The organism is Streptomyces sp. NRRL S-31, from assembly GCF_000718775.1.
GTDB lineage: Bacteria > Actinomycetota > Actinomycetes > Streptomycetales > Streptomycetaceae > Streptomyces.
Genome location: NZ_JOCB01000002.1, coordinates 1 through 172,488, shown reverse-complemented (window position 1 = coordinate 172,488; position 172,488 = coordinate 1). Strand labels below are relative to the sequence as shown.

Below are 172,488 nucleotides of genomic sequence, written 5' to 3'. Positions count from 1 at the left end.
GGCGGGGAGGGGGCGGCCGGCGCGGACGCCGGCCGGGTGCGGGCGGCGCGCCGGGCCCGGCCTCGACCCGGCCGGGCCCGAGGCGCCCGGCGCCCGGCTGACCGTCGTCGCCGCGAGCGAGGCCAAGGGCCTGGAGTACGACCACGTCCTCGCCGTCGAACCGGCCGCCGTGGCGGAGGCGGAGGAGCGGGGCGCGCACCGGCTGTACGTCGTCCTGACCCGCGCGGTCTCCCGCCTCGACGTGGTCCACCCCCGGCCGCTGCCGTTCTGAGGGGCGGCGGCCGTCCGCCCTCAGCCGCCCACGTACTCCGCCAGGTGCTCGCCGGTGACGGTCGAGCGGGCCGCCACCAGGTCGGCGGGGGTGCCCTCGAAGACGATCCGGCCGCCGTCATGGCCGGCGCCGGGACCGAGGTCGATGATCCAGTCCGCGTGCGCCATGACCGCCTGGTGGTGTTCGACGACGATCACCGACTTGCCGGCGTCGACCAGCCGGTCGAGCAGTCCGAGGAGCTGTTCCACGTCGGCCGGGTGCAGACCGGTGGTGGGCTCGTCCAGGACGTAGACACCGCCCTTGTCGGCCATGTGCGTGGCCAGCTTCAGCCGCTGCCGCTCACCGCCGGAGAGGGTGGTCAGCGGCTGGCCGAGGGTGAGGTAGCCGAGGCCGACGTCGGCCAGGTCGCGCAGGACGCGGTGGGCGGCCGGGGTGCGGGCGTCCCCGGCGCCGAAGAACTCCGCCGCCTCCGTCACCGGCATCGCCAGCACCTCGCTGATGTCCCGGCCGCCCAGGCGGTACTCCAGCACCGAGGCGTCGAACCGGCGGCCCTCGCACTCCTCGCAGGTGGTGGCGACACCCGCCATCACCGCGAGGTCGGTGTAGACGACTCCGGCGCCGTCGCAGCCGGGGCAGGCGCCCTCGGAGTTGGGGCTGAACAGCGCCGGCTTCACCCCGTTGGCCTTGGCGAACGCCTTGCGGACCGGCTCCAGCAGCCCGGTGTACGTCGCCGGGTTGCTGCGGCGCGAACCGCGGATCGGCGTCTGGTCGACCGAGACCACCCCCTCGCCGGCCGGGATCGACCCGTGCACCAGCGAGCTCTTCCCGGAGCCGGCCACCCCGGTGACGACGACCAGCACCCCGAGCGGGATGTCCACGTCGACGCCGCGCAGGTTGTGGGTCCCGGCACCCCGGATCTCCAGGGCGCCGACGGGCTCGCGGACCGTCTTCCTCAGGGCGGCCCGGTCGTCCAGGTGGCGGCCGGTCAGCGTGCCGCTCGCGCGCAGAGCGGCGACCGTGCCCTCGAAGCAGACGGCACCGCCCGCCGCGCCCGCGCCCGGGCCGAGGTCCACCACGTGGTCGGCGATCGCGATGACCTCCGGCTTGTGCTCCACCACGAGCACCGTGTTGCCCTTGTCCCGCAGCCGCAACAGCAGGTCGTTCATCCGCCGGACGTCGTGCGGGTGCAGACCGGTGGTCGGCTCGTCGAAGACGTACGTCACATCGGTCAGCGAGGAGCCGAGGTGGCGGATCATCCTGGTGCGCTGCGCCTCGCCGCCGGAGAGGGTGCCCGCGGGCCGGTCCAGGGAGAGGTAGCCGAGGCCGATCTCCACGAAGGCGTCGAGCGTGCCGCGCAGCGAGGCGAGCAGCGGCGCCACGGACGGTTCGTCCAGCGCGCGGACCCACTCGGCCAGGTCGCTGATCTGCATCGCGCAGGCGTCGGCGATGCTGATCCCGTCGATCTTCGAGGAGCGGGCCGCCGCGCCGAGCCGGGTGCCGGCGCAGTCCGGACAGGTCGTGAAGGTGACCGCCCGGTCCACGAACTCCCGGATGTGCGGCTGCATCGCCTCCCGGTCCTTGGCGAGCATCGACTTCCGGATCCGCGGCACCAGACCCTCGTAGGTCATGTTGATGCCCGCGATCTTCATCCGGGTCGGCTCGCGGTACAGGAAGTCGTCCAGCTGCCGCTTGGTGAACGTGCGCACCGGCCGGTCCGCGGGGAAGAGGCCGGACTCGGCGTAGAGGCGGTGGTTCCAGCCGCCCGGCTTGTAGCCGGGGACGGTCAGCGCGCCGTCGCCGAGCGACTTGTCCGCGTCGTAGAGCTGCTCCAGGTCGATGTCGGTCACCGAGCCGCGGCCCTCGCAGCGCGGGCACATGCCGCCGGTGACGCTGAACGCGCGGCGCTCCTTCACCGTCCTCCCGCCCCGCTCCACGGTGACCGCGCCCGCCCCGCTGATCGAGGCGACGTTGAAGGAGAACGCCTTGGGGGAGCCGATGTGCGGGGTGCCGAGCCGGCTGAACAGGATGCGCAGCATCGCGTGGGCGTCGGTGGCGGTGCCGACCGTGGAGCGCGGGTCGGCGCCCATCCGCCGCTGGTCGACGATGATCGCGGTGGTCAGCCCGTCGAGCACGTCGACGTCGGGCCGCGCCAGCGTGGGCATGAAGCCCTGGACGAACGCGCTGTACGTCTCGTTGATCAGCCGCTGCGACTCCGCGGCGATCGTGTCGAACACCAGCGAGCTCTTGCCCGAGCCGGAGACACCCGTGAACACCGTGAGCCGGCGCTTGGGGATCTCCACGCTGACGTCCCTGAGGTTGTTCTCGCGCGCGCCGTGCACCCGGATCAGCTCGTGACTGTCGGCGGCGTGCGGCGTGCCCCCCGGCGCCGCCCCCGTGGTCGCCGTCCTCGTGGTCGTGCTCATCGTCTCTCCGTCCGTCGGGCCATCGACACGCTAGCCGCGCCCGCCCGCCGGCCGCTTCTCGATTCCTGACCGGTTTCGCGGCCGGGTCCGAACCCGCTCCGGACCCGGCCGCCGCGGTCCCCGGAGGTCAGAGGACGACGGCGATCTTCCCGGTCAGACCGCCCCGGTGGAAGCGCGCGTGCGCGGCCCGGATCTCCCCGAGGCCGAAGGCGGCGTGCAGCCGCGGCCGCACGGAGCCGCCGTCGACGAGCCGGGTGAGTCCGTCCAGCGCGGCGCCGTCCTCCCGCACCTGGTGGACGGTGGTGCGCACGCCGCGGGAGGACAGGTCGGGCACGGGACCCGCCTGGGTGGCGATCGACGCGTACCGGCCGCCGTCCGCCACCGCGCCGGTCACGAACGCCCCGAAGGTGTCGAAGACCGCGGCGTAGGCGCCGTCCGGGAGGGCGCGGGGGTCGGTGGTGACGAGACCGGCGCCGTGCTCGCGGGCGAAGGCGGCCTGGGTGTCGCGGGAGACGAGGGCGTCGACCCGCACGCCGCGCGCACGGGCGATCTGGAGCGCCAGCCCGCCGACCGCTCCGGCGGCACCGGCGATCAGCAGCCGCTCCCCGGCCCGCACCTGAAGCCAGTCCAGCGTCTGCCAGGCGGTCAGTCCGGGAAGCGGCAGGGTGGCGGCCTCCGGCAGGCTGACCGAGCGCGGGGCGGCGGCGACCGCGTGTGCCGGGAGCGCGACCAGGTCGGCCCAGGTGCCCCGGCCGGATTCCAGCTGGTGGGACATGGCGACGACGCGCTCCCCGGCACGCAGTCCGCTGCCGCCGCCGTCGACCACGATGCCGGCCAGGTCCCAGCCGAGCGTCATCGGCGGCGGCGGTGCGCCGTCGCCGATGGCCCCGGCCCGCGTCTTGTCGTCGACGGGGTTGATGCTGGTCGCGACGGTCCGGATCAGCACCTCCCCGGTGCCCGGCACGGGCTCGGGCGTGTCGACGACGTCGAGGACGTCGGGGCCTCCGAAGCGATCGATCCGTACGGCGCGCACGAGAAGTCCTCCCCTGACCGGTGCTGTCGCAGAAGCCCAACTCCCTTGAAGATCACGGCATTCCCGCTGTCCCGCCCCGGTGAGAATGATCCACGGCCGCCTCCATGGCGGGCGCGGAAGTCCACTGATCGGCTCGGAGGTCTCATGTCCCCACAGCTGGAATTGGTCGCGATCACCCTCGACTGCCCTGATCCGCCGGCCCTGGCGGCGTTCTACCAGCAGGCCACCGGCTTCGAACCGCACCCGAAGTCGGACGCCGACTTCGCCGGTCTCACCCGTGCGGACGGACTCTTCATCGGCTTCCAGCGGGTCGCGGACCACCGGGCTCCGAGCTGGCCCGACCAGGCCGTTCCCCAACAGCTCCACCTCTGCTTCAAGGTCGCGGACGGCCTGGACGAGGCCGAGGCCCGGCTGCTGGCGCTGGGTGCCGGCAAGCCGGATCACCAGCCGCACGGGGACAGGGCGCGGGTCCTCACCGATCCGGCCGGGCACCCCTTCTGCATCGTCACGCGCTGAAGCCGGGCTCACGCGGAGCGGGCCGTCCGGCGTGACACACTCTTGCAAGCGGGTGCTTGCAATTGTTAGCGAGGGTGGGGCAAGGTGGACACATGGCATCGCTGAACGTCGGCAATCTCGGTGAGTACCTGCGCGAGCAGCGGCGGCACGCCCAGCTCTCGCTGCGGCAGCTCGCCGACGCCGCCGGGGTGTCCAACCCGTACCTGAGCCAGATCGAGCGCGGGCTGCGCAAGCCCAGCGCGGAGGTGCTCCAGCAGGTCGCCAAGGCCCTGCGCATCTCCGCGGAGACGCTGTACGTCCGCGCCGGCATCCTCGACGCCGAGCGGGACCGGGACGAGGTGGAGACGCGCGCCGTCATCCTCGCCGATCCCTCGCTCAACGAGCGGCAGAAGCAGGTGCTGCTCCAGATCTACGAGTCCTTCCGCAAGGAGAACGGATTCGGGACCGGCGAACCGGCCGGGGGCGCGGGGGACGGGACGGCCGACCCGGGGACCGGCGGCGGCAGCCGTACGGCCGGTGCGGGCGGTGCCATGGGAAGTGACACGGACGCCGGTCCGCGGCGGACGGCCGGATAACGCCGGACCAGGGCTCGGACGCCCGCCGCGGACCACATCGACCCAGCCAGACGCGAATCCGATCCGGGAGGACACCCACCATGGCCATCACCGACGATCTGCGCAAGACCCTGAGCGACCCGACCCCGCTCTACTTCGCGGCCGGCACCGCCGACCTGGCGCTTCAGCAGGCCAAGAAGGTGCCCGCCCTGGTCGAGCAGCTGCGCGCCGAGGCCCCGGCCCGCATCGAGGCCGTGCGCAACACCGACCCGAAGGCTGTCCAGGAGAAGGCCGCCGCCCGTGCCAAGGAGGCGCAGGAGACCCTCCAGACCAAGGTCAACGGGTTCATCGGCAGCCTCGACGTCGACCTGAAGAAGCTCGGCGAGACCGCCCAGGACCTCGCCCTGCGCGGCGTCGGCGTCGCCGCCGAGTACGCCGTCAAGGCCCGCGAGACCTACGAGAAGGTCGCCGAGCACGGCGAGCAGGCCGTGAAGACCTGGCGCGGCGAGGCCGCCGAGGAGATCGAGGACCTGGCGATCGTCGTCGAGGGCAAGCCCGAGCCGGTCGCCGCGCGGCCCGAGCCGGTCGTGGTCAACGGCGACGAGTCGAAGCCGGCCGGGGCGAGGACCGAGCCCGCCGTGGAGAAGAAGCCCGCGGCGAAGAAGGCGCCGGCCGCCCGCAAGGCCACCCCCGCGAAGAAGGCCGCGCCGTCGGCCGAGTGAGCGTGAGCGGCGATACCGACGCGGGCCGGGCACCTTGGGGGTGTCCGGCCCGTTCTGTGGGTACGGTGGCGGCGTAGCAGGCGTCGGGAATCAACGGGCGGTGGGCAGCATGCTGATGTTGGGCTTCGCGGGGTTCATGGGGATCTTGAAGATCATCCTGATGGCCCTGGCCGCGTTGGGGCTGTTCGACGCCGCGTTCCGGCGCGAGGACGCCTTCCGCGCGGCCGACAAGCAGAACAAGGTCTTCTGGCTGATCATCCTCGGCATCGCGCTCGTGGTCAGCTATCTGTTCTCGCTGTTGTCCATCCTGCCGATCGCCGGCGCGGTGGCGTGCATCGTGTACCTGGTGGACGTACGCCCCGCGCTCCAGCAGGTCGGCGGCGGCCGGGGCGGCCGGGGCGGCTGGGGGCGCCGCCGGGGCAGCAGCAGCGACGGTCCGTACGGGCCGTACAACGGGGGCCGCTGAGGCACCCCCCGCGTCCCGCGTCCGCGCGTCCCCCGAGGGCGTGGGTGACCGGGCGGCCGGGTGCGATGGGCCGGCGACCGACCGCGACGGTCCGGTGGTCGGCCACGATGGGCCGGTGGCCGGTGGCCGGTGGCCGGTGGCCGGTGGCCGGTGGCGGTGAGCGGTGGGCTCTACGCCGTCCGGTCCAGCAGCACCACCGCGACGTCGTCCGTCAGCTCGCCGCCGTTCAGCTCGCGCACCTCGTGCACCGCCGCCCGCAGCAGCTCCTCCCCGCGCAGCCCCTCGGACAGCTGCCGGTGGATCATCTCCACCATGCCGTCCTGCCCCAGCCGCTCCCCGTCCGCGCCGACCCGGCCCTCGATCAGGCCGTCGGTGTAGAGCATCAGACTCCACTCGGCGCCCAGCTCCACCTGCATCCGGGGCCAGCGGGCGCCGGGCAGCAGACCGAGGGCCGGGCCGTTGTTGTCGTACGGCAGCAGCCGCGGCGGCCGGCCGGGGCGGGCGACCAGCGGGGCCGGATGCCCGGCCAGGCACAGGCCCGCGCGGCGGCCGTCGGGGGCGATGTCCACCGTGCACAGCGTCGCGAAGATCTCCTCGTCGGCGCGCTCGTGCTCCAGCACCTGCTGGAGGGTGTTCAGCAACTCGTCCCCGCACAGCCCGGCCAGGGTCAGCGCCCGCCAGGCGATGCGCAGCTCCACGCCGAGCGCGGCCTCGTCCGGACCGTGCCCGCAGACGTCACCGATCATGGCGTGCACGGTGCCGTCCGGGGTGCGGACGGCGTCGTAGAAGTCGCCGCCGAGCAGCGCCCGGGAGCGGCCGGGGCGGTAGCGGGCGGCGAACCGCAGCGCGGAGCCGTCCAGCAGCGGGGTGGGCAGCAGCCCGCGCTCCAGCCGGCGGTTCTCCTGCGCGCGCAGCCGGCCCTCGGCGAGCCGCCGCTCGGCCGTGTCGGACCGCTTGCGCTCCACGGCGTAGCGGATGGCGCGGCTGAGCAGCCGGCCGTCCAGCTCGTCCCGGAACAGGTAGTCCTGCGCGCCCACGCGCACCGCCTCGGTGCCGCGCTCGGCGTCGCCGGAGGCGGTCAGCGCGAGCACGGCGTGCCGGGGCGCGAGCCGGAGGACGTGCTTGAGCACGGCCAGCTCGTCGTCGGCCTCGCCGCCGCCCGGCGCGGGGAGCGCCAGGTCCAGCAGGATGCAGTGGACGTCGTCGGTGAGCAGCCGCTCGGCCTCGGTGAGGTTGCGGGCGGTGCGCACGCGCATCGGCTTGCCCGCCGGGTCCAGCAGGTCGGGCACGATCGGCGAGCCGGCCGGGTCGTCCTCGATCAGCAGCAGGGTGAGAGTGGCGCCGGTGCCGTGCGCGGCCGTGGCGTCGCGGTGGGCCTCTTCCTTGAGGGGGCCGCCGACGGTGTGGGCGGCCTGCGCCTGACCACTCTCCACGGCCGGGATCGCTCTCTGCCGCGGTACGGGTACGGGCATCGTCTTGGGTTCCTTCCCTCCCCCCGAGGGCACGGCGGCGTCGAGGGGTCTCGAGCCACCGACCGGGACCATAGCGGCTGGGACCGCCCCGGCGGAATGGTGTGAGCCGCGTCGCTCCGGGGCCCGCCGCTGTCATGTGCCGCTTGCCGCACCGCAGTTGGACACGGTGGCGGTGCGCGGGGGATGACGAAGCTCACGTCCGGCGGTGGTTTGGGCGGGGATTGGCGTGGAGTGGGTCACATGGCGCGCGTCACCGGGCGCGCGGCCGGAACCCACGGCGGTCCGGGGCGGTCCACGGTGGTCCGGGGCGGCCCGTGGCGGTCCGGTGCGGCTTGGGACGTTCCGATGCGGCGGCCGTCAGGCGTCCGGCCGTACGACGCCCAGGATCGGCATCGTGCCGGCGCCCGCGATCGTCACCGTGCGCCCGGGCCTCGGGGCGTGGATGATCGCGCCGTCGCCGATGTACAGCGCGACGTGGCTGGCGTCGTCGAAGTAGACGACGAGGTCGCCGGGGCGCATGTCCTTGACGTCGACGTGCCTGAGCTGCCTCCACTGCTCCTGCGAGGTGCGCGGGACGGCGTGGCCGGCCGCCGCCCAGGCCTGGGAGGTCAGGCCCGAGCAGTCGAAGGAGTCCGGGCCCTCGGCGCCCCACACGTACGGCTTGCCGAGCTGCGCGGTGGCGTACTTCACGGCCTTCTCGCCCAGCGTGGTGGCCTTGCCCCCGGTGGTCTTCTCCCCGGTGTCCCTGTCCCCGGCGTTCTTGAGGACACCGGTGTTCAGCCAGGCCGTCTGCGCCTTGTCGGCGGCCTCCCGCTCCAGCTGCGCGAGCCGTTCCTTCTCCTTCTTCTCCAGCCGCGACTGGAGCTTCTCGGCCGCGTCGATCTGCTCCTCGATCTTCTTCTTGGCGGCGGCCTTGGCCTTGCGGTGGGTCTCCAGTTTCTTCCACCGGGCGGAGGCGTCGTCGGCGTACTGCCGCAACTCCTTCTGGGTGCGGGCCATTTCGCTCATCAGCCTGGTCGCCGCCCGCTGGCCCTGGAGCACCCGGCCGGCGCCGTCCAGGAAACGGCCCGGGTCGTCGCTGAGCAGGAACCGGGTGGTGTCCGAGAGGCCACCGGTGCGGTACTGGTCCCGGGCCGCCGCGCCCGCCCGCTCCTTGAGCCCGTCCAGCCGCTGCTGCCCCTGGTCGATCCGCTTCGCCAGCGCCACGATCTCGGCGGACTGCTCCTTCGTCTTCTCCTCGGCCGCGTTGTAGGCGTCGGTGGCGACTTCCGCGTCGTGATAGAGCCGGTCGAGCTTCTCGCGGATCTCCTCAAGGCCCTTGTTCGGCGCGGGAGTCGAAGCGGGCGCGGGGGGTGCCGGTGACGCGGGTGTGGGGACGGGGGCCGCGAACGCCGTGCCCGGCGCCGCGAGGACGGTCACCGCGCACACCACGGTGAGAGCGGCCGTGAGCATGCCGCGCTTGCCCGAACCCATACCTGGTTCCCCCCACCTGATTTACCGTCAGTAACTTACGGACGTCGGGGGGATCGTGCCACGGCCGCGCGCAAAGCGACAGAGGGCACCGGAAACCGGATGCGTCCGTCGGCCACCGGATGCGACGACCGCCGGGTACGGCGATCACCGGGTGCGCGACCGCCGGGTGCGCGACCGCCGGGTGCGGCGATCACCCCTTCGGTGTGACGGATGAAGCGCGCGGGAGGTTCCCGTCCCGGGCGTGGCCCGCCCGGCGGGCACCGGCGGTCAGCGTGCCGGTGCCAACGCCTCCCAGGCGACGGTGACTTCGCCCTGCCGCCAACGCGCCGGGGAGTCCGTCACCGGCCAGTCCGCCGTCAGCTCCCGCACCGCGCGGATCCAGCGCTGCCGGGCGCCGTAGGAGGCGTAGGGGGCGGCGGCGGCCCAGGCACGGTCGAAGTCGCGGAGGAAGGCGTGCACCGGCTCGCCCGGGACGTTGCGGTGGATCAGCGCCTTCGGCAGGCGCTCGGCGAGGTCGGAGGGGCGGTCCAGGGAGCCCAGCCGGGTGGCGAAGGTGACCGTGCGGGGTCCTTCGGGGCCGAGCGCCACCCAGACGTGCCGACGGCCGATCTCGTCGCAGGTGCCCTCCACCAGCAGTCCGCCGCGCGAGCCGCCGCCCGCCGGGGCGAGCCGGGCGCGGAGCCGCTCCCACACCGCGGCGACCTCCGGCTCGTCGTACTGGCGCAGCACGTTGGCGGCCCGGATCAGGACCGGGCGGCCGGGGACCGGCACCTCGAAGCCGCCGTGCCGGAAGGTGAGCCCCTCCCGCTCGTACGGCCGCGCCGCCGCCACCCGTTCCGGCTCGATCTCGATGCCCACCACACGGGCGCGGGGGGTCGCCGCGCGGAGCCGGGCCAGCAGTTCCACGGCGGTCCAGGGCGCGGCGCCGTACCCCAGGTCGACGGCGACCGGATCGTCCGCCCGCCGCAGCTCGGCGCCGTGCGTGGCCGCGATCCAGCGGTCCATCCGGCGCAGCCGGTTGGGGTTGGTCGTCCCGCGCGTCACCGTTCCCACGACAGCGCTCCCCCCGGACGGGCGGAGCCGGGGGCGGGGGAGGGGCGCTGTGCGGGCTCTCATGCGTACGAGGGTAAGCGGGGAGGACACCCGCCTCGCCGGGAATCGAACGCATGAGCGATACCGGGTAATGATTCGGCAAAGCCGCTTGATCGGGAAATGGCAGGGCACTCGCTCGCTGTTGGAGTCCTTCGGAGGACTCGCCGCGCCTCCGCAGGCATGCCGTAGCAAGGAGGACCGCCACGTGAGCCAGTACGTCAGCAGGCTCGGGCGACGCTCTCCGTCGGCCGCCCCGCGGCTGCGGCTCCATCGCAGGCCCCGGCGGGTCGCCATGCTCTCCGTGCACACCTCTCCGCTCCACCAGCCCGGCACCGGCGACGCCGGCGGCATGAACGTCTACATCGTGGAACTGGCGCAGCGACTGGCCGAGATCAACATCGAGGTCGAGATCTTCACCCGGGCCACGGCCGGCGGCCTGCCCCCCGCCGTCGAGCTGGCCCCGGGCGTCCTCGTCCGGCACGTCGACGCCGGTCCCTACGAGGGCCTGGCCAAGGAGGACCTCCCGGCCCAGCTGTGCGCCTTCACGCACGGTGTGATGCAGGCGTGGGCCGGGCACCGCCCCGGTCACTACGACCTCGTCCACTCCCACTACTGGCTCTCCGGCCACGTCGGCTGGCTCGCCGCCCAGCGCTGGGGCGTGCCCCTGGTGCACGCCATGCACACGATGGCCAAGGTCAAGAACGCCAGTCTGGCCGACGGCGACACCCCCGAGCCCGCCGCCCGGGTCATCGGCGAGACCCAGATCGTGACCGCCGCCGACCGGCTCATCGCCAACACCGCCGAGGAGGCCGGCGAACTGGTCCGGCACTACGCGGCCGACCCGGGCAAGGTCGCCGTCGTCCACCCCGGCGTGAACCTGGAGCGCTTCCGCCCCGTCCCGCGCGGCGACGCCCGGGATGTCACCGCGGCCGACGCCCGTGCCGCGGCCCGCGCCCGCCTCGGGCTGCCACAGGGCGCCCTGATCCCGCTCTTCGCCGGCCGGATACAGCCGCTGAAGGCGCCGGACGTGCTGCTGCGGGCCGTCGCCGTCCTGCTGGACGAGCACCCCGAGCTGCGCTCCCGCATCCTCGTCCCGGTCGTCGGCGGACCCAGCGGCAGCGGCCTCGCCAAACCGGAGGGGCTCCAGAAGCTCGCGGCCCGGCTGGGCATCGCGGACGTCGTGCGGTTCCGGCCGCCGGTCGGGCAGGAGCAGCTGGCGGACTGGTTCCGGGCCGCGTCCGTCCTGGTCATGCCGTCGTACAGCGAGTCCTTCGGCCTGGTGGCCATAGAGGCGCAGGCCGCCGGGACGCCCGTGATCGCGGCCTCGGTCGGGGGGCTGCCGGTCGCCGTGCGGGACGGCGAGACCGGTTTCCTCGTCCAGGGGCACGATCCGGCCGACTACGCGCGCGTGCTGCGCCGCTTCGCCGACGAGCCGGACCTCTCCGCGCGCATGGGGGCCGCCGCCGCCCGGCACGCCCAGTCCTTCGGCTGGGACGCGGCCGCCGCCGCCACCGCCGACGTCTACACGGCCGCGACCCAGTCCCACCGCCGTCACGTACGCTCCCACCATGGGTGATGTCGAGAAGGCGGGAAAGGTCCTGGAGGACGTCCTGCGGGACGCCGAACTGGAGTGGGAGAGCCCCGAGTCCGGCACCTACGTGGTCACGCTGCCCGGTACCCGCAAGCTGTCCACCACGGTCTCCTTCCGCGTCGGCCGGCACTCCCTGTCGCTGAACGCCTTCGTCATCCGTCATCCCGACGAGAACGAGGCGGGCGTGCACCGCTGGCTGCTGGAGCGCAACCTCAAGCTGTACGGCGTGAGTTACGCCGTGGACCGCCTCGGCGACGTCTACGTCACCGCGCGCCTGCCCCTCGCCGCCGTCTCCGCCGACGTGCTGGACGGCCTCCTCGGCCAGGTCCTGGAGGCCGCCGACGGCGCCTTCAACACCCTGCTGGAGCTGGGCTTCGCCTCCTCGATCCGCAAGGAGTACGCGTGGCGGGTCGCGCGCGGGGAGTCCACGCGCAACCTGGACGCCTTCAAGCACCTGATCGACCGCCCGGCGGACTGACCCGCGGACTCACCGGGGCCGCCCGGCGGACCGACCGGGAGCCGGCCGCCGGGCCGGGGCGGTGCTGCCGCGGGGTCAGGACGGGTCGGGCAGGGGCTTCCCGCTCGCGCCGCCGTGGTCGAGTTCGTCGGCGAACGCCCGCAGGGCGTCGGCCAGTTCCTTCTTGGTCGGCAGCTGGTCGACCTTCCTGTCCAGCTCCGTGATGCGCCGGTTCAGCTGCTCGAGGTCGACGGACCCGGTGGGGTCGTCCGTGGGTCCGGAGTCACTCGGGCTGGGCTCGGCGCCGCCGTCGGTGCCCGCGTCGGTGCCGCCGTCGACGAGGCCCCCGGTGCTGCCGGACCCGGCGACGACGCCGGAGTCCCCGCCACCGTCGGACGCGCTCCCGTCGGAGTCGCCGGAGCCGGACGTACTCCCGTCGGACGTACTGCCGTCGGAGGAGCCGGACACGCCTGAACCGGACGTGCCCCCGGTGTCCGTGTCCGGCGGGACGGTGTCCGCGACGGCGTGCCCGGGGCGGGGACGGTCGGCCGAGGGCGCCGCGAGCGCCACGCCGACGCCGAGGGCGGCCAGTGCGGCCGCGCCCGCCACGATGGCCGAGATCCGCCGGAGCGGCAGCGTGCGGGCGGGGGTGGATGCCTCGCGAGGAGTCTCTGGTTCCTGTGCTGGTTCCTGTGCTTTCCGGGTGTCATCCATGGGGGGAGGCTAACCAGGGGTGATCGGCGGACGGGCGGCTTCCGTCCGGTTCACACCCCTGGCGGGCCGGTCGGGCGAGTGGGCCGGTCGTCAGCCGAACATGCCGGGCACGTAGTCGCCGGCGGGCTGCCGCACGATGACGTTCGCGCGGTTGTAGGCGTTGATCACGGCGATCAGGGCGACCAGGGCGGTGAGCTGGTCCTCGTCGTAGTGCCCGGCGGCGTTCGCCCAGACCTCGTCGCTGACCCCGCCGGCCGCGTCGGCGATCCGGGTGCCCTGTTCGGTCAGCTCCAGCGCGGCCCGCTCGGCCTCGGTGAACACGGTGGCCTCGCGCCAGACGGCGACCAGGTTGAGCCGCGTCTGGCTCTCCCCGGCGGCGAGGGCGTCCTTGGCGTGCATGTCGGTGCAGAACCCGCACCCGTTGATCTGGCTGGCACGCAGCTTCACCAGCTCCTGCGTGGTGGTCGGCAGTGTGGACTCCGTGATCACCTTGCCGGCGGCGCTGAGGTGCTTGTACAGCTTCCCGGCGAGGGGGTTGGCGTGGAGGTCGAGCCGAGCGTCCATGGTCTGCTCCGGGGTGGTTGCGGCTGCTGTCACCTCACTGACGGCGGCGGCCGGGGAAATGTGACACGGGCGGAAGTGACTCGGGTCACATCCGTCCGTGCCGCGGTCGCGCAAGCCGCACCGGTCGGACCGCACGGTCAGGCGGCATGGCCGAGCCGCCCGCTCGGACCAGCCCGTCGGACCAGCCCGTTCCGTCGGACCAGCCGGCCGGGCCGCCCGGTCAGGCCGCCCGCACCTCGGCCGCCGCGTCCGTCACCGCCGTGGCCGGGGCCGGCCGCTCCTGCGGCAGCCGGCGCATGACCAGGCCGTAGCCGAGGCCGGCGACCGTCCCGACCACCGCGCACACGGCCCACAGCCAGTCCGCGCCGAGGTGGTCGATGACCGCGCCCGACATCAGGGGCGCGACCAGGGCGGCGAGGGACCAGGACATGGTGTACACGCCCTGGTAGCGCCCGCGGCCGTGGACCGGGGAGAGGGTGACGACCAGGCTGGTCTGGGTCGGGGCGTTGACGATCTCGGCGAGGGTCCACACGCACACGGTCAGCATGAAGACCCCGACCGATCCGGCGAAGACGGTGAGCCCGAAGCCGTACCCGGCGAGCAGCGAGGAGGCGACCAGCAGGGTGCGCGGGTCGCGGTGCTCGATGAACCTGGTGACCGGGATCTGGAGGGCGACGATCAGGATGCCGTTGACGGCGATGGCCAGGCCGTAGTCGGCGGGGGAGAAACCGGCCCGCCCCATGGCCACCGGCAGTCCGACCGAACCCTGCTGGAAGACCAGCGCGACCAGGAAGGACAGCCCCACGACGGCCATGTAACGCCCGTCCCGCAGCACCGTGCCGAGGCCGACGTGCGCCTCCGCCTGCCGTGCCGTGGCCGTGGGCCGGGACTCCGGCAGCCTGGCGAAGACGACGACGGCGCAGGCCAGGGTCATCCCGGCCTCGAGCAGGAACCCGGCGCGGTAGCTGACCTCGGCGATGAACCCGGCCGCCATGGAGGAGACGGCGAAGCCGAGATTGATGGCCCAGTAGTTGAGGGAGAAGGCGCGCACCCGGTCCTCGGGTCGGACGATGTCGGCCATCATCGCCTGCACGGCCGGCCGGGAGGCGTTGGAGGCCACGCCGACGACGAAGGCGACGGCGGCGATGGCGACCGGGTCGGTCACGAAGCCGAGCACCGCGACGGAGGCGGCGGTGCCGAGCTGGGCGATGAGCAGCGTGGGCCGCCGGCCGAACCGGTCGGCCATCACCCCGCCGCCCAGCGAGGACAGCACCCCGCCCAGCCCGTGCAGGGAGGCGACGAGACCGGCGTACGAGGCGGAGTAACCGCGGTCGAGGGTGAGGTACAGGGCCATGAACGTGGCCACGAAGGCGCCGAGCCGGTTGACCAGGGTGCTGGCCCACAGCCACCAGAAGGCGCGGGGGAGCCCGGAGACGGATTCGTGGACGGCACGTCTCACACGGGCTGGTGACATCAGGGATCCCCCACGGTGGTAAGCGGCTCGGACGGCAGCCACAAGTTACGAGCGGGGGCCTCGGCGCCGCCACCCGATTAACAGGTCGCGTCAATCGAGCCGCGGCGCGTCCGGCGCCGGGACACCTCGCGCGGTGCCGCCGGGTACGGGGCGCCTCCGGCCGCACGCTCGAAGCGGCTCGGGAACGGGTACTTCCGTTCCAGGAAGCCGTGGATGTCCGTCCGCGCCGCGGCCCGTTCCTCCGGGCTGGTGTCCACGTCGTTCAGGCAGAAGAAGTCCACGTCCTCACCGGCCGCGAGCCGCGCCAGCCGCCGCCGCATGTCCGGCGTGCCCAACTGGACGTAGCGGAAGCGGTAGTCGGCCGGGACCGCCCGGCCGGTCGCGATCGCCCAGTGGTGGTGGAGCGTGGACGCCGGGGCGACGTCGGAGGTGGACCGGAAGCGCGAGTACGCCGTCCGCTCCAGCTCCTCGATGCCGAGGCTCTCCATCTCCCGCATGACCGACAGCAGCTGGGGGTGCGGGGTGTGCAGCGACTTGTGGGTGACGTACCTGCCGTGGAAGCGCCGGATCACCTCACGGGCGTTCTTCCCGGCGGAGTTCGGTGCCGGCTCCAGCGGGTGCGGGGCGCCGACCCCGAGCTTGAGCGGGGAGAGCGGGATGCGGGCGATGCCGTTGCCGTGGAAGAAGTGCTCGGCCCGCACCGGGCGGTTCATGAAGACGTCGTCGTTGAAGTAGAGGTAGTGCTCGGAGAGGCCCGGTATGTGGTGCAGCCGGCTCTCTATCGCGTGCGAGTTGAAGACGGGCAGCGCGGCGGCCGGGAGGATGTCCCGGTGGTCGACCACGGTCAGCCCCGGCGTGTCCGGGTCGAGCCAGGACGGTGTCTGGGAGTCGGTCACGAGGTAGACGTGCCGGATGAAACCGGCGTACATCTCCAGCGACCGCAGCGCGTACCTCAGCTCGTCGTGGCTGGTGTAGCGGGAGGCGCCGGTCTCGCGCGCGGCGATGGCGTTGTCGGAGAGCGCCTGGTGGGCCCGGCGCTTCACGGCCATCACCGGGTCGTCCCCGTCGACCCAGGTGTACACCGCGTCGACGGGGAAGCACACCTGGCCGATGCCGGGCTCGGCGAACGCCGCGAACGTCGGCACCTCGCGCCGCGCTCCCGGCGCCGGGGCGGCCGGCTGCCCGGCGGCCACGACCGGGTGCCGCCCTGCCGGCGTGGCCGGCGTGGCCGGCTGCTGCGCGGGCAGCGCGCTCAGCCACCGCCCCGGTGCCACGCCGCTCTGCGCGGCCACCGCGCCCGGCCACCGCCCATCCGCCATGTCCGCCGCCATGTCCGCGTGCGCCGTCAGGGTGCCCGGCCGCCTGTCCGTCACGTCGGCCCGGGCCGCCGGAGTGTCCGGCTGCCCATCCGTGGTGCCCGGCCGTGCGGCCACCACGCCCGGCTGCCAGGCAGTCGCCGGCAGGACCTCCGAGACGGCGTTGCGGCGCGGGGCGACCAGGGACGGGCCGAAGTCGTCGCCGAGCCGGGTGCCCGGCACGGTCAGGTACGCGGGGTCCGCGCCCAGGTCCCGGCCGTGGCGCCAGAACTCGATGTCGCAGCCCGTCTCCAGCCCGCCGAGCACCTGCCCGCGCGGCCCCAGCCGCACCACCCCGGTCCGCAGCACCGGCGCCCCGCGCACCGCCCGCGGCAGCTTCCCGTCGGCCCACAGCACCGCCCGCGTCACGGCGCCGTCCGCGCCCACCGCACCCACGAACCCGGCGCCCCGGGCGAAGTGCCGCCCGGCCCGGTCGAGGACCGCGGCACGGTGGGACTCCACCACCCCGACCACCGGCGGCCCCACCTCGGGCCCCGGCTCGGCGGGCACCAGGAAGTACGGCACCCCGGCCGCCTCCAGCAGCGCGCAGACCTGCTCCAGGTCGGCGGCGGCGGCCTCCGCCGCGGTGTACCGGGCGACCGTACGCCCGTACAGCCGCACCGGTCCGCGGCCCACCCGGCGCAGGCCCGGGACGGCGGCGCGCAGCCGGCGGCGGGCCGGGGCCACGCGCAGCGCCCAGAGCCGGGCCGACAGCCACAGCCGCAGGCGGACCAGGAGGCTCCTGAGGGCCCGCGAGCCGGGCGGCGGCACGGCGAAGCGGTGACGGAGGTCGATGGCCATGGGGCGCGGCCCGTCAGCTCTGCTTCTCGAAGGGGCTGGGGAAGGGGAAGTAGTTCTCCAGGAACTCGTGCATGCGGACGCTGACCTGCTCCCGCTCCTCCGGCGGCACGTCGACGTCGTTGAGGCAGAAGAAGTCGAAGCGGCGGTTGCGGCGCAGGTCGGCCAGGCGTCGCTCGGCGTCCGGCCGGCTGATGTTCACGTACCGGAAGCTGAACTTGCCGGGCACGCCCTGGCCGGTCATCAGCGAGTACTGGTACAGCAGCGGCGCCGTCATGGCGATGTCCTGCGGCGAGCGGAACCGGGACGCGGTGGTGCGCTGGATGTCCACCGGGAACAGCTCCTCCAGCGCCCGCAGCGTGCCGCGCTGCTGCGGCAGCGGGGTGTGCATGAAGTTGTTCGTCGTCATCCGGCCGAACTTCTCCAGCAGCAGCCGCCGTACGTTCTTGCTGGCGGAGTTGGTCGCGGTCTCCTCGGCGTGCGGCTTGCCGACGCCGATCTTCAGCGGGGAGACCGGGATCTTCATCAGGCCGCTGCCGAAGAAGAAGTGTTCCGGGGTGACCCGGCGGCCGACGAAGACGTCGTCGTTGAAGTAGAGGTAGTGCTCGGAGAGGCCCGGTATGTGGTGCAGCCGGGTCTCGATCGCGTGCGAGTTGAAGACGGGCAGCACGTCCGCCGGGAAGATGTCGCGGTGGTCGACGACCGTGATCCCCGGGGCGGTGTCGTCGAGCCAGTGCGGCTTCTGGCCGTCGGTCACGATGTAGATGTGCCGGACGAAGTCGGCGTACATCGCGAGCGACCGCAGCGAGTACTTCAGCTCGTCGTGGCTGGTGTAGCGGGAGGCGTTGGTCTCCTTGTCCAGGATCTCGGCGATGCCGCGGTCCTGGTAGCGGGCCCGCTTCGCCCGCATCGCCGGCTCCTCGCCGTCGACCCAGGTGTAGACGATGTCGACGGGGAAGGTGACCTGGTTCACGGTGGGCAGCGTGAGGGGCGTGAAGCTGGGCAGCTCGCGGTCCCCGACCCGTACGGTCGTCGGCTTCTGCTCGCTCGCCGGCAGCACGTCCGTGATCCCGTTGTTGCGGGGGGTGACGAGCGACTCGGCGAAGACGTCGGCCGAGGCCTGCGGCTGCACCTTGGCCAGCCGCCGGGGCCCGTCGGCGGAGGCGAGCAGCTCGGCGCCGTCCTCCCAGAACTCGACGTCACAGGCCAGCTCCGGCCCGGCGAGCAGCTGGCCGGCGGGCCCGAGGTGGTTCTCGCCGACGCGCAGCACGGGGGCGGTGCGCAGGGCGGCGGGCAGTACGCCGTCCAGGAACAGGGCGGGGTGCTTGAGCTGGCCGCCGGGCAGGGGGCGGCCGATGAACACGGCCGTGCCGGCGTTGCGGGTCTCCAGGGCGGTGAGGAACCGCTCCCGGTCGACGGCGTTCACCCCGACCGTGTACCGGGCGCGGGAGGACACCAGGAAGTAGGGGATGCCCTCCTGCTCCAGGGCGCCCACGACGAGATCGAGGTTCTGGGCGGCCGCCTCGACCGCGGTGAACCGGTCCACGACCCGGCCGTAGAACTGCTGGCCGCGGACGGTCACCGGGCGCAGCACCGGATCCGTGACCGCGGCCCGGCGGCGCCGCCGCATGGTGCGCAGCTGCCACACGCGCTCGGCGGCCTTCCGCTCGACTCGCGGTCGGATCCGCCGCGCAAAGGAACGCACGGTCACGTTCTGTGCTCCTCTTCCTGGTGCCTCAACCTTCCCCGGCGATTACCAGACACGTGGATGTGGCGAAAGGTTGTAGATGAATTAACCGTAATTTAGCGAGGAACCGGGCGCGTCGACAGTCACCCCGTCTCCCGGCGTGCTAGAGAGGCCGGGCGCGGCGCGGCCCCGAGGTTCGTTAGGTAGGCTCAGGACCATGGCCGACGCACCGTACAAGCTGATCCTCCTCCGCCACGGCGAGAGCGAGTGGAACGCGAAGAACCTGTTCACCGGCTGGGTGGACGTGAACCTGAACGAGAAGGGCGAGAAGGAGGCAGTCCGCGGCGGCGAGCTCCTGAAGGACGCCGACCTCCTGCCCGACGTGGTCCACACGTCCCTCCAGAAGCGCGCGATCCGCACGGCCCAGCTGGCGCTGGAGGCCGCGGACCGCCACTGGATCCCGGTCCACCGCTCCTGGCGCCTGAACGAGCGCCACTACGGCGCCCTCCAGGGCAAGGACAAGGCGGCGACGCTCGCCGAGTTCGGCGAGGAGCAGTTCATGCTCTGGCGCCGCTCGTACGACACCCCGCCCCCGCCGCTGTCGGACGACTCCGAGTTCTCCCAGGCGCACGACGCGCGCTACGCGTCGATCCCGCCGGAGCTGCGCCCGGACACCGAGTGCCTGAAGGACGTCGTCGTCCGCATGCTGCCGTACTGGTACGACGGCATCGTCCCCGACCTCCTGGCCGGCCGCACGGTCCTGGTCGCCGCCCACGGCAACAGCCTGCGCGCCCTGGTCAAGCACCTCGACGGCATCTCCGACGCCGACATCGCGGGCCTGAACATCCCGACGGGCATCCCGCTCTACTACGAGCTGGACGCCGACTTCAAGCCGGTCACCCCGGGCGGCAAGTACCTCGACCCGGAGGCGGCGGCAGCGGCGATCGAGGCGGTCAAGAACCAGGGCAAGAAGAAGTAACCCTCCTCCTTGTACCCGGGCCCCTGTCGACAAGCCATCCGTCGGCAGGGGCCTTCACGCACCCGGACCAGCACCGAACGGCAGCAGCGCTCCCCGCTGGTTACCGCGCGGCGGCCATCTCCTCGACCGCGTCGAGGACCAGGTGCCACGGATACTGCTCCGGCTTGCCCTGACCCGGGGCGTTCGGGACGAAACCGCCCTCTCCGTACAGGACCCGCACACCCGTCTCGCGGAGTTCCGTCAGGCTCCGTCCGAACTGCCGGTGTTGCGCGTACGCCGCGTTCACGCAGGGCATCGCCACCATGGGGATGCCCTTGCCGATGCCTTCGGCCACGACGCCGATCACGAAGTCACGGGTGAGGCCGAGGGCCCACGCGTTGACGGTGTTGAAGGTGGCGGGTGCCACCGCGATCACGTCTGCCTTCGGCCACACGTCCGGCTCGCCCGGCAGCTTGTAGGCACTGCGCACGGGGTGCCCGGTGAGCCGTTCCAGCTCCGCCTTCTGCGGCTCCAGCCACCGAGCGGCGGTCGGGGTCAGCCCGAGACACACGTCGAAGCCGCGTTCCCGCGCGTCCGCGACGACCTGCGCCACGTCGAACACCGGCGGAGCGGCGGAGCCGAACAGGTAGAGGACAGGGCGCGGCGTCGTCATGTGCCTATCGGACCACACCCGACGGCTCCACCCCACGGGTGAGTAGACAGCGGAAAGCAGGTAACCGTACGACCGCCTGGGTACCGTTCCCGGCGGGTGCTCAGAGCGGAGGCCGGCATGCCCACACGGGATGAAGACCACACGGGCGTACGCATCAGGGAACAGCGCAGACTGGCCAGACTCACCCAACGGCAGCTGGCCGAGCGGCTCCCCTACTCCTACAGCTACCTCAATCAGGTCGAGTGCGGGGCGCGTCCGGCCACCGCCGCCTTCGTCGCCGCCTGCGCCAGATCCCTCAACATCGACGTCACCGTCCTGACCGGTCAGCCGTACGTGACCGAACTGCAACGCGACCGCCTCGCGGAACTGGTCCGGCCCATCCGTGAATCCCTTGACCTGTACGACCTCGGCCCGAACCCCGACCTGTCCGCGCGCCCGGCGCAACAGCTCATCACCGGGACCGACCGCCTCTGCGCCGAGGTACGGGCGACCCGCTTGCGCAACGCGGCCCGCGAGCTGCCCGGGCTCATCGCCGAGCTGACCCACACGGCATGGTCGACACCCTCCACCGCACTGTGGCGGGCGCTGGCGTCCGCCTACCGCACGGCCCACGACATCAGCGTGAAGCTCGGCTACTACGACCTGTCCGCGGTCGCGCTGGACCGCATGGACTGGGCGGCGCAACGCGCCTCCGACCCCTGCCTGGCCGCCGTACGGCAGTACATGCGGGCCCTGGTCTACTTCCGCGAGGGCGAGTACCGGATCGGGCAGCGCCTCATCGCCGCCGGGCACCACGTTCTCGCGCAGGGTGAACACACGCGAGAGACGCTCGCCGTCACCGGGCAACTGCACCTCGGGGGCTCCGTCATCGCCGCCCGCGCCGAACAGCGAGCGCTCGTCGAACAGCACATCGCCGAAGCCCACCGGATCGCCCAGCGGACAGGCGACTCTACGGAGGTGCACTGGCTCAGCTTCGGCCCGGCCAACGTCGCCCTGCACAAGATGTCCGGCGCTGTCGAGATGTGCCGGTACGACGAGGCCCTCAAGCAGGCCCGGAACCTGGAGCTGCCCGATCGGCTGCCCACTTCCCGCCGCGCCCACTTCCTGATCGACCGGGCACGTGCCGAGATGGAGACAGGACGCTCGGACGCCGCCCTGAAATCCCTCGTGGAGGCCCGCCGCCTGGCCCCCGAGCAGACCCGCTACCACCCCGCCGCCCGCGAGACCCTCACCGGTCTGGTGCACCAGTCCCGGCGTACCCCGGAGACGCTGCACCACATGGCGGCCTGGGTCGGCCTGTAGACCTGCCGGCAACGCTCACAGAACTGTGAGCGTTGCGCTCCTCGCAACTGGCCACCCTTGTCTCAGATGACAGCGCCCCGACGGTCGCGCGAACGACCCCGGGGCCGGCCAGCGCTGCGAAGGAGCGTCGACATGACAAGCGTTGCATCCCCGTCCGGCGAGCATCCGCCGCCCGCCAAGATGACGATCAGGGTGTACCGGGTGAACCGCTACGGCGCTGTCGTCCAGGAGTACGGCTCGGTGAGCGTCCCACCCGCCGAGGGACCGCCACCGTTCACATCCGCCTACCCGGTGTGCGAGTGCCCGAACTGCCGTACCGGGGAAACGACTTCGCGGTGACACAAGCTTCGGAGCCTTCCGACTCGAAGGAACCGTCGCCGGGTCCTTCGAGGCCGCTCTTCAGTGACCGGTGGCGATCGACGACGACCATCAGACGCGCGCGTCCACTGATCCCGACCAGAGCCAAAGACGAACCGCCCCCCACTGTCAGACCCACCAGCCATGCTTCCCCCATGCTGACAGCGACCAGCGGCCATGGCCACGTAGTGAAGCGTCCCACCAAGCCCGCAGTGGGGACCATGCTCGCCAACCTGCGGCGCGGCAACGAGCACTTGATCCTTGAGCGGTGGGAGGAGGGGCGGGAGGGTGACTGGTACATCCAGGTCTGGCTCCGTGAGAACAACACGTACCAGCTGGAGTACCGCGACGGCGTCCCCGCGGAGCACTACCGGACCCTGACCGTGTCGCAGGAGAAGGTCCTGCACGCGCTTCTCGGCTGGATGCTGGGCAAGCCCGGTTGGCGGGAGGGTTTCACGTGGAACAACATCGGCCACATGCTCGATCGTGCCGGACGGGCCACCGCTCTCGTCAGTCCCGACCGGTTGTGGTCGGCGCCGGAGGTCCTGGTCCGGCAGAGCCCCGTCCCGGCGGCGGCCGGGGTCTACGGGTGGCACTTCCTGGAGCCGCCCCACCAGGACCTGGACGCCGGGCGCCTGCTCTACGTCGGGATAGCCCCGCGCTACATGGCCAACCGGACCAGCACCCAGAACCTGCGCAAGCGGGTGCGCTACCACTTCCGGGGCAACGCGGCCGGCTCGACGCTGCGGTTCACCCTCGGGTGTCTGCTCGGTCTTGAGCTGCGCCGCGTGGGCAGCGGGAAGCGGATGACCTTCGGCAAGACCGGCGAAGCCGCCCTCAGCCAGTGGATGGCGGAGAACGCGCGGGTGTGCTGGATCGAGCAGGACCAACCGTGGGACCTGGAGTCACAGCTCATCTCCCGGCTCGACCTCCCGCTGAACCTCGACCAGAACCGCCACAACGCGTTCCACGGCCGCTTGAAGGAGCTGCGGGCCCAAGCGCGGCAACGGGCACGGGAGTTGCCCGTCGGTTCGTAGGTCGCCGGCCGGCCACCGCACCGGCGCGTCCGCCAGGGCCGACGATCTCCGTGGCATCCGGCGCCGGCCGCCCCGGGCGCCGCCGACCACCCCCTCACCGTTCCAGCCGTACCGGCATCAGGAGCGAGAACGTCTCCTCGTCGTCGGGGCGGCGGATGGCCATCGGGGCCGTCGGGGCGCCCAGCTCGAGGACCAGCCGGTCCTGGTTTCCGGCGGTGAGCGCGTCCAGCAGGAACGCACGGTTGACGGCCACCTGGTCCGGGTCGTCGTCGCCGTCGTCGCAGAGGGCCACGGTGCCGTCCGGGGTCACCTTCAGCACGCTGAGGTCGTGCGGCCCGCCGTCCTGGTCGCGTGTCTCGCCCGGGCGGACGGGGCCGTTCGTCACCGCCTCCCGGAAGGCCGGCGCGTCGACGAGGGCGCGGCGGCCGGGGGACAGGCGGACGAGGCGGCGGTAGTCGGGGAAGTCGTGGTCGAGGGAGCGGCCCGACGCCTGGCCGTCCTCCGTCTCCAGCGTCACCCGGTCACCGTCGACGGCGAGGCGTGCGGGTCCCGCGCCGGTCAGCAGGGCCCGCATCGCGTCGACGAGTGGGGTGGGCACGGTGATCCGCACGGCGGGCCCCTCGTGCCCGGTGGCGGCGGCTCGCGCGACGGCCATCCGGTAGCGGTCGGTGGCCACGGCGCGCACTGCCTCGCCGTCGATGTCGAAGAGGACACCGCCCAGCATCGGCAGCTCCGGATCGGTGCCGGCCGCGAAACGGACGGCGTCCAGCGCTGCCGCCAGTTCGGCGGCAGGGGCGGTCAGCCGGCTGGTGGTGGATCGGGTGGAAGGCACGGTGTTCTCCCTGTGTGCGAGCAGTTCCCGGAGCGTGGAGAACTCCTCGCGCGCGTCGGACAGGCCCCGCTCCAGGCGGCGCAGGTGGGCCTGGAGCAGTTCGGTCACCAGCTCCGTGTCCGCGCCGGACCAGCCGGCCAGGACGAGCCGGACGTCCGCCAGCGGCATGCCGGTCCGGCGCAACCGGGCCAGCAGCCGGGCCTCCCCGAGCTGGGCGGGGCCGTACCAGCGGTAGCCGGTCACCGGGTCCACCCGGGCGGGGACCAGCACACCGGTACGGTCGTAGAACCGCAGGGCGCTCACCCCCAGCCCGCTGTCCCGGGCCAGCTCACCGATACTGCGCATCTCGCTCTCCACACCCGGAAGCCTGGGCCCTGCACCAGGTCGAGGGTCAAGCCCCGGGCGCGGAGCCCGGCAGGGGGCGGGGGAGCGGCCGGTCAAGGGCGTGCGGCGGTGGCGGGGAAAACGCGCAGTTACTTCTCCTGTGCGGGGAACTCGGCAGCCGACGGGATACTGGTCAACGATGTCGGTCGAGCGTGAGGCGCGGCGGGGGTGATGACCATGCCGCCCGAGGAGTCCGGGTCGTGGACGGGTGGCGGCGTGCCGCCCGACGCCGAAGTGCGCTCGCGGGTCAGTGAGACCCTGGCCGCCGCCGCGCACGGTGCCGACGACCCGCACGCGATGCCCCGCGCGCTGTGCGCGGCGTGCGTGCGGCTGCTGCCGGTCACCGGGGCCTCGGTGTCGATCTCCGGCGGCAAGGGCGTCCGCGTGACGTGGTGCGCCAGCGACCGGGTGGCCGCCCGGCTGGCCGAACTCCAGTACACCGTGGGCGACGGACCGTGCCAGACCGCGCTCGACGAGGGTGCCCCGGTGCTCGCGGCCGACCTGACCAGGGGTTCCGACGCCCGCCGCTGGCCGATCTTCGCTCACGAGGCGGTGGGGCTCGGGGTCCGCGCGGTGTTCTCGCTGCCGCTCGGCGTCAGCGGCGCCGCCATCGGCACGCTCGACCTCTACAGCCATCAGGTCGGCGGGCTGGCGGAGCCGGACCTGCGGACCGCGCTGTGGGTGCGGGACGCGGTCACCTTCGCGCTGATGAACCTCCAGGCCGCCGAGCGCGGCGACCACGGCGGGGCGGAGGAGGACACCGATGCGGAGACGGAGAACGAGGTAGCGTCCTGGGTAGCGGCCTCGGAGGCCGACCACACCGAGGTCTACCAGGCGGTCGGCATGGTGATGGTGCAGCTGGACGTGGACCCCGAGCAGGCCCTGGACCGGTTGCGGGCCCGCGCGTACGCGGACGGCCGCACGGTCAGCCAGGTGGCCCGGGAGGTGCTGACCCGCCGGCTGAACTTCCGGCCGGAGGCGTACGGCGGCGAACCCGCCGCATCCAGTGGGGAGGACGGTGAGCGGGCCGGCGGTGACGAGGGACGGGACGCCGGTGACGAGGGACGGGACGCCGGTGACGAGGGAAGGGACGGTGAACGGTGATGAGCCGTGAACAGCAGCTCGCCGAGGCACTCGTCGGGCTGGCCGACTCCTTCGCCGACGACGTCGACCCGGTCGTCCTGGCCGACCGGCTGGCGCGGAACTGCGTCGAGCTGGCCGGCGCGGACGCGGTCGGCATCATGGTGGTCACCTCCCGCGGCGACCTGCGCCCGATCGCGGTCACCGAGGAGCAGGCCGCCTTCTTCGAGTTCTTCCAGCTCCAGGCCGACGAGGGCCCTTGCCTGGACGCCTACCGGGAAGGCTGCCGGGTCGACGTGCGCGATCTGGCGGGCAGCGCGGGGCGGTGGCCCCGTGTGGTGCCCTTCGCCGTACGGAGCGGCTACCTCTCCCTGCACGGTCTGCCGCTGCGCGTGCACCGGCAGACCGTCGGCGCGGTCAACCTGCTGCTGCGCCGGTCCGGCGGGCTGTCCGAGCTGGACCTGGAGCTGGCCCAGGCGCTCGCCGACGTCACGGCCGTCGCCCTGGTCAACTGGCGTCCGGAGCGGCTGCGCGCGACCGACATCAGCAACCGTGTCCAGGCCGCACTGGCCGCGAAGGCGACCGTCGACATGGCCACCGGCATGCTCGCCGAGGCCGGCGGCATCACCCCCGGCCAGGCCCGCGCGGCGCTGCGCGGTTACGCCGAGCGCCGCCGGGGACGCCTGTTGGACGCGGCCCATGCCCTGGTCCGGCGGACCCTGCGCCCGGACGCCGTCCTCACCGCCGTGCCGGTCCCCGGCCGAGCTGACGCGCCGTCCGCACCGGACTAGCGTGGAAGGAGCCGGACCGCGCACCGGGATGGCGAACCGCGCGACCCCGGGGTTCCGCGGCGGGCACCAGGCAGGAGGGTTCCCTCATGCCGAACTTCTCCTGCCGCGTCGTACTCGATCTCGACATGCCCGGCCTGCCGGCGGGCCGGCTGACCGTGCTGGCGCTGTACGGCGACCCGGGCGTCGGCACCGCGCTGGAGTCCGCGCTCGCCGGGCGGCGGGAGACCGAACTGGTCGTCGATCTGGGCGGCCTGGACCGGCTGTCCCCGGACGCGGCCGAGATCCTGCACCGGTTCGCGGCGGCCGGTGCCGCCCGGGACCGCCGCCTGCGGCTGGCCGGCTGCTCCGCCGACACGGCCGCCGTCCTGGCCCGCGCCCGTCCGGCCGGGTCCGCCGGACCGGAACTGCACTCGACGGTGCCCGCCGCGCTGGCCGCCGCCGTCATCCGCGCCGCCAGGTCCGGCACCGGCGCAGCGCCGGGTGCCGCGCTGCGCCCGAGCGCCCTGCGGCTGCGCCACCGGCTGCTCGGCCAGGCGGGGGTCGCCCGCGCCCAGGGCATCCTGGTGGAGCGGTACGGCCTCAGGGACCTGCGCACCGCGGACACCCTGCTGCGCGGTGTCGCCCGGACGCATCGGCTGCCCCGCGCGGTGCTGGCCGCCTCGCTCGCCGGGACGCCGGCGCCCGCTCCGAGCGGGCCGGGCGCCCCGGAGTACGGCCGCCACGCCCCGCCCGCCGTCGGCTTCCTCGGTCCGCCCGGTGACCGGCCGCCGACCCGGACCGCCTTCCTGGACGCGCTGCGGGACGCCGTCTGCGCGGTCACGCGCGCGCGGATGGCCGACGTCCAGCTCGTGGACCGTGCCGACAACTCGCTGTGGCTGACCTCGTCCTGCGGGTGCCCCGCCGCGTTCGTCCGCTTCTTCGCGGTGATCGACGCCGGTACGACGGCCTGCGGCGCCGTCGCCCGCGGCCGGGAGCGGGTCGTCGTGGACGACGTCGTCACCGCCGCCTGCTTCGACGAGGACGCGCGGGCCGTGCTGCTCGCCGCGCACAGCCGCAGCCTCCAGAGCACCCCCATCCCGGGCGCCGACGGCCGGCCGCAGGGCGTGTTCTCCACCCACCACACCCGGCCGGGGCACGCCTACAGCGCGGCCGAACTCGACGCGCTGGACCGGATCGCCCGCGAGGCGGGTGCCTGGCTGGACTGGCACCGGGCGACGACGCTCCGCGGCGCCCTGGACGACCTGCACCGGCGCGCGCGGTCGGCTTGAGACCCGGGGCCGGACGCGTCCCGGATCCGGGAGGGGGCGCCGCGTCAGGCCCGGAGCGGTACCGGATGGACCTCGTCCGCGCGGTGGCCGGCACGTTCGTGGACGCGCTGGACGGCCTCGGCCGAGGGTGCCTCGGAGAGGCAGTAGACGGTGCCGGACTCCGGGTCCGCCCACGCCTGTTCGAAGTGCACGGACTCCTCCGCCTCGATGGCGAGGTCGGCTTGGTGCGCCGCCATCAGCTCGTCGGCCGTGATGCCCTGCATGCCGCGGTGTACGTCCATGAACCTGGCCATGGCCTCACACCTCCTTGCCGCCGGTGATTCCACGTCCATGCTGCGCCCGGCGGCGGGACGGGGCATCCGGTACGGCGGAGGGCCGGCGCGAACCGCTTCCGCACCGGCCCCGGTGGTCGCTCAGCCGCACTGGCAGGGGTTGCCCGACTGGCACCCGCAGCCGCAGCCCGAGCCGCAGCCGCACGCGCCGAACAACGGCAGACTCCTGATCTCGGCGGACTGCTCGGTCTCGCGCTCCCGCGTCGGGTCGGGGGTGGTGCCCGGGGATTCGGCCATGGGTCCCTCCTAGACCTGGGGGCAGGGCTGCCCTCGCCCATTGCATGCCCGCCCGGCCGGGCGCGTCAACGGCGCACGGAGGCGCCCGGCCCCCCGGGGCACCGGCTCCCCTCGGGGGTTACGCGCCCTCGACGCCGGTCACCGGCTGGATGTCCTGCTGGAGTTCGTCCGCGTGCTCGCCGGTCACCAGGTAGACCACGCGCTTGGCGACGGCCACGGCGTGGTCGGCGTACCGCTCGTAGTACCGGCCCAGCAGGGTGACGTCCACGGCCGTCTCGATGCCGTGCTTCCAGCGGTCGTCGATCAGGTGCTGGAAGAGGGTGCGGTGCAGCAGGTCCATCTCGTCGTCGTCCTGCTCCAGCTGGAGGGCGAGGTCGACGTCCTTGGTCACGATCACCTCGGCCGCCTTCGCCATCAGGCGCTGCGCGAGCTGGCCCATCTCCAGGATGGTGGCGTGCAGGTCCTGCGGGACGGCACGCTGCGGGAAGCGCAGCCGGGCCAGCTTCGCCACGTGCTGGGCGAGGTCGCCGGAGCGCTCCAGGTCGGCGGACATGCGCAGCGACGTGACGACTATCCGCAGATCCGTCGCCACCGGCTGCTGCCGGGCCAAAAGGGCTATCGCCCGGGCCTCCAGGTCGTGCTGGAGCTCGTCGACCTTCTGGTCGGCCTCGATCACGTTCTCGGCCAGCTTCAGGTCGGCGTCGAGCATGGCGGTCGTGGCGCGTCCGATGGCCGACCCGACGAGCCGGGCCATCTCCACCAGTCCGTCGCCGATCGAGTCCAGTTCCTCGTGGTACGCGTCCCGCATCAGGGTTCCCTCTCGTGCGTCGTGTCCGGGGGGTCGTCCCGGGTCGGTCCCGGGTTCGTCCGGGCGTCCGGGGCCACGGGGGGCCGTCACATCAGGTGTGCGCCCCCGGTGGAACCGGCGGTGCGAACCCCACGCTGCCACGCTCTGCCCCGTACGCGTCTGTTTCCGCCACCCCAAATGAACCGGTACTGGCTCCAAGGTGAACTCTGGGCGACGAGTGTTCGAGGTCGCACCCGGACGGCTGTGGTCATGTCGTACCCCATGCCTAACCTGGGGGCATGGACGTGAACGCGGCGGTCGCCGCAGCGGCAGCGATCGCCGGGGTGCTCACCGGCGTCATCGCCATGCTGGCGTTCCGCTGGAGCGAACGCGACCAGAAGCGACCGACCAGGACTTCCTTGCACACCGATCCCGTACTCCCGCCCGGCGTGGACACCGTTCTGTCGGTGCTGCGCTCCTCCGCCGTGGTCCTCGACGAGGCCGACGCCGTCGTCAAGGCCAGTTCCGCGGCCTACGCCCTCGGGCTGGTCCGCGGCGGCAAGCTCGCCGTCGAGCCGATGCTCCAGATGGCCCGGGACACCAGACGGGACGGGGAGATACGCCAGGTCGAACTGGATCTCCCCCGGCGTGGCACCGGACGCGGCGAGGCCCTCGCCGTCTCCGCGCGCGTGGCCCCGCTCGGCTCCCGCCTGGTCCTGCTGCTGGTCGAGGACCTGACCGAGGCCCGCCGTATCGAGGCGGTGCGACGCGACTTCGTGGCGAACGTCAGCCATGAGCTGAAGACGCCCGTCGGCGCGCTCTCCCTCCTCTCGGAGGCCGTCATGGACGCCTCCGACGACCCCGAGGCCGTACAGCGCTTCGCCGGCCGGATGCAGATCGAGGCGACCCGCCTGACCAACCTGGTCCAGGAGCTGATCGACCTCTCCCGGGTACAGAACGACGACCCGCTGGAGGACGCCGAGCCGGTCCGCGTGGACGAGCTGGTCGCCGAGGCCGTCGACCGCTGCCGCCACCAGGCGGGCACGAAGCAGATCACGATGGCCGCCGGAGGCACCGCCGACCTGCGCGTGTGGGGCAACCGGGGGCAGCTGGCCGCCGCCCTCGGCAACCTGGTCGAGAACGCCGTGAACTACTCCCCGGCCCGCACCCGCGTCGGCATAGCCGCCCGCCGGCTGGGCGGGCCCGGCGGCGACATGATCGAACTGGCCGTGACCGATCAGGGCATCGGCATCCCCGACCGGGACAAGGAGCGCATCTTCGAGCGCTTCTACCGGGTCGACCCGGCCCGGTCCCGGGCCACCGGCGGCACCGGTCTGGGTCTCGCGATCGTCAAGCACGTGGTCGCCTCGCATGGCGGGGAGGTCACGGTGTGGAGCGCCGAAGGCCAGGGCTCCACCTTCACCCTCAGGCTGCCGGAGGCGGGCGCGGCCCGCGACCGCGCACCGCAGCACCCGGACCTCGAAGACGAGGCCGGCCCTGACGCATCCCCGTACGAACCGCTTCCCGCCCCGGAGGTCCTTCCGTGACCCGAGTGCTCGTCGTCGAGGACGAGGAGTCCTTCTCCGACGCCCTGTCGTACATGCTCCGCAAGGAGGGCTTCGAGGTCGCCGTCGCGGCGACCGGCCCCGACGGCCTGGACGAGTTCGAGCGCAACGGCGCCGACCTGGTCCTGCTCGACCTGATGCTGCCGGGCCTGCCCGGTACCGAGGTCTGCCGCCAGCTGCGCGGCCGCTCCAACGTCCCCGTGATCATGGTGACCGCGAAGGACAGCGAGATCGACAAGGTCGTCGGTCTCGAAATAGGAGCCGACGACTACGTCACCAAGCCGTTCTCCTCCCGCGAGCTGGTCGCCCGCATCCGCGCGGTGCTGCGCCGGCGCGGCGAGCCGGAGGAGGTCGCCCCGGCCGCGCTGGAGGCGGGCCCGGTCCGCATGGACGTCGACCGCCACGTGGTCACCGTCGGCGGCTCCAAGGTCGACCTCCCGCTGAAGGAGTTCGACCTGCTGGAGATGCTGCTGCGCAACGCGGGCCGGGTGCTCACCCGCATGCAGCTCATCGACCGGGTCTGGGGCGCCGACTACGTGGGCGACACCAAGACCCTCGACGTCCACGTGAAGCGCCTGCGCGCCAAGATCGAGCCGGACCCGGGCGCGCCGCGGTACCTGGTGACGGTCCGGGGCCTGGGGTACAAGTTCGAGCCGTGACCGGGACGGGCGCCGAGGGGCGCCCCTTTCCCGCCGTACGGAGTCCCGCGGGGCGGCCCGGTGCCCGGGCCGCCCCGCGGTGCCCCGTGGCGGCGCCGGGCCCGCGGCACGGCCCGGGACGGCGACCGTGACGAACGTGTGCACGGCGAAGGGCGGCACCCCGCGCGGGGTGCCGCCCTTCGCCGTACGGCGGGTCAGTGGCCGGCGGCCGACTGCGAGGTGGAGTCGCTCGGGGTCACGGGCGAGCCGGACGGGGTCGCCTTGCCGTTCTTCCCGGGCTTCCCGGGCTTGCCGCTTTCGGAGGCGTCCGGACCCGGGGCACCGGAGCCGGACGGCGAGGCGGACGCCGGGGCGGACGGGACCTCGGACGGGCCCCACGTGCCGAAGTAGCTGGTGGCCGGCACCACGAAGGCGCCCAGGCTCACCGTGCCGGTCTTGCTGAAGGTGAAGGTGACCTTCTGGACGTTGCCGTCCTGGACCGACTCGCGGCCGTTGGGGATCACCGCGGAGGCGTTGTCCTTGCCGCCGATGACCAGGGAGCCGTGGGCCGGGACGGTCAGGCTCTGGCCCTTGGCGGGAGTCAGCTTCACGGTCTCGTTCGAGCCCGGGATGGCGATCGACTGGAGCTTCTGGTCGGTCCTGCCCCCGTTGAACAGCGTCGCGGAGACCGCGGCCGGTCCCGTCGCCTTCAGGTCGGGCTGGGTGATGATCGTGGCGTTCTGGATCTTGATGTCGCCGACGCTGGTCGCGGCGTTGTCCGGCTTGATCTCCAGGGTCTGGGCGTTGTTGCCGGCGCCACAGGCGGCGAGCGAGGCGATCGAGAAGGCGATGGCGGAGGCGGCGAGGGCGCCGCGTCGAAGGCTGCTGCTCACGGCGGCGGCAACTCCTTGAACGCGCGGACGGCCTCCCTTGTAAAGCCGTCCTAAGTGTCTGTCAGCGGCCTCAGGTTACCGAGCCGTTCCCGCGCGACCGCACCCGACCCTCCCCCAAGCACCGGGCTTCCCTCCACGTGGGGGTACCTCGAGGGGCACAAGTGACTCCGCGGTCACATTGCGGGAGCGCTCGTCTGCCATTCACATAACGCGAAGGCGGCGGCCTCTCGTCGGCCCTTGCGAAATGTCCGTGGAGGAATGTGGGAGCCCCCTCGATATTGATCACGGGATGCCCGTCCGGCAGTGGTTGATCAATTTTCGATTCGGCTCACAACCGCCTCCGGCCACCGAACGGAGTAGCGGAAGTCGCACGCTTGGGTAGGGACATATCGGGATGTTCCTCCACTTGGAGCGGCCGTCCGGGGCGTGTAACGTAACCGTTTCCCCTTGCCCGTGAAGCCCCTCCCACCTGCGAATACCCGCCTCCCCGCAGCCCCCGCAGCACGTCCCGGTTACTGTTGTCAAGCCCCGAGATATGCCCTGACCTGCGAAAACGCCATTCAGAAGACGCCGTATCCGTGTTACCCTGGATAGCCACGGAAGGGGTACCTGTCACATGACGTTCAAGGTTGGCGACACCGTGGTCTATCCCCATCACGGGGCCGCGCTGATCGAGGCTATCGAAACTCGCCAGATCAAAGGCGTGGACAAGACCTACTTGGTGCTGAAGGTCGCCCAGGGTGACCTGACGGTACGTGTGCCAGCGGACAATGCGGAGTTCGTCGGCGTGCGTGATGTGGTCGGTCAGGACGGACTGGACCGGGTCTTCGAGGTGCTGCGCGCGCCGTACGCCGAGGAGCCCACGAACTGGTCCCGTCGCTACAAGGCAAACCTGGAGAAGCTCGCCTCCGGCGATGTCATCAAGGTCGCGGAAGTCGTGCGTGACCTGTGGCGTCGCGAGCGCGAGCGCGGACTGTCCGCCGGTGAGAAGCGGATGCTCGCCAAGGCCCGCCAGATCCTGGTGAGCGAGCTGGCTCTCGCGGAGAACACGAACGAGGACAAGGCCGAGGCCCTGCTCGACGAGGTGCTCGCCTCCTGATCCTGACGCGCGGCGGCGGCGGACCCACGCTGCCGACACGCTCAGCACACTGAAATGCCGCGGTGCCCGATGACACTCACCCTGTCGCCGGGCGCTGCGGCATCTTCGTCCCCGCGGCCGTGTTGCTCCCCGGCCCGTCCCCGCCGTCCCCGCAGCGGGGTGCTCCTCGGGGAAATCCGCGACACGGCCCCCCGATACTTGATGTGCCGGGCCCGGGCGGATGGCTCGACCAGGGTCACGGAAGGGGTCCGGTCAAGGCGTCGCGCCCGGCACTCCTCCAGGCCATACCCACCTAGGTCGAGCACACAAACCTGACAGGAACCGATGTCTGACGAATCGCGCCCCACGCCCGCGCAGACCCCCGTCGCCGCCGTGATTCCGGCCGCCGGCCGGGGCGTGCGCCTCGGTCCGGGCGCCCCCAAGGCACTCCGCGCGCTGAACGGCACGCCCATGCTCATCCACGCGGTCCGCGCCCTCGCCGCGTCCCGCCATGTCTCGCTGGTGGTCGTCGTGGCCCCGCCGGACGGCGCCGCCGAGGTCAAGTCGCTGCTGGATGCGCACGCCCTGCCGGAGCGGACGGACTTCCTCGTGGTCCCCGGCGGGGAGTCCCGCCAGGAGTCGGTCCGGCTCGGCCTGGAGGCCCTGCCGGAGCGGTACGGGATCGTCCTGGTGCACGACGCGGCCCGCCCGCTCGTCCCGGTCGACACCGTCGACGCGGTCGTCGAGGCCGTACGCGACGGCGCCCCCGCCGTGGTGCCCGCGCTGCCGCTGGCCGACACGGTCAAGGAGGTCGAGCCCGCGACCGCGGCGGGCGACCCCGAGCCGGTCGTCGCCACCCCCGAGCGGGCGCGGCTGCGCGCCGTCCAGACCCCGCAGGGCTTCGACCGGGCCACCCTGGCCCGCGCCCACGAGACCGTCACCGAGAACGTCACCGACGACGCGAGCATGGTGGAGCAGCTCGGGCTGACGGTCGTGGCCGTCCCCGGCCATGAGGAGGCCTTCAAGGTCACCCGCCCGCTGGACCTGGTCCTCGCCGAGGCGGTACTGGCCCGCAGGAGGCTGAACGATGGCTTCTGAGACACCGCCGCTCCCGCGGGTCGGCATCGGCACCGACATCCACGCCTTCGAGGAGGGCCGCGAGCTGTGGTGCGCGGGCCTGAAGTGGGAGGGCGAGGGACCCGGTCTGGCCGGCCACTCCGACGCCGACGTCGTCGCCCACGCGGCCTGCAACGCGCTGTTCTCCGCCGCCGGGCTCGGCGACCTCGGGCAGCACTTCGGCACCGGCCGGCCCGAGTGGTCCGGCGCCTCCGGGGTCACGCTGCTCGCCGAGGCCGCCCGGATCGTCCGCGCGGCGGGCTTCGCCGTCGGCAACGTCGCCGTCCAGGTGATCGGCCCCCGCCCGAAGATCGGCAAGCGCCGCGACGAGGCCCAGCGGATCCTCTCCGAGGCGGCCGGCGCCCCGGTGTCGGTGTCCGGCGCCACGACGGACGGCCTCGGCTTCCCGGGCCGCGACGAGGGGCTGATGGCGGTGGCGACGGCACTCGTGGTGCGCGTGGGCTGAGAGCGTGCGAGGGTACCCGCTAAGTGACCGCTGACCCTGGCCTCGGAGGTACCCCATGCCCGCCGCCCTGTCCGACCGGCTCAAGTCCCTGCTCGACGGCAAGGTGTTCATCGTCGTCGGTACCGTCCAGCCCGACGGCAGCTCGCAGATGTCCCCGGTCTGGGTGAAGCGGGACGGGGACACCCTGCTGTTCTCCACCACGGTCGACCGCCGCAAGTACAAGAACCTCCGGCGCGACCCCCGGGTGACGGTCGTCGTGGTCGATCCCGAGCAGCCCTACGAGTACGCCGAGATCCGCGGCACCGCCGACACGACCACCGAGGGCGGCCAGGACCTCATCGACGAGCTGAGCGTGAAGTACACCGGCAGGAAGTACACGGACTTCAACCCCGCCTCGGCGCAGGACGCCGAGCGGGTGGTGGTGCGGATCCAGCCGCGCAAGGTGGTCGGGATGCTGTGACGGGGCCTGCGGGCCCGCCGGGCGCGGATGCCGGGGAATCCTCGGCGGCGGGCGCATGGCACTGCCCGGCGCCCACTACTCTGGAGTGGTGACTATTCGCCTGTACGACACCAGCGCCCGGCAGATCCGTGACTTCTCCCCGCTCAAGCCGGGCTGCGTCTCGATCTACCTGTGTGGCGCCACCGTGCAGGCGGCACCGCACATCGGTCACATCCGCTCGGGCCTCAACTTCGACGTCATGCGCCGCTGGTTCGAGTACCGCGGCTACACGGTGACGTTCATCCGCAACGTCACCGACATCGACGACAAGATCATCGCCAAGAGCCGTGAGCAGGACCGGCCGTGGTGGTCGATCGGATACGAGAACGAGCGCGCCTTCGACGACGGCTACACCGCCCTCGGCTGCCTGCCCCCGACCTACGAGCCCCGCGCCACCGGCCACATCACCGAGATGATCGAGATGATGCAGCGCCTCATCGAGCGCGGGTACGCCTACGAGGCCGACGGCAACGTCTACTTCGACGTACGGTCCTTCCCGGGCTACCTGGAGCTGTCCCGGCAGGAGCTGGACAACCTGCTCCAGCCGTCCGGCGAGGGCGAGACCGGCAAGCGCGACCCGCGCGACTTCGCCATGTGGAAGTCGGCGAAGCCGGGCGAGCCGACCTGGCCGACCCCCTGGGGCCCCGGGCGCCCCGGCTGGCACCTGGAGTGCTCGGCGATGGCCCACAAGTACCTGGGCAGCGCCTTCGACATCCACGGCGGCGGCCTCGACCTGATCTTCCCGCACCACGAGAACGAGATCGCCCAGGCCAAGGCGTACGGCGACGACTTCGCCCGGTACTGGGTGCACAACGCCTGGGTCACCAAGGCCGGCGACAAGATGTCCAAGTCGCTCGGCAACAGCGTCCTGGTCGGCGAGATGGTCAAGCAGTGGCGGCCGGTCGTGCTCCGCTACTACCTGGGCACCCCGCACTACCGCTCGATGATCGAGTACAGCGAGGAGGCGCTGCGCGAGGCGGAGTCCGCGTTCTCCCGGATCGAGGGCTTCGTCCAGCGCGTCACCGAGCTGGCCGGCAAGACCGTCGAGCCGGCCGCCGAGGTCCCGCCCGCCTTCGCCGAGGCGATGGACGACGACCTGGGCGTCCCGCAGGCCCTCGCCGTCGTGCACACCACCGTCCGGCAGGGCAACAGCGCCCTGGCCGCCGACGACAAGGAAGCCGCCGTCGCCCGGCTCGCCGAGGTGCGCGCCATGCTCGGCGTCCTCGGTCTCGACCCGCTCGACGCGCACTGGGCCGGCGAGGGCGACCGGGGCGAGGACCTGAACGGCGTGGTCGACAGCCTCGTCCGCCTCGTCCTCGACCAGCGCGAGTCCGCCCGCGCCCGCAAGGACTGGGCCACCGCCGACGCCATCCGCGACCAGCTCGGCCAGGCCGGTCTGGTCATCGAGGACAGCCCGCAGGGGCCCCGCTGGAGCCTCGGCGCGCGCTGACCCTGCTTGATCGACTGTGCCGCCCGGCCCCCCGGGCGGCACACTGCATAAGACGTACGTACGAAGCTCACGACAGACGGGTAACTCATGGCCGCGAACAACCGCCGCATGTCCGGCAAGAAGGGCGCGCAGGTCGGCAGCGGCGGCAAGCGGCGCCGGGGCCTGGAGGGCAAGGGCCCGACCCCGCCCGCCGAGATGCGCAAGGGACACGTCAAGCAGCGCGTCGCCGCGGCCAAGTCCCGCCGCGCGCAGGGCCGCCCGCAGATGCGCCGGGGCGGTGGCAGGTCCGCCTCCGAACTGGTGGTCGGCCGCAACCCGGTGGTCGAGGCGCTGCGCGAGGGCGTGCCCGCCTCCACCCTCTACGTCCAGCAGTTCATCGACAACGACGAGCGCGTCCGCGAGGCCCTCCAGCTCGCCGCCGAGCGCGGCGGCATCAACCTCATGGAGGCCCCGCGGCCCGAGCTGGACCGCATGACCAACGGCCTCAACCACCAGGGTCTGGTGCTCCAGGTCCCGCCGTACGAGTACGCGCATCCGGAGGACCTCCTCGACGCGGCGGCCGACGAGGGCGAGGACCCGCTGGTCGTCGCCCTGGACGGGGTCACCGACCCGCGCAACCTCGGCGCCGTCGTCCGTTCGGTCTCCGCCTTCGGCGGCCACGGCGTGGTCGTCCCCGAGCGCCGCTCGGCCGGTATGACCGCGGGCGCGTGGAAGACCTCCGCCGGTACGGCCGCGCGCACGCCGGTCGCCCGTGCCACCAACCTCACGCGGGTCCTCGAGGCCTACAAGAAGGCCGGTGTCACGGTGGTCGGTCTGGCCGCGGACGGCGAGGTCGAACTCGGCGAGCTGGAGGCGCTCCAGGGGCCGGTCGCCATCGTCGTCGGCAGCGAGGGCAAGGGCCTGTCCCGCCTGGTCGGCGAGACCTGCGACTACCGGGTCCGCATCCCGATGCCGGGCGGGGCGGAGTCGCTCAACGCCGGTGTGGCGGCGGGCATCGTGCTGTACGAGGCCGCGCGCAGGCGCGGCTGAGGCAGGGCCCGGGCGGTCCGGACACCCGTCCGGACCGTCACCCGCGCGGGGTGATCGAGGCGTCCGAACGGCGCTCGGAACGGCTTTGACGGGGTCCGGACACTTCCGGGCGGTCAAAGCAGTGTCCTAACGCCATGTCACTCGGTTAGATGAGTGTGGACACCAGAACACCCCGCACACCCACGGGGGACCGCTCGTCGGGATTCGACGACGCTCCCGCGCTGAGCATGGTGAAGGTGCCGAGCGATCCGGCGCAGATCATCGTCAATCACGCCAGTTTCCGCGTACAGCTGGGCGCGGCGGCGAGGGGCACCCAGTCCCCACGGATCGCCCGGCACCTGAGCGCCGGCCAGGACTCCGCCCGGATGCCCGTGCTGGGCACGGCGGGCCGGGCGGCCGGCGCCACCGGCCGCCGCCGCCCCGTCGTGTGGAGCGGCAGGTCCGCCCCCGACGACACCGGCGCCCACCGGCTCCTCCAGGCCGTGCGGGGCAGCAGCGTCCGCCACGCCGACGAGCCCGAGGCCGGCGCCACCCAGGTCATCCCGCGCGTCCAGACCGGCTACGCCGACACCTACTCCGGACTCGACCGGACCGTCGAGACCCCGCTCGTCGGCCACCAGCGCACCGCTCCCGACGCCGACGGCACCCGCCTGCTGCCGTCCGTGCGCCCGGGCACCGGGGGCTACGACCACCCGTCCCACCCCGGCGCCGGCTACGAGCCGTACGACGCCCACCCGTACGACAGCCACCCGGCCGACACGTATCCGGCCGACACCCATCCGGCCGGGCCCGCCCCGGACGCCGACGGCCCGCGCTCCGCCCGGCGCCAGGGCGACGACCCGGCCCGGCACGCGTACTACCCCGGCCGCCGGATGAACCTGGGGGTCGTCCTCCTCCCCCTGCGCATCTTCCTGGGCTTCATCTCCGTCTACGCCGGCATGGGCAAGCTGTGCGACCCCGTCTACTTCGACGGCGGCGAGCGCGGCTCCATGGTCAAGTGGCTCAACAGCCTGCACCCCTGGGCCGTCGCCGAGCCGCTGCGCCAGTTCGCCCTGCACCACCCGGTCGGCTCCGGCCTGGTCATCGCCTTCCTCCAGGTCGTCGTCGGCGTCCTGACCGTCCTGGGCTGCTGGCAGCGCGTGGCCGCGGTCGTCGGTGCCCTGCTCTCGGCCGCGCTGCTCGTCACCGTCAGCTGGAAGACGGTCCCGGTCTACGACGCGCCGGACATCATCTGCCTCGCCGCCTGGTCGCCGCTGATCATCGCCGGTGCCCCCGTCTACTCCGTGGACGGCCGGCTCGCAGGCGGCGCCTGGCGCCGGCTCGGCCCCCGCTCCGACATCTGGGAACTGCGCCGCTACGTGCTGCGCCGCGGCGCGCTGATCACGGCCGTCACGGTCGGTCTGACCCTGCTGGCCGGCTCCCTGCTGGGCGGCGCGGTCCGCGACTCCAGCCGCGTGGTCGTGCCCGGCCCCGGCGAGGCCCCCCGCAACCAGCTCCCCGGCTCCCCGCTCCCCGAGGAGCCCGGCGAGCGGGGCACGAGCACGCCGACGGCGCCCGCCTCGCCGACCGGCGGCGCCACGGCCGGCGCGAGCCCCTCCGGCGCGGCGACGACCCCGGGCGCGAGCCGGGCCACCACCGGCGCCACCACCACGACGCCCAGCCAGACCCAGGGCGCCACGGGCCAGGTCCCGCTCCGCCAGAGCGCCCCGACGGGCGGCGCCCCGAGCACCACGGCGGGGCCGACGACCACGGGCGGCACCAGCACCTCCGGCGGCGCCCCCGCGTCGACGGGCGGCGGCACCACCGGCTCGGGCGGCAGCACTTCCTCGGGCCAGCCGGGCCTGGTGGGCGGGCTGCTGGGCTGACGGCGGCTCGACGGCGGCTCGACGACACCAGACAGCACGACGGCACGACGGACAAGGGCCCCGTACCTCTCGCAGGTACGGGGCCCTTCGCGGTTGTCGGTGACCGAGGTTGTTCGCGGTTACCGGTGGCCGAGGCTGTCGATGAGCGCGGCCGTCGGTGAAGGCTGCGCCGTGAATGACGGCGGTCCGTCAGCGGCCCAGCGCCGCCAGCTCCTTGGCCGCCTCCGTCAGGTCCTTGGCGGTGTCGATGGCCCGCCAGTACGCCCCGTGCGGGATGGGGAAGCCGGCCAGCTTCCGTTCCCGGGCCAGCCGCGGGAACGTCGTCCGCTCGTGGTCCCCGCGCTCGGGCAGCAGCGAGGCGAACCCCGGCGAGAAGACGTACACGCCCGCGTTGATCTCGAACGTGGACGGCGGCGCCTCGATGAAGTCGGTGATGTGCCCGAATCCGTCGGTCTGCACCGCGCCCCACGGGATGCGCGGACGGGCCAGCGCCAGGGTGGCGACCGCGTCCCGCTCGGTGTGGAAGTCGGCCATCTCCCGCAGCGAGAACCGCGTCCAGATGTCGCCGTTGGTGGCGTACCAGGGCTGGTCGGGGTGGGGCAGCCGGGCCGCCGCGTACCGCAGACCGCCGCCGCGGCCGAGGGGCTCGGTCTCCACGACGGTGGTGACGGAGACGGGCAGGTCGGCGGAGTCCAGCCACTTCTGGAGCACGTCGGCGAGGTGGCCGCAGGAGACCACGACGTCCGTCACGCCTTCCTCGGCGAGCCAGGTGAGCTGGTGGCCGATGATCGGAGTGCCCGTACCGGGGATCTCGACCATCGGCTTGGGCCGGTCGTCGGTGTACGGACGCAGCCGGGAGCCCTGGCCCCCGGCCAGGACCACGGCTTGAGTGGGGCGCGGCGCGGCGCTCGGATGGGTCATGACCGCACTGTACGTGGCGCCCCACCGCCGTGGACCGGCGGCGACGCGTTCCCCGGGGGAGGCGTCGCCGGTGTCCCGCCTCAGCTGTGGGCGGCCAGGACGCCCGAGGCGAAGGCCGTGTCGCACACGGGCCGGGCGTAAGACTGGGCGCGCGAGGCGCCGTAGAGGCGCACCGCGGCCGTGCCGAGGGCGCGGGCGATGGAGGAGCAGTGCCGGGCCAGCGCGGGACGACCGTTGACGGCCCGCTGGAGGTGGCCGAGCACCACGCCCGGGTCCTTGTGCCGGAGTTCGGTCATCAGCTGGTCGCGGAGCACGTCCTGCGGGGCGCGGGCGGCCGACCTGGTGGAGATCTCCGCCGAGGAGACGTCGGAGGCGGCCAGCACCGAGCTGGAGGGACTCCCCGTCCAGTTGACCCGGGTGACCGCGAGGGTCCCGGAGAGCACCATGACGACGGGCAGGACGAGGGCGAGAGTGCGGCCGATCCGGCGGGCAGGGCCGCCCCGGTGGCCGCGTCGCGTCTGTGGGGTGGTGGAGTGCTTCACGCGTGTGAGGGTAGCGCCCCGTAATGACACGGAGACCGTGCGTCACCCTTATGGGGGATGAGACGGGGCTGCTTTCTGGGTAAGGGGTTGACGTCCACGGCCCGGAGGGCTCGTGGCGCCGGGGCCCCGCCCCGCTCGTGCGAAGGGCCCCGCGGTCCGGCCGCGGGGCCCTTCGTCGTCCGGTGGGTCAGTCGGACAGCCGCTCGCCCGTGGACGTGGAGAACACGTGGGTCTCACCCGGCCGCGGCACCACGTGCACCGTGGAGCCCTTCTCCGGCACGGCGCGGCTGCTGACGCGGACCACCAGGTCCCGCTTCTCGCCGCCGACCTCGACGGTGCCGTAGACGTAGCCGTCGGCGCCGGTCTCCTCGACGACGTTCACCGAGACGGCGAGACCGGCCGGGGCGTCCGCGCTGTCCTTGGACAGGGACGCGGCGGCACCGCCGCCGTGCTCCACCACGTCGAAGTGCTCGGGGCGGACGCCGACGGTCACCGTGCGGTCACCCTTGTCGGCGGCGGCCTTCAGGGCCTCCCGGCTGACGGGGACGACGCTGTTGCCGAACTTCACGCCGCCGTCGGTGATCGGGACCTCGACCAGGTTCATGGCGGGGGAGCCGATGAAGCCGGCGACGAAGAGGTTCGCGGGCTTGTCGTACATGTTCCGCGGCGAGTCGACCTGCTGGAGCAGACCGTCCTTGAGGACCGCCACGCGGTCGCCCATCGTCATGGCCTCGACCTGGTCGTGGGTGACGTAGACGGTGGTGATGCCCAGGCGGCGCTGGAGGGACGCGATCTGCGTACGGGTGGAGACGCGGAGCTTGGCGTCCAGGTTGGACAGCGGCTCGTCCATGAGGAAGACCTGCGGCTCCCGGACGATCGCGCGGCCCATGGCGACACGCTGGCGCTGACCGCCGGAGAGCGCCTTCGGCTTGCGGTCCAGGTACTCGGTGAGGTCGAGGATCTTCGCGGCCTCCTCGACCTTCTGCCGGATCTCCGCCTTGTTGACGCCGGCGATCTTGAGCGCGAAGCCCATGTTGTCGGCGACCGTCATGTGCGGGTAGAGGGCGTAGTTCTGGAACACCATGGCGATGTCCCGGTCCTTGGGCGGCAGGTGCGTGACGTCGCGGTCGCCGATGCGGATGGCACCGCCGTTGACGTCCTCCAGGCCCGCGAGCATCCGCAGGGAGGTGGACTTGCCGCAACCGGACGGGCCGACCAGGACGAGGAACTCGCCGTCCTCGATCGCGATCTCGAGACCGTCGACGGCGGGCTTGGTGGCACCCGGGTAGATCCGGGTCGCCTTGTCGAACGTGACTGTGGCCATGGTGAATGGGCCCCCTTCTACCGGCAGGAACGTGCCGGACGATCCGTTGTAGGAAGGTGGTTGGTGTAGTCCACGCGGGTGAACTGGATCAGGACGGTACCTGGCGTTCACCCGATCTGTCAGTAGGTCCAACCCTGTGAACTTCACGGAAATTCTCTCCGGTGCCGCGCCGGGACGTGGGTAGACTGCACAGGCACGCACGCGCTGCGCGCGCGCAGGCCTCCTTAGCTCAGCTGGTCAGAGCGCCGCTCTTGTAAAGCGAAGGTCGTCGGTTCGAATCCGACAGGGGGCTCTTCGAGGCCCGGGTGGGTGTGTTCCGCCCGGGTCCTGTCATGCCAGCCGGCGGGCGATCTCCAGTTGGCGTTCCTCGATCGGGCGGCCGTCCTCCAGGTCCCACAGGGCGTTCTGGAGCAGGCGGCCGTACGTCCAGGCGCGGGCGCGGTCCCGGTCCAGGCCGAGGACCTCGGTCATCGCGTCGAACCGCCAGCGGACCTCGGCCGCGTCGAAGCGGTTGTCCAGGGCGGGCCACAGCTCGAAGCCGGGGTCGCCGGCCAGTGGTTTGGGGTCGATGGCGAGCCAGTCGGCGCGGTCGGCGGCGAGGACGTTCTCGTCGTGCAGGTCCCAGTGCAGCAGCCGGTCGCCGGGTTCGCCGGCGACCTCGCGGACGGCGGCGGCGCAGTCGGCGACGATCCGGCGGGCGGCCGGGTCCGTGACGCGCTCCAGAGCCCGGGGGGTCCGCTCCAGCATGGCCGCGGTGATGTCGCCGAGCCGGCGCAGTCCGGGCGGGGCCGGGAAGGAGGTCAGGTGGGCCAGCAGCCGGGCGATGACCAGGACCGCCTCGCGGGTGTCGTCGAGGCCGGCCAGCATCCGGGTCTCGTCCAGCCGCTCCAGGAGCATGGTGCCGGTGGCCGGGTCGTGGTCGAGGAGGCGTACGGCGCCGTCGCCGTCCCAGATCCGCAGCGCGACCGGTTCGCCCTCGCTCTCCGCGTCGCGCAACTGGAGCTTGAGCACCGCGCGCAGCCCGTCGGCACGGACGACCGGCAGCACCAGGGCGCTGACGCCGTTCATCGACGGCCCGTCGAGCCGGAGCCGCCAGCGGTCCAGGAAGCCGGCCGCGAGGTCCGGCAGCCCGTCGATGAACGCCCGCCCCGCCGCGCCGTTGTACCTCTCCTGCGCCTCGGCCAGCCCACCGGGGATGTCGATCACGAATCGGACGATACCGGCGTGGGTGAATCGGGTCATGCGAATTATCCGGGGCGTGAGCGGGGTGTGGGCGTACGTCCGCAGTGCTCCCGGCACCTATGTGTGGCTGGGCATCCTGTTCGTCACGACCGTGGTGCTGCACCACATGCCACCGGGGTTCGAGCAGAACTTCCTGCGGCACCGGTCGACCAACATCCACGAGCTGTCGCACACGCCGGTGCGGGTCCTGGTGGCGAGCGCGATGTGGAACGAGAGCGGGCACTGGCTGCCGTACGCCTTCCTGTACACGGTGTTCCACGCGCCGGCCGAGCGCTGGCTGGGCACGGCCCGCTGGCTGGCGGTGTGCGCCCTCGCCCACGTCCTGGCCTCGCTGATCAGCGAGGCCATGCTGCTGGCGGCGATCAGCCGGGGCCTGGCGCCGTCGACGGCGGCCGACACCCTGGACATCGGCGTGAGTTACGCGCTGGCCGGGGTGATCGCGGTGCTCGGCTACCGGATCGCGGCGCCCTGGCGGTACGGGTACCTGGCGGCGGTGCTCGCCGTGTTCGCCCTGCCGCTGGCCGCCGGGCGGACCTTCACCGATGTCGGCCACTTCACCGCGGTGCTGATCGGCCTCGCCTGCCGTCCGCTGGTCAAAGGGCGCGCGAAACCATGGAATCCGAAGGAGACACTGGCCGGGCTCAGGGGTTAACGTCCCGGCCATGAGCAGCTCGGGAAGCAGTGTCGTCAACGGTGGCATCTCGTTCTGGTACGCGGACGACGGTCTTCCGGCGGTGCGGGAGCCGCTGTCCGGGGACGCGACCGCCGACGTGGTCGTGGTCGGCGGTGGTTACACGGGCCTGTGGACGGCGTACTACCTGAAGAAGGCGGCGCCCTTCCTGCGGATCACCGTGCTGGAGCAGAAGTTCTGCGGGTACGGCGCCTCCGGCCGCAACGGCGGCTGGCTGTACAACGGGATCGCGGGCCGGGACCGGTACGCGAAGCTGCACGGGCATGAGGCCGCCGTACGGCTCCAGAAGGCGATGAACGAGACGGTGGCCGAGGTGGTCGCGGTCGCCGGCGCGGAGCGGATCGACGCCGGGGTGCACCAGGGCGGGGTCCTGGAAGTGGCCACGACCCCGGCGCAGTTGGCGCGGCTGAAGGCGTTCCACGAGCACGAGCTGGCGTACGGGGAGAAGGACCGGGAGCTGTACGGCGCCCGGGAGACCGCCGAGCGGATCAGGGTGGCGGACGCGGTCGGCTCCGCCTGGACCCCGCACGGGGCCCGGCTGCACCCGGTGAAGCTGGTCAAGGGGCTCGCGGCGGCGGTGGAGGCGCTGGGGGTGACGATCCACGAGTCGACGCCGGTGACGGAGATCCGTCCCAAGCACGCGGTCACCCCCTACGGCACCGTCCGCGCCCCCTACGTGCTGCGCTGCACCGAGGGCTTCACCGCCTCCCTGAAGGGCCAGCGGCGGACCTGGCTGCCGATGAACTCCTCGATGATCGCGACCGAGCCGCTCACCGAGGAGCAGTGGGCGGCGATCGGCTGGGCGGGCCGGGAGACGCTCGGCGACATGGCGCACGCCTACATGTACGCCCAGCGCACGGCCGACGGCCGGATCGCGCTCGGCGGGCGCGGGGTGCCGTACCGCTTCGGCTCGCGCACCGACAACGACGGCCGCACCCAGCCGGCGACCGTCGAGGCCCTGCGCGAGATCCTGACCCGCTTCTTCCCGTCCCTCGCGGGCGTCCGGGTCGAGCACGCCTGGTCCGGTGTCCTCGGCGTGCCGCGCGACTGGTGCGCGACCGTCACGCTGGACCGCTCCACCGGCCTGGGCTGGGCCGGCGGGTACGTCGGCTCCGGCGTCGCCACCGCCAACCTGGCCGCGCGCACCCTGCGCGACCTGGTCCAGCGGGACTCCGGGCAGGGCGGCCGGACCGAGCTGACGGAGCTGCCCTGGGTGAACCACAAGGTCCGCAAGTGGGAGCCGGAGCCCTTCCGCTGGCTGGGCGTGCAGGGCATGTACGCCACCTACCGCACGGCGGACCAGCGCGAACGCCTGCGTCCGGGGCTGGAGTCCTCGCGGCTGGCGAAGCTCGCGGACCGGGTGGCGGGCCGGCACTGACCCGTCCCGGCCGGTCGGGTCCCGTCCCGTCCCGGCCGGTCCGGCCCGGTCCGGGGCGGTTGTCAGTGGCGGGGTGCAGCATGGGCGCATGGTGAGGCGAGCGACGGAGAGCCGGTCCGGTGGCCGGGCGGCGGTGCGGGGCGCGCGGCGGCCGGAGGTCCGGCTGCCGCCGCTGGAGCCCTGGACGGACGGCGGGCTGGAGCCGGACGGCGACTACGACGGGCTGGAGTTCCGGGAGCTGGACCTGGCCGGGCAGGACGGCATGGGCGCCCGGTTCATGGACTGCGCGCTGACGGGCTGCGCGGTGGACGGGACGGCGCTGGGCCGGGCCCGGGTGCTCGACTCGGTCCTGACCGGGCTGCGCGGTGTCGGCACGGAGCTGGCCGAGTCGACCTTCCGCGACGTCGAGCTGGTCGACGCGCGGCTGGGCGGCACCCAGATGCACGGCGCCGTGCTGGAGCGGGTGGTGGTCCGGGGCGGCAAGATCGACTACCTGAACCTGCGCGAGGCCCGGCTGAAGGACGTCGTCTTCGACTCCTGCGTGCTGGTCGAGCCGGACTTCGCGGGCGCGCGGCTGGAGCGGGTGGAGTTCACCGGCTGCGCCCTGCGCGGGGCCGACTTCGGCAACGCCACCCTGAAGGACGTCGACCTGCGCGGCGCCGCGCCCCTGGAGATCTCCCGTGGCCTGGACCGGCTGTCCGGCGCGGTGATCGGCACGGGCCAACTGCTGGACCTGGCGCCGGTGCTGGCGGCGGAGCTGGGCATCAGGGTGGAGGACTGAACGGTGTGCGGCCCGCGCGGGAGCGGGAGCGGGAGCGGGCTCGGGGACCTGCCGTCCGTCCTCCCGCCCGGCCGCCTGCGCGTCCTCCCGTCCGGCCACTCGCGTGTCCTCCTGTCCGTCCTCCCGTCCGTCCTCAGGGGCGGGCCGGTCTGCCGTCGCCGTACAGCCAGTCCTTCCAGATCTCGGTGAAGTCCTCGTCCGGTGCCGTCCGCCGCACGTACGCGGTGAAGTCGGCGGTGGTGGCGGTGGCGTGGCGGTGGGCTGTGGCCCAGCCCCGCAGCAGGGCGCGGAAGGTGTCGTCGCCGGTCCTCTGCCGGATCTTCTGGAGGACCATCGCGCCGCGCTGGTAGACGGGGCTGCCGGAGATGTGCGCGGCGCTCGGCGGCTCCGCCGGGGGGAAGGCCCAGATCTCGGGGTGGTCGCCCTCGTACAGACGGGTGAAGGTCTGCTGGGCGGTGGGGCCGCCGTGGTCCTCGTCGTACAGCCACTGCGCGTACGTAGCGAAACCCTCGTTGAGCCACATGTCCCGCCAGGACCCGGGGGTGACCGAGTCGCCGTACCACTGGTGGGCCAGTTCGTGCACCAGGGTCGAGGTGTCGGGGGCGCCGGGGAAGACCGGGCGGTTCTGCGTCTCCAGGGCGTAGCCGGCGTCGTCCCGGCGGTCGACGATCGCGCCGGTGGAGGAGAAGGGGTACGGCCCGAAGGCGTCCTCCTCCCAGCCGATGATCCCGGGGATCTTCGCGAGCACCCCGGCGCTCGCCGCGGCCTCGGCGGGGTCGACGGCGGTGACGACGGGCAGCCCGTGCGGGCCCGTGGTGCGGGTGATGTCGAAGTGCCCGATGGCGACGGTGGCGAGGTAGCTCGCCATGGGCTCGGCGGTGTGCCAGTGGTAGGCCGTACGGCCGCCCCGCGTGCGCTGTTTTGCCGGCTCCCCGTTGGAGACGGCCTGGAGTCCCTCCGGGACGGTGACGGTGAGGTCGTAGGCCGCCTTGTCCGAGGGGTGGTGGTTGCCGGGGAACCAGGCCGCCGAGCCGACGGGTTCGCCGAGGGCCAGCGCGCCGTCGGCGGTGGGCAGCCAGCCCTCCGCGGAGCCGTCGGGGTCGGTGAGGGTGCGCGGGGTGCCCGAGTAGCGGACGGTGGTGCGGAAGGTGTCGCCCGCGGTGAGGGCGGTGCGCGGGCGGACGGTGAGTTCCCGCCCGGCGCGCTCCCAGCGGGCGTCCTCGCCCCGCACGCGGACGGAGTCGACGCGCAGCCCGGCGAGGTCGAGGTCGAAGGCGGACAGGTCCCGGGTGGCCCGGGCGGTGACGACCGCGGTGCCGGTGAGCCGGCGGCCGGCCGGGGTGTAGTCCAGGGTGAGGTCGTAGTGGCCGACGTCGTAGCCGCCGTTGCCGGCCTTCGGGAAGTACGGGTCGCCCAGCCCGGCGCCGCCCGGGACGCCTCGACCGCTGCCGCCGCCGCACGCGGTGCCGGTGAGGGCGAGGGCGAGCAGGACGGCGATCACCGGGACAAGGCGTACGGACCGGGACATGTCACCGATCGTAGGCGGGCGGGGGCGCACCGAGGGCGGTCCCCGGCGGACCGGCGTGACACCATCTCCCCGTGCTCGACATCGGCTACGCCCTCTCCAACCGGTTCCCGGACCCGCCGCAGACCGACTACCGGCGCGCGGACGTGCACGCGCTGCGGCACGACCTGTTCTGCGGGGACGTCTACCTCGCGGACACCGAGACCGACCGGGAGCTGTCCACGGCCTGGGGATGGGTGCCGGTGCTGGACTTCGCGTGGGCGCTGTGCGACATCGTGGAACTGCTGGACCGGGACCCGATGGGCTCCCGCGCGGCCCGGCCGCAGCGGGCGGAGCTGGACTTCACCGAGTCCAGCGACCGGATGCTGTTCGAGCGCCGCTTCGGCTGGGTCGACATCACCTCGGACTGGTCGCCGGCCGAGGAGCCCCCGCTCTCCTTCTCCCACACCGCGCTGCGCCGGGAGGCCCGGGACTTCCTCCACGACCTGCTCGCGGACCTGACCGACCTGCACGAGGACCTGGCGGAGAACCCGGCCCTCTGGACGCTCCAGGCCCGTTTCCCGCGGCTGCCGTGAGCCCGCCCGGGGCGGCGGGCCCCCGGGCGGACGCCGGGGGACCCGCGCGCCGGGTCCGGTGCTCAGACGTTCACGCCGAAGTCCTGCGCGATGCCGACCAGGCCCGAGGCGTAGCCCTGGCCGACCGCGCGGAACTTCCACTCCGCGCCGTTGCGGTACAGCTCGCCGAAGATCATGGCGGTCTCGGTGGCCGCGTCCTCGGACAGGTCGTAGCGCGCGATCTCGGCGCCGCCGGCCTGGTTGACGATGCGGATGTAGGCGTTGCGGACCTGGCCGAAGTTCTGGCCGCGGTTCTCCGCGTCGTAGATGGAGACCGGGAAGACGACCTTGTCGATGTCGGCCGGGAGCGCGGCCAGGTTGACGTTGATCGACTCGTCGTCGCCGGAGCCCTCGCCCGTGCGGTTGTCACCGGTGTGGACGATCGAGTTGTCCGGGGTCTGCTTGTTGTTGAAGAAGACGAAGTGGCCGTCCGAGTAGACCCTGCCCTGCCCGTTCACCGCGATGGCCGAGGCGTCCAGGTCGAAGTCCGTGCCGGTGGTGGTGCGGACGTCCCAGCCGAGTCCCACGGTGACGGCGGTCAGGCCCGGAGCCTCCTTGGTGAGCGAGACGTTGCCACCCTTGGACAGGCTTACAGCCATGTTGGGAGTCCCTTCCTTTAGATACCCGTGCATATCGGTGCACTGCTGTGCCGACGAAGCTACCGTCACCCGGGACAACGTCGCGGGGGGTCCCGGTGGTTCCGGGTCCCTTTACCTTTTTTACCGAGCCGGAAATCCAGGTGACGGGTGCCGGGCCCGGCCGGGAACATGGGATACATGTCCGGGCCCTACTTCATCCGTGGCTCCGTCTCGCTCCCCGAGGCCGAGCTGATGTGGCGTTTCTCCAGGTCGTCCGGGCCCGGTGGACAGCACGTCAACACCAGCGACTCACAGGTGGAACTCCGTTTCGACCTCGCGCGCACCGAGGCGCTGCCCGCGGTGTGGAAGGAACGGGCGCTGGACCGGCTGGCCGGCCGCCTGGTCGACGGGGTGGTGTCCGTACGGGCCTCCGAGCACCGCTCGCAGTGGCGCAACCGCGAGGCCGCCGCCGTACGCCTCGCCGCGCTGCTCGCCGAGGTCACCGCGCCGCCGCCGAAGCCCCGCAGGCCGACCCGCGTCCCGCGCGGCATCAACGAACGCCGGCTGCGCGAGAAGAAGGCGCGCGCGCAGACCAAGCGCGGCCGGTCGGGGCGGGACTGGGGCTGAGGGCCCGTCGCCCGTCCGGTGCCGGTGGACGGCGTCACCGGTCCGGCGGTGTTCGCCGACGGCCGGCCGAAGCGGGTCCCGGCCGTCACCTTCGTCGCCGGCCGCGTCTTGGCGGTCGACATCGTCACCGAGCCGTCCCGGCCGGCGGACCCGACCGCCGGGGCTGTCCAGGGGGCGTGGGGGCGGGCCGGTCGCGGGGGCGGAGGGGCAGCACCCCCACCGTCTGGTCCCCGCTCAGCTCCCCGTTCTCCCGGAAGCCGAGGCGGTGGTAGAACGCCCCCGGGCCGTCCGGGCCGGGATGCCAGCTGACGTACAGCTCCGTGCCGCCGCGGCGGCGGATCTCGGCGGCCACGGCGTCGACCGCGAACCGGCCGTAGCCCCGGCCCTGTTCGCCGGCGGCGATGTTCAGCCGCCACAGCCCGGAGCGGCGCAGGCTCCCGTCGCCGTGCCAGTCGATGTCGAGGAAGGCCATCAGGAAGCCGACCGCCCGTCCCTCGTCCACGATCAGGCGCGGCCAGGCGACCCCGGCCGGATGGACGTACGCCTCGGCGAGGGACCGCACGACGGGTGCCACGGCGTGCTCCTGGCCGGGGCGGACGCGGATGCCGACGGCGGTCTCGAAGTTGTGCGGGGTGACCGCTTCCAGACGGGGTGCCATCCGCGCACCGTAAGCGGAGCGCCCCCGCCGAAGCCACGGAATTGTTCCCGGCCCCGGCGCCATGGGATCCGGTCCGGACCGGCGTTCCCGGACCGGCGTTCCGGGCCCGTGTCCGAGGGCTCAGCCCAACTGCCGGTACCGGCTGCGGAAGTGGAGCAGCGGTCCGCCCTCGGTGCCGGGCACGTGCGCGGTGAGGACGCGGCCGATGACCAGGGTGTGGTCGCCGGCCGCCACCCGCTGCTCGGTGCGGCACTCCAGGGTGGCCAGCGCGCCCCCGACCAGCGGGGCGCCGGTGGCCTCGCCGCGGACGCAGGGGATGTCCTCGAAGAGCAGCCGGTCGCTGATCCGGCCCTTCATGGCGAAGCGGCCCGCGATGTGCCGCTGGCTCTCGGCGAGGACCGACACCGCCCACAGCGGCTGTTCCGCGAGGAGGTCGTCCATGCGGGAGCCCTCGCGCAGGCTGACCAGCACCAGCGGCGGGTCGAGGGAGACGGACATGAAGGCGGTGGCGGTCATGCCGACGTCCTCCACGCCCGGCGCCCCCGGGTCGTCCGGGTCCAGCGGCGGTTCCTGCGCGGTGACCAGGACCACGCCCGCGGCCAGCCGGGACATCGCGGCCCGGAACTCGTCGTCGCTCACCCCCTCAGCATGCCCGGAAGTCAGGGGGGTGGTGGGGGAGGGAGTCTTCAGCACGCCGGAAACGCTAGTCTTCGCGCGGCGCGGGGCGCATCGGGCCTTCGTCCGAGCCGGGTCCTAGGACCAGCGGCGCATTCATCCGTGCATCATGTGAGCACACCTGTACGCATCGCGTCCGGTGAACGCACGGGGCAAACGCGGGAACTCCACTCAATTGTTCACCTTTTGCTGTGACTTGAGTCACAAGGGGCAGGAATTGTTGACCCTGTGTACCGAGTGGGCAGCGCGCTGTGATTCAGTGGCGGGAAGCCGCAAGGCAACGCACACCACAACGCGGAGAGCCACCGCGGAAAACGCGGGAGAAGCGCCGAAGACAACCCTTGATTCGCTGCGAGGTCTCGGGGGGAGGGCGAGCATGGAGACCGAGTCGGAACCGTATGTCCGCCTTGCGTCCCTGCGTCAGCTGCACCAGGTCATGGCCGACATGAACACGGCGCGCAGCCTGGCGGACACGCTCCAGACCGTCGCCGACGGCGTCGTGGGCGCCCTCGGGTACGAGATGGCGGCCGTGAACCTGGTACGCCAGGACGGCGATCTCGTGGTCGCCGCCTTCTCCGGCAACTCCGCCGCCGAGTCGCTGATCACCGGCCGGGTCGGCTCCCGCGACTCCTGGGACCGCCGGCTGGTCATGGGCGAACGCTGGGGCGACCTCGTCTTCATACCGCACACCGAGGGCTGGGTCCTCGACGACGACGACGTCCCGCAGTGGTACACCGACGGGCCCGAGCCGCGCTTCGAGGACGAGTGGCACCCCTCCGACCGGCTCTTCGCGCCCATGTACACCCCGGGCGTGCAGGGCGGCTCCTGCGGTGAGCTGCTCGGCGTGATATCCGTCGACCGGCCGCGCAACGGCCGCCGGCCCGGCGCCTGGGGCCGCGAGGCCCTCCAGATGTACGCGTTCCAGGCCGCCATCGCGATCAGCAACGCGCGGCTGCGGGCCAACATGCAGCGCGCCCTGGTCCGCCTGGAGCGCGAGCAGCAGGCCCTGCGCGCCAGCGAGGAATCCTTCCGGCAGGCGTTCGAGTACGCCCCCTCCGGCATGGCCATCGCCGAGATGGGCGGGGACCAGCACGGCCGCATCCTGCGGGCCAACGACGCCCTGTGCCGGCTGCTCTGCCGCCCCGCCTCCGCGATGCGCCGCTACTCCTTCGCCGACCTCGTCCACCCCGAGGACATCGGCACGCTGCTGCGCACCTCGGCCGAGGGCGGGCGGGCGGAACTCCGGCTCGGCCGCCGGGACGGCACGTACGTCTGGGTGTCCCTGCGCAACAGCGTGGTCGCGGACGCCACCGACGGCCCGCGCTTCCTGCTCACCCACGTCGAGGACATAGAGGAGCGCAAGCGGCGCGAGCTCCAGCTCGCCCACCGGGCCTCCCACGACTCGCTGACCGGCCTGCCGAACTCCGCCGAGCTGCGCTCGCGGCTGTCGGCCCGGCTGTGCCAGCGCCCCGCCCACGCCGACGCGGTCGACTCGCTGGACGCGGCCTACGGCCACCCCGCCTTCGACGCCCCCGCCGGCCACGGCTTCGACTTCGCGCCGGGCGCGGAGGCGTACGACGCCTACGACCACCATGTGCACACCGTCGCCCCGGCGGACGGCCGCGACGACGGCACCAAGGGCCTCGCGGTCCTCTTCTGCGACCTCGACGGCTTCAAGTCGATCAACGACCGGTTCGGGCACAACGCGGGCGACGCGGTCCTCATCGAGGTGGCCCGGCGGCTGAGCAACGGCGTCCGGGACGGCGACACGGTCGCCCGGCTCGGCGGCGACGAGTTCGTCATCCTCGCCGACGGCCTCGGCCGGGCGGACGCCCAGGACCTCGCCGTACGGCTGCGCAACGAGATCATCCAGCCGATCCGGGCCGAGGGCCGGGCGGTGCGGGTGGGCGCCAGTTTCGGCATCGGCTGGGCGCACTGCGGCATGACGGCGGACGAGGTGCTGAAGTCAGCTGACGAGCGGATGTACGTAGAGAAACGATCTCGTCCCAAACAACACCGACGTGCCGGATGATCCCCAGGTCAGCGCGCTGATGCGGTCTGAGTCACCCGTTTGGACGAATGAGAACGGGTAGGCTCGCCATTCCAACCCTTACCGCATCCGCCCGCACCTGTTGAGGAGTACCAAGGGATGACGCCCGGCGACAACGGCGCGAGCACGCCCGAGGATGACGACCCGTTCGGCTACCTGTACGCAGACGGCCAGGCCCGGGGAGCCCAGCCGCCGTCCGGCGGGGGTTACGGCTACCCGAACTCGGTCAGCAGGGTGCGCGCGGTCGGTGAGCGCCAGTACGGCCAGCAGCAGGCCACCTACGGCCAGGGCGTGCCCCAGCAGGGCGGGTACGGCCAGCCGAGCGCGCACTACCAGGCGCCGGAGACGCTGCCCGGGGGCGCCCCGTCCGGCCGCCGGGCCGCGCCGCAGAACACCGGCCGCCGCGGCCCGAACACCAAGGGACTGCTGATCGGCGCGATAGCGGTGGTCGCCGCGGTCGTCATCGGCATCGGCGTCGCGATGATCAACGGCAACACGGACGACGACAAGTCCGGCGACCAGGCCCAGCCCGGCCCCACGCAGTCCCAGACCAGCAGCCCGAGCCCTTCGGGAAGCAGCTCGGCGACGCCGGGTGAGCTGCCGAAGAGCGACGCGGAGGCCCTTGGTCTGGACGGCGGAGCCACCAAGGCGTCCGACGTCAAGGGTGCCAAGGCCACCGGCGGCGTCTATGTGACCGGCTTCAACCAGGTGGGGGCCAAGGTCACTTGGGTTGTCAACGGCATCCAGAACGCCGGCACCTACCGACTGTACGTGCGCTACGGCGTCCCAGGCGCAGACGCCAACGCGACCCTGCTGGTCAACGGCCAGGCGAACACGCAGCCGCTGAACATGAAGAACTTCGGCAACACTCCCGCAGGTGACTGGGAGAAGGGCTGGAAGACCACGTGGGCCAACGTCAACCTGAACGAGGGCACCAACACGATCGTGGTCGCCTGCAATGACGGCAACCAGTGCAATGCCGTCCTGGACCAGCTCTACATCACCAAGTAGAGGCCGATGCGGTCCGTCAATCGCGACAGCCGCCGGAAGTGTTGATTTCCGGCGGCTGCCGAACATTGCGACTTCCCGCTTTGGCGCACCTCAGCCGAAAATTTCGACCCCGTTGGCGCTGCCAGGGTCGTTCGCGTAGGTGCCCGGCTTCAGAGTGACCAGCTTGGTGCCGGTCCCGCAGCCGAGGGTGACCTTCCAGAAAGCCAGAGTGTAAGAAGTCTGGTTCGAGACGGATCGGGCGATGTGGTCGAGGGGGTAACAGCCGGGCGCTTCGGAGTAGACTGTCCTGGTTCCGGTCCTGTTCGTCCCCGACCATCCGCAGAACTTGCCCTTCGGGCAGGTGTTGGGGTCGGCCGCCGCAGCCGGTGTGGCAAAGGTGCCGCCCAGCAATGCGCCGGTGACGGCGATTGTTGTCAGGCTTTTCTTGAGTACGCTCACAGGTCCTCGTTCCCGAACTGTTCGCTTTCGGTCGATGTAGCGAACGGGATGATCATCTGATCATCCCGGTGACATGAGGAACAGGGCCTTTCCCGGCCAAACTGCCAGGCGGGCATGTCCCGTGAGCGTTTGCAGGGCTTCACGCCACCGTCACCGACACTCGCGCAAGGAGTTTCTCGTAGGCCGCGCGGTCGAAGTCGCCCGCTGTCGGGGACCGCACGGTCGCCGTCGACAGGGCGACCGCGCGGGTCAGGCGGTCCGGCCAGGGCAGCCGTTCCACCAGGCCCGACAGCAGGCCCGCCACCGCCGAGTCGCCCGCGCCGGTCGGGTTGCCGGGCAGGGCGGCGGGCGGGGTGGCGCGCCAGCGGCCCTCGGGGGTGACGGCGAGCAGCCCCTCGGCGCCGAGGGAGGCGACCACCGCGTGCGCCCCGCGCCGGCGGGCGTCCTGGGTGGCGCGCGACGGCTCGTGCGAGCCGGTGAGTTCGGCCAGTTCCTCGGCGTTGGGCTTGATCAGGTCCGGGCGGGCGGCGACCCCGCGGCGCAGCGGTTCCCCGCTGGTGTCCAGCAGGACCGGGACGCTGGCGGCGCGGGCCGTGCGGACCAGGTTGGCGTACGCCCCCACGGGCACCCCCGGTGGCAGGCTGCCGCAGAGCGCCACCGCCGCCGCGCCGGTCACCAGTTCCTCGTACCGGTCCAGGAAGGCGCCCCACTCGGCCGGGGCGATCTGCGGGCCGGGCTCGTTGAGCTGGGTGGTGTCGCCCGACCGGCCGTCCACCACGGCGATCGTGCGGCGGGTGGGTCCGACGGCCGTGACCAGCGCGTCCGTCAGCCGTTCGGTCTCCGCGAGCCGCTCCCGCAGCACGCGCCCGGTCGGCCCGCCCGCGAATCCGGTGACCGTCACCTCGTGGCCGAGCGCGGCCAGCACCCGGGCCACGTTCACGCCCTTGCCGCCGGGCCGCTCGACGACCTCCGTGACGCGGTGCGAGGTGTGCGGCCGGAGCGATCGCACCCGGTAGGTGATGTCGAGAGCGGTGTTCAGTGTGACCGTGAGGATCACCCGGGCCGACCTCCCTCGAAGTCCCTGCGCGTGTCATCGGTTTCCGGGGCCACGATCATGCCAAAGAGACGGCGGCCGGCCCAGTCCCGGGTCGGCCGCCGTGCGGGGAAAACCTGGACGGATCAGGCCAGTTGGGGCGCGACGACCCACTCGCCCCGCCGCATCACGCCCTTCAGCTCGAAGTCGGCGTCCAGCAGGACGAGGTCGGCGTCCTTGCCGGGCTCCAGGGAGCCGATGCGGTCGGAGAGGCCGAGCAGCCGGGCCGGGTTGGCCGACAGGGCGGTCACGGCGTCCTCCACGGACAGCTTGTCGACGGTGACCGCTCGCCGGAAGGCGCGGTCCAGGGTGAGTGTGGAGCCCGCGATCGAACCGCCCTCCACCAGCCGGGCCACGCCCTCGCTGACCTCGACCTCCAGCGGGCCGAGCATGTAGCGGCCGTCGCCGATGCCGGCCGCGTCCATCGCGTCGGTGATGAACGCGACCCGGTCCGCGCCCGCGTGCCGGAACGCCAGCTCCAGCGCGGCGGGGTGCAGATGGGTGCCGTCGTTGATCAGCTCGACGGTGACCCGCTCGTCCTCCAGCAGGGCGGCGATCGGGCCGGGCGCGCGGTGGTTCAGGGCGGGCATGGCGTTGAAGAGGTGGGTGGCGACCGTGGCGCCCGCGTCGATCGCCGCCACCGTCTGCTCGTAACTGGCGTCCGTGTGCCCGATGGCCGCGATCACACCGTGCTCGGCGAGCAGCCGTACGGAGTCGATGCCGCCGGGCAGCTCGGTGGCGAGGGTGACCATCTTCGCCTGGCCGCGCGCCGCGTCGATCAGCTTGCGCACCTCGGCCGGTTCCGGGTCGCGCAGCAGTGCCTCGGAGTGGGCGCCCTTGCGGCACGGCGAGATGAACGGGCCCTCGAAGTGGATGCCGGCGATCTCGCCCTGCTCGGCCAGTTCGCTGAGCAGTCCGGCCTGGTGGACCAGCAGGTCCGTCTCGTCTGTGACGGTGGAGGCGACGAGCGTGGTGGTGCCGTGCGCGCGGTGCGTGTGGATGGCCTTGAGGATGTCCTCCGGCGTGCCGGAGAAGGAGGCCCCGCCGCCGCCGTGGTTGTGGATGTCGACGAAGCCGGGGAGCAGCCAGTGCCCGCTCACGTCGACGCGCCGGGCGCCGGCCGGCGCCTCGGCGGCGATGCGCGTGCCGTCGACGGCCAGCTGTCCGTTCCGCACGGTGCCGGTCGGGAGGACCACGTGCGCGCCGGTCAGCACCAGCGGGTTCGTCGTGGTGGTCCGCGCCGCCGGCGGGGCGCTGTCCGCACCCGGAGTTTCCCGCTCGTTGGCCATCAGGTGCTTACCTCCGCAGTCGTTGGGGTGGTGGTCGCCAGCAGGTCCCGCGCGAGCAGCCCCGCGCCCAGGCAGCCGGCCGTGTCGCCGAGGGCGGCGGGGACGATGGTGGGCAGTTTCTGGAAGGTGACCCGCCGCCGGACGGCGTCCCGCAGGGGCCGGAACAACACGTCCCCCGCCTCGGCGAGCCCGCCACCGATGATCAGCGTGCGGGGGTCCAGCAGGGTGACGGCGGTGACCAGCCCGTCGGCGAGCGCGTCCACCGCCTCCTGCCAGACCCGGACGGCGTTCGGGTCACCGGACGCGACGGCCTCGGCGCAGTCCGCCGCGTCCGCGTCCGGGTCGCCGGAGGCCGCGGCCCAGGCCGCGCTGACGGCGGACGCGGAGGCGTACCGCTCCAGGCAGCCGCGCTGCCCGCAGGGGCAGGCCGTGCCGCCGGGCCGTACGACGATGTGGCCGATCTCGCCGGCGAAGCCGTGCGCGCCGGCCTCCACCCGTCCGTCCAGGCCGATGGCGCCGGCGATCCCGGTGCCCAGCGGTACGAACAGGAACCGGTCCGTGCCCCGGCCCGCGCCGATCCGGCCCTCCGCGAGGCCGCCGGTGCGGACGTCGTGGCCGAGGGCGACGGGCACCCCGAGCCGGTCGGCGAGCAGGGAGCGCAGGGGTACGTCCCGCCAGCCGAGGTTGGCGGCGTAGACGGCGGTGCCGGTCGCCTCGTCGACGATGCCGGGGACCGCGATGCCGGCCGCGCGGGCGGGCTCGCCGTACCGCTCGACGCCGTGCGCGCGCAACTCGGCGGCGAAGTCGAGGATGTCCGCCACGACCGCCTCGGGGCCGCGCTCGCGGCCGGTGGCGCGGCGGGCGCGGTGCAGCAGTGCGCCGTCGTCGCCGACGAGGGCGGCTTTCATCGCGGTACCGCCCACGTCGAGGGCGATGACATGTCTCACCACGGGGCCTAGTGTGACCCTCGCACCCATGAGAGGTCTAGTCCACTCGCGTGGTGTAGACCTTATGTGTCCATATGTTGAACGGTCAGACAGCAGGGTTGGGGTTTTGAGGGTGCGTCGGCGTACGGCAGGAACGATCGCGGTGGTGTCCGCACTGGGCATGACGGCGGTCCTCGGCGGCTGCGGGAGCACGGGCTCCGCCGACGTGACCATCCGGCTCGTCGCCGCCGACTACGGCGACACCGCCGCGAACAGCTCCAAGAAGTACTGGGACGCCCTGGCCAAGGAGTACGAGTCCCGGAACCCCGAGGTGAAGGTCGAGGTCAGCGTCTACTCCTGGAACGACGTCGACCGCAAGGTCAAGGAGATGGTCGACGCCGGCGACGCCCCCGACATGGCCCAGATCGGCGCCTACGCCGACTACGCCGCCGAGGGAAAGCTGTACCCGGTCTCCGACTTGCTCTCCATCCGCACCCAGGCCGACTTCCTCTCCCAGCTCTCCGACGCGGGCCAGTGGAAGCACACGCAGTACGGCATCCCGTTCGCCGCCTCCACGCGCGTGCTCTTCTACAACAAGACCCTGTTCGCCAAGGCCGGCATCACCCCGCCCACCACCTGGGACGAGCTGGCCGCCGACGCCGCGGCGCTGAAGGACAAGGGCGTGAAGTACCCCGTCGCGCTGCCGCTCGGCCCCGAGGAGGCCCAGGCCGAGACCATGCAGTGGCTGCTCGGCGGCGGCAACGGCGGCAGCGGCTACACCGACGACATCGGCACCTACACGATCGACTCCGCCGCCAACGTCTCGACCTTCACCTGGCTCAAGGACGAGCTGGTCGACAAGGGCCTGACCGGGCCGGTCGCCCCCGGCAGGCTCAACCGCGCCGCCGCCTTCGCGGCCTTCGCCGACGGCCGGGTCGGCATGGTCAACGGACACCCGACGCTGATCCGGCAGGCCGCGAAGAAGGGCGTGGACTTCGGCATGGTCCCGACGCCCGGCCGCACCGGCAAGGCCCGGGCGTCCGTGGGCGTCGCCGACTGGATGATGGGCTTCAAGCAGAAGGGGCACGCCGACCAGGTCGGCGACTTCCTCGACTTCGTCTACAGCAGGAAGAACGTCCTGGACTTCTCCCGGGACTACGGACTGCTGCCGGTGACCAGCTCCGCCTCCACCGCCATGACCAGCTCGGACAAGGCCGTCGACAAGTCCCTGCGCCCCTTCCTCGAGCAGCTCCCCACCTCCGAGCTGTACCCCGTCGGCAAGACCTCCTGGGCGGCGGTCAGCGCGGCCGTGAAGCAGAACATCGGCCAGGCCGTCGCCGTCGGCGGCAGCCCCTCCGGTGTCCTCACCCGGCTCCAGTCCACCGCCACGGCGGCCGACAGCCGTACCGCGAGCTAGGGGGTGTCGGTGCCCGGCGCTACCGTGGCTGTCATGGAACTGGGCAGCCGCGAGAAGGCCATCCTCGCGCTGGAGCGCCGGGGCTTCTCCGGGGCCGGCGCGAAGGAGCGCGCGATCCGCGAGGAGCTGGGCCTGGCCCCGGTCCGCTACTACCAGCTCCTCAACGCCCTGCTGGACGACGCACGGGCCCTGGCCCACGACCCGGTGACGGTCAACCGCCTGCGCCGCGTGCGCGAGACGCGCCGCGCCGAACGCTGAGCCGGCGCGCGCGACTCCGGGCGGAGCGGGACGCGCGACCCCAGGCGTGAGCGGGCCCGCACCGGATACTGTCCCGGTATGGACGCATCGCCCACCCCGCGGACCCAGCCCGGCCGGGACGGTCTCGCCGCCCTGCTCGCGCGGCCGCGCACCGCGCTGATCGGCCTCGACTTCGACGGCACCCTGGCCCCCATCGTCGCCGACCCCGAGCAGGCCCGCGCGCACCCCGACGCCGTCCCCGCACTGGCCGTGCTCGCCCCGGAGGTCGCCTCCGTCGCCGTGATCACCGGCCGCCCGGCCGAGGTGGCGGTCCGCCACGGCGGCTTCGCCGGCGTCCCCGGCCTGGAACACCTCACCGTCCTCGGCCACTACGGCGCCGAACGCTGGGACGCGGCCACCGGCACGGTCACCGCGCCGCCCGCGCACCCCGGCGTCGCCGCCGTCCGCGCGGAACTGCCCGGCCTGCTGGAGCGCGCCGGGGCCGGCGAGGGCACCTGGATCGAGGAGAAGGGCCGGGCCCTCGCGGTCCACACCCGCCGCGCCGCCGACCCGCAGGCCACGTTCGAGGCCCTGCGCGCCCCCCTCGCCGACCTCGCCGCCCGGCACGGCCTGATCGTCGAACCCGGCCGGCTGGTCCTGGAACTGCGCCCGCCGGGCATGGACAAGGGCGTGGCCCTGCTGGACCACGCCCGCGCCACCGGCGCCGGCTGCGTCGTCTACGCCGGTGACGACCTGGGCGACCTGCCCGCCTTCGCCGCGGTCGAGGAACTCCGGCGGAACGGCACCCCCGGCCTGCTGGTGTGCAGCGGCAGCACGGAGGTCACGGAGCTGGCCGAACGGGCCGACCTGGTGGTGGACGGCCCGCGGGGCGTGGTGGAACTGCTGCGCGGACTCGCGGCTCAGCTCGGCTGACCGGTCAGCTCCCGGAGCTGGTCCAGGAACCACCGGGCGGGCGGCAGCGCGGTCGCGGCGGCGGCCAGCCGCTTGGAGCGGGCCGCCCGCTCCTCCGCCGGCAGGCCCAGCGCCTCGTGCAGCGCGCGCGCCGTGCCCGTGATGTCGTACGGGTTCACCGTGAACGCGTCCTCGCCCAGCTCCTCATGCGCCCCGGCCTCCCGGGACAGCACCAGCGCGCAGCCCGCGTCCGAGACGACCGGCACCTCCTTGGCGACCAGGTTCATACCGTCCCGGATGGGGTTGACCAGCGCCACGTCGGCCAGCCGGTACGCGGCGAGGGAGCGGGCGAAGTCGTCCTTCACGTGCAGCACCACCGGGGTCCAGCCCGGCGTGCCGTACCGCTCGTTGATCTCGTCCGCCACCCGCCGCACCTCGGCGGTGTAGTCGCGGTACACGGCGAGGTCCTGCCGGGAGGGGTAGGCGAACGCCACGTGCACCACCCGCTCGCGCCACTCGGGGTGGTCGTCGAGCAGCTGCCGGTAGGCCAGCAGCCCGCGCACGATGTTCTTGGACAGCTCCGTGCGGTCCACCCGGACGATCGCCCGGCGCCCCGGACCGATCTCCTCCCGCAGCGCAGCCATCCGCTCGGCCACGTCCTCCCGGTGCGCCCGCTCGCGCAGGAAGTCGGCGTCCGCGCCCAGCCCGTGCACCCCGATCCGGGTGCCGGACGGGATGCCGGGGCCGAGCACCGCGTGGCAGCAGGCGGTGAAGGCGTCCGCCCACCGCCGGGTGAGGAACGCCGCCCGGTCCGCGCCCAGGATGCCGGTGAGCAGCTCGGCCGCGATGTCGTCGGGCAGCAGCCGGAAGTAGTCCGGCGGGGCCCACGGGGTGTGCGAGAAGTGACCGATGCGCAGGTCGGGACGGAGCCGGCGGAGCATCCGGGGGGCGAGGGCCAGGTGGTAGTCCTGGATCAGCACCGCCGCGCCCTCGGCCGCCTCCTCGGCCAGCGCCTCGGCGAACGCCTGGTTGTACGCCCGGTAGGCCGCCCACTGCCGCCGGAACTCCGCGTCGAACACCGGCTCCAGCGGGGTCTGGTACAGCATGTGGTGGACGAACCAGAGCACCGAGTTGGCGATGCCGTTGTACGCGTCGGCGTGCACGGCCGCGTCGATGTCGAGCATCCGGACCCGCTGTCCGCCGGTGTCCCCGGCCGGCAGCAGCCCGCCGTCCGCGCGCCCGACGGCGGCGCGGTCGCCGTCGCCCAGCGCGGCGCACACCCAGACGGAGTCCGTGTCCGGACCGATGGCGGACAGTCCCGAGACCAGTCCTCCGCCGCCCCGCCGGGCGTGCAGCGAGCCGTCCTGTCGTACCTGGTAGGAGACCGGGCCGCGGTTGGACGCGACCAGCACCTGAGCCTTTTCGGCAGCACCGTGCGAGGAAGCCATACGCCTCAACCTAGCCCCGACCGCAAACCCTCAAACGTGCGGTCCGCTCCGGTGGGCGACCGCGTCCGCACCGTTCACGCCACCTTCCGCTCGGTGTACTCGGCGATCTCCACCATGGGCGGCCGTTCCTCGGTGTCGACCGAGTAGGTACGCGGCTCGAAACCGTCCTCGCCCCGTTCGAACTGGGTCAGCGCGGGCCGGACCAGGTGGCCTCGGGCCAGCCGGAGCTGGGCGGTGCGGTAGATGGCGGCGGCCATCCGGCCGAGGGCCTGGCCGTCCTGGTGCCGGTGCTTGCGCACGCCCACGTCCACCTGGGCCAGCGCGTCCAGGCCGGCCAGGTGCAGCGCGTCCACCAGCATGCCCAGCTCCACGCCGTAGCCGACCGGGAAGGGGAGCTGTTCCAGCAGGGAGCGGCGGGCCGCGTACTCGCCGCCCAGCGGCTGCACGAACCCGGCCAGCCGCGGCCAGTGCATGTTCAGCAGCGGACGGGCCATCAGTTCGGTGACCCGGCCGCCCTGCCCGGAGAGGCCGGCGCCGGTGAGCGGCCGGTCGTACATCGCCTTGACCAGGTCGACGCCGGGGTCGGTGAGCAGCGGGCCGACGATCCCGGTGACGAAGTCGGAGGAGAACTCCCGCAGGTCGGCGTCGACGAAGCAGAGGATGTCCCCGCCGGTCACCAGCAGCGAGCGCCAGAGGACTTCACCCTTGCCGGGGACGGCGGGGAGCCGGGGCAGGATCTCGTCCCGGTGGACCACCCGGGCGCCCGCGCGCGCGGCGACCTCGGCGGTGCGGTCGGTGGAGCCGGAGTCGACGACCACGATCTCGTCGACGAGCGGGATCTGCTCCACGAGGTCGTGCCGGACGACGGTGACGATGTCGCCGACCGTCTCCTCCTCGTTCAGCGCGGGCAGCACGACGCTGACCGTCTGTCCCGTGCGCTGCTTGGCGGCCAGGAGCTGGTGCGGTGGGCGGTCGGCCACGGACCAGGAGCGGGTGCTCAGCCAGCGCTCGACTTCTTCCAGCACGGTCGGTGGCTCCTCACTGTCACGACCACACGTCACCGTGTGATGCATCTCGCGGTTCGGACGACTATCTCAACTGTCCTGGCCGTCGGTTACAGTCTTGAACAACGCCGGTGACCATCGCATGTCGGGGGTCGGCGGGCGTCCACAACCGCATACAGCTCATCCAGAGGGGCAGAGGGACACGGCCCGATGAAGCCCCGGCAACCCTCCAGCCGGTTCTCGTAGATCAGTTCTGATCGTTTCCGCGAGGCTCCCGGCTAGGGAAGGTGCCAAATCCGTCTCATGGCGAAACGCGTCGTGAGGAAGATGAGGAGAAAGGGCCTCGCCTCCATGGCTGTGCAGACAGTTGCCACCACCGACTCCACCGTCGACCTCGGTCCCGCCTCGGCCCTGAGCTGTCGCGAGTGCGGCCACCGGGTGCCGCTCGGCCCGGTCTTCGCCTGCGAGGAGTGTTTCGGCCCGCTGGAGATCGCCTACGACTTCTCCGGACTCGACGCCGAGGAACTGCGCCGGCGCATCGAAGCGGGCCCCGCGAACATCTGGCGGTACGCGCCGCTGCTGCCCGTCCCGGCGGACGTCGCCGGCAAGCCCAACCTCAATCCGGGCTGGACCAACCTCGTCAAGGCCGACAACCTGGCGCGCGAGCTGGGCGTGACCGGCGGCCTGTACGTGAAGGACGACTCCGGCAACCCGACCCACTCCTTCAAGGACCGCGTGGTCGCCCAGGCCCTGGAGGCCGCCCGCGCCTTCGGCTTCACCACGCTCTCCTGCTCCTCCACCGGCAACCTCGCCGGTGCCGTCGGCGCCGCCGCCGCCCGGGCCGGGCTGCGCTCCTGTGTGTTCATCCCGCACGACCTGGAGCAGGGCAAGATCGTCATGGCCGCGGTCTACGGCGGTGAACTCGTCGGCATCGAGGGCAACTACGACGACGTGAACCGCTTCTGCTCCGAGCTGATCGGCGACCCGGCCGGCGAGGGCTGGGGCTTCGTCAACGTCAACCTGCGGCCGTACTACGCGGAGGGCTCCAAGACCCTGGCGTACGAGATCTGCGAGCAGCTCGGCTGGCGGCTGCCGGACCAGATCGTGGTCCCGATCGCCTCCGGCTCCCAGCTCACGAAGATCGACAAGGGTCTGCGGGAGCTGATCGCGCTGGGGCTGGTCGAGGACCGGCCGTACAAGATCTTCGGCGCGCAGGCCGCGGGCTGTTCGCCGGTGTCCACCGCCTTCAAGGCCGGGCATGACGTGGTCCGCCCGCAGAAGCCGGACACCATCGCCAAGTCGCTCGCCATCGGCAACCCGGCCGACGGGCCGTACGTCCTCGACATCGCCCGCCGCACCGGCGGCGCCGTGGAGGACGTCACGGACGAGGAGATCGTGGACGCCATCAAGCTGCTGGCGCGCACGGAGGGCGTCTTCGCGGAGACGGCGGGCGGGGTGACCGTCGGCGTCACCCGCAAGCTGATCGAGAACGGCGTGCTGGACCCGGCGAAGACCACGGTCGTCCTCAACACCGGCGACGGCCTGAAGACCCTCGACGCGGTGGCCGGCACCGGCCTGACCGCCACCATCCGCCCGACCCTGGACTCCTTCCGAGAGGCTGGCCTCGCATGAGCGTGACCGTTCGCATCCCCACCATCCTGCGCACCTACACCGGCGGCCGGGCCGAGGTCGGCGCGGAGGGCGCGACCCTCGGCGAGGTCATCGCCGACCTGGAGAAGAACCACACCGGGATCGGCGCCCGCGTCCTGGACGACCAGGGCAGGCTGCGCAGGTTCGTGAACGTGTACGTCAACGACGACGACGTCCGCTTCGAGCAGGGACTGGACACGGCGACCCCCGACGGCGCCGGTGTCTCGATCATCCCGGCCGTGGCCGGCGGCTGATCATTACCTCCGGTAACACCGGTAACTGACCGTTCATTCGATTGCCCCCTCCGTGAGAGAAACGGAGGGGGCAATTCAGTGTGATTGAGCGCGGTAGAGTTGGGGAACACGGTCGCGGCCTCCGGGTTGCGGACCTTGGATTTCTCTCGCCCGCCCGACAAGAAGTAGCCAAAGTGTGCGGGTTTTTTGCGCCTTTTGTGGCCTTTGTGTGGCCCGACTTGCCCTGAAGTCGGGCGAATCCTCACCAGAGTCCGGACCTCTCGCGTCCGGATTTCTCGTCCGATTGACCTGTTGCAGACGGCAGTTGGACAGATACATTCGGCCGCGGTCGACGCGTTCCGGCGCACGCCCCCGACCGATTGGGGGGTGAGGTCTGACCCGGGTCCGCGAAGTGTGGATCTGTGCAAGGGCCAGTAATAGGGGAGTTAGGCATGGCTCAGGGCACCGTCAAGTGGTTCAACGCGGAGAAGGGGTACGGCTTCATCGCGGTCGACGGTGGTGCGGACGTCTTCGTCCACTACAGCGCCATTCAGATGGACGGCTACCGCACCCTCGAAGAGGGCCAGCGGGTGGAGTTCGAGATCTCGCAGGGCCAGAAGGGCCCGCAGGCCGACATGGTTCGCCTCAGCGCCTGAACGTTTCTTGTCCGAAGGGCCCGCACCTCGCAGGGGGTGCGGGCCCTTCGCCGTGCCGGGTCACCGGCGTCCGCGGATGGCCGACGGCGCTCCGGACCCCGCTCGGGCGCTTGCACTCGAGCATGCCGAGTGCTAATCATTGCGTTAGCACTCTGAAGGTGAGAGTGACAGTGAAGGACCGGGTCGGTGAGGCCCGCGGGCCGGGTGGGGCAAGGAACCACGAGGCCGGCGAGCCGTCCGTCGCGGGCGCGGGCGCGGTCCGAAGGAATCACCCCCAGTCCTGGAGGGACCACTTCCCATGGCCAAGATCATCTCCTTCGACGAGGAGGCGCGGCGCGGCCTTGAGCGCGGTATGAACCAGCTCGCCGACGCCGTCAAGGTCACCCTCGGCCCCAAGGGCCGCAACGTCGTCCTTGAGAAGAAGTGGGGCGCCCCCACGATCACCAACGATGGTGTGTCCATCGCCAAGGAGATCGAGCTGGAGGACCCGTACGAGAAGATCGGCGCCGAGCTGGTCAAGGAAGTCGCCAAGAAGACGGACGACGTCGCCGGCGACGGTACGACCACCGCGACCGTGCTCGCCCAGGCCCTGGTCAAGGAGGGCCTGCGCAACGTAGCCGCCGGCGCCAACCCGATGGCTCTGAAGCGCGGTATCGAGAAGGCCGTCGAGGCCGTCTCCGCCGCCCTGCTGGAGCAGGCGAAGGACGTGGAGACCAAGGAGCAGATCGCCTCCACCGCGTCCATCTCCGCCGCCGACACCCAGATCGGCGAGCTGATCGCCGAGGCCATGGACAAGGTCGGCAAGGAAGGCGTCATCACCGTCGAGGAGAGCAACACCTTCGGTCTGGAGCTGGAGCTCACCGAGGGCATGCGCTTCGACAAGGGCTACATCTCCGCCTACTTCGCCACCGACATGGAGCGCATGGAGGCGTCGCTCGAGGACCCGTACATCCTCATCGCCAACTCCAAGATCGCCTCCGTCAAGGACCTGCTCCCGCTGCTGGAGAAGGTCATGCAGTCGGGCAAGCCGCTGCTGATCATCGCCGAGGACGTCGAGGGCGAGGCCCTGTCGACCCTGGTCGTCAACAAGATCCGCGGCACCTTCAAGTCCGTCGCCGTCAAGGCCCCGGGCTTCGGTGACCGCCGCAAGGCCATGCTCGGCGACATCGCCATCCTCACGGGCGGCGAGGTCATCTCCGAGGAGGTCGGCCTCAAGCTGGAGAACGCGACCCTGGACCTCCTGGGCCGCGCCCGCAAGGTCGTCATCACCAAGGACGAGACCACCATCGTCGACGGCGCCGGCTCCTCGGAGCAGGTGGGCGGCCGGGTCAACCAGATCCGCGCCGAGATCGAGAACAGCGACTCGGACTACGACCGCGAGAAGCTCCAGGAGCGCCTGGCCAAGCTCGCCGGCGGCGTCGCGGTCATCAAGGCCGGTGCCGCCACCGAGGTGGAGCTCAAGGAGCGCAAGCACCGCATCGAGGACGCCGTCCGCAACGCGAAGGCGGCCGTCGAGGAGGGCATCGTCGCCGGTGGTGGCGTGGCCCTGCTCCAGGCCTCCCAGGTCTTCGAGAAGCTGGAGCTGGAGGGTGACGAGGCGACCGGCGCCAACGCCGTGCGCATCGCCCTGGAGGCCCCGCTGAAGCAGATCGCCGTCAACGCCGGCCTCGAGGGCGGTGTCGTGGTGGAGAAGGTGCGCAACCTGACCCCGGGCCACGGCCTGAACGCCGCGACCGGCGAGTACGTCGACCTGGTCGCCGAGGGCATCATCGACCCGGCGAAGGTGACGCGTTCCGCGCTCCAGAACGCCGCCTCCATCGCGGCGCTGTTCCTCACCACCGAGGCCGTCATCGCCGACAAGCCGGAGAAGGCCGCCGCGCCGGCCGGCGGCGGCATGCCGGGCGGTGACATGGACTTCTGATCGACCCCCGGGTTGATCGGCGTCTGCCAAGCCGAGGGCGGCACCCCCTGTTCCGACAGGGGGTGCCGCCCTCGGCGCGTTGTGCGGCCCGTCGCGGTCCGCGTCCGCTCAGGGCACGACGCGCGGCGCGGTGAACCGCGGCCGGGCCGCGCCCCGGTCCTCGTCGCGCACGGCCGGCGACAGACCGCCGCCGCTGCGGGCGGCGACGGGCCCGTCGGCGGACCGGGCCACCAGCGGGGCGCCGCCGTCCACGCGATCCGTACGCCGCGCGGGGAGACGGCCGGGGTCGGCCGGCCCGGACGGAGGCCGCCGGCGGGGCGTCGAGGGCGTGTTCACCGCGGTGTTCACCGCAGGGGGGCGGGGGCGGGGGAGCGGAGGCGGTACCGGGTGTCCAGCACCAGGGGCACCGCGTCCAGCCAGCCGAGGTCGTCACCGGGGTGCACGGTGTGCACGATCACGAGGTCCCAGGGCTCCTCGTGCGGGTCCGTCACCGACCACAGCTCCTGGCCGTCCAGGGTGAGGCGGGGTACATGGCCGTCGCTGTAGCGGGCGTCGGCGCCCCGGGCCGCGAGGAGCCCGAGGAGCCGCAGCGCCGGGCTCTCCCGGACGTCGGGCACGCCCGGCTCGCGGGCCGCCCCGAGGATCAGGACGCGGGCGTCGTCGAGCGGGACGCCGTCGGCGCGCAGTCGCTCGGCGGCCTGTGCGGCGATCCGTTCGGGCCGCTCCCGCAGGGCGGTCAGGGCGCTCTGGTGCGTAATAGTCACGCTGTGTTATTTAAGGCTCGTCGCTCGATCTTCCCCGCAGGGGGGCGAGGGAGTCGGGGCATTTCACTCGGTTGCCCGCCGGGCCCGCCGTATGACGTGGATCACGCCCCACTCGTGGCCCGGACGGGGAATGCGGGGCCGGGGTACCGGCATTGCTTAAGAAGCTGTAACAATGCGCACGCACATACCAGCCGGTAAACCCGTCGTTCGCCAGGAGCCCCCCATGACCGTCACCACGCCCGCCGAGTCCCGCGCGGCCCGTGTCCTGTCCCGCCCGATCGCCCTGAACGGGCTCACCGTCCCCAACCGGATCGTGATGGCGCCGATGACCCGCATGTTCTCCCCGGGCGGCGTCCCCGGCGAGGACGTGCGCTCGTACTACGCGCGCCGCGCCGCCGCCGGCGTCGGCCTCATCGTCACCGAGGGCACCTACGTCGGCCACGACTCGGCCGGCCAGAGCGACCGCGTCCCGCGGTTCCACGGCGAGGAGCAGCTGGCGGGCTGGGCGAAGGTCGCCGAGGGCGTGCACGCGGCGGGCGGCACCATCGTCCCGCAGCTGTGGCACGTCGGCATGGTCCGCAAGCAGGGCGAGCCGCCCTTCGCCGACGCCCCCGCCGTCGGCCCCTCCGGCCTGGTCACCGCGGGCGCCGAGCCCACCGGCAAGGTCATGACCCAGAGCGACCTGGACGACGTCATCGGCGCCTTCGCCAAGGCGGCGGCCGACGCCGAGCGCATCGGCTTCGACGGCGTGGAGATCCACGGCGCCCACGGCTATCTGCTGGACCAGTTCCTGTGGGAGGGCACCAACCGCCGGACCGACGCCTACGGCGGCGACCCGGTGGCCCGCACCCGGTTCTCCGCGGAGGTCGTCGCCGCCGTCCGCGAGGCCGTCTCCCCGGAGTTCCCCGTCCTCTTCCGCTACTCGCAGTGGAAGCAGCAGGACTACACCGCCCGCCTCGCCGAGACCCCCGAGGAGCTGGAGGCCCTCCTCACCCCGCTCGCGGCGGCCGGCGTCGACGTCTTCCACGCCTCCACCCGCCGCTACTGGCTCCCCGAGTTCGACGGCTCCGACCTGAACCTGGCCGGCTGGACCAAGAAGCTCACCGGCAAGCCGGTCATCACCGTCGGCTCGGTCGGCCTCGACGGCGACTTCATGGGCGCCTTCCAGGGCGAGGGCTCCCCGGTCAAGGGCATCGACAACCTCCTGGACCGCCTGGAGGCCGAGGAGTTCGACATGGTCGCGGTCGGCCGCGCGCTGCTCCAGGACCCGCAGTGGGCGGCCAAGGTCCTCGGCGACCGCTACGACGAGCTGGCGCCGTACGACGCGGCCGCGGTGAAGACCCTCAGCTGACCCGTGCCGGCGGCCCCGGCTACAGGTTGCCCATCGGCTCGATGTCGACCCGCACCGGCGTCCCCCACACCCGCAGCACCTCGTAGTCGGTGAACTCGTGGACGAGCCGGTACGCCATGGCGGGCCGGGACCCGCGGCGCTGGGCGGCGAGGTAGGCCTCCGCCTCGTGCCGGTCCCGGCGGGGCGTGCCGCACAGCTGCCACTCCTGTCCGTTCCACAGCTCCGGCAGCCAGCGCTGCTGGGGCTGAGGGCGGTCGCCGCGCACGCCGTACCGGGAGGGCGCGGTGGGGGCCGGCCCGGCCGGGCGGGGCCGGCCGCCCTGGAACTCCGACCGGCGCGCGGCCCGGCGCCGGGTCTCGCACAGCAGGCACAGGTCGGGCGCGCCCTCGTCCACGGGGCCCTGCGGGTGTTCGCGGCACCGGGTGGCGGGCGGCCCGCCGGTGACGCTCTCGTCCAGCAGGTCCACCGCCCGCCGCAGATCGTCCCGGATCTCGTGCAGCCGGGCGTCCGGGGTGTCGGCGGTCAGCGCCTCCCCGTGCTCCCCGAGCAGCCGAAGGGCCCGCCCCAGGGCGGTGAGCTGGGCGTGATTCATATCGGTCGGTCGCCTCCTCTCCCCCATGGTGCCCTGCTTCCGCCCCCGGGCGGAGCCGTGGTGGGCTGACACCCGTGACGACGACCTTTACCGCCCGCCTGCTGACCGCCCTGCACCGCTTCAACGCCGCCCACCCCTGGGCCCTGTCGTCAAACTCCCGCCTGCCTCGCGACGCCATGCGCGCACTCTCGCCGCACCGGGCCCCGACCCAAGTACGTCCAGTACGAGGGCCGGGGCCCGGCACGCCGAGAGCACGCACCTGACGCCGCGAGGCCCGCCCTGCGGGCGGACGGCGGGAGTTTGACGACAGGGCCCAGGACCACAACGCCCGCTACCACCCCTGGCTGCTGCGGCGGCTGCCCCGCCGCTTCGGGACCGCGCTGGACGTCGGGTGCGGGAGCGGGGAGCTGGCGCGGCTGCTCGGCCGGCGGGCGCGGGAGGTGCACGCCATCGACGCCGACGCCCGGATCGTGGCCACGGCCCGGACGGCGACGGACGGTTCGGTTCCCGTCCGGTACGCCGTCGCCGACGCCTCCCGGGAACTGCCGGACGGCCCGTACTCCGTGATCACCTGCGTCGCCGCGCTGCACCACCTCCCGCTCGCCGACACCCTCGTCCGCTTCCGGCAGCGGCTCGCGCCCGGCGGCACGCTGGTCGTCATCGGCTGCGCGCGGGCGTCGGGGTTCCGGGACCACGTGATCGGGCTGTCGGCCGTACCGCTCAACGCGCTGCTGGGCTGGGTGAAGAACGGCTTCCGGCCGGCGCCGCGACGGCCCGTGTCCCTGACGGCCCGCACCCGGGATCCGGCGGAGACCTTCGTCGAGATCGCCGGTACGGCCCGCCGGCTGCTGCCCGGCGCCCGGCTGCGCCGCCGCCTTTTCTGGCGCTACACCCTCGTCTGGCGGGCCCCCGGCGCCCCGGGGCGGGCCGGGGACCCGTCGGGTGCGTGACGGGCGGACGTGCCGGTCGTTCTCCCGGGCATGACGAAGAAGCGCCCGCCGGGCATGACGACGAAGCTCCCGCCGCGTACGGCCCGGACGTTCCTGACCGCCGCCGTGCTCACGGCCTCCGCCGCCGCGCTCGCCGGGCCGGCCCACGCCGACGGCCGCTGGACGGCCACCGGCACCGCGGCCTGCGCCGGCGAGCTGGCCCTGCCCGCCGTCAAGGCCGTGTCCCCGCTGCCGCTGACCGGCGCCCCCGCCGCGTGCGGCGAGGGCAGCCTGGTGCACCACGGCCGCTGACGCCCAGCCGCGCGGCGGACCGCGGGATCAGCGCGGGGCCCGGGTCAGCGCGGCCCGCAGACGGCCGCCGGACTCGGTCAGCAGATGGGCGGCGGTCGGGGCGTCGACGCCGGCGAGCAGGGTCAGGACCGCGTGCTTCACCTCGCCGCCGGTCTCCGTGAGCGCCTTCTCGATCTCGGCGTCGTCCGCGCCCGTGGCCAGCGCGACGATCCGGTGCGCGCGGGCCCGCAGCTTGGCGTTGGAGGCGCGCACGTCGACCATCAGGTTCCCGTACGTCTTGCCCAGCCGGATCATCGTGATCGTCGACAGCATGTTCAGCACCAGCTTCTGCGCCGTGCCCGCCTTCAGCCGGGTGGAGCCGGTGATCAGCTCCGGGCCCACGACCACCTCGATGCCGTGCTCGGCGGCGGCCGCGAGCGCGCTGTGCTCGTTGCAGGCCAGACCGATGGTCAGGGCGCCCAGGGCGCGGGCGTGCGCGACGGCGCCGACGGCGTACGGGGTGCGGCCGGAGGCGGAGACGCCCACAACGCTGTCGTCGGGGGTGAGTTTCAGCGCGTCCAGGTCCCGGGAGGCCAGCTCGGCGGAGTCCTCCGCGCCTTCCACGGACGTGACCATGGCGGCGGGACCGCCCGCGATCAGGCCCACGACCTGGTCCGGGTCGGTGTTGAAGGTGGGCGGGCACTCGGAGGCGTCCAGCACGCCCAGCCGTCCGGCGGTGCCGGCCCCGGCGTAGACGAGCCGCCCGCCGCGGGCCATGCGCTCGGCGACGGCGTCGACGGCCGCGGCGATCCGCGGCAACTGGGCGGCGACGGCGGCGGGTACGCCCGTGTCCTCGCCGTTCATCAGCCGGGCGATGTCGAGGGTGGGCAGCCGGTCGATGTCGGCCAGCTCGGGCCGGAAGGCTTCGGTGGTCAGCGAAGCCAGCTGACTGCGCAGGTCATCAGTGGTCATGAGGGGGGTGGCTCTCTCCGGAGGGGGCTCTGTGGTTCCCGCGGCCGGTGGCGGGCCGCGACCTGGGGGGTTTCGTTTGGATCAGGTCGGATCAGGCCGCGGCGTCCGGCGCGGTGCATCGCAAGGCGGAGGATCACCCGCGTACCGGGCGTACTCGGATGGTCCGACAACGCGGCGTGGGGGTCCCCCCCCGGCCGGAGGCTGGGGGAGGGCCGTGCCGGGCATCGCGGACCCGGGCTGACCCAAACGAAACCCCCTAGCGAGAAGCACTGCGGTGCCGGTGGGCCAGCGCCTCGTAGGACGCGGCCAGCGCCGGCGCCGCGGTCTCGTACGTCCGCTGCGCCACGCCCACGAACAGGCAGTCCACCACCAGCAGTTGACTCGTCCGGGAGGACATGGCGGCGGGCCGCAGCTCCGTCTCCCGCGAGGTCGACGTGGTCAGCACGACGTCGGCGTACTGGGTGACCGCGGAGTCGGGCCGGCCGGTGATGGCCACCGTCGTCGCCCCGCGCTCGAAGGCGACCCGGAGCGGTTCGATGACGTCCCCCGTCGACCCGGAGTGGGTGATCGCGATCGCCACGTCGCCCGACCGGAGCTGCACCGCGTTGGTCACCGCGAGGTGCGGGTCGCCGTGCGCCTGGGCTATGAGACCTATCCGCAGCAGCTTCTGGGTGAGGTCCTGGGCGACGAGTCCGGACGCCCCGACGCCGTACACGTCGGTGCGCCGGGCACCGGCCAGCGCGGTGACGGCCGCGCCCAGTTGCCCGGTGTCCAGTCCGGCGGCCGTGTCGGCCAGGGTCTGCTGTTCCTCGTAGGCCAGCTTGGCGACGACGTCGGACAGGGGGTCGTCCACCGCGATGTCGGTGGTGATCGCGGGCGCGCGCCCGGACTGCTGCTGGGCGGCGAGGCCGGCGAGGGCCAGCCGCAGGTCGCGGTAGCCCGGGTAGCCCAGCAGCCGGGCGGTGCGCACCACGGTGGCCTCGCTGGTGCCGGTCAGCTCGGCGAGGCCGGTGACGGTGAGGGCGGCGCAGCCGGCCGGGTCGTTGGCGACGGCCTCGGCGACGCGCTGCATGGACCGGGTCATGGAAGGGGCGAGCGTGCGCACCTTGGCGGCGAGCGAGCCGCCCGGACTGCCGAAACTTTCCTTCATGTCCTGGTTCACGCTTGAAAGATATTTTCGGTTCGGTGTCGCGGTCAAGAGTGCGCACAATGGGGGGCATGGAACCCATCACCCCCCTGGAGCAGGCGTTGCACGCGGCACGCGCCCTGGTGCTCGCCGATCTGGTCGCGGGCGAGGTCGCCGAGGCGGACGTGGTCTCGCTGGTCGAGGACTCGATAGCGCAGCGGCGCTGGTGGGTCGAGCAGTGGCCGGACGGCGTGAACTTCGTGGCGGGACTCGTCGCCCAGGACGTGCAGGACGCGCTGCTGGAGCGGCACGGTCGCTGGCCGTTGTGCCCGGTGTGCGGCTCCGGCGACCCGCACGCGCTGGACGTGGAGCCCGAACTCGGCCCCGACCCGCACTGGGTCTGCCACAAGGCGGGCGTGCAGGTCGCGCCGGTGGGCTCGCTGGGGTCGGCCGCCGGCGGAACGGTGTCCTCGTGACGCTGTACGTCGACCCGCCCGACTGGCCCGGCCACGGCCGGATGTGGTCGCACCTGGTCAGCGACGTGTCCTACGACGAACTGCACGTGTTCGCGGAGCGGTTGTGCCTGCCCCGGCGGGCCTTCGACGGCGACCACTACGACGTCCCGGCGCACCGGTACGCGGACATGGTGGCGGCCGGCGCGGTGGAGGTCGGCAGCCGCGAGGTGGTGCGGCTGCTGCGGGCGTCCGGGCTGCGCCGGCGCAAGGGCCTGGCTCAGCGCCGCAGCTCGTAGGCCACTTCGTCGGCGTCCTCGCTCACCTGGACGAAGCCGGCGCGGGCGACCACCGCCCGGGAGGCGGTGTTGCCGGTCTCGACGGTCGCGGACAGGGCCCGTACGTCGTCGCGGGCCATCGCCCAGTCGGCCAGCGCGCGCAGCGCCTCGGTGGCGTAGCCGTTGCCGCGGGCGCCCTCCGCCAGGTCGTAGCCGATCTCCACCCGGCCCTCCTCGTCCGGGGCGGAGTGGAAGCCCATGCCGCCGACCGCCCGGCCGTCCTCGCGGCGGACCAGGGCGAAGACGCCGAACTCCGGCCGGTGCACGCCGGCTTCGTACGCCTTCAGCAGGAAGCCGGCGGCCTGGCGCGTGCCCTCGTACGGCCCGCCCTCGATCCACTCGAACCCGCCGTCGCCGCCCAGGCTCAGGTCGCGGGCGGCGGCCGGGCGGATACCGACGAGGTCGAGCCGTCCGGCGCCGATGACCAGGTTGTTGTACCAGGTCCACGCGGTGACCGGGGCGCGGCCGGGCAGCTCGCCGCGGCCGGTGGCCCACAGCAGGGTCGGCCAGGGCGCGGGGCCGGGCTGGACGTGCGGGAACAGCCAGGTCAGCACGGATTCGGCGAGGTCGGCGGAGGGCTCGTAGGGCAGGCCGAGGCCCTCGGCGATGTCATGGGTGTGCAGCAGCACCTCGGCGACGCCCATCGCCGCGAAGCCCTCGCGGTCGGCGCTGCGGAACGGGTAGCTGTGGAAGCCGCGGACGCCGGGCGGGGCGGTGCGGACGGCCGCCGCCAGCAGGGCGCCGGTCGTCTCGATCACGTGCAGCAGGTCCGCGTTGCCGGTGCCCTCGTCGAGGGTCAGCTCGAACGGGAGGTAGCCGTCCCGGGCGCGTCCGGCCAGGTTGGCGGCGTAGGCGATGAGGTCGTCGGCGACGTGCACGGCGGTGGTGTGGCAGTCCCACTCCAGCCGTCCGGCCCGCACGGTCCGCCAGTCGCCGCCCACCGCCGGGCGCAGGGCCGCGGTGCAGCCCGCGACGGCCTCGATCACGTGGTCACCGCTCATCGCTCGCATGGGCGCACCCTAGGCGCCCGGCCGCGTCAGGTCGACAGCATTTCCAGCTCGGCCGCCAGGTTGTGGCGGGCGGTGGCCGTCCAGTGCTCCTCGCCGTACGGGGTGCGGAACAGCCGGGGCAGGTCGAGGAGTTGTCGCAGGACCGCCGAACGGCCCGCGCGGAAGGCGTCGTTCGGGACGAAGTGGTACTCCTCGCGGACCGCGGCGGTGTAGGCGGCGTACGCGGACGGGGGCGCGGCGAGGATCGCCAGGTCGGCGTCGCACAGCACCTGGCCGTCGCGGTCGTCGTCGGCCGGGTCGTGGCCGACGGTGAGCCGGACCAGCCGGGCCACCTCGGCGGTCCGGGCGGCCGGCACGCCGGCCTCCGGCAGGGCGCGTTCGGCCAGTCGCGCGGACCGCTCCTCGTTCTCGGACCGCTCGGGGAGGTAGACGGCGTCGTGGAACCAGGCGGCCAGGCGCACCGCGTCCGGGTCGGCCGCGTACCGCTCCAGCGTGTCGACGTGGTCGAGCACGGCGGTGAGGTGGGTCAGCGTGTGGTAGTGCCGCTGCGGCTCCTGCCAGCGGGCGAGCAGGTTGTCGGCGTAGGGGGCGGGGTCGGGGCCGCCGCCGGGGGCGCGGGCCGTGGTGAGGGCGCGGGCGAAACGGAGGCGCAGGGCGTCGAGGTCGGCCATGGGCCCATTCTCCGACGTACACGGGCCCCGTGGCGCTCCGGTACCGGCGTACTCTTGAATTGGACTAGACCTGTACTCGCCCGATGAATGCCGATGAATGGGGTGCCATGAGCAAGCGTGCGGTCCTGGAGGTGATCGCCCTCGACACCGAGGACGCGGTCGCCGCCCAGGCGGGAGGCGCGGACCGGCTGGAGCTGGTCACCGAGATGGCGGCCGACGGGCTCACCCCCTCGCCCGCGACCGTCGCCGCGATCCGTGCCGCCGTCGACATCGATCTGCGCGTGATGCTCCGCCTCGCGGACGGCTTCGCGGCCGGGGACGTGGACCGGCTCGTCGGCGTGGCCGGCGAGCTGCGGCAGGCCGGCGCCGACCAGTTCGTGCTCGGTTTCCTCGCCGCGGACGGCGGCGCCGACCTGGCGGCGGTGGAGCGGGTCGTCGACGCGCTCGGCGGCTGCCCCTGGACCTTCCACCGGGCGATCGACCGGGCCGCCGACCGGGACGCCCTGCGCAAGCAGCTCGCCGACCTGCCCGGCCTGGACACCTACCTCACCGCCGGGTCCGCCACCGGGGTGGACGACGGCCTGCCCACGCTGCTCGCCGAGGCCGCCCGTGACAGCGGTCCCGGGTACGAGCAGCAGATCCTGGTCGGCGGCGGACTGCGTCTGGACCACGTGCCGCGGCTCCGGGCGGGCGGGATCGAGGCGTTCCACATCGGCGGGGCGGCCCGCCCCGACGGCTGGCGCGGCCCGGTCTCGGCGGACGCGGTCGCCGAGTGGCGCACGACGCTGGACGGTTACACGGCTTAGCCCCCGGGCCTGCCGGCCCTCCGGGTCCCGGCCCTCCGGGTCCCGGCCCGGCGGGCTCCTGGCCTCCCGGCCCCCCGGTTCCCGGCCTCCCGGGTCTGCGGGCTCCCGGCCTTCCGGCCTTCCGGCCTTCCGGCCTCCCTGCCCTCCGGGTTCCCGGCTTCCGGCCCCCGGCCGACTTGCCCGGAGTCCGGGAGGCTCAGCCGTTGAGGGGGTGCAGGCAGAGTGACAGGTCGCGGCTCTCGCTGTACTCCGGGTAGGCGGCGTAGTCGCCGGGGCCGCAGGAGGGGCTGTCCGGCATCAGGACGCGGTACTCGGCGTCCGGCGTGCCGCACTCCGCCGGGCGCAGCTCCTGCTCGGGCCAGGCCGCGTCGTTGGCGGCGCACGAGCCGGGGGCCAGGGTCGGCTGCCCGCTCCCGGAGCCGACCGCCATGCCGATGAGCATGAGCACCGGTACGGCGATCAGCAGCAGGGCCAGCCCGCCGAGCGGGACGAGCGCGACCAGACCGGCCGGCCGCCGCAGCACCGGGCGGCCGGGGTCCAGCGGCGGGCGCCAGGCGGCCGTCGCCGGCGGCGGGAGCGTGCGCAGGCGGTTCAGCGCGCCGAGGTTGACCAGCAGGGTGACCGGGGTGATGAACAGCGACAGCGGTCCCCACCAGCCCTGCGCCAGGGTGTCCGCCTGCATCCGCCGGAACACCGCCAGCCCGCAGGTGCGGCACAGCACGCCCCGCCGCCGCAGGAACCGCATCACCACCAGCATGCCCTGGTGCCCGCGCACCGTGACCGGTGCCGCGGGCATCGCCCCGCACACCTCGCACCCCGGTCCGACGGGCGGCGGGTACGGTCCGGGCGGCTGCTGGTACGGGTACGCGGGCGGCGGGTACGACGTGCTCAACGGGAGCCCTTCCAGGGGGACTTGCCGGATCGGTACGGCACCCTACCCGGCGAGCTGCGCGGGCAGCGCCGCCGTGTGCGTCACGATCAGGCCCGACACCGCACGGGTCAGCGCCACGTACAGGCGGCGCAGCCCGGTGCGTTCGTCCGGCTCGCCGTCCACCACGGCCCGCGGCTCGTCCAGGACCACGTAGTCGTACTCCAGGCCCTTGGCGAGCGAGGCCGGGACGAGGGTCAGCCGGGTCTCGCGGGTGGTCTCCTCGCCGGGGGCCAGGAAGGGGATGCCGGCCTCCGTCAGGGCCTCGGCGAGGGCGGGGACGCGGGCGTCGGCGGCGATCAGGCCGGTGGAGCCCTCATGGCCCAGCAGCTGCGCGCAGGCGGCGACGGTGTCGGCCGTCCCGGTGGCCTCCCGGACCTCGAAGAAGCCGGGGTTCTCCCGGACGGAGGCGACCGGGGCGAGGCCGGGCGCGATGTGCGGCAGCAGCCGGGAGGCGTACGCGATGACGTCCGTCGGCACGCGGAAACCGGCCGTCAGCTCCTCCACGGCCCCGTCCGGCTTGCCGAGGTGGTCCAGCGCCTCCGCCCAGCTCCGGGTCGCCCACGGGGTCGTGCCCTGGGCGAGGTCGCCCAGCACGGTGGCGCTGCCGGTGGTGCAGCGGCGGCCCACCGCCCGGTACTGCATGGGGGACAGGTCCTGTGCCTCGTCCAGCACCACGTGCCCGAGGGAGTGCGTGCGCTGGATCAGGTCGGCCGCCTCGTCGACCAGGACGGCGTCGGCCGCCGACCACCTGGCCGTCTTCACGCTGCGCGCCGGCCTGGCCCACAGGATCGTCTTCCGCTCGTCCTCGTCCAGGACGCCCTCGGCGTGCTCGGCGAGGAACTCCGCGTCGGTCAGCAGCCGCAGCACCAGCCGGGCCGGGTCCACGGCCGGCCAGAGTGCCTTCACGGCCGCCTTCACCGCGCTGTTGCGGGCGACCGCGTCCTGCACCCGGTCGTCGGGCGCCTCCCCGGCCTGCTCCATCCGCACCAGCACGGCGTGCGCGATGCGCTGCGGCAGCGCCTCGCGGGCGGCGCCATAGCGGATGTCCCGGGCCAGCAACTCGCGGACGATCTCCTCCAGTTCGTACGCCGGCACCCGCCAGCGCCGGGAGCCGCGCACCACCACGACCGGCTCGGTGGGCAGGGTCACGTGGGAGTACAGGGCGCGTTTGAGGACGACGGCCATCCGGGCGTCGCCCTTGACGATCGCGGCGGCGGCCTCGTCGGTGCCGCGCACCTCGACGTGGGCGACGAGGTCGTCCACCGTCGCCTGCTGGACGGTCAGCTCGCCGAGCGCGGGCAGCACCTGCTCGATGTAGTGCAGGAAGGACCGGTTCGGCCCGATGACCAGGGTGCCGGTGCGGGCCAGCCGCTCCCGGTGGGCGTAGAGCAGGTACGCGACCCGGTGCAGGCCGACGGCGGTCTTCCCGGTGCCGGGGCCGCCCTGCACGCAGACGGTGCCGGACAGCCCGGACCGGACGATCTCGTCCTGCTCGGGCTGGATGGTGGCGACGATGTCCCGCATCGGTCCGACGCGCGGCCGTTCGATCTCCTGCTGGAGCAGCTTGCTGGTGGCGGCGGTCTCGCCCGGGTCGGACAGATGCTCGTCCTCGTACGCGGTCAGGTCGCCGCCGGTGTAGCCGAAGCGCCGGCGCAGCCCGATGTCCATGGGGTTCTTCCGGGACGCGCGGTAGAACGGCTGCGAGACCGGTGCCCGCCAGTCGATGACCATGGGGTCGCCGTCGGCGTCGTGGACGTGCCGCCGCCCGATGTAGAAACGCTCGCCCCCGGCGCCCTCGGCCCGCGCCGCGCCCGGCGCGTGCAGGTAGTCGAGCCGGCCGAAGAACAGCGGGGTGTCGCTGAGGTCGGCCAGCGCCTTGATGCGGTCGTCGATCTGACGGGCGAGCACCGCGGCGTTGACCCAGTTCGCGGTGACGTCCTTGATGTCCAGCGCCTCCACGTCCTCGCGCATGGCGCGCAGGGCGGCGCGGGAGGCGCCGAGGTGGGAGCGTTCGCGGGCGAGGGGGTCGGCGGGCGGTTCGTGGACGGGCGCGGACAAGGGGGTGCCTCCGGTGGGCCTGCTGCGTGGGCTACGACGATGCCGCCCGGTTTCCGGCCGGGCGGCGGCACTCCGTGGGGGAGGCGGGCAAGAGCGGAGATTGTAGGCGGGGCGGCGCGCCGGATCCAGCGCATTTCCGTCCCCCGGCGCCGGCGCGTGTCCCCTGGGGGACGCGGGGGGACGGAGGCCCGTGCGGCTCGGGGCCGGGGTCCGTCCGGGGGCCTGCGAGCGGCCGCCCGGACCGGCCCCGTGGATGGATGCGGGTCCGGGGTCCGGCGTTCCACCATGGAGACATGAGCGCAGCAACCATCACCCCGGCCTCCGGCCGTCCCCCGTCCGGCGCGACGGCCCTGGACGGTCCGCGCCACCACCTGCTGGGCGACGCCCTGCGCGCCGTCAAGGTGTTCGCCGAGGCGGCGTTCGGCGTCGTCATCCTCGGCGAGTACGGCGAGGAGGCGGGCGTACATCGCAAGTAACAACATAGGGTCGCATCCGTGCGGAAACGGACGGCCCTGCTTCTCCTCGCCCTGTCCCTCGCCTCCTTCGGCACGCTGTGCGCCCTGCGCGGCGCGCCCATGGCCGACCTCCTCGTCTACCGCGCCGAGGGCGCGGCCGTGGCCCACGGCACCGATCTGTACGGCTTCACCGTCACCCGGTGGCGGCTCCCCGCGACCTACCCGCCCTTCGCCGCGATCCTGTTCGTGCCGGCGGCCTGGCTCCCCGTACCGGCCCTGAAGGCGGTGGTCCTGGCGGGCAACGTGGCCCTGCTCGCCGCCTTCGTCACCCTCTCCGCCCGGCTGGCCCACCGCACCCCCGCGCCACCCCTCGTCTGCGCCGCCACCGCCCTCGCCCTCTGGCTCGAACCGGTCTTCCAGACCCTGCTGTACGGCCAGATCAACCTGGCCGTCGCCTGCCTGGCCCTGTGGGACCTGACCCGGCCGGCGGGCGCCCGCGCCAAGGGCCTGGTCCTCGGCCTGGCGGCCGGCATCAAGCTGACCCCGGCGGTCTTCCTGCCGTACCTGCTGCTGCGCGGCCGGGTCCGGGAGGCGGCGACGGCGGCGGCGGCCCTCGCCGGGACGGTCGCGCTCGGCGCCGTCCTGCTGCCCTCCGCGACCGCCTCGTTCTGGACCCGCCGGCTGTGGGAGACCGCCCGGGTCGGCAAGCCCTGGATCGTCGACAACCAGTCCCTCCAGGGGCTGACCGCGCGGGCGCTCGGCGACCCCGCGCCGGGCCTGGTCTGGCTGCTCGCGGCGGCGGTGGTCGCGGTGGCGGGCCTGCGGCTGGCCGCCCGCGCGCCGGGGGACGGCCACGGCGTCCTGCTGACCGCGTTCACGGCCCTGCTGATCTGTCCGATCAGCTGGACCCACCACTGGGTGTGGTGCGTCCCGCTGCTCGTGGTGCTGCTGGCGGAGGGCCGCACCCGCACGGCCGTGCTGGTGGCCCTCGTCTTCACCGCCCGCACCATGTGGCTGGTGCCCCACCAGGGCGACCTGGACCTGGAACTGCCCTGGTGGCAGCAGCCCCTGGCCTCCGCCTACCCCGTCCTGGCGCTCGCTCTGATCGTCACCTACGACGGCACGGCCGGCCGCCGCCCGGCCGCCGCCGCCGAACGGGCGGGCTGATCCGGCGGGATTGCCTAGCTCTCGGCCAGCAGCTCGTCCGCGTCCATGATCCGGTAGGCATAGCCCTGCTCGGCCAGGAAGCGCTGCCGGTGGGCGGCGAAGTCCTGGTCGATGGTGTCGCGGGCGACCACCGAGTAGAAGTGGGCCTGATGCCCGTCGGCCTTGGGGCGCAGCACCCGGCCGAGCCGCTGGGCCTCCTCCTGCCGGGAGCCGAAGGTGCCGGACACCTGGATGGCGACCGTCGCCTCGGGCAGGTCGATGGAGAAGTTGGCGACCTTCGACACCACCAGCACGCTGATCTCGCCCTCGCGGAACGCGTCGAAGAGCTTCTCGCGCTGCGCGTTGGAGGTCTCGCCCTTGATCACCGGGGCGTTCAGGTGCTCGCCCAGCTCGTCCAGCTGGTCGATGTACTGGCCGATGACCAGGACCTGCTGCCCGGCGAACCGGCGCACGATCGCCTCCGTGACCTTCCGCTTGGTCGCCGTGGTCGCGCAGAAGCGGTACTTCTCCTCCGTCTCGGCCGTCGCGTACGCCAGCCGCTCGGAGTCGGTCAGGTTCACCCGGACCTCGACGCAGTCGGCGGGCGCGATGTAGCCCTGCGCCTCGATCTCCTTCCAGGGCGCGTCGAACCGCTTCGGCCCGATGAGCGAGAACACGTCCGACTCCCGGCCGTCCTCGCGCACCAGGGTGGCCGTCAGCCCCAGCCGGCGGCGCGCCTGGAGGTCGGCGGTGAACTTGAAGACCGGCGCGGGCAGCAGGTGCACCTCGTCGTAGACGATCAGCCCCCAGTCCCGGGAGTCGAACAGCTCCAGGTGCGGGTAGACGCCCTTCCGCCGGGTCGTCAGCACCTGGTAGGTGGCGATGGTGACCGGCCGGATCTCCTTCTTCGTCCCGCTGTACTCGCCGATCTCGTCCTCGGTCAGCGAGGTCCGCTTCACCAGCTCGTGCTTCCACTGCCGGGCGGAGACGGTGTTGGTGACGAGGATCAGCGTGGTCGACTTCGCCTGGGCCATCGACCCGGCGCCGACCAGCGTCTTCCCGGCGCCGCAGGGCAGCACGACCACCCCGCTGCCGCCGTGCCAGAAGTTCTCCACGGCCTGCTTCTGGTACGGCCGCAGGGTCCAGCCGTCCTCCAGCAGCTCGATCGGGTGCGCCTCACCGTCGACGTACCCGGCGAGGTCCTCGGCCGGCCAGCCCAGCTTGAGCAGCGTCTGTTTGATCTGCCCGCGCTCGGAGGGGTGCACCACCACGGTGTCCGGGTCGATCCGGGCGCCGACCAGCGGGGCGATCCGCTTGGACTTCAGTACCTCCTCCAGCACCGGCCGGTCGGTGGTGGTGAGCACCAGCCCGTGCGTGGGGTGCTTGGACAGGGTGAGGCGGCCGTAGCGGTCCATCGTCTCGGCGATGTCCACGAGCAGCGCGTGCGGCACGGGGTAGCGGCTGTACTGCACCAGGGCGTCCACGACCTGCTCGGCGTCGTGGCCGGCGGCGCGGGCGTTCCACAGGCCGAGCGGGGTCACCCGGTAGGTGTGGATGTGCTCGGGCGCCCGCTCCAGCTCGGCGAAGGGCGCGATGGCCCGCCGGCAGTCGTCGGCCCGCTCGTGGTCGACTTCCAGCAGCAGGGTCTTGTCGGACTGGACGATCAGTGGACCATTCACGCGCGGCACACCTTTCCACTACGGCCAAACGTCCAGTGTGCCTCATCGGCCGGGCGGACCGGGGGCTCAGTCGTCCGCCAGCTCGGCGACCCCCGTGATCCGGTGCAGCGGGAACGTCCGCACCTCGTCCGCCGTGTGGTCGTACGCCGTCACGAAGCCGCCCTCCACCCGGACCGGCGCGATGACCCGCTGGCTGGCGGCGCCCTCGGCGTTGACATAGCCGATCCACACGGCGTCGCCGGTCAGCACGGCCGCCTGCATGGTGGCCAGGGTCTCGGCGGAGGAGGTGCGGGGCAGCTCGCCGCCCGCCAAGGGCTCGCCGGCCGGCTTGCGCGGGGCGGTCGCGGCTAGGTCACCGGCCCGGATGGCGCGGATCGCCGCCGTGAGCAGGGTGGCGTCCGGCGGCGGCGGGCCGTCCGGCACCGGTTCGGGCGCGGTGCGCGGCGGGGTGCGGTGGGCGTCGGCGCGGGTGATCAGCACATCGCCCTCGGCGGATTCGGCGGCGGGCGCGTACCCCATCGCGCGCAGCCCCTCCAGCAGCGCCGCCGGATCGACCGGGGCGGCCAGCACGGTCGGCGCCAGCCGGCGCAGCCGCAGCCCGGCGGCGCGCTTGTCGGCGAGGATCTCGTTCAGCAGGGCGTCGTCGTCGCAGCGCACGTACGCCGAGGCGGCGCCGACCCGCAGGTGGCCGTGGCGCCGGGCCACGTCGTCGATCAGGTAGGCGAGCGGCTGCGGGACCGGGGTGCGGGAGTGCTCGGTGAGGAAGGCGTGCAGGTCGGCGGCGGTACGGCCGGCGTCCAGGGCGCGGCGGACGGACGCCGGTGTGAACCGGTACACGGTCGCGCCGCCCTTGGACTCCACGTCCGCGAGCACGCCCAGCACGTCCGCGAGCGGGCGCCGCAGCGGGCCGGGGGCGACTGCCGTCAGGTCGGCCTGGAGCAGCACGTGGTCCAGCGGCTCGGGCAGCAGCGGGGCGAGCAGCCGGGCCGCGGCGGCACCCGCGACGGCCTGTTCGGCGGCGGGCAGCGGCCCAGTCCGCCCGGCCGGGCGGTGGTGGTGCACCGGGAGCTTGTCACCGGGGCCCTCGGGGACGGCGGGCGCCGGGCCGGTGCCGGCGGCGGGCGGGGCGCCGAGCAGTGCGCGGCCGTGGGCCGACAGGGCGCCCCGGCCGGTCACGCCGAGCAGTTCCGCCTCCGCCAGCGTCCAGCGGGCCAGACGGGAGCGCAGGTCGTCCGGGTCGTCCCGGCGACCGCCCCGCAGCGGTCGTTCCCAGTGCAGCCGGGCCAGCACCGACTCGGCGTCCGGGGCCGCGCCCGGGGGCGGTCCGGCCAGCAGGGACAGCACCCGGTGCCGCACCTCGGGCGCGGCGGACCGGTCGAGCCCCGCGCCGAGCGCCGACAGGGTCCGGTCCTTCGCGTCCCGGCCGCCGACCAGCCCCGGTGTCCGGGTGGCCGTCAGCCACGCCTGGGCGAGCCGGACCCAGCGCTCGGCCGGCGGCCGCTCCAGCCACTCGTCGTAGGCGGGCGTGGCCGCGTAGCGCTCGTCGGCCTCCCCGTCGGAGGCGATCAGACCGGCCGCGTACGCCAGCTCCACCCAGAACGCGGCCACCGGTTCGGACACGTCGAGCGCCACGGCGGTCCGCTTCAGGTCGCGGACGCTCAGCCCGCCCGCCCGGAGCACGGCCGGACCGCCCTCGTCCCAGTCCTTGAGCAGCTCCTCCACGGTGGCGAGCGCGGTGTACGCCTGCCCGGCCGCGGTGGCGTCCACCACCTGCGCGCCGTGCGTCACGGCCGGCGTGACGGCGGGCGGCAGCGGCTCGGGCACGCGGTGCGCGCGGCCCGCGCGCAGATGCAGGGCGACCTCGCGGGGCAGGACCACCGTGCCGGGCGCGGTCGGCAGCAGCAGCCCCCGGTCCAGCAGCCAGCGCAGGTGCGCCGCCGGCTCCGCGGTGACCTGCCCGTACGGCGGCCCCCACACCAGCCGGGACAGCACCTCGCGGGCCGCCTCCGGGGCCCCGGCGAGCAGCTTCGCCATCTTCTTCCGGTGCGTGAACAGGGCGGTCAGCGCGTCGACGGCGGAGACCGAGTCGTGCGTCGAGGGCAGCCCGGCCGTCGTCACGATCTCCTGGATGCGCCCCGGCGACATGCCCGAGGTGGCCTCCCGCACGGTCGGCCCGAGCCCGGTCGGGGACGGGTGCTGCGGCGAGGGGGCCAGCAGTTCGCGGGCGGTCCGCACCAGCCGCAGCCGGTCGTCGTCGCCCCACACCAGCGCCTGCTCGCGCAGCGTGCCGACGGCTCGGGGCAGCGCGCCGGCCACGGTCTCGTCGCCGGCGTCCCCGGCCATCAGGGCGAGCAGGGTGCCGTACGACGCCGGGTCCGGGGCGACGGCCAGCGCCTCCGCCGTCTGGAGCGCGAACCGGTCCAGCCGCTCCAGGGCGCGCAGCACCGAGGCGCGGGTACCGGCACGGGTGGCGAGCTGGGTGAGGTCGGTGGGTACGGGGGTGACGAGATCCGGGCGGCCACGCAGCAGCGCGGCCAGGGAGGAGTCGTCCCGGGCGCGGAGCGCCTCCGCCAGGGACCGAGGGGCTGAGGTGGCCTCGGGGCTCATCCGGTCAACGGTAGCGGAGATCCCGGCCGGACCGGAGGGAGCGGGTCCCGGGGCGGTCGCCGCACCCCGGGCGGGGCGGAGGAACCGGTACCGTCCTCCCCGGGGTTCACGTCGGCGCACCCCGGAGGGGTTCCGTGGGGATTGAGAGCGACCAGGTCGTCTACGAGTATCTGAGCCGCGTCGGTGACATCGCCCAGCAGCGGCAGCTGCCGTCGGCGACGCGCATGCGGCTCGTGTCCGAGCTGCGCAACGAGATCGACCGGCACCGGGCGAAGGCGACGGTGGACTCGCCCGCCGCCGTCCGCCGCATCCTGGACCAGCTCGGCAGCCCGGACGAGGTGGTCACCGCGGCGGGCGGCGGCGGTGGTGTCCCGCAGCCGCCCGCCACCGCCGTACCGGCGCAGCCCGCGCCCCGGGAGGGCGCGGCGGAGCGGGAGCGGCCGAAGGGGTTGCGCCGGGTCGTCCCGCGCCCGCGCCCGGCCGAGCCGGAGCCGCCCGCCGCGCGGGACACGGTCCTGCCGCCGCACCTCGCGCCCGCGCACGAACTCGGGGACGGCGACGCACCGCCCGACTGGTGGCGCACGAACACCGGCAGCCCCCTGGCGGACGTCGACCCGGTACCGGGGTTCGTCGGCGGGGTGGAGATCCCCGACCTGCTCAAACGCCCTCCGGCGGAGCCGCCCGCCCGGCAGCCGGAACCCGCGGCGGAGCCCGCCGGGACCGCACCGGAGCCCACCGCGCGCCGCCGCCTCCTCGGCCTGCTCCCGGCCCGTGGGGCGGCCCCGGCCGACGCGCCCGCCCGCGGGCTGCTCACCGGCTGGTCCAGCCCCCTGCTGCTGCTGGCCGCCGCCGCGCTCGTCGCCGGCGCGGTCCTCGGCAACTGGTTCGCGCTGTTCCTGGGCTGGGCGATCGCCTACGGCTCCCGCCGGCTGTCGCCCGCGCAGACCAAGTGGGCGGTCATGGTGCTGCCGGGCGCGGCGGTCGCGGCCGGCGTGGTCTGGCTGTGGGGCCGCACGGACGGCCGCTGGGGCGACCCGATCGCCCAGGGCCACATGGCCGACGCGGTGGGCGCCACCTGGCCCTGGGTGGTCCGCGCGGCAGCCCTGGCCTCGGCCCTCTACCTACTCCACCAAACCCGCAGCAAAACCTGACCCGTCACTCCACAGCGCAGGCCCAGCCCCGCAAGGGGCGCGGGGAACTGCGCGCCCAGCCCCGACGAACCCGCACCCGGCCCCCCACACTCACCACCCCAATCCGGCCCCGCCGAAACCCACCCGTCACCTCACAACGCAGGCCTGCCAGAAATCAGGGGCGCGGGGAACTGCGCGACCAGCCCCCACGACCCCGCACCCGGCCCGGCGCCACACTGGCCCCCCACAACGCACCCACCCCGCCACAACCGACGGACGTCACCCGGCACAATGGCCCCCATGGCCCCCACAACCCCCCTCACCGTCGGCTTCGACCTGGACATGACCCTCATCGACTCCCGGCCGGGCATCCGTGCCTGCTACCTGGCCCTGGCGGAGCGGACGGGCGCGTTCATCGACGCGGACCTGGCGGTGACCCGGCTCGGCCCGCCCCTCGTGGACGAGCTGGTCAACTGGTTCCCGGCCGAGCAGGTGCCGGCGATGGCCGACCTGTACCGGGAGCTGTACCCCGGCATAGCCATCACCGCCACGCCCGCCCTGGCCGGCGCCCGGGAGGCGGTCGAGGCGGTGCGGGCGGCCGGCGGCCGGACGATGGTGGTCACGGCGAAGTACGAGCCCAACGCCAGGCTGCACCTGTCCCACCTCGGCATCGAACCGGACGTGGTCGTCGGCGACCTGTGGGCCGAGCGGAAGGCGGAGGCGCTGCGCGCGCACGGCGCGGGCGTGTACGTCGGCGACCACGTCGGAGATGTCCGCGGCGCCCGCGCGGCAGGTGCGTTTTCGGTCGCCGTCGCGACCGGACCGTGCCCGGCCGACGAGCTGCGCGCGGCCGGCGCGGACGTCGTGCTGACCGATCTGTCCGCGTTCCCGGCGTGGCTCGCCGGCTACCGCGAGGCGCCCGCCGCGGCCTCCCGCGCCTGACGCCGTCCGGCGGCGATCGACCGCAGGACACCGGCACCGGCCACGAGGAATCCGACGGCCATGAGCATGCTCAGCCCGAACATGTAGGTCGGAAAAGGCTTCGCTCCGAAGAACAGCGGGGCCACCGTGACGAGGGTGGCCAGCGCCCCGAGGAAGAAGACGACGGCACCGGCACGGATCAGTCGTTCTCCGGGCGCGGCGGAATTCGCTTGGGTTTTGTCACGCACCGGACCAGGGTAGTTCCCAGCGCGAGAGAACAACCGGGGGACGTCTTGTCACCCGCCCGAAGACCATTAGCCTTGGTAGCGGCGGGTCAGGGTCGACCCGCTCTAGTGCTGTAAAGAGCCGTTTCCAGAGCAGTTTTCCCGACGAGTACGAGGACGAGGACAGACGTGCCTACCGGCAAGGTCAAGTGGTTCAACAGCGAGAAGGGCTTCGGCTTCCTCTCCCGCGACGACGGCGGTGACGTCTTCGTCCATTCCTCGGTTCTCCCCGCCGGAGTCGATGCGCTCAAGCCGGGACAGCGTGTGGAGTTCGGGGTGGTCGCCGGTCAGCGCGGCGACCAGGCGCTGTCGGTGATCGTGCTCGACCCGACGCCGTCGGTCGCCGCCGCCCAGCGGAAGAAGCCGGACGAGCTGGCCTCGATCGTGCAGGACCTGACGACCCTCCTCGAGAACATCACGCCGATGCTGGAGAAGGGCCGTTACCCGGAGAAGGCGTCCGGCAAGAAGATCGCCGGTCTGCTCCGCGCGGTCGCCGACCAACTGGACGTCTGAGCACTCCCGGCGGACCCCGGTATCGGGGAGTCCGTCAGGGGAACGCGAGCGCGTCCGGGCCGAGGGGCGGCAGGAGTCCCTCGGCCGCCGCGCGCGTGAGCAGCCCGCGGATCGCCGCGTAGCCGTCCTCGCCGAGGTCGGCGGTGAACTCGTTGACGTACAGCCCGATGTGCTGGTCGGCGACGGCCGGGTCCATCTCCTGGGCGTGCGCCATGACGTACGGCCGGGAGACCTCCGGGTCGTCCCAGGCGGCCCGCACGGAGGCGCGGACGGAGTCGGCGAGCCGGGCCAGCGTCCGCGCGCCCAGCGACCGCTTGGCGATGATCGCGCCCAGCGGGATCGGCAGCCCGGTGGTCAGCTCCCAGTGCTCGCCCATGTCGGCGAGCTTGTGCAGCCCGTAGTCCCGGTAGGTGAACCGGGCCTCGTGGATGACCAGGCCCGCGTCCACCTTGCCGTCCCGCACGGCCGGCATGATCTCGTGGAACGGCATGACCACGATCTCGCCGACCCCGCCGGGCAGCGTGTCCGCGGCCCACAGGCGGAACAGCAGGTACGCCGTCGACGTCTCGCTCGGCACCGCGACCGTGGCGCCGGTCAGGTCGGCGCCGGCCTCGCGCGCGAGCACCAGCGGCCCGCAGCCCCGCCCCAGCGCGCCGCCGCACGGCAGCAGCGCGTACGTGTCGAGGACGTACGGCAGGACGGCGTACGACACCTTCAGCACGTCGTGCTCGCCGCGCTCGGCCATCCCGTTGGTGACGTCGATGTCGGCGAAGGTCACGTCCAGCGCGGGGGCGCCGGGGACGCGGCCGTGGGCGAGGGCGTCGAAGACGAAGGTGTCGTTCGGGCAGGGGGAGTACGCGATCTTCAGCGGCTCACTGGTCATGTGGGTTCCAACTCTCCAATACGGGCGCGAGCTTCCCGAAGCCCTCGGTGAGGGCGGTCAGGGCGTCGCCGATGCGCCAGGCGGCGCGGTCGCGCGGCCCCACCGGATTGGAGACCGCGCGGATCTCCAGCACGGGCACGCCGTGCGCGGCGGCGGCCTCCGCCACCCCGAACCCCTCCATGCCCTCGGCGAGCGCCGCGGGGTGCCGGGCGCGCAGGGCCGCGGCGCGGCCGGCGGTGCCGGTCACCGTGGAGACGGTCAGGATCGTGCCGGTACGGGCGCCGGTGACCACGGCTGTAGCTCGTACGAGTGATTCCGGCGGGCGGTGGCTGACGGTCCCGAAACCCAGCTCGGTGACCGGCAGGAAGCCGTCGGCGGTCTCGGCGCCCAGATCGGCCACGGTGATCGCGTCGGCGACGACGAGCGAGCCGACGGGCGCGGCGGGCTGGAAGCCGCCGCCGATCCCGGCCGAGACGACCAGGCCGTAGGGCCGGCCGGCCAGCGCGGCGGCGGTCAGCGCACCGGCCGTGGTGGCCGCGGCGAGCGCCGGGCCGACGCCGGCGGCGAGCAGGTCACAGCCGGCCGCCGTCCGGCACAGGACCGCGCCCGGCAGCCGTACCTCCTCGGCCGCCCCGGGCAGCGCCCGGGCCACCGCGTCCCGTTCGACGGGGACCGCGGTGGCGACGAGGACCGGTACGGAAGGCGTGATCAGGCCTTCTTGAGCTTGAAGGACCAGTAGCCCTTCTTCGGGTTCTCGCCCATCTGGATCGTGAGCGTGTTGGTCTCGCCCTGCGTGCCGTACTGCGCGTTGAAGAAGGCGCTGCTCGGGATGGTGCGGTACGTCTCTTTGCTGGTGTCGGTGAACTGGCGGCCGTTGACCAGCACGGTCCAGCCCGCGTCCGCGATCTTCGGGTCGACGCCGATGCGGACGGTCTCGTCCTGGCCGACCTCGATCGACTTCACGTCCTCGGCGTTCTTGACGCAGTCCTTCAGCGACTTGGCGTCCAGCTTGTCGCCGTCGTTGTAGCAGAGGGCCTCCGAGTTGACCGAGTTCCCGCCGACGGTGAGCGTCGCTACGGGACTGGGCTTGTCACAGGCCGACAGGACGAGCAGTCCGGCGGAAACGGCGCCGGCGGCGGCGACGGCGCGGCGGCGTCGCACAGCGGATTGCAGCGTGGTCATGGCCGAAGGCTATCGGGCGCCCTCGGCCGCCCGCCCACGCGGGGTGCGGCGTGCCCGGTTCGTTACGCCACGCGTGCCCGGCGGGGCCGGGCCGAGGCGAGCAGGCCCCGCGCGGTGGCCAGCCAGCCGACCGCCACGAACGCGGCGCCGACCAGCAGCCCGACCGTGCCGTTGAGCGGCATCACTATGCCGACCGCGCCGCCGAAGACCCACGCCATCTGCAACAACGTCTCCGACCGGGCGAACGCCGAGGTGCGCACCAGCTCCGGCACGTCCCGCTGGATCAGCGCGTCCAGCGCCAGCTTGGCCAGCGCCTGCCCGAACCCGGCGACCGCCGCCAGACAGGCCACCAGGAACGCCCCGAAGAACACCCCGGCGACCAGGGCGGCACCGAGCACCACCGCGACCACGGTCACGATGATGATCTCCGGGGCGCGCGACCTGAGCCACGCCCCGACGGCCGTCCCGAGCGCGTTGCCCGTCCCCGCCGCGGCCCCCACTATGCCCAGCGAGACCGCCGCGCTCTGCCCGGTCAGCGGATGCTCCCGCAGCAGGAAGGCGAGGAAGAAGATCAGGAAGCCGGACAGGCACCGCAGGGCGGCGTTGGCGCCCAGCGCGTGCGTGACGGCGGGCCCGACCGTGCGCAGCCCCGGCCGTCTGGCCTGTGCGCGGTCCGCCCCGCGCAGATGCTGTTCGTCGGCCGCGAGCAGCGCCACGTCCTCGCCCTTGGCCGAGTCCACCACGGGCGGCAGGGTGAACGACAGAAACGTCCCGGCAGCGAAGATCACGAAGGCGCCGTACAGCGGCCAGGGGTCGCCGACCGTGTGCAGCCCGGCCGCCACCGGAGCGGCGGCACCGGTGGCCAGCAGTCCCGCCAGGGTGACCCGGGAGTTGGCCTTCACGAGCGAGAACCGCGGCGGCAGCAGCCGGGGCACGACGGCACTGCGCACCACGCCGTACGCCTTGGACGCCACCAGCACGCCCAGCGCGGCCGGGTACAGCTCCAGGCTGCCGCTCGCCACCGCCCCCGAGATGACCAGCGCCAGCAGCGCCCGCGCCAGCATCGCCCCGGCCATCGCGGCCCGCCGCCCGTGCGGCAGCCGGTCCAGCAGGGGCCCCACGACGGGCGCGAGCACCGTGAAGGGCGCCATGGTGATCGCCAGGTACAGCGCCACCCGGCCGCGCGCCTCGTCGGTCGGCACCGAGAAGAACACCGTGGACGCCAGCGCCACGGTGACCATCACGTCCCCCGCGCCGTTCACCGCGTGCAGTTCGATCAGCTTGCCGAGGCCCGACTCGCCCGCGCCGTGCGCGTGCGTGACCTTCCGGATGCCCCGCGCCGCGCCGGTGACCGGCAGGTGCAGGGCACGGCCGACCGCGCGGACGGCACCACCCACCCGGCCCGAACCGCCGCCCCGGTCACTCTCCTTCTCCCTGTCCGCGGCTGCCACGACGTTCATACTGCCCCGAGAACCGGTGGGATAGTGCGCTGCGGCGCGCGACGGCGGCCCGCGGCCCCGGCGGGCGGGCCCTCGCCCGCCGTCCGGCCGGTCCAGGTGGCGGGTGGGAATCTCCACGAATCCTGCCCGGTGTAGCGTGCCTGTCTCAGCCATAACGCAGAATGGATGGCAGAGGTGCGCCCAGGCGCGCGGATGCAGACGTCGATGCGGTCCCCAGGTCCGCTCCGTCGGCGAAACCGCCGGAGGCAGCCGCACTCGACGAGACGGCGTAGGAGAGAAGCGATACCTGTGAGCGCGACAACGCGAAGCCGCACCCCCGACCGCCTGTGCGCCGAGGCCGTCGACCTCGCCCGCGCCGCCGCCGAGGAGGCCGCCGCGCCCGGCGTGGTCGGCGAGCACGCCGGCCTGGTGTCGGAGGGCGACCGCGTCGTCACGCACTTCTTCGCCTGCAAGGAACCGGGGTACCGGGGCTGGCGCTGGGCCGTGACGGTGGCCCGTGCCTCCCGCGCCAAGGTCGTCACCCTCGACGAGGTCGTCCTGCTGCCCGGCCCCGACGCCCTCCTCGCCCCCGAGTGGGTCCCGTGGAGCGAGCGGCTGCGCCCCGGCGACCTCGGCCCCGGCGATCTGCTCCCCACCGACCAGGACGACCTGCGCCTGGAGCCCGGCTACACCGGCGAGGAGGAGCCCCCGCCGAACTCGCTGGTCTCCGAGGAGATGCGGGAGCTGGCGGAGGCGGAGGACGCCGACGTCACCCCGGGCACCCCCGCCGTCCAGCCGACGACGCCGTCCCGCGGCTCCATCGCCTCCCTCGCCGAGGAACTCGGCCTGCGCCGCGCCCGTGTCCTGTCCCGCTACGGCCTGCGCAGCGCCGCCGACCGCTGGGAGGAGGCCTTCGGTCCCAAGACCGCCATGGCCCAGGCGGCCCCGGCGACTTGCCAGAGCTGCGGCTTCCTCGCGCCCATCGGCGGCTCCCTGGGCCAGGCGTTCGGCGTGTGCGCCAACGAGTTCGCGCCGGCGGACGGCCGCGTGGTCTCCCTCGCCTACGGCTGCGGCGGCCACTCGGAGGCGGCGGTCATGCCGAAGCCCCCGCAGCCCGCCGCGCCGGTCGTCGACGAGACCCGGGTCGACCCGTTCCCGCTCCGCCCGGCCCGTGACTCCGGCTCGGTCCCGGAGACCGGCGACGACGAGACGGCGGAACTCGGCCACTCCTGACCGCCGTCGGGTCCCGGCGGGGGCACCGGCTCCCTCCGGGGCACGTACACCTCGGCCCACACCGTCTTGCGGGGCAGCGGCCCCGGCGCCGTGCCCCAGCGCCGCGCCAGCGTCTCCACGAGCAGCAGCCCCCGCCCCGAGTCGGCGTCCTCCAGAGCCTCGGTGCGGCGGGGGAGCCGGTCACCGCGCGTGTCGGTGACCTCGATCCGCAGGGTGTCCCCGACGACGTACAGCGTCAGCCGGAAGTCCCGCCCCGCGACCCGGCCGTGCGTGACCGCGTTGGCCGCCAGCTCCGCGACGATCAGCGCCGCCGGGTTCACGGGGAGCCCCCACGAGCGCAGTTGCTCCGTCGCCAGCAGCCGGGCGAGCCGGGCTCCCCGGGGCGTGGGGGACAACTGCACCGTGTAGTTCGGGGCGGGGGTGGAGATGTGGGTGGAGATTTCCTGGTTCACATCACTCAGAGTGGCCGTGCCTGCTACCTGTGAACAGTGACGAAGCGGTTGCGTAGGGTCACTGTCCGGTGCGCGACCGGTGGTGTACGGCCATGTAGATCGAAGGGGGTGCTCCGGATGAGTGAGGACGAACCGGGCTGGGAGGTCGAGCCGGATGACGAGTGGGGCGCGGCGGTCATCGCCACGGTGGGGCGCCAGCTGAAGCTGCGGCGCGAGGCCAAGGGTATGCGCGCGACCGACTTCGCGCGGGCCATGGGCTACAGCGAGGACATGGTGTACAAGATCGAGTCCGGCCAGCGCATCCCGAGGCCGGAGTACCTCGACAAGGCGGACACCCTCCTGGAGGCGGGCGGGCTGCTCTCCGCGATGAAGGAGGACGTGGAGAAGGTCCGGTATCCGAAGAAGGTTCGGGACTTGGCGGAGGCGGAGGCCAAGGCGGTTGAGATCGGGGCATACGTATGCAGCAGCATCCACGGCCTGTTGCAGACACCGGAGCACGCGCAGGCTCTTCTGGAGTGCTGGCAGCCCGCGTATGCGCCGAAGGACCTGGAGCGGCGGGTCGCCGCCCGCGTGGCTCGGCAATCCATCTTTGAGCGGACACCCGCTCCAGCTCTGAGCTTCGTCTTGGAAGAGGCGACGTTGCGCCGCAAGGTGGGAGGCACAATGGTGCGGCGACAACAGTTCGAACGCCTGCTGGAAATCGGGCGGTTGAACAACGTCACGCTCCAGGTGATGCCTTTGAACAGCGCGCCGCACCCTGGCATGAGCGGGAGGATCGAAGTGCTCAAGTTCGAGGACGGCACGGCTGTCGGCCGGTCCGACGGCGCCTTCAACGGCCGCACCATCTCGAATTTGCGCGACCTGCGAGTCCTTGAGCTGCGGTATGGCACCATCCGGGCGCAGGCTCTTCGCCCCGAGGAGTCGCTGTCCCTCATCGAGCACTTGCTGGGAGAAACATGATCCGCTGGTTCAAGAGCAGCTACAGCGACGGCCCTGACGGCGACTCCTGTGTCGAAGTCGGCCTGGACTGGTTCAAGAGCAGCTACAGCAGCAGTAGCGAGATCGACTCCTGCGTGGAGGTCGCCAACACCCCCGCCACCATCCACATCAGGGACTCCAAGCAGGACGACGGCCCCCGTCTCGCCGTCGGCCCCGCCCCGTGGACGGAGTTCGTGGCGTACGCCGCCCGCCGCTGACCGCTGGGAGAGTCATGATCCGCTGGTTCAAGAGCAGTTACAGCAGCGGGAGTGAAGGGGACTCCTGCGTCGAGGTCGGCCTGGGCTGGTTCAAGAGCAGCCACAGCGATGGCAACGAAGGCGACTCCTGCGTGGAGGTAGCCAACACCCCCGCCACCATCCACATCAGGGACTCCAAGCAGGACGACGGCCCCCGTCTCACCGTGCGCCCCGCCCCGTGGACGGAGTTCGTGGCGTACGCCGCCCGCCGCTGAACGTCTGGGACCCGTCCGCGCGGGCACGTGGGAGGAGAGTGCGGGGCGGGGCCCCGGTGACCGGTGCGGCGGGAGGGGTGGTTTCGTGGACGATCTGCTGCGGGGGCTGGAGGTCGACGACCGCCAGCCGGAGCGGCCGGTGCTCCTGGACGCGGGCGGCCGGCCGATCGAGACCTGGCGGGAGAACCACCCCTACGACCACCGGATCGGCCGGCGCGAGTACGAGCGGACCAAGCGCGTCCTCCAGATCGAACTGCTCAAGCTCCAGCGCTGGGTGAAGGACACGGGCCGGCGGCTCGTCGTGGTCTGCGAGGGGCGGGACGCGGCCGGGAAGGGCGGCACCATCAAGCGGTTCACCGAGCGGCTGAACCCGCGCGGGGCCCGGGTGGTGGCGCTGGACAAGCCGACCGAGCGGGAGGCGGGACAGTGGTACTTCCAGCGGTACGTGACGCACCTCCCGGCCTGCGGTGAGATCGTCTTCTTCGACCGGTCCTGGTACAACCGGGCCGGCGTCGAACGGGTCATGGGCTTCTGCACGGACGCCGAGTACCGGCAGTTCCTGCGGCAGGCCCCGCTGTTCGAGCGGCTGCTCACCGACGACGGCATCCTGCTGGTGAAGTTCTGGTTCTCGGTGTCCCGGGCCGAGCAGCGCACCCGGTTCGCGATCCGGCAGGTCGACCCGGTGCGCCGCTGGAAGCTGTCGCCCACCGACCTCGCCTCGCTCGACCGCTGGGACGACTACACCGCGGCCAAGGTCCACATGTTCCGGGCGACCGACACCACGCACGCGCCCTGGACGGTGGTGAAGAACAACGACAAGCGGCGGGGCCGGCTGGAGGCGATGCGCAGCCTGCTGGACCGCTTCGACTACCCGGCGAAGGACCGCGAGGCGGTGGGCAGGCCCGACCCGCTGATCGTCGGCGCCGCGAACACCCTGCTGGAGCCCGGCGAGGAGCCCACGGCGCTGTCGCCGACGCCGTTGGCGGGGCCGGGCAGCGGACCCGGGAACCACCCGGAGCCACACCCGGCGCAGGGGGCCTGACACCGGCGCGGGACGCCAGTCCCGCGCCGGCGCCCGCTCAGGAACCGACGAGGCGGCGCAGGTTGGCGACCGAGCCGCAGCCGGCCTTCAGCTGCCGCTCCCGCTCCCGGAGGAACGCCGCGCCCAGCTCCGCGCGCCGCTCGGCGGCCACGTTCTCCCGCGCGCCGTTGAGGATGGTGCGCTCCTCCTCGTCGGCGTGGTGGGTGACGGCCTTCACCAGCTCCTCCAGCTTCTCGTCCCACTCCTCGGAGCCGACCTCCTCGACCCGGAGCAGGTCCAGCAGGGCCTGGTTGCCCTCGTCGTGCTCGTGCTCGCCGTGCTCCACCTCCTCGTCGTCGATGTTCTTGTACCGCTTCAGGGCCGGGTAGACCTCGGCCTCCTCGGCCAGCGCGTGGGCGACCAGCAGGTCCGCGAACTCCGCCAGCGCGGCGGCCCGGTCGGCCTCGACGCTGCGCATCCGGCGGAACAGTTCCTCCATGCGCCGGTGGTCCTGGAGGATCAGCTCGACGACGTCCTGTGTCCGGGCCATGGGCGGGCACCACTTTCATGCGAACGGATGGGGCTCCTACCGCCTACCCCGCGGGCCGCTCCGGTTGCCTCCCGGTCGTACGGCCACCGGCCCCGGCTCCGCCGCACCCGTCCGCGCTGTACCTTCGACCTCACGCGGAGCGAGGAGAGTGGACGTGAGCAAGTTCGTGCGGCCGGCGGCCGAGGGGGCCGATCCGTTCGGGACGGCCCGGTTGCGGCGCGGTGTCCTCGACGCCTGGGCGACCAGCGCCGCCCGGTTCCGGGAGGACGCCAACGCGGAGGAGGACCTCGTCCTCGGCGGGTACCGGGACCGGCTCGTCGTCGAACTGGCGCAGAACGCCGCCGACGCCGCCGCGCGCGCCGGTGTCCCCGGGCGGCTGCGGCTCACCCTGCGCGACGGCGTCCTCGTCGCCGCCAACACCGGCGCCCCGCTGGACGCGGCCGGCGTCGAGTCGCTGTCCACGCTGCGCGCCTCCGCGAAGCGGGACACCGGGACCGGGCACGGCGCCGTAGGCCGGTTCGGCGTCGGCTTCGCCGCCGTACTCGCCGTGACCGACGAGCCGGCGGTCGTGGGCCGGCACGGCGGGGTGCGCTGGTCGCTCGCCGAAGCCCGGGAACTGGCCGGCGAGGTCGCCCGGCACAGCCCGGGACTGGGCGACGAGGTGCGCCGCCGGGACGGGCACGTGCCGCTGCTGCGGCTGCCCTTCGCCGCCGAGGGCACCGCCCCGGAGCCGTACGACACCGCCGTCATCCTGCCCCTGCGGGACGCCGCCGCGGCCGACCTCGCCGAGCGGCTGCTCGCCGGTGTCGACGACGCCCTGCTGCTCGCCCTGCCGGGGCTGGCGGAGGTCGTCGTGGAGATCGGGGACGAGGCTCCCCGCACCCTCGGCCGCCGTACCGACGGGTCCTTCACGGTGGTGGAGGACTCCCGGGACGGCATCACGAACTGGCGTACCGCGTCCGCGCACGGGACGCTCACCCCCGACCTGCTCGCCGACCGGCCCCTGGAGGAGCGGCTGCGCCCCCACTGGTCGGTGACCTGGGCCGTGCCCGTCGACGCCTACGGCGCCCCGGCCCGGCCCCGCACGAGCGCGGTCGTGCACGCGCCGACGCCGAGCGACGAACCCCTCGGCGTGCCCGCGCTGCTCATCGCCTCCCTCCCGCTGGACACCACCCGCCGGCACGTCTCGCCCGGCCCCCTCACCGACTTCCTGGTGCGGGCCGCGGCCGACGTCTACGCCGAACTGCTCGCCGGCTGGCGGCCGGTGGGCCCGGGCATCATCGACCTCGTGCCCGGACCGCTCGGCCGGGGCGCACTGGACGGGGCGCTGCGGCAGGCCGTGCTGGAGCGGCTGCCGCGCACCGCCTTCCTGCCGCCGGCCGCGGTGGCGGAGGACGACGACGAGCTGCCGCCGGCGTTGCGGCCCCGGGACGCGGAGATCGTGGAGGGCGCCGGGGCGGACACCGTGAAGGTGCTCGCCGAGGTGCTGCCCACCCTGCTCCCGGCCGGGCTGGAGCGCCGCGCCGAGCTGCGCACCCTCGGCGTCGCCCGGCTGCCGCTCGCCGACGCCGTGGACCGGCTCGCCGGGCTGGAGAAGGAGCCGGAGTGGTGGTGGCGGCTGTACGACAGCCTCGCCGGGGTCGACCCGGAGCGGCTGTCCGGACTGCCGGTGCCGCTGGCCGACGGCAGGACCACCATCGGGCCCCGGCAGGTGCTGCTGCCCACGCCGGACGCCGCCCGGATCGACGCGGACGTACTGGGCCGGCTCGGGCTGAAGGTCGCCCACGGCGACGCCGCCCACCCGCTGCTGGAGAAGCTGGGCGCGCTCCCCGCCACCCCGCGCGCGGTGCTGACCACCCCGCAGGTGCGGGCCGCCGTGGCGAACTCCCTGGAGGACGACGGCGCCCTCGGCTGGGAGGAGGACGCCCCGGACGCCGAGGAACTGGCCGACACCGTGCTCGCCCTGGTGCGGGACGCGGGCCTGGAGCCGGGGGAGGAGCCCTGGCTCGGCGCGCTCGCGCTGCCCGACGAGGACGGCGAACCGGCCCCCGCCGGAGAGCTGGTGTTCCCCGGCAGCCCCTTCGCCCGGGTGATCCGGGACGGCGAACTGGCCGCCGTGGACGCCGAGCTGGCCGGGAAGTGGGGGCAGGGCCCGCTCGCCGCGTGCGGGGTGCTCGCCGACTTCGCGCTGGTCCGCGCCACCGACGTGGTGCTGGACCCGGACGAGCTGGAGCCGCGCGAGGGCGACTACGCCGAGCCCGACGACGCGGGCCTGCTGGACGCCGTGGACGTGTGGTGCGAGGACATCCTCGACCGGTTCCCGGACAGCCCGGTGCCGCCGGTCGCCACGGAGCTGGTCGCCGTACGGGACCTGGACCTGGTGGACGACGACCACTGGCCCGAGGCGCTCGCCCTGCTGGCCCGGCCGCCGCTGCGGGACGCGCTGACGCAGTCCGTGCGCGTCCTGCTGCCCGACGGCACCCACGAGGTCGTCCGGCCGTACACGGCGTGGTGGCTGCGCGGGCACCCGGTGCTCGACGGGCGGCGCCCGGCCGGTCTGCTCGCGGCCGGCGGCGACCCGCTCCTGCGCGGGCTGTACGACGAGGCCGACGCCACCGGGTTCGAGGACGAACAGGTGCTGCGGGCGCTCGGCGTGCGCACCTCCGTCGGCGCGCTGCTGGACGAGCCCGGCGGCGCCGCCGAGCTGCTGGACCGGCTCGCCGACCCCGACCGCACGGTGAGCGCGGCCCAGCTGCACGGGCTGTACGGCGCGCTGGCGGAGCTGGAGCCGGAGCGGGTGACGCTGCCGGACGAACTGCGGGCCGTCGTGGACGGGCGGGTGGAGGTCGTGGACGCGGGCGAGGCCGTCGTGGTCGACTCGCCGGACCTGCTGCCGTTCACCGCCGGGATGCCGCTGCTGCCGGTGCGGCCCGCGCTGGCCGCCGCGCTGGCCGAGCTGTTCCAGGTGCGCCGGCTGAGCGAGTCCGTCACCGGCGAGGTGCACTCGGAGGGTACGGAGCACGACGTACCGGACGCGGTGCGGGTGCTGCTCGGGCCGCGGACCCCGCGGACCTACGTCGAGCACGGCGAACTGGTCGTGGACGGCGTGGAGATCGACTGGCGGCTGACCGACGACGGGGTGCCGCACGCGGCCACCCTGGAGGGGGTCGCCGCGGGGCTGGCGTGGGCGGCGGGCCAGTGGCCGCGCCGGTTCGAGGTGGCCGCGCTGCTGGAGGACCCGTCGCGGACGGAGGAACTGGCCCGGGACCGCTGGTTCGACTGATGCCCCTGTCCGGCCGATGCCGGTGGGCCCGCCGATACCGGTGGTCCGACCGGTCTCGGCGGGCCGGCCGGTTCAAGCCATCCGCCCCTCGGACGACTTCACACGAAATCCTCACCACAGGTACAACCATTCACCGTTTCCCCGCGTCACATGAGTGGAGTCATACCGACTCCCAGGATCTGAACGTGGGGAAACACATGCGCATCCGTGCCTCCGTCGCCGTCGTGGGCGGCGCCCTCGCCCTGTCCGCTCTCGCCGTCCCGGCCGCCCAGGCCAGTGGCAGCGACGGCGACACCAAGATCACCAAGGTGGTCGTGGACGGTGACAACAAGGTGTCCATCGGCACGTCCGCCGCGGTGACCGTCAAGGTCAGCGTCACCGCCACGGACAACTCGGGCATCAAGGGCGCCGAGGAGTTCGACCTCTACGGCCCCGACAACGGGTACGCGACGACCGGCAAGCCCGCCTGCGTCAAGGTCAACGCCACCACCTCCACCTGCACCGCCTCGGTGAAGATCGACCCGAAGACGGACTACCTCACCAACAAGAGCGCCGGCACCTGGTACGTGGACGCGTGGGTCGACGCCAAGGACGGCAACTACATCTGGAAGGAGAAGGCGGGCTCCTTCTCCTTCCAGCGCGCCACCAAGCTCACGGCCGACGCCGCCCCGGAGCCGGTGAAGAAGGGCAAGACGATCACCGTCACCGGTGCCCTCACCCGCGCCAACTGGGAGTCGCTGAAGTACGGCGCCTACGGCTCGCAGTCCGTGAAGCTCCAGTTCCGCAAGCAGAACTCCAGCACCTACACCACGCTGAAGACCGTCAAGGCGGACTCCAAGGGCAACCTGAAGACCACCACCACGGCCTCGGCGGACGGCTACTACCGCTTCTCCTTCGCCGGCAACTCCAGCAGCGCCGCGGTCAACTCCGCCGGCGACCTGGTCGACGTCAAGTAAGCGGCCCAGCCCCCTCACCACCCAGGGACAAACATGCACCTTCGCGCCACCGTGGCCGCCGTCTCCGGCGCCCTGGCCCTCTCCGCCCTCGCCCTGCCGGCCGCGCACGCGGCGGACGGCGGCCCGTCCTACCGGGACGGCGTCGCCCGCGTCCTCGCGCAGCACACCTCGGGCAAGGCGGCCTTCGCCGCGACCGCGGCGCCGATCGGCGACCTGGACGTGTCCTTCTCCGACTTCAAGATCGCCAAGGCGGTCAAGGTCGGCACGACCAACAAGGTCACCACCTACGTCACCTACACGCTGACCCACGCCGCCGACATCGACGTCAGCGACAGCAACGTGCTGACCGGCCCGCTGATCTACCGCGGCTCCGCCGACTACCCGGACAACGTCCTCGGCGGCGAGGCCCCGGCCACCTGCGTCGACAAGACGGCGACCACGGCCACCTGCAAGGGCCCGGTCGACATCAACCCGCGCGAGACCGACACCGACCTGAAGCTGTTCAACGCGCAGGCGGGCACCTGGCACGGCGCGGGCCTGGCCCTGGACTTCGACAGCGAGAAGTCCGCCGTCCAGTTCGGCCTGGGCAGCACCCTGGTCCAGCGCAACTCCCAGCTCACGGTCAACGCCGCCCCGGAGCCGGTGAAGAAGGGCAACACCCTCACCGTGACGGGCAAGCTCTCCCGCGCCAACTGGGAGGACCACAAGTACCACGGCTACACCGGCCAGGCCGTGAAGCTCCAGTTCCGCAAGAAGGGCTCCAGCACCTACACCACGCTGAAGACCCTGAAGACGGACTCCACGGGCGCCCTGAAGACGACGACCAAGGCCACGGTCGACGGCTACTACCGCTACTCCTTCGCGGGCACCACGACCACCCCGGCGGTCAGCGCCGCGGGTGACTTCGTCGACGTGAAGTAAGCCGGCGCGAACCAAGCCGACGTGCCATAGGCAGTCGTGAAGTGAGCAGTACTGAACCGCCCCCGGGAGCGCCCGCCGCCCCCGGGGGCGGAACCTTTTCTCTCACTTGTGCCATGCACGGGTAATGGCCGCTCCAAAACTGGCGAGAAGACGGTCTTGCCGTACAACCTGACGTGTGCGCCATGGATCTCACCGCGTGAGTCGACCGACTCCCCGATCACTTCTCCCTCCAAGGGAACACACACATGCGCATACGTGCCACCGTGGCCGCCGTCTCCGGCGCCCTGGCCCTCTCCGCCCTCGCAGTCCCGGCCGCCCACGCCACCGGTGACTCGGGCACGCCGTACACGCTGAACGTCAGCTTCTCGCAGGTCACCATCGCCAAGGCGATCAAGGTCGGCACCACCAACGAGGTCAGCGCCACCTACTCGTACACGCTGACGCACGGCTCCGACGTGAACGTCACCGCGAACGACTTCTACACCGACGCCTCCCTCTACAAGGGCTCGTACGACGACCCGACCGCCGAGCTGTACGGCGACAACCCGGCCACCTGCACGGCCACCTCGGCGACGACGGCCACCTGCAAGGGCACGGTCGACATCTACCCGGCCGACGGCGACCTGAAGAACGCCTGGGCCGGTTCCTGGAACGTGGCCGCCGAGGCGGTCGCCTTCAACGGGCAGGACCAGAGCAACCCCGACATGGGCAAGGTCGGCTACAAGGACCAGAGCGGCCTTGGCAGCACCCTGGTGCAGCGCTACTCCAAGCTCACGACCGACGCGGGCCCCGAGCCGGTCTACAAGGGCAAGACCCTCACGGTGACGGGCAAGCTGTCCCGCGCCAGCTGGGAGGACCACCAGTACCACGGCTACGCGAGCCAGCCGGTCAAGCTCCAGTTCCGCAAGGCGGGCACGACCACCTACACCACGGTCAAGACGGTGAACGCCGACTCGTACGGCAATGTCAAGACCACCACCACCGCCAACTACGACGGCTACTGGCGCCTCAGCTTCGCGGGCACCTCGACCACCCCGGCCGTGAGCGCCGCCGGCGACTACGTCGACGTGCGCTAGGGAAACGAGCGGCCGACGTGCGCGAGGGAAACGTAGGGTCCCGGTCCGGGACTCCCCGGGCGCACCTCAGTCCGGGAAGCGGCGGCCGACCCACTTCCACAGCAGTTCCAGGACGGCCGCCGCCACCACCGCCACACCGACCGCCGTCCACGGCAGCGCCATGCCGACCAGCTTCAGGGCGAAGAACGACTGGAGCGCGGGGACGGCGAGGACCAGCACGAAGGCCACGCCCATCGCGGCCACCAAGGCCACCCGCCACCAGGTGTAGGGGCGGGCGACGATCGCCAGCACCCACATGGAGACCAGGAACAGCGTCAGGGTGGCCGCGCTGGTCTCCGCGTCCAGGGCACCGGCGCCGGAGTAGTGGTGCCGGGCCAGCAGGTACGTCACGAAGGTCGCCACTGCGGCCACCACGCCGCCCGGGACCGCGTACCGCATCACCCGGCGCACGAAGCCGGGCCGCGCCCGCTCCGGATTGGGCGCGAGGGCCAGGAAGAAGGCCGGGACGCCGATGGTGAGCGTGGACAGCAGGGTCAGGTGCCGAGGCAGGAACGGGTACTCCACCCCCCAGCACACCACCAGCAGCGCCAGCAGCACCGAGTAGACGGTCTTCACCAGGAACAGCGTCGCCACCCGCGTGATGTTGCCGATCACCCGGCGGCCCTCGCCGACCACCGACGGCAGGCTCGCGAAGCTGTTGTCCAGCAGCACGATCTGGGCCACCGCCCGCGTCGCCTCCGAGCCGGAGCCCATGGCGACGCCGATGTCCGCGTCCTTCAGCGCCAGCACGTCGTTCACGCCGTCCCCGGTCATCGCGACCGTGTGACCGCGGGACTGGAGCGCGCCGACCATGTCCCGCTTCTGCTGCGGGGTGACCCGCCCGAAGACGGTCGCCGAGTCCAGCGCCCCGGCCATCCCCGGCCGGTCGGCGGGCAGCCGCCGCGCGTCCACCGCCGTGCCGTCCAGACCCAGCTTCGCCGCGACCGCGCCGACCGACACCGCGTTGTCCCCGGAGATGACCTTGGCCTTGACGTCCTGCTCGGCGAAGTAGCGCAGCGTGTCGGCCGCGTCCGCGCGCAGCCGCTGCTCCAGCACCACCAGGGCGGTGGGGCGGGCGCCCCGGGCCGGCTCGGGGTCGTCCAGATCGCGGTGCGCGCGGGCCAGCAGCAGCACCCGCAGCCCCTGCTCGTTGAGCCGCCCGGTCTCGGCCAGCGCCGGGTCCTCGGCGGCGAGCAGCACGTCCGGGGCGCCCAGCAGCCAGGTGCTGGTCTCGCCGTCGCCCTCGCTGAACGCGGCCCCGCTGTACTTGCGGGCCGAGGAGAAGGGGAGCGACTCCACGCAGCGCCAGTCCTCGCTGTCCGGATAGGCGTCGATGATGGCCTTCAGGGAGGCGTTCGGGCGGGGGTCGGACTCGCCGAGCGCGCCGAGCACCTTGCGGATGTACGTCTCGTCCACCCCGTCCAGCGCCCGCAGCTCGGTGACGTCCATGCCGCCCTCGGTCAGCGTGCCGGTCTTGTCCAGGCAGACGGTGTCGACGCGGGCCAGCCCCTCGATGGCGGGCAGTTCCTGCACCAGGCACTGCCTGCGGCCCAGCCGGATGACCCCGATCGCGAAGGCCACCGAGGTGAGCAGCACCAGCCCCTCGGGGACCATCGGCACGATCCCGCCGATCGTGCGGGACACGGCGCCCTTCAGATCGTCGTTCTTCACGACGAGCTGGGTGACGACGAGCCCCAGCGCCGCCGGGACCATCATCCAGGTGACGTACTTGAGGATCGTCGAGATACCGCTGCGCAGCTCGGAGTGGACCAGCGTGAACCGGGACGCCTCGTCGGCGAGCCGGGCGGCGTAGGCCTCGCGGCCCACCTTGGTGGCCTGGAAGGCGCCGCCGCCCGCGACCACGAAGCTGCCGGACATGATCGGGTCGCCGGGGCGTTTGACGACGGGGTCGGCCTCGCCGGTCAGCAGCGACTCGTCGATCTCCAGCCCGTCCGCCTCGGCGCACACCCCGTCGACCACGGCCTTGTCGCCGGGGCCGATCTCGATGAGGTCGTCCAGCACGATCTCGTCGGTGGCCACCTCGGTCGCCACCCCGTCCCGCCGGACCGTCGGCCGGGCCTCCCCGATCACCGCGAGCGAGTCCAGGGTCTGCTTGGCCCGCCACTCCTGGACGATGCCGATCCCGGTGTTGGCGAGGATCACGAAGCCGAAGAGGCTGTCCTGGATCGGCGCGACGAACAGCGTGATCAGCCAGAGCACGCCGATGATCGCGTTGAACCGGGTGAAGACGTTCGCCCGGACGATCTCCCCCAGCGACCGGCTGCTGCGCACCGGCACGTCGTTGACCTCGCCGCGCGAGCGCCGTTCGGCCACCTCCGCACCGGTCAGCCCCGCCGGCCGGATCACGGGCGGGGCCGCGGGACGCCCGGGGTCGAGTTCGGCGCCCGCGTCTATATGGCTCATGCCATCGACGGTACGTGCGTCCGTGCCCGAACGCTTGCCGGCCCGCGCGGGCCGGGGCTCAGGCCGCCGGCCCGCCCGCCGCCCGCCGGATCGCCGCGTCCCGCTTGCGGACGTACCAGACGCCGATCAGGCCCAGTCCGCCGCCCGCCAGACAGGTCCACAGCCACCACAGATGCCCGTGGTCGTCGAACCAGCGGTAGAACGGCAGCTGCACCAGGAAGAGGACGAACCACACGAGGGTGCCGCCGGTGATCGTGGCGACCACGGGCCCCTCCAGGGGTTCCGGCGCCTCGTGCTGGGGAGTCCACTTAGCCATGCGCACAGCTTATGCGGCGCCGGTGTCTACGCGCGGAGATAGCGATCTAGGACTCATATGTTCATACTGAAACCGTTTGTCTCTGACCACTTCCGCTCGTATGAAACTCCAACGGGGATCGGGGGAACCCCGCTGGTGGAGGTCCCGCATGTCCACCTCGGCACCGGCCAAGGTCCCCACCCCGGAAAGGCCGGGCGGCGAACCCGCCTACGGCGCCCTCGACCGTTACTTCAAGATCTCCGAGCGCGGCAGCTCCGTCGTCCGTGAGGTCCGTGGCGGTCTCGCCACCTTCTTCGCGATGGCGTACATCATCGTGCTGAACCCGATCATTCTGGGCAGCGCGAAGGACATGTACGGGCATCATCTGGACAACGGCCAGCTGGTGACGGCGACCGCGCTGACGGCCGCGTTCTCCACCCTGCTGATGGGTGTCATCGGCAACGTGCCGATCGCGCTCGCCGCCGGCCTCGGCGTGAACTCCGTCGTCGCGCTCCAGCTCGCGCCGCGCATGTCCTGGCCGGACGCCATGGGCATGGTCGTGCTGGCCGGTTTCGTGGTCATGCTGCTGGTCGCCACCGGTCTGCGCGAGCGCGTGATGAACGCCGTGCCGTTCGGCCTGCGCAAGGCGATCTCCATCGGTATCGGCCTGTTCATCATGCTGATCGGCCTGGTCGACTCCGGCTTCGTCACCCGCATGCCGGACGCCGCCCAGACCACCGTCCCGCTCCAGCTGGGCACGGGCGGCCACCTCCTCGGCTGGCCGGTGCTGGTCTTCGTCCTCGGCGCGCTGCTCACCTTCGCGCTGATCGTCCGCAAGGTGCCGGGCGCGATCCTCATCTCCATCGTCGGCATGACCGTGCTCGCGGTGGTCATCAACGCGGTCGCCACCATCCCGTCCTGGGGCCTGACCGTGCCGAAGTGGCCGGGCAACCCGGTCGCCACCCCCGACTTCGGCCTGGTCGGCCAGGTCAGCCTGTTCGGCGGCTTCTCCAAGGTCGGCGTGCTGACCGGCATCCTCTTCGTCTTCACGGTCCTGCTGTCGTGCTTCTTCGACGCGATGGGCACGATCATGGGCATCAGCGACGAGGCCAAGCTGACCGACGCCGAGGGCTACATGCCCGGCATCAACAAGGTCCTCCTGGTCGACGGCCTCGCGGTCGCCGCCGGCGGTGCCAGCTCCTCCTCGGCCACCACCGCCTTCGTGGAGTCCACGGCGGGCGTCGGCGAGGGTGCCCGCACCGGCCTCGCGAACGTCGTCACCGGCGGCCTCTTCGCCGTGGCGCTGTTCCTCACCCCGATCGCCACGATGGTCCCGTCCCAGGCGGCCACCCCGGCGCTGATCGCGGTGGGCTTCCTGATCCTGTCGAACTCCGTCAAGGAGATCGACTGGGCGGACTACACGATCGCCATCCCGGCCTTCGTGACGATGCTGATGATGCCGTTCACCTACTCGATCACGAACGGCATCGGCATGGGCTTCATCACCTTCACGGTGCTGCGCCTGGTCGCCGGGCGGGCCCGGGAGATCCCGGTGCCGATGTACGTCGTCTCGGCCGTCTTCGCCTTCTACTACCTGATGCCGGCCCTCGGCCTGACGTGAGCCGCCCCCCGGCCCCGTAGCCCCTCCACAGAGGGAGCCCCGAGGCCGTCCCGAACGAGCGCCCGGACCCGCACGGTCCCGGGCGCTCGTTCTTTTCACCCGGCGGTTCCCCGACGGCTGTCCGGCGGCTGCCCGGTGTTCTCCACGATGCTCTCCCCGGTGTTCTTTCCGGCAGTGGCGGGCATCACGGCCGTGCGGGTGCGCCCCGGTGGTCTTTAGTCAGAGTAATGAGTTACGCTAAAGAACATGCCGGATCTTACCCATGGCGACGATGCTGCCGCCGTGAACGCCCTCCGCTCCGCCGTGATGCGGCTGTCCCGTCGGCTCAAGCACCAGCGGGTCGACGAGTCGCTGAGCCCCACCGAGATGTCGGTGCTCGGCACCCTCGCCCGCTGCGGCTCGGCCACGCCGGGTGAGCTGGCGCGCAAGGAGCACGTCCAGCCGCCCTCGATGACCCGCATCGTCGCGCTGCTGGAGGGCAAGGGGCTGGTCCGGCTGGAGCCGCACCCCGAGGACCGGCGCCAGAAGGTCGTCACCCAGACCGAACAGGCCGAGGCGATGCTCGAGGAGAGCCGCCGCAAGCGGAACGCCTTCCTCGCCGGCCTGGTCGAGGGCCTGGACGACGACGAGTGGGCCGCCCTGCGCACCGCCGCCCCCGTGCTGGAGAAGCTCGCACACCTGTAAGCAGCCACCGAAGGAGGCGAAACCCTTTGAGTACGGGATCCGGAACACCTTCCGCCCCCGCACCGACCGCCGCTACGACACCCGTTTCCCGCAAGTCCTCGATGTTCAGCTCGCTGAAGATCCGGAACTACCGCCTCTTCTTCATCGGCCAGGTCGTCTCCAACACGGGCACCTGGATGCAGCGCATCGCCCAGGACTGGCTGGTCCTCAGCCTCACCGGCTCCTCCGCGGCCGTCGGCATCACGACGGCCCTCCAGTTCCTGCCGATGTTGCTGTTCGGCCTCTACGGCGGGGTCCTCGTGGACCGGCTGCCCAAGCGGCCCGCCCTGCTGGTCACGCAGACCTCGATGGCCCTCACCGGACTGGCGCTCGCCGCGCTGACCCTCACCGGCCATGTCCAGGTCTGGCACGTCTACGTCGCCGCCTTCGCCGTCGGCCTCGCCACGGTCGTCGACAACCCGGCCCGCCAGTCCTTCGTCTCCGAGATGGTCGGCCCCGACCAGCTCCAGAACGCGGTCAGCCTGAACTCGGCGAACTTCCAGTCCGCCCGGCTCGTCGGCCCCGCCGTCGCGGGACTGATGATCACCGGTGTGGGCACCGGCTGGGCGTTCCTCGCCAACGGCCTGTCCTTCGCCGCGCCCATCACCGGTCTGCTGCTGATGCGCGCCCGCGAACTGCACGTGGTCCAGCGCGCGCCGCGCGGCAAGGGCCAGCTGCGCGAGGGCCTGCGCTACGTGGCCGGGCGGCCGGAGCTGATCTGGCCGATCGTCCTGGTCGGCTTCATCGGCACCTTCGGCTTCAACTTCCCGGTGTGGCTCTCCGCCTACGCGGACGACGTCTTCCGGGCCGGCGCCGGTGCCTACAGCCTCTTCAACACCCTGATGGCCGTCGGCTCCCTGGTCGGCGCCCTGCTCGCCGCCCGGCGCGGCACGGCCCGGCTGCGGGTGCTGATCGCCGCCGCGCTGGCCTTCGGCGCGCTGGAGACCGTGGCCGCGGTGGCCCCGTCGTACTGGCTGTTCGCGCTGCTCATGGTCCCGATCGGGATCTTCGGGATGACTGTCAACGTCACCGCGAACACGGCGGTGCAGATGGCCACCGACCCGGCCATGCGCGGCCGGGTGATGGCCCTGTTCATGATGGTGTTCATGGGCGGCACTCCGCTGGGCGCGCCGGTCGTCGGCTGGATCACCGACACCTACGGCGCCCGGATCGGCTTCGCGGCCGGTGGCGTGGTGTCGGTCGTCGCGGCGGGTGCGATCGGTCTGGTGCTGTCCCGTATCGGTGGTCTGCGGCTGTCGGTGGGCTGGCACGGCGGCCATCCGCGGGTCCGCTTCGTCCCGCGCGAACGGGAACGGCTGGCTGCCGCGGCGTAGCCCTCCGGGGGTTCGCCGGGCGTCGGCCGGCCGGTTCCCCGGCGGCCCGGGGTCCGAAGGCGGCTTCGGGCCCCGGGCCGATGGCTTCGGGGTCCGGGTGGACTTCGGGCCGCGGGCCGATGCCCCGGGGTCCAGGGTGGGCTCCGGGCCGCCGGGCGGTCCCGGACCTGGTTCGCTGTCGGGAGTCCGGTGGCGGGCTCCGACCCCCTCCGAGGTCTCGGAGGGGGTCAGTCCGTTCTGCGGGCCAGTACCTGGCCCGGCCAGGCGTCCGGGCCGTGGGTGTAGGTGTGCGTCGGTGTGAAGCCGTTGGCCTCGTAGTAGGCGACGAGCCCGCGGTCGTCACCGGCGTAGCAGTCCACGCGCAGCAGGCCCACCCCGGCCCGCCGGGTCACCTCGGCGGCGTGCGCCAGCAGGGCGGCGCCCACGCCCCGGCCCCGGAAGCGGCGGTCGGAGGCGAGCCAGTGGATGTACCGCTCGGGCTCGCCGGGCGGCGGCAGGTGGGACAGGTAGGAGCCGGGCGCGTCCGTGAGGGTGAGCGTGGCGGCCGGGACACCGTCCACCTCGGCGATGTACGTGGTGCCCGCCGCCATGGCGCGCGTCACCGCCGCCACCGTCCCCGCGCGCCCCGACAGGGGCTCGGTGCCCCACTGGCGGGTGCGCCCCCGGGCGACCAGCCACTCCACGCTGCTGTCGAGCATGCCGAGCATCGCCGGGAGATCCTCCGGCCCGCCTTCTCGGATGGTGATCGTCATCGCCCCATCATGCCCACCGGCGTCTGGGATCGTGAGGGCATGAGACTCTTCGCCGCCGTGCTGCCCCCGGACGACGTCGCGGACGAGATCGCCGCGGAGGTGGACCGGCTGCGGCGGCTGCCGGACGCCGGCCGGCTGCGCTGGACGGGCCGCCCCGGCTGGCACTTCACCCTGGCCTTCTACGGCGAGGTCGCCGACGACCTCGTACCCGCCCTGACGGACCGGCTGGCCCGCGCCGCCCGGCACGCCGCGCCCTTCACCCTCGCCGTCGCGGGCGGTGGCCGGTTCGGCGGTGCGCTGTGGGCGGGCGCCCGGGGAGACGTGGCCGAGCTGCGGCTGCTGGCCGGCCGGGCGGAGGCGGCGGCGCGCAAGGCCGGGGTGCCGATGGGGGAGCCCCGCCGGTACAAGGCCCATCTGACGCTGGCCCGCGGCCGGGACGGGATGGACGTGCGGCCGTACGTGGAACTGCTGCGCGCGTTCTCCGGCCGGAGCTGGGAGGTCACCGACCTGGCACTGGTGCGCAGCCGTCTGCCGCGGGGCGGGACGCCCGGGGAGCAGCCGCGGTACGAGGTGGTCGGCCGCTGGGCACTGGGCGGGGCCGGTTAGTCTCGAATACGTGGACCCGAAAACCCGGAACCGGATCATGGCCGGTGCGCTCGTGTTGATGTTCGTGGTGGTGGCCCTGGCTTCGGCGGGGCGTTAGGGTCTTTCGTTTGGATCAGGCCGGATCAGGGAGCGGGGTCTGGTGCCGTGCATCGCAAGGCGGAGGAGGGCGCCATGGCGGAGCCATGGCAACCGACGACAACGCGGCGAGGCGTGGTGCCAGGGCCCGCGAGCCCGGCATGATCCAAACGAGAGGCGCTAGGAGCGGAGGGGAACCGCGGCCGGGGCCGGCCGCGGCTCCGCCGTCACCGGTCGCGCGGCTCCCCGCGCATCCGACGGGCGGGCGCCTACCAGGCGAACGCCTCCGGGGACGGACCCGGCCCCGGGAAGATCTCGTCCAACGAGCCGAGCAGCTCCTCGCTCAGCTCCAGCTCCACCGCCCGGAGCGCCGACTCCAGCTGCCCGGCGGTGCGCGGTCCGACGATCGGGCCGGTCACCCCGGGGCGGGTGAGCAGCCAGGCCAGCGCCACCTCGCCGGGCTCCAGCCCGTGCTTGCCGAGCAGGTCCTCGTAGGACTGGATCCGCGCGCGGACCGTCGGGTCGGCGAGGGCGTCGGCGGCCCGGCCGGAGGCGCGGCGCCCGCCCTGGACCTCCTTCTTGATGATCCCGCCGAGCAGACCGCCGTTCAGCGGCGACCACGGGATGACACCGAGGCCGTACTCCCGCGCGGCCGGGATGATCTCCATCTCGGCGCGGCGCTCGGCGAGGTTGTAGAGGCACTGCTCGCTGACCAGGCCGATGGTGCCGGAGCGGCGGGCGGCGGCCTCGTTGGCCTGGGCGATCTTGTAGCCGGGGAAGTTGCTGGAGCCGACGTAGAGGATCTTGCCCTGCTGGACGAGGACGTCGATCGCCTGCCAGATCTCCTCGAACGGCGTGTTGCGGTCGATGTGGTGGAACTGGTAGAGGTCGATGTGGTCCGTCCGGAGCCGCTTCAGGCTGGCGTCCACCGCGCGCCGGATGCTCAGCGCGGAGAGCTTGTCGTGGTTGGGCCAGGCGGTCCGGCCGTCGGCGGCCATGCTGCTGTACACCTTGGTCGCGATCACGACCTTCTCGCGCCGGCCGCCGCCCTTGGCGAACCAGTTGCCGATGATCGACTCGGTGCGGCCCTTGTTCTCGCCCCAGCCGTACACGTTGGCGGTGTCGAAGAGGTTGATGCCCGCGTCCAGGGCCGCGTCCATGATCGCGTGGCTGTCGGCCTCGTCGGTCTGCGGACCGAAGTTCATCGTCCCGAGGACGAGCCGGCCGACCTTGAGTCCCGTGCGTCCGAGCTGCGTGTACTCCATGGTCCACCAGCCAACGGCCTGGAGTGCGCTCGAGGCAAGCATCAGGCGAACGTCCGGCAGGCAGCGCCGGGCGCACGGCGGTTGCGGACGCGCTCGGTCCCGTCTCCCGGGTCAGCCCCGGCCGGCGGCGTACGGCTGTCCGATGCCCCACGCCTCCCACATCGCCCCCGCGAACGCCTCCGCGATCCGGTGCTCGCCGTGCGCGTTGGGGTGGGTGCCGTCGTAGGTGTCGGTGTGGATGTCGTACGACTCGGGGGGCGAGGCCAGCAGGAGCGGCGAGCGGGGCTCGTCCAGGTCGGCGACCGTCTTGGCGAGCAGCACGTTGAACCGGTCCACCTGTTCGGCGAAGGACGCGTCCGCCGCGGCCCGGATGTTCGGGATGACCGGCAGCAGCACCATCCGGATGCGCGGATCCGCCTCCCGCGCGCCCTCGACGAAGGCCCGCACGTTCTCCGCCGTCTGCTCGGCGTTGGTGTAGAAGCCCAGGTCGATCAGGCCCAGCGAGACCAGCAGGATGCCGGGCCGGTGGGCGCGCACCGCGTCCCCGATCAGCGGCGCCATGTGCAGCCAGCCCTCGCCCCAGCCCGCCAGGTGGGCGCGCGGGAAGTCCGGGTCGGCGTAGGCGAGGGACACCGGGGCGTCGGCCTGCTTGTCGTACAGCGTCTCGCGCGGGCCGACGAAGGTGAACGGGCCGCCGTACTCCCCGCACAGGTGCCGCCACAACCGGTGACGCCATGTGTGTTCGCCCGCGCTCCCGATCGTCATGGAGTCGCCCACGAACATGAACCTGAGCATCCGCTCATGATGGACGATCACCGGGACCGAGGGGACCGGCGGGGGTTGTGAGCCGGGCCACGTCCTCCGAACCCCCGCGGGAAATGGCAGTCTTGGGGCATGCGTCGATCGTTCGCCGTCCTCGCCGGGGTGCTGCTCGCCGGCGCCTGTGCCCTGCCCGCCTCCGCCGCCGGGAAGACCGCCGGGACGGCGGGAGACCGCGGCTTCACCATCAAGGACCCGCGGATCACCGAGTCCAGCGGACTCGCCGCCTCCCGGCTGCACCCGGGCGTCTACTGGACGCACAACGACAGCGACGACGGGCCGTACCTGTACGCCGTGGACAGCGCCACCGGCAAGACGGTCGCCCGGGTCACCCTGCGCGGCATCGGCTCCCCGCGCGACGTCGAGGCCATCTCCATCGGGCCGCACAACGAGATATACGTCGGCGACATCGGCGACAACTTCGGCGGCAAGTGGCCCTATGTGTGGATCTACCGCCTGCCCGAGCCCAAGCGGCTGACGGACCAGACGGTCACGGCCACGCAGTACGTCGTGAAGTACGAGAACGGTCCCCGGGACGCCGAGTCGCTGGTCGTCCACCCGAAGACCGGGCGCGTCTACATCATCGACAAGAACGAGGAGGGCGGGCACCTGTACGAGGGCCCGGCCACCCTCTCCGCGTCCGGCACCAACGTCTTCCGTCCCGTCGCCCCCGTCGACCTGTGGGCCACCGACGCCGCCTTCTCCCCGGACGGCCGGCAACTCGCCGTACGCGGTTACTTCGGCGGTGTGTACTACGACTGGAACGGCGGCCGGATCACCCGCAAGGGGCGCCTGGAGGTGCCCTTCCAGGGGCAGGGCGAGTCCGTGTCGTACTCCGCCGACGGCACCCGGCTGATGTACGGCAGCGAGGGGGCGGAGAGCGCCGTGCAGGCGAAGGACGCGCCGGACCGGCCCGCCGCGTCCCCCTCGGCGGGCGACGGCGGCCCGCACGCGGCGGAGAAGGACGGCAGCCCCAGCCTCACGGTGGGCGCCGTGATCATCGCGGCCGGTGTGGCGGCCTTCCTCGGGCTGCGGCGGCTGCGGCGGGGGTGAGGCGGCCGGTCGTCCGGCTCTCGTACGCGGGGCTTGGCTCACGCGCCCCGGGGGTCAGCTCACGCACCCCGGGGCCGGGAAGGGGATCGTGTCCGACGGGTGGCCGCCGCCCTCCATGTCCGTGACCAGCCCGGGGTCCGGCCCGTCGGGACGCACGAGGCGGGCGGCGAAGCCGGCGCTCCTCGGCAGCGCGGGATGGGCGCGGTCGACGACGCCGCCGACGCGCGTGCCGTCGGCGGCGTTCCTGAAGAACGCCGAGGGTCCCTGCAGGCCGTTGCTGAGCACGGCGACGGTCCCGGCCCCGATGGCGTGCTCCGTGACGACCGTGCAGCCCCGGGCGTCGGGGGTGCCGGCCTTCGGCAGCGGGAAGGTGCGCGGGCCGGCCCGGCCGCCGGTCGCCAGGAGCACGGGCGCGGGGCCGTCGGCGCCGGTCAGCCGCAGCGAGAGACCGCGCTGGGTGGTCGCGAGGTGGTCGCGGTCGAGCGTGTCCAGGACGCGGTACATGTAGGCGTCACCCGGCTGCCAGTGCGGTGGTACGGCACGAACCCACACCTCGGGACCGCCCGCCTGGGGATCGTCGCGCAGGACGGCCACCAGGTCCTCGCCGAGGGCGACGGCCTTCCCCGCGTAGCGTCCGGCCGGCTCGGACGCGGTGATGGCGGAGGGGGCGGCGGGGGCGGCCTCGGCGCCCTGAGCGGCGGCACCGCCCAGGGCGGCCACGAGCACCGAGGCGGTCAGGAGAGCGCGGGACCGGCGTGCGGACACACCGTGGGAAACCGAAAGGAACACACCCATCCCGCCATTGTCACCGGACCCCTCGACGGTCGCCCCTCAGCCACGCAGGGGGCAGGACAGATCGGGGCGGGCGCGATTGGGGGCGCAGGTGACCAGGGCCAGGGACAGGAACGCGGGCCGTTCGAGGTAGAAGCCCAGCGAGACGTCACCACCGGTGGCCAGCCGCTCGCGGGCCGAGCCGACGAGGGCGGCCAGACGGCCTCCTTCGCATTGCGCGGGCGAGGCGAACCGGCCCGCGTACTCGGCCAGCCGCTCGCCGAGCCAGGCCCCGGCCGCCGAAGGCTCCGACCAGGTTCCGCGTACCAGGGAACGGGGCTTGATCAGCCAGTGCGCCGTTTCCAGTGGGGGCAAGGGGGAGACCGGGAAGTCGGCGGCAGCCGCCCGGTAGCGCTGGACCAGTTCGGGGCCGCTGCCGGGCGGGGGCGGCTCGGGGTGCGGCGGGCGCCGCAGTGCCTCCTGGTCGAAGCGGGCCTTGGGGCCGGTCCAGAGGTAGGCGTGGTGGTGCACGGGGTGTCCGAGTCGGTGCGTAGGAGGAGGGCGGAGGGCGGCCGGTCCCGACGCGGCTCCACCACGCCGGGACCGGTCGACGGTTCAGACCGACAGGCCGAACCGGGTCGGGTCCAGGCCGGCGGCCTCCAGCTCGGACGAGGTGAAGCGCAGCGGCTGTGCGTCGGGCCGCTTGCTGTCACCGAGGGCCCAGGCGTCCTCGCCGATCCGGGCCAGGGTCACGCATGCCTCACCGTCCGGGTGTGTGTTGCCCCCACATGCCTTCACGAACGAGGCGCCGCTGAGATCGAGGGCGTACAGGTCGATTCCGTCCGTCATCACTGCACCTTCCTGCTCGGTTGCAACGGCCGGGACCGACCGCTGCCGGACGACCGTAGGGGTGGGGGATGGAGCAAGGCGGCGAATATTCGCGATTATTCTCGTGCGGTCACTCTGGATGCATGGACATTCACTCAGAGGAACCGAGATGCTCTGCCTGCAACATCACCGAGCCTCAAGAGGTGGTCGTAGATGGCACGTAGGTTGCGGTTCAACGGGACGGGGAGCAGCGGCGGCGGATGCCCGTCTGTGCATGAGGATCTGGACACCGGGGAGGTGATCGTCCACGGGCCTCCGCTCGCGGACCCTGAGGATGTCGCACAGCTCGAGCACCTCTCGGAGGGGGAAGTCGCCATCGTGGTGCCGAGGGATCTGCTCGTCGATTGGACGCCGAAGGAACGGACGCGGCAGGTGCGGACGATCGGCTTGGACGAGTTCAGCGACCTGTTCGGCCAATTCGAGCACACGGCCTGGCGCTTGGAGACGCGGCGCCGGTACGCCAGCGACGAAGCCAACGACAACTGGCGGCAGTTCGTGGAGACCGGGCAAGCCGACTGGGGATCGGCGGACAGCAAGTACTGCCAGACGATTCGCGCTCAGACAGCACAGGGCAAGCGCGTCGAGCGCGTGCGGATTGTTGACCAACCGCCGACCATTGGGCAGTTGTACCTACTCGACAACGCCAAGCGGAACAGCGGCCTGGGTGAGGACATCCGTAACCTCTGGCGTGCGGAGGCGGACCGGCTTCGGCTCCCGGCGGAGGACTTCTGGCTGTTCGACAGCCGTCTGATCGCGCTCCTGCGGTTCGATGACGACGATCAGCTCACGCATGTCGACCTGATCACGGAGCCCGCAGAGGTGGTGCGCTGCTGCATGGTGCGGGATGCTGCTTGGCATCACGCCGTACCGTGGCAGCGGTTCACGGCGGAGGTGCAAGACGACGCGTAGGGGCAAGAGCGGGTAGCGGTGAGTACGGACTATCAGAGAGCACGCGCTGAACTGGGCCGCAGGCTCAGGGAGTTGCGTGTCGAGAGCCCTGATGGCCGACTCACCGGTACCGAACTGGCCCATCGGCTGGGATGGCCGCAGTCGAAGGTCAGCAAGCTGGAGAACGGCAGGCAGACCCCCACGGACAATGACCTCCAGGAATGGGCCGAGGCGGTGGGTCTGCCTTCTGTTTTTCCTGAACTGAGCGCCCGCTTGAAGGGTTTCGAAAGCCACATCCGTTCCTGGCAGCGACTGCTTGCCGTAGGACACGCTCCTGTGCAGGAGACGTGGAACACCCTCGTCAGCGAGTCGCGAACCCTGCATGTGTGGGACGACCATGTGGTCAACGGCATGCTTCAGACCGCGGACTACGCCCGGAACATCTTCCAACGGCATGCGGAGTTCCGTCGCTCCCCGCAGGACGCGGAGGCTGCGGTACGAGCTCGGATGAAGCGGCAGGAATGGCTGTATCGCCCCGGCAGGCGGCTGAACGTCCTCATGTGGGAGCCGGCGTTGCGGGCGCAGATGTGTCCGCCGGAGGTGCTGGCGGCTCAGATGGATCGCCTGTTGGGTGTGGTGGGTATGGACACCGTCCGTCTCGGTATCGTGCCGCTGGACGCGGGGCTGCGACTGCCGCCGGGCAACTCGTTCTGGATCCTGGATGACCGACTGGTCACTGTCGAGGACTGGCACGCCGAACTCTGGCTGGACGATGCTGAAACGATCGCTCTCTACCGCCGCGTGTGGGACACCTTCGCGGAGTCGGCCGTCTACGGCGCCGAGGCCCAGCAGGTGATCGCCCGCGTGCGCCGGAGCATCAGGGTCTGACGACGTAGGGCGGGAGTACCGCGTCCCCGGCAGGCCGGCCCGTCACGCCTCCGTCGCACCGAGCGTGAAACAGGCCCACACCGTCTTGGTGTACGGCCCCCGACGATGCCCCCATGTGTCGGCCAGTGCGGCCACCAACGCGAGTCCGCGTCCGCCCTCTTCGTCCGGACCGGGATCGCGGGGCCGGGGGAGGTGGTCCCGGTCCGGGTCGGAGACCTCCAGGACCAGTTCCCTGTCGCACAGGATGAGGGTGACCCGGACGCGTGCGGAGCCGACCCGGCAGTGGCTCACGGCGTTGGTGACGAGTTCGTTGACCGAGAGGATCGCCCGGTCGGCCAGGTCGTCGGTGATTCCCCAGTCCGCGAGGATCTTCCTGACGTGGTGCCGGGCGGTGGGGACGTGGTGACTGCGGGTGGGGATGCGGAAGGTTTCCGTTGTCGGCATGCGGCTGAACCTAGGAATGCATGCACCATCGCGCAATACGAATCTGCGAATACATGCAGTCGTTTCACTCGATCGAGTTATGACACACCTGAGAGGGTGCCGATGTGGCATGGTCTCCGCAGGAGAGGGGAGATCTCATGCCCGCAGGTGGACGGCCGACCGTGCGCAGCAGGCGTCTCGGCACGGCGCTCAGGCAATACCGGCAGGCCGCCGGATTCGACCAGCCGCAAGCCGCCGAGGTGATCGCCACGAGCCAGGCCAGGATCAGCCGCATCGAGAGCGGACACGCCACACCGCGTGTGATCGAGGTGCGGCTGCTGCTCGACGCGTACGACATCACTGACTCGGAAGTCCGCGCCAAACTGGAGGACTTGGCCAAACACTCCAAGAAACGTGGGTGGTGGCTCGAACATGCCGAGCATCTGCGGCCGGACTACGTGGATCACATCGCGCTCGAGGACGACGCGACGTACATCCGGGAGTGGCAGCCGATCATGGTGCCGGGGCTCTTGCAGACTCCGGCCTACGCGGAGGCGGTCATCGCGGCCGGTCCGCACTGCATCGAGCCGGAGCGGGCCGCCCAGTTGGTGAAGGTCCGTACGGGGAGGCAGGCGAAGATCGAAGAGGGCGGAGCCTCGTACACGGCCATCCTCTGGGAAGGAGTCCTCGCGCATCCACTGGTGAGCGTCGACGTACACCGGGAGCAGTTGTCCGCGATCCTGGAGATCGGGCGGCGGAAGAACGTCACCGTGCAGGTGCTGCCGTTCAGTGCAGGCGTCCTCGCCGGCTACACCTCCGCCTTCTCCTCCTTCAGCTTCGACGAGGAGCCGACGGTCGAAGCTGTCACCATGGACAATCTCCGGGGCACTTCGGTTCTCGAAGGGGCCAAGGACCTTACCGCTTACGCCAATGCATACGACCTACTACGATCGTCAGCGTTGACACCGGACGCGAGCGCGAAACTCGTCCGAGACATACTGCGCAGCCTGAAGGAAGACACATCGTGACCGAGGTTGTAAGCCCCTTCTGGAAGTCCTCGTACTCGGGGCCGGAGAACAACTGCGTAGAGGTCGCCGACACAGCCCCCGGCGGTCGGGTCGTCCGGGACAGCAAGCAGGACGACGGCCCCCTCCTCACCGTCTCCCGCGACAGCTGGCACGCCTTCGTCCAGCAGTTCGCCTGACGCGTCGCACACACGAAGGGCGCCCGGTGACGAACACCGGGCGCCCTTCGCCGTCGTACCCGAGGGTCAGAGCTTCTCGATGACGTAGTCGACGCACTTCGTCAGCGCCTCGACGTCCGCCGGGTCGATCGCCGGGAACATCGCGACGCGCAGCTGGTTGCGGCCCAGCTTGCGGTACGGCTCGGTGTCGACGATGCCGTTCGCGCGCAGCACCTTGGCGACGGCGGCGGCGTCGATCTCCTCGGCGAAGTCGATCGTGCCGATGACCTGCGAGCGCTTGGCCGGGTCGGAGACGAACGGGGTGGCGTACTTGGCCTCCTCCGCCCAGGAGTACAGGCGGGTCGAGGAGTCCTTGGTGCGGGCCGTGGACCAGGCCAGACCGCCCTGGCCGTTGAGCCACTCCAGTTGCTGGTTCAGCAGGAAGAGGGTGGCGAGGGCCGGGGTGTTGTACGTCTGGTTCTTGCGCGAGTTGTCGATCGCGGTCGGCAGGCTGAAGAACTCCGGGATGTGCCGCCCGGAGGCGTGGACGCGCTCGGCGCGCTCGATCGCGGCCGGGGAGAAGACGCCGATCCACAGGCCGCCGTCGGAGGCGAAGGACTTCTGCGGGGCGAAGTAGTAGACGTCGGTCTCGGCGATGTCGACCGGCAGGCCGCCCGCGCCGGAGGTGGCGTCCACCAGCACCAGCGCGCCCTCGTCGGCGCCGGCCACGCGCTTGATCGGCATCGCGACACCGGTGGACGTCTCGTTGTGGGTGAGGGCGTAGACGTCGACGCCCTCCTCGGCCCGCGGCTCCGGGTGGGTGCCCGGGTCGGCGGCGACGACCGTCGGCTCTGCCAGCCAGGGGGCGAGCTTGGCCGCCTTGGCGAACTTGGAGGAGAACTCGCCGAAGTTGAGGTGCTGCGACTTGTTCTCGATCAGGCCGTGCGTGGCGATGTCCCAGAACGCGGTGGAGCCGCCGTTGCCGAGCACGACCTCGTACCCCTCGGGCAGCGAGAACAGCTCCGAGATGCCCTCGCGGACCTTGCCGACCAGGTTCTTGACCGGCGCCTGGCGGTGGGAGGTGCCCAGCAGGGACGTGCCGGTGGCGGCGAGGGCGTCCAGCGCCTCGGTCCGCACTTTGGAGGGGCCCGCGCCGAAGCGTCCGTCGGCGGGCTTGATGTCAGCGGGAATCTGGATGTCGGCCACGACAGGAGGTTAACCGCTGGGAGGCGGCCCGGAGGAGAGGTGTCCGTCGGATGAGACGAGATCACCGAGACGTGGACTTGTCGTGTCGTACGACGATAAGCACGGGCCTGTGGAAAAACTCCGGTGACTGTCCGTGAGCGGATGCATCCTGGACGCATGACGGATCGAGCGGATGTTGCGGAAGCGGCGGCCCTCGCGGGCGCGCTGCGGCGGGCCGTCCGGGGCGAGGTCGCCTTCGGCGTGACCGCCCGGGCACTGGTCACCATGGACGCGTCCAACTACCGGCGGGTCCCGCTGGGCGTCGTGGCCCCCAGGGACGCCGACGACGTGGCCGCCGCGCTGGAGGTGTGCCGGGCGCGCGGGGTGCCGGTGGTGGCGCGCGGCGGGGGCACGTCGATCGCCGGGCAGGCGACCGGCACCGGCGTGGTGCTGGACTTCACCCGGCACATGTCCGCCCTGCTGGAGCTGGACCCGGGCAGCCGCACGGCGGTCGTGCAGCCCGGGCTGGTCCTGGACCGGCTCCAGGAGGCCGCCGCCCCGCACGGTCTCCGCTTCGGCCCCGACCCCTCCACGCACAGCCGGTGCACGCTCGGCGGGATGATCGGCAACAACTCGTGCGGCTCCCACTCGGTCGCCTGGGGCACCACCGCGGACAGCGTGCGGGAGCTGTCCGTCGTCACCGCGCGCGGCGAGCGGCTGCGGCCCGGACCCGGCTGGGCCGGTGCCCCGGACGGTCTGCGCGAGCTGGCCGAGGGCGAACTGGCCCGGCTGCGCACGGGCTTCCCGGACCTGCCCCGCCGCATCTCCGGGTACGCGCTGGACGCGCTGCTGCCCGAGAACGGCGCGGACGTCGCCCGCTCCTTCTGCGGCTCCGAGGGCACCCTCGGCATCCTCACCGAGGCCGTGGTCCGCCTGGTGGAGGACCCGCGCGCACGCGCCCTGGCCGTGCTGGCGTACGCGGACGAGAGCGCGGCCGCCGAGGCCGCCGCGGGGCTGCTGCCGCTGCGGCCGCTCACGGTGGAGGGCATGGCCGCCGACCTGGTGCCGGCCGGGGCCGGGCTGCCCGCGGGAGGCGCCTGGCTCTTCGTGGAGACCGGCGGACGGACGGCGGCGGAGGCCCACGCGCGGGCCCGGGAGCTGGTGCGCGCGGCCGACGTCGTGGACGCCCTGGTGGTGACGGACCCGGCCGCCCGGCGGACCCTGTGGCGCATCCGCGAGGACGCCAGCGGCACGGCCACCCGGATGCCCGACGGCTCCGAGGCATGGCCCGGCTGGGAGGACTGCGCGGTGCCGCCCGCCCGGCTCGGCGGCTACCTCCGCGAGTTCCGCGCGCTGCTGACGGCCCACGGACTGCGCGGCACGCCCTACGGCCACTTCGGCGACGGCTGCGTCCACGTCCGCATCGACTTCGACCTGCTCACCGAGGCGGGCGTCGGCCGCTTCCGCCGCTTCTCCGAGGACCTGGCCGACCTGGTGGTGGCCCACGGCGGCTCCCTGTCCGGCGAGCACGGCGACGGACAGGCCCGCGCCGAACTGCTGCCCCGGATGTACGGGGCGCCGATGGTGCGGCTCTTCGAGCGGGCCAAGGCCGTCTGGGACCCGGACGACCTGCTCAACCCCGGCATGCTGGTCCGCCCGGCGCCACTGGACTCCGGCCTCCGCTTCGCGGTGCTGCCCCGCGACCCGGTCGACGTGGCCTTCGGCTACCCGGCCGACGGGGGCGACTTCCGCGCGGCCGTCCGCCGCTGCGTCGGTGTCGCCAAGTGCCGTACGACGACCGCGACCGGCCCGGCCGTGATGTGCCCGTCCTTCCGGGCCACCGGGGAGGAGGAGCACTCCACGCGGGGCCGCGCCCGCCTGCTGCACGAGATGCTCGCCGGTGACCTGGTCACCGACGGCTGGCGGTCCACGGAGGTCCGCGACGCCCTCGACCTCTGCCTGTCCTGCAAGGGCTGCCGCTCGGACTGCCCCGTCGGCGTCGACATGGCCACCTACAAGGCCGAGTTCCTGCACCACCACTACGCCGGCCGCCGCCGCCCCGCCGCCCACTACAGCATGGGACGGCTGCCGGAATGGCTCCGCTGGGCCTCCCGCGCCCGCGCCGTCCCGGTGATCAACGCCCTCACCGCGGCCGGCCCACTGGCCCGCCTCGGCAAGCGGCTGGGCGGCCTGACACCGGAGCGGGACATCCCGCGCCTGGCGCGGCGGACCTTCACCGGGTGGTGGCGCGAGCACCGGCCGGCCACCCCCGCGCCCGCCGCCCCCACCGGGGGTCCGGCTGCCTCCGCCGGGGGCCCAGCTGCCCCCACCGGGGGTCCGGCTGCCTCCGCCCGGGGTCCGGCTGCCTCCGCCGGGGACCCCGCCGCCTCCGCCGGGGGTCCGGCCGCCCCCGGCACCGGCGGCCTGGTGGTCCTCTGGCCCGACACCTTCACGGAGTATCTGTCGCCGTCCGTCGGCCGGGCCGCCGTCCGGGTGCTGGAGGCGGCCGGGCTGCGGGTGGCGCTGCCGCCGACGCTGCTGCCGCGCCGGGGCGCGGTCGCGGACGGCACGACCCGGTCGGCGACCGCCCTGCTCACCGCCCGCCGGGCCCGGGTCTGCTGCGGCCTGACCTACGTCTCCACCGGCCAGCTCGACCGCGCCCGCGCGGTGCTGCGCCGCACCCTGGACCTGATGGAACCGGTCCTGCGGGCCGGGCTCCCGGTCGTCGTCCTGGAGCCGAGCTGCGCCGCGGCCCTCCGCACCGACCTCCCCGGACTCCTGCCCGACGACCCCCGTGCCGCCCGGCTGGCCGCCTCGGTCCGCACCTTCGCCGAGACCCTGGAGATGTACGCCCCGCACTGGACCCCGCCCGCCGTGGACCGCCCGGTCGCCGGGCAGACCCACTGCCACCAGCACGCGGTGCTCGGCGACACCGCCGACCGACGGCTGCGCGCCGCCGCCGGCCTCACCGGTGACCTGAGCGGGGGCTGCTGCGGCCTGGCGGGCGACTTCGGCTTCGAGAAGGGCCACTTCGAGGTCTCCCGGGCCTGCGCGGAGGAACAGCTCCTGCCATCGGTGCGGCGGGCACCCGAAGGCACGGTGATCCTGGCGGACGGCTTCTCCTGCCGCACCCAGCTCGAACAGCTCGCCGGCGTCCGGGGACGGCACCTGGCGGAGGTGCTGGCGGACGGGCTGGACCGGAAGGAGAACGCGGAGGACGCGGCTTCCGCCGGCCCGCCGCCCCCCTCCGCGTAAAGGCGGCACTCAGCCACACCAGGCGATTCTCAGCCCCGGGCGGCTCTCTCAGGAGTCCCCAAGGTATTCACAGCGTACCCTTGCCGATTTCGGCGCTCAGGCTCCTCGACGGCGTGTAAGTTTTTTGGTGTCGGGTCCGGGAAACGGAATTCGACACCACGAGAAAAGCACGACACGAGGAGATGGAATGAGCTTCAAGAAGCTTGCCCCGCTGCCCCCCAAGGCCAAGAACAAGCAGCTCCCGCAGGTGCCGAAGCCGAAGGCGAAGAAGCACGCGCGGAAGCCGCTGCCCAAGCCGGTGCCCGGTCAGGACAAGTGATCCGAGGCTGAGCGGAAAGGGGTCGACGGTGCACCGTCGACCCCTTTTCCATGGTTACCGCACGGGCGTACGGATGGATGAGCGGGCAGGCGGACGGGTGGGCGACGGATGGAATGCGGGAATCGGTGAGAGGGAATGCTGGAAATGCCGGAGAGTGAGCACACGGTAAACGGCGGTGCCGAAGAACTCGCCCACGCGGACGCCCCGGCGATTGCGGCCCGCGCCGCGTTCCGCCGCTTCTGGCCGCTGACCAGAGGGCTGCGCGGCGGACTGCTGCTGGTCTGGCTGTGCACGGTGCTCGCCGCGCTCGCCGAGACCGCGGCCGTGCTGCTGTTCGGCGACCTCACCGACCACGCCCTCCAGCAGGGGTCCCTGGCCGCGTTCTGGTCCCCGGCCGCGCGATGGCTGGGGATCGCCGTGGCCGGCGCGCTCGTCGCCTACGCGGGCAACTCGCTGGCCGCGTGGCTCACCGAGCGGTTCGTGATGCGGCTGCGCGAGCACGTCTTCGACCATGTGCAGCGGCTGCCGCCGCACTTCTTCCAGCACCACCGCCAGGGCGACCTGCTCTCCCGGCTCACCAGTGACGTCGAGGCGATCGAGACGATGGTGGTGTCCGGCCTGGTCGGCGCCGCCTCGGCGGTCTTCTCCGCCCTCTTCTACGCCGTCGCCGCGTTCTGGCTGCGCTGGGACCTGGCCGCCGCCACCTTCGTCCTCGCCCCCCTGTTCTGGCTGGCCGCCCGCCGCTTCTCCGGCTCCGTCAGGGACGTCTCCCGCGCGGGCCGGGTCGCCGACGGTGCGATCACCGCCGTGGTGGAGGAGTCCCTCGGCAACATCGTGCTCACCCAGGCGTACGACCGCCGGGACGCCGAGCGCCGCCGGCTGCACGAGGAGGCGAACGCCTGGTTCCGCGCCTCGGTCCGCTCCGCCCGGCTCAACGAGGCGTACGAGCAGCTGGTCCAGGTCATCGAGACGGTCTGCGTGCTCGCCGTGATCGGCATCGGTGCCTGGGAGATCTCCACCGGCCGGATGACCCTCGGTCAACTCCTCGCCTTCGCCGCCTTCCTCGGCTACCTCTACCCGCCCGTCCGCGGCCTGGCCCAGCTCGGCCTCACGGTCACCGCGGCCACCGCGGGCGCCGAGCGGCTGATCGAGATCCTGGACGCACGGCCGTCCGTCACCGACCCCCTGCGGGCCGCGCAGCCCGGCCGCCCGGACGGCACGGTCGAGGTCACGGGCGTCTCCTTCCGCTACCCCGGCGCCGGCGCGCCCGCCCTCGAAGGGCTGTCCTTCACCGCCCGCCCCGGCGAGCTGGTGATCGTCACCGGCCCGAGCGGCGCGGGCAAGTCCACGGTCGCCAAACTGCTGCTGCGCTTCTACGACCCGGACGCCGGGGACGTCCTCCTGGACGGCACCCCGCTGCGCGACTTCCCGCTGGCCCGGCTGCGCGAGTACGTCACCCTGCTGCCGCAGGAGACCCTGGTGCTGCGCGACACGGTGCGCGCCAACATAGCCTGCGGCCGGCCCGGCGCCGGCGACCAGGCGATCGAGCAGGCGGCGCGGGCGGCCGACGCGCACGACTTCATCGTCCGGCTCCCCGACGGTTACGACACCCGGGTCGACCCCCACTCGGCCCGGCTGTCCGGCGGCCAGCTCCAGCGCCTGGCCATCGCCCGCGCCCTGCTGCGCGACGCGCCCGTGCTGGTCCTGGACGAACCGACCACCGGCCTGGACGCGATGGCCGCCCGCCGGATCGTCACACCGCTGCGCCGCCTGATGGCCGGACGTACGACGATCATGATCACGCACGATCTCAACCTCGCCCCCGACGCCGACCGCATCCTGGTCGTGGACCAGGGCCGCGTGGTGGAGGCCGGCCGCCACGACGGACTCCTCGCCCTGGGCGGTGCCTACGCCTGGTTGCACCGCTCGCAGAACAACGCGGTCATGGACACCGGTGAGCTGCGCCTGCCGCCGTGGCCGGAACAGAGCGGACCGGTCCCTTACCGGCAGGCCCAGGCCCAGGCCCAGGCCCCGGCGTCGGCGTACGGGGAGCCGTGGTCCGGTGGCTGAGAGGGGCGCATCTCACCATCCAGGACAGTTCCATCAAGGGTTCACACTCCTGACGTGGTCCATTACCCTGGACTCGGTAGTACATGGAGATGTACATGATCTGATCGAGCCAGCACAGGACCGCCGTGAGCACCGTCAAAAGCCCCCGCGCCGCACACCCGACGTCGGCGACGCCGAAGTCCCCGCGTACCCCCGGCCGCCTCACCTCCCTCGGTCCGGTCGGACTGGTGCTGGCCGGCGGCGTCTCGGTGCAGTTCGGCGGCGCGATGGCGGTCACCCTGATGCCCCGGGCCGGCGCGCCGGGCGTGGTGACCCTGCGCCTCCTGGCGGCGGCGGTCGTCCTGCTCCTGGCCTGCCGGCCCCGGCTGCGCGGCCACTCGCGCGCCGACTGGGGCACGGTGGTCGCCTTCGGCATCGCCATGGGCGCGATGAACGGCCTGTTCTACGAGGCGGTGGCCCGCATCCCGCTGGGCCCGGCGGTCACCCTGGAGGTCCTCGGCCCCCTGGCCCTCTCCGTACTGGCCTCCCGCCGCGCGATCAACGCGCTCTGGGCCGGTCTCGCCCTCGCGGGCGTGTTCCTGCTCGGTGGTGGCGGAGGCTTCAGCAGTCTGGACCCCACCGGTGTCGCCTTCGCCCTCGGCGCCGGCGCCATGTGGGCGGCCTACATAGTCTTCAGCGCCCGTACGGGCCGCCGCTTCCCGCAGGCGGACGGCCTCGCTCTGGCCATGGCGGTCGCGGCCCTCCTCTTCCTCCCCATCGGCATCGCCTCGGCCGGCACCCGGCTGCTGAACCCCACCACCGTCGCCCTCGGCTCGGCGGTGGCCCTGCTCTCCTCGGTCCTGCCCTACACCCTCGAACTGCTGGCCCTGCGCCGGCTGCCTGCCTCCACCTTCGCCATCCTGATGAGCCTGGAACCGGCCATCGCCGCCACGGCGGGCTTCCTGATCCTCGGCCAGGCCCTCAGCCTCATCGAGGCCGCCGCGATCGCCCTGGTCATCGCGGCCAGCATCGGCGCGGTCCGCACCCAGATAGGCCGGACCAAGACCCCCGCCCTCCCGGTCGAGGGCCAGTGACGCGCACCCCCACCCCCACCCCCACCCCCGCTCCCGCTCCCGCCCGCTGACGCTCCGGGCGCCACGGCCTCCCCCGGTCGCGGCCGAATTCATGCAAGCACGCTTGATTGTTTCCGGGGCCGCTGCCATGCTCCCCCCATGGCCGACCCGACGCCCGTCATCGACGATCTGCGTGCCGAGAGCGACGAACTCGACCTGTTGGTGGCCGAGTCCGAGGCCGGGCGGTGGGCGCTGCCCACCCCCGCCGCCGGCTGGACCGTCGCGCACCAGATCGCCCACCTCGCCTGGACCGACCGCTCCGCGCTGCTGGCCGTCACCGACGCCGATGCCTTCCGGGCGCTGGTCGAGAAGGCGCTCGCCGCCCCCGGCTCCTTCGTGGACGAGGGCGCGGAGGAGGGCGCCACGCTCCCGCCCGCCGAACTGCTGACGCGTTGGCGCACCGGACGCGCCGCCCTGGAGGACGCGCTGCGCGCCGCCCCGCCCGGCGCCCGGTTCCCCTGGTACGGGCCGCCCATGTCGGCCGCCTCGATGGCCACCGCCCGGCTGATGGAGACCTGGGCCCACGCACTGGACGTCGCCGAGGCACTGGGTGTGGTGCGCCCACCCACCGACCGGCTCCGGCATGTGGCCCGCCTGGGGGTGCGCACCCGTGACTTCGCCTTCGGGGTGCACGGACTCACCCCGCCGGACGACGAGTTCCGCGTGGAACTGACGGCCCCCTCCGGCGCGGTGTGGAGCTACGGCCCGCCCGGCGCCGCGCAGCGCGTCACCGGCCCCGCCCTCGACTTCTGCCTCCTGGTCACCCGGCGCGCCCACCGCGCCGACCTCGCCCTGACGGCCCGGGGCCCGGACGCCGACCGCTGGCTCGGCATCGCCCAGGCGTTCGCCGGCCCGCCCGGCCCCGGCCGCCCGGCGAAGGGGGCGGACCGGTGAGACCGCTGCGCATCGGCAACTTCTCCGGCTTCTACGGCGACCGCGCGAGCGCCCTGCGCGAGATGCTCACCGGCGGCGAGGTCGACGTCCTCACCGGTGACTACCTCGCCGAACTGACCATGCTCATCCTCGCCCGCGACCGGCTGAAGGACCCGGCGGCGGGGTACGCCCGCACCTTCCCGCGCCAGCTGGAGGACTGCCTGGGCCTCGCCCACGAGCGCGGCGTGCGGATCGTCACCAACGCGGGCGGCCTCAACCCCGCCGGACTCGCCGACGCGGTACGCCGCCTGGCGGACCGGCTCGGCATACCGGTGCGGGTCGCGCACGTCGAGGGCGACGACCTCACCGCCGCCCACCCCGGCGCCCTCGCCGCCCACGCCTACCTCGGCGGCTTCGGCGTCGCTCAGTGCCTGCGAGCCGGCGCCGACGTGGTGATCACCGGCCGGGTGACCGACGCGGCGCTGGTCACCGGGCCCGCCGCCGCCCACTTCGGCTGGACGCCGGCCGACCACGACCGCCTCGCCGGTGCCGTCGTCGCCGGGCACGTGCTGGAGTGCGGCACCCAGGCGACCGGCGGCAACTACTCCTTCTTCGGCGAGGGCGACGTGCGCCGGCCCGGCTTCCCGCTCGCCGAGGTGCACGCCGACGGCAGCAGTGTCGTCGCCAAGCACCCCGGCACCGGCGGCTTCGTGGACGTGGGCACGGTCACCGCCCAGCTGCTGTACGAGACCGGCGGCGCCCGGTACGCCGGACCCGACGTCACCACCCGGCTGGACACCGTACGGCTCCGCCGGGAGGGGCCGGACCGGGTGCGGATCGAGGGGGTGCGCGGCGAGGCGCCCCCGCCCACCCTCAAGGTCGGGCTCAACCGGCTGGGCGGCTTCCGCAACGAGGTCGTCTTCGTCCTCACCGGCCTCGACATCGAGGCCAAGGCGGCCCTGGTGCGCGAGCAACTCACCGACGCGCTCGCCAAGGCGCCGCCGGCCGACGTGCGCTGGGAGCTGGTCCGCACCGACCGGGCGGACGCGGACACCGAGGAGACGGCCAGCGCGCTGCTGCGGCTCGTCGTGCGGGACCCCGACCAGCAGGTCGTGGGCCGGGCGCTGAGCGGGGCGGCGGTGGAACTGGCGCTCGCCAGCTATCCCGGCTTCCATGTGCTGGAACCCCCGGGAAAGGGCGCTCCCTATGGGGTGTTCGAGGATGTGTACGTCCCCCATGGGGCCGTCGACCATGTGGCCGTCCTCCACGACGGACGTCGCATCCCGGTGCCGGCGCCCCAGGAGACCCGGCCCCTGGACGCCGTATCGCCCCCGCCCCTGCCCGACCCCCTGCCGCCCGGCCCGACCCGGTACGCCCCGCTCGGTCTCGTCGCGGGCGCCCGCAGCGGGGACAAGGGCGGCGACGCCAACGTCGGTGTGTGGGCGCGGACGGAGGACGCCTGGCGGTGGCTCGCGCACACCCTGACCACCGACCGCTTCCGGCGGCTGCTCCCGGAGAGCCGGGACCTGCCCGTCACCCGGCACGTGCTCCCGGAACTGCGCGCCCTGAACTTCGTCGTGTCCGGCGTCCTCGGCGCCGGCGTCGCATCCCGGCACCGCTTCGACCCGCAGGCCAAGGCCCTCGGCGAATGGCTGCGCTCCCGCCACCTGGAGATCCCGGAGACCCTGCTGTGACCATCCTGACGTCGGCCCTGGACCCGGGCGGCCCGGAACACCGGGCCCACCGCGAGGCCATGCTCGCCAAACTCGCCGACCTGGAGGCCGAGCACGCGGGGGCGCTGGCGGGCGGCGGCGAGAAGTACGTCGCGCGGCACCGGGGACGCGGCAAGCTGCTCGCCCGCGAACGCGTCGAGCTGCTGCTCGACCCCGACACCCCGTTCCTGGAACTGTCCCCGCTGGCCGCCTGGGGCAGCGACTACCCCGTCGGAGCCTCCCTCGTCACCGGCATCGGCGTGGTCGAGGGCGTCGAGTGCCTGATCACCGCCAACGACCCCACCGTGCGCGGCGGCGCCAGCAACCCGTGGAGCCTGAGGAAGGCGCTGCGCGCGAACGACATCGCCCTCGCCAACCGGCTGCCCTGCATCAGCCTGGTCGAGTCCGGCGGCGCCGACCTGCCGTCCCAGAAGGAGATCTTCATCCCCGGCGGCGCCATCTTCCGCGACCTGACGAGGCTCTCCGCCGCCGGCATCCCGACCATCGCCGTCGTCTTCGGCAACTCCACCGCCGGCGGCGCCTACGTGCCCGGCATGTCCGACCACGTGATCATGGTCAAGGAGCGGGCGAAGGTGTTCCTCGGCGGGCCGCCGCTGGTGAGGATGGCGACCGGCGAGGAGAGCGACGACGAGTCGCTGGGCGGCGCCGAGATGCACGCCCGCGTCTCCGGCCTCGCCGACCACTTCGCGCTGGACGAGCCGGACGCGCTGCGCCAGGCACGCCGTGTCGTCGCCCGCCTGAACCACCGCAAGGCCCACCCCGACCCCGGCCCGGCCGAGCCGCCCCGGTACGACCCGGAGGAACTGCTGGGCATCGTCCCGGACGACCTGAAGACCCCGTTCGACCCGCGCGAGGTCATCGCCCGGATCGTGGACGGCTCCGACTTCGACGAGTTCAAACCGCTCTACGGCACCAGCCTGGTCACCGGCTGGGCCGCCCTGCACGGATATCCGGTGGGGGTGCTGGCCAACGCCCAGGGCGTGCTCTTCAGCGCCGAGTCGCAGAAGGCCGCCCAGTTCATCCAGCTCGCCAACCAGCGGGACATCCCGCTGCTCTTCCTGCACAACACCACCGGCTACATGGTCGGCAAGGAGTACGAGCAGGGCGGGATCATCAAGCACGGCGCGATGATGATCAACGCGGTCGCCAACAGCCGGGTGCCGCACCTGTCGGTGCTGATGGGCGCGTCGTACGGGGCCGGGCACTACGGCATGTGCGGCCGGGCCTACGACCCCCGCTTCCTGTTCGCCTGGCCGAGCGCCAAGTCCGCCGTCATGGGCCCGCAGCAGCTCGCCGGGGTGCTCTCGATCGTCGCCCGGCAGTCGGCGGCGGCCAAGGGGCAGCCGTACGACGAGGAGGCGGACGCGGCCCTGCGCGCCATGGTGGAGCAGCAGATCGAAGCCGAGTCGCTGCCCATGTTCCTGTCGGGGCGGCTGTACGACGACGGGGTCATCGACCCGCGCGACACCCGCACCGTCCTCGGCCTGTGCCTCTCCGCCCTGCACACCGCCCCCTACGAGGGCGCGCGCGGCGGCTTCGGCGTCTTCCGGATGTGAGGGACCACGTGATCACCAGTGTGCTCGTCGCCAACCGCGGCGAGATCGCCTGCCGTATCTTCCGCACCTGCCGCGAGCTGGGCATCCGGACGGTCGCGGTGCACTCCGATCCCGACGCCGGCGCGCTCCACACGCGTGTGGCCGACGCGGCGGTACGGCTGCCGGGCGCGGCGCCCGCCGAGACGTATCTGCGCGGCGACCTGATCGTGCGGGCGGCCCTGGCGGCCGGCGCCGACGCCGTCCACCCCGGCTACGGCTTCCTCTCCGAGAACGCCGGCTTCGCCCGCGCCGTCTCGGACGCCGGCCTGGTCTGGATCGGCCCGCCCCCGGAGGCCATCGAGGCCATGGCGTCCAAGACCCGAGCCAAGCGGCTGATGGGACTGGCGCCCCTGGACGAGGTCACCGAGGCCGACCTGCCGGTGCTGGTGAAGGCGGCGGCGGGCGGCGGGGGGCGCGGTATGCGGATCGTGCGCCGCCTGGACGAGCTGCCCGCCGCGCTGGAGGGCGCGCGCGCCGAGGCCGTGAGCGCCTTCGGCGACGGCGAGGTCTTCGTGGAGCCCTACCTCCCGCGGGGCCGCCACGTCGAGGTGCAGATCCTCGCCGACACCCACGGCACCGTCTGGCCGCTCGGCACCCGCGACTGCTCCCTCCAGCGCCGCCACCAGAAGGTCGTCGAGGAGGCCCCGGCACCCGGCCTCACCGCCGGGCTCACCCGGGAGCTGCACACGCTGGCCGTGCGCGCCGCCCGCGCCGTCTCCTACACCGGCGCCGGCACGGTCGAGTTCCTGGTCGCCGACGGCCGCGCCCACTTCCTGGAGATGAACACCCGCCTCCAGGTCGAACACCCCGTCACCGAGGCGGTCTTCGGGCTCGACCTGGTCGCCGAGCAGATCCGCGTCGCCGAGGGACACGCCCTGGACGGCGAGCCGCCCCCCGCGCGCGGCCACGCGGTCGAGGCCCGCCTCTACGCCGAGGACCCCGCCCACGACTGGGCGCCGCAGACCGGCACCCTGCACCGCATCGCCGTACCCGACGGCGTCCGCCTGGACACCGGCTACGCCGACGGCGACACCATCGGCGTCCACTACGACGCCATGCTCGCCAAGGTCGTCGCCCACGCCCCCACGCGCGCGGAGGCGGTCCGCCGGCTCGCGGGCGCCCTGGAGCGGGCGGAACTGCACGGCCCGGTCACCAACCGGGACCTGCTCGTGCGCTCCCTGCGCCACGAGGAGTTCCGGGCCGGGCACATGGACACCGGCTTCTACGACCGCCACCTCGGCGAACTGACCGGGCCGGCCCCCGACCCGTACGCCCCGCTGGCCGCCGCCCTCGCCGACGCCCACGGCCGCTCCCGCTTCGGTGGCTGGCGCAACGTCCCCTCCCAGCCGCAGGTGAAGCGGTACGAGATGGCGGGGGAGGAGCACGAGGTCCGGTACCGGCACACGCGGGACGGCCTGGCGGCGGACGGGGTGCGGGTCGTGCACGCCGACGCCCGTCTCGTCGTCCTCGAGGCCGACGGCGTCCGGCGCCGCTACGAGGTCGCCCGCTACGGCGACCAGGTCCACGTGGGCGCCGCCCGCCTCACCGCCCTGCCCCGCTTCCCCGACCCGGCCGCCCGGATCGCGCCGGGCTCCCTCCTCGCGCCGATGCCCGGCACCGTCGTCCGGGTCGCCGAGGGCCTGGCGGAGGGCGCGACGGTGCGGGCCGGGCAGGTCCTCGTCTGGGTGGAGGCGATGAAGATGCAGCACCGGATCGCGGCACCGGCGGCGGGCACGCTCACCGCCCTGCACGCCGAGCCGGGACAGCAGGTCGAACCAGGCACGTTGCTGGCAGTAGTGCAGGAAACCTCTTCCTAGGAGCCCCATGACCGCCGTCATCGAATCCGAAGAGCACAAGGCCCTACGCTCCGCGGTAGCCGCCCTCGGCAAGCGCTACGGCCGCGACTACCTCGTCCGCACCGTCGCCGAGGGCAGGCCGCCGTCCGAACTCTGGTCCGACGCGGGCAGGCTCGGCTACCTCGGCGTCAACCTCCCCGAGGAGTACGGAGGCGGCGGCGGGGGCATCGGCGAACTCTCCATCGTGCTGGAGGAACTGGGCGCGGCGGGCTCGCCGCTGCTCATGCTGGTGGTCTCCCCGGCCATCTGCGGCACCGTGATCGCCCGCTTCGGCACCGAGGAGCAGAAGCGGGCCTGGCTCCCCGGCCTCGCCGACGGCACCCGCCTCATGGCCTTCGGCATCACCGAGCCCGACGCCGGCTCCAACTCCCACCGCATCACCACCACCGCCCGGCGGGACGGCACCGACTGGCTGCTCACCGGCCGCAAGGTCTTCATCTCCGGCGTCGACATCGCCGACGCCGTCCTGATCGTCGGCCGCACCGAGGACGCCCGCACCGGCAGCCTCAAACCCTGCCTGTTCATCGTCCCGACGGACGCCGAGGGCTTTGGCAAACGCCCCATCGACATGGAACTGAACGCCGCGGAGAAGCAGTTCGAGCTGACCCTGGACGACGTGCGGCTGCCCGCCGAGGCGCTCGTCGGCGACGAGGACGCCGGTCTGCTCCAGCTGTTCGCCGGACTCAACCCCGAACGGATCATGACGGCCGCGTTCGCCATCGGCATGGGCCGCCACGCCCTCGCCAAAGCCGTCGGGTACGCCCGCGACCGCACGGTGTGGAGGGCCCCCATCGGCGCCCACCAGGCCATCGCGCACCCCCTGGCACAGGCCCACATCGACCTGGAACTGGCCCGGCTGATGATGCAGAAGGCGGCCCGTCTCTACGACGACGGCGACGACACCGGCGCGGGCGAGGCCGCCAACATGGCCAAGTACGCCGCCGCGGAGGCCTGTGTGAAGGCCGTCGACCAGGCCGTGCACACCCTCGGCGGCAACGGGCTCACCCGTGAGTTCGGGCTCGCCTCGCTGATCACCGCCGCCCGGGTGGCCCGTATCGCCCCGGTGAGCCGGGAGATGATCCTCAACTACGTCTCCCACCAGACCCTGGGCCTGCCCAAGTCGTACTGAACGGCCCCGTGCGAGGAGGAACCGTGTTCCGCAGCGAGTACGCAGACGTCCCGCCCGTAGACCTCCCCATCCACGACGCCGTCCTCGGCCAAGCCGCCGCCCACGGCGACCGGCCCGCCCTCGTCGACGGCACGGACGGCACCACCCTCACGTACGAGCAGGTGGACCGGTTCCACCGGCGCCTCGCCGCCGGCCTCGCCGCCGGCGGCGTCCGCAAGGGCGATGTGCTCGCCCTGCACAGCCCCAACACCATCGCCTTCCCGACCGCCTTCTACGCGGCCACCCGGGCGGGTGCCACCGTCACCACCACGCACCCGCTCGCCACCGCCGAGGAGTTCGCCGTCCAGCTCAGGGACAGCGCGGCCCGCTGGATCGTCACCGTCTCCCCGCTGCTGGACACCGCCCGCCGGGCCGCCTCACTCGCCGGCGGCGTCCGCGAGATCCTGGTCTGCGACAGCGCGCCCGGACACCGCTCCCTGACCGACCTGCTCGCCACCACCGCCCCCGAACCGGCCGTCGGCATCGACCCGGCCGAGGACGTCGCCGTGCTGCCGTACTCCTCCGGCACCACCGGCGTCCCCAAGGGCGTCATGCTCACCCACCGGCAGATCGCCACCAACCTCGCCCAGCTCCGGTCCGCCGTCCCGGCCGGCCCCGGCGACCGGATCCTCGCCGTCCTGCCGTTCTTCCACATCTACGGCCTCACCGCCCTGATGAACGCGCCCCTCGGGCACGGCGCCACCGTCGTCGTGCTGCCCCGCTTCGACCTGGAGACCTTCCTCGCCGCCATCGAGACCCACCGCATCACCGGCCTGTACGTCGCCCCGCCGATCGTCCTCGCCCTCGCCAAGCACCCGGCGGTCAGCCGCTACGACCTCTCCTCCCTGGAGTACGTCATCAGCGCCGCCGCCCCGCTGGACGCCCGGCTCGCCCGCGCCTGCTCCGATCGGCTCGGCCTGCCCCCGATCGGCCAGGGGTACGGCATGACCGAACTCTCCCCCGGCACCCACGTCGTCCCCCTGGACCGCCTGCGCGAGGCCCCCGCCGGCACGGTCGGCAGGCTCGTCGCCGGCACCGAGATGCGGATCGTCTCCCTGGACGACCCCGGCCGGGACCTCGGCCCCGGCGAGTCCGGCGAGATCCTCATCCGCGGCCCCCAGGTGATGAAGGGCTACCTCGGCCGCCCCGAGGCCACCGCCGCCCTGATCGACACCGACGGCTGGCTGCACACCGGCGACGTCGGGTACACCGACACCGACGGCTGGCTCTTCGTCGTCGACCGGGTGAAGGAACTCATCAAGTACAAGGGCTTCCAGGTGGCCCCCGCCGAACTGGAGGCCCTCCTGCTCACCCACCCCGGCATCGCCGACGCCGCCGTCATCGGCGCCCGCGACGGACACGGCAACGAGATCCCGCACGCCTTCGTCGTCCCGCACCCGGACGCCGGAGAACTGACCGAGGACGACGTCCTGCGGTACGTCGCCGAACGCGTCGCCCCCTACAAACGCGTCCGCCGCGCCACCTTCGTCGACACCGTCCCGCGCGCCGCCTCCGGCAAGATCCTGCGCCGACAGCTCAGGGAGCACCACACATGACCGCACTCGTCGGCCGCACGCGCGCCCGTGCCGTCGAAACCCTCAGCCTCGACTCCACCGGCACCCGCAACGCCCTCTCCGCCGCCCTCGTCGGCGAACTCGCCGCGGCCCTCGCCGACTGCGGCGCGGACCCGGGCGTCCGCGCCGTCGTCCTCACCCACACCGGTACGACGTTCTGCGCCGGCGCCGACCTGCGCGACCCGCCCGACCCCGACGCCCTGGTGGCCCTCCTCCGGCAACTCGTCGCACTGCCCCGGCCGGTGGTCGCCCGGGTCACCGGCCATGTCCGCGCCGGCGGCCTCGGCCTGCTCGCCGCCTGCGACATCGCCGCCGCCTCCGCCACGGCCACCTTCGCCTTCACCGAGGTACGCATCGGCGTGGCACCCGCGGTGATCTCCCTCCCGGTGCTCCCGCGCGCCGACCCCCGCGCCCTCGCCCGCTACTACCTCACCGGCGAGCGCTTCGATCCCGCCGAAGCCGTCCGCCTCGGCCTGCTGACGGTGACCGCGGACGACGTCGACGACGCCCTCGCCCCCGTCCTGGACGGCCTGCGCCGCTCCGCCCCCGAGGCCCTGGCCGAGACGAAACAACTGCTCACGGCTAGGGTGCTGGAGACGTTCGACCGGGACGCGGCACAGCTGACCGCGCTCTCGGCCCGGCTGTTCTCCTCCGCCCCGGCCCGGGAGGGGATGACGGCCTTCCTGGAAAGACGTGAGGCGGCATGGGTGGTGTGAGCACGACCGAACGCGTTCCCAAGCAGGACCGCAGCCGGATCACCCGGCAGCGGCTCCTGGAGGCCGCCGTGGCCTGCCTCGCCGAACACGGCTGGGCGGGCTCCACGGTCGCCGCCGTCGCGACCCGCGCCGGGGTCTCCCGCGGCGCCGCCCAGCACCACTTCCCGACCCGGGAGGACCTCTTCACCGCGGCCGTCGAGTACGTCTCCGAGGAACGCTCCCTCGCGCTGCGGGCCCTGTTCCCGGACGGCCCCGCCGACCGCCGGGCCGTCGTCGCCGCCCTCGTCGACCTCTACACCGGTCCCCTCTTCCGCGCCGCCCTGCACCTGTGGGTCGCCGCCGGCGACGAGGAGCAACTGCGCCCGCGCGTCACCGAGCTGGAGGCCCGCGTCGGCCGCGAGACCCACCGCATCGCCGTCGACCTCCTCGGCGCCGACGAGGCCCGCCCCGGGGTCCGCGAGACCGTCCAGGGCCTCCTCGACATGGCCCGCGGCCTCGGCCTCGCCAACCTCCTCACCGACGACACCGCCCGCCGCGAACGGGTCGTCGCCCAGTGGGCGGCCCTGCTGGACGACGCGCTCGGCTGAGCGAGCCGGCACGGGCGCCGTCGGGAGCGGCCGAGGGCGGCCCGATTCGGCGTCCCGGCGTGTTCCGCCGGTTTGGGAAGGCGGAAGTTCCGGTAAGAAGTCCGCGGTTCTCTTCCAGGCCCAGACCGCCTTTTCCGAAAGGGCTTGTAGCGTGCTGTCCGCGGATTCTATGCTGACCCGGACCATGGTGCTGCGACGGGGCGTTTCACCGACCTCAACGGTAGGGCCATATATCCGTATCCTGCTCGAGAGGAATGCTCCGTGCGTACAACCGAACTCGGTTTTCGGGGTCCGTCGGTCGGCCGGATAGGGCTGGGTGCGATGGGCATGTCTTTCGCTTATGACCCCGGGCGCCGCGACGACGAGACATCCGTCACCATCGTTCGCCGCGCACTCGATCTGGGGGTCAATCTGATCGACACGGCGGATGTGTACGGGCCTTTCACCAACGAGGAACTCGTCGGGCGCGCACTGCTCGGCCGCCGGGACGAGGCCGTGCTGTCGAGCAAGGGCGGCGTCCGTTTCGACGGGAGGGACTTCACCCTCGACGGGCGCCCGGAGTACCTCAGGTCCGCCCTGGAGGGCAGCCTGCGGCGCCTGCGCACCGACCACCTCGACATCTACTTCCTGCACCGCGTCGACCCCCGGGTCCCGGTGGAGGAGAGCTGGGGCGCGCTGGCGGACCTGGCGGCCGAGGGCAAGGTGCGCGCCCTCGGCATCTCCGAGGCGTCCGCCGACGAGGTCGGCCGGGCCCGCGCCGTCCACCCCGTCGCCGCCGTACAGTCGGAGTTCTCCCTGTTCACCCGCGATTTCCAAGGCGATGTCGTGCCCTTCTGCCGTGAGCACGGCATCGCGTTCCTGTGTCACTCGCCCCTCGGCAGCGGACTCCTGGGCGGGCGCTACACCAGCCCCGCGGATCTCGACGCCGGCGACTTCCGGGCCGACATGCCCCGGTTCACCGCGGAGTCGATGACCGCGAACGCGGCTCTGGTGGACCGGGTCCGCGCGGTGGGCGAGCGCAACGGGGCCACCCCGGCGCAGGTGGCCCTGGCCTGGCTGCTCGCGCAGGGCGAGTACGTCATCCCGATCCCCGGCACCAAGACCCTGAGTCACCTGGAGCAGAACGCCGCCGCTGACGAACTCGTCCTGTCCGCGGACGACCTGGCCGAGCTGGACGCCCTGCCGGCGCCGGTGGGTGCCCGTGAATAACGGGTTCCGGTGCTCCGTCCACTCCGTACTCGAAATGATGGGTCCCTCGTGAACAAATTCGCCATATTCGATCTCGACGACACCCTGGTGGACAGTGCCGGAGCGGTGGACCGGTGGTTCATCGAATTGGCCGAACAGCGGAATCTGGGGGCGGACGGATTGCAGTTCCTCCGGGCCGAACAGCAGCGTCCGGTCACCCCTCGCGAATCATTCCAATCCATCGTCGACCGTTTTGGTTTCACTGAGTCCCCGGATGAACTCCGGAGCATTTTCCTCGAGCGCGTACCACGGCTTTCCCGCGCTTTCGACGGTGTGGTGCACAGCCTCGGGGAGCTGCGTGCGCGCGGCTGGCGTACGGCACTCCTGACGAACGGCACGGCGCTGGACCAGCAGCCGAAGATGCGGGACGGCATGGCGGACCTGTTCGACGTGGTGTGCTTCGCCGACGACGAGGCGACGCGCAAGCCGGACCCGGAGGTCTTCCGGCTGGTGGCCGGTCGCGCGGGCGCCGGGCTCGACGGAGCCTGGATGGTCGGCGACTCCCTGGAGTACGACATCGCGGGCGGGGCCGCCGTCGGCATGTCGACGATCTGGGTCTCGGGCGGGCGCACCCCGCGGGACGGTGAGCCGGTCCCCACCCGGGTCGTGACCTCGGTCGCCGAAGCCTTCCCCCTCCTGCTCGCCGAGGGGTGAGCGGGTGCGGACCACGGCGGGGGCCGCGGTCCGCACCCGCCCGGCACGGCGCTACTGGATGACCCGGTCGTCGGCCGAGAGCCGGCGGCCCCGTGAACGGCGCAGGTCACGCGTGATGTTCATCCGCTTCAGCCAGCGGTCCGAGCCGTCGAAGCGCGCCGTGAACGGCCGGCGTCCGTGGATCGCCCGGTAATTGTCCAGGAACAGGATGTCGCCGGGCGTGAGGGCGACGTCCTGGATCTTCCGGTTGATCTCGGCGCACAGCCGCTCCAGCGCCCCGGCCGCCTCCTCGGTCAGCGGGGTCATGCAGTCGGGGTCGACGCACAGGTAGGGCTGGGCGTCGTCACCGAACAGGACGCTCACGGCCGGGGGGTCGCGGTGCAGTTCCTCGATCCGGCGGAAGCTCTCCCGCGCCCGGGCGTGCCGGCTCTCCGGCAGGTGGGTGGTGTACGCGTTCCGCTCCGCCGAGTGCGAGCCGCTCGGCCGGGTGGCGAAGAGCGGCTGCTGGAGGATCGCGCGGTCCGCCGCCGTGATGTCGAGGTCGGAGATCTCGGCGTACGTGGTCGGCGCGCCGTACGGATTGCGCAGGCACATCAGCGCCGTGTAGTCCGACCGGTAGGGGTGGAACGCCTCCTCGGTGTGCCACTCCAGCAGCTCCTCGGAACCGGAGGAGATCTGCTCCCTCTCGTGCCCCCGGATGGGCACGATGTTGTGCATCAGCAGCCCGTTGTGCAGGGTCGCGTAACCGAAGGGGTCCCCGAGGAGCTGGGCGCACAGCACGAAGACCGCCTCCTCGCGCAGCGCCGGCGAGCGTTCCCCCTCGGGCTGGTGCCAGTCGCCGGGGGTGGGGCCGATCTCCTCGCCGATCCGGATGCCGGACAGCAGGAAACCGCCGGACGGCTCGGTGAGCCGGAACCCGGTGAGCGCCTCCCGGAGGTCCCGCGGCAGCTCGTGCGCCAGCACCGCGGCCTTCCTGTGGAACGCCGCTTCGTGCACGCTCGACAGGTCACGGGTCAGTTCCCGTACCAGCTCGTCGATGTCGGCGTTGGCCTGGGCGCCCAGGTGGTACTTCTCCATGTCCACGACCTTCGTAGAAGTAGTGCGGTCCGCTGCGCCGGTGGCGCCGGTCACCCTTCCCTGTCGACGAGGGCGTAGGCCCGCACCGGGAAGGTCCCCATCCCGGCGACGGGGATCGGCGCCGCGTGGAAGCGGAAGCCGCGGCCCACGACCTGCGCGAGCCCCGTCATGTGCTCGACCACCGGGATGCCGGCGGCGAGGAGTCCGGTGTGCGCCGGCCGGGTCAGGTCGGCCATGTCGTCGATGTTGACCGAGTCGATGCCCACCAGGGCGGGGCGCCGGGCCGCCAGCCACTCGACGGCGGCCGCGGTGAGGAAGGGATGGGCCGGGTCGCCGTACGACGGGGTGGCCCAGTGCCGGTCCCAGCCGGTGTGGACGAGCACGGCCCGGTCGGTCACCTCCAGGCCCTCGAAGAGCTCCGGCCCGATGCCGCTCGGCGCGCCGGCGGGGACGGTGACGGCCACTCCCTCCAGGTCGACGAACCGCGACAGCGGGGTCTCCGAGAGGTCGGCACCGCCGTCGAAGCGGTGGAAGGGGACGTCGGCGTACGTTCCGGTGTTCGCCACGAGGGTGATGCGCCCGATCTGGAACTCGGTCCCGGGGGCGTACCGGTCACGGGAGTCCACACGCGACATGTGGTCCTCGATGACCGGCCCGGGCAGTCCGGGGTAGGTGGTCATGCCTTCGCGCACCACGTGCGAGAGGTCGACGAGGTCCCTCTTGTTGTCGGTCATCGCGCAGCTCCGAATCGTCGCAGTCGGCTGGGCAGCGTGGCCAGCGACAGCCAGGGTGTGTAGGAGTACTCGGCCATCGACGCGTGGAACGTCTTGCCGAGGCGTGTGTAGTAGAGGCCGTTCGCCGAGGTCACGCCGAGCACGGTGAGCGAGCCCCGGTGCAGCCGCAGCCGTACGGAACCCTCCAGGGGGCGGTCCAGGTCGGCCAGGCACCTGGCGAGGCTTTCGCCCAGATGGCTGAACCACCCGCCCTGGACCACGGTCGTGGTCCACTCCCGGGCGATCGCCCCGCGCACCGCGTGCTCCTGGGCGGTGAAGACCGCGTTGGCCAGGACCTGGTGCGCCTTGATGATCACGGTCGCGGCGGGAGCCTCGCGGACCTCGTGGTTCTTCACCCCGAAAGGGGTGTCCTCCAGGCCGGAGGACCGGCCCACGCCGTGCTCGCCCGCCAGCGCGTTGAGGTGCTCCACGAGGGCGCCGAAGGCGATCGGCCGGTCGTCCAGGGCGACGGGCAGGCCGTGCTCGAACGTGAGGAGCACCTCGGCGGGGTCGGCGGGGGCGTCGGCGACGTCCCGGGTCCACCGGAAGACGCTCTCGTCCAGGAGGTTCTCCGGGCTCTCCAGGGAGCCGTTCTCGATGACCCGCGCCCAGGGGTTGGCGTCGACGCTGTGGATTCCCTCGGGGAAGGAGACGCCGGCGTCCTCGAGCGCGGCCAGCTTGGTCTCGCGCGGCAGGTCGGAGCCCAGGAACGGCGCGGCCACACCGATGTCCGGGGCGAGAGCGGCGATCGATCCGCTGAGCCGGAGGGAACTGTTCTGCATGTACGTGGCCGTGTGGCCGATCACGTCGCAGCCGTGCTCCCGCGCCACCTCGACGGCGGTCTGCGCCATGAGCGGCCGGGTGAGCGTCGAACCGACCGGGAACTGCTCCTGGTACAGGGCGTCCGCGTGGACGGCCGCGGGTGCGAACCCGTCGAAGAACCGGTCGGTCACGTCGACGTCGAGGAACCGCGCGCCGAACTTCCGGGCCTGTTCGGCGGCGGCGGCCGAGGACTCCCGGTCGCCGATGCGCACGTGCAGCGCCGTCACGGTGGTCCCCAGGGACTGCAACCGCTGGAGCAGGTACGTCCCGTCGACTCCGCCGGAGTACAGCAGCAGCATGTGCCGCGGGGGCTGCTCGGCGAGTTCGTCCAGGCTCGTTATGAACCGGTGCAAGCCGGGTCCTCGATTCGTGGGGTCGGGGTGAGCGGTCCGGGGGAGAAGAGGCCGATGTCACGGAGCGGGCGGCACACGCGCGAGCCGGCGGGCCGGGCCGCCCGTGAGGCACGGATGTCCGTGACGGCGAAGCAGCGCCTCAGCCAGCGGTCGGTTCCGTCGTGGCGGGCCGCGAACTGCGAACGCCCGTGGATGGCGGTGCGGTTGTCGACGACGAGGAGGTCGCCTCGTTCGAGCACGCCACCGCGGAGGGTCGCGAGGAACGCGGACTTGATCTCCTCCAGGGCGGCTCGTGCCTCTTGGTCGACGCCCTCCATGGCGTGGAAGTCGGCGAGGAGGTCCGGCGCGTCGGCGGTGCCGGAGAGCACGGGCAGCGGGCCGGTGAGCAGGTCGGTGGAACCGTCCCCGAACGAGCTGCTCACCCTGAGGCGGAAGCGCGGCTGCCGCAATACCGCCGCGGTCGGCGCGGACAGCAGGGGCAGCGCCCGGGCCGCGGCGCCGACGACGGTCCGAGCCGTGCGCTCGTGGTCGGACCGTATGCACATCAGCGTGATGAAGTCCGGCTTGTGCGGGTGGAACCCGTCCTCGGTGTGAAGTTCCAGGTAGACCGTCCCCGAGTTCTCCTGGCGCTTCTCGGCCCCCTCCACGGGGGCCACGTCCTGGACGATCCTGCCCTCCTTCTCGTCCGCGTAGGCGATGACGGAGCCCACGGTGGACGCCACCGCGAGCTGCGCGAACGTGGCCACCGGGAGGTCGCTCCAGCGGGGCAGGAACCCGTCGGTCGGGGTCGCGGGGGGCCGGAGGTCGACGGGCATGCCGCGCAGGAGGAGCACGCCGGCGTCGTTCCCGTGCCGGCGGAACCCGCCGAGCGCCTCCAGGACCCGTCGCGGCAGCCGCAGTCCGGCCAGCTCGGCCTCCGTCAGCAGCTCCTCGTCGTCCAGCGACCGGTCCTTCAGGGCACGGGCCGACGAGGCGAACGCGTCGCCGAGCGCCTGGCGTTCGGCGTCGGTGAGGGTGATCGTCACGTCGTCGAGTGGCGTGATCGAGCCGTCGGCGGGATCACCGTCGGCGGCGTCCGGTGGCTGTGTTGGTTCACGTACCTGAATCACCAGGCCCCTCCCTTGATGTCAAGACTGATGCCTAGGTCCGGCCGTGCGAATCGGCACGGGTCCCCCGTGGGCGCGGTGGGGGAGCGGCTATTTCCAGCCGACCGGATTCGGCCATTCCGCTCGCCGGAAATGGCGAAAAATATGCACCAGGACGGCCCGAAACCGTACGGTTCCGGTGGTTGATGCGGTGACTGGGGCCGGACGGTCCGGCCGCCTCGGGTGTCCGGCCGGAGCCGGGGCCCGGTTTACGCGGACCCGGCCCGGCCGGCGGGCGACTGCGGCGCCGACGGCCCGTGAGTACCGGGCGCCGCGATCACGAATGGCGTGCCCGAGCCCGGCCCTGTTGCGTCACCCATTGAAGACACCCCCGTGTCAAGGCCTTTGCTTCATGCGTTCGCCATCGAAACAGAAAGGTCCGGAAGGCGCAAGCACCCCGGTCCCCCCGCAAGATTGATGCTTGCCTACCCTGCAAGCCCAAACTACAGTGCCTCTCGCAGCACGCAAGCTAGCCAGCATTGACGTGAACGGGGGACATACGGTGAGGTCAATGGCGAATGCGGGCGACCGGATGCCGGCCGGCACACAGAATTACTCGCGTTCACCGCGGTAATCCTTGGGTCGTTTCGGGCCAATTATCAGCCCCTCGCGCATGCCGTGCCCGCTTTCAGGGCAGCTCTCGGCGGATCGTTTCCAGGCGGGAACGGTGCCGTCCGTCCCGCTCGGTGCCGATGGCCGACCGGAGGCATGCCCATTCACAGCATCGGGTGCGCACAGGTTTCCGTGCCCCCGTGACCCTTCGACCTGACTTTCGCCGGGGCATCTTTATGTCCGAATCCGGTAGGTTCCACTGGAATGGGCGAGATTTATAAATGCTCGCCGTTCCTTCCGTTGCGCCCGAGGTCACACCATTCCTGGGGGACGCATCGATTCGGCAAGGGAAAACGTACCGTGGATTTCCACAAATGAGCCACTCCACCATTCATGGCCTGATAGCCGCACGCGCCAGATCGAATCCCGACCTGCCGGCCGTCGAGTACGGCACCGAACACCTCGACTTCTCGGAGCTGGAACGCCGCTCCGACGCCGCGGCCCGGCGCTTGAGCGCACACGGCGTCGAGCCGGGCGTCTTCGTCGCCGTGGCCCTGGAGCGCTCCGCCGCCATGGTGGTGACGCTGCTGGGCATCCTGAAGGCCGGCGGCAGCTATGTCGCCCTGGACCCGGCGCACCCCGAGGCCCGGCTGCGCTGGATCCTGCGGGACATCGCCCCGCGGGTGGCGGTGGCGAGCCGGGCCGTGCGGGACGCGGTGCCCGCGACCGGCATACCCCTCCTCGTCGCCGAGGAACTGGCCGAAGCACCCGGGCCGGGAACGGCCCCGGGAACGGCCCCGGAAACGGCGGGGACCGCCCCGGTGGCGCCGGCGGAGACCGCCGCGGGACTGCCCGAGGGCGATCCGGACCGGCTCGCCTTCGTCACCTACACGTCGGGCACGACCGGCCGTCCCAAGGGCGTCATGGCGGTGCACGACTCCATCGCCTACTTCATGGGCATGATCAGCCCCTATCTGGGCCTGGGCCCCGGCACCCGGTTCCTCCAGTTCTACCCGCTGACCTGGGAGACCCAGGCGCTCGACATCTACGCGGTGCTGGCCGCCGGCGGCACCGTGGTCATCCCGCCCGCCGGGACCGAGACGGCCGGGCCCGGTCTGGTGCGGTTCCTCCGGGACGCCCGCGTCACCGGGGCGATGCTGCCCCCCGCGCTGCTCGCCGAGCTGACCGAGGAACCGCCCCTGCCCGCCCTGCACACGCTCGCCTACATAGGAGAGCGATGTCAGCCCCGAACCGCCGAGCGCTGGGGGAGCGGCCGACGCCTGGTCAACCTCTACGGACCCACCGAGGTGACGGTCGCGGCCAGCGCCTCGGACGAACGCCCGCCCGGCGACGCGCCGCCGATCGGCAAGGCCCTGCCCGGCCGCGAACTGCACGTCCTCGACGAGCACATGAGGCCCGTGGCACCCGGCGAGCCGGGCGAGTTGTACGTCGGCGGCCGGGGCCTGGCCCGCGGCTACTGGAACCTTCCCGAGCTGACGGAACGCCAGTTCCCCCCGGACCCGTTCAGCGGGCGGCCGGGCGCCCGCCTCTACCGCACCGGAGACCGGGTGCGATACCTGCCCGACGGCAATCTGGACTTCCTGGGCCGCGTGGACGGCCAGCTCAACGTCCGCGGCCAGCGCGTGGAACGCGGTGAGGTCGAGTCGGTGATGGCCGCCCACCCGGGTGTGCGTTCCTGCGCCGTCGTCGTCCAGGGGGAGGGCCCGGACGCCCGGCTGGTCGGCTTCGTCGTGGGCCCCCCGGGGATCGAGAAGGAACTGGCCGACCGGCTGGCCGAAGAGCTGCCGCCCGTCATGGTCCCGTCGTTCATCGTGCCGCTGGAGCGCCTCCCGCTCAACCAGCACGGCAAGGTCGACCTGACCGCGCTCCGGGCGTACCGCCCGCGCGAGTCCGGCTCCCGTACCGCCGGTTCGGCTCCCGAGCCCGGGGCGCAGGCGGAGCTGGCACGCATCTGGGAGGACGTGCTGGGTGTGGCGGGGATCGGCCCCGGCGACGGCTTCCGCGCCCTGGGCGGCACGTCCCTCCAGGCCATCCGGGTGCAGAACCGGGTCCGCGAGCACTTCGGCGTCGTCCTGACCGTCCGGGAACTGCTGGGCGCCGGCACCCTGGCGGAACTGGCCCGCATCCTGGCCGCCGGTGGCGGCGAACGGGCCGCGCTCCCCCCGCTCACCCGCACGGACACCGACTCCGGCACCTCCCACCCCGCCTCCCTCCACCAACGGCGGCTGTGGGCACAGGCCCGGATGAAGCGGGCCGCGTCCGTCGCCTACAACGAGGCGTCCGCGCTCCAGGTGACCGGCCCCGTGGACCTGCCGGCCCTGCGGCGCGCCGTCCAGGACCTCGCCGACCGGCACGAGGCCTTCCGCAGCAGCCTGCACCTGGAGGGGGCCGACCTCCGCGTCGACGTCGCCCCGCGGGTGACGGTGGACCTGGCCGAGGAGGACCTGACCGGTTCCGCAGACCCCCTCGCGGAGGCGACCCGGCGGGTCACGGAGCTGGGCGCCGTCCCCTTCGACCTGGAGCGGGCACCGCTGCTCAGGGCGACGCTGCTCACCATGGCGGCCGAGGAGCGGGTACTCGTCCTCGTCACCCACCACACCGTCGCCGACGGCCTCTCGCAGGACGTACTCGACCGCGACCTGGCGGAGTGCTACGCGGCCCGCCGGGCCGGGCGGGAGCCGGCTCCCCGGCCGAGGACCGCGCTGCGCCCGCGCGACCACGCCCGGTGGCAGCGCGCCACGGCCGGACACCCCGTGCTCGCGGCGGGGCTCGACCACTGGCGCTCCGTGCTCGCGGGCGCCCCGACCGAGACGCACCTGCCCACCCTCGGGCCGCGGCCCGCCTCCTTCAGCCACCTCGGCGGCCGGGTCGACCGCGGCACGGGCCCCGGACTGCGCGCGGCCGTGCGGCGGTTGGCCGAGGAGGCCGGCACCACCGGGTACGCGGTGTGCCTGCTGGCGCTCGCGCTCCTGGTGTCGCGGCGTACCGGACAGCGGGACGTCCTGATCGGGTCCCCCTTCTCGGGACGTCCGAGCCAGGAGGCCGAGGACGTCATCGGCTTCTTCACCAACACCGTGGTGATGCGGGTGACGCTCGACGGCACCACGGACCCGCTGCCGCTCCTCGCCGCCGTGGACGAACGGGTCCAGGAGGGCCTGGAGCACCAGTACGTCGCGTTCAACGACGTGGTGCGGGCGGTCGGCGCCCGGGCGGGCGCGTCCGGCCAGCCCCTCGTCCAGGTGGTCCTCGCCTACCAGGGGCCGCTGCGCCCCCGCGCCGCGCTCGAGGGCACCCGCGTGGTGCCGTGGCTCGTGGACAACGGCACGGCCAAGGCCGACCTGACGGTGGAGATCAACGAGGTCGGGGACGAGCTGGTGGTGGTCCTCCCCTACAGCGCCGACGTCATGGACCTGCCGACCGCTCGGAGCACGCTGGCCGAGTACCTGGACATCCTGCGTGAACTGACGGCCGCCCGGACGGACGACACGCGGTCCTGAGGTGCCGGCCGGTCCCCGCCGCGGGACCGGTCCGGCACGACCGGCACGCCGGCCGGTCCGTCCCTCCTGCCCATCCACCCGTGCGGAGGGCCCCTCCCAACCGACAAGCCAACCAGAGGGGAAGTCCAGTGGATCTATCCACGCTCCTTGCTCACCGCCTCGGCGCGGGCGGCGACCTGCCCGCCCTGGAGTCGGGTACGCGGACCTGGTCGTACGCCGACCTGGACCGGGTCACCCGGGATCGCGCCGCGCACCTGCGCAGGCGGTACCCGCGGGCCGTACGGGTGGCGACGGCTGGTGAGCACACCGCCGAGGCGCTGCTGTGGGCGCTGGCCGTGATGCGCGCGGGGCTGGTCTACACCCCGGTCAACCCGGGGCTGCCCCCGGAACGCGTGCGCGAGGCCATGCGCGTGGCCAGGCCCGACCTGGTGCTCCGCGGTACGTCCGAAGCCCTGCGCGAACCGGACGTCGGCGTGCCCGTGGTCGACGCGGACGAGCTGGCCGCCGAGGTGTCCCCGCCGGCCGACGGGGAGAGTCCGGCGTCCTGGCCCGTGCAGCGGACGGCGTACTCGGTGTTCACCTCGGGGTCGAGCGGGCTGCCGAAGCTGGTGAACGTCGGCCACCGGGGGATCGAGAACCTCTGCCGGGCGCAGACCCGCCTGTTCGGCATCGAACCGGGCGATCGTGTGCTCCAGTTCTCCTCGCTCGCCTTCGACGCCTCTCTCGCCGAGATCCTCGTGACGCTGTACGCCGGCGGGACCCTGGTCGTACCCGCGTGGGACGGCGGCTCGTGGGTGAACGCGGTGGGCACCCACCTGGCGGCGCACGGCTGCGACGTGATCACCGTGCCGCCGTCGGTGTACGCCCGCCTGCACGACGAGGCACGCAAGGCGATCGGCACGGTCGTCTTCGCGGGCGAGGCCCTGACCGAGGTGGAGTTCCGGGCAGCCGCGCGGTTCAGCCGGGTGCTCAACGCCTACGGTCCCACCGAGGGCACCGTGTGCTTCTCCGTCGCCGAGCCGAACCGGTTCACCACCTCCGTCGGCCGCCCCGTCGACGGGTACGAGGCCCGGGTCCACGACCGGACGCTGAGCACCTACGCCACCTCGGGACGCGGTGAACTCGTCATCGTCGGCGACGGGGTCGCCCTGGGCTATGAAGGCGTGGAGCGGGCGGACGGGCCGTTCACCACGGTCGACGGCCGCACCGCCTACCACACCGGCGACGAGGTGGAACTGCGCGACGGTGAGGTCTTCTACCTCGGCCGCCTCGACGACCAGATCAAGCGGCTCGGCCACCGGATCGCCCTCACCGACCTGGAGGGCAGGCTGTCCGGCCTGCTCGGATCGCGCGTCGCGGTCCTGACGCACGACGGCTCCCTGGTCCTCGCGCACACCGCGACCGGCCGGACGGAGGCGGAGCTGAAGAGCTGGCTGCGCGCACTGCTGCCGAAGTGGGAGGTGCCCGACCTCGTCCTCGCCGTGCCCGACATCCCGGTCACGCACACCGGCAAGGCCGACAAGGACGCCCTGCGTGCCCTCGTGGCGCGCGACGGCGCCGGCACGGGCGGCCCGGAGGCCGGGCAGGACATCGTGAGCGCCTCGGTGGAGGAAGTCCTCGGCACCCCGATCGCCCCCGACCTGTCGTTCTTCGACGCGGGCGGCGACTCCTTCGGGCTGGTGCAGCTCCAGGTGAAGCTGGCCCGGCACTTCGGCGAGGAGCGGGTGCGCAAGGCATTCGACCTGCTCAACTACGACTTCACGGTCGAGGGGTTCGTCGCCGCCCTGGGCGACCGGGCCGAGCCCGCGGCCTCCCCCGTCTCCTCCGTGTTCCGCGCGGTCTCGGCCGAGCTGGCCGGCCTGCCCGCGGCCCTCGCGGCCCTGCGGCGGGAGGCGGCCGGTGATCCGCGGGCGGTCACCGTCACCGGCGCCGGCGGATTCATCGGCGGGCACGTCCTCGACCGGCTGCTCGGCGGCGACCGGCCGCTGACCGTCGTCACCAGCGGCAACCCCCGGCGGCTCGTGGAGCGTCACCGCGCGCGCTTCGGCCGGGACGAGGCCGACTTCGCGGACGTGCGGTTCCTCACCTACGACGACCTGGGGACCAGCGCGGGCGACACCGGCGGCTGGGGCGCCGTCGTGCACTGCGGCTTCCAGGTGAACCACGTGCTGCCGCTGGAGCGGCACGTCAAGGACAGCGTCGCGAACACCCGGGCCCTGGTCCGGGCAGCGGCCGAGCGGGGCGCGCACCGCTTCGTGTTCGCCTCCGCCGCCTCCGTCGGCCAGGAGTTCCTGCCGTTCACCGAGGACGCCCTCGAGGCCGTCGGCGACCCGTACTCCCAGGCGAAGTTCGTGGCCGAGAGCTACGCCGGGGCGCTGGAGGGCGACCGCTGCCAGGTCGACATCGTCCGCCTCGGACTGGTGTACGGGCACACACCCGGTGACGCCGCCTTCCTCGACGACGACGTTTTCGCGAACCTGCTGCGGATCTCGGGGAAGCAGGGCGTCCTGCCGCGGCTGACCGGCCTGGTGCCGGTCTGCCACGTCGCCGATGTCACCGACTCGCTGCTGGCCGCCGCCGCCGGACGGGCCCCGGAACGGCGCTCCCTCCTGCTCCAGCGCACCTACGGCGTCGACGAGCTGCGCGCGGAGCTGGGGAACGTCCCGCTGGCCGATCCGCAGGAGTGGCTCGCCACCGTGACCGAGGCGGGCACCGCGGACACCCGCGTGCTGGCCGCTCTGCGGCTCTGGCTCGGCGAGCCGGGCTGGGCCGGGCCGGTGCGCACCACGTGCCGGCCGATCATCCGGGAACTCACCAAGACCTTGGAGATCTGACGCATGAGCCCTGATGTGGCGACCACCGTGGCCCCCGAGCAGCGCTGGGACCCGGGCGACCCCCTGGACCCGGCGTTCGTCGAGGACGAGACCGGCATCCGCGAGGAACTGCGCCGCGGCGACTTCAGCCGCTGGCGGCGCCCCGGCGGCCACGAACTGCGCGAGACGCTCACCGGCCAACCCGAGCGCCTGTTCCTCTTCCGGACCGGCGACCGCTGGTACGCCGGCTGCAAGACGATCTCCGACTACGTGCTCGACCAGGGCATGCCGGGAGTCTTCTGCAGCCGCGTCTACTGGTACAACGTGGTCGGCACGGTGAGTTCCGTGCGCACGTCCGACGCCGACGCCCGGATCGTGTTCGAGCCGCTGGACGAGGCGGGGCGGCGAGCCGCCTTCGACGCGATCACCCCGCTGACCGAGCTCGTCCACCCCTTCGCCAAGCAGCGCGACCCGGGCCGGGAGAAGACCAGCCGGCCCGACGGCTGGCTGGTCACCGAGGAGCGCGCCGCCTTCCTCGGCCTCGGGGAGGAGCACATCCGCGCGTACACCCGCGAGCGGTTCGCCCCCTGGCTCGACACCGTCGCCGGCGAGGTGCTCGCGTACGACCCGGCCTGCTCCACGGGCCAGTTCCTGTCCGAGTTCGCCGCCCTGGACCCGGCCCGCATCCGTACGGTGGGGCAGGACCTGAGCAGGCAGATGACCGAGTTCGCCGCCTCCCGCCTGGAGAAGGTGGTGTGCGGCGACGCGGCGGACCCCGCCGTCGAGCCGGGCGGCGCGGACATCCTGTTCAGCCGGTTCCTCAACTCCGAGGTCGTCTCCACCGCCCAGGCCAGGTCGATCCTGCCGGGGCTCGTCGGCACGCTGCGCCCCGGCGGCACCATGGTGCTGCTCGGCCACAGCCCCGTCCTGCTGGACACCGTGGACCTGGAGAGCTGCGGGCTGCGCGTCCGGCAGACCGTCGCGCGCCGGGACGACTTCCTCTTCCAGTACTACGTGTGCGAACGCGGAGCCTGATGTGACCCTGTCCCTCAAGAAGAACGTCATCGCGGAGCCGGCCGTCGCCGGCTGGTACGCCTGGTCGTACCTGCTCCCTCCGCACACCCTGGCGAAATACCTGAAGAACCACTACCGGAACATCGTCGAGTCCTACCTCGCCGACCCCGAGACCCACCGCACGGCACTGCGGCAGGCCCGCTTCCTCGGCGGCCCGTTCGTGCACGAGCGGGACGGCTCGTACGACCGGATCGGCGACTGGTACGCCACCGCCCGCGAACAGCAGGCCCCGCTGCTCGAACTCGCCGACGCCATCGACGAGCTGGAGCAGAAGATCCTGCCCGGCCAGGCCGGCGCGTCGATGGAGGAGGTGTACGGACGGCTGCCCGGGCCGCTGGCCGGGCGCGTGGAGCTGTTCTACAACCGGGACAACCGCACGCCCGACTACCGGTTCATCGAACCGTTCCTGTACGCCTCCCCGTACTTCGACCCCGCTCTCCAGCAGGTCAGGTTCTCCGAGATCCACCAGGACGCGCGCGAGTTCGCCCTGACCACCCCGGTCCTGGAGTACACCGACGAGCAGGTGCTGGTCTCGGTGCCGCTGGAGTCGGAGCTGCTGGACACCGTCTTCCGCGGCGGGCTCACCCCGGGGGAGCTGGACCGGGTGACCGCGGAGCTGGGCCTCGACGGGGAACGCGCCGCCGCCTTCCGGGGCTTCTTCGAGGAGGACCCGGCGCCCGCGGCGGCCTCAGGCCCGGCGGACCCCGGCGAGGACGTCATCGAATACGTGGGCCACGCCTGCGTGTTCGTCCGCCACCGGGGCACCACCTTCCTGGTCGACCCCGTGATCAGCTACAGCGGCTACTCGCGCGAGAGCGACGGCAGGTTCACCTTCGACGACCTGCCCGAACGCGTCGACTACGTGATGATCACGCACAACCACCAGGACCACATGCTCCTGGAGACCCTGATCAGGATCCGCCACCGGGTCGGCAAGGTCGTCATCGCCAAGTCCGCCAACTCCAGCCTCGTCGATCCCGACCTCAAGAGGGTGCTGGCCCGGCTCGGCTTCCGGGACGTCGTCGAACTCGACGACCTGGAGGCGCTCGACACCCCGGGGGGCACCATCACCGCGGTGCCGTTCCTCGGCGAGCACGGCGACATCCGGATCCGTACCAAGTGCGGCTGGATGCTGGACCTCGACGGCACCAGGGTGCTGTTCGCCGCGGACTCCACCAACGTCTCGCCCGAGCTGTACCCCCAGGTGACGGCCGCGCTCGGCCGGGTGCACACGGTGTTCATCGGGATGGAGAGCGTGGGCGCGCCGGTCAGCTGGCTCTACGGACCGCTCTTCCCCGAGAGGCTGGAGCGCCGGATCGACGCGGGCCGACGCCTCAAGGGGAGCAACTTCGAGCAGGCGGCGGCGATCGTCGACGCGCTCGGCGCCGACTCCGTCTACGTGTACGCGATGGGCCAGGAGCCCTGGCTCGGCGCGGTGATGTGCGTCGAGTACGACGAGACGCACCCGGCGATGATCGACAGCGACAAGCTGGTCGCGTACGTCAGGGAGCGGGGCGGCGCCGCGAAACGGCTGTTCCTCCACGAGAAGCTGGCGGTGCGCCCGTGAGCACCGGCAAGCAGCACGTCGTCCACGTGGGCTTCCACGCCTCCGAGGCGCACACCGCGGACTTCGACACCGACCACGTGACCGCCGTGATGCCCCGGGCGAGCGCCGCCCGGCTGCCCGCCGCCCTGGCGTCGAGGTTCGCCCGCATCGCGGTGCTGGACCTTCCGGACACGGACGACCTGGACACCTACGACCGGGCGGTGGACGGCATGCGCGACCTCGTCGCCGAGCTGGTCGCCGAGTTCGGCCCGCCCGCGGGGATCATCGGCCTCTACGAGCACACCACCTTGCCCGCGGCCCGGCTGCGCGAGCACTTCGGGGTGCCGGGTACCTCCGTGCGGACCGCGATCCGGTGCCGCGACAAGGTGCCGATGAAGCAGGCGCTGTCCGGCACGGGCATCCGCGTACCGAGGTTCCTCGCCGTGGGTCCCGGCACCGGGCGGGAGGAACTGGCCCGGTTCGCCGCCGGGCTGCCCGGCCGGATCGTGCTCAAGCCGCGGAGCCAGGGGGCGAGCATCGGCGTGCGCATCCTCGACGGCGCCGCGCAACTCCTCGCACTCGCCGAGGCCGGCGGCATCGAGGAGGGGTACGAGGCCGAGGAGTTCGTGGAGGGCTCCATCTACCACGTCGACGGCGTCGTCCGGGACGCGGAGCTGCGCTGGTTCTGCGCCTCCCGCTACCTCGACAGCTGCTTCGACTTCCAGCACGGCACCACCCCGCTGGCGGCGGTGACCCCCGACGATCCCGGACTCGTCGGCAGGATGCGGCGTTTCACCGAGACCGTGCTGCGCGCCCTGGAGCTGACGGACAGCACGTTCCACCTGGAACTGTTCCACACGCCCGGCGACGAGCTGGTCTTCCTGGAGATCGGCAACCGGTTCGGCGGCGCCGGCATCGGCTGGCACCAGCGCACCGTGTACGGCGTCGACCTGGCCCGGGAGGCGGCACTGGCCTGCCTGGGCCGGCCGTCGGAACTGGCCGCGCCCACCACCATGCTGGACCACCGGCAGGTGGGGTCCTCCGGCTGGCTGTACATGCCGGCGGTCGGCGGGACCGTCCGGGTCGTCGCCGTCACCGGACTCGACGAGCTCCCCGCCTCCGTGGTGGCCGCCGACACCCCGGCGGCCGGCGACGTCCTCGCCGCCGCCGGCCGGACCTGGCCCACCGCCGGAGGATTCCTGGTCACGGGGGAGTCCGCGGCCGCGGTGGAGCGGGACATGGACCGGATCATCCACACCTACACACTCGAAACGAAGGCAGGGGACTAGTGGCCCGCACGAAACTCGGCACGCACATCGGAGTGGTCGTCGACGACTACCGGCTGGACCCGGCCGACCCGGGGCTCCGCGACTTCGTCACCGAACTGCTGCTCCAGCACAAGGTGGTGTTCTTCAAGGGCCAGCACCTCGACCGCCACACCTTCATGCAGGTCGCGAAGCGGCTCGGCCGGACCGAGGTGCACCCGTTCATCTCCGAGGACGAACCCGTGGTGCACGGCATCTCGCCGTTCCAGCCCTACCACGAGTACCCGGAGATCACCGGCATCTACCACGACGAGAAGCACACCGGGAACCTCAACGCCTGGCACAGCGACCTCAACTGGCGCGAGGTCCCGACCTTCGGTTCGATCCTCCGCGCCGTCGAGATCCCGCCGCGGGGCGGCGACACGTGCTGGGCGAACATGGCGGCGGCGTACGCCTCGCTCGCCGACGAGGTCAAGGAGCAGCTGGAGGGGCTGCGCGTCGTCCACGACTGGATGCAGATCTACTTCCCCGCGTTCGACGGCAACGACGAGGCGCTGAGCCGCATGCGGGAGAAGTACCCCGCGCAGTCCCACCCGCTCGTCCTCACGCACCCCTTCACCGGCGAGAAGTCCCTCTTCTCGAACAAGGTCTCGGGCGTCCGTATCGAAGGTCTCGACGAGGCCGAGAGCAAGCGGATTCTGGATATGGTGCACCTCTTGGCGTGGCGTCCGGAATTCCAGTGCCGTTTCTCCTGGGAGGAGGGTGATGTGGCGATCTGGGACAACCTGGCAAGCCAGCATTACGCCGTCTCCGACTACTGGCCGCACGTCCGCAAAATGGAACGCATCACTCTCGAAGGCGAGCCGATCAAGTGAGTACTCAAGTCATCGTCCTGAATGGCGGGTCCAGCTCCGGCAAGAGCGGAATCACCCGCTGTCTGAAGGCGATCCTGCCCCACCCGTGGATCAACCTCGGCGTCGACGACCTGATCGACCGGCTGCCGCCGTCCCTGATCGAGAACGGATCCGGCGTCGAATTCGGGAAGCAGGGCGAGGTGGTGCTCGGTGACGGCTTCCGCGAGATGGAGGAGGCGTGGACGAAGGGCGTCGCCGCCATGGCGCGCGCCGGGGCACGGATCATCATCGACGACGTATTCCTCAGCGGACGGGCCTCCCAGGAACGCCTGCGCGCCCACCTGGAGGGCCTTGAGGTGCTCTGGGTCGGCGTGCACTGCGACCCCGAGATCGCGGCCGGCCGCGAGATCGCCCGGGGCGACCGGGTCATCGGGATGGCCGCGTCGCAGGCGGAGATCGTGCACAAGGGCGTGGTCTACGACATCGAGGTCGACACCAGTCACACCGAGTCGCTGGATTGCGCACGCGCCATCGCCGCGCGCGTGAGCTGACCCCCTTCGGTGAGCACGCCCGCGCCGGCGGGCGTGCTCACCGCCGCGATCCGGACGGAATGAGGAGACGGAGCATGGACAGTGCGGGAACTGACGGGCCGGACACGGCCCCGGCCGTGCCGCGCCCGCCGGGGCGGCCGCCGGCGCAGGAGACGTGGAGCAAGTTCTGGCTGCTGACCTCCGCGGCGTCGGTCTCCGAGCTGGGCAACACCTTCCTGCACCTGGCGATGCCGTGGACCATCCTGGCCAGTACCGGGTCCGCGCTGATGGCCGCGCTCAGCCTTGGCGTGCAGTACCTGCCGTTCGTCGCGTCGCCCCTGCTGGGCACGCTGATCGACGGCTACGAGCGCCGCATGGTCTTCATGGTCTCCGAACTGGCGCAGGGCCTGCTCATCGCCCTCACCCCGTTCCTGCTCATGGCGGGCCGGGTCGAACTCGTGCTGGTGGTCCTCCTGGTCGCCGGCTGCGGCACCGTGACCTCCAACCTGACCAGCGACTTCAGCCTGCTGCCCATGCTCGCGCCGGAGGACCGGCTCACCGAGGCGTACAGCAGGTTCGGCGCCGCCACGGAGCTGGCCCGCTGCGCCGGGCCCGCGGTCGCGGGCCTCGTCCTCGCCGGGGTCGGCGGGTACTGGGCGTTGTGGATCGACGCCGCGACCTTCCTGGTCACCGCGGCGGTCGCGGCCGTACTGCCGCCCGGTGAGAAGCCGGTCGTCGAACGCGGATTCCTGCGTATGCAGATCGAGGGCTTCCGGAGCTTCAGGAAGATCCGGGGCGTGCCACGGCTCACCGCGGTGCTCTCGGTGTACAACCTGGGCGCGGGCGCCGTACCGCCCGTCATCCTGGTCCTCGCCGCCGGCACCTGGGGCTGGTCCAGTGGCTGGGCGGGCGCGGTGCTGGCCGCCGGGGCGGGCGGCAGCGCCCTCGGCTCCTGGCTCGGCGGCCGGCTCCTGCCGGGCGCGCCGGCGGAGCGGCGCATCCGCTTCTGGTTCCTGGTGTGCGCCGTCGCCTCCGCCGCCCTCCTCGCCCCGTGGGAGGGGGTCGTGGTGGCGGGTTTCTGCGCCCTCATGGCCGGCGAGGGCGGCATGAACGTCACCACGAACGAATACCGCTTCCGGGCGATACCCGAGGAGGTCTCGGGCCGGGTCAACGCGGTGATGCGGGCCTTCATCCTGGGCGGTGCCGCCCTGTCCTCGGTGCTGCTCGGCTGGTCCGTGACATTGCCGGAACAGGTGCTGCGATTCGCTCCGGCCCTGGTCACGTCCGTCCTGGCGGTCCTGCTGTGGACGGCGGCGCGGAGCCTGCGCGGGGGCGGGCGGACCGACCCGGAGAGGACGGCCTAGGCCTGCGGGCCCCGAAGGGTGGTGTTGCCCCCGTGCCGCGCCACCGTCCTGACAGCACGTCGCGAGAGGAATGCGCATGCTCTACATGTTCGCCTTCGACAAGGTCGGCATCGTGGTGGGGGACCTGTACTTCGTCGATCCCGAACCGCTGAAGGGCCAGGAGAGCCCCGAGCACGGGGTCCGCCTGGAGCTGCGGCTGGTCGAGCAGGGCGAGCTGGTGGACTCCGTCTACGCCGCCTACCCGATCGCCGTGGACCGGCCGGTGTGGCGGGCCGACTTCCTGGAATCGGTCGACGGCAGGCCCGGGAGCTTCGACCGGACCCACCACCACCCCGCGTTCACCGGCTGGGACCCGGGCGACCGGGTGTTCGTCCGCGAGCTGTCCGCGGACCCGCTGGGCTGGCTGGGGGACCGGCTGGCCGATCTCGACGGCCTCCTGGAGACGGCCGGCTTCCCCGCCGGCACGGCCGGTCCGGACGATGCCGCGGAACTCCGCAGGGCGGCGCCCGAGATCGTGGACGCGACCCGCAGGCTGCTCGACCGGGTCCGGGCGGGCGAGCTGGGGAACCGGCCGGAGGGTCCGACGCCCGACCCCCTCCCGGGGCAGCAGCAGGCGCTGGTCCGCTCCGGCTGGCTGTGAGCCGCGCGGGGGCCGGTCACCGGACCCCGGACGGCCGGCCCCGCGGTCCGTCAGTAGCCCTCCGGGCCGATCACGTTGGCGAGCGGCGCACCGGTGGCGTAGCGGACCAGCTGGGCCCTGGCCAGGGCCATGGCCCTGGCCGGCGGTGTGCCGTTCGACCCCGCGGTGTGCGGCGTCAGCAGCAGCCCGGGAGCGGACCACAGCGGATGACCGGCCGGCAACGGCTCCGGGGCGGTCACGTCGAGTGCCGCGCACAGCCGGCCGCCGTACAACTCGGCGACCAGCGCGTCGGTGTCGACGAGGCCGCCGCGGCCGGCGTTCACCAGCAGGGCCCCGTCCGCCATCCGGCTCAGGAAGGCGGCGTCCACCAGGCCCGTGGTGGACGCGGTCAGCGGCAGCAGGAGGACCACGATGTCCGCCTCGGGCAGCAGCCCGGGCAGCTCGTCCACTCCGTGCACGCCCGCCCGCGCCCGGCGGGCCACGGCGGTGATCCGGGCGCCGAACCCGGTCAGGACCGGGGCGAGCGCCGAGCCGAGCGAGCCGTACCCGACGAGCAGCACGCGCTTGCCCTCCAGCGTGTCCGTGTGCGTGTAGTCCCAGCGTTCCTCGCGGCGGGCCCGCTCGAACCGGGGCAGCCGCAGCAGATGGGACAGGACGACACCGGTGACCCACTCGGCGACCGCACGGTCGTACGCGCCCCGGGCGTTGCACAGCACGACGCCTTCCGGCACGTACGGCCTGATCCACTCCACGCCGGCGGACTCGAGCTGCACCAGCCGCAGCCGGGGCAGCTCGGCGAACCGGGACAGCCGGTCGCCGCCGACCCCGTAGGGCGGGACGATCACCTCCACCGTGTCGGCCGACGCCGGGAGTTCGGCCTCTCCGCGCCACACGTCGGCCCGGAACCCCTCGGGGAGTCCGCCCATGAGGGCCTCGGAATCGGGAGCCGGCAGCCATACGGTGATCACGGCCGGCCTCCCCGCCGGGGCCCGGCCGCCTTGTCCGCCGTGCGCGGGGGAAATATTTCGGCAAATTCGGCAAAGGGGGATGCGGGGTTCCCCGGATTTTTCGGTGCCTGAAGATCCATGTACCGAACATTAGCGTTCCTTATGCGGGTGCCGCCATGTCACAGGGGGAGTCCGCGTCCGGGGATTTCCGTTCAAACAAGGCGGTTCCGGACGGCCGGGTAATGGTGCCCGTCCGGATTTCCGGGCAATAGCGCCAGCCGTTGACATGCCTTCGGGGCGCCGGTAAGAATCAGGCGGTGGAGAACTTGTCCGGTGCGGTCGGCAATCGTCCTCCGACGCATTCGCGGCAACTCCGCGTCCGGTCGCGGAATTCGTCCCTCCGATTCATTCCGGCCAGTAACCGCAATCCGTGAACGGCGCGGCTGTCCCCTCCCCGGACCGACCGGGGCCCCACGCACCGCCGCGTCCGGCAGCCGCCGTACGGCGTCCGGGCGCGCGGTGCCCCGTACCCGGAGCCGGTCCCGCGCCCACGGCCCGCCCCGCGTCCACAGCTCGTCTCCGTACAGACCGAAGGAACCGTCATGACAGAGCCGGCCGTCCAGACCCCGGAGCCCGACGCGCAGGACATGCCGGTCCTGCTGCTCGTCGGCAGCGGGTACCGCCCCTACCGCGAGTACATCCTGGCCGCGGTCTCGCGGCACTACCGGCTCTGGCTGCTGGACTCGGCCGAGGCGACCTGGCAGCTGGCGTACTGCGTCGGGGCCACCCGCGTCGACACCCGGGACGCGGACGCGGTGCGCGAGGCGGCGCTGTCCGTCGCCGGGACCCACCCGGTCGTGGGGGTCTTCACCTACGACGAGACGCAGGTCGTCTTCTGCGCCCGGCTCGCGCAGGACCTCGGGCTGCCCGGCAGCCCGCCCGAGACGCTCGCCAACTGCCGTGACAAGTCGGCCACGCGGGCCGTGCTCACCGCCGCCGGCGTGCCCCAGCCCGCGTCCTTCACCGTCACCACGGCCGAGGAGGCCCTCGAGGCGGCGGGGAAGATCGGCTACCCGGTCATCGTCAAGGCGCGTGCCATGGCCGCCAGTTTCGGCGTCGTCCGTGCGGACGGCCCCGCGGACATCGCCGCCGCCTTCGCCGCGGCCGACGGCGCCGACTTCATGAACCTGCCGAGATACCCGGCCAACGTCCTGGTGGAGGAGTTCCTGACGGGGCCGGAGATCAGTGTCGACGCCGTCATCCACGACGGCGAGGTCACCCCGACCGTCATCGCCCGCAAGCGGCTCGGCCTCGAACCGTACTTCGAGGAGACCGGCCATGACGTCGACGCGGGCGATCCGCTGTTCCAGGACGAGGAACTCCTCGGCCAGCTCCGCGACATCCACCGCGCCCTCGGCTTCGTCCACGGCGCCACCCACTCCGAGTTCAAGCTGACCCCCGCGGGCCCGCGCCTGGTGGAGGTCAACGCCCGGCTCGGCGGCGATCTCATCCCCTACCTCGGCACGCTGGCCACGGGCGTCGACCCCACGGTCGCCGCGGCGCACGCCGCGGCCGGCCGCAGGACCGACCTCACCCCGAAGCACCGCAAGGCCGCGGCCGTCCGGTTCCTGCTGCCCGAGGGGCACTGCCGGACCGTGGAGGTCGTCGTCCACGACGACCGGTTCGGACCGACGATCCACGAGACGGGCATCACCGTGGAGCCGGGGGACGAACTCGACCTGCCGCCCGCCGCGTTCCTCACCCGCTACGCCCACGTCATCGCGGTGGGGGACGAGGCGGGCCAGGTCCTGGAGGACCTCCGGGAGCCCGAGCGCCTGGTGGAGCTGCGTGCCGAGGCCCTGCCCGACTGATCCTCCGACGAGAACGGGGACCCCTCATGACCAGTGTTTCCGAGCAGCTCGACGGCACCGCGGCCCCGTCGTCCGCGGCGCTCGGCGACGTCCGGCTGGACACCGCCGGGCTGCACGCCTCGGTGAGCGATCCGACGCTGACGGCGATGACGCTGCTCAACGACATCGCCGGCCGGCACCCGGACGCCGTCTCCTTCGCCGCGGGCCGCCCGTACGAGGGTTTCTACGAGATCGCCGCGCTCGGCGACCACCTGGCCGCCTTCGAGCGGCACCTGGTGGACGAGCTGGGCCTCGGCCCCGAGGCCGTGCGGCGGACCTTCTTCCAGTACGGCCGCACCAAGGGGCTGATCCACCACCTCATCTCCCGGCACCTGGCGAACGACGAGCGGCTGGCCGTGGACCCCGAGTCGGTGCTGGTGACCACCGGCTGCCAGGAGGCGATGGTCCTGGTGCTGCGGGCGCTGCGCCGCGACGACCGCGACGTGGTCCTCGCCGCCTACCCCTCGTACGTCGGTTTCCTCGGCGCGGCCCGGCTCGTCGACATGCCCGTGCGACCGGTCGCGGAGGGGCCGGGCGGGATCGATCTGGCCGATCTGGCGGAACAGATCCGCCGCGCCCGGGCCGAGGGGCTGCGCCCGCGCGCCTGCTACGTGGTCCCCGACTTCGCCAACCCCAGCGGCGTCAGCATGTCGGAGGCCGACCGCCGCGGCCTGCTGGAGCTGGCCGCCCGGGAGGACGTCCTGGTGCTGGAGGACAACCCGTACTCGATGTTCCACGGGGGCGAGGGCCGGCTGCCCACCCTGAAGTCCCTGGACACCGGGCACCGCGTGGTCTATTTCGGGTCCTTCGCGAAGACCGCCTTCGCGGGGGCGCGCGTGGGCTACGTGGTGGCCGACCAGCCGATGACCGGCGGCGGACTCTTCGCCGACGAGCTGGCGAAACTCAAGAGCATGCTCACGCTCAACACGTCCACGGTCGCCCAGGCCGTCGTGGGCGGGTTCCTGCTGAGGAACGAGTGCAGCGTGGAGCGCGCCACCGTGCGGGAGGCCCAGGTCTACCGCGACAACCTGCGGACCGTGCTCACCGGCCTCCGCGGACACTTCGGCGAGGACGGCCCGCTGCGCGGGTCCGGGGTCTCGTGGAACCAGCCGGCGGGCGGCATGTTCGTCGTCGTCACCCTGCCCTTCCGCGCGGACGACGCCCTGCTCGAGTACTCCGCCGAGCGCTTCGGTGTGCTGTGGACACCCATGCACCACTTCTACGCGGGGGACGGCGGATCGCACCAGATCCGGCTGTCCTTCAGCGTCCTGTCGGCCGAGCTGATCGACGTGGGGCTCGGCCGGCTGGCCGCGCTCGTCGCCGACCGCGCCTGATCCGACGCGCACGACCATCCGATCGCCACACCCTGGGGGAGACAACGTGGTACCGCAGACACCCAGATCCGTCATGCCCCGCCCCGGCGGAACGAGCCGTGGAGGAGCGGCGTGACGGCCACCGCGCCAGGACCCGGGACCCGGCCGAGGACCGGCCAGGACGGCAGCCTCCGGCGCGAGCTGGGCTTCCGGAGCCTGACGGGTGTGGCGTTCGGCGGCATCATCGGCTCCGGCTGGCTCTTCGGCTCCTTCTACGGAGCCCAGGCCGCGGGCCCCGCGGCGGTGATCTCGTGGGTGATCGGCGGTGCCGCGCTGACCCTGATCGCCCTGGTCCTCATCGAGCTGGGCGCCGGCAGCCCGGAGGCCGGCGGCATGGTGCGGTGGCCGCTGCTGGCGAACGGACCGCTCGCGGGCACGCTCATCGGCTGGTCCATGCTCCTCGCGGTCGCCAGCACGATGGCCGCCCAGGCCTCCGCCATCGTGCAGTACGCGAACCGGTACCTGCCGGGGGTGTACGAGGACGACGCGCTGACCGTCAGGGGCCGGCTGGCCGGAGCGGCGCTGCTGCTGTCGCTGGTCGTCCTCAACTGGTTCGGGGTCAGACTCTTCGCCCGGCTGAACCTGCTGGTCACCGTGGTCAAGCTGGCCGTGCCGCTGCTCACGGTCGTGGCGCTGCTGCTGTCGAGCTTCCACCCCGGGAACGTCTCGGCGGGCGGTGGTTTCGCCCCCTACGGGTGGTCGGCCCCGCTGACCGCGATCGCGAGCGCGGGCATCGTCTACGCCATCGACGGCTTCGCCTCCCCGATCGAACTGTCCGCCGAGGCCAAGAACCCCCGGCGGGACATACCCCGCGCGGTGCTGACCGCCATCGGGCTCTCCGTGCTCCTGCACGTCGTGCTCCAGCTGACCTTCGTCTTCGCCGTGCCGACGGAGAGCCTCGGCTCCGGCTGGCGCGGACTGACCTTCGCCTCCCCCTTCGGCGAGCTGGCGCTGCTGCTCAACCTCGGCTGGCTGGCCACGGTCATCTACGCCGACGCCGTGTTCTCGCCCGGCGGCTCCACGTACGTGACGGTCGCCGCGGGCAGCCGGGAGACCTACGCGGTGGCCAGGAACGAGGCGCTGCCGCGGCGCTTCTCCGCCGTGTCGGAGCGATCGGGCGTGCCGCGGAACGCCATGGCCCTCAACTACGTCCTGAGCCTGGTCGTCCTGCTGCCGTCCAGCGGGTGGCGCGACATCATCACCGTCGTCGGCGCGCTGGCCCTCCTCGGTTACTCGCTGTGCTCCGTGGCCGCGGGCACGTTCCGCGTCGCCGCCCCCGAGCGGCTGGCGGGCTGGGTCCGCGGCCTGGGATGGATCGCGCCGGCCGGCTTCGTGGTCGCCTCGGAGCTGGTGTACTGGTCCGCCTGGGAGAACCTGCGGATGGCGCTGCCCGAGCTGCTGGCCGCCGTGCTGGTCTTCGCCGTACTGCGCCGCGGCCGGCTCGACGTCAAGGCCGAACTGCGCACCGGTGCCTGGCTCCTCGGCTACCTCGTGTGGCTGCTGCTGCTGTCGGCCCTCGGCACCTTCGGAGGCTCGGGCGCCATCCCGGCGCCCTGGGACACGGTGCTGGTGGCCCTGTGCGCCCTGGGCACCTACCGGTGGGGCGTGTCCTCGGGCGTGGCGTACCTGCGGCGCTGACCGCACCGCGCGCGCGTCACCCCGCCGCGGGGGGCACCGGGTCCTCCCGGTGCCCCCCGCGGCGCCGTTCCCGCACGCCCCGGCGCCGCCCGGCACCACCACCGGCCCGGCCGGGGCGCTCCGCTCAGCGGGCGATGTCCGCGAACCCGGGGATGTCCTCCGGCCGTCGCGCCCCCGGCCCCACGTACCGGGCCGAGGGCCGCACCAGACGCCCCGTCCGCTTCTGCTCCAGGATGTGCGCCGACCACCCGGCGGTCCGGGCACACGTGAACATCGACGTGAACATGTGCGCCGGCACCTCGGCGAAGTCCAGCATGATCGCGGCCCAGAACTCCACGTTGGTGGCCAGCACCCGGTCCGGCCGCCGGTTGTGCAGCTCCTCCAGCGCGGCCTTCTCCAGCGCCTCGGCCACCTCGAACCGCGGCGCCCCCAGCTCCCGCGCCGTCCGCCGCAGCACCCGCGCCCGCGGGTCCTCGGCCCGGTACACCCGGTGCCCGAAGCCCATCAGCCGCTCACCGCGGTCCAGGGTCCGCTTGACGTACGCCTCCGCGTCGCCCGTCCGCTCGATCTCCTCGATCATGCCCAGCACCCGGGACGGCGCACCGCCGTGCAGCGGCCCGGACATCGCGCCCACCGCGCCCGACAGCGCGGCGGCGACGTCCGCGCCGGTGGAGGCGATCACCCGGGCCGTGAACGTCGACGCGTTCATGCCGTGCTCGGCGGCGGACGTCCAGTAGGCGTCCACGGCCGCCACGTGCCTGGGGTCCGGCTCCCCGCGCCAGCGGATCATGAACCGCTCGACCACCGAGTTCGCCTTGTCGATCTCGCGCTGCGGCACCATCGGCAGCCCCTGCCCGCGCGCGGACTGGGCGACGTACGACAGCGCCATCACGGCGGCCCGCGCCAGGTCCTCCCGGGCCTGCCGCACATCGATGTCCAGCAGCGGCCGCAGCCCCCACACGGGGGCGAGCATGGCGAGCGCGGACTGCACGTCCACGCGGATGTCACCGGAGTGCACCGGGATCGGGAACGGCTCGGCGGGCGGCAGCCCCGGATTGAAGGCCCCGTCGACCAGCAGCCCCCACACGTTCCCGAACGAGACGTGACCGACGAGATCCTCGATGTCGACGCCCCGGTACCGCAGGGCGCCGCCCTCCTTGTCCGGCTCGGCGATCTCCGTCTCGAACGCGACGACTCCCTCGAGCCCGGGTACGAAATCGGACATCAGGCGGCTCCTCGTGAAGTGCGGGCGGCGGTCACCCCGGTGATGCCCCGAACTGCCGGCGGTCACCCGTGGTCAACCCAACCGCAAAGGGACCAGCACGATAACCCCCGGTGCCACAGTTGGGGAGACCACGCGACACTGAGTGCCATAGCGTTCGATACGGCAAGATGACCGCGTGACCGACCGCGACCCGTCCCTGGACCCCGTGCTCGACCCGGCCGCCATGCGCAAGCAGTACCGGGCCGACGGCCTCACCGAACAGGACCTCGCCAGCCACCCGATGGACCAGTTCTCCCGCTGGTTCGAGGACGCCGCGCGGGCGGCGCTGCACGGCACGCTCTACGAGCCCAACGCGATGGTCGTCTCCACGGCGGACGCGACGGGCCGCCCCAGCTCCCGCACGGTCCTGATGAAGCACTACGACACCGACGGCTTCGTCTTCTACACCAACTACGGCTCCCGCAAGGCCCGTGACCTCGGGGAGAACCCGCACGTCGCGCTGCTCTTCCCGTGGCACCCGCTGGCCCGCCAGGTCATCGTCACCGGCACCGCCCGGCGCACCGGCCGCGACGAGACCGCCGCCTACTTCCGCACCCGCCCGCACGGCTCCCAGCTGGGCGCCTGGGCGAGCGCCCAGTCCACGGTGATCGCCTCCCGCACCGAACTGGACACGGCCTACGCGGCCCTGGAGACCCGCTACCCGCAGGACGAACAGGTCCCGGTCCCGCCGCACTGGGGAGGCTTCCGCGTCGCCCCCGAGACGATCGAGTTCTGGCAGGGCCGCGCCAACCGCCTGCACGACCGCCTGCGCTACGTCACCCGGCCCGACGGCACCTGGAGGGTCGAGCGGCTCAGCCCCTGAGGACGCAGACGACCCGCGGGCTGGGTTCCTCGAAGAGGAGCCGGCCGGACGTGCCGGCAGCCCGCGGGTCGGGTGACTGCTTGAGATTGGGCCGGCTGCACGCGTCGCGTGCGGGTCCGGCACCGCACATGGTGTGGTGACGGGCCGCTAGCCCGCAGCCACCTCACGCGTCCGGTTGTCATACATCTGCCGAACCACCTCCCTTCTCGTGTACCCCACACCCTAGGAAGCGTCCGAGGACCGCTCAACTGTTTTTTCCGGCACGTCCTGCCCGCCGCCCCCCGGCGCGGGCTCGCGGCCGGTACGTCCTGGGCGGGGAGTGGGAGGAGTGGGTGGACCTGCGGCTCCCGCCGGACGGCCGGGCGTATTGATCTTGGCAATCTTGCGGGAACAGTATGTGGGGTGCGTCACGTTCCAGTTGAATGAAGGCCAGTGAGCGAATCGAGCGCCGTACACATGTGCGCTGACGCAGCCTCCAGGGGGTCCAGGTGAGTGCTTCGCGGCGGAGTGGGACCACGGACGAGCTGGGGCCGGACGAGCCCGGCGAGCCGGGCTCGGACCTGCTCGCCGCCCTGCTCGACGGGATGGACGCGGCGCTGTGCGCGTTCGACGCCGACGGGGTCGTCACGCACTGGAACCGGGAGGCCGAGCGCATCCTCGGCTGGACGGCCGCCGAGGCCGTCGGACGGCACGGGTTCGCCGGCTGGGCGGTGCGCAGCGCCGACGCCGAGGAGGTGCAGGCGCGGCTGCTGTCGGCGATGCACGCGCCGGGCCGGCAGGTGCACGAGTTCGCGCTGGTGACCAAGGACGGCGGGCGGGTGCTGGTGCGCACGCAGTCCGCCGCGGTGCGCGGGCCCGAGGGGAAGCCCGCCGGGGTGTACTGCGCGTTCAGCGAGGTGCACGCGCAGATCGACCTGGAGCGGTCGATCGCGCTGAGCGAGGCGCTGTTCGAGGACGCGGCCTGGGGCGTGGTGCTCGTCGACGCCGATCTGCGGCCCGCCGTCGTGAACGCGTACGCGGCCCGGGCGCTGGGGGTCGGACGGACCTCGGCGCTCGGCCGGCCGCTGGGCGAGCTGCTGGCGCGGGGCGTGGAGGAGCTGGAGGCCGCGCTGACGCACGTGCTGGCCGAGGGCGCGCCGCCCGCGCCCGCCGAGATGTGGGTGGCGGTGCGGACGCCGGAGGGCGAGCGGCGGCGCTGCTGGCGGAGCGGGTTCCTGCGGCTGGCCTCGCCGCTCGCGGAGGAGCCGGTGCCGCTGGGCGTGGCCTGGCTGTTCCAGGACGTCACGGAGGCCCGGCAGGGGCAGCAGGAGGCGGCCCTGCTGCGGTTCCGGTCCAACCAGCTGCACCGCGCGGCCCGGGCCGCCGCCGAGTGCGAGGACCCGGCGGAGGCGGTCACCGTCCATCTGGACTTCGCCCTCGCCGGCTTCGCCGACCACGCCCTCATCGACCGGCTGGCGGACGCCCCGAGCGCGGGGGCGGACGCGGAGAGCGTCGGGCGCGGGGCGGAGGAGGGTCCGGTGCGGCTGGTACGGCTCGCCGCCACGCCCGCCGGGGCACCGGGGCCGAGCCTGCTGACGGGCGCGGCCGGGCTGCCGGTGTGCTACCCGGACGGGCACCCGGCGCTCCAGAGCGTGCGGCGGGCCGGGTCCGTGCGCGCGGACGCCGGTTCGGTGTCGGCCGAGCGGGCGCGGGAGTGGGCGCTGGAGCGGCAGTGGCCCGGCGACGCGGTGTACGCGCTGTGCGCGGTGCTGCGCAGCCGGGGGCGGACGCTGGGTGTGGTGACCTTCCTGCGCGGCGTCGGCCGCAGCCGGTTCGAGCGGTCCGACACGGCCTACGCGGAGGACGTGGCGGCCCGGATCGCGACGGCGCTGGACCTGGCGGAGACGGCGGCCGGGCGGGACGCCTCCCGGTAGCCGGACCGGCCGGTCCGGCGGCGGCGGGAGACGCGGCCGGTTCAGCGGCGGTAGAAGATCCGGTCGCCGTACTCCGTCATCACCCGGCCGTTCCACTCGTGACCGCCGTCGACGTTGCCGGAGCGCAGCAGCGGGGGTTCGATGCCGCGGTCGGCGAGGGCGGCGGCGGTGGTCGCCATGACGGCCTGCATCAGGGCGGTGGTGACGACCGTGGAGGCGGGGGCGAAGGGCGCCGGGATGGTGTCCAGGGTGAGTTCAGCGTCGCCGACGGCGATCTTCGAGTCGAGGACGACGTCGCAGTGGTCCTTGAGGAAGGTGCCGGAGGCGTGCCGGGACGTCGTCTCGGTGGCGTACGCCACCGAGGTCATCCCGATGACCTTCAGACCGCGGGCGCGGGCGCCCAGGGCCATCTCCACGGGCAGGGCGTTGCGGCCGGAGAGGGAGATGATCACGAGGGCGTCGCCGGTGCGGACGGGGGAGGTGTCGAGGACGGCCGAGGCGAGGCCGTCGACCCGCTCGAGGGCGGAGCCGAGGGTGGCGGGGGTGACGTCGACGCCGACGACACCGGGGACGGCGAGCAGGTTCATCAGGGCGAGGCCGCCGGCGCGGTAGACGACGTCCTGCGCGGCCAGCGAGGAGTGCCCGGCGCCGAAGGCGAACAGGCGCCCGCCGGAGGCGACGGTGTCGGCGAGCAGGGTGCCGGCCGCGGTGATCGCTTCGGCCTCCTCGTCGCGGACCCGTTGCAGCAGGCCGATGGCGGCGTCGAAGAACAGGTCGGCAGGCGTGCCGTCGCTCATGCGGTGCCCCTTCGCAGCGTCTGTGTCGCGGATCACGGTGCGGTCTGGACCATCGCGGTGTCAATACGGCCGGGCGGGTCGGTGCCGGTGCCGCCGGGGAGCGTGAGGCGTCCTGGGCCTGCCGTTTCCCCGGTGTTCTCGCGGTGCCGCCCGGTTGTCGGTGGGATCCGGCAGAATTGAGTCAGGGCCAGCGCACGCGCCGGGCTGCCGGCTGAGGTAATCGAGGGGCACGTATGTCCGGACTGATCGACACCACGGAGATGTATCTCCGCACCATCCTCGAGCTCGAAGAGGAAGGCGTCGTCCCCATGCGCGCCCGCATCGCGGAGCGGCTGGACCAGAGTGGGCCGACGGTGAGCCAGACGGTGGCGCGGATGGAGCGCGACGGTCTGGTGTCCGTGGCCAGCGACCGGCACCTGGAGCTGACCGAGGAGGGGCGCCGGCTGGCGACGCGTGTGATGCGCAAGCACCGGCTGGCCGAATGCCTGCTGGTGGACGTGATCGGGCTGGAGTGGGAGCAGGTGCACGCGGAGGCCTGCCGCTGGGAGCACGTGATGAGCGAGGCGGTGGAGCGGCGGGTGCTGGAGCTGCTGCGGCACCCGACCGAGTCGCCGTACGGCAACCCGATCCCGGGCCTTGAGGAGCTGGGCGAGAAGGACGGGGCGGACCCGTTCCTCGACGAGGGCATGGTCTCGCTGGCCGACCTGGACGCGGGGGCGGACGGCAAGACGGTCGTCGTCCGCCGGATCGGCGAGCCGATCCAGACGGACGCCCAGTTGATGTACACGCTGCGGCGGGCGGGTGTGCAGCCCGGCTCGGTGGTGAGCGTGACGGAGTCGCCGGGCGGTGTGCTGGTGGGCAGCGGCGGCGAGGCGGCCGAGCTGGAGGCGGACGTCGCCTCGCACGTGTTCGTCGCCAAGCGCTGAGACGGGAAGGGGCCCCGGCGCCGTGCGGCGCCGGGGCCTGTCCTCCCCTGTGCTGACCCGGAGCCCCGAGCTCTCAGGGTCATCCCCCACGGACCGGCTTTTCCCCGAGCGGTCCGCCTCTCGCCTGTAGAGATCCCCTCCGATGCGGCGATCATTCACGGAGAGGTGTCACTCGAACGAGCGGTGTTGTCGGCGGAGACCGTATTTTCGAATAAGCATTCGATAATCTGAGGCTGGACGACGCGGCAAGCGGAGCTTGGGGGGTGCCAGGCCGATGGCACGGCGTATCGATGTGACGGGAGCGGACGGGGTGCGCCTGGCCGCCTGGGAGTACGCCGGCCCGCCGGAAGCGGAGGCGGAATCCGGCGCTCCGGGCGCGCTGCTGCTGCACGGTCTGATGGGCCGCGCCTCCCACTGGGCGGCCACCGCCCGCTGGCTCTCGGGGCGCCACCGTACGGTCGCGCTCGACCAGCGCGGGCACGGCGGGAGCGAGAAACCCGGGCCGGCCGCGTACAGCCGCGCGGCCTACGTCGGGGACGCCGAGGCCGCCGTCGAACAGCTCGGCCTCGGCCCCGTCCTGCTCATCGGCCACGCCATGGGCGCGCTGACCGCCTGGCAGCTCGCCGCCAAGCGCCCCGACCTGGTGCGCGGCCTGGTCATCTGCGACATGCGGGCCTCCGCGCTCGGCGCGGCCTCGCAGCGCGCGTGGGCCGAGTGGTTCCGCTCCTGGCCCGTGCCCTTCGCCGGCCCGGCCGGCGTGCGCGAGTGGTTCGGCGCGGACGACCCGTGGCTGGAGCGCCCCGACCCGGTGCGCGGAGCGTTCTTCGCCGAGGTGATGCGAGAGGCCGAGGACGGCTGGCGGCCGGTGTTCGACCCGGAGCAGATGCTCAGCTCCCGTGCGGCGTGGGTGTACGACGCGCACTGGGAGGAGCTGGCACAGGTGCGCTGTCCCACGCTGGTGGTGCGCGGGGTGGACGGTGAGCTGGGCCGGGCGGAGGCGCAGGAGATGGTGCGGGTGCTGCCGCGGGGGGAGTACGCGGAGGTCGCGGACGGGGGGCACCTCGCCCACTACGGCCTGCCGGCGGCTTGGCAGGCAGCCGTCACACCGTTCGTCGACTCGCTGCCCGAACGCTGACCGCCCACCCACACCCACCTGCGCCCGGCGGGCGGTTCGCGAGCGGGTCGGTCACCGGTCCCTTCCGCAGGCGTAGGCCAGGGGTGGGATCAGTTCCTCCGTGTCCGGCAGCCAGCGGTTGGCCGGGGTGGGGCGGCAGACCCACTGGACGGCACCCCGGGAGCCGAACCGCGTGGGCGGCGCCGCCACGTACCCGCCCTCGCCCAGCGCCACCAGGTCCAGGGACGGCAGCGACCACCCGAGCCCCCGCACCAGCCCCGCCACCTTCGCCGACGCCCCCGGCAGCACCAGGAACTGCATCCGCCGGTCCGGGGTCAGGGTGACCGGCCCGAGCGTCAGCTCCAGCCGCTCCATCCGGGCCAGTGCCAGGAAGCCCGCGCTCTCCGGGACGGACAGCGCGTCGAAGGTCCGTCCCGTCGGCAGCAGGATCGACGCGGTCGGCTGCTTCTGCCACATCCGGCGCACGGTGGTCGCACTGCCGGTCGCCTGGGTCGCCCAGTCGGGGCGCGCGGGGTGCGCACCCGGCGCAGGGCAGGCGGCGTCGCCGCACGAGCAGCGCTGCGTCCCGCCGGCGGTTTCCAGCCAGGTGCCCGGGACCACGTCCCAGTGCCGTTCCTCGGCGTACCGCACGGCCGCCTCCAGCGGTGTTTCCCCGCGCTGCTGCGGAATGTGACCCGAAATCCGAGTGTTCCGGGCGCCCGCGATCGTCTCTTCCACGCTCACTCAACTCCCGCACCCACCCCTGGTTACGGGCCCGGGCGCGCGCGGGGAGGAGCATCGATTCGCCAGTCAGGGCGCATGGGGGCACGGCCGGGGGCGCGCGGGAGGAGGCGGGGTGGGAGATGGGTAGCCAGAGATGAGGGTGGCATCAGCCTTTACCCCGGCAAATCGCACATGTCACGCATTGACGGTATGTCGTCTGGGCAGTGATCTTCCGCCTGGAACCGCACGTTCCAGGGGACCGCAACGCAGGGGGTAGCACATGGCCGCAAGGCCTCTCGTGGCGAGGCAGCCGAACGAACGGTTGCAGGCACTCATCCAGGAAGCGGGGTGCTCGAACGCCGGGCTGGCCCGGCGGGTCAACATGTGCGGTGCCGAGCACGGCCTCGACCTGCGCTACGACAAGACGTCCGTGGCCCGCTGGCTGCGCGGCCAGCAGCCCCGGGGCCGGGCCCCGGCGATCATCGCCGAGGCGCTCGGGCGCAAGCTCGGCCGTACGGTCACGATCGACGAGATCGGCATGGCCAACGGCAAGAACCTCGCCTCGGGGGTCGGTCTCCAGTTCTCGCCGACGGTACTGGGGGCCATCGAGCAGGTCTGCGAGCTGTGGCGCAGCGACGTGGGGCGCCGGGACTTCCTGTCCGGCTCCTCCGTCGCCGCCTCCGCGCTGGTCGAGCCCAGCCGGGACTGGCTGATCTCGGCGCCGGACGCCCAGGTGGCCCGGCAGGCGGGCCCGCGCGTGGGCCAGGCGGACGTGGCCGCCGTACGGTCCATGACCCAGGCGCTGACGGACCTCGACCACCAGTACGGCAGCGGGCACGTGCGTCCGGTCGTCGTCCACTACCTCAACAGCGTCGTCTCCGGGCTGCTCGCGGGCTCCTACCGGGAGGCGGTCGGCCGGGAACTCTTCGCCGCCGTCGCCCGGTTGACCGAGCTGGCCGGGTACATGGCCGTCGACACCGGCCAGCCGGGCCTGGCCCAGCGCTACTACATCCAGTCGCTGCGGCTCGCGCAGGCCGCCGGGGACCGCGGGTACGGCGGGTACGTCCTCGCCGCCTCCATGAGCCACCTGGCCGCCCAGCTCGGCAACCCGCGCGAGATCGCCCAGTTGGCTCGGGCGGCGCAGGAGGGCGCACGGGGGCAGGTGACCCCGCGCGTGGAGGCGATGTTCCACGCCGCCGAGGCCCGCGGGCACGCCCTGCTCGGTGACGCGCGCGCCGCGCAGGCGGCCGGCGGCCGGGCGGTCGGCGCGATGGAGCGGGCCGACGGCGGTGCCGGGGACGACCCGGCGTGGATCGCGCACTTCGACGAGGCGTACCTCGCCGACGAGTTGGCGCACTGCCACCGCGACCTCGGGCAGGCCGAGCAGGCGGCGCGGTACGCCGAGCAGTCACTGGCCGGGCATCCCGAGTCCCGGGCCCGGCGGCGCGCCATCGGCTATGTGCTGCTCGCCACGGCCCAGGTGCAGCAGCGCGAGATCGAGCAGGCGTGCAACACCGGTATGCGGGCGGTGGAGTTGCTGGAGACACTGCGCTCGAACCGGGGCGCGGAGTACCTGGACGACCTCCAGCAGCGCCTGGAGCCCTTCCGGGACGAGGCGGTGGTGCGGGAGTTCGGGGCGCGCCTCGATCTCCGGCAGGCCGCCTGAACCCGGGCCCCGCGGCCCGGGGCCGGGACGGAGGGGCACCCGCCGCGCGCCGGGTGCCGGGGCCGCCGGACGGCGGGGCGGAGCTGTAATCGCCGTCACAGCAAGGAAGATCACGCCTTGAGCTGCGTGGCACCCGGCTCGGGGGACCCGGTAGCGTGAGCCGACGATTCACAAGGTCCCCCATTGGTAGGAGTCCCGGTGACGCAGAGTGGACAGGGCGAGGAGCCCTCGGCGCGGCCCGCGCGCGAAGGCATCGTGCTGCCCTCCGACGGAGGCGAGCCCCTGCTGCCGGGCATGACCGCCACGCCCGCCCCCGCCGGCCCGGCCGGCGGCCAGGGCTGGGGCGGTTCCTGGGGCCCCGGGCAGCAGGCGCCCCAGCCGGGCCAGGACTGGCCCCGGGAGGCGGCCCCGCAGTGGGGCACCCACGGCGGCCTGGGGCAGCAGCCCCCGGCCGCGGCGGGCCC

161 protein-coding genes, 1 tRNA gene, 3 pseudogenes and 1 riboswitch are annotated in these 172,488 nt (G+C 73.0%); of the genes and pseudogenes, 99 read left to right on the top strand and 66 right to left on the bottom strand.

Annotated elements, in window-relative coordinates:
• Positions 1-271: pseudogene (locus IF37_RS0101820) on the top strand (ATP-binding domain-containing protein); the annotation flags it as partial.
• Between the two features lie 20 nt (positions 272-291).
• Here IF37_RS0101820 and IF37_RS0101815 read toward each other — a convergent pair.
• Both IF37_RS0101815 and IF37_RS0101810 read right to left on the bottom strand, forming a co-directional pair.
• The gene (locus IF37_RS0101815) at positions 292-2,694 is read right to left on the bottom strand and encodes an excinuclease ABC subunit UvrA (protein ID WP_030734976.1); all 2,403 of its coding nucleotides are present in this window, start codon (positions 2,692-2,694) and stop codon (positions 292-294) included.
• A 127-nt stretch (positions 2,695-2,821) separates the two neighbouring features.
• Positions 2,822-3,727, bottom strand: coding sequence for an NADP-dependent oxidoreductase (locus IF37_RS0101810; protein WP_030734973.1), 906 nt, complete (start codon positions 3,725-3,727; stop codon positions 2,822-2,824).
• 144 nt (positions 3,728-3,871) lie between these two features.
• Between IF37_RS0101810 and IF37_RS0101805 the strand changes: the two genes are divergently transcribed.
• The 4 genes from IF37_RS0101805 to IF37_RS0101790 all read left to right on the top strand — a co-directional run bounded on the left by IF37_RS0101805 (position 3,872) and on the right by IF37_RS0101790 (position 5,985).
• Positions 3,872-4,243 carry a VOC family protein gene (locus IF37_RS0101805; RefSeq protein ID WP_030734967.1) on the top strand — a complete coding sequence of 124 codons (372 nt, stop codon included), beginning with the start codon at positions 3,872-3,874 and terminating at the stop codon, positions 4,241-4,243.
• Between the two features lie 92 nt (positions 4,244-4,335).
• Complete coding sequence (locus IF37_RS0101800) at positions 4,336-4,818, top strand: helix-turn-helix domain-containing protein (RefSeq protein WP_030734965.1); 483 nt, start codon at positions 4,336-4,338, stop codon at positions 4,816-4,818.
• An 80-nt stretch (positions 4,819-4,898) separates the two neighbouring features.
• Positions 4,899-5,519: a hypothetical protein gene (locus IF37_RS0101795; RefSeq protein WP_030734962.1), complete on the top strand. Its 621-nt coding sequence runs from the start codon at positions 4,899-4,901 to the stop codon at positions 5,517-5,519.
• A 100-nt stretch (positions 5,520-5,619) separates the two neighbouring features.
• Positions 5,620-5,985 carry a DUF2516 family protein gene (locus IF37_RS0101790; protein ID WP_037855389.1) on the top strand — a complete coding sequence of 122 codons (366 nt, stop codon included), beginning with the start codon at positions 5,620-5,622 and terminating at the stop codon, positions 5,983-5,985.
• 170 nt (positions 5,986-6,155) lie between these two features.
• Here the strand turns inward: IF37_RS0101790 and IF37_RS0101785 are convergent, their stop codons facing one another.
• The 3 genes from IF37_RS0101785 to IF37_RS0101775 form a co-directional block, all read right to left on the bottom strand.
• On the bottom strand, positions 6,156-7,457 hold the full coding sequence (locus IF37_RS0101785; protein ID WP_030734957.1) for a PP2C family protein-serine/threonine phosphatase: 1,302 nt from the start codon (positions 7,455-7,457) through the stop codon (positions 6,156-6,158).
• 357 nt (positions 7,458-7,814) lie between these two features.
• Positions 7,815-8,930, bottom strand: coding sequence for a C40 family peptidase (locus tag IF37_RS0101780; protein WP_030734954.1), 1,116 nt, complete (start codon positions 8,928-8,930; stop codon positions 7,815-7,817).
• A 267-nt stretch (positions 8,931-9,197) separates the two neighbouring features.
• Entirely contained in the window at positions 9,198-9,983 is a 786-nt protein-coding gene (locus IF37_RS0101775; protein ID WP_030734951.1) for a class I SAM-dependent methyltransferase, read from the bottom strand.
• Positions 9,984-10,227: 244 nt separating this feature from the next.
• On the opposite strand from IF37_RS0101775, the gene mshA reads away from it, so the two are divergent.
• Together mshA and IF37_RS0101765 are read left to right on the top strand one after the other, a co-directional pair.
• Entirely contained in the window at positions 10,228-11,598 is a 1,371-nt protein-coding gene (gene mshA / locus IF37_RS0101770; protein WP_030734947.1) for a D-inositol-3-phosphate glycosyltransferase, read from the top strand.
• Positions 11,591-12,091: a YbjN domain-containing protein gene (locus tag IF37_RS0101765; protein ID WP_030734944.1), complete on the top strand. Its 501-nt coding sequence runs from the start codon at positions 11,591-11,593 to the stop codon at positions 12,089-12,091. Before mshA ends, IF37_RS0101765 begins: the two co-directional genes overlap by 8 nt.
• Before the next feature lie 75 nt (positions 12,092-12,166).
• On the opposite strand, the gene IF37_RS0101760 is transcribed toward IF37_RS0101765, so the two are convergent.
• From IF37_RS0101760 to IF37_RS0101740, 5 genes are all read right to left on the bottom strand, one after another.
• Positions 12,167-12,784, bottom strand: coding sequence for a hypothetical protein (locus tag IF37_RS0101760; protein WP_253915602.1), 618 nt, complete (start codon positions 12,782-12,784; stop codon positions 12,167-12,169).
• A gap of 90 nt (positions 12,785-12,874) precedes the next feature.
• On the bottom strand, positions 12,875-13,348 hold the full coding sequence (locus tag IF37_RS0101755) for a carboxymuconolactone decarboxylase family protein (RefSeq protein WP_030734937.1): 474 nt from the start codon (positions 13,346-13,348) through the stop codon (positions 12,875-12,877).
• A gap of 220 nt (positions 13,349-13,568) precedes the next feature.
• Entirely contained in the window at positions 13,569-14,822 is a 1,254-nt protein-coding gene (locus tag IF37_RS0101750; RefSeq protein ID WP_037855388.1) for an MFS transporter, read from the bottom strand.
• Between the two features lie 77 nt (positions 14,823-14,899).
• On the bottom strand, positions 14,900-16,978 hold the full coding sequence (locus IF37_RS45440) for a stealth family protein (RefSeq protein ID WP_253915601.1): 2,079 nt from the start codon (positions 16,976-16,978) through the stop codon (positions 14,900-14,902).
• A 13-nt stretch (positions 16,979-16,991) separates the two neighbouring features.
• Positions 16,992-18,686: a stealth family protein gene (locus tag IF37_RS0101740; RefSeq protein ID WP_030734927.1), complete on the bottom strand. Its 1,695-nt coding sequence runs from the start codon at positions 18,684-18,686 to the stop codon at positions 16,992-16,994.
• Positions 18,687-18,879: 193 nt separating this feature from the next.
• On the opposite strand from IF37_RS0101740, the gene IF37_RS0101735 reads away from it, so the two are divergent.
• Entirely contained in the window at positions 18,880-19,641 is a 762-nt protein-coding gene (locus IF37_RS0101735; RefSeq protein WP_030734924.1) for a phosphoglyceromutase, read from the top strand.
• A 100-nt stretch (positions 19,642-19,741) separates the two neighbouring features.
• On the opposite strand, the gene IF37_RS0101730 is transcribed toward IF37_RS0101735, so the two are convergent.
• Complete coding sequence (locus tag IF37_RS0101730; protein WP_030734921.1) at positions 19,742-20,293, bottom strand: flavoprotein; 552 nt, start codon at positions 20,291-20,293, stop codon at positions 19,742-19,744.
• A gap of 117 nt (positions 20,294-20,410) precedes the next feature.
• On the opposite strand from IF37_RS0101730, the gene IF37_RS0101725 reads away from it, so the two are divergent.
• The 3 genes from IF37_RS0101725 to IF37_RS45435 all read left to right on the top strand — a co-directional run bounded on the left by IF37_RS0101725 (position 20,411) and on the right by IF37_RS45435 (position 22,989).
• Complete coding sequence (locus tag IF37_RS0101725; RefSeq protein WP_030734918.1) at positions 20,411-21,595, top strand: helix-turn-helix domain-containing protein; 1,185 nt, start codon at positions 20,411-20,413, stop codon at positions 21,593-21,595.
• Positions 21,596-21,727: 132 nt separating this feature from the next.
• The gene (locus IF37_RS43305) at positions 21,728-21,934 is read left to right on the top strand and encodes a hypothetical protein (RefSeq protein WP_106981696.1); all 207 of its coding nucleotides are present in this window, start codon (positions 21,728-21,730) and stop codon (positions 21,932-21,934) included.
• A gap of 173 nt (positions 21,935-22,107) precedes the next feature.
• Complete coding sequence (locus IF37_RS45435; RefSeq protein ID WP_253915600.1) at positions 22,108-22,989, top strand: GIY-YIG nuclease family protein; 882 nt, start codon at positions 22,108-22,110, stop codon at positions 22,987-22,989.
• Between the two features lie 94 nt (positions 22,990-23,083).
• On the opposite strand, the gene IF37_RS0101715 is transcribed toward IF37_RS45435, so the two are convergent.
• The gene (locus tag IF37_RS0101715; RefSeq protein WP_063886347.1) at positions 23,084-24,166 is read right to left on the bottom strand and encodes a MerR family transcriptional regulator; all 1,083 of its coding nucleotides are present in this window, start codon (positions 24,164-24,166) and stop codon (positions 23,084-23,086) included.
• A 210-nt stretch (positions 24,167-24,376) separates the two neighbouring features.
• On the opposite strand from IF37_RS0101715, the gene IF37_RS0101710 reads away from it, so the two are divergent.
• The 3 genes from IF37_RS0101710 (at position 24,377) to IF37_RS40650 (ending at position 27,344) form a co-directional block, all read left to right on the top strand.
• Positions 24,377-25,309, top strand: a complete 933-nt coding sequence (locus IF37_RS0101710; protein WP_253915599.1) for a GAF and ANTAR domain-containing protein — start codon at positions 24,377-24,379, stop codon at positions 25,307-25,309.
• A complete protein-coding gene (locus IF37_RS0101705) occupies positions 25,309-26,076 on the top strand; it encodes a GAF domain-containing protein (RefSeq protein WP_052844916.1) in 768 nt (255 codons plus the stop codon). Before IF37_RS0101710 ends, IF37_RS0101705 begins: the two co-directional genes overlap by 1 nt.
• A gap of 86 nt (positions 26,077-26,162) precedes the next feature.
• Entirely contained in the window at positions 26,163-27,344 is a 1,182-nt protein-coding gene (locus IF37_RS40650; RefSeq protein ID WP_052844915.1) for a GAF domain-containing protein, read from the top strand.
• 44 nt (positions 27,345-27,388) lie between these two features.
• Here IF37_RS40650 and IF37_RS0101695 read toward each other — a convergent pair whose 3' ends face one another.
• The 3 genes from IF37_RS0101695 to phoU all read right to left on the bottom strand — a co-directional run bounded on the left by IF37_RS0101695 (position 27,389) and on the right by phoU (position 28,721).
• On the bottom strand, positions 27,389-27,637 hold the full coding sequence (locus tag IF37_RS0101695) for an SCO4226 family nickel-binding protein (protein WP_030734899.1): 249 nt from the start codon (positions 27,635-27,637) through the stop codon (positions 27,389-27,391).
• A gap of 120 nt (positions 27,638-27,757) precedes the next feature.
• Positions 27,758-27,913, bottom strand: a complete 156-nt coding sequence (locus tag IF37_RS44785) for a hypothetical protein (RefSeq protein WP_173456673.1) — start codon at positions 27,911-27,913, stop codon at positions 27,758-27,760.
• A gap of 118 nt (positions 27,914-28,031) precedes the next feature.
• Positions 28,032-28,721 (bottom strand): phosphate signaling complex protein PhoU, encoded by a 690-nt coding sequence (phoU, locus tag IF37_RS0101685; protein WP_030734896.1) that lies wholly within the window; start codon positions 28,719-28,721, stop codon positions 28,032-28,034.
• Positions 28,722-28,999: 278 nt separating this feature from the next.
• Here phoU and IF37_RS0101680 point away from each other — a divergent pair, with 278 nt between their 5' ends.
• On the top strand, positions 29,000-30,247 hold the full coding sequence (locus tag IF37_RS0101680; protein WP_030734893.1) for a cell wall metabolism sensor histidine kinase WalK: 1,248 nt from the start codon (positions 29,000-29,002) through the stop codon (positions 30,245-30,247).
• Positions 30,244-30,924 carry a response regulator transcription factor gene (locus tag IF37_RS0101675; protein WP_030734890.1) on the top strand — a complete coding sequence of 227 codons (681 nt, stop codon included), beginning with the start codon at positions 30,244-30,246 and terminating at the stop codon, positions 30,922-30,924. Before IF37_RS0101680 ends, IF37_RS0101675 begins: the two co-directional genes overlap by 4 nt.
• 194 nt (positions 30,925-31,118) lie before the next feature.
• Here the strand turns inward: IF37_RS0101675 and IF37_RS0101670 are convergent, their stop codons facing one another.
• Positions 31,119-31,796 carry a hypothetical protein gene (locus tag IF37_RS0101670; RefSeq protein WP_030734888.1) on the bottom strand — a complete coding sequence of 226 codons (678 nt, stop codon included), beginning with the start codon at positions 31,794-31,796 and terminating at the stop codon, positions 31,119-31,121.
• Positions 31,797-32,412: 616 nt separating this feature from the next.
• Here IF37_RS0101670 and IF37_RS0101665 point away from each other — a divergent pair.
• The 7 genes from IF37_RS0101665 (at position 32,413) to IF37_RS0101635 (ending at position 39,299) form a co-directional block, all read left to right on the top strand.
• Positions 32,413-32,895 (top strand): CarD family transcriptional regulator, encoded by a 483-nt coding sequence (locus IF37_RS0101665; protein ID WP_003953493.1) that lies wholly within the window; start codon positions 32,413-32,415, stop codon positions 32,893-32,895.
• A gap of 324 nt (positions 32,896-33,219) precedes the next feature.
• A complete protein-coding gene (ispD, locus tag IF37_RS0101660) occupies positions 33,220-33,972 on the top strand; it encodes a 2-C-methyl-D-erythritol 4-phosphate cytidylyltransferase (protein WP_030734885.1) in 753 nt (250 codons plus the stop codon).
• Positions 33,962-34,456, top strand: a complete 495-nt coding sequence (ispF, locus tag IF37_RS0101655; protein WP_030734882.1) for a 2-C-methyl-D-erythritol 2,4-cyclodiphosphate synthase — start codon at positions 33,962-33,964, stop codon at positions 34,454-34,456. The genes ispD and ispF overlap by 11 nt, the downstream gene beginning before the upstream one ends.
• Before the next feature lie 55 nt (positions 34,457-34,511).
• Positions 34,512-34,916 carry a PPOX class F420-dependent oxidoreductase gene (locus tag IF37_RS0101650; protein ID WP_030734879.1) on the top strand — a complete coding sequence of 135 codons (405 nt, stop codon included), beginning with the start codon at positions 34,512-34,514 and terminating at the stop codon, positions 34,914-34,916.
• An 88-nt stretch (positions 34,917-35,004) separates the two neighbouring features.
• Positions 35,005-36,405, top strand: a complete 1,401-nt coding sequence (gene cysS, locus IF37_RS0101645; RefSeq protein WP_030734876.1) for a cysteine--tRNA ligase — start codon at positions 35,005-35,007, stop codon at positions 36,403-36,405.
• Positions 36,406-36,492: 87 nt separating this feature from the next.
• Positions 36,493-37,434: a 23S rRNA (guanosine(2251)-2'-O)-methyltransferase RlmB gene (gene rlmB / locus IF37_RS0101640; RefSeq protein ID WP_030734873.1), complete on the top strand. Its 942-nt coding sequence runs from the start codon at positions 36,493-36,495 to the stop codon at positions 37,432-37,434.
• Positions 37,435-37,583: 149 nt separating this feature from the next.
• A complete protein-coding gene (locus tag IF37_RS0101635; protein ID WP_173456671.1) occupies positions 37,584-39,299 on the top strand; it encodes a DoxX family membrane protein in 1,716 nt (571 codons plus the stop codon).
• Between the two features lie 189 nt (positions 39,300-39,488).
• Here the strand turns inward: IF37_RS0101635 and IF37_RS0101630 are convergent, their stop codons facing one another.
• The 3 genes from IF37_RS0101630 to msiK all read right to left on the bottom strand — a co-directional run bounded on the left by IF37_RS0101630 (position 39,489) and on the right by msiK (position 42,086).
• Positions 39,489-40,220, bottom strand: coding sequence for a nucleotidyltransferase family protein (locus IF37_RS0101630; RefSeq protein ID WP_030734867.1), 732 nt, complete (start codon positions 40,218-40,220; stop codon positions 39,489-39,491).
• Between the two features lie 80 nt (positions 40,221-40,300).
• Complete coding sequence (locus tag IF37_RS0101625) at positions 40,301-40,762, bottom strand: hypothetical protein (protein ID WP_030734864.1); 462 nt, start codon at positions 40,760-40,762, stop codon at positions 40,301-40,303.
• 187 nt (positions 40,763-40,949) lie between these two features.
• On the bottom strand, positions 40,950-42,086 hold the full coding sequence (msiK, locus tag IF37_RS0101620; RefSeq protein ID WP_030734861.1) for a diacetylchitobiose ABC transporter ATP-binding protein MsiK: 1,137 nt from the start codon (positions 42,084-42,086) through the stop codon (positions 40,950-40,952).
• A gap of 218 nt (positions 42,087-42,304) precedes the next feature.
• Between msiK and IF37_RS0101615 the strand changes: the two genes are divergently transcribed.
• Positions 42,305-42,378, top strand: a tRNA-Thr gene (locus IF37_RS0101615).
• A gap of 38 nt (positions 42,379-42,416) precedes the next feature.
• Here IF37_RS0101615 and IF37_RS0101610 read toward each other — a convergent pair.
• Positions 42,417-43,292, bottom strand: a complete 876-nt coding sequence (locus IF37_RS0101610; protein ID WP_253915597.1) for an aminoglycoside phosphotransferase family protein — start codon at positions 43,290-43,292, stop codon at positions 42,417-42,419.
• Between the two features lie 34 nt (positions 43,293-43,326).
• Here IF37_RS0101610 and IF37_RS0101605 point away from each other — a divergent pair, with 34 nt between their 5' ends.
• From IF37_RS0101605 to IF37_RS0101595, 3 genes are all read left to right on the top strand, one after another.
• Positions 43,327-43,980, top strand: coding sequence for a rhomboid-like protein (locus IF37_RS0101605; RefSeq protein ID WP_030734855.1), 654 nt, complete (start codon positions 43,327-43,329; stop codon positions 43,978-43,980).
• Positions 43,981-43,990: 10 nt separating this feature from the next.
• Positions 43,991-45,397 carry an FAD-binding oxidoreductase gene (locus IF37_RS0101600; protein WP_030734852.1) on the top strand — a complete coding sequence of 469 codons (1,407 nt, stop codon included), beginning with the start codon at positions 43,991-43,993 and terminating at the stop codon, positions 45,395-45,397.
• 88 nt (positions 45,398-45,485) lie between these two features.
• Complete coding sequence (locus IF37_RS0101595; RefSeq protein ID WP_106981694.1) at positions 45,486-46,178, top strand: pentapeptide repeat-containing protein; 693 nt, start codon at positions 45,486-45,488, stop codon at positions 46,176-46,178.
• 133 nt (positions 46,179-46,311) lie between these two features.
• On the opposite strand, the gene IF37_RS0101590 is transcribed toward IF37_RS0101595, so the two are convergent.
• On the bottom strand, positions 46,312-47,706 hold the full coding sequence (locus IF37_RS0101590) for a M1 family metallopeptidase (protein ID WP_030734848.1): 1,395 nt from the start codon (positions 47,704-47,706) through the stop codon (positions 46,312-46,314).
• 71 nt (positions 47,707-47,777) lie between these two features.
• Here IF37_RS0101590 and IF37_RS0101585 point away from each other — a divergent pair, with 71 nt between their 5' ends.
• A complete protein-coding gene (locus IF37_RS0101585) occupies positions 47,778-48,278 on the top strand; it encodes a hypothetical protein (RefSeq protein WP_030734846.1) in 501 nt (166 codons plus the stop codon).
• A gap of 62 nt (positions 48,279-48,340) precedes the next feature.
• Here IF37_RS0101585 and IF37_RS0101580 read toward each other — a convergent pair whose 3' ends face one another.
• The gene (locus tag IF37_RS0101580) at positions 48,341-48,916 is read right to left on the bottom strand and encodes a TerD family protein (protein ID WP_030734843.1); all 576 of its coding nucleotides are present in this window, start codon (positions 48,914-48,916) and stop codon (positions 48,341-48,343) included.
• 168 nt (positions 48,917-49,084) lie between these two features.
• On the opposite strand from IF37_RS0101580, the gene arfB reads away from it, so the two are divergent.
• A complete protein-coding gene (arfB, locus tag IF37_RS0101575; protein ID WP_030734842.1) occupies positions 49,085-49,522 on the top strand; it encodes an alternative ribosome rescue aminoacyl-tRNA hydrolase ArfB in 438 nt (145 codons plus the stop codon).
• 124 nt (positions 49,523-49,646) lie between these two features.
• On the opposite strand, the gene IF37_RS0101570 is transcribed toward arfB, so the two are convergent.
• Both IF37_RS0101570 and IF37_RS0101565 read right to left on the bottom strand, forming a co-directional pair.
• On the bottom strand, positions 49,647-50,180 hold the full coding sequence (locus IF37_RS0101570) for a GNAT family N-acetyltransferase (RefSeq protein WP_079165499.1): 534 nt from the start codon (positions 50,178-50,180) through the stop codon (positions 49,647-49,649).
• A 120-nt stretch (positions 50,181-50,300) separates the two neighbouring features.
• Positions 50,301-50,873 carry a flavin reductase family protein gene (locus IF37_RS0101565; RefSeq protein WP_079165498.1) on the bottom strand — a complete coding sequence of 191 codons (573 nt, stop codon included), beginning with the start codon at positions 50,871-50,873 and terminating at the stop codon, positions 50,301-50,303.
• Between the two features lie 358 nt (positions 50,874-51,231).
• Between IF37_RS0101565 and cdgB the strand changes: the two genes are divergently transcribed.
• Both cdgB and IF37_RS0101555 read left to right on the top strand, forming a co-directional pair.
• Positions 51,232-52,887, top strand: a complete 1,656-nt coding sequence (gene cdgB / locus IF37_RS0101560; protein WP_030734832.1) for a diguanylate cyclase CdgB — start codon at positions 51,232-51,234, stop codon at positions 52,885-52,887.
• 117 nt (positions 52,888-53,004) lie between these two features.
• Positions 53,005-53,916 (top strand): carbohydrate-binding protein, encoded by a 912-nt coding sequence (locus IF37_RS0101555; RefSeq protein WP_030734830.1) that lies wholly within the window; start codon positions 53,005-53,007, stop codon positions 53,914-53,916.
• 90 nt (positions 53,917-54,006) lie between these two features.
• Here the strand turns inward: IF37_RS0101555 and IF37_RS41385 are convergent, their stop codons facing one another.
• From IF37_RS41385 to IF37_RS0101540, 4 genes are all read right to left on the bottom strand, one after another.
• Positions 54,007-54,354 carry a peptidase inhibitor family I36 protein gene (locus IF37_RS41385; RefSeq protein ID WP_158727268.1) on the bottom strand — a complete coding sequence of 116 codons (348 nt, stop codon included), beginning with the start codon at positions 54,352-54,354 and terminating at the stop codon, positions 54,007-54,009.
• A 139-nt stretch (positions 54,355-54,493) separates the two neighbouring features.
• Complete coding sequence (locus tag IF37_RS0101550; protein ID WP_030734828.1) at positions 54,494-55,411, bottom strand: 1-phosphofructokinase family hexose kinase; 918 nt, start codon at positions 55,409-55,411, stop codon at positions 54,494-54,496.
• Between the two features lie 122 nt (positions 55,412-55,533).
• The gene (gene nagA / locus IF37_RS0101545) at positions 55,534-56,661 is read right to left on the bottom strand and encodes an N-acetylglucosamine-6-phosphate deacetylase (RefSeq protein ID WP_030734826.1); all 1,128 of its coding nucleotides are present in this window, start codon (positions 56,659-56,661) and stop codon (positions 55,534-55,536) included.
• 74 nt (positions 56,662-56,735) lie between these two features.
• Positions 56,736-57,713: an ROK family protein gene (locus IF37_RS0101540; RefSeq protein ID WP_030734824.1), complete on the bottom strand. Its 978-nt coding sequence runs from the start codon at positions 57,711-57,713 to the stop codon at positions 56,736-56,738.
• A gap of 112 nt (positions 57,714-57,825) precedes the next feature.
• Here IF37_RS0101540 and IF37_RS0101535 point away from each other — a divergent pair, with 112 nt between their 5' ends.
• From IF37_RS0101535 to otsB, 3 genes are all read left to right on the top strand, one after another.
• Positions 57,826-59,079, top strand: a complete 1,254-nt coding sequence (locus IF37_RS0101535) for an extracellular solute-binding protein (protein ID WP_030734821.1) — start codon at positions 57,826-57,828, stop codon at positions 59,077-59,079.
• Positions 59,080-59,112: 33 nt separating this feature from the next.
• Entirely contained in the window at positions 59,113-59,337 is a 225-nt protein-coding gene (locus IF37_RS0101530; RefSeq protein ID WP_030734819.1) for a DUF3263 domain-containing protein, read from the top strand.
• 78 nt (positions 59,338-59,415) lie between these two features.
• Positions 59,416-60,249: a trehalose-phosphatase gene (gene otsB / locus IF37_RS0101525; protein ID WP_030734817.1), complete on the top strand. Its 834-nt coding sequence runs from the start codon at positions 59,416-59,418 to the stop codon at positions 60,247-60,249.
• Here the strand turns inward: otsB and IF37_RS0101520 are convergent.
• Positions 60,237-61,676, bottom strand: coding sequence for a trehalose-6-phosphate synthase (locus IF37_RS0101520; RefSeq protein ID WP_106981693.1), 1,440 nt, complete (start codon positions 61,674-61,676; stop codon positions 60,237-60,239). The two genes, otsB and IF37_RS0101520, sit on opposite strands and share 13 nt — an antisense overlap.
• Positions 61,677-61,750: 74 nt before the next feature.
• Positions 61,751-62,701 carry a glucosyl-3-phosphoglycerate synthase gene (locus IF37_RS0101515; protein WP_030734813.1) on the bottom strand — a complete coding sequence of 317 codons (951 nt, stop codon included), beginning with the start codon at positions 62,699-62,701 and terminating at the stop codon, positions 61,751-61,753.
• A gap of 156 nt (positions 62,702-62,857) precedes the next feature.
• Positions 62,858-63,014: riboswitch (SAM riboswitch) on the top strand.
• Positions 63,015-63,031: 17 nt separating this feature from the next.
• Between IF37_RS0101515 and thrC the strand changes: the two genes are divergently transcribed.
• The 4 genes from thrC (at position 63,032) to groL (ending at position 67,140) form a co-directional block, all read left to right on the top strand.
• A complete protein-coding gene (gene thrC / locus IF37_RS0101510) occupies positions 63,032-64,312 on the top strand; it encodes a threonine synthase (protein ID WP_030734811.1) in 1,281 nt (426 codons plus the stop codon).
• On the top strand, positions 64,309-64,584 hold the full coding sequence (locus IF37_RS0101505; protein ID WP_030734809.1) for a MoaD/ThiS family protein: 276 nt from the start codon (positions 64,309-64,311) through the stop codon (positions 64,582-64,584). Before thrC ends, IF37_RS0101505 begins: the two co-directional genes overlap by 4 nt.
• A 431-nt stretch (positions 64,585-65,015) precedes the next feature.
• Complete coding sequence (locus IF37_RS0101500) at positions 65,016-65,219, top strand: cold-shock protein (RefSeq protein ID WP_004929928.1); 204 nt, start codon at positions 65,016-65,018, stop codon at positions 65,217-65,219.
• Positions 65,220-65,517: 298 nt separating this feature from the next.
• Positions 65,518-67,140, top strand: coding sequence for a chaperonin GroEL (groL, locus tag IF37_RS0101495; RefSeq protein ID WP_030734805.1), 1,623 nt, complete (start codon positions 65,518-65,520; stop codon positions 67,138-67,140).
• Positions 67,141-67,248: 108 nt separating this feature from the next.
• On the opposite strand, the gene IF37_RS44255 is transcribed toward groL, so the two are convergent.
• Positions 67,249-67,392 (bottom strand): hypothetical protein, encoded by a 144-nt coding sequence (locus IF37_RS44255; RefSeq protein WP_158727267.1) that lies wholly within the window; start codon positions 67,390-67,392, stop codon positions 67,249-67,251.
• 92 nt (positions 67,393-67,484) lie between these two features.
• Positions 67,485-67,904 carry a UDP binding domain-containing protein gene (locus IF37_RS0101485; RefSeq protein WP_030734802.1) on the bottom strand — a complete coding sequence of 140 codons (420 nt, stop codon included), beginning with the start codon at positions 67,902-67,904 and terminating at the stop codon, positions 67,485-67,487.
• A 223-nt stretch (positions 67,905-68,127) separates the two neighbouring features.
• Here IF37_RS0101485 and IF37_RS0101480 point away from each other — a divergent pair, with 223 nt between their 5' ends.
• Positions 68,128-69,255, top strand: coding sequence for an NADH:flavin oxidoreductase (locus IF37_RS0101480; RefSeq protein ID WP_030734799.1), 1,128 nt, complete (start codon positions 68,128-68,130; stop codon positions 69,253-69,255).
• A gap of 19 nt (positions 69,256-69,274) precedes the next feature.
• Here the strand turns inward: IF37_RS0101480 and IF37_RS0101475 are convergent, their stop codons facing one another.
• On the bottom strand, positions 69,275-69,847 hold the full coding sequence (locus IF37_RS0101475) for a hypothetical protein (protein WP_030734796.1): 573 nt from the start codon (positions 69,845-69,847) through the stop codon (positions 69,275-69,277).
• A 344-nt stretch (positions 69,848-70,191) separates the two neighbouring features.
• Between IF37_RS0101475 and IF37_RS0101470 the strand changes: the two genes are divergently transcribed.
• Together IF37_RS0101470 and IF37_RS0101465 are read left to right on the top strand one after the other, a co-directional pair.
• Positions 70,192-70,797, top strand: a complete 606-nt coding sequence (locus IF37_RS0101470) for a class I SAM-dependent methyltransferase (RefSeq protein ID WP_079165494.1) — start codon at positions 70,192-70,194, stop codon at positions 70,795-70,797.
• Between the two features lie 54 nt (positions 70,798-70,851).
• A complete protein-coding gene (locus IF37_RS0101465) occupies positions 70,852-71,088 on the top strand; it encodes a hypothetical protein (RefSeq protein ID WP_158727266.1) in 237 nt (78 codons plus the stop codon).
• Positions 71,089-71,115: 27 nt separating this feature from the next.
• Here IF37_RS0101465 and murQ read toward each other — a convergent pair whose 3' ends face one another.
• A complete protein-coding gene (gene murQ / locus IF37_RS0101460) occupies positions 71,116-72,039 on the bottom strand; it encodes an N-acetylmuramic acid 6-phosphate etherase (protein ID WP_030734788.1) in 924 nt (307 codons plus the stop codon).
• Positions 72,040-72,295: 256 nt separating this feature from the next.
• Entirely contained in the window at positions 72,296-73,189 is an 894-nt protein-coding gene (locus tag IF37_RS0101455; RefSeq protein ID WP_030734786.1) for a MurR/RpiR family transcriptional regulator, read from the bottom strand.
• A 68-nt stretch (positions 73,190-73,257) separates the two neighbouring features.
• Between IF37_RS0101455 and IF37_RS0101450 the strand changes: the two genes are divergently transcribed.
• Both IF37_RS0101450 and IF37_RS0101445 read left to right on the top strand, forming a co-directional pair.
• Positions 73,258-73,641 (top strand): hypothetical protein, encoded by a 384-nt coding sequence (locus IF37_RS0101450; RefSeq protein WP_030734784.1) that lies wholly within the window; start codon positions 73,258-73,260, stop codon positions 73,639-73,641.
• Complete coding sequence (locus tag IF37_RS0101445; protein WP_030734782.1) at positions 73,638-73,916, top strand: DUF4031 domain-containing protein; 279 nt, start codon at positions 73,638-73,640, stop codon at positions 73,914-73,916. The genes IF37_RS0101450 and IF37_RS0101445 overlap by 4 nt, the downstream gene beginning before the upstream one ends.
• Here the strand turns inward: IF37_RS0101445 and IF37_RS0101440 are convergent.
• Positions 73,898-74,965 (bottom strand): GNAT family N-acetyltransferase, encoded by a 1,068-nt coding sequence (locus IF37_RS0101440; protein ID WP_030734779.1) that lies wholly within the window; start codon positions 74,963-74,965, stop codon positions 73,898-73,900. The two genes, IF37_RS0101445 and IF37_RS0101440, sit on opposite strands and share 19 nt — an antisense overlap.
• Positions 74,966-74,991: 26 nt before the next feature.
• On the bottom strand, positions 74,992-75,636 hold the full coding sequence (locus tag IF37_RS0101435) for a hypothetical protein (protein WP_030734777.1): 645 nt from the start codon (positions 75,634-75,636) through the stop codon (positions 74,992-74,994).
• Positions 75,637-75,743: 107 nt separating this feature from the next.
• On the opposite strand from IF37_RS0101435, the gene IF37_RS0101430 reads away from it, so the two are divergent.
• The gene (locus IF37_RS0101430; RefSeq protein WP_030734775.1) at positions 75,744-76,442 is read left to right on the top strand and encodes a copper homeostasis protein CutC; all 699 of its coding nucleotides are present in this window, start codon (positions 75,744-75,746) and stop codon (positions 76,440-76,442) included.
• A gap of 196 nt (positions 76,443-76,638) precedes the next feature.
• Here IF37_RS0101430 and IF37_RS0101425 read toward each other — a convergent pair whose 3' ends face one another.
• Positions 76,639-77,238: a hypothetical protein gene (locus IF37_RS0101425; RefSeq protein WP_030734772.1), complete on the bottom strand. Its 600-nt coding sequence runs from the start codon at positions 77,236-77,238 to the stop codon at positions 76,639-76,641.
• Between the two features lie 138 nt (positions 77,239-77,376).
• Positions 77,377-79,344, bottom strand: a complete 1,968-nt coding sequence (locus IF37_RS0101420) for a UvrD-helicase domain-containing protein (RefSeq protein WP_253915604.1) — start codon at positions 79,342-79,344, stop codon at positions 77,377-77,379.
• A 380-nt stretch (positions 79,345-79,724) separates the two neighbouring features.
• On the opposite strand from IF37_RS0101420, the gene IF37_RS0101415 reads away from it, so the two are divergent.
• Together IF37_RS0101415 and IF37_RS0101410 are read left to right on the top strand one after the other, a co-directional pair.
• On the top strand, positions 79,725-79,907 hold the full coding sequence (locus tag IF37_RS0101415) for a hypothetical protein (protein ID WP_030734768.1): 183 nt from the start codon (positions 79,725-79,727) through the stop codon (positions 79,905-79,907).
• A gap of 99 nt (positions 79,908-80,006) precedes the next feature.
• Positions 80,007-81,053, top strand: a complete 1,047-nt coding sequence (locus IF37_RS0101410; RefSeq protein WP_173456683.1) for a glycosyltransferase 87 family protein — start codon at positions 80,007-80,009, stop codon at positions 81,051-81,053.
• A gap of 14 nt (positions 81,054-81,067) precedes the next feature.
• On the opposite strand, the gene IF37_RS0101405 is transcribed toward IF37_RS0101410, so the two are convergent.
• Together IF37_RS0101405 and IF37_RS0101400 are read right to left on the bottom strand one after the other, a co-directional pair.
• Entirely contained in the window at positions 81,068-82,711 is a 1,644-nt protein-coding gene (locus tag IF37_RS0101405) for a DNA repair helicase XPB (protein ID WP_030734763.1), read from the bottom strand.
• A gap of 66 nt (positions 82,712-82,777) precedes the next feature.
• Complete coding sequence (locus tag IF37_RS0101400) at positions 82,778-85,318, bottom strand: helicase-associated domain-containing protein (RefSeq protein ID WP_030734760.1); 2,541 nt, start codon at positions 85,316-85,318, stop codon at positions 82,778-82,780.
• 134 nt (positions 85,319-85,452) lie between these two features.
• Here IF37_RS0101400 and IF37_RS0101395 point away from each other — a divergent pair, with 134 nt between their 5' ends.
• Both IF37_RS0101395 and IF37_RS0101390 read left to right on the top strand, forming a co-directional pair.
• On the top strand, positions 85,453-86,469 hold the full coding sequence (locus IF37_RS0101395) for a hypothetical protein (protein ID WP_030734752.1): 1,017 nt from the start codon (positions 85,453-85,455) through the stop codon (positions 86,467-86,469).
• A gap of 270 nt (positions 86,470-86,739) precedes the next feature.
• Positions 86,740-87,390 (top strand): HAD family hydrolase, encoded by a 651-nt coding sequence (locus IF37_RS0101390; RefSeq protein WP_030734750.1) that lies wholly within the window; start codon positions 86,740-86,742, stop codon positions 87,388-87,390.
• Here the strand turns inward: IF37_RS0101390 and IF37_RS0101385 are convergent.
• Positions 87,354-87,617 (bottom strand): hypothetical protein, encoded by a 264-nt coding sequence (locus tag IF37_RS0101385; RefSeq protein ID WP_030734747.1) that lies wholly within the window; start codon positions 87,615-87,617, stop codon positions 87,354-87,356. The two genes, IF37_RS0101390 and IF37_RS0101385, sit on opposite strands and share 37 nt — an antisense overlap.
• Before the next feature lie 165 nt (positions 87,618-87,782).
• Here IF37_RS0101385 and IF37_RS46325 point away from each other — a divergent pair, with 165 nt between their 5' ends.
• Positions 87,783-88,166 (top strand): cold-shock protein, encoded by a 384-nt coding sequence (locus IF37_RS46325; RefSeq protein ID WP_030734743.1) that lies wholly within the window; start codon positions 87,783-87,785, stop codon positions 88,164-88,166.
• Between the two features lie 34 nt (positions 88,167-88,200).
• Here the strand turns inward: IF37_RS46325 and IF37_RS0101375 are convergent, their stop codons facing one another.
• From IF37_RS0101375 to IF37_RS0101360, 4 genes are all read right to left on the bottom strand, one after another.
• A complete protein-coding gene (locus IF37_RS0101375; RefSeq protein ID WP_030734740.1) occupies positions 88,201-89,049 on the bottom strand; it encodes a 1,4-dihydroxy-6-naphthoate synthase in 849 nt (282 codons plus the stop codon).
• Positions 89,039-89,758 carry a futalosine hydrolase gene (locus IF37_RS0101370; RefSeq protein WP_079165493.1) on the bottom strand — a complete coding sequence of 240 codons (720 nt, stop codon included), beginning with the start codon at positions 89,756-89,758 and terminating at the stop codon, positions 89,039-89,041. Before IF37_RS0101370 ends, IF37_RS0101375 begins: the two co-directional genes overlap by 11 nt.
• Positions 89,758-90,231 carry a DUF2771 family protein gene (locus tag IF37_RS0101365; protein WP_030734734.1) on the bottom strand — a complete coding sequence of 158 codons (474 nt, stop codon included), beginning with the start codon at positions 90,229-90,231 and terminating at the stop codon, positions 89,758-89,760. Before IF37_RS0101365 ends, IF37_RS0101370 begins: the two co-directional genes overlap by 1 nt.
• Positions 90,232-90,293: 62 nt before the next feature.
• Positions 90,294-91,691 carry an MFS transporter gene (locus IF37_RS0101360; protein WP_253915596.1) on the bottom strand — a complete coding sequence of 466 codons (1,398 nt, stop codon included), beginning with the start codon at positions 91,689-91,691 and terminating at the stop codon, positions 90,294-90,296.
• A gap of 288 nt (positions 91,692-91,979) precedes the next feature.
• Here IF37_RS0101360 and IF37_RS0101355 point away from each other — a divergent pair, with 288 nt between their 5' ends.
• Positions 91,980-92,903 (top strand): DUF3027 domain-containing protein, encoded by a 924-nt coding sequence (locus IF37_RS0101355; RefSeq protein ID WP_030734727.1) that lies wholly within the window; start codon positions 91,980-91,982, stop codon positions 92,901-92,903.
• 47 nt (positions 92,904-92,950) lie between these two features.
• On the opposite strand, the pseudogene IF37_RS41370 reads toward IF37_RS0101355, so the two are convergent.
• Positions 92,951-93,355 (bottom strand): annotated as a pseudogene (locus IF37_RS41370) (ATP-binding protein); the annotation flags it as partial.
• A gap of 117 nt (positions 93,356-93,472) precedes the next feature.
• On the opposite strand from IF37_RS41370, the gene IF37_RS0101345 reads away from it, so the two are divergent.
• From IF37_RS0101345 to ppk2, 4 genes are all read left to right on the top strand, one after another.
• Complete coding sequence (locus tag IF37_RS0101345) at positions 93,473-94,315, top strand: helix-turn-helix transcriptional regulator (protein WP_030734721.1); 843 nt, start codon at positions 93,473-93,475, stop codon at positions 94,313-94,315.
• Positions 94,312-94,551, top strand: coding sequence for a DUF397 domain-containing protein (locus IF37_RS0101340; RefSeq protein WP_030734718.1), 240 nt, complete (start codon positions 94,312-94,314; stop codon positions 94,549-94,551). The genes IF37_RS0101345 and IF37_RS0101340 overlap by 4 nt, the downstream gene beginning before the upstream one ends.
• Before the next feature lie 14 nt (positions 94,552-94,565).
• Positions 94,566-94,805, top strand: a complete 240-nt coding sequence (locus IF37_RS0101335) for a DUF397 domain-containing protein (RefSeq protein ID WP_030734715.1) — start codon at positions 94,566-94,568, stop codon at positions 94,803-94,805.
• A gap of 85 nt (positions 94,806-94,890) precedes the next feature.
• Positions 94,891-95,847, top strand: a complete 957-nt coding sequence (gene ppk2, locus IF37_RS0101330) for a polyphosphate kinase 2 (protein WP_030734713.1) — start codon at positions 94,891-94,893, stop codon at positions 95,845-95,847.
• A gap of 37 nt (positions 95,848-95,884) precedes the next feature.
• Here ppk2 and IF37_RS0101325 read toward each other — a convergent pair whose 3' ends face one another.
• A complete protein-coding gene (locus IF37_RS0101325) occupies positions 95,885-96,376 on the bottom strand; it encodes a hemerythrin domain-containing protein (RefSeq protein WP_030734709.1) in 492 nt (163 codons plus the stop codon).
• A 154-nt stretch (positions 96,377-96,530) separates the two neighbouring features.
• Here IF37_RS0101325 and IF37_RS0101320 point away from each other — a divergent pair, with 154 nt between their 5' ends.
• The 4 genes from IF37_RS0101320 (at position 96,531) to IF37_RS0101305 (ending at position 102,612) form a co-directional block, all read left to right on the top strand.
• Complete coding sequence (locus tag IF37_RS0101320) at positions 96,531-99,659, top strand: hypothetical protein (RefSeq protein WP_030734705.1); 3,129 nt, start codon at positions 96,531-96,533, stop codon at positions 99,657-99,659.
• 197 nt (positions 99,660-99,856) lie between these two features.
• Entirely contained in the window at positions 99,857-100,615 is a 759-nt protein-coding gene (locus IF37_RS0101315; protein WP_030734702.1) for a hypothetical protein, read from the top strand.
• A gap of 33 nt (positions 100,616-100,648) precedes the next feature.
• Positions 100,649-101,536 carry a hypothetical protein gene (locus tag IF37_RS0101310; RefSeq protein ID WP_030734700.1) on the top strand — a complete coding sequence of 296 codons (888 nt, stop codon included), beginning with the start codon at positions 100,649-100,651 and terminating at the stop codon, positions 101,534-101,536.
• A 245-nt stretch (positions 101,537-101,781) separates the two neighbouring features.
• Entirely contained in the window at positions 101,782-102,612 is an 831-nt protein-coding gene (locus IF37_RS0101305; protein ID WP_030734697.1) for a hypothetical protein, read from the top strand.
• A gap of 66 nt (positions 102,613-102,678) precedes the next feature.
• Here IF37_RS0101305 and IF37_RS0101300 read toward each other — a convergent pair whose 3' ends face one another.
• Both IF37_RS0101300 and IF37_RS38900 read right to left on the bottom strand, forming a co-directional pair.
• Positions 102,679-105,075: an HAD-IC family P-type ATPase gene (locus tag IF37_RS0101300; RefSeq protein ID WP_030734694.1), complete on the bottom strand. Its 2,397-nt coding sequence runs from the start codon at positions 105,073-105,075 to the stop codon at positions 102,679-102,681.
• 58 nt (positions 105,076-105,133) lie between these two features.
• The gene (locus IF37_RS38900; RefSeq protein WP_030734691.1) at positions 105,134-105,391 is read right to left on the bottom strand and encodes a DUF2530 domain-containing protein; all 258 of its coding nucleotides are present in this window, start codon (positions 105,389-105,391) and stop codon (positions 105,134-105,136) included.
• Between the two features lie 148 nt (positions 105,392-105,539).
• On the opposite strand from IF37_RS38900, the gene IF37_RS0101290 reads away from it, so the two are divergent.
• From IF37_RS0101290 to IF37_RS0101280, 3 genes are all read left to right on the top strand, one after another.
• Positions 105,540-106,991, top strand: coding sequence for an NCS2 family permease (locus IF37_RS0101290; protein ID WP_030734688.1), 1,452 nt, complete (start codon positions 105,540-105,542; stop codon positions 106,989-106,991).
• Between the two features lie 246 nt (positions 106,992-107,237).
• Entirely contained in the window at positions 107,238-107,675 is a 438-nt protein-coding gene (locus IF37_RS0101285) for a MarR family winged helix-turn-helix transcriptional regulator (RefSeq protein ID WP_030734685.1), read from the top strand.
• A gap of 26 nt (positions 107,676-107,701) precedes the next feature.
• Positions 107,702-109,048, top strand: coding sequence for an MFS transporter (locus IF37_RS0101280; protein WP_253915594.1), 1,347 nt, complete (start codon positions 107,702-107,704; stop codon positions 109,046-109,048).
• A 227-nt stretch (positions 109,049-109,275) separates the two neighbouring features.
• On the opposite strand, the gene IF37_RS0101275 is transcribed toward IF37_RS0101280, so the two are convergent.
• On the bottom strand, positions 109,276-109,800 hold the full coding sequence (locus tag IF37_RS0101275) for a GNAT family N-acetyltransferase (protein ID WP_030734679.1): 525 nt from the start codon (positions 109,798-109,800) through the stop codon (positions 109,276-109,278).
• A 39-nt stretch (positions 109,801-109,839) separates the two neighbouring features.
• Between IF37_RS0101275 and thpR the strand changes: the two genes are divergently transcribed.
• Positions 109,840-110,406, top strand: a complete 567-nt coding sequence (thpR, locus tag IF37_RS0101270) for an RNA 2',3'-cyclic phosphodiesterase (RefSeq protein ID WP_030734676.1) — start codon at positions 109,840-109,842, stop codon at positions 110,404-110,406.
• Between the two features lie 344 nt (positions 110,407-110,750).
• On the opposite strand, the gene IF37_RS0101265 is transcribed toward thpR, so the two are convergent.
• Together IF37_RS0101265 and IF37_RS0101260 are read right to left on the bottom strand one after the other, a co-directional pair.
• Positions 110,751-111,746, bottom strand: coding sequence for an aldo/keto reductase (locus tag IF37_RS0101265; RefSeq protein ID WP_030734673.1), 996 nt, complete (start codon positions 111,744-111,746; stop codon positions 110,751-110,753).
• Positions 111,747-111,857: 111 nt separating this feature from the next.
• A complete protein-coding gene (locus IF37_RS0101260) occupies positions 111,858-112,541 on the bottom strand; it encodes a GDSL-type esterase/lipase family protein (protein ID WP_030734670.1) in 684 nt (227 codons plus the stop codon).
• A gap of 99 nt (positions 112,542-112,640) precedes the next feature.
• Between IF37_RS0101260 and IF37_RS0101255 the strand changes: the two genes are divergently transcribed.
• Entirely contained in the window at positions 112,641-113,618 is a 978-nt protein-coding gene (locus IF37_RS0101255; RefSeq protein ID WP_030734667.1) for a hypothetical protein, read from the top strand.
• Positions 113,619-113,672: 54 nt separating this feature from the next.
• Here IF37_RS0101255 and IF37_RS0101250 read toward each other — a convergent pair whose 3' ends face one another.
• The 3 genes from IF37_RS0101250 to IF37_RS0101240 form a co-directional block, all read right to left on the bottom strand.
• Positions 113,673-114,413, bottom strand: coding sequence for a hypothetical protein (locus IF37_RS0101250; protein ID WP_158727265.1), 741 nt, complete (start codon positions 114,411-114,413; stop codon positions 113,673-113,675).
• 36 nt (positions 114,414-114,449) lie between these two features.
• On the bottom strand, positions 114,450-114,920 hold the full coding sequence (locus IF37_RS0101245; protein ID WP_030734660.1) for a hypothetical protein: 471 nt from the start codon (positions 114,918-114,920) through the stop codon (positions 114,450-114,452).
• 84 nt (positions 114,921-115,004) lie between these two features.
• Complete coding sequence (locus IF37_RS0101240) at positions 115,005-115,238, bottom strand: DUF397 domain-containing protein (protein ID WP_030734657.1); 234 nt, start codon at positions 115,236-115,238, stop codon at positions 115,005-115,007.
• Between the two features lie 192 nt (positions 115,239-115,430).
• On the opposite strand from IF37_RS0101240, the gene IF37_RS0101235 reads away from it, so the two are divergent.
• Positions 115,431-116,186, top strand: coding sequence for a DUF6879 family protein (locus IF37_RS0101235; protein WP_030734654.1), 756 nt, complete (start codon positions 115,431-115,433; stop codon positions 116,184-116,186).
• Positions 116,187-116,204: 18 nt separating this feature from the next.
• Positions 116,205-117,053: a helix-turn-helix transcriptional regulator gene (locus IF37_RS0101230; protein WP_030734651.1), complete on the top strand. Its 849-nt coding sequence runs from the start codon at positions 116,205-116,207 to the stop codon at positions 117,051-117,053.
• Positions 117,054-117,095: 42 nt separating this feature from the next.
• Here the strand turns inward: IF37_RS0101230 and IF37_RS0101225 are convergent, their stop codons facing one another.
• Positions 117,096-117,497, bottom strand: a complete 402-nt coding sequence (locus tag IF37_RS0101225; protein WP_030734649.1) for an ATP-binding protein — start codon at positions 117,495-117,497, stop codon at positions 117,096-117,098.
• A 137-nt stretch (positions 117,498-117,634) separates the two neighbouring features.
• On the opposite strand from IF37_RS0101225, the gene IF37_RS0101220 reads away from it, so the two are divergent.
• Both IF37_RS0101220 and IF37_RS0101215 read left to right on the top strand, forming a co-directional pair.
• Entirely contained in the window at positions 117,635-118,504 is an 870-nt protein-coding gene (locus IF37_RS0101220) for a helix-turn-helix transcriptional regulator (protein ID WP_030734646.1), read from the top strand.
• Positions 118,501-118,680 carry a DUF397 domain-containing protein gene (locus tag IF37_RS0101215; protein WP_030734643.1) on the top strand — a complete coding sequence of 60 codons (180 nt, stop codon included), beginning with the start codon at positions 118,501-118,503 and terminating at the stop codon, positions 118,678-118,680. Before IF37_RS0101220 ends, IF37_RS0101215 begins: the two co-directional genes overlap by 4 nt.
• Positions 118,681-118,746: 66 nt before the next feature.
• On the opposite strand, the gene serC is transcribed toward IF37_RS0101215, so the two are convergent.
• Complete coding sequence (serC, locus tag IF37_RS0101210) at positions 118,747-119,865, bottom strand: phosphoserine transaminase (RefSeq protein WP_030734640.1); 1,119 nt, start codon at positions 119,863-119,865, stop codon at positions 118,747-118,749.
• A gap of 156 nt (positions 119,866-120,021) precedes the next feature.
• On the opposite strand from serC, the gene IF37_RS0101205 reads away from it, so the two are divergent.
• From IF37_RS0101205 to IF37_RS41365, 14 genes are all read left to right on the top strand, one after another.
• Complete coding sequence (locus tag IF37_RS0101205) at positions 120,022-123,099, top strand: FAD-binding and (Fe-S)-binding domain-containing protein (RefSeq protein ID WP_052844914.1); 3,078 nt, start codon at positions 120,022-120,024, stop codon at positions 123,097-123,099.
• Positions 123,100-123,286: 187 nt separating this feature from the next.
• Positions 123,287-123,418: a hypothetical protein gene (locus IF37_RS46320; RefSeq protein ID WP_301540303.1), complete on the top strand. Its 132-nt coding sequence runs from the start codon at positions 123,287-123,289 to the stop codon at positions 123,416-123,418.
• A 144-nt stretch (positions 123,419-123,562) separates the two neighbouring features.
• A complete protein-coding gene (locus tag IF37_RS0101195) occupies positions 123,563-125,488 on the top strand; it encodes an ABC transporter ATP-binding protein (protein WP_079165492.1) in 1,926 nt (641 codons plus the stop codon).
• Positions 125,489-125,613: 125 nt separating this feature from the next.
• Positions 125,614-126,561: a DMT family transporter gene (locus IF37_RS0101190; RefSeq protein ID WP_030734633.1), complete on the top strand. Its 948-nt coding sequence runs from the start codon at positions 125,614-125,616 to the stop codon at positions 126,559-126,561.
• A 138-nt stretch (positions 126,562-126,699) separates the two neighbouring features.
• Positions 126,700-127,494: a TIGR03084 family metal-binding protein gene (locus tag IF37_RS0101185; protein ID WP_030734630.1), complete on the top strand. Its 795-nt coding sequence runs from the start codon at positions 126,700-126,702 to the stop codon at positions 127,492-127,494.
• On the top strand, positions 127,491-129,167 hold the full coding sequence (locus IF37_RS0101180; RefSeq protein ID WP_030734626.1) for an acyclic terpene utilization AtuA family protein: 1,677 nt from the start codon (positions 127,491-127,493) through the stop codon (positions 129,165-129,167). The genes IF37_RS0101185 and IF37_RS0101180 overlap by 4 nt, the downstream gene beginning before the upstream one ends.
• Entirely contained in the window at positions 129,164-130,762 is a 1,599-nt protein-coding gene (locus IF37_RS0101175) for an acyl-CoA carboxylase subunit beta (protein ID WP_030734621.1), read from the top strand. The genes IF37_RS0101180 and IF37_RS0101175 overlap by 4 nt, the downstream gene beginning before the upstream one ends.
• Positions 130,763-130,770: 8 nt before the next feature.
• Positions 130,771-132,618 (top strand): biotin carboxylase N-terminal domain-containing protein, encoded by a 1,848-nt coding sequence (locus IF37_RS0101170; protein ID WP_030734618.1) that lies wholly within the window; start codon positions 130,771-130,773, stop codon positions 132,616-132,618.
• A gap of 7 nt (positions 132,619-132,625) precedes the next feature.
• Positions 132,626-133,786 carry an acyl-CoA dehydrogenase family protein gene (locus tag IF37_RS0101165; RefSeq protein WP_030734615.1) on the top strand — a complete coding sequence of 387 codons (1,161 nt, stop codon included), beginning with the start codon at positions 132,626-132,628 and terminating at the stop codon, positions 133,784-133,786.
• A 23-nt stretch (positions 133,787-133,809) separates the two neighbouring features.
• Entirely contained in the window at positions 133,810-135,381 is a 1,572-nt protein-coding gene (locus tag IF37_RS0101160) for a 4-coumarate--CoA ligase family protein (protein WP_030734613.1), read from the top strand.
• The gene (locus IF37_RS0101155; RefSeq protein ID WP_030734610.1) at positions 135,378-136,115 is read left to right on the top strand and encodes an enoyl-CoA hydratase family protein; all 738 of its coding nucleotides are present in this window, start codon (positions 135,378-135,380) and stop codon (positions 136,113-136,115) included. Before IF37_RS0101160 ends, IF37_RS0101155 begins: the two co-directional genes overlap by 4 nt.
• Complete coding sequence (locus IF37_RS0101150; RefSeq protein WP_030734606.1) at positions 136,103-136,702, top strand: TetR/AcrR family transcriptional regulator; 600 nt, start codon at positions 136,103-136,105, stop codon at positions 136,700-136,702. Before IF37_RS0101155 ends, IF37_RS0101150 begins: the two co-directional genes overlap by 13 nt.
• Positions 136,703-136,963: 261 nt before the next feature.
• Positions 136,964-137,911 carry an aldo/keto reductase gene (locus IF37_RS0101145; RefSeq protein ID WP_030734603.1) on the top strand — a complete coding sequence of 316 codons (948 nt, stop codon included), beginning with the start codon at positions 136,964-136,966 and terminating at the stop codon, positions 137,909-137,911.
• Positions 137,912-137,959: 48 nt separating this feature from the next.
• Positions 137,960-138,604 carry an HAD family hydrolase gene (locus tag IF37_RS41365; RefSeq protein ID WP_158727264.1) on the top strand — a complete coding sequence of 215 codons (645 nt, stop codon included), beginning with the start codon at positions 137,960-137,962 and terminating at the stop codon, positions 138,602-138,604.
• Between the two features lie 51 nt (positions 138,605-138,655).
• On the opposite strand, the gene gntD is transcribed toward IF37_RS41365, so the two are convergent.
• The 4 genes from gntD to IF37_RS0101120 are packed head-to-tail and all read right to left on the bottom strand — an operon-like array spanning position 138,656 to position 142,738.
• Positions 138,656-139,681 carry a guanitoxin biosynthesis L-enduracididine beta-hydroxylase GntD gene (gene gntD, locus IF37_RS0101135; protein WP_030734597.1) on the bottom strand — a complete coding sequence of 342 codons (1,026 nt, stop codon included), beginning with the start codon at positions 139,679-139,681 and terminating at the stop codon, positions 138,656-138,658.
• Between the two features lie 50 nt (positions 139,682-139,731).
• Positions 139,732-140,415 (bottom strand): cyclase family protein, encoded by a 684-nt coding sequence (locus IF37_RS0101130; protein ID WP_030734594.1) that lies wholly within the window; start codon positions 140,413-140,415, stop codon positions 139,732-139,734.
• Complete coding sequence (locus IF37_RS0101125) at positions 140,412-141,629, bottom strand: argininosuccinate synthase domain-containing protein (protein ID WP_158727263.1); 1,218 nt, start codon at positions 141,627-141,629, stop codon at positions 140,412-140,414. Before IF37_RS0101125 ends, IF37_RS0101130 begins: the two co-directional genes overlap by 4 nt.
• Positions 141,614-142,738 carry a TauD/TfdA family dioxygenase gene (locus IF37_RS0101120; RefSeq protein ID WP_052844912.1) on the bottom strand — a complete coding sequence of 375 codons (1,125 nt, stop codon included), beginning with the start codon at positions 142,736-142,738 and terminating at the stop codon, positions 141,614-141,616. The genes IF37_RS0101125 and IF37_RS0101120 overlap by 16 nt, the downstream gene beginning before the upstream one ends.
• A 962-nt stretch (positions 142,739-143,700) precedes the next feature.
• On the opposite strand from IF37_RS0101120, the gene IF37_RS0101115 reads away from it, so the two are divergent.
• From IF37_RS0101115 to IF37_RS0101075, 9 genes are all read left to right on the top strand, one after another.
• Complete coding sequence (locus IF37_RS0101115) at positions 143,701-146,844, top strand: non-ribosomal peptide synthetase (RefSeq protein ID WP_030734584.1); 3,144 nt, start codon at positions 143,701-143,703, stop codon at positions 146,842-146,844.
• Positions 146,845-146,972: 128 nt separating this feature from the next.
• Positions 146,973-149,678, top strand: a complete 2,706-nt coding sequence (locus IF37_RS0101110; protein WP_052844911.1) for an AMP-binding protein — start codon at positions 146,973-146,975, stop codon at positions 149,676-149,678.
• A gap of 3 nt (positions 149,679-149,681) precedes the next feature.
• Positions 149,682-150,692 carry a class I SAM-dependent methyltransferase gene (locus IF37_RS40645; protein WP_158727262.1) on the top strand — a complete coding sequence of 337 codons (1,011 nt, stop codon included), beginning with the start codon at positions 149,682-149,684 and terminating at the stop codon, positions 150,690-150,692.
• Between the two features lies 1 nt (position 150,693).
• Positions 150,694-152,298, top strand: a complete 1,605-nt coding sequence (locus IF37_RS0101100; protein ID WP_030734575.1) for an MBL fold metallo-hydrolase — start codon at positions 150,694-150,696, stop codon at positions 152,296-152,298.
• Positions 152,295-153,566 (top strand): acetyl-CoA carboxylase biotin carboxylase subunit family protein, encoded by a 1,272-nt coding sequence (locus IF37_RS44250; protein WP_052844909.1) that lies wholly within the window; start codon positions 152,295-152,297, stop codon positions 153,564-153,566. Before IF37_RS0101100 ends, IF37_RS44250 begins: the two co-directional genes overlap by 4 nt.
• The gene (locus tag IF37_RS44245) at positions 153,566-154,417 is read left to right on the top strand and encodes a TauD/TfdA family dioxygenase (RefSeq protein WP_037855365.1); all 852 of its coding nucleotides are present in this window, start codon (positions 153,566-153,568) and stop codon (positions 154,415-154,417) included. Before IF37_RS44250 ends, IF37_RS44245 begins: the two co-directional genes overlap by 1 nt.
• Entirely contained in the window at positions 154,414-154,947 is a 534-nt protein-coding gene (gene cpt, locus IF37_RS0101085) for a chloramphenicol phosphotransferase CPT (protein WP_030734560.1), read from the top strand. The genes IF37_RS44245 and cpt overlap by 4 nt, the downstream gene beginning before the upstream one ends.
• A 74-nt stretch (positions 154,948-155,021) precedes the next feature.
• Positions 155,022-156,290 (top strand): MFS transporter, encoded by a 1,269-nt coding sequence (locus tag IF37_RS0101080; protein ID WP_030734557.1) that lies wholly within the window; start codon positions 155,022-155,024, stop codon positions 156,288-156,290.
• A gap of 76 nt (positions 156,291-156,366) precedes the next feature.
• Positions 156,367-156,930: a hypothetical protein gene (locus IF37_RS0101075; RefSeq protein ID WP_052844908.1), complete on the top strand. Its 564-nt coding sequence runs from the start codon at positions 156,367-156,369 to the stop codon at positions 156,928-156,930.
• 50 nt (positions 156,931-156,980) lie between these two features.
• Here IF37_RS0101075 and IF37_RS0101070 read toward each other — a convergent pair whose 3' ends face one another.
• Positions 156,981-157,898, bottom strand: coding sequence for a 2-hydroxyacid dehydrogenase (locus tag IF37_RS0101070; RefSeq protein WP_253915592.1), 918 nt, complete (start codon positions 157,896-157,898; stop codon positions 156,981-156,983).
• Positions 157,899-158,479: 581 nt separating this feature from the next.
• Between IF37_RS0101070 and IF37_RS0101065 the strand changes: the two genes are divergently transcribed.
• From IF37_RS0101065 to IF37_RS0101055, 3 genes are all read left to right on the top strand, one after another.
• Positions 158,480-159,748, top strand: a complete 1,269-nt coding sequence (locus tag IF37_RS0101065; protein ID WP_079165487.1) for an ATP-grasp domain-containing protein — start codon at positions 158,480-158,482, stop codon at positions 159,746-159,748.
• Between the two features lie 26 nt (positions 159,749-159,774).
• Positions 159,775-161,121, top strand: a complete 1,347-nt coding sequence (locus IF37_RS0101060) for a PLP-dependent aminotransferase family protein (protein ID WP_079165486.1) — start codon at positions 159,775-159,777, stop codon at positions 161,119-161,121.
• Between the two features lie 111 nt (positions 161,122-161,232).
• Positions 161,233-162,798 carry an APC family permease gene (locus IF37_RS0101055; protein ID WP_052844907.1) on the top strand — a complete coding sequence of 522 codons (1,566 nt, stop codon included), beginning with the start codon at positions 161,233-161,235 and terminating at the stop codon, positions 162,796-162,798.
• Positions 162,799-162,922: 124 nt separating this feature from the next.
• Here IF37_RS0101055 and IF37_RS0101050 read toward each other — a convergent pair whose 3' ends face one another.
• Positions 162,923-164,023, bottom strand: a complete 1,101-nt coding sequence (locus tag IF37_RS0101050) for a citrate synthase 2 (RefSeq protein ID WP_030734535.1) — start codon at positions 164,021-164,023, stop codon at positions 162,923-162,925.
• 175 nt (positions 164,024-164,198) lie between these two features.
• Between IF37_RS0101050 and pdxH the strand changes: the two genes are divergently transcribed.
• Both pdxH and IF37_RS0101040 read left to right on the top strand, forming a co-directional pair.
• Positions 164,199-164,885, top strand: coding sequence for a pyridoxamine 5'-phosphate oxidase (pdxH, locus tag IF37_RS0101045; RefSeq protein WP_030734530.1), 687 nt, complete (start codon positions 164,199-164,201; stop codon positions 164,883-164,885).
• A 488-nt stretch (positions 164,886-165,373) separates the two neighbouring features.
• The gene (locus IF37_RS0101040) at positions 165,374-166,798 is read left to right on the top strand and encodes a PAS domain-containing protein (protein WP_030734527.1); all 1,425 of its coding nucleotides are present in this window, start codon (positions 165,374-165,376) and stop codon (positions 166,796-166,798) included.
• 41 nt (positions 166,799-166,839) lie between these two features.
• Here IF37_RS0101040 and IF37_RS0101035 read toward each other — a convergent pair whose 3' ends face one another.
• The gene (locus tag IF37_RS0101035) at positions 166,840-167,595 is read right to left on the bottom strand and encodes an SIS domain-containing protein (protein WP_030734523.1); all 756 of its coding nucleotides are present in this window, start codon (positions 167,593-167,595) and stop codon (positions 166,840-166,842) included.
• Between the two features lie 233 nt (positions 167,596-167,828).
• Here IF37_RS0101035 and IF37_RS0101030 point away from each other — a divergent pair, with 233 nt between their 5' ends.
• The gene (locus tag IF37_RS0101030; RefSeq protein ID WP_030734521.1) at positions 167,829-168,521 is read left to right on the top strand and encodes a metal-dependent transcriptional regulator; all 693 of its coding nucleotides are present in this window, start codon (positions 167,829-167,831) and stop codon (positions 168,519-168,521) included.
• A 274-nt stretch (positions 168,522-168,795) separates the two neighbouring features.
• Positions 168,796-169,656, top strand: coding sequence for an alpha/beta fold hydrolase (locus IF37_RS0101025; protein WP_030734519.1), 861 nt, complete (start codon positions 168,796-168,798; stop codon positions 169,654-169,656).
• Between the two features lie 51 nt (positions 169,657-169,707).
• On the opposite strand, the gene IF37_RS0101020 is transcribed toward IF37_RS0101025, so the two are convergent.
• Entirely contained in the window at positions 169,708-170,373 is a 666-nt protein-coding gene (locus IF37_RS0101020) for a bifunctional DNA primase/polymerase (protein WP_030734517.1), read from the bottom strand.
• A 265-nt stretch (positions 170,374-170,638) separates the two neighbouring features.
• Here IF37_RS0101020 and IF37_RS0101015 point away from each other — a divergent pair, with 265 nt between their 5' ends.
• Together IF37_RS0101015 and IF37_RS38890 are read left to right on the top strand one after the other, a co-directional pair.
• Positions 170,639-172,024, top strand: a complete 1,386-nt coding sequence (locus tag IF37_RS0101015) for a hypothetical protein (RefSeq protein ID WP_030734515.1) — start codon at positions 170,639-170,641, stop codon at positions 172,022-172,024.
• A 198-nt stretch (positions 172,025-172,222) separates the two neighbouring features.
• Positions 172,223-172,488 (top strand): annotated as a pseudogene (locus IF37_RS38890) (hypothetical protein); the annotation flags it as partial.

Bases quoted from the DNA above. Each gene is read 5' to 3' on its own strand.
- IF37_RS0101815 (WP_030734976.1), bottom strand. From the start codon at position 2,694: ATGAGCACGACCACGAGGACGGCGACCACGGGGGCGGCGCCGGGGGGC.
- IF37_RS0101805 (WP_030734967.1), top strand. From the start codon at position 3,872: ATGTCCCCACAGCTGGAATTGGTCGCGATCACCCTCGACTGCCCTGAT.
- IF37_RS0101800 (WP_030734965.1), top strand. From the start codon at position 4,336: ATGGCATCGCTGAACGTCGGCAATCTCGGTGAGTACCTGCGCGAGCAG.
- IF37_RS0101795 (WP_030734962.1), top strand. From the start codon at position 4,899: ATGGCCATCACCGACGATCTGCGCAAGACCCTGAGCGACCCGACCCCG.
- IF37_RS0101785 (WP_030734957.1), bottom strand. From the start codon at position 7,457: ATGCCCGTACCCGTACCGCGGCAGAGAGCGATCCCGGCCGTGGAGAGT.
- IF37_RS0101780 (WP_030734954.1), bottom strand. From the start codon at position 8,930: ATGGGTTCGGGCAAGCGCGGCATGCTCACGGCCGCTCTCACCGTGGTG.
- IF37_RS0101765 (WP_030734944.1), top strand. From the start codon at position 11,591: ATGGGTGATGTCGAGAAGGCGGGAAAGGTCCTGGAGGACGTCCTGCGG.
- IF37_RS0101760 (WP_253915602.1), bottom strand. From the start codon at position 12,784: ATGGATGACACCCGGAAAGCACAGGAACCAGCACAGGAACCAGAGACT.
- IF37_RS0101755 (WP_030734937.1), bottom strand. From the start codon at position 13,348: ATGGACGCTCGGCTCGACCTCCACGCCAACCCCCTCGCCGGGAAGCTG.
- IF37_RS0101750 (WP_037855388.1), bottom strand. From the start codon at position 14,822: ATGTCACCAGCCCGTGTGAGACGTGCCGTCCACGAATCCGTCTCCGGG.
- IF37_RS45440 (WP_253915601.1), bottom strand. From the start codon at position 16,978: ATGGCCATCGACCTCCGTCACCGCTTCGCCGTGCCGCCGCCCGGCTCG.
- IF37_RS0101735 (WP_030734924.1), top strand. From the start codon at position 18,880: ATGGCCGACGCACCGTACAAGCTGATCCTCCTCCGCCACGGCGAGAGC.
- IF37_RS0101730 (WP_030734921.1), bottom strand. From the start codon at position 20,293: ATGACGACGCCGCGCCCTGTCCTCTACCTGTTCGGCTCCGCCGCTCCG.
- IF37_RS0101725 (WP_030734918.1), top strand. From the start codon at position 20,411: ATGCCCACACGGGATGAAGACCACACGGGCGTACGCATCAGGGAACAG.
- IF37_RS43305 (WP_106981696.1), top strand. From the start codon at position 21,728: ATGACAAGCGTTGCATCCCCGTCCGGCGAGCATCCGCCGCCCGCCAAG.
- IF37_RS45435 (WP_253915600.1), top strand. From the start codon at position 22,108: ATGCTGACAGCGACCAGCGGCCATGGCCACGTAGTGAAGCGTCCCACC.
- IF37_RS0101715 (WP_063886347.1), bottom strand. From the start codon at position 24,166: ATGCGCAGTATCGGTGAGCTGGCCCGGGACAGCGGGCTGGGGGTGAGC.
- IF37_RS0101710 (WP_253915599.1), top strand. From the start codon at position 24,377: ATGACCATGCCGCCCGAGGAGTCCGGGTCGTGGACGGGTGGCGGCGTG.
- IF37_RS0101705 (WP_052844916.1), top strand. From the start codon at position 25,309: ATGAGCCGTGAACAGCAGCTCGCCGAGGCACTCGTCGGGCTGGCCGAC.
- IF37_RS40650 (WP_052844915.1), top strand. From the start codon at position 26,163: ATGCCGAACTTCTCCTGCCGCGTCGTACTCGATCTCGACATGCCCGGC.
- IF37_RS0101695 (WP_030734899.1), bottom strand. From the start codon at position 27,637: ATGGCCAGGTTCATGGACGTACACCGCGGCATGCAGGGCATCACGGCC.
- IF37_RS44785 (WP_173456673.1), bottom strand. From the start codon at position 27,913: ATGGCCGAATCCCCGGGCACCACCCCCGACCCGACGCGGGAGCGCGAG.
- phoU (WP_030734896.1), bottom strand. From the start codon at position 28,721: ATGCGGGACGCGTACCACGAGGAACTGGACTCGATCGGCGACGGACTG.
- IF37_RS0101680 (WP_030734893.1), top strand. From the start codon at position 29,000: ATGGACGTGAACGCGGCGGTCGCCGCAGCGGCAGCGATCGCCGGGGTG.
- IF37_RS0101665 (WP_003953493.1), top strand. From the start codon at position 32,413: ATGACGTTCAAGGTTGGCGACACCGTGGTCTATCCCCATCACGGGGCC.
- ispD (WP_030734885.1), top strand. From the start codon at position 33,220: ATGTCTGACGAATCGCGCCCCACGCCCGCGCAGACCCCCGTCGCCGCC.
- ispF (WP_030734882.1), top strand. From the start codon at position 33,962: ATGGCTTCTGAGACACCGCCGCTCCCGCGGGTCGGCATCGGCACCGAC.
- IF37_RS0101650 (WP_030734879.1), top strand. From the start codon at position 34,512: ATGCCCGCCGCCCTGTCCGACCGGCTCAAGTCCCTGCTCGACGGCAAG.
- rlmB (WP_030734873.1), top strand. From the start codon at position 36,493: ATGGCCGCGAACAACCGCCGCATGTCCGGCAAGAAGGGCGCGCAGGTC.
- IF37_RS0101635 (WP_173456671.1), top strand. From the start codon at position 37,584: ATGAGTGTGGACACCAGAACACCCCGCACACCCACGGGGGACCGCTCG.
- IF37_RS0101630 (WP_030734867.1), bottom strand. From the start codon at position 40,220: ATGACCCATCCGAGCGCCGCGCCGCGCCCCACTCAAGCCGTGGTCCTG.
- msiK (WP_030734861.1), bottom strand. From the start codon at position 42,086: ATGGCCACAGTCACGTTCGACAAGGCGACCCGGATCTACCCGGGTGCC.
- IF37_RS0101605 (WP_030734855.1), top strand. From the start codon at position 43,327: ATGCGAATTATCCGGGGCGTGAGCGGGGTGTGGGCGTACGTCCGCAGT.
- IF37_RS0101600 (WP_030734852.1), top strand. From the start codon at position 43,991: ATGAGCAGCTCGGGAAGCAGTGTCGTCAACGGTGGCATCTCGTTCTGG.
- IF37_RS0101595 (WP_106981694.1), top strand. From the start codon at position 45,486: ATGGTGAGGCGAGCGACGGAGAGCCGGTCCGGTGGCCGGGCGGCGGTG.
- IF37_RS0101590 (WP_030734848.1), bottom strand. From the start codon at position 47,706: ATGTCCCGGTCCGTACGCCTTGTCCCGGTGATCGCCGTCCTGCTCGCC.
- IF37_RS0101580 (WP_030734843.1), bottom strand. From the start codon at position 48,916: ATGGCTGTAAGCCTGTCCAAGGGTGGCAACGTCTCGCTCACCAAGGAG.
- arfB (WP_030734842.1), top strand. From the start codon at position 49,085: ATGGGATACATGTCCGGGCCCTACTTCATCCGTGGCTCCGTCTCGCTC.
- IF37_RS0101570 (WP_079165499.1), bottom strand. From the start codon at position 50,180: ATGGCACCCCGTCTGGAAGCGGTCACCCCGCACAACTTCGAGACCGCC.
- cdgB (WP_030734832.1), top strand. From the start codon at position 51,232: ATGGAGACCGAGTCGGAACCGTATGTCCGCCTTGCGTCCCTGCGTCAG.
- IF37_RS0101555 (WP_030734830.1), top strand. From the start codon at position 53,005: ATGACGCCCGGCGACAACGGCGCGAGCACGCCCGAGGATGACGACCCG.
- IF37_RS0101540 (WP_030734824.1), bottom strand. From the start codon at position 57,713: ATGGGTGCGAGGGTCACACTAGGCCCCGTGGTGAGACATGTCATCGCC.
- IF37_RS0101530 (WP_030734819.1), top strand. From the start codon at position 59,113: ATGGAACTGGGCAGCCGCGAGAAGGCCATCCTCGCGCTGGAGCGCCGG.
- otsB (WP_030734817.1), top strand. From the start codon at position 59,416: ATGGACGCATCGCCCACCCCGCGGACCCAGCCCGGCCGGGACGGTCTC.
- IF37_RS0101520 (WP_106981693.1), bottom strand. From the start codon at position 61,676: ATGGCTTCCTCGCACGGTGCTGCCGAAAAGGCTCAGGTGCTGGTCGCG.
- thrC (WP_030734811.1), top strand. From the start codon at position 63,032: ATGGCTGTGCAGACAGTTGCCACCACCGACTCCACCGTCGACCTCGGT.
- IF37_RS0101505 (WP_030734809.1), top strand. From the start codon at position 64,309: ATGAGCGTGACCGTTCGCATCCCCACCATCCTGCGCACCTACACCGGC.
- IF37_RS0101500 (WP_004929928.1), top strand. From the start codon at position 65,016: ATGGCTCAGGGCACCGTCAAGTGGTTCAACGCGGAGAAGGGGTACGGC.
- groL (WP_030734805.1), top strand. From the start codon at position 65,518: ATGGCCAAGATCATCTCCTTCGACGAGGAGGCGCGGCGCGGCCTTGAG.
- IF37_RS0101480 (WP_030734799.1), top strand. From the start codon at position 68,128: ATGACCGTCACCACGCCCGCCGAGTCCCGCGCGGCCCGTGTCCTGTCC.
- IF37_RS0101475 (WP_030734796.1), bottom strand. From the start codon at position 69,847: ATGAATCACGCCCAGCTCACCGCCCTGGGGCGGGCCCTTCGGCTGCTC.
- IF37_RS0101465 (WP_158727266.1), top strand. From the start codon at position 70,852: ATGACGACGAAGCTCCCGCCGCGTACGGCCCGGACGTTCCTGACCGCC.
- murQ (WP_030734788.1), bottom strand. From the start codon at position 72,039: ATGACCACTGATGACCTGCGCAGTCAGCTGGCTTCGCTGACCACCGAA.
- IF37_RS0101455 (WP_030734786.1), bottom strand. From the start codon at position 73,189: ATGAAGGAAAGTTTCGGCAGTCCGGGCGGCTCGCTCGCCGCCAAGGTG.
- IF37_RS0101450 (WP_030734784.1), top strand. From the start codon at position 73,258: ATGGAACCCATCACCCCCCTGGAGCAGGCGTTGCACGCGGCACGCGCC.
- IF37_RS0101440 (WP_030734779.1), bottom strand. From the start codon at position 74,965: ATGCGAGCGATGAGCGGTGACCACGTGATCGAGGCCGTCGCGGGCTGC.
- IF37_RS0101435 (WP_030734777.1), bottom strand. From the start codon at position 75,636: ATGGCCGACCTCGACGCCCTGCGCCTCCGTTTCGCCCGCGCCCTCACC.
- IF37_RS0101430 (WP_030734775.1), top strand. From the start codon at position 75,744: ATGAGCAAGCGTGCGGTCCTGGAGGTGATCGCCCTCGACACCGAGGAC.
- IF37_RS0101425 (WP_030734772.1), bottom strand. From the start codon at position 77,238: ATGCCCGCGGCACCGGTCACGGTGCGCGGGCACCAGGGCATGCTGGTG.
- IF37_RS0101420 (WP_253915604.1), bottom strand. From the start codon at position 79,344: ATGCGCGAGGACGTGGAGGCGCTGGACATCAAGGACGTCACCGCGAAC.
- IF37_RS0101415 (WP_030734768.1), top strand. From the start codon at position 79,725: ATGAGCGCAGCAACCATCACCCCGGCCTCCGGCCGTCCCCCGTCCGGC.
- IF37_RS0101410 (WP_173456683.1), top strand. From the start codon at position 80,007: ATGGCCGACCTCCTCGTCTACCGCGCCGAGGGCGCGGCCGTGGCCCAC.
- IF37_RS0101400 (WP_030734760.1), bottom strand. From the start codon at position 85,318: ATGAGCCCCGAGGCCACCTCAGCCCCTCGGTCCCTGGCGGAGGCGCTC.
- IF37_RS0101390 (WP_030734750.1), top strand. From the start codon at position 86,740: ATGGCCCCCATGGCCCCCACAACCCCCCTCACCGTCGGCTTCGACCTG.
- IF37_RS0101375 (WP_030734740.1), bottom strand. From the start codon at position 89,049: ATGACCAGTGAGCCGCTGAAGATCGCGTACTCCCCCTGCCCGAACGAC.
- IF37_RS0101365 (WP_030734734.1), bottom strand. From the start codon at position 90,231: ATGACCACGCTGCAATCCGCTGTGCGACGCCGCCGCGCCGTCGCCGCC.
- IF37_RS0101360 (WP_253915596.1), bottom strand. From the start codon at position 91,691: ATGAACGTCGTGGCAGCCGCGGACAGGGAGAAGGAGAGTGACCGGGGC.
- IF37_RS0101345 (WP_030734721.1), top strand. From the start codon at position 93,473: ATGAGTGAGGACGAACCGGGCTGGGAGGTCGAGCCGGATGACGAGTGG.
- IF37_RS0101340 (WP_030734718.1), top strand. From the start codon at position 94,312: ATGATCCGCTGGTTCAAGAGCAGCTACAGCGACGGCCCTGACGGCGAC.
- IF37_RS0101335 (WP_030734715.1), top strand. From the start codon at position 94,566: ATGATCCGCTGGTTCAAGAGCAGTTACAGCAGCGGGAGTGAAGGGGAC.
- IF37_RS0101325 (WP_030734709.1), bottom strand. From the start codon at position 96,376: ATGGCCCGGACACAGGACGTCGTCGAGCTGATCCTCCAGGACCACCGG.
- IF37_RS0101315 (WP_030734702.1), top strand. From the start codon at position 99,857: ATGCGCATCCGTGCCTCCGTCGCCGTCGTGGGCGGCGCCCTCGCCCTG.
- IF37_RS0101310 (WP_030734700.1), top strand. From the start codon at position 100,649: ATGCACCTTCGCGCCACCGTGGCCGCCGTCTCCGGCGCCCTGGCCCTC.
- IF37_RS0101305 (WP_030734697.1), top strand. From the start codon at position 101,782: ATGCGCATACGTGCCACCGTGGCCGCCGTCTCCGGCGCCCTGGCCCTC.
- IF37_RS0101300 (WP_030734694.1), bottom strand. From the start codon at position 105,075: ATGAGCCATATAGACGCGGGCGCCGAACTCGACCCCGGGCGTCCCGCG.
- IF37_RS38900 (WP_030734691.1), bottom strand. From the start codon at position 105,391: ATGGCTAAGTGGACTCCCCAGCACGAGGCGCCGGAACCCCTGGAGGGG.
- IF37_RS0101290 (WP_030734688.1), top strand. From the start codon at position 105,540: ATGTCCACCTCGGCACCGGCCAAGGTCCCCACCCCGGAAAGGCCGGGC.
- IF37_RS0101285 (WP_030734685.1), top strand. From the start codon at position 107,238: ATGCCGGATCTTACCCATGGCGACGATGCTGCCGCCGTGAACGCCCTC.
- IF37_RS0101275 (WP_030734679.1), bottom strand. From the start codon at position 109,800: ATGACGATCACCATCCGAGAAGGCGGGCCGGAGGATCTCCCGGCGATG.
- thpR (WP_030734676.1), top strand. From the start codon at position 109,840: ATGAGACTCTTCGCCGCCGTGCTGCCCCCGGACGACGTCGCGGACGAG.
- IF37_RS0101265 (WP_030734673.1), bottom strand. From the start codon at position 111,746: ATGGAGTACACGCAGCTCGGACGCACGGGACTCAAGGTCGGCCGGCTC.
- IF37_RS0101260 (WP_030734670.1), bottom strand. From the start codon at position 112,541: ATGCTCAGGTTCATGTTCGTGGGCGACTCCATGACGATCGGGAGCGCG.
- IF37_RS0101255 (WP_030734667.1), top strand. From the start codon at position 112,641: ATGCGTCGATCGTTCGCCGTCCTCGCCGGGGTGCTGCTCGCCGGCGCC.
- IF37_RS0101250 (WP_158727265.1), bottom strand. From the start codon at position 114,413: ATGGGTGTGTTCCTTTCGGTTTCCCACGGTGTGTCCGCACGCCGGTCC.
- IF37_RS0101240 (WP_030734657.1), bottom strand. From the start codon at position 115,238: ATGACGGACGGAATCGACCTGTACGCCCTCGATCTCAGCGGCGCCTCG.
- IF37_RS0101235 (WP_030734654.1), top strand. From the start codon at position 115,431: ATGGCACGTAGGTTGCGGTTCAACGGGACGGGGAGCAGCGGCGGCGGA.
- IF37_RS0101225 (WP_030734649.1), bottom strand. From the start codon at position 117,497: ATGCCGACAACGGAAACCTTCCGCATCCCCACCCGCAGTCACCACGTC.
- IF37_RS0101220 (WP_030734646.1), top strand. From the start codon at position 117,635: ATGCCCGCAGGTGGACGGCCGACCGTGCGCAGCAGGCGTCTCGGCACG.
- IF37_RS0101205 (WP_052844914.1), top strand. From the start codon at position 120,022: ATGACGGATCGAGCGGATGTTGCGGAAGCGGCGGCCCTCGCGGGCGCG.
- IF37_RS46320 (WP_301540303.1), top strand. From the start codon at position 123,287: ATGAGCTTCAAGAAGCTTGCCCCGCTGCCCCCCAAGGCCAAGAACAAG.
- IF37_RS0101195 (WP_079165492.1), top strand. From the start codon at position 123,563: ATGCCGGAGAGTGAGCACACGGTAAACGGCGGTGCCGAAGAACTCGCC.
- IF37_RS0101185 (WP_030734630.1), top strand. From the start codon at position 126,700: ATGGCCGACCCGACGCCCGTCATCGACGATCTGCGTGCCGAGAGCGAC.
- IF37_RS0101165 (WP_030734615.1), top strand. From the start codon at position 132,626: ATGACCGCCGTCATCGAATCCGAAGAGCACAAGGCCCTACGCTCCGCG.
- IF37_RS0101155 (WP_030734610.1), top strand. From the start codon at position 135,378: ATGACCGCACTCGTCGGCCGCACGCGCGCCCGTGCCGTCGAAACCCTC.
- IF37_RS0101150 (WP_030734606.1), top strand. From the start codon at position 136,103: ATGGGTGGTGTGAGCACGACCGAACGCGTTCCCAAGCAGGACCGCAGC.
- gntD (WP_030734597.1), bottom strand. From the start codon at position 139,681: ATGGAGAAGTACCACCTGGGCGCCCAGGCCAACGCCGACATCGACGAG.
- IF37_RS0101130 (WP_030734594.1), bottom strand. From the start codon at position 140,415: ATGACCGACAACAAGAGGGACCTCGTCGACCTCTCGCACGTGGTGCGC.
- IF37_RS0101115 (WP_030734584.1), top strand. From the start codon at position 143,701: ATGAGCCACTCCACCATTCATGGCCTGATAGCCGCACGCGCCAGATCG.
- IF37_RS40645 (WP_158727262.1), top strand. From the start codon at position 149,682: ATGAGCCCTGATGTGGCGACCACCGTGGCCCCCGAGCAGCGCTGGGAC.
- IF37_RS0101080 (WP_030734557.1), top strand. From the start codon at position 155,022: ATGGACAGTGCGGGAACTGACGGGCCGGACACGGCCCCGGCCGTGCCG.
- IF37_RS0101075 (WP_052844908.1), top strand. From the start codon at position 156,367: ATGCTCTACATGTTCGCCTTCGACAAGGTCGGCATCGTGGTGGGGGAC.
- IF37_RS0101065 (WP_079165487.1), top strand. From the start codon at position 158,480: ATGACAGAGCCGGCCGTCCAGACCCCGGAGCCCGACGCGCAGGACATG.
- IF37_RS0101060 (WP_079165486.1), top strand. From the start codon at position 159,775: ATGACCAGTGTTTCCGAGCAGCTCGACGGCACCGCGGCCCCGTCGTCC.
- IF37_RS0101050 (WP_030734535.1), bottom strand. From the start codon at position 164,023: ATGTCCGATTTCGTACCCGGGCTCGAGGGAGTCGTCGCGTTCGAGACG.
- IF37_RS0101035 (WP_030734523.1), bottom strand. From the start codon at position 167,595: ATGAGCGACGGCACGCCTGCCGACCTGTTCTTCGACGCCGCCATCGGC.
- IF37_RS0101030 (WP_030734521.1), top strand. From the start codon at position 167,829: ATGTCCGGACTGATCGACACCACGGAGATGTATCTCCGCACCATCCTC.
- IF37_RS0101025 (WP_030734519.1), top strand. From the start codon at position 168,796: ATGGCACGGCGTATCGATGTGACGGGAGCGGACGGGGTGCGCCTGGCC.
- IF37_RS0101015 (WP_030734515.1), top strand. From the start codon at position 170,639: ATGGCCGCAAGGCCTCTCGTGGCGAGGCAGCCGAACGAACGGTTGCAG.